Source organism: Alteromonas sp. V450 (genome assembly GCF_001885075.1).
Taxonomy (GTDB): Bacteria; Pseudomonadota; Gammaproteobacteria; order Enterobacterales; family Alteromonadaceae; genus Alteromonas.
On record NZ_MODU01000004.1, the window covers coordinates 2,595,217 to 2,825,902 of the forward strand.

Sequence of the window (230,686 nt, forward strand, 5' to 3'; positions counted from 1 at the left end):
TCGTTATGATCATATTGATCATACCCCAATACTCGATACTTTCCTGATGTTGCTTTCCTTGTATACCGGTCGATCACATCGGCATTGCTTTCCTTATTAGGAATCAATTTTTCCTCATACGTTGAAACACAAAGCCAACAATTCTCATGCATTTTATGTTACTAACAACTATATATTTGATAAAAAACGTAGTTAACAGAAGATGGATTGATAGGTGAAAAATTTTTTTGGTAAATACTTTGCAGTCGCCCTACCTAGACTAATACATAGAGAATTTTGGCTGAAGCACTAATTGCGTTTTTAATTTTCTAAAAACGGCTTCATGTAGTCATGGCAACGCTTCATTACTTCAGCGCCAATCGTCGACAGTTCACCCTGTTCCTTTATGATCTGATAACCATGCTTGTAAGCCTCAATATTATCTTTACACGCTTGGTTCGCATAGCGGCGACTTGCTTGATCTAATTTTGGATAAGCCAATAACAGCTGCATTGCGAGAAACATGCGAGCAGTTACAAATGTTGCATGATAGATGCCCTCCATGGGCCGCGGATCCGGCCTCAATGGGGAGCTGTAAGCCGCTTGTTCATCGTTAAGCGTTAACCTACCTTCAGACGCGTAACCGAATAAGAGCATGTGTGCCGATTCATGTGCCAACACTTCTATAATTTGTGCTTGTGTCTCGTATGATTTGACACTAATAAAGAGGCCCCCCCACATCATATACGAAGATCCTCCCTCAAACTCCACGTCTGTTCCTTCGACGGATTCAACCAGAATAATTTGCGAAACTAACGAGTAAAATTCATTGGATAATTCGGGCATTACCTTTTCCATGGTAAGCAATACATCTTTAAGGCGCTGCTCAAAATGCACACTGGTTTCAACGTCAGGCGTTTTGATCAAAAACGCAGTGCCATCTTCAATATTCATGAGAGAGGACAGCCGCTCGCCTTCTCCCATAAAACAAGGAGCTTCTAGGGTGACAATTTGGGGCATGTCTAATGCTATGGGACGCTGCCTCCCTAAAAGGGCAAACAGGTCTTCAGTTTTTTCTTCGGATTGCCCAGTTAATGCAAATACTAGGTAAGTATATAGTGCGAAGGTTAACGCAGAGAATTTCTGCCCAGATTTAAGCGCCTCAATAAGTGTTTGAATGCTTTTTTCGTGCTCTCCCATCTCATTGGAAGTTTGCGTATAAATGTATTGCAAGCTTGTTGCTAGATTCCCTCTCATAATGCGGTCTAGCGAATCGCCGCGCTGAGAACAAGGCAAAAAACTACAATCCATATCGGCACCCAAAAACAAAAAAGCAACCGAATGGTTGCCTTTGATAAGAACAAGAAAAAAACAATAATTATTGTGGTTTAACTAACTTGATCCCCAGCTTAGGAGAAGCAGCTGTAGACACTTTTACTTGTTTTTTGTCTGATGACAAGTTGAAGCCATACAATTTAGATACATCCAATTTAACAACGTTCTTTTTCATAATTCCCTCTTTACTTGCGTTTTTGATAATGAATGCTTTACACCTTATTAAGCTTCAATAGGATTATCACTTACAAAAGTGTCCGTCAATAATTTTATAGCCGTTTTTGTCGTCGCGTTTAGGTCATTTAGCATGTCAATGTTGTGATTAATCACGCGAACCTGTTTTACTCTTTTAAACGGAATACCTGTCTCTAAGAAGTCGGCCGTTTGAATAACCACAATCATGGCTTCTACGTCTGTATTAGCAAAGAGTGCTGTACAATGCTCATGTAAAGTCTTCGCGGTGCTACGATATTGCTCGCCCTTTTCATCCAAGATACACGAATGGTTCGTAAGGAATACGCGGCTCAATTTTCTTGTCTCTTCATGAAATTTAATGGCTTGCTGCCATGCTTGATCATCACCAATAAAAACGTAAATCGGTAATTGGGAATCTATTAGGCCCAAAGAATCTAGGTACTTATAGTGATAATCATTGGCGTAAGGCATAGCCACATTACCAAGGTGTTGAGAAAAGTTAACTTCGTTTATCTTGGCTCCATTTTCATACCAAGGTACGGTAATATCTTTCGTTAAAAGATCAATGCCCACCGAATGGAGTCTGCATAATTTACGAACTCGTTGAGCTAGTCTAATATTCTCGGGGTGAATAGATTGAGTGAAACTTTCTATGACGCCTCCATCGGCAATACTCTGGATAGCTCGCAAAGGAACACGCTCCCCCTCTTTGGGGATACTGTCCATTTCAAAACCCGCCAAACGAATATATTTCAAGGCTTCACTATCCTTCGGGAAAGGTCTCAATCTCAACCAAGGAGCTTTGGCGCTTTCAGTCTTGTTTGCTAAATCAATGAGTTCGGATATGGTGAGTGTTCCGTCACCTTCTATTGATTTGGGCATTCGTTTGCTTACCAGCAACAGTTCATCACCGGCAAGCGCTACGCGGTGAACAAAACCTTCTAGATGCTCTTCAATAAGAATATTGTTAGAAAAAGTTTTAGCCTTAACATATGCGTCAACCAGTGACTGTTTATCAGTAATATTTGTAGTCACCCCCTCGCTTCGCTCCCTGTCTGCAGGCTTTATGACGACTGGAAAACCGATAATATTCGCCTTCGTGAGAAGGTCTGCCTCACTATTAACAATTAAATGTTTGGGTACTGGCAAATGGGCCGAGCTCAAAAGTTTTGATGTTTGTAGTTTGTTCCTGGTTAATATAGAACCTAAAGCGGAATCTTGTTCTACAGCAGAACTTTGCACTAACGTTGCATGTCTTCCCCACCCCAACTGATAGGTTTTTTGAGCAACACACTGAAAAGGAACATCCTGAATATAGGCTTTATGCAATATTGGAATGTTTGAGTCGGCACTACCGTATATTTTTTTTACAGGCTTAAGCAGATTATCGTGAACGGCGTCTAGTAATTTTGCAAGTTGCTGTTCGTTTTGAAACATTATTAAGTGCAAAATGTTGGCGGCAACAGTATAAAACTGGTTGCGAACCTCTGAAGCCACAAATGGCAAATCTGGAATAAGACAACAACAAACAATTTTTTCTGGATCCTTTTTACGTTTTTCCACCTCGAATTTAAGTAACTTACCAGAGTCGAAAACCGGCAGACCAGCAGATCTGTGAAGCGCACTTGCCAACGTTAAAAATCGCTCGACCAAGGCTTCGTGAAAAGGGCTTGTAGCGTTCAATTCAAACGTGTCAGTCACACCGAATTTTTTAACCAGCGTATTATCCAGACCAGCTACATCCACTTTGCTATTACATATTATGGTAAATTCAGCCTCTACCACTGGTTGTTTTAGACTCGGCACATATCCTTTATTTAAATAGCGTGTAGACATAATCCAGTATCCTTTGGTCCGCAGATAATCCGCTCAATGATTAACTTTTCCATTCACCAAGTCTTCTAATACAATGGAAAACTTGTTAGCGCAAGTTCTTACAACCATCTGAAAAAAATGAATATTTCATTTTCAATAAAATAGAAAACTTTACACTTAAAGCGTATTTCAAAGTCGATGAATTATCGCTATTGTATTACAAGCGAGTCTTGATAAAGCAAACGGTACCTTCCGGAGAAACGTTATGGCGAATAAAAAGCCAAAGGAACAGCACGAAGAAAATAACGATAGTTCAGCCCAAGAAACACAAGCAACGGATGAATTATCACAATTAAAAGAGATTTTGTTCGGTCAATCTAACCGTTCTTTTCGCGCAGATTTGGCCGCACTCGAAGCCAAGGTTAACGAAAATTTTTCATCGCTAAATGCCCACTTAGATAATCAGTTTAGCGATATAAGAAAGATGATTGACCAGCAAATTAATGCACTTTCCGAGCAACTTGCTAGGGCCAACGACAGTCACAGTAATGTACAAGAGCAGCTGCAACACACCACGGATAAGCTACAAAGTGAGTTAGAAATTGCCGAAACTACGGCCAAAAATGACAACGATTCGCTAGAAGCTCATGTAGTAAAAGAATTGGAGTCTCTCGACAATTTATTTAGCAAGCGACATCAAGAGTTGTTAGAAAAACTTCAACAGGTTACCAGTGAGCTTTCAGAAAGTAAGACCGACAGAAAAACATTGGCAAACTTACTTTCAACCATGGCTACAAATCTTGCTACCGACCATTAATCGATGACTGATAAGGTGCCGCCGTCTGAGTCCTCGGACAACTCTCTGGATAAAGTCAGAAAGTTGCTCATTGGGCAAGACGACAAATTCATTCAAGAGAAGCTTCAGCATAATGCGAAGGGCTTAGTGAGTAATGTTGTATCTGAAGCATTGTTTGAACGAGAATCTAAAGACGGTTCGGTCAACAAAGTGCTGGTTCCGCTCGTGGAAAGATCCTTGCATCGCTCTATCGAGGCCAATAGCGAAAAGATTGTTGGCACGCTATACCCATTGGTGGGTGCACTCGTAAGGAAGGCAGTATCTTCATTTCTTGTAGAGTTTGTTGAGCGTACCAACGCACTTATTGAAAATAGTTTTAGCCCCAAAAGTGTGTCGTGGCGCTTCAAGGCGTGGCAGTCTGGCGTCAGTTATTCTGAATATGTTGCGTCTCAAATTTATCAATACCAAGTCCAGCAAATACTCGTTATTCACCGAGAAACAGGCACCCTGCTTCACAGCATCTCGTCAGACCCCGAAAAAGAGAAAGATGCCGACCTCATTTCTTCTATGCTTGTGGCCATCAATGACTTTGTGGCGGATGCGTTTGGCGTTACTAGCAACGAATCAGAGAACGAACTTGGTGAGATAAAAACCGACGACTTTACGCTCTTAATTAAAATAGGGCCCCAAGCACTTTTAGTAGCAGCAGTTACTGGTAGTATTCCTCCAGAGGTACGAGGAACACTTCAAAAGGCACTGGAAGAGTTCCATCAGTTTTATCAGCAACCTTTAGTGAATTACGATGGTGACAATGCCCCGTTTGAAGGGTGTGAAACAATTCTTTCTGACTGCTTGGTTAGTGAAAGAAAAGAAGGCGAAGGCAAAAGGTCGAAAAGAATTGTAGGTACAGTCGTGTTGGTAGCTATTTTTGCCTCGCTACTGATATTGTCTTTTATGCGTGTGTCACTCAGTATCTTAAAAAGTGACTTGCATGAGCTTACCCCACCTCCGGGGGTGATTGTTACCGACGTCTTTATCTCTAATGGTCGCGTGCATGCTAAGGTACTGCGCGATCCCGTCGCCACGAATATAGAACAGTGGCTAGTCGAAAATGAAATAAATGTAGACAAAGTCACTGTCGATGAAGAGCCTTTTGTCTCCCTCAACCCAAGCTTGGTTGAGCAAAAGCTAGAGAAACTGATCAACAATTATCCACTGAGCGAATCTGAAAGTGTAACAATGGATAAAGGGGAAAATCGTAGTTACCTCATTTCCGGAACCGTCTTTACACCTTCGGCAATAAACCTCGATCAACAGATAAATGCCATCCCCGGTATTGAAGCGCTTATCGTAGATACTAGCTTACTTAGTGTAAAAGCGGCCTACGAAATTAACGATTCTGTGTTTCAAAAAGCAACGTTAAACCGGCTCGTTAATAAAGTTTCTTCGCAAAATGTACTTTTTGCTACTAACCAAGAAGCCCTTTCTGAAGTACAGTTAGCAACATTAGAAGAGCTGGCTAGTGACATAAAGCAATTACTAAAGCTAGCTGACAGCACCAATACCATTGTAAATATTGTTGTAATGGGTGCTAGTGATAATTCAGGCTCTAGTGCACGTAATCGCACGTTGAGCCAAAAACGAGCAGAGAATGTTGTGAACTCATTAATTTCACTCGGTGTTGAAAGTGATATTCTTATACCCATCAGCTTAGGAGAGCTGCCGTTGCGTAATGCATCAATGGGGCGTTTAGTAATGTTAAACGTGTTAATATCTAGTGAGCAATAGTAAGGAAGCTATGCTGTGATACAGAAAAAAGTTTGTATTTTGGGCCCCACTGGTGTTGGCAAAACAAGTCTGGTCAAGCAATTCGTAGAAGGTATTTTTTCTGAAAAGTACCAAACGACAATTGGCGTAAAAATCGACAAAAAGCAAGTTAATAAAGACGGGCGAGGCGTTCAGCTTCTACTTTGGGACTTGGAGGGAATTGACAGATACTGTGGTTTTAATCCTCGCTATCTACGCGGAGCGAGCGCTTATATCATTGTTGTCGACCAAACTCGCTCTCAATCATTACTTGAAGGGATGGAAATATTAGAGCTTGCTCAAACCCATTATCCCGATATACCGGCATTTTTTGTTGTAAATAAAATAGATCTCCCCTCAAGCTGGCATTGGGGCGAAGACGAACTCAGTTCATACGCCAAAAAATTCTCATCCGTCATAAAAACAAGCGCCAAAACTGGTGAAAATGTGGAAACCTTATTTAGCGATATCGCCTTTAGATAGGAAAGGAGACGGAAATGGACATCCACTTACTCAATGCACTTGGTATCACGAGCTGTGCAATTTTTAAAATTGATGCGAGTCACGAGCTCGAATGCCTCACCCCTGACATATCATGGTTGAAAGTCGTAGCTTCGATAGACAAAAACAAAAACCTTCAAAAGCACAACGTTCACTCTGAATTTCTTGTGGACTTTTTTATCGATGCCGAGGAAGTGTGGAAAGGCGATGCATCTTTTACCCTTTCATCTGGATTCTGGTCAGAGCAACGTGAAACACAAACTTTCAGATTTGAGGCGCTAGCGATTAACAGCGGAAACGACACCCGCTACTTAGTGATAAAAAATGTAGAAACACAGTTCAACGAAAAGCAACAAACACTTCAGGTTGCACGGGAACTCCTGCTAAGCCACCACGAAATAGTAAGCCAACACGAATACATCAGGCATAAATTGTCGCATGTATTACGCAAGAACACGCGACTGCAAACTCTGGTTCCACCAATTCAACACGCCATTCATAATTTAGAAACCGGCGTTGTAATTCTAGACGACCGTGACAACCTCGTTCTAGATAATCAAGCATCTCAACGCTTGCTTCTGTGCAATCGTATTACGCCGAGCTCTACTCGCGTTAAGGCGTTGCTCAGCGACATTGGCGTCTCATCCGCATTCCTGCCTTCATTAGTCTCGAAAAATACACCTTGGCAGGGTGAACTTTATTGGCAACCTTGCGATGACCATGGTGTATGGCTTCAAGTGACCATTCACCCAGTATTACAAGACGATAAATTAACCCATTGGGTTTATTTGCTAACTGATATCACCCATATTCACACCAAAGAAGAGCACATTATCTCAACGAGTGGGTTGGACTCATTAACCAAAATATCTAATCGAAATTCATTTACAAATACAGTTAGAAAATTTGTTAAAGAGGATGCTGCCTTTCACTTATTCATTATTGATATTTGTGAATTTAAGAAAATAAATGAAATGTTGAGCTACCAATCGGGCGATGAAATTCTGCGGTCATTTGCTTATCGACTTCAAACATTTGTAGGTAACGCTGGATTTGTAGCGCGCATTGGAAGTAATGAATTTGCACTTATCAAACGAATAGATTCATTTAAAACGCAGACCTGTGAGCAATTCACAGCACAACTGATTCAGAAGCTTACGCGAACCTACACCGTACTGAGTGGCAGTGAAGCTAACCTTGGTATAAATATAGGGCTCGCACAATACCCCGGCGACAGCTCAACAGTAGAAGTGCTGCTAAAGAATACAGATATTGCGCTGCAAGCGGCTAAATATGAAGGCAAGAACATCTTTCTCGCTTACACCGCAGAACTGTATGAAAAGTTTAAGTCCTTTAATCAATTAGAGGCACAATTGAAAAAGGCAATTGACGACAACGCGCTACAACTATTTTTGCAGCCAATTATCGACTTAAATACCGGCGAGATCGTAAAATGTGAGGCCCTTTCTCGCTGGGTTACTGCCGACGGTGAATTTATCTCTCCGGACGTGTTTATTCCTCTAGCAGAAAAAAGCGAGCTAATTTTTAGGTTTGGGGAATGGCTTGTTGCACAGGCATGTGCGTCGATAGAACAGCTTAAGGCTGCGGGTATTGATATACGCCTGGCGATTAACATTTCTGGTAGACAAGTGTGCGATCTCACTTTGCTTCACCAAATAAAAAATGCACTTGAAGAATATAACTTGTCAGCAGCTAACCTATCGATAGAACTAACCGAAAGTGTTTTTATTGAAAGTTTAGAAACTGTTTCTATTCTGTTGGATGAGCTCAGAAATATGGGAGTGACGGTATCAATCGACGACTTTGGTACAGGGTTTAGTTCGCTCGTCTATCTAAAGAAACTTCCCATTGATGAGTTAAAAATCGACCGTTCATTTGTTAGTGAACTAGAACAAAACAGCGATGACAAAGCCATTATTCAAGCGATAATAAATTTGGCCAAAAACCTGAACATAAAAATTATCGCAGAAGGCATAGAAACCGACAGCCAACATCAATTTTTACAAGATAACGAATGTAGTTTTGGACAGGGCTATCTTTACCATCGCCCTGTCGCTGTGTCCGAATTTATAGCTTTTGCGAAGCGAGCAATCGACTCAAATTAAGCCCATATGACCTGCGTGAAACTCTAAGTGCTCTTCGATAAATGAGGCAATAAAGTAGTAGCTGTGGTCGTAGCCCTCATGCATATTCAGCGTGAGCTGCGTGTCAGATTGCTGAGCAGCGTGAACTAACGTTTGCGGCATCAAATGCTCATGCAAAAACTCGTCCTTTGTCCCCTGTTCAACTAACATGGGAATATAGTGAGTTTCATTCGCTAACAACGTTGATGCGTCATATTTCTCCCATGATGATTTATCGTTACCCAAGTACTGTGAAAATGCTTTTTGTCCCCACGGACAGTTAGAAGGGTTAGAAATTGGGCTGAACGCAGACACCGAAACATATTTATTTTGGTTGCTCATACCTATAACCAAAGCACCATGCCCTCCCATAGAATGTCCGCTTATCGCTTTTTCCTTGGTAACAGGAAACGCTTCTTCTATAAGAGATGGTAGCTCTTCCGTGATGTAACTGTACATTTGATAATTCTTATCCCAAGGCGGCTGTGTTGCATCAACATAAAAACCTGCCCCTAAACCAAAGTCATACGCGTTGTTTTCATCGTCGGGAACACCTTCTCCCCGTGGTGATGTGTCAGGTGCGACGATAGCCATACCCAGTTCAGCAGCAAGCTTCATTGCCCCTGCTTTTTGCATAAAATTTTGGTCGGTACACGTTAAACCAGACAGCCAATATAGCACCGGCACGGGTTTGTCCGCAGACGCAAATGGAGGTAGAAAAATAGCGAATGTCATGTCGCACTGGGTCGTTTTGGCTTTATGCGTGTATCGAAGGTGTTTACCTCCAAACGCTTTGTTTTCGCCAATAAGTTCCATTTCGACTCCTTAATTAAAAAAATACAACCTTTATTAAACAATCAGTAAAGGCTCTATCGGATTTTAGATCAAGTTCGTTTACACTAAGTGCCTAATTTTTGAGGTAAGTATAATGATAAAAGCACTGCTACATAATATTGTAGGCACCATATCGGTTATAGTTTATTTTCTGAACACCGTTTTATGGTCAACGCCTATTTTCATTTTAGCCATTTTTAAATTGATTCCTGTTGCAATATGGCGCCGTTTTATATCATATCTTTTAGATGCTTGTGCTACTGCCTGGATAGGCGTCAACAACCTCAATCAACGAATCAGCGGCCGCACCAATTGGCAAGTAAATGGTTTGGACAAACTTACCCGCGATGATTGGTATTTAGTCATTGCTAACCATCAGTCATGGGTTGATATTCTGGTACTTCAACGCGTATTTAATCGAAAAATCCCATTTTTAAAGTTCTTCTTAAAAAAAGAGCTTATCTATGTCCCTATTTTGGGTTTGGCATGGTGGGCTCTGGACTTTCCATTTATGCGCCGTTATTCAAAGTCTTTTCTCGCAAAGCACCCTCACCTTAAAGGTAAGGACATGGAGACCACGCGTAAAGCCTGTGAAAAGTTTAGAAATAAACCGGTTAGCATTATGAATTTCGTAGAAGGTACAAGGTTCACCAAGAGTAAACATGAAAAGCAAGATTCTCCTTTTACTCATTTGCTTAAACCGAAAGCGGGCGGTGTCGCGTTCGTGCTTTCAGCAATGGGAGATAACTTACATAAGCTAATAGATGTCACTATTGACTATCCACAAGGAGTGCCTTCGTTTTGGGACTTCGTGTGTGGGAAAGTACGCAATATTCGTGTGAATATTAGCGTTACGCCAATAAAGGAAATTATTGAAAATGGTATTTTCAATGACAACTATTTTGACGACCCACAAGTCCGTGTGCGTTTTCAAAACTGGCTAAACGATCGTTGGCAAAATAAAGATGCCCTTCTTGACTCTCTTAACGCAACACAGAAACCATTATGATCCGTGCAGTACTCGCTCCTATTATTTTTGTTATTCACACAACGCTTCAAATTCTCAACCTTGCATTTTGGGGTGGCCTTATTATTATTTTGGGCTTAGTAAAGCTTCTGCTCCCTAACGGCAAAGTGAAAAAAGCCTGGAATAGCGTGATGCACGGCTTGATGTTTAGCTTTGGCCGGATCAGCGTTCTACTTATACGCTTATTTAATAATGTTGAAATAAGCTACAATGTTCACGGTAACCTCGCAAAGGATGCGTGGTACCTAATCATCTCAAATCACCTTAGCTATCTTGATATTATCCTTCTCATTGAGTTTGCTACGTACCGTATACCCGCACCTAAGTTCTTCTTGAAAAAAGAGTTAATTTGGCTGCCCTTTGTGGGACTAGGGGCCTGGGCATTAGACATGCCATTCATGCACCGATATACACGTGCCTATTTAGAAAAACACCCTGAGAAAAAAGGTAAAGACTTAGCAACAACTAAAGCTTACTGTGAGAAATTCAGAACAACACCTACAACCGTTATTAACTTTGTCGAAGGGACACGTTTTACCACAGCAAAACATCAGCTGAAAAATAGTCCTTACACTCACCTTTTGCAGCCCAAAGCAGGCGGGGTATCATTCACACTCGCAGCGATGGGGGAATTGTTCACTAATGTACTGGACATTTCATTGCTGTATCCAGAAAACAAACGCCATCCGATGATGGCTATGCTGAGTGGACGAATGACCAAAATAATCATTGATGTCAATGTAACGCCAGTACCGGAGTTGCAGCAGCAATCCAATCGCAGTGAATCTGAATTTCGTCTTTATTTCCAAAATTGGCTCAATGAACTGTGGGAAAATAAAGACCGTCGAATAAAAAACTTATTGGAGTCATAATTCATGGAATTAGGTACCTCAGCAAGGGGTTTGTTTGTTGAGCTAATAAACAACGTATTTCCTTCTGTGTCAGCACAAGAGCCGCTTTACAACGTACTTGCACTGGGTACTATTCTCGTCACGTCTGCAATACTGTACATTGCTGCCCGTTTATTGATTAGGCCACAACTTACTAAATTGGTATATAAGTCTAATCACCGGTGGGACGACGCTCTTCAAAATCATGGCTTTTTCCGGCGCTTATTTCATCTTTTCCCTGCCATATTCATCTACATTGCCACCCCTGTACTTATAAAAGATGAAGCGGTGATGCATGGCGCTGTCATTAAAGGTGCTCAGCTCTACATGCTGTATTGCGGCCTACTGGCCATTTACGCATTACTAAGCACTATTGAAGATGTGTATAACGCGTCAGCTTTAGCGCGACGAGCCCCCATAACAGGCTTTATTCAAGTTACAAAGCTGGTTGTTGCTATCATTGTAATCATACTCAGTATTTCACTTGTTGTAGGTAAAAGCCCGTTGTTACTCGTTTCAGGGCTTACGGCTATTGCAGCTGTACTACTACTTATCTTTAGGGATACCATTTTAGGATTTGTGGCTGGCATTCAAATTGCGGCAAACAGAATGTTTAACACTGGCGATTGGATTTCGATGCCTAAATACGATGTTGACGGAGAAATTCTTGAGATCGGGCTTACTAATGTAAAAGTACAAAATTGGGACAACACCATATCTACATTGCCTACATACAGCCTTACCACAGAAGCTGTGAGAAACTGGCGAGGTATGCAGGAGTCAGGCGGTCGCCGAATTAAGCGCGCAATATACATTGATATCCATTCAATAAAACTATGCGACAATGAGATGCTAGATCGCTTTTCACAAGTTCGCTACATAAACGAATACATCGAAAAGAAAAAAGTAGAATTACAAACCTATCACAGAGACTTTTCCATTGATGAGTCCGACTTACTCAACAGCAGGCGACTCACCAACATCGGCACCTTTCGCGCTTATTTAGAAGCCTATTTACGTAAGCATCCGAATATCAATCAAGAACTTACCTTAATGGTAAGGCAGCTCGCACCTAATGAACTCGGGCTTCCCCTAGAAGTTTATTGCTTCAGTGCGCAAAAAGCGTGGGTTCAGTATGAAAAGGTGCAAGCGGATATCTTTGACCACGTTATGGCCATGTTGAATATCTTCGATTTACGTGCCTTTCAGCGAGATGGTCATTTGGGTCTCTTAAGTCAAACTGACGCCAAGCTGGGGCTATCTAATACGGTAAATGTCGCTTCATCGGGTAACAACACCCAATAGCGGTATTGAGGACAGTGTGCGCATAACTCAAATAAGGTGAACATAAAAAAACCGGCTGATATTTTTACTCATCAGCCGGTCTTTTATATAGCTACGCAGTGTTATGCTAGACCGTATGCCATCAGTGCGCAAAGCACAATACCGGTCACCCCGAAGAAGCCATACTCAATTTTTTCTTGCATGCCCTCTGCACCTGCCTTTGCAGTCATAAACCCCATAATGATGCTGCTAAATCCTAATGTGAAGGCAATTAGCGCAACACCAAACATAATTGCATTAATCCAATCAGCCATTGTATACACCTTAAAAAAATTTCTGGCGGTATTATGCATCAATAAAATATGTTTGAACATGGCTACACCGGTTAAAAGTGACCTGTTCCCTACTAATTTATGAGTGATTTTTGATCTTAGTCAAAATCACCATATTGTTAGCATTCTGACTACTATGTTTTAGCTCTATTAATTTAACATTCCCCTCAAAAAGCCCAAGACATTGATTTTAAACAATTAAAAATATTGGCAAGTACATTGCTAACACTTAATCATTGTTAGTTGGGCTCTAACGACCTCGGTTAACAGCCTTTGTATTAAATTAAACGGATGGTTACTTGATAGAAACGAGTTCGTAACTCACTCAGGTATCTAAACGAACTGTTGCGTGAAGATAGCGCGCTGATTAAGGAAAACACTATGACTTTCAGAATTTTGCTACCCATTGCTATGAGCAGCTTATTTATCGGCGGTCAGGCTCTCGCCCATGACACGCATTTTCAAAACAACAGTTGTGATATTGAATTAGACGGTCATATTCAATATTACCAAGGCGACTTAACTGTCAAGATGGATAATGGCGCGGTAATGCATATCGATGCAGACCGCAACTTATCTCTTAATGGTGAGCCAGTATCATTGAACAACGAACAGCAGCGTTGGGTTACTGATTATTACAATCAAATTGATATGGCAATACCCATGACACTGTCAATTGCCAGTGAAGGTTTAGAGATCGCACATGTCGCCGTGACAGAAGTATTTACAGAACTCCTTGGCGGAGACAATCAACTAAATGAAGATTTCCAAGCAATCTTTACAACACTCGATCAAAAGCTACTTACGTCATTTTATGATGAAGCTGGTAACATTCGCGTCGATTCTACAAAATTCGAAGAGCCAGGTTGGTTTGACGAAACATGGGAAGCTGAATTTGAATCCCAATTAGAATCGTTAATTAGTGAGTCTATGGGCAGAATTTTAATTGCCATTGGTACCCAAATGCTGTGGGAAGGTGGCGACATGTCTGAATTCGAGCAGAAAATGGAACGCTGGGGAGAAGATCTCGAATATCGCTTGGAAAGCCAAGCAGCTTCATTGGAAGAAAAAGGCGAAGCGCTATGCGAAGTATTGAAAAAAGCGGATTACGCAGAGGGCAAGATGCAAGCTTCAATCAAAGGCCTAAATAGGTTGAACTTACTTGATATTGAAACCGACGCAGAAATGAAAATGTAACCGCCGCGCAGTTTAATGTGGTTAATGTGATTGAAGCCGAGCACGTAAATATGTAGCTCGGCTTTTTCTTGTGTATACCGTTCGATATACTATCGTATTAAAGAACAAAACGCGTTTTAGGGAAATGAAACCAATTAACGGGAACCACTATGTCCAATAAACTGGTGATAAGTGGCTATGGCTGGCTAGCCGGCTATTTGGATCGTGCCTTATCTTCTGACTTTCAGCTAACTGCAACAAGCCGCAGTGAAGATAAATTGTCTGAATTAAGTAAGCGCGATGTTCGGGGCATTAAATATGCATTAGGCGACGATACTTCTTCATTATGTCAGGCAGTAGAAGGCGCTACGTTCATCCTCAACATACCACCTGGTAGGAAGAACACAGCGCTAGATGAATTTACCCATAATATGTTGTCATTGATTGATGATGTCGTGAATGCTAACGCAAAGCACATTATTTTTGTGAGTACAACATCTGTTTATGGTGACACCACAGACGCCGAAATATCAGAAACAACGGCTACGTCGCCAGAAACTGCTTCTGCTCGAGCACATGTTGCTATTGAAACACATTTAAACTCGTCGCACTCGCATGTTCCGTATACGATTGTGCGGCTCGCAGGCTTAGTCGGCCCAGACCGGCATCCCGTTCGCTCTCTTAGCGGACGCACTTTAGATGCCGGTAACAAACGAGTAAACCTAGTTCACGTTGCCGATGTAGTTAAAGCACTTGAGGTTATCACTGTAAAGGGCGGCAAAAACGCAACATATCACCTCTGCAGTGACTTGCATCCAAAACGCGGCGAATATTATGTGAATGCAGCAAAAGCTATTGGTGTTACACCACCGCATTTTAGTGATACAGAAAAGCCGCCAGTAGGGAAATATGTAAATGCCCGAAACAGTTGGTCAGAACTAAACATAACACCCGCTTATTCGGATCCTCATCTGATGTACTAAGTGCTTTATCATATCAATCCGCATAGATAATGGTGCGTTTATCTACGAAAAAACGGCGCTCAATGAGCACCGTTTTTTATTTTAGAACCACGCTTTCAACATCTTTTCTGTGTGCTGTAAGCGAATTAATATAGTGGCCCTTTTTTATCCAATAAGACTTACACCAAAATATTTCAGAGCAACCGTATTTACGAATATTGCGAACAAAATAAGTGGAATAAAAGATTTTAAAGACACATCTACGTATTTTTCAAACCAACTGCCTTTATATCCATCGCTTCCCTCTTCTAAAGCGGCATTAAAGTTCGCGCTTTTCCATCGGTAGATAACAAATAAACAGATCAAAAGGCCATTAAGTGGCAAAATGGTGTCATAAAATACGTCGTAAATAACGTCGAACAACGATTTATCAACACCTGCGTAATGCACAAGCGAGGAAAGAAACTCTACCTTCCCAAACGAGAGAGCGCTCAATATCGCGAGCACAATCATTATGCTACCCAATGAGCCCAATGCCCATTTGCGGCTTACACCTTTTTCGTCCATTAACGCGGCAACAGGTACCTCGAAAATAGACACTAATGACGTTATCGCCGCAAAGAACACGAGTAAGAAGAACAAACTGGCCACAGTCGAGGCGCCGACGTAACCAATAGAATCCTGAAGCGCCAGAAAAATGTTCGGTAAATAAGTAAATATCATACCTACAGATGACTCGCTTAGCTCGTCAGGATTGATATCAGGATTGAAGGAAAAAATGGCGGGTAAAATCATTAGGCCCGCGGTGAACGCAACAGCAGTATCGGTTAGTGCAACCAGCTTGGCTGAATTTGGAACATCGGCGCGTTTATCTATGTAACTACCGTAGGTTATAAGGATCCCCATACCCAACGATAAAGAGAAAAAAGCTTGCGAGAGTGCTCCACTGACAACATCCGCCGTCAGTTTTGAAAAGTCAGGCACAATGTAAAACTTAACGCCCGCCATCGCATTGTCGCGGGTAAGTACAAACACGACAAGCCCAATTAGCATCACAAACAAAGCAGGCATCAAAAGTTTGGCCGCCTTTTCGATCCCCTCTTTAACGCCGCCCTGTAAAATAAGGTAAACAACGCCTACCACTACTGCCATGTATGCAAATATGGCTTCGGAATTGATAAATAACCCAAAAGTTTCTTCGTTAGCAAGCAAGTCGAGATTACCGCTCACTGCTTCAAACAGGTAGCCAAAAATCCAAACCGTGATCACCATATAAAAAACGGCAATCATGAAAGGGGTTGCAACAGCTAGCCACCCTGCAAATTTCCATTTCCGTTCATCATTACTGATTGCACTGTATGCGCCAAGTGGATCTTTTTTAGCGTGCCGGCCTACGGTCATTTCAGCCAACATAACGGGTAAGCAAATAGCAAACACAAAGATGGCGTACATAAGCAAAAATGCGCCGCCCCCATTTTTCGCTGCTCCCACTGGAAAGCCAACTAAATTACCGATACCAACGGCAGAACCTGCTGCTGCTAGTATAAAACCAATGCGCGATCCGAACTGTTCTCTGGCCCCGCTCATATCCCTTCCTCTTGTTGAGTTATTGTTATTTATTATCAGGATGGCGAACTAAATATGACTCACATGTGGCGTCAACGCGTTGTATTGCAGTCTTCATAGGACATATCAATACGCTGTACCATTCCCAAAACAGCATGGTAACAGCAGTCAAATAAAAAGTCTTGATGTTGGACTCACACAAACTCTGTTCAGCCGTATTACCAAGTTACCACATCGCCTTTATAGTCGATAAAGTGGCAAAGTTGGTCGCGATCAAGCAAGGATAGCTGCTTAAGCAATTGGCTAGCGGTGTATTCAGGGGTAAAGAGTTTTTTAGCAGCAACATTTTTCTGAAAAGGCTTTGATAGCCCTGTATCTACTGTACCAGGGTGATAACTCACCAGCATTGCGTCTTTCAACCGCCGCTTGTATTCTACTGATGCTGTTTTAACAGTCATATTGAGCGCGGCTTTAGAGGCTCGGTACCCGTACCACCCGCCCAGTTTGTTATCGGAAATGCTTCCTACTCGAGCACTTAAACAAGCGACTGTTGCATCGTGTTTATCCATTACTCTAACTAAATGCTTTAGCCACAGCGCTGGCGTAATTGTATTTACGGCGAAGTATTCAGCCATAGCCTCGCTGCTTAAATCCTCCAGCCGTTTTTCTGGATGGATGTTTAACGCCTCGTTATGCAAAAAGCCAGTGGTAATAATGGCAGTGTTAATCACCACACCCTTTTCTTGCAGTTGCTTGATGAAAACGTCGATAGCATTGTCATCTTGCGGATTGACAGTGTAATAGTGAACAGTGTCGGTACGCGCATCTTCATCTTGCTCGCGCCTGCTAACGCAAATCACTTCATCGCCTCTTTTTTCACACAGTGTTGCTAGAGCTGATGCAATGCCCCCTGATGCACCTACGATAAGTGTTTTACTTGTCATGTTTCTCTCCTGGTACACAGCGCGCGCATTCACGTTTCTTACCCGTCAGTAAAAACGAAATGGTATAACGATGTTTCGCAAAAACGTTATATAGCGCATCTGCAAAAAACCGTATTACAGGCCAGCGTAAAGGGGCATAAAGCCAGCCCACTCCCACCGCTTTCCATGCTTGATGAGTGACATCCAGGCCCGTAATTAATGTTCCATCCTCTTTTAACCCGTGGATCCTTGCGTTCAAGTCGTCCCAATTAAGCGACGGATACCGTTCGCTAAAGTCAGGGGCCTGAATATCTACTAGCGTCAATTTGTTATGCTTATCTCGTTTTCTTAAATGCTTCATTTCTGCTAAACACAAAGGACAGTAACTGTCGTAAAAAATGATCACCCCGATACCTCTAACGATAAATTAAACAAGACTATGACTGCTTTTCGTCGCTATTTTTGAGCAGCTTAAAAACTATTTGATATGCGTTTATACGATAAAAAAACACGCTTGGATGACTTGAGTTAGTGCGCTGTTGTACCCACACTAATGCCATTGAGGAAAAAAGGTGTTAACAATGGCAAATTTACAAGTCGCTACCCTTGCCGGTGGTTGTTTTTGGTGTATTGAATCAGCCTTCAATAGTGTGGAAGGTATCGTTAAAGCCATTTCCGGATATGCCGGTGGTGAAAAGCCAGAGCCAACATATGAGGAAGTATGTTCAGGTAACACGGGGCACGCTGAGGTGGTACAAGTTACCTTTGATGCCAACATTATTTCTTATCGAGAAGTGCTTGAAATCTTCTTTGCACTGCACAACCCAACGCAACTCAACCGCCAGGGGAATGACGTAGGAACACAATATCGCAGTGCTATTTTCTATCATGACGATACACAAAAAGCAGAGGCGGAGAAAATTATCGCTGAAATTACAGAAGATGCTATTTGGCCAGACCCAGTCGTTACAGAAATAGTAGAAGTTAACAACTACTATCAAGCTGAAGATTATCATCAGGATTATTTTAAAAATAATCCTCAGAATCAGTATTGCTCTATGGTTGTGGCACCCAAGTTGGCGAAATTTAAGAAAACATTTGCGTCACGACTTCGCAGTGACACATAAAAAAAGGGGCGTATCGCCCCTTTTTTGATTAGGTTTGACCCATCCTAAATAGCGTTGACACTTTTCAAACTTATTTTGGAGAGTGTAATGAAATCAAATAGCAGAAGAACTCAACGTGATTATTCCCTCGCTTTTAAATTGGCTGTTGTAGACCAAGTTGAAAAAGGCGAGTTCACCTACAGGCAGGCTCAAGATCACTACGGAATACAAGGTTGCTCAACTGTTTTAGTTTGGCTTCGTAAGCACGGTCGTTTAGATTGGACGGATGGAACACCGAAGTTTCTAACGCGAGGCCACGTCGTGGATAAACCCAAAGCAGAACTCACCCCCGAACAGCGAATTAAAGCGCTAGAGAAAGAGCTTGCTGATACAAAAATGAAAGCTGATTTCTTTGAAGCCGTTGTAAATGTCCTTGAAAGTGACTATGGAGTAAGCGTTGTAAAAAAGCGCAAAAGAAAGTCATCCAAGAAAAAGTGATAGGCGGAGTGTCCGTTGCCAAAGCCTGTCGTTACCTGAAGATTTCTCGTCAGGCTTACTACCAATACTGCGCTCGCTCACTCAAGCGCGAAGCGCTTGAAGGTCAAGTCATTCAGTTCGTCCGTCAGGAGCGAATGATGCAACCTCGCATCGGCACTCGGAAACTACAGTATCTGCTTGCGCTCGAAAAAATGGATATCGGGAGAGACCATCTCTTTAATTTACTGAGAGAAAAGCGGCTATTGGTGCCGACAAAGCGCGCGTATCACAAAACAACCAACAGCCATCATCGGTTCCGTCGTCACCCTAATCTCATTAAAGCGGGTTTCAAAGCAGAGAAGCCCAATCAGCTTTGGGTAGCGGATATCACGTACTTACCGACGCGAAGTGGAGAGAGTTATGTAAGTCTCATTACAGATGCTTATTCGCGGAAGATTGTGGGCTATCAGGTTGACGATAACATGCGAACGCAGTCAGTAAAGCAAGCATTTACTCGAGCGCTTAAACAAAAAAGTACAAAAGAAAAGCTCGTGCATCACTCAGACAGAGGTATACAGTATTGTTCAGAAGAGTATCAAAAACTCCATAGAAAACATGATGTACAGTGCTCGATGACAGATGGCTACGACTGCTATCAAAACGCCCTTGCAGAGCGAATAAACGGTATTCTTAAAAATGAATACTTACTCCATAAGCCACGAGATTTAGAAGAAGCGAGAAAGATGGTTGCAGAGTCAATAGCAATCTATAATGGTAGGCGGCCACATCAGGCCCTTAAATACAAAACGCCCGATGAAATACATCGGGCGTTTTAACCGAAATAAGTGTCAACCTATTTCAGGACTAGTCAGTTTCAAACCAACTTTCACTCAGTGGTAATGGGAACAACAAAGGCGCTAAATCTTCGTAGTGCCTTCTGTGTGCTTCACACGTCACGTTTTTCAAATAGTTTTTTTCCCATGGATCGTTAATGATCCAGAGTGTTGTTCCATGGATTACTAGCCCTTCCATCGAAGCGTTATCCATGGTGTATTCTTCACAATTTTCACTTCCCTGTACGTTAAAAATAACTGGAATGCGCTTTGTTGGTAACGTTCCTGCAGTGTCAATTATCCAAAGTTCATTGTCATTTCGAGCCGCCGCCAGCAAGTAAGATTTGCCATTCTTTGCTGTGTGCAGAGCCAAACCATTTATCGGATGATTACCGGCGCTAAACTCTGGCAGACGTAGTTTAGGCTCATAAACCGTTGCAAAATCACTTGTTGACCAAAACGACGTATCAATATCAAGCGCAAATATACGAGGCTGCCCCGCTTTATCTTTTTCCAGGCCCAAGTACAAGGTACCGTCAGATGACATTGTTAGTCCTTCAATACCGTCATTTGGAAAATTACCCACGTTGAAAGTATCTGGGAACTGTATGGGTCGAACACTCGACATTTCTACATTGTTGTCGTCTAATTTTGTTAATTTAACCAATAGTGAGGGGTAGTCAGTAGAGCCTGTTTTTTCGTATTTGCTTTCACAACGTGTGCTCAATGCTCCCGTGCGCGTAGCATCTTCTGTTACGGTGTAAATTACATTTGGGTTACGCGGGTCAACGGCCAGCGCTTCAAGGTCTGGTTGATCGTTCAAGTAATCAAAGAAGCAACTTCGTCTCACTTCCCGAGAAAAAGAAAACCGATCACTTGAGTGGGCTAGCTTGAACGTTGAAGGATTAATAGTATGCAGTTTCAGTTGCTGTGTGATATCTGCACTAGCGTCTGCAATGGTTATTAATTGTCCCTCCAATACCACTAAACCGGAAGTCTGAGGGTCAAACATAACCTTGCCAGAATCGTCAGTAATCCACTGCCCCACCGTGGTAACGGTCAAATCTTGTGCTTCAGGAATTATAACGATGTCTTGTTGCTGATTACAGGCGCTCAATAATAGCAACCCACTTATTAGCGCTAGGGTTTTTCTTAGCATTCTCTCTGTTTTCCTTTGTGCTCACTCATCAAATAGAAAAGTGGCTTAATAAATTGTAAGGGAGTATATCCAGCATACCGTTTAGACACAAAAAAGAGTAAAGTACGAACATGCTTGTTAAATAAGTAAACGCCAATATTGCCATTGCATTCACGGAGAACATTATTTCTACGCAACAACTTCCTCAAGTCATAGCAGGTCCAATTGTACGTAAAGTTACGTCTACGCAGGTGTTTATATGGCTTGTTACCCGCGCCCCCAATGCGCCAATCATCGCGTTAGAGCAAGCCGGTAAACCATTAACTGGCGAGGCGAATAATGATACGGTACAGGTAGGCTCGCACGCGTTCATTCATCTGTTGTCTTTTTCTGCCTTTGAAGAATTTAGACAACAAAAACGCGTGCAATACACGCTAACGTTTACAGAAAGCAGCGCTCAACAGGAATGGGTGAATGAGCAACCAACCTTGCGCTATGACAGACAAGATACATTTAGTTTTCACGTCAACAATACACCTTCTACAATTTTGCACGGGTCATGCCGGAAACCGCATTTTGACGGCAAAGACGCATTAACTCAGGTCGACACACTTCATCAGAAAGCCTTCGATGGAAAAAGTGAATTCCCCGATTTACTGCTGATGACTGGGGATCAGATTTACGCCGACGATGTAGCAGGCCCGATGCTCAAAGCAATACACGCTACCATAGACTTACTTGGACTCTTTCACGAGTCTCTTGATGGCGCTGTGGTCTCATCTACGCAACAGCTTGCTACCCACCAGCATGGCTTTTATGAGCGGGAGCAGTTGTTACCACAGATAGAAACGAATACTGTTCTATCGTCCATTTTCTTTGGCGCAAAGAAAAAGCCCGTATTCACCTCGGTGAATGCTCAAAATCACTTAATTGGTTTTGCTGAGATTATCGCCATGTATTTGTTGGTCTGGTCCGATGCGCTTTGGCCATTCATCAAGATAGATAAATCATATGTAGGTGAAAAATACAGCGCGCTTTTTGACAAAGAGCGGGATACTATTTCTGCGTTTGTTGCAGACTTACCAAAAGTTCGCCGTGCCATGGCACATATTCCAACCTACATGATTTTTGACGATCACGATGTGACTGATGACTGGAACCTAACGCGAGGCTGGGAACAAGAAGTCTATGGAAACCCCCTGTCTAAACGTATGATAGGCAACGCACTTTTGGGGTACTTGCTGTGTCAGGGATGGGGAAATGCACCAAGCAATGTCACACCTTTAATCGAAAAGCTTCAAAAAAACATATCAGAAAAAGGGCTTAATGAGCACGATGAACTTATAGATACCCTGTTGGATTTTGACCAATGGCACTATCGTTTAGATACATCACCACCGATAGAGGTATTAGATACTCGAACACAACGCTGGCGCTCAGAGTCAAATATGAATAAACCTTCAGGCCTTATGGACTGGGAGGCACTATGCGATTTTCAACACTCTATCATTGGGAAAGAGGCTGTCATTGTTGTTTCCGCCGCGCCAATTTATGGTGTTAAAGTCATAGAAGCAATACAGAAAGTATTCACATTTTTCGGTAAAGCACTCACCGTAGATGCAGAAAACTGGATGGCGCATAAAGGCACGGCAAATGTAATGCTTAATATTTTTCGACATTATAAGACGCCACCGGAATTCATCATTCTTTCTGGAGACGTGCACTATTCGTTTGTATACGACGTTAGATTGCGTTTTAGGCGCAATAGCCCGCATATCACGCAATTTACATGTAGCGGTCTTAAGAATGCATTCCCAGACGGTTTAATTAAATGGCTTGATAGATTTAATCGTGTTTTGTATCGAACTACTTCGCCACTTAACTTGTTTACACGACGCAGAAATATGTCGATTAAGGCGCGTCAACCAAGCGACGGATACGGCGAATTATTCAATGGATGCGCACTGGGTGTATTAAAAATTTCACATAATAGTACAGAAGTAGAATGCAAAGCTTTGTTGAGTAACGGTAAACAGGTAGAATTCCCACCCGCAACGCATGATTGATTAGCTACGAGGTAAAGTAATGAGCGAAGGTACACTGTCTATTGGATTGTTTTACGGCTCAACAACCTGTTACACCGAAATGGCAGCAGAAAAAATTCAAGCTCAGCTAAACCAGCTTTTTGAGGCTGACATAGTACAACTTCACAATATAAAAGACGTTAGTCTCTCACGCACTGCGGATTACGACATAATTATCTTCGGCATTTCAACCTGGGATTTTGGCGAATTACAGGAAGATTGGGAATCGCACTGGGAAGACGTGCACGGCTTAGACCTGAACGGAAAAACCATTGCTTTGTTTGGTTTAGGCGATCAATTAGGCTACGGTGAATGGTTTCAAGATGCGCTTGGTATGCTACACGACGCCATTCTGCCATCAGGATGTAAGCTTGTAGGTTACTGGCCTAACAACGGCTATGAATTTACGGCATCTAAAGCACTTACTGAAGATAAGTCATTTTTCGTCGGTTTATCATTAGATGATGAAAATCAATACGATAAAACAGACGAACGCATTGCATTGTGGTGCGAGTCTATCCTTTCCGACATGCTCTAATAAATAAAACATACTGATATTATTCCCGCGTGTAGGCTTTTTCAGATAATTTATGAGCGATCAAGGTAGGTTACATCAGCATTTTTATCGAAATGGCCCAAGTCATAGAGATGGCGCCGATGTATCTTTTCAAGATATTCGAAAACTTTTTAATTTTGCCACGATCACGATCGGACGGTGGGTCACACCACAAGAACAACAGATCGCAGCAAACCTTTTTTTTGATGCGCTTTATGATCTCGTCGAAATTTTAAATATAAATGAACAGGTACTCTCTCTAAACGGCTCTCTTTCATTGGCCTTTGGCAGCGGGGGCCAAAAACACAGCAGCGCGCATTACAACAGCGCGAAAAGACAGTTAGCTCTAGCCAAAAATGCAGGTGCAGGCGCCCTCGCGCACGAGTGGTTTCACGCATTTGATCACTACATTGCCCCGCGTATGTTTGACGGCGTAAGCCCAGGCAGTTTCGCTACACAAGCTTGGCTTGACAATGCACCGATGCATGCGCACCCATTGAATCAAAAGTTGAGTGATTGTTTTGCCCTTTTATTCCTCAACGATCAAAAAAGGCCAAATGACTACTTTGTGCGATCCGTTGAAGCTGATCGCGCGCTCAAAATGTATTATTATGCTATGCCTCAGGAGATGGCTGCCCGCGCCTTTGAAGCCTGTATTCAAGATCACGAGATAAAAAATGCGTTCTTGGTACAAGGTACAAAAAAGTCGACGGAAGCTAGACTTGGCATTTATCCTCGTGGTAACTTGCGTGCATCACTCAATAGAGCACTGATGTTGTATTTTTACCAATTAGGTGTCGCTATTTCACACAAGCAGTCCTAGATTGTTGTTTTATTACTGTGAAACTGAGTATTTTTTCAACAACAAGTATCGAAGAGCACGCTGTTTTACACAAAAAGCCTGTATATTTTTGTAACAAGCAGTATACTAAAGCGCTCGAACGTAACAGAAGAAAGAAGACGAGATGAAAAGAAAGAAGCATACCTCGGCTGATGACGAGGCTCAGATTGATATGACCCCCATGTTGGACATCGTGTTCATCATGTTGATTTTCTTCATCGTAACGACCTCGTTTGTAAAAGAGAAAGGTTTAGACGTTAATCGTCCAGAAGATAATCAAGCTAAAAACGACAAACCTTCTAAAGCATTGTCTATTCGTATAGACGCAGATGGAACCATTATGATGGGTGGTCGTGAAGTTGACATTCGCCGTGTTGTAGCTAACGCGCAGACATACTTAGCAGAAAACAATACAGATACAGCAGCAATCCAAGCACACGAAGATAGTGAGCACGGAACTGTAGTTGAAGTTATGAACCAGGTTAAAATTGCCGGAATCGATAAGGTTTCTGTACTGGTTAAGAAAAGCTAGGAACAACGCATAACAAAAAAGCCACCCTAGGGTGGCTTTTTTTTGTTTAATTCTCGCTAGTTTCTACTAGTTTGAGAGCCACCTTGGTGGGTTTATGCTTTCGAAACAACTTGGCATGTTCGTAAACATTTAACGGGACTCTTGCGTCAATCGCCTTTTGAAACGTTTGCTCTAACTCTGAGAAACACGCTGTTAACGGTACATTATTGACCAGTTTCATAGCTAACACTCCCTATTATTGAACAATAAGTGTACTCACTACCGCTGCAAGTAAAAATTACTGATGCCATACCTAATAATGGGAAATGATACGTGAGTCGACTATTTGTTACTATTGAACTTTAGTTTCCAAGCAATCGTTAATTGCTACGCGAGAGTCTCAGGCTGATTTAGACGAACGAAGTTTAATAATGATGCTCAGCAGATTACTCAGATTAAAAACGGTACCAAAAATACTGCCTACAGAAACAGCATAAATTAAGCCTAACCCCTCGGCTATAACGAATACTTTTCGGATGGTGTGAACATCTCTAATTACCAATGAACCGATGGTAAAGATAAGTGATGACATGTAGGCAATAAAGATGATCCAATCATGATTTAACACAAACCATTCGTAGGATAAAAAAGCCAAGTTAACGGCAATAAAGAAAAATAGCACTGCCTTGCTTCTGTATTTCAACGCAATTACGTTACGGCAGCTTGCCAGTAACGTACCTACGCCCGCCGCCATTGCATCAAGTAAAAAGAAATGTGCGCTTAACGCTGCTAGTGCAAAAGCAGATATCAGTAGATAACGGTCAATATTGAGCTGACGATAACCAATAAAGTTTAAGACTACAGCAACTGCTCCAAACGCCTCAGCGATTATAATCATTTAATTTTTAACTCTAGAAATTAAGATAATACTCGCTACAGAGTGCCCTGTAGTCATCAGTATAAGTACCATCGCTATTTTTTATAATGAGACGAGATAACTGACATGATTCTGCCCGTGTTACAGCGCCATCATTGTTCAGTCGCTGAAAACGAAACACGTTTAAATAAGGATCACTTGTCAGGTTATGTTTAACCTCGACAATCACCGTTGCCTCAAGCTCTGATAAACGTGCACAGTCGAGAATATTTTGACGCACTTGAAAAGGGTAGACGCACCAAAATACGCCGTTTTTATTCAAATACTTTCGCGCAAACGCGCTCAGCACGCTGGGCGAAAGTGCACCTGTTTGTCTTGCGATAAATCTCGAAGCATTTTGTAGCTTATACGCGTTTGTAGTTTTATCTGGCGTGTCGAAGTAAGGCGGGTTGGCAATGATTAGGTCATAACAGGTGTCAGGGGCATATGCTGTAATATCAAGCGGTAAAACGTGTAGGCGCTCTCGCCACGCCGATTTAATAAAATTTTCTGAGGCCTGTTTTGCAGCGGTTATATCAAGTTCAACCGCGTCCACCCTCGTATCTAATGATGATTGCTGGGCCATCATTAGAGCCAAAATACCCGTCCCGGTGCCGATATCGAGAATACGCATGGCATTTTTTGCGTCTGCGCCTGCATAACTTCCTAGAATCAAGCTGTCTGTATTCACTTTCATCGCACATTTGTCCTGTGCAACAGAAAACTTTTTACAATGAAACATAATATCTAGCGCGATATGTAAAAGGTGGCGTAGTTTACACTAATGAATTTTCCACTACCATTTCTGCAATGACATCATATTTCTTGCGACATCGACGGCGTGCACGGGACGATATTTTTTTAACGGCCCTTTCATTATGCTTTGCCAAATGGGTGCCGTTTTCTGCGCTATATCTTCAAGTGTTCGAGATTCATTGCGTTCACCGAGTAATAACGAAGGACGTACTGCAGAAGCATGAGGTAACTGAGGCATCCGCATAATTGCGTTTTCTAGCTCGCCTTTTACCCGCAAATAAAAGTTGCTGCTTTTAGCATCAGCACCAACCGAAGATATCCATACAAAGCTGTCTGCGCGCTGAGCACGAGTTAACTGCGCCGCTACATGAACGTACTCGAAGTCAACGCGACGAAATGCTTGTTTAGAGCCGGCTTTTTTCAGCGTGGTCCCTAGGCAACAGTACACATGGTTTACGCTGAAGTAACCTTGGTAGTCCTGCAGATTTTCGAAGTCGATAACGACTGGTTTTAATCGATTGTGCGGGTCGTTAAACAAGCTGGAAGAAAGTGGTTTTCTGACCAGGCAAGTTACCTCGTCGTACCTTCTGTCTTGTAACAGTATATTTACAAGCGTTCGTCCCACTAAACCTGTCGCTCCTAGCACCATTGCGGATTTCATATGTCGCACCTTGTATCATAAATTGATATAACTACAATCAAACCTTCGACAGTCAAATATGCAGATAAAAATGAAAAAAGCCCTTTTAATTGGAGCCGCTATGCTCTCTACTGCTTTAAACGCTGAAACGCTCACTATTGAGCGCATTTTCTCTTCTCCTTCACTAGATGGCAACGCCCCCCGTTCGTTAAAAGTATCACCTGACGGTCAACGCGTTACATTTCTTAAAGGCAAACAAACTGACTATGAACGCTTAGATCTATGGGAATACCATATTGAAAGTGGCCAAACTCGCATGCTTTTCGACTCAAACGACCTACAAAGCGGCGAAGAAGTGCTTTCTGATGAAGAGAAAGCGCGACGCGAGCGCATGCGTTTATCTGGCAGCGGTATTGTAAGCTACCAGTGGTCTGACGACGGTAAAGCGTTGTTATTCCCGCTAGGCGGCGATGTGTTTTACCACAAGCTCGGCGAAAAAGGGGCAAAGCAACTTTTAGATACTGACGCTTTTGAAACTGATATTAAATTATCACCAAAAGGTAACTATATTTCTTTTATTCGCGACCAGAACCTTTATGTAAAACATATCGAGTCAGGTAAAGAAACGGCGATTACTAAAGAAGGTGGCGACAACATCAAATTTGGTATGGCCGAATTTGTAGCGCAAGAAGAAATGGGCCGCATGACCGGATACTGGTGGTCGCCAGATGAAACTAAAATTGCTTTTACCAAGGTTGATGAAAGCCCGGTAGACGTGATCACGCGTTCTGAAATCTATGCTGACGACATCAAGCTTATCGAACAGAAATACCCAAAAGCGGGGACGCCAAACGTATTGGTTGAACTTGCTATTCAAGACATCAACTCTGGCGATCGTACTTGGGTTGATTTAGGTAAAGACAAAGACATTTATTTTGCCCGCGGTAAGTGGATGCCAAATAGCACTACCTTTACCTACCAGTGGCAAACGCGTGACCAGCAAACCTTAGAGCTGCGCGCGTTCGACCTTAACAGCAAAAAAGAAAACATATTGCTTACAGAAACTAGCGATACCTGGGTAAACCTGCACAACGACCTTTACTTCCTAAAAGAAAAAGGCCAATTCATCTGGGCATCTGAGCGCGACGGTTTTAAACACCTTTACCTATTCGACAACAGCGGCAAGCTGGTTAAGCAATTAACCAAAGGTGATTGGGTAGTTGATAGCGTTGAAGCCATTGATACCGCAAATAACCGCTTGTATTTCTCTGGTCGCAAAGACACACCACTAGAAAGTCATGTTTACAGCGTGCCTTTAGATGGCGGCGAAATTTCGCGTATCACTGAATTAGGCGCATACCATAGCGCGGCATTTAGCAAAGATGCGTCTATTTTTATTGACCGTTTCTCAACGATTAACTCGCCCGCACAAGTTAGCCTAAATAGTGCCACCGGCCAGCGGATTACCTGGCTTGAAGAAAACAAAGTTGAAGAAGGCCACCCTCTGCACGCTTATATGGATAGCTGGACAGCACCTGAGTTTGGTGACATCACCACAAAGGATGGCGCTACCCTTAAGTATAGAATTTACACGCCTGACAGTGCCAAGCAAAACCCAAAACAGAAGCACCCGGTTATTGTTTACCTTTACGGTGGTCCGCACGCACAAGTGGTAACAAACAGCTGGGCGGGTAACCGAGGTTTGCTTTTCCAACACTGGGTTGACCAAGGCTATGTGGTATTTACGCTAGATAACCGTGGCTCTAACTATCGCGGTAAAGGCTTTGAAGATCCTATTTATAAAAAAATGGGCTTTATTGAAGTAGACGATCAGGTTGCTGGCGTAGAGTTCTTGCGCACACTTCCTTTCGTTGATGCTGAGCGTATTGGTGTTCATGGTCACAGCTATGGCGGCTACATGACGCTGATGACCATGTTCAAAGCGGGCGATTATTTTGCAGCGGGTGTGTCAGGTGCGCCGGTAACTGACTGGCGCTTATACGATACCCACTACACTGAACGCTACATGGGCAACCCAAATACAGATGACGATGCTTACACTGCGTCTTCAGTATTCCCTTACGCAAAAGACCTGAAAGGCGACCTTTTGATTTACCACGGCATGGCAGATGACAACGTGTTGTTTACCCATTCAACGATGCTATACAAGCATCTTCAAGACTTGGCAATTCCATTTGAAACTATGGATTACCCGGGCAAGAAGCACAGCATCCGTGGTAAGCAAACGGGCATTCACTTATACAAAACTATTACTAACTTCTTTAACCGTAACTTGAAAGACTAATACGGTTAGAGCCTGGGGCCTGTTGATCTCTCCTGTACATCTAAGCTCAACAAGACCTAGAAATGAGTGAAAAGCAAAAAGCGATGCTTATGAAGGCATCGCTTTTTTGTTTGCTCTGTTTGATTAAAAGCTTATTTTGTGCATGTTTGCGTTGTAGCACTTTCTGCACTTGCAGGGTGATTAGACTTTCTTCACTTGCTACTTACAAGCATCAATCAAATATTGCAAATGCAGGAACTAGCTAAACATCTGGGTTGCTAGGTTTTGCTGTACCGCCTGAGCAGACGATGCACTTAGTTCAATCTCGATAGGATCGGCTTTCCCCGACAACCAGATTTTAAGCTCAGCGTCAGTATCAAAATGCCCTGCCGTCTCAACGATAAACTGCGTAATCGATTTGTAGGGTATAGAGTGGTAGTTCACTTTGCGCCCGGTAAGGCCTTGCTTATCAATGAGGATCAGGCGTTTGTTGGTGAATACACTTAAATCGCGTACTAACTTAAACGCAGAGGTAACGGTCTCGTTAACAGCGAGTATAGGCGTAAGCTCTTCTTGTACGTCTGATGCACTTGTCTCACTCGCATTACCCATGATGGTATCAAATAAACCCATAACATTTCCTTTTTAGGCAGAGGCAAGTTTAACTCGCCATTGAACTCTGTGCGCCAGCGGCTTAGGTTTATCTAAAGCAAAACCCTGACCAAAATCCACTTTGAGCTCTCGTAAAACCTCAGCGGTCGCGTTATCGACCACAAATTCGGCCACAGTCTGCTTACCCATGCTGTGCGCGATATTATTTATCGCTGTTACTGTAGCATGATCGATAGGATCGTGAACGATATTTCGCACAAACGAGCCATCAATCTTAACGTAATCAACATCGAGGTTTTTAAGATAGGTGAACGAGGACATACCTGCACCAAAGTCATCTAAGGCGAAGCTACATCCCAAATCGCGTAGCGTAGATATAAAGTGTTTTGCAGCGCTTAAATTGGTTACCGCGGTAGTCTCAGTAATCTCAAAACAAATTTTTTCAGCAGGTACAGAAGTGCTTTTCATGCGCTGAGCAATGTTGTGCAGCGCCATTTCATCACCCAATGTAATGCCTGATAAATTGATTGCAACTTTGCCCACGTTATCAATGTGAGCAGGGTTACTTTCTAGGGTTTTAAGGGTGTTATCTACCACCCATATATCCACTTTGTTCATCAGGCCATGGCGCTCTGCCAGTGGAATAAAAAGCCCGGGGCTTATAAGGCCGCTTTCCTTCGCGTTTAATCGCAGAAGAATCTCATAATGCTGTAGCTGAGCGGCTTTCTGATGGCTCGGTACGTTAAGCGGCATGATAGCTTGGCTGTACAACTCAAAACCATCGTTTTGTAACGCGTGGTGTAAGGCGTGTAATACCTGGTTTTCACTGTCATCAATAACCATTTGAGAATCGCTGTCGCGAAACACAAAATAACGGTTTCGGCCCAGGTGTTTGGCTTTGTAACACGCGTTGTCAGCCGCTTTGATTAATGCTTCTGCACTTTGTGTACCTTCGTTTATTTCAATAACGCCAATACTTGCCCCCACAAAGAACAACTTGTCATCATAGACAAAACGGTAGTTTGAAATTGCCACTAACAATTTATCTAGGCGCTTTGTTACCTCATCTAAACTTTGATTGCGAAATATTATACAGAACTCGTCACCCCCGATTCTCGCAAGCAAGTCTTGTCCATTTACGTATTGCCTAAAAATGGTGGAGATCTCTTTTAGCAACTTATCACCGGCTGGGTGACCACAGCTGTCGTTAACTAATTTGAACCTATCCATATCGATAAAGCACATCACGCTTTGCTTGTGGTAAGCGCGAGGCGAACTAATGTTTGCCACGTTTTCAAAGTCAACGTGGTTTAATGCCTTCCTATTGTCGTGCTGATCAGTCTCTTTTTGGGTTTCATTAAGAATTGCTCGCAGTTTTTCATCAAACGCGTAGCGATTAAACAGCCCGGTTAACTGGTCATGATTAGCCTGAAAATATACTTCTTCCTGTAACGCTAGCTCTTTCGTCACATCGCGTGCTATGCCTTCAACGGCAACCAATGATCCTTGCTCATCGATAATGGGTGTATCTGAAAATTCAATCGCCAGCGGCTCTTGGCCGTTATTTTGATAATGCACAATATACGGCGCTGGCTTTTCACCACGGGCGATAGTTTGGCGTATATCGCAAGTCTCCTCGGGCACTTGACGAAGATATGTCGACTCGTTTGCGCAGAATTCATTTGCGCTAACCCCTAAAATTTTTTCAATACCTGCGCTCACGTACATAAAATTGTGCTCGACAGTTTTGGTATAAACAAAGTGGCGGTGCATACCGTCAACGAGCCGACGATATTTTTCTTCGCTGCGCTTCAAATCCTGCTGCGCCCGAAAACGTTCTGTCACATCCCTTACAGTAACGGCAATATTATCCCCTGCTTTTACTACTTGAATTTTGACCCATTCAGGCGCGACTTTGTCGCTCTTTATCGCTATGTGTGCTTCGTAAGGTACACCGTTCGCTGCGACATTTTGCACGCGTTTAAATTCATCTTGCATCCCGAGATATCGAGTTTGTTCTGCCAAGCTCATTGAACCTAAGACATCACATGCTCCTCGGAATAAGTAGCGACTGTATGAGTTAGCTTCCACAAGTGAAAAGTCATTGTCCATAGGTTGATATATAAGTAGAGCATCAAGGGAGGCTTCGCTGGCAGTTAGGTAGCGCTGGTGACTTACAGATAAGCTCACAGCGCCTTTGAGTTGTTTGTGTAACACGTAGCTCACCAAAGCCGACATTAGCAGCCCAATCATGATAATTAAAAAACCCGCATTGTAAGGGCCTTGCTGAGACTGCATAGAGAGAAAAAACTGTCTCTCTAGGAATGTGAAAGGCGCAAGTGATACAACAGTGCCGTCGTTAATTAAGTCACCGCTCTTAAACAACGTTTCGTCATCTGCTTGTAGTTGAAAATTAAATTGTGGACCTACAAGCTCTCCTAACATGACCGTAAAAATAGTGTGCACATCGAAGCCAGCCACTAGAAAACCATGTTCAGGCTCCTGTGGACTTATGGCCCTTCCCACTACGATAAAATGATGTTCTGCAGTGGTTGAATACAAGAGTGTACTTTCAAGATCTTCAGAGTAACTCGAGATCTCTAGGCCCAGTGCCTCAATGGGCTGACCTATTAAGCTGTTGTCTATACGCGTTTTTATACCGGAGTTGGGGGTCGTCACCCACGCAATCTCGCTTTTTTCATCAACGAAAACCAGTGATGAAAAGCCCTGCTGCATGCCCATCAATGATAGCGCTTGTGCATTAAACCAATCTACTTGGTTCGGTTCAAAAGTAGGCCAGTTTTGCATTAGATTATGCAGCGCTTGTATGCGCTCGTTTGAGAAAACCTCCAGACTAATTTTGACCTGTTCGGCTACTGATTGCGCCTTAGAAATGCGCGCTGCGCGCTCATCGTTCTGAATAAAAATACCAGCAAAAACAAATAACAAAGTAAGGAAAAGAAACAAAACCGTGGGTAGGGCATAGATACGGTGGTTTAACTTTCTTAACATGTCTTGTCTCCGGTGATTATCGCCGAAATCCTAAAGTAAAATTGTGAAATAAATATGAATTGCCTTATCAACAATGTGGTGTAGTCTCTGGCGTAAAGAGACAGTATCTGGCAATGTAAAGCACTAGATTTGCTTTTGGCGCAATAAGCCGTCTGATAGCTAGAGAACATAAAAAACATACTTAGAAGAGCGCTACCCAATGAACACTTCCCCCAGTTTCGAAGATATAAAACAAGCATTTGGACGAATAAAGGACGACATAAAGAAGACGCCGATTGTAGAGTCTTCGTTGCTTAACAAGTGGATGGGCAATCGCATTTTGTTTAAAGCCGAATGCTTACAAACCATTGGGGCATTCAAAATTCGCGGCGCTATGAATTTTTTAGCCCGCTTGAAAGAGGAAGGTAGTTTACCAAAGCATGTGGTCGCCAATAGTTCCGGGAATCATGCGCAGGCAGTAGCGTATGCTGCAGCTCATTTTGGTATTAAGGCCACTATTTTCGCAAGCGAGACCATATCACCGATTAAAGCCGCAGCTACACAAAGCTATGGTGCTGAATTAAAGCTATTCCCTACCCGACCAGAAGCAGATGCTGCTGTCGAGCAAGCATCAAAAGCGCCAGACACTGTCTGGATCCCGCCGTTTAACCACAAAGATATTGTGGCAGGACAAGGCACAGCAACGTTAGAAGCGCTTAATGAAATTGGGGAAGTGGATGCTGTCTTTGCACCGTGTGGTGGCGGTGGTTTGTTGTCGGGCGCACTGCTTGCCACCCGCGCTCTCCAGCCAAATGCATTGGTGATTGGCGCTGAGCCAGCCGAGGCAAATGATGCGTCTATGTCGTTGCAAGCTGGGGAGATAATTGCTTTAGATTATACACCAAATACCTTAGCAGACGGTGCAGCCACGCCTTCTGTTGGCGATGTAACGTTTCCTATACTGCAAGAAATAGATGATTTCTATGAAGTAGATGAGCTACAGATTGCTTATTGGACGCAATGGTTACATCATTTGCTAAAACTTCACATTGAGCCAACGTGTGCGATGACCATGGCTGCAGTAGCGGCTTGGGCTGCTAATACGCCACCCGGGCAAACCGCTCTTGTTATATTGAGTGGTGGCAACATTAGCCAGTCGAGTATGGCTAAGATTTGGGAGAGAGATTTTTTGCTGCAACCTCCCATCCTCGAGTTTGATAACGAAGACGAATTAGAAGTTACCGAGCGTGTTGAAGCATAGCGTTGTGTTAGCGCGCAGCCATTGAAACTGGAGCAATTCTTGATGTTTAGGCTGCATGGGCAACTTGGTATAAAAGACTAAAAAACAAAGAAAAAAGCAGAAATAAAAAAGGCAGAAACTCACTATGAACTCTACATTGTTCAAACTGACATTTAAAAAGCGCTCGCTTTCAAAATTACTCACCTCAACGTTTGCAACAGCGGCAACGTTAGGCGCTATGACCGCCACGTTTACAGTAGATGCAGCAACGCTAGTCGAGAACGTAAAAGGCTATACGTTAAATGAAAGTGGCAAACTCATTACGTTTAAAAACCTTGTCATTGATGAAGGCAAAGTGGTTGCGCTAGATATCGATAAAGGCAACACGCCTGTCGATAGTACTATTGATGGCAAAGGCAAAGTCATGCTACCCGGGCTTATCGACGCGCACGGGCATTTGCTGGGCTTAGGCGCAAACTTGCTAGAAGTCGATTTGCGAGAAAGTAGCAGTGCTCAAGACGCGGCAAAGACAGTTGCCGAATACGCCTTTGCAAATGGACAACAATCTTGGATTACCGGGCGCGGTTGGAACCAAGAATTGTGGTCTGACAGAGCGTTTCCAACAGCGGCTGACCTGGATAAAGTAATTTCTGACCGCCCCGTGGCATTAGCACGCGTAGACAGCCACGCTACCTGGGTAAACAGTAAAGCGATGGAAATTGCTGGTATCACTAAAGACACCCCATCGCCCGCAGGGGGCGAAATCATTAAAGACGCTAACGGTAATCCTACCGGTGTTTTCATTGATAATGCATCGCAATTAATTGAAGCGCATTTACCCAAAGCAAGCAGCGCTATTTACGAGCAACAATTACATGCCGCAGGTGAGCACTTACTAGCAAATGGCATTACGTCAATGCACGATGCTGGCATAGACAGAGACGTTTACGATTTCTATTTAAAAGAAGCGGTAGAAGGTGACTTGCCCGTACGTATTTACGCTATGGTGAGTGCTACAGACCCTGATCTCAGCACCATGCTAGGCAACGGCACCATTCGCGACAAAGACGATTTCTTATATATTCGTTCGGTTAAAGCCTATGGCGATGGCGCACTAGGTAGCCGAGGCGCTGCATTGCTTGAACCTTATTCAGACGCGCCACATCAACATGGTTTGCTGTTAACTCAACCAGAAGATATGACCCAACTTTTTACTGCGGTCATTGGCGCAGGCTTCCAGCTTAACTACCATGCCATTGGTGATAAGGCTAACCATGTTGCACTTAATGAGTTTGAAGCAACGTTTAAGAGTATTGGCGGCAGCGAACTGCGCAACCGCATTGAGCATGCGCAAGTTGTTGCGCCTGACGATCTAGCTCGCTTTGCTTCGCTAAACGTTTTACCTTCCATGCAGCCAACTCACGCTACTAGCGATAAAAACATGGCCGAAGATCGTTTAGGCAAAGAACGTATGAAAGGCGCCTACGCATGGAAAACGCTACTCGATTCAGGTATTGCACTGCCTTTAGGCTCGGATTTCCCTGTTGAACTTGCTAACCCATTTTACGGCCTTCACGCTGCGGTTACGCGCCAAGACAGAAACAATCAACCCGTAAAAGGCTGGTATGCCCACGAAGCGTTAACCATTGAACAAGCCTTTAAAGGGTTTACTTTAGATGCTGCCTACGCAGGGCACATGGAAGATACCTTAGGCACACTAACCCCAGGAAAATGGGCAGACTTTATCTTGGTCGACCAAGATATTTTTACCATTGATGCCAAAGACATTTGGAAAACCGAAGTACACGCTACTTATGTGGCTGGAGAAGAAGTTTTTTCTAAATGAGTAACGAAAACAACAGCCTGTTAACCAAAGGAATTGGCGGCATTGGCGCTGCCCTTTTGGTGTTAAATGGCCTTATTGGGGCAGGCATTTTTGCTCTGCCCGCTAAAATGGCCGCTGAACTTGGCGCTTTCAGCCCTTACATCTTTTTGATCTTTGGCGCGCTAATGCTCGCAATTGTATGGTGTTTCGGGCAGCTAGCGGCGCTGTACCAAGAAACCGGTGGCCCTGTGGTGTATGCCCAGAAAGGCTTTGGCGACGCGGCCGCCTTTCAAACTGGCTTTATTTATTACTTAGCTCGCGCAACCGCGATTGCCGCCAACATGCACGTATTATTGCTGTACGCCGGCTATGTATGGCCCGAACTGAATGCGGGAATAGGCAAGTCATTCGCTATTATCGCGCTTACCACAGCACTAATCGTAGTGAATATTGTCGGCCTTAAGGCCGCCATGCGTTCGCTTGATACTATCTCAGTGCTAAAACTGCTTCCCTTTGTGGCGCTTATTGCGGTTGGCTACTGGCAACTCGACTTTTCTACTGCGTTAACAAGCGCTTCGGAAGCCGTTGTGCCTGCATTTGACACCATATCGGCCGGTGCTCTGCTTACGCTTTATGCTTTTATTGGTTTTGAAACGGTAGTGGTAACGAGCGGCGAGACGAGCGCGCCTAAAAAAACCATACCTCGTGCATTAATGCTTACGGTTTCAGGTATTGCCATATTTTACTTTTGCGTGCAGTGGCTTTATTGGCACACCGTAGGGCCTGCAAAGCCTGATAGTGCACCGCTTATTGCACTCGCCAATAAGATATTTGGTGAAACCGGGGCGCTGGTAATGACGCTTACCGCCGTGGTCTCGGTTGCCGGCAACTTACTGGCAAATATGATATCTACTTCTCGGCTGACTTTTTCAATGGCAAGACAGTCACTTATTCCAGGTAAGCTAGGCAGCGTCCTGGGTAGAGTCCATACCGCCTTTGCTACCCCCTATTTTTCCATACTAGTACTAGGGCTATTCGCCGGTGCTATGGCGCTAAGCGGCAGCTTTGTGTGGTTAGCTATTTCTAGTGTACTTGCTCGGCTAGTGGTTTACGCCGTGTGTGTAGTGGTGCTGATGAAAGCTCAGAGGGCTTCGTCACAAAGCAGCTTGCAGCCGATTACGTCTGAGAGAGATGCTTATCCTGAGGAGGCAACAGACACACCCGCAAGCCCTGTAAAGCTGATAAGACGTTTGATACCCTTTGTCGCACTAGCGGTTTGCGCATGGTCTATTGCACAGTCGTCAACCAACGCATGGCTATTTTTACTGGGTGAATTGGTAATTGGCGCACTGCTTTATTTTTTTTATTTCGCTCAAAGCAACAAAATATCAAAAGGTTAAACCGTGGAAATTCAAGTTATACCCGTCACGCCCTTTGCTCAAAACTGTTCTTTAATTTGGGACTCATCCACTAACAAAGGCGCGTTTGTCGACCCGGGCGGCGACATTGAAAAGTTGATTGAAGCTGCATCGAATAAAGGCGTGAGTATAGAGAAAATTATACTCACTCATGGGCACTTAGATCATGTAGGCGGCACTGTCGCCATTGCTGAACATTACGGTGTACCTATTGTTGGGCCGCATATTGGCGATAAATTCTGGCTAGATGCACTTATGCAGCAAAGCCAGATGTTTGGCTTTCCACCTGCCCAGCCATTTGCTCCTAATGAGTGGTTAAACGACAACGACACCATTTCCTTGGGCAATTTAACGCTAGAAGTATTGCATTGCCCGGGCCATACGCCTGGGCATGTGGTATTAGTAGAACGCTCAAGCAATCGGGTTATTGTGGGGGATGTTATTTTCGCAGGGTCAATCGGCAGAACTGATTTCCCACAAGGTAATCACCAGCAATTGATCGACTCGATTAAGCAGAAAATTATGGTGCTACCCGATGACATGACGATTTACCCGGGGCATGGGCCAACTACTACTGTTGCCACCGAAAAGACCTCAAACCCTTATGTTTCGGGTCAATTCGGATAAAACCTCAAGTTTTACATGGGGTTAAGGAACAAAAAGGCGAGGTACGTTGAACAAGCTTTTGCTTGTTTCGCCCTCGCCGTTCGCTTATTTAACGCTTGCTATGCATTCGCTTAGCGCAATGTCTATAAAGCGTTCTTAACTTACCCTTATTCGTATGCACCGCTAGCATAATGCAATTCATAGCTGTGGCTATAAATTTCAAGGATGTTGCCAAACGGGTCTTCCATGTAAATCATGCGGTAAGGCTTTTCACCCGGATAGTAATAACGCGGCGCCTTCATTCGCTTCTTACCACCAGCAGCGACAATTTTTTCAGCCAAGCCTTCTACGTCTGGGTCTTGAACACAGAAATGGAAGATACCGGTTTTCCAGTATTCAAAGTTGTTTTCTGGGTTTTCTTGATTGCTGAACTCGAAAATTTCAACGCCAACACGATCACCTGTTGAAAGGTGCGCAATGCGGAATTTACCCCAACCTGGCCCAAAAACATCAGTACACATTTCACCAATGGCCGAGTCATCTTCAACAATCTCGGTTGGCTTCATGATGAGGTACCAGCCAAGTACTTCGGTATAAAATTTCACGGCAGCTTCTAAGTCAGGTACCGAAATACCGATGTGAGAAAACGTACGTGGATACGGTGTTTTTACTGCTTCAGTCATTACTTACTCCTTTATAGTGCAAGTTGTCAATATGGCTTAAGGGGCCGTTTAGTCGGCTGTGTCGATGCCCCGATTAATTCGAGTGAGTGCAATTTTAATGCAGGTTCAATAACACATTTGATATCAATGTTATTACCAAGCCATTCATTAAAAAGCCCAACGCGAATACCGCTTAAGTAAATGTGTATACATAGTAGCTAGACAAAGATGAAACATGAAATTATGATATTTTCTAAATGTGATAAATTTAAGTTATACCTAAATGATAAACCCTATCTGGCTAGACACCTTCATTACTTTAGTAGAAACGGGTAACTTTACGCGCACTGCAGAGCAACGATTTATGACGCAGCCGGGCGTTAGCCAGCACCTTAAGAAACTGGAAGAGACATGCCAGTGTGAACTGGTGGTTCGTTTGAGCAAAGGGATCCAGCTTACGGAACAGGGCCAGCGTGTGTATCAATATGCCAAAGAGCAGCAGGAAAAAGAGCAAGATTTTATTGCTAGCTTAAAGTTCGACGCCCCTTTTGAAGGAAAATGTGTAGTAGCTTGTTCAGGCGCTATCGCTCAGCGTATTTATCCAGCCCTGCTAGCACTACAAAAACAGTACAGCGCGCTTAATATTCATGTTGAAGTGGCGCCTCGGCGCACAATTCTATCGGGCATAGCGAATAATACCCTTGAACTTGGCATTGTAACTAACCAGCCAGAGAGTGAAGATATACACAGCGAGTACTTAGGCGAAGAAGCGTTGGGGCTTATTCTGCCGCGTGGCCTGCATGATGCTAAAGATATATCTACAACTGCAACGCATAAAACAGAAGACGCAAATGCGTTGAAAGATATCATCAAGCATTTAGGGCTTATTAATCACCCTGACGCCATGCACTACTTGCAGCGCTACTTTAACGATTGCGGAGAGCCTGAATTAGCCAAGGTTAATCCAAATAAGCTGCCCCATGCCGGCTACATCAATCAACTTTCGCAAATTTTGCTACCGGTAAGTGAAGGGTTAGGTTACACCGTGCTGCCCATTAGCACGCTAGACTTTGTATCATTTGCCGACAAACTTACTGTTTACGAAGCAAAAAACGAGGTAACAGAGCCCTTATACAGCGTTCAAACACCCCACAGCGCACTACCCGCCCGCTACCAAGCGGTAAAACAAGCCATCATACAAGTATTGGGTTAAAGTTGGGGTCAGAGTACATTATTAGGCTGGTTTAACGACTAAGGGTAGAGCTTCATGAGATCGGAGTCATTAAAATTACTCTGCCCCCACAATTCGTGATTAGTCGTGAAGCGAAGGGTCGGGCGCTACCATTTCGGCTTCTTTTTTATGTTCAGGTACATCCACTTTCCCCGAGGCAATAACCTCTCCCTCTTGCCATAGCTTCCACTCGCCCCGTTCGTAGATATCCCACTGTTCATCGTTGGTTAGCGGTTCTGTAGCAATAATGCTTACCACATCCTTTGGTGTGGTTTCAGCGGCAAAATCAATTTCTACTTCAACATCACTTAAACAAGCCGGGCCAAAAGGCGCTCTACGAGTAATGCTGGCTAGCTTTGTACTACAGAAGGTAAACAGCCAGTCGCCATTGCTCAGCAAGCAATTGAATACACCTTGCTGTGCATACGCTTGTGCAAGTGCCACCAGTGTTTCAGCTAACTGTTCAGGCATCGCGTCTCGTGAAAGGTTTTGCCTAACATTGTTCATGATGTCACAGAAAAGCTCTTCGCTATCGGTATCCCCAACCGCCTCATAAATACCTGCGCGACGTGAGAAGTTAGGCAACTGCCCATTATGTGCAAACACCCAATAGCGCCCCCAAAGCTCACGGGTGAAGGGGTGCGTGTTCGCTAAGTTGATGTTACCAACATTAGCTTGCCGGATATGACAAATGGCGTTTTTACTTTTGATAGGTAGTTTGGAAACGAAGTCAGCGATGGGTGACGTAGCGCAAGGTTCGGGATCGTGAAACATACGAACGCCCTTACCTTCATAAAAGGCAACGCCCCAGCCGTCTTTATGCGGCCCGGTTTCACCACCGCGGCGAGTCAGCCCGGTAAAACTGAAACATAGGTCAGTAGGAGTGTTCGCACTCATGCCTAAAAGTTCACACACAGCGTTTATTACCTTTAGCAGTTATTTCATTAAGTACGTTGAGAATACGCAAGCTTTTGGATGGAATCAATTCGACATAAGGTAGGAGTATCACATTCTGCCTGAGGTTCCATATTTGCCTTACTACTCGACGGAGATTGGGGTTAGCGTACTTTTTGAGGGAATGTACTCTGACCCCAATATTTTTCGCTGCTGACCAGATAAACGTAGGTATTTTAATACTTACAGTTTTTATTCGGCAGTTAAGAAGTTAACCTTTTGCAAGCCATCACCATCAGCGACGTTCGCTGACGCTGTCATAGACTTATATCTCGCGCTGTGCAGTGAAGGCTTCAAGTTCCCTGAAAAGCAACGAAGGGTTATCTACGCTTAGGTATAACATTGATATACTCTCATTTAATAAAGCCATTCCAGAATAATATGCTTGGGGCCTATTGAAAGTAAGTTTGACGTTAGCTACTCCCCTTCCAAAGTGAAAGTCCTCTTTGGTTAAACTTCTACTCCACTCGCCAATTTCCATGCTTTCTATATTCGCCTTTGGAATTACTACCATTCCCCACCACGAGTTGTTCACTACAACCTTATCCTGCCAAACATAGCAACTGTAATTTTTGCTCACCCGATAGTTCGCAACAAACATGATCACTAGATAGAACACCAAGGTGGCAACCACTAAAGCAATAGTTTCACTGAATTGCGATAGCAATACATATGAGGCATAGGTTGTGACACTCAAAGCAATGAGTACGCCCAGTAAATGCCACCACTTACCAGAGAGTAACTTCAGGTGCACTGCGTTTTTCACATGCTTTTTACTGAAGCTAGGTATAGCGTAATACCAACTTGCCGGTTCATGAGCCAACATTAAAGCAAGCTCTAGTTGCTTAGCCTCTTTACTACTTTTTTCCGGCGCCTCTTCTCTTTCGTATTTTTCAAGCATGTGAATACGCGGGTCGCCACTTAGTTTACGTGCGTCCCAAAGTGCTTTTACGATAGTTACTAATAGCACGACTTCAATGACCATCAACACAGCAATGATGGGGTATTTTAGGTAGCTAATAAAAGCAAAATAATGCGCAAGCTGCTCCGGATAGTTATAGCGAGCTATCAAGCTACTTAACGAAAATATTAGCAGTACTTTCCAAAGAGCTTGTTCGCCAATACGGATAACCCAGAAGTAATACAACACCGGCAGCACAAGGAAATAAACCAACGAAACAACCGCCGTATTACGCCAACTTGGCTCTGAAATGATATTGCTAAAGGTAAGCGTAATGTCTGGCAAGGTACTCGGTAAAAACCATGTGCCTACATAAAAACAAACCGCAGCAACAATTAAAAAAGCAATTCTGTATTTGACGGGTTTACGCATATTTCATCCCTGATGCGTTGAAGATAAGAAGCAGCTAAGAAGCTAAATTGTTGATACACAATACGAAAAAATGGGGTCAGAGTACATTAATTTGATGGCGGAGGTCGTCTAACGTTGGCGAAATGTACTCTGCCCCCAAATCTTACGGGGGTCAGAGTATATTAGTTTGGTGGCAGGGTCGTCTGACTTTGGTGAAATGTATTATGACCCCGTTACTTTTATGCGGCTTTTACTTTGGTGGTTGTTTCAGGTTGTGAAACGTTAGTTTCTAGTTGGGGGGCGACGCTACTTGGCTCGCCATGAGTTTGGCTATCGCGAACATTCTTTTGAACCGTTATGGCGGCAAATAAGCTTAAAGTAAACGCCATTCCAAAAAAGCCTTTTTCACTTAATAAGAGTTCGGCGTTCAGTAACCCAATAACTAACAGTACAATGGCTGAGGCAGTAGCAACAGCGGATGCTAACAAGTACGCCTTGGTAGTAGGCACGCCTTCCATTTTATCGCGTACCGTTTTTTGTAAGCTCACCACAGAAAACAAACCAAATAGCATAATAGTGAAGTAATAACCTTTTTCGTTAAGGGCCATAGGCGCGTTATACAAACCTATGAAATAAGCACCAACGCCTACAATGAGTGCTGCTAGTGACGCGATACGAAACGCTTTAGTGGGTTTATTCATGTTTTGCATAGTAAAGCTCCTAAATATTTTCTATTTGACCCGAGTGGGTAAACGTAACGGCCTTGTTTGTTAAATTGTACTTCTGCATATAGCGAGCAAGGCTTCCGAAAGTGGTGGTTTCTATCTTGCGACCGTGATCTGATAGGGTTACGCCATCACTGAATATACTTGCCAAGCCAAGTTTTGCGCGGCTCATGTTTACTTTTTGCGGTACAAAATGTGCTTTTGCATTTACCTTTAGCTGCGCAATATCAGTAGTTGAGTAGATTGCAGCGTTCAAAACATCAAGGGTGTATTCTGTGCAGTTCTGGCGTTCGCTATTAAACGGGTTGGCCACTACCGAATAGCGAGGGTTGTGAAGCAGCTTAGCTTTGTCATCGCGATAAAGATTCACTAACGCTTGCTGCACTTCTGCTGAAGGAATAATAATTCCTGCTTCAAGCGCATACGCGCCCCAGAAGAAATCTACAGGATAGTCGGTAATCAAATGACTTTTTCCCTGCGCTTCAGCATCTTGATACAAATTGTGTATGGCATAACCTTTCGCCGTATTGCCATTGGTCAGCTGAACAGTTGAGTAAATAGCAACGGCGGTATGAGTAAAGCGAATGCCTTTCGGCATATCCTCAATAGGTCTGCCACGTCTAGCAATGATAAAAGCTCTCGCCCCTTCACTTGCCGCATACTTTTCCACATTTTTTGAAAAAGTCGCAATCGCTTCTGGCGTAAAAGTGGGCTTACCATGCTGCTGGCTACCCGCGTATACGACATGAATACTAGACATCAACAATACAAAAGCGAACCCGATTGAAGTTAAGTAGGCTTTCATGTTTCACCTATCGCTGAGTATTAGTTGTAGTTGTGATCACTTTAGTTTTGGTAGTAACCACTTGGTTTGGAGCGGGGTCGGCGGTAATAATGGTTTCAGTTATTACCAAAGGCTGGTTGTGCGCTACTGACAATTGATGGCTAGCCTGATGAAGGTTACGAGCGCTTTCGTTCACCGCGCTTTCTACCACCGCGCTTCCGGCTACAACCACACTTCCGGTCACTACTACCGGCACTGCCACGACCGCACTGGCTACCGAAGCGGTTGTCGCCAAGCCTTCAGAAGCCGCTAAAACACTGTGCTTACTGGCCTTGCCGCTATGGTCAAAAGAATCATCCGCCATTGCAGAATGAGTAAGAAGCGCACTACCAAGTAGTGCAGTTAACATCAATGTTGAACGTGTATTTTTCATATCACTTGCTCCTAGTTTGTTAAGACAAGATGTGCCTGAACACTTTCTACACTAGAACCAAGAATAAATTTCGTAAACCAAAATGATTAATGTAGTATTAAATTACACCACAAGTATAAAAAAGTAATACCATGAGCCAGATTAGTCTTGTTTACGACACTTTGAAGCAATGCTTACGGGAACAGCGACTTACCTATAAGCGGCTTGCAGAAGCGCTAAATGTGAGTGAAGCGAGTGTGAAGCGTAACTTTTCATTGCAGGCGTTCAGCCTTGATAAGTTAGAGCAAATTTGTGAGTGCTTAAATTTGTCATTAAGTGATTTATTTAGCCTTTCACAAAAACAGCAGGAGAAAATTTCGCAACTGTCTGAACAGCAAGAAATGGAACTGCTCGCTAACCCCAAGCTATTACTTGCCGCGGTGTGTGTTCGTGACGGCTGGCGCTTTTCTGAACTCATCGAACATTACGACCTTGATGAAGTAGAAGGTATTAAACTAATGACGACCCTCGACAGGCTTAAGCTTATCGAACTGTTGCCGAACAACCGTTATAAGCTACTTATCGCACAGGATTTTCGCTGGATCCCAGGCGGCCCACTAGAGAAATTTATGGAACAGGAAGTTATGGTGAAGTTTATGGACCCAAAGAAAAACGAGCCATGGATGTTCCGTTTCTATTTACGCGGCCGTTATTCTCAGACCTCAGTTTCGATTATTCAGCGCCGTCTTGAACAACTGCGACAAGAAGCAGCAAAACTCAGCAGTGAAGATAATGCCCTACCAATTGAAGAGCGCCAACACATCGGTCTTTTAATGGCGATGCGGCCTTGGGAGCCTTCTCTTTTTGAAAATATGCAGCGAAAATAACCCTGTCGAAGTATATTTGGGGGGGTCAGAGTCCATTTCGTAGAAAAGCACTCCGCCCCCATTGGTTTACTACATAGAAAATTACTCTGATCCCGTTAGTTTACTGCTCAGAAAAGTACTCTGACCCTATTATTGGGAGGCGCTTTTTGCCTCCATGGTGACGGGTATTCTGTTGGAGAGCAGCAGATAAACCATGCTGGCGATGATTAGCCCTACAAACCATGCATAGGCGTAAAGCGTATCGAAAATAGCTGGCACGCTTTCTACAAAACCAGCTGCGTGCAGAAAACCGGGGATATTGGGTAAAATGCCAATAATAAGTGCAGTCACACCCGCCATGTTCCAACCGTTGTTCGCGCCATATTCGCCACTGTGTTGAAATAGCGCATCTATGTTTAAGGTCGATTTTCTTAAGATAAAATAATCGGCAATCAATATACCCGCGATAGGGCCAAGCAGCGCAGAATACCCGGTAAGCCATGTAAATAAATAGCCCCCCGCGGTTTCAAGCAGCTTCCAGGGGAAGATAGCAACGCCGATACCAGCGGTTATATAGCCCCCCATTTTGAAGCTTATTTTCGATGGCGCCATATTCGAAAAGCCATAGGCTGGGGCTACCATATTAGCGGCTAAGTTTGTGGTTAACGTTGCAAGTGCTAATGCTGCAAGCGCTAACACGACTCCCATTCCGCCCATTCGACCGGCAAGTGCAACAGGGTCCCAAATAGCCTCACCATAGATGGTTACAGTCGCAGAGGTAACCGCTACACCAATAAAGGCAAACAGTGCCATAGGTAAGGGTAAGCCAATAGCTTGCCCTAGCATTTGATCTTTTTGTGATTTAGCAAAGCGCGTAAAGTCGGGAATATTTAAAGCCATGGTTGCCCAAAACCCCACCATAGAAGTTAGACCTGCGAAGAAAGCTGTCCAAAACTGCCCTTCTTTAGCGCCGCCTTCAACAAACTGAGACGGCGTTGACAACATTTCGCCGAACCCACCAGCATTAACGTATGCCCAACCAAGAAGCGCTAGCCCCATTAAGATCAAAAATGGTGCAGCAAAAGTCTCAAGCCAACGAATAGATTCAGTGCCGTGCTTTATAAAAACTAAGTGCATCGCCCAAAAGGCAAAGAAGCACAGAGTTTGTGTGATATCGATACCTAAAAACGGTAACGCTTGCCCCACAAATGCGTCGCCGCTGACACTGTTTAAAATAACGTAAATAGCACTGCCGCCTACCCATGTGTTAATTCCAAACCACCCGCATGCTACAAGTCCACGAGCCAGTGCAGGAATCTTCGCGCCTTTGGTGCCAAATGCGCTACGTAACAAAACAGGAAAAGGTAAGCCGTATTTGGCACCCGCATGGCCTATTAACATCATGGGTACGAGCACGATAATGTTTCCCAACAGCACGGTTATTACTGCCTGGTACCAGTTCATACCTTCAGAAACCAAACCTGCTGACAAAAGATAGGTGGGTACACACACCACCATGGCAACCCACAATGCCGCATAGTCTTTCCATATCCACGTTCTAGTTTCCGCGTTGGTTGGCGCTAAATCTTCATTCCATAAATCGCCATCGTAATGGGAAGGTTTTGTCATGGTTTGATTGTTGGTGTTATCCACGATCTATTTCCTTATTGGGTTTGCTGTTGCCCGCTGCGTTGTTTTACACAACATCGTGCTTAGCAAAGCGGTACGTTAAAGAAAGCATCAGTGCTCTCAACGGCATATTGGTTAAGATAGAGGCATACAGCTGAGCTTTACCTCTACTGACAAAAAGAAGCAAAAATACTGCCGTTTCGCGCGCTTTAATACTGCTAAACCTAAATACCGTTTTGCAGAAGCTGATATTTAGGATAGCTATTCAGGTTTAGTCTTAAAAACAGATGAAGCGCTTTATTTCATTAAATAAAGCGCAGCCACTCTACTTAAAAACTACGTCTTAGTGTCACGCCAACCGTTCGTGGCTTGGCATATGAAATTTGCGACGTTCCATAAAACCCAGACACATCGAAGCCTATTAGTTCGTGGTCAGAGTCAAACAGGTTATCTACGTATGCGGCTAGGCTCCATTTGTCTTGCCCATCTACCCACGTTACGCGGGCATCTGCCGTAGCATAGCTGTCAATTTCATGAGCGGTAAAATTACGCGCATTGTGAAACGTTTCAGACTGATAGTTTGCCGACAGTTGAGCTGCCATATTGCCTTCAAAGGCATCCCAGTTGTAGCGTACCATGGCAGACGCTTGATACTCTGGGGTAAATGGCGGCGTTGTATCAGCAAAGTACCCAGAGGCCACCTCTAGGTCTTCAACCACGGCATCGGTATAAGAGAAGTTAACCATTACATCTAAACTGTCTGTCGGGGTTAAGAATACTTCTAGCTCTACCCCGCTAAACGAAGCCTCTTCATTAGTCACCACGCCCGCATTATTCACCCATGAAAACGACTGATAATTGCTGTAATCATAGTAAAATACGTTAGCATTAAATACGCCGCTTCCTTGCATAAAACTATGCTTTAAACCAGCTTCATAAGAAGTGAGCTCTTCAGGTTCATAAAAACTAAAGCCGCCAAATAAAGGCGCATTAAAGCTTCCTGCTTTAACGCCTCGGTTGACTCCTGCGTAATACAAACTATTACCCACGCTGTATTCCAACTGAAGCTTTGCCGACCATAAGTTTTGGTCGTTACTTTGCTCAGTAAATTCTAGCGAAGGGGTGCTGGTGTCAATCTCAATAACTCGGTCGTCGGTGTTCTCGTTCTGATAAACATTACCCACAAAGTCTTTGTCTTCACGGGTATAGCGTAAGCCACCAACCAGAACAAGGTCGTCAGTCAAGCTATAGTCTATTTGCCCAAATACAGAGTAAGACTCGGTTTCAAGAGATACCAAGGTGTTATTTTCTTCACCGCCCAAGAAAAAGGTGGTAGGTGAACCCGCCAAGCCTTGGCTATAGTCTGTATCGATAGACAGATAATAAAGCCCCCCAACCCATTTCAAGTCAGCAGTTTCACCAGAAAAGCGAAACTCTTGGCTAAACTGCTCTATCGTGCTGTTGGACTGGAAAATAAGTTCGGGTGACGCGGTTTGGTCGGAGTCGAGGCCGACCGTACGTTTAAATTCTTTATAATCAGACATGGCGAAGAAATCGAATTCTTCGAAGGCATAGTCTAATGTTGCTGCAAGGCCTTTCGATTTGATTTTGTTTTGATCATCAAAAGCGAAGTCTTTATTTACTTTATTACCCGAACCATCAGGGTCGAAGTTACCATTGAAATCGCCGCCTTGAATGGGACGGAAAGGGTCGCCATTGAAGTTGCCATCTACGCAAACGCCAGCCTGAATAGTGTCACAACCTAGCGGGTCGTCAGCAGCATAAATAACGTCAATTACATTACCGTCGGCATCTTTTACTTCTGTGGTATTGACCACCTGATAAGGGCCTTCACTTTTGGTTGTATCAGACCAGTTACCGCTTAGTAGCAGCGAGCCTTCTTCACCAATATCAAATAGCAGTTGAGCTCGAAACGCTTTGGTATCATCGTTGTACCCGTCTTCACCGCCTCCTACTGAACCCAAGCGCGTATCGGGCGCTGCGCCGTCTTCATAAATATTCTCTAGGATCTCACCTTGCTGATTGGTAAACCCAGAAAAGCGGCCATAAATGCCGTCTGCTAGTTCGCCTGATATCGCCCCTTCGAAGCGGTATTGCTCGAAACGTGCGGCAGTAAACTCAGCATAACCCTCTGTATCGGCAGTAGGCTTGGCGGTAACCGTATTAACCAGTCCGCCTGTGGCATTTCTTCCGAATAATGTTCCCTGTGGACCTTTAAGAATTTCGATGCGAGCTACATCGAATAAACCAAAGGTTTGTGCTTGGGTACTGGCTAAATAGCCACCGTCGACATAAACCGCCACCGGCGCTTCCGCCAAGTCAGCGTAATCGTTTTGCACCACGCCTCGAATATTGAAAATAGCACGCTGACCACCAATATCCCCGGCTAACGATACGCCAGGGGTAAACGCGATAAGCTCAGTGCTGCTTTCAAGGCCAAGCGCCTCTAATTGCTCCCCTGAAAAGGCGGTGATAGCGATACCTACATCGCTTATGTTCTCGTTGCGTTTTTGCGCTGTAACTTCAATACTTTCCCAAACATTCTCTGCAGCAAAGGCCGCTGGCGTACCAAACGCCATAGCTACGGTTAACGCCAGCAGACGCTTGTGTGTGTTTAACGTATGCATGTTTTACTCTCGTTTATAGTTCTTTCTAACAAGCCTTGCGGCGGTGTTGTCCCGATATTTTTTTGTAAGAGTAACGGTCGACGTGAACTGCATATCGATTGCCACTGGGGTGCAAGACAAAGGCAGGACTGGAGAGGAACTGCCAAAGGCTTGCGGTTTTAAATTGTTATTATTGATGGCTCACTGTTAAGCCTAATTTTCTGTTCTTTTACCTGCTGTAAATAGCGAGTTGCCATGAAGGCTGCCTAGCTATTTCGCGGGGGCAAAGTTCTTATGGTCAGTTAAAACCAATACACCAAGGCATTAACTTGGAAATGAAAAGCTCACGCCTTCTCGAACGCCGCTCGAAGGCCAACGCTGAGTAATGGTTTTGCGTTTGGTGTAAAAGCGCACGCCATCTGGGCCGTATGCGTGAAGGTCACCAAAGAGAGAGCGCTTCCACCCACCAAAGCTGTGATAAGACACGGGCACTGGCAGCGGAACGTTTATGCCTACCATGCCCACTTGGATATTGTCTGAGAAGTAACGGGCAGCCTCGCCATCACGGGTGAAAATACAGGTACCATTGCCGTACTCATGGTTGTCAATGAGCTGCATGGCTTGCTGCATACTGTCAACGCGCATGACTTGTAGTACAGGTCCAAAAATTTCAGCCTTGTAGCTGGCCATTTCAGGCGTAACCTTGTCGATAAGTGTTGCACCTAAGAAGAACCCCGTCTCGTAGCCTTCTACGCTAGGGTCTCTGCCATCTACGACCACATCTGCGCCTTGCTCAGCCGCACTGCTAATGTACCCTTCTACTTTCTCTTTGTGCTGAAGGGTAATAAGCGGGCCGAAATCGTTAGTCGCATCGTCAAAAGCCCCTACTTTTAAGCCTTTCATGGCTGATTGCATTTTATCTACAATTTCATCTGCCACTTTATCGCCTACGGCAACCACGACAGACAACGCCATGCAGCGCTCGCCTGACGAGCCAAAAGCAGCACCTAAAAGCTGATTCACTGCGTTATCGATGTCGGCATCAGGCATCACAATAGCGTGGTTTTTAGCGCCACCTAATGCTTGGCAGCGCTTGCCATTAGCATTGGCTTTTGAATAGATGTATTCGGCGATAGGCGTTGAACCTACAAAACTCACTGCTTTAATGCGCTCGTCATCAAGTATTTGATCAACCGCTTCTTTGTCGCCGTTAATAACGTTAAAAACGCCGTCGGGTAGCCCTGCTTCTTTAAGTAGCTTGGCTAGGAAAATGGCGCAGCTTGGATCGCGCTCAGAGGGTTTTAAAACAAAGGTGTTACCGCAAACAATGGCAAGCGGAAACATCCAAAGGGGCACCATGGCCGGAAAGTTAAATGGTGTAATTCCCGCCACCACGCCAAGAGGCTGAAACTCGCTCCAAGAGTCTATACTTGGCCCAACATTTTTACTGTGCTCGCCCTTTAACAACTGGGGTGCACCGCAGGCAAACTCAACATTTTCAATACCGCGCTGTAATTCGCCTGCCGCATCGTGGCTTATCTTGCCGTGCTCCGCACCAATTAATGCAATAATTTCATCGGCATGTTCTTCAAGTAAGCTTTTAAATTTGAACATAACGCGAGCGCGCTTACTTACTGGCGTATTACGCCACTCAACAAACGCATTTTGCGCGCTGACGATAGCGTCGTTTACCGTCGCTTTTGACGCCAGTAAAACCAGTTTTTCTGCCTCGCCCGTCGCCGGGTTATAAACATCTTGCATGCGCCCCTTTGGGGTACAGGTTTCACCGTTAATAAAGTGGCCTACTACTTTCATTATTTGTCTAATCCTTTAGTTATGCGTCTTTACATGCGCTGTGATAGCCGCGCTGATAATATAAAAGCGCGTCGGCTTCTGGGTCTTGCTTGATATCCACCACCTGGCAAAAAATAACGTCGTGAGTGGCCACACTTTTAACGTCTGTAATAATGCAATCGAAGCTGACTGCAGCATCGGCAAGTCTTGGGCAGCCGGTCGTCGATTCCACCCAATCACCAATTTCAAAGCGTTCGTTCATGGGCGCTTTGCCACCAAATGTGTTTGAAATTAACTGATGCTGTGAAGTAAGGGTGTTGATAACCAAATGCGTGCTGTTTTTAAAAACCTGATGTACAGATGCACCGCGATTTAAACAAACCAATAAGGTTGCAGGGTTATCACTTACGCTACATACGGCGGTCGCCGTAAAGCCTGCACGCCCTTCTGGGCCAATGGTTGTAACGACGTTTACCGCTGCCGCTAAACTCGACATACCTTCTCGATAAGCTTCGGGAGTTACCGGGGGAAGCACTTCTGTTACTGCGTTTTTTATTGCTGTAATAGTCATACAAATATCCTTTAAGTTGGCGTTACACGATGTGGCAGGCTTGCTCGAAACTTAAGCGAGGTAAGCGTTTATGTACTTTCTCTTTATCGCCGTAGCCAATGTTCAGTAAGAAATTCACCTTCCACGTGCTATCTGAAAAGAAAGTTTCGTTAAGTAATGTGGGGTTGAAACCAGACATGGCGCCAGCGTCAAGGCCTAGGGCGCGAACGGCGCTTATTAAGTAAGCCCCTTGCATAGAGCTATTGCGCATGGCGGTCTCATAGGCCGCTTCTGGACTTGAAGTAAACCAACTTTTCGCATCTGCATAAGGGAATAACGTAGGAAGCTCTTCGTAGAACTCTTCGTCGTAGGCCACTATAACCGTACAGGGTGCGGTCATGGTTTGTTCAACATTACCGCTTGAAAGGCTAGGTTTGAGCTTTTCTCTCCCTTCATCTGAGGTAATGAAAACAAATCGCGCTGGGCTGCAATTTGCCGATGTCGAGCCTACTTTTACTAAATCGTACAGCTGTTTCAACACAGCTTCTGAAATAGGTTTGTCGTGCCATTTGGTGTGGGTATGCGCATCGGTAAAGAGTTGGGCTAGTCCAGCCTCGGCAAGCGGGCTAGTTGCTTTAAACTCTGTATTTTGTGTATCAGTCATTTTAAATTCATTCCAGTTTTATCAGATCTTTTAAGCGCTACGCTATGCTCTCGGTTTTTACGCTTAGCGCTTTTTTAGCTATCACGTTATTGAAGCTGTAGCTTTGCAGCTTGTTTACAATGCATACGCCTCATCAGTTGAGAAACACCTCATAGCTTGATGCAGTGTCGTGTTCACGTTAGGCCACTTGCCCTAAATAGCTGCGCAGCAGTTCATTAAACGCAATTGGGTTTGTAATGCTTGATGCATGCCCGCCGTATTCCATGACCGACAATTCGGCGTTGGGCATAGCTTCAGCCAACATCTGTGAACGCTGCCACGGCACCAAGGTATCGTCTTTGTTGGCAAGCGCTAACGTTGGTGTGGTGATGGCGTGCAAACTCTTATCAATATTGAACGTACTAAGGGCACCAATGCGGGCGAGCAGATTTTCTTCGTTAGGGAAATGGTTGAGTAAGTGCGCCTCTTCCTCTGCCAAGTGGGCGGCATTCGCGGCTATCCAATCAGGCGGAAACAGCAGCAGCGCCTGAAGTTGCAAATACATGTCCTTTCTGCCTGCCGCCAATAACGCTTTGCGTATATTAAAGCAGCGCAATGTGTGCGGATTTGGACTGCTCCACGCATTTACCAGCACTAAACTTTGTAAAAGCTTAGGTTTAGACAAAGCAAGCTCAAGCCCCACCAAACCACCCAGCGCGTGACCGACGAAATGGCACGCTTGCACTTCAAGTTTTCTAAGAAGTGCAGCGAGTTCATCCGTCATATTTGAAATGCTGTAATTCGCTGGCAAGTCACCCACACTTTTGTTCGTGCCATAGTGATCGTAAGTAATCACTCTGTAATCTTGGGTAAAGTCAGCCAGTTGAGGCTGCCAAAATTTTGCTGCCCCGCCCAGTCCAGAACTAAACACAATCGTAGGTGCGTCGGGCGACGTTAAACCGTGAATCTCGTAATGTAACTTGTTGCCCACTTCACCGTTCATTTCGCCGCTCATGTGGGCGTAGCCTGCCTGCGCATCAGAATGCATAAAGCTCACCTAAATAAAACCAATGGGCGCAGTTCGCGGGTAGTCCAAACATAACCGTCTACCCAATGTGCGCTACAGATGCGATTTCAATTAAGGCCTCTGGTTTTACCAGCCCAACTTTAATGCAGTAACGCGCCGGTTTTTCACCTGGAAAGTATTCGGCGTACACCTTGTTTACCGCGGCGTAGTCATCCCAATCGGTAATAAAAATTGAGTTGAAAGTGACGTCATCCATAGTGCCGCCCGCTTCTTCGATGACGCTTTTAATGGTTTCTAAAACGTGGCGCGTTTGTGCTTCGGCGTCGCCCACGTGGACTACATCGTTGTTTTCGTCAAACGGTAAGGTACCTGACACATATAGAATATTGTCAGCCATAGAGCCTGGAACAAAAGGAGCTATGGGTGTTGATGTACCTGCTGGAATAATGGCTTTCTTTGGCATGTTCTTATCCTTTTCGTTGCGCTTTCTATACGTTGCTGCCTAGCGCCTATAAATGGTTTATTTCAAATTGTGCAAACTGATTTATCGCGTTGTTTTTGTCTGCGTGGCTACTAGATGCTAAGAAGAAAGCACCTAACTCGTCCCTTCAAATACTTCACAGAACTGCGCGGTGGTAGACACCCACCCGAAAAACGTCTGAATGTTGAAAAGTGAGGCCTCGTGAATGTCTGGCGGGCCAGCTTGATATGCCGCATCGGCCAGCACCACACCAAAATATTCCAGATGGAAGCCATCGCGCAGCGTAGATTCCACACACACATTGGTTGCAATGCCTGTAAACACTAAGTTGCGAATACCGCGTGCGCGCAGCATGCTGTCTAAATTAGTATTGTAAAAACCGCTGTAACGGGTTTTAGGAATAATGATGTCGCCATCTTGAGGCTTTAGCGCATCGACAAGCGCGTAATCCCAAGTACCTTTGGCCAGCAAACTTCCCTTAAGCTCTGGTTGTTTGCGCATGGTTTTAAGGGCATTAGACTTATACCAGTTCGGCGAACCAGGGCCGCCGGCCTCTTTATAGTCGGCATCCCATCCATTTTGTAAGAACACCACAGGCATGCCTGCAGCCCGCGCTGTTTCAAGCACTTTAGTGGTGTTTTCAATGACTGGCGCCGTAGTGGACACATCAAAACCCGCCTTGTCTAAGTAGCCGTTTTTACTGGCATAAGCGTTTTGCAAATCCACCACAATAACGGCAGTTTCCGCAGGGTTTAACGTCAACGGTTCAGGCTTAGCTGGCAGTACGGGCTGCCCTGTTTGACGTGCTTGAAAGCACCCTGAGACCTCAAATATTTCACCGGCTGACATTAGGCGGCTCCCGATGTGCTAAGCAAGTGCTGACGGGATTTCATTAGCGGCTGAATTTTAGTGCCGAAATCATCCATGCCTTTAAGGAAGTCATCGAAGGTCAGCAATACACCTTCACAGCCCGGCACTGTGGCTATTTCATCAAGCATAGAGGCCACCGACTCATAGGAACCCACCAGCGTCCCCATGTTCAGGTTTACTGCTGAGGTTGGGTTGGTCATATCGCGGATATTCGTGTCTTTACCCGATTTCTTATCAGCAGCTCCTTGCGTTGCCATCCAGTCCAACGCGGACTGATCTTTGCCGTCTTTATAGCTTTCCCATTTCGCCATGGCGGCTTCATCCGTCTCATCGGCAATAACCATGATAAGTACCGCTGAACCTACGCTGCGACCGTGTTTTTCAGCCGCTTCAGTTAAGCGCGCTGCGGTTGGTGCAAAAGCGGTAGGTGTATTTACGCCTTTACCAAAGCAGAAATTATAGTCGGCATGACGGGCAGAGAAATCCATGCCTGCTGCGCTTTGACCGGCACAGATAAGTGGAATTTTTCGCTGTGGCTTGGGCAACATTCGGCAATCATCCATTTGGAAATGCTCGCCTTTAAAATCGCTTTTTCCGGTTTCCCATAATTCTTTGACTACCTGAATGTATTCATCCAAATACTCATAGCGGTTACCGAAAAATTCATCGCCCGGCCACATACCCATTTGCGAGTATTCAGGGCGTTGCCAGCCAGTGACTAGGTTTACGCCAAAACGTCCGTTGGAGATAGAGTCGATGGTACTGGCCATGCGCGCCATGATTGCAGGCGGCAAGACTAGTGTGGCAGCCGTGGCATATAGTTGAATTTTTGAGGTAACAGCAGCAAGGCCTGCCATTAACGTAAACGACTCTAAGTTGTAGTCCCAAAATTCGGTTTCACCGCCAAACCCTCGCAGTTTGATCATAGAGAGCGCAAAATCCATATCGTACTTTTCAGCCTTCATTACAATCTCTTTGTTGAGATCGAAGGAAGGTTTGAACTGAGGCGAATTTTTCGAAATTAACCAGCCGTTGTTACCAATTGGAATAAATACACCTATATCCATGTTGTTCCCTCTGCTTGTTTGCGTTTTAAGCGGTTTACCCCGCTTTTTTAAGGTTGCCGAATTCAAAACATTGAAGTGGCGGTATACATAGTGAACAGCATAAAGCAGGCCAATTTATTAAATCTCTAATTTTCAACAACTTAAGAGTTATCGAAATTGAAATTAGACCCTTTGGTTCAATTTGGAACATCCAGTCCAGTGCAACTGAACTTAATTGGTGCATATTTGTGCAAATGGGTTTATAGGTGAGAAAACTGCGCGTAAACTATGCGCTAGATTGTAGAAATCCGGTTAAGAAGAATCGAGTAGTGAGCAAATCTGAAGACCAAGTAAATACAAAAACAGTAAGAGCATTTAGCCCTAAAACCCAAAAGCGGCGAGAAAAGGCGCTTCAAGAAAAGCGCACACGTATTATGGATGCAGCGCTATCTTTGTTTGCAAAAAACGGCGTTAACGGCACAACGGTAGAGCAAGTTTCTGAGTTAGCGAATGTCTCAAAAAGTAATTTATTGTATTACTTTAAAAGTAAAGAGGGTTTGTACTTATCGGTTATTACCCACCTTTTAGATGTGTGGTTAACGCCTCTTCAGAGCTTTTCAGCAGAACAAGACCCTATAGAAACCCTGAGCGACTACATTAAAGTAAAACTTGAAATGTCGAGGGACAATCCCGCTGAATCTAAGCTTTTTTGTATGGAAGTGGTACAAGGTGCCCCTCTTTTAATAAAGGAATTAGAAACGCCGCTCAAAACACTGCTGGACGCGAAAAGCGCCGTCATTATCGAATGGATTGAAGCGGGTAAGCTAAAGCCTGTTGATCCTATACACTTGATATTCAGCATTTGGGCCATTACTCAGCATTACGCCGATTTCAGCGTGCAGATCAAAGCCGTAACTGGTAAAGATTTAAGCGATCCCGCTTTCTTCGAGAGCACGCTAAGCAACATTCAGCACATTATTTTAGGCGGGCTAAAGCCAGCGTAATACTTGATGCATGAGTTGCCATGGGCGTGGAATAAATTTGAGGGAGGGTCTTTTGGCGCTCTCGCATGTGGAGGACATTAACCACTCTTACAATGGTAATAGTGACGAACTTTCTTTCAAAAAACCTTCCAGTCGCTCGACCTGGATAATTGCCACGCCCCCGTAGCGCTTTTCAATCAACTTTAAATCATACAGCTTCGTTAATGATTTATGTGCGGTAAGTACGGTAACGCCCAATCTTTCAGCATAATCGCTTTGCCTTAACGGTATAAAGACGTGCTTAGAGGTAAGATACGATTGATAAATTAGCTTAGCTAACTGGACGTGAGTGGGTAAGCGTCGAATATCATCCAACCTTTCCAGCGCCGAGTGAAGCTTTATTGCCAGTGACCGGGTGATGAATTCAGCAATCGCTGGATGTTGGCTTGTCAGAGAACGAAAAGCAGGTTCAGGTATTTGTAATACCTTACATTCCGTTAGCGCTTCAGCGTGATGCGTTCTTGCAAGTGATGCATACAATGTGAACTCGCCAAACGTATCTCCTCGTTGCAATACAGTAGTAATTTGATAACTGCCGTCCAGGCCATAATTACCAATCTTTACTTCTCCTGATACCACAACAGACAGCCCTTTGTTTTTACTTCCCCTATCGTGAATTGTCGCGGTAGCCGCATAGGTTCTTAGCGTTCCAAAAGGCAAACAAAGCGCGACGTATTCGTCAGGCATAATGGTTTGCTGTTTGCCGTGAATGTAAGACATGACATTCAAATCTATACAAGTATATATTCTTGCATGTTAACGCAATGTAAATTCACTCTCAACAATCTCTTGGTGGGAGTTATTACATGGGTTATCAATGGGCAATTTTAGCGGTTTTTATCACGTTTGCTTTGCTGGAAGCGAAGAACGGTAAGCTATTTAAAAAAGCGACAGAAGTGAGCGATGATGGAAAAGTAGAGCTCATAGGTACGTTACTTTTATTTATTGTAACCCAGCCACTGGTTCTCTTTTGTTCTGCAACAATGATGGCGTTGGCATTTCCTCAACTTCAGGGAATACTTGTAGATTCCCATGTTCTTGCGCACATAGCGCTACTTTTGATTTTCGATGACATGATGCAATATTGGTGGCATAGGCTTTCACATTCCACCCGATTTCTTTACAACTTACATAGAGCCCACCATAACGCTAAGTACATGAGCGTTCGCATTATTTACAGAAATAACTTTTTCTATTACCTGTTTATGCCTTCGCTATGGTTTTCCGGTGCACTGATTTACCTAGGATTGGGTTGGACCTATGCCTTTTACTTGGTGGTTAAACTTACCGTTATCACCGGCGCACACGCAGAGTGGAAATGGGACAAAACACTGTACAGTATTCGGTGGTTACATCCTGTAGCCTGGGTAATTGAGCGCACGATATCAACGCCTTCTACACATAGTGCGCATCATGGATTAAAAGCCGATGACGGCGTGACCAACTACAAAGGTAATTATGGAAATCTGTTGTTCTTCTGGGATGTGCTATTTGGTACCGCTAAGATCACCAGGCAGTATCCTGCACAATACGGTATTGAGGGGATGTTTTACGCCAACTGGAAAGAACAGCTTATTTGGCCGCTTTATAAAACACCGCGAAAGCCTAAAGTAGTGCAAAGTCCTTCAACGAAAGTGAACGATGCTAGCCAACCTTTGATACCGAACACAAAACAAATACCCACGAGTGAAACAATTGAAAGTAAAGCTTAGCGCATTGATACGCAGCAAGTGGGTTCGTGCTAGACTAGGGTCTTAATTTAGAACAAGCAGCGGCACTTTATGAATCAACAACCTAATAATCCCTTACATGGCTTAACGCTAGAGAAAATCGTCACGCAACTTCACGAGCGTTACGGATGGGATGGATTGTATTACCGCATCAAAGTGAACTGCTTTAATAACGATCCTTCGATTAAATCGTCTCTTAAGTTTCTTAGAAAGACCCAGTGGGCGCGAGACAAAGTAGAACAGCTCTATATTCAAACGTTTAGTGATTAGAATAGCGTAGCGTTTTACACTGACCCCATTATTTCTAGCCTAAGCGTCTTTGTAGAGTGTAGTTATCCACTTTTCTTCAGTAATAAAGTTCCAGCTCCAATCAGCCCACTTTTCATCTAAGCCCATCGCTTTAACTTCATCAAGGGTTTTGCCGTCTTGCTTGAGCGTCTTAACATAGTTAAAAGTTTCACTGATCATAGCTAAAAACGCGGTATATTCTTGCTTGTTACTAATGTCGCCGTGACCCGGAATAATAACCGTTTCGTCATTTATTTTTGCCAGCAACTGCTCTACCGATTCCATGTAGCCTTCTACATTGCCACCTGCACCTTGGTCAATGTAGGGAAAACGGCCATTGAAGAATAAGTCGCCCGTGTGCATAACGTTGGGTTGCTCAAACCACACTACACTATCGCCATCAGTGTGACCTACCGCTAAATGCATGACGTGAAGGGTCTCACCATTAAAGTAAATCTTAATTCCATCTTCATAGGTAATGGTTGGCAGCGCTTCCGGTTTTATCTTTTCATCGTTAGCAAGGCGTACACGCACATTCTCATGGGCAAGAATAGTTGCCCCCTTATGACTATGGAAAAATGCATTAGAACCTGTGTGATCGCCGTGATAATGCGTGTTTATCACATATTTAGGCTTATCGCTGCCTAGTTCACCAAGCTGTGCTGCTATTTTTTCAGCCAGTGGCGCAAATTGATCGTCGATGATAAGAACACCGTCTTCACCAGCTGATACGCCAATATTTCCACCTGCGCCTGTAAGCATGTGCACAGAGCCTTTTATCGCGGTTGCCTTTACTTCAACATCGGCGAACCTGTCTTGTGCATTTGCGGGATTAGCCGCTGAATAAATTAAAGGGCTAGTAGCTATAAACGCAGCCATAATGTGGGCGCTAAAACGAGGGGCAGTTTTCATTATTATTTCCTTGTAAGAAGCCTGTTTTAATAAGACCTCTTACACTATGACCTAATTTCACAATTAGATCATTTTTTCATCTTCAGGGATATCACCAACATAAGCAAAACGAGGAAGTGTCTCTCCGTCTTTTTCCACTGACTCTACAAACATACCCAGAGGGCGAACCCATAACGCTTTTTCGCCATAACACGGCCGATATACCACTAGCTTACTTTCGTCTTCTGAATGTGTAGCCACTTCATATACATCGTATAGATTACCTTTGTAGTGCTTATAGCGGCCGGGGGTTTTGAGTTGTTTTGAGTCCATAGTGACCTTCGAGATAAATGTTGCGTCAGAGAATAAGGCGCTAGTGTTAATTAAATCTGCTCAAAAGGCAAAACCAGCTGTTGTGTCGATTGGTCGGCTGCAAGACCAATATGTACGCCTACAAGACGGATGCCACGCCCTGTTGCTCGCTCGAAAGCTTCCTGCATTAGTGTGTGAAAATACGCTTCATTAAGCGCCGCGCTGCGGTGCTCAACAGTCGTTAGCTGAAAGTCGTTAAACTTAAGCTTTACGCCTTGGGTGCGAATACGCACAGGCTTGCCTGTGCGCTTTTTATGGTTTTCCATACGCTGCTGAAGCTTTTCAAACAAATGGGGCAAGAAGTCGATGCATTGCTCGATAGTGTGTATATCTTCATTTAGCGTGCGCTCTACACCTATAGACTTGCGCTCTCGCGATACCGACAATTCACGCTCATCAATACCATGAGCCCGTTCCCACAGTACACTACCGAACTTACCCAGTTCTTTTTGAATGCGCTCAAAAGGATACTGGCGAACATCGTTACAGGTATTAAGCCCCATACGCTGAAGCTTTTGCATAGTAACTTTGCCCACGCCTGGAATTTTCTTTAGCGGCATTTCGCGTACAAAGGCATCGAGATTATCGGGCGTGATCACACAAATGCCGTTGGGCTTGTTTTCGTCACTGGCTACTTTCGCCACGAATTTGCAAGGCGCGACCCCTGCTGAAGCGGTAAGACCTAACTCCCTTTCAATACGAGCGCGTATTTCTTCCGCAATTAACGTGGCACTGCCCCCACAAAACTCACTATTGGTCACGTCCAAATAGGCTTCATCTAATGATAGGGGCTCAATAAGGTCGGTGTAGTCTGCAAAAATCTTACGTATTTTTTGCGACTCGGCAGCGTATACATCCATACGCCCCTTTACGAGGGTTAGATTTGGACAAAGCTTTAAGGCATACGCTGTGGCCATAGCTGAGCGCACACCAAATTTGCGGGCAGGATAGTTGCAGGTAGAAATAACCCCACGACGGTCGGCACTGCCACCAATGGCAATAGGAATATCGCGCAAGGCTGGGTTGTCGCGCATTTCAACTGCGGCATAAAAACAATCCATGTCGACGTGGATAATTTTTCGCATTACCTGCCTTTGCTCTTAACGTGCTCACACGAGACTGTACAAAAAGACAGTATATTATCAATGGCGGTTAATTACACTATTTCGTTTTGAGATATCAATAAAATTAACGGAGTTCTAATTCCTTATAAAAGGCACATATTTAAACAAGTGTATTTTTTCACCGTGTGACCAGAACTAGAAGACCCAAAAAAAACGGCGATACACCAACATTGATGTGTCGCCGCTATACTAAAAAACGCCTCAGAACGGTATCGAAATGAGCGCAGATAGCGCTACTTACTCAGCGCGGCCTAACCAATACATTGCTCTTGTTGTAGCCATTAACACTTCAAGGTTTCCCTCGGACGATTTTCTCGTATGAAGCGAGTATTTGCGCGCAGAACCAATCAACGATGGGCTTTTCCAGATAGAGATCCCTTCAGCTGTCATTTCGCTGAGCTCTGAAACACCGTAATACTCCAAGTAATCATCGTCATTCGCGGAAGTCACGATGAGAGTTTGATTAGCGGAAGTCATCGGATTTGCTACCATGTCGATGATTGTCGTGTTGATACGAACGTCTGATGTTTTAGTCAAACTGGTGTCTGTAACGTCAAACAGAACGAGAGACTGGTTCTGATCGTTATAACAAGCAAGTTCTGTGGCAGCGTCGCTATCAGCGTTTATAAAGGTAAGACGCGTGCAAGAAGTATCAGTGCTGGCCAAAATTGAAAAACCTGATGTTGTTGGCGTAAGTAATTCAGTGATTTCGTCACCTAATGAAAGCGCCACATACACACTGCCATTCATCGCGACAATATCAAAGTCACGAAAGTACTGAGGCATAGTGTACGTAGCCAACATAACTTGATTCTTCACGTCCACCGCTTTTAACGTTCGACCATCAACATATACGGCATCATCGAAACCATCGTTATTAAAGTCGAATGCTTTAATAACTGAAACATCGTTCGAATAACTCCCTGTAATCTCATATTGAATAGAGAAATCATTTAATCGCATTGCAGCAAACGCGCCATCATAGGTTTGTGCAGTAGGTAGGAATAAATCACCGGCACCGTCATTGTTGTAATCGGTAGTTACAGCAATACCAGAGTTATCCCAGTTAGAAGAAACTTCTTCACTGGTGATGTAATTCCCGGTTTTCTCCATAAGTAAAACCTTGGAGCCGTCATAGCCGCTCCCCGTGCTCGGTACGAAGAAAACAGCGCGTTCGTCACCAGGATACAAATCTGCCCACCCAGCTGCATTAAAGCTATCTAGCTGATGCGTAGTCGCAGCGGTTTTAATTGTTGCAGAAGTGGCAGTGACATCAGCCGTTACGAGTAAATCTTCACCAGAATGTGTAGTACCGGTGCCCCATAACAGTTCATTAAGGCCGTCATTATCGGCATCGCCAAGGGTCAGCGAAGCAGAACCATGATCAACCATATCAATGCTAAATACTGAAGTAAGCGAATTATTAGACAACTTCATAGCGTGAATATTGCCCCATTGGCAGTCTCCAACGAGCAATACAGGATTACTATCTACGGTGAGCCTTCCTGCGCTAATGTCGCAAGTGTTAAAATTTTCAATACTCGTAATTTGAGATTTGTTTTGTGCTGAGTACACATAGATGTAAGACCAACTGTCTGCCCCTACAATTTCATCAATACCGTCGCCATTTATATCGGCAACAGCAATATGGCTACTACTGAAACCTGCTCCCAAGAACCATTGATTTTCACCAGTTTCCAAGTCGTAAACCAAACCAGAATTTGTAACGAGCTCTAAGTGAGTGTCGTTATCTACATTACCTAAAGCAATTTCATCTGTTTCTTCCGCGGTGAACGTAAACAATGGAGATTCGGGCGAACTCAGGTCAACCACTGCGATCTGATTGGTTTCGCCATAAGCATATGATGAATATAGGTAGGCTAATTCATCGTCACCATCGTTATCAATATCTCCAAGAACGGCGCTATGTATATAATTGTCGGTGGTAAACAGCGTGGTTGCCGGTACGTCAATGTCGGTAATTACGGATACACTGTTTTCAGATATCACTATAATGTCGGGGTAATCGTCGTTATCAAAATCTGTACTGAGAACTTGCTTTATTGTCCCACCTTGTTCGAGTAAGTAGGGATACATCCAAGTTTGGTTGTAGATGCCGTTTTGATAAGAGAGCAAGAACACGCGATTTGCAGAATCAGTTGAGAGAACTTCATTGTCACCATCGTGGTCAAAATCACCAACTACCATTGAATTGTTCAATTTAGGTACTTCAACTCCCGAACGAGCTAATTCTTGTACGTCATGATTAGTCACTGAGACATGGGTTTTGACGACTTCAGCACCATCTAAGCCTGTCGAAAAACCAAATGCATAAAGCTGAGTTTTAAATAATTGACTTGTCGGTACTTGCCAGTTGATCACCCCTTCATCATTAATGGTCGCCCCAGAAGGCGCAGACACCAATGTGGGAGCCCCTTGATTGTCGCCAAGATCGGGGTCAGACACAGAAGCCTTAAATTCAACATATTCCCCAGGGGAAACAGCTTCAGGTAAATTTTCGAGCACTACTTCTGCCGGGGCGTCCGACAACACAATGGAAGTGCGATCTGATTCTACAGTGTTGGCGCTATCAGAAATAACCATAGACACTTCTAGTACATCGTTAAAGACAGCCCGGTAGGCTGGAAAGGTATCCCCTACAACGTCTTCTACCAAGTTACCGTTGAGATACCAGCGGTAACTGACGGATAAATCTTCGTCCTCTGTATCGCTATCGTAATAATATCCCCCGCTAACGGTTATGGGTGTCGTTGTATTCACTATCTCATCAGGGTAAAAGCCAGGTGCATTTACAATGGGTGGAGCAGACATATCTGCAATGGCGACGAGGTTTCTGCCTGCTAAGTTACCGCTAATTAAATCGTCAGCATCGACCAAAAATGTACCTATGTCATAGTTACCGTCGTTATCTGAATCTTCCAAATAGCGAATAAAACCATCCTCAAACAAAAACGATGAGGTTTTGTTACCCGCTATAATAACTTCTCCCCTGTACATATATGGCGAAAAATATTCAGGGCTATCTGCCTCAATAACAAGTTTACCTTTAGAGCCAACGTAGAAGTCAACTTCAGCATGATTAACGGAGTCATAAGAATATTCAGATATATTGAAATTGCCTTCCAATTTGTACTGCTCAGAGCCAATGGTTAATGCGACGTGTTGGCTTGTGTCCGCTTCATAGCTACCGTTAGTTTGGTTAAACCCTTCATCAACTGAGACAACGCCCGACAAAGTATAAGGCGTACCTTCGTAAGTCCATGTTAGCTTATCGATAAACAAACTGTATTTCACCGCGTTCTCTGACACGCTTTCGATAGCGATAGCCGTTGATCCGGAAATAGCTGCACCGTTGCTATATAACCAACAGTTTTGGTAATTCATGGCGATGATACCGGTGGAGGAATCTGACACCTTACCGTCATAAGCAACGCTACCACCTTGGTCACAAGTGTATGTTTTCTTTATCGCGCCATTAATAACGTCATCAGTGAAGTCCTGCTCTGCCAGTTCTGGCAAAGTCATAACAGAATCATTGAAAAGTAAATTGAACGCCTGTTGAGCTAACGTCAGATCTACTTGTGCATCGGTTGTTTTGCCTTTGTATTGGGCGTTTGCAATTGTTTTTGCTGCGGTGTTGAGACGCGACACATCGTAGTCTTTAGCGTTTTTTATAATGGTAGATGACGAAACCGAGGAGGAACCGCCGTTTGCCGGCCCCGCAGAGTCAGAACCTCCGCCTCCACAAGCGGCTAATGTTAATGCGACTACACTGATAGTCCCGAGGCGTATACTGCGTGCCATAGCTCTTCCTTGATGTGCTGATGTTGATGTTTGTAATTGTTCGAGCGTTAAATTTAGCTTAAATCTGTATGTGGAGCAACGATACAAAAGGTGGGTATATCAAAATCTTAATAAATGAGAGTCTCTCAAATTTTCACTTTTATATAGAGCGACTCATCTCGACTGGTGCCGCACCAGGTTGCCCTAAATCAGCGTCATGTATGCACGTCCGCATAGATACGCAGAATCGTTAAAGCATTGTTTTTACAATATATAGTAAAAAGCGCCGTCGAAGTTCTCAAACAGCGCTTTTTACACTTAAGCAAACAATAGTTTCAGCATTACAAAATTTGGTTTTGCTTCCACTCGTTTAGCTTTTTTTGACGGGCTTCTTCTTTTTCCATACGTGACTTTTTGCGGTCACAAGGTTCAGGGCAGTCACAGGCTTTTTCAATACCTAGTGCACCTAAGCCACCGCAGCTTCCAGAGATTGATTTTTTCTGAAAAAGGTAACCTACGGCCATCGCCAGTACCATTGTTAGAAAGAAACCAAAAGCAAGGATAAATGTAGACATTGCTACCCCCTAATTATGAACTGTGACCAGTTTATCAAATTCTGGCGACGCATACTCTTCAAATCCGTCTTCTGTGCGACGAATGAGAAATACAGCAAGTTGTTCTTGCTCTGCAACTGCTATTGCTTGTCCCCACCCCATCACATTAAACGCTGTTGCCAAGCCATCAGACGTCATCGACGAAGGGTGGACAACGGTGACCGACACCAAGTTGTGTGAAATTGGTTTGCCCGTTGTGGGGTCGATTAGATGCGAATAACGAACGCCGTCTTCTTCGTAATAGTTGCGATAGTCACCTGATGTAGCAACCGCGTTTTCTCCTATTGAGACAACTTTTTGAACAGCACGTTCAGTGGTAACTGGCTTTTCAATGGCAATCAGCCACTCACTGCCGTCGCCACGTTCACCTTTCACACGCATTTCACCACCTATTTCTACAAGGTAGTTTTCAATGTTGTGGTTTTCAAGGATCTCCGCCACTTCATCAACGCCAAAACCTTTTGCAATAGTCGACAGGTCGACATAAAGCATTGGGTGACTTTTCTTTAAGCCTGTAGGCGTGGTTGACAGCTTCTTATAACCCACATATTCGCGAATATCGTCGATGTCTGTCTGGCTTGGTACTTTTTCAGGGCGCTTAGTTGGGCCAAACCCCCACAAATTAACCAATGGGCCAACGGTAACATCAAGTACACCGCCACTAAGATTAGCCAAGCGCAGCGCTTCATTTACCACGGTTAACGTATCTGGCGACACGGCGAAATTGTCGGTGTAGCGATATTGATTGAACCTTGATAGTTCTGACGTTGGGTCGTAAGTAGACATCATCTTGTTAACCTCAACAAGACGGGCATCTATTTCAGCTTGCAAGCCTTCTACCGGCATTTCAGCTACAAGGTATTTTACATTGTAGGTTGTGCCCATTGTCTGCCCTTGCAGGTGTACTACAGGCGTTTTTTCGTCGCTACAGCTTGCGAGTAGTAGAATACCTACCGCAACAAAGGCGAGGAATATTCGAATAGCAAATCGAATCACGATGTTGTCCTTAGCTAATATGCACAAAACGAAACGGGTATTATGTGCATTATGCGTTTTGCTTCAACGAAAAAGGGGCTTACGCCCCTTTTAATATGCTTGAGTTTTTAAGCGAGTAGCTTAGCCACCGAAGTCATCTAGCATGATGTTTTCGTCCTCAACACCTAAATCTTTAAGCATGTTGATTACGGCCGCGTTCATCATAGGTGGTCCACACATGTAGAACTCACAGTCTTCTGGTGCAGGGTGATCTTTCAAGTAGTTCTCAAGAAGTACTTGGTGAATGAACCCTGTGTAACCTTCCCAGTTGTCCTCTGGCTGAGGATCAGAAAGTGCTACGTGCCACTCAAAGTTATCGTTTTCTGCTGCTAACTCATCGAAGTCTTCTGTATAGAACATTTCACGAAGTGAACGTGCACCGTACCAGAAGCTCATCTTACGCTTAGACTTAAGGCGACGAAGCTGATCGAAGATGTGTGAACGCATTGGGGCCATACCAGCACCACCACCTACGAATACCATTTCGTTTTCAGTTTCTTTCGCGAAGAATTCACCGAATGGACCAGAGATAGTCGCTTTGTCACCTTCTTTCAGGCTCCAAATATACGATGACATTTTACCCGCAGGTAGGCTTAGGTTATTAGGTGGCGGCGTAGCAATACGCACGTTCAACATAATAATGCCTTCTTCTTCTGGGTAGTTCGCCATTGAGTAAGCACGAATAGTCTCTTCGTCTACTTTAGACTCGATGTCGAAGAAGCCAAAACGCTCCCAGTCACCGCGGTATTCTTCAGGAATATCGAACTCTTTGTACTTAACGTGGTGCGCTGGCGCTTCAATCTGAATATAACCACCTGCACGGAAAGGTACACTTTCACCATTAGGAATTTTAAGCTTCAGTTCTTTGATGAAGGTTGCTTTGTTATCGTTAGAGATAACTTCACAATCCCACTTCTTAACACCAAATACCGACTCTTCAAGCTCGATCTCCATGTCTTGCTTAATAGCAACCTGACATGAAAGACGGCAGCCTTCGCGTGCTTCACCTTTAGTGATGTGGTCTAGTTCAGTTGGAAGAATTTCACCACCACCTGAGTGTACGTCTACACGACACTGGCCACATGAGCCACCGCCACCACAAGCAGAAGATACGAAGTAACCTGCGTCAGCTAGTGCACCAAGAAGCTTGCCACCCGGTGCTGTTTTGATTGCCTTATCTGGGTCACCATTGATAGTGATAGTAACATCACCGCTTGGTACCAATTTAGACTTGGCAAACATGATAATAAATACCAGCGCTAGAACGATGGCAATGAACATGCCTACGCCTAGATATATTTCTACATTATTCATTTATATGCTCCCGAGCTCTATTACAGCTGAATACCAGTGAATGACTGGAAGCCAAGTGCCATTAGGCCAGCGATCATGAATACAGAACCAAGACCACGAACACCATCAGGCATGTCAGCATACTTCAGCTTTTCACGTACTGCCGCTAGCAACACAATTGCTAGTGCCCAGCCCATACCACTACCAACGCCGTAAACGATGCTTTCAGTGAAGTTGTATTCACGCTGTACCGCAAACGCCACACCACCGAAGATTGCACAGTTAACGGTAATTAGCGGAAGGAAGATACCTAGTGCGTTGTAAAGCGCAGGGAAGAACTTGTCTAAGCTCATCTCTAGAATCTGTACCAACGCCGCGATAACACCGATAAACGTTAGGAAGTTAAGGAAGCTTAGGTCAGCTTCTGGGAAACCTGCCCATGCTAGTGCGCCTGGAGCAAGAATGTTTACATAAATAACTTGGTTAACCGGTACAGAGATACCTAGTACCACGATAACTGCAACACCAAGACCCATAGCAGTTTTAACTTTCTTAGATACCGCTAGGAATGTACACATACCCAAGAAAAGTGATAACGCCATGTTCTCAACGAAAATTGAGCGAACAAATAACGACAAATAATGTTCCATGACTTACTCCTTAGGCTCTACTTGCTCTGGACGGATAGTACGGATAAACCAAATCATACCGCCGATTAAGAAGAATGAGCTGAATGGTAGGATTAACAAACCGTTACCCTGATACCAGCCACCGTTTTGAACCAGTGGAAGGATTTCGAAACCTAAAATAGTACCGAAACCAAATAGCTCTTTAATTGTACCAATAACAATTAGAATGAAAGAGTAACCCAAGCCGTTACCAATACCATCAAGGAAGCTCATCAGAGGTGGGCTCTTCATGGCGTAAGCTTCAGCACGACCCATTACGATACAGTTAGTAATAATCAGACCAACGAATACCGACAGCTGCTTCGATATTTCATACGAATACGCTTTCAGAATTTGGTCAACAACGATTACCAACGATGCAATGATGGTCATCTGGATAATAATTCGAACGCTAGATGGGATCTGGTTACGAATTAGTGAAATAAACAAGTTTGAGAACGCTACAACGCTTGTAAGCGCAAGCGACATTACCAATGCTGTTTCCAGCTTAGTGGTAATTGCCAGTGCTGAACAGATACCCAATACCTGTAGGGCGATCGGGTTGTTGTCCAGGATTGGCCCAAAGAGGGCCTTTTTCATTTCTTTAGTATCTGCCATGAGACTTCCCTTATGAACGCCATGCTTGGTTCTTCAGGAACTGGCCGAAGCCTTGCTCGCCTACCCAGTAACGAATGGTGTTTTCAACACCGTTGCTGGTTAGGGTTGCACCTGAAAGCGCATCGATAGTGTGAGGATTGCTAGGGTTAGCATTTTTCACTACGCGAATAGCAACTTCACCATTCTCGTAAAGCTCTTTGCCGTCCCATTTGTCCTGCCAAGCAGGGTTTTGCACTTCACCACCTAGTCCTGGCGTTTCTTTTTGCTGATAGTAAATGAGCTCGCGAACCGTTTGGCCGTCTGCGTCTACCGCTAAGAAACCGTACATAAGATCCCAAAGGCCGCTGCCGTGTACAGGAAGGATGATACGAGATACATCACCTGCGTCGTCGCGAACTAAGTAAACACTTGCCACGTTAGGGCGGCGTTGGAAACCAACATTGCTGTTAGTTACCTTAGTGCTGTACTCAGTTTCTTTGGCTGCTTTATACATATCGTAATCTGGCTTAGGCGCTTCTACGAAAGTACCCTCGTCAAGATTAACAAAACGCTGTTCTACTCGCTCGCTGTACGTGCTTTCAATTGCGCTATTGCTCATGCCCATTTCATAAAGGCCTGCAGCATTAAGAATGTTGCTCTTTTTATCTAGAGCTGCGTTTGTTTGCTGTAGCGAGCGAAGGCCAACAGCCGCGCCAGAAACAACAATTGAACAAACTAAACATACGGCAACAACAATACCTACCGTCTTGCCTAAAGATTCTTTCTTAGCCGACACGTGCTACCCTCCGCTTGATATTGCTTTGTGCGACGAAATAGTCGAACAGTGGCGCCCACAAGTTAGCAAATAGAATTGCTAGCATTACACCTTCTGGGAAGGCTGGGTTAAGGACGCGGATTAGTACCGTCATAAAACCAATGAAGATACCGTAAGCCCACTTACCTTGGTTTGTGAACGACGCAGATACTGGGTCTGTCGCCATAAAGAACATACCAAAAGCAAGACCACCAACAACAAAGTGCCAATGAGCAGGCATTGCAAACATAGGGTTAGTATCGCTGCCGATTAGGTTTAGCAAGGTTGCGAAGAACGCCACACCAATTGCTACACCAGCAACAATGCGCCAGCTTGCTATACGCATGTACATGATGAACAAGCCACCAAGAATGATAGCAAGGGTAGACACCTCACCCGCTGAACCTGAAATAGTACCGATGAAGCTGTTCATCCACTGATCCATGTTCGCGTAATCAAGGTTGCCAGAAGCCGCTTGGCTTAGAGACGTTGCACCAGAATAGCCATCTGCCGCTACCCATACTTGGTCACCTGAAATTTGTGCAGGATACGCAAAGTAAAGGAATGCACGACCAGACAATGCTGGGTTAAGGAAGTTACGACCTGTACCACCGAATACTTCTTTAGCAATAACAACACCGAAGGTAATACCTAGTGCAACTTGCCATAGAGGAATAGTAGCTGGAAGTGTTAGTGCGAACAGAACTGATGTAACAAAGAAACCTTCGTTAACTTCGTGTTTGCGCACAGACGCAAATAATACTTCCCAGAAACCACCTACCGCAAACGTAACTGCGTAGATTGGCAACCAGAAACATGCGCCGTAGAAGAACAGACCTAGTGTGCCCGCATTTGCCAAGTCACCGCCAAGTGCAGCGAATAGGCCTGCTTGCCACGTATCAGGTAATGTACCTGCACCAGCAGCGATTGCTTCTTGCGCTTGGAAACCAATGTTATACATACCAAAGAACATAGCTGGGAATGTTGCCATCCATACCATGATCATGATGCGCTTAAGGTCAATGCTGTCACGCACGTGCGTGTTAGCTTTGTTTACTTTACCTGGGGTGTAGAAAATGGTCGCCGCAGCTTCGTAAAGCGCATACCACTTTTCATGCTTACCACCTGGTTCGAAGTTTGGTTCGATCTTTTCTAAATACGCTTTTAAACCCATGACTTAACCCTCTTTCTCTATCGTGGTCAAACAGTCGCGTAAGATAGGAGCGTAGTTGTATTTGCCAGGGCATACATAAGTACACAATGCCAAATCTTCTTCGTCCAATTCTAAGCAACCCAACGTCTGAGCACCGTCAGTATCACCAGAAATCAGGTCCCTAAGCAGAAGCGTAGGAATGATATCTAGGGGCATAACGCGTTCGTAATTACCAATTGGAACCATAGAACGTTCAGAACCATTGGTAGTTGTTGTCATATCAAATTTCTTGTTGCCACTTAGGTGACCTAAGTAAGCACGAGTCACTGAGTGCTTATCTGAACCTGGAGTGATCCAGCCAAATAGCTTTTTCTCGCGACCTTCTTTTAGTAGTGAAACTTGGGTGTGGAAACGGCCAAGGAAGCCGTGAACGCCCATCGCTGTTGTACCGCTAAGTACAGAGCCAGAGATAACACGCACTTCACCGTCTACTTGCTCGTTTGCAGTAAGTTCGGTCAAATCTGCGCCTATTACAGTTCGCACTAGGCGTGGATTGGTTGCAGCGGGACCCGCAAGTGAAATAACACGACGGTTATCTAGCTCGCCAGAGGTCAGCAATGCACCAATTGCCATAACGTCTTGGTAGTTGATGTGCCAAACCGTTTTGTTCATGCCAGCAGAATCAAGGAAGTGGATGTGAGTACCCGGTAGGCCCGCAGGGTGAGGACCACCAAATTCTTCAACATCAACTGCCGCATCGCCAGTAGCAACTGAAGCACCTGCCGCTTTACAAACGTAAGTCTTGCCGCCGCTCAATTGCGTTAACGCTTTAAGACCATTTACGAAATCGTCTTGGCGCTCAGCAATAATCACAGCAGGATCTGCTGCTAGTGGATTAGTATCCATTGCTGTAACAAAAATTGAACTTGGAACAGAGTCCAGCTGTGGAGATTTGCTGAATGGACGTGTGCGTAACGCTGTCCACATGCCTGACTCTACAAGGATTGACTGAAGCTGCTCACGTGTTGCGCTCGCGATCTGGTCAGCTGCAATTTTATCAAATGACACAGCATCACTGCCGTTCATTTTGATAACTACAGACTGAAGAACACGTTTTGCACCACGGTTAACCTCTACCACTTCACCCGCTGCTGGCGCAGTGAATTTAACGCCAGGGTTCTTTTTGTCTTCAAAAAGAACCTGACCTTTTTTCACTACATCGCCAACTTGGACGTGCATGGTAGGGCGCATACCCACATATTCTTCTCCCAGAATGGCAACGCGCGTTGCAGCAGATGCATCAGCAATCTCCTGCTTTGGCGCTCCCTCAATTGGGAGGTCGAGACCTTTCTTGATTTTTATCATATGTAATTGCACTACTCTAATAGAAATACCCTTTTGCATGACCGCAGAAACCCTGCCTGTCAGCATGCAAAAGCGCACTATTAACAGGTGTTAAACACCTTATTATTCATGATTGGCGGAACTTGCTGATTTGCTACGGTCAGCCTGTTATGAAGCCGTAACGCATAATTCCATTTTGCGAGCGTTTACTGTTGCGCTCTTTCATTTATAGACCACCAACGAAAATTTACACTTATTGTTTTTATTGTGTACTGCAATCGCCGCTGCTGTTTTGGTAGAGGTAGAAAAGACCCCTACTTAATTTCGGGATTTTAGCATTAACCCATACGTTTGTGCCACGCTATTTCAAGATAAAGGCAAATTTTTCTACAATTTAATGTAAACCTTTGGTCTTATTCATTTACATTTTTCGAATCCATCCCCTATATCAGCTTGTAATTAGGAACAAAAAAGCCGTCAAATCAGACGGCTTTCGACCATAAGAGTGCAAGGTTAATTAATGGTAAGTTCAGTTTTTACCAATTAACCATTGGGTCAACTTCACTGTCGTAATCAACACTTGAAATGTCAAAACCGAACAGTTTTAAGAACTCATGGTGGTAACCTTTGTAGTCACTTAAGTCATGAAAGTTCTCTTGTGTCACTTGATCCCATAGCGCCTTAATTTTTGCTTGGGTTGCGTCGTTAGTTTCTTTGCCATCCATGCGATAGCGATTTGCTTCATCTAACGTTGGCGTGTCGCCAAACAGGCACTGAGTGAACAAGCCATGAATCTGCTCAATACACCCTTCGTGCGTGCCTTCCTCTTTCATCACTTTGTAAATAAGTGAAATATAAAGTGGCATTACAGGAATGGCTGAGCTTGCCTGCGTTACCAGTGCTTTCAACGAGCTCACATTGGCTTGCACAAGCAAATCACTGTTTTTACCGATAATGGCTGCCGCAGCGCGATCCAAGTCTTCTTTCGCTTTACCAATCGTCGCTTGACCATAAATAGGCCATGTAAGCTCTTTGCCTATGTAAGTGTAAGCGGTTGTTTTACAGCCTTCAGCAAGCACACCGGCTTCACGTAAAAAGTCCATCCAACGTTCCCAATCTTCGCCGCCCATCACTTTGATGGTGTTAAGGATTTCTTCGTCGTTGGCTGGCTCTAGCGATACTTCATGCACTTTATCTTTATCAGTATCGTAGGTTTTTGTTGTGTACGCCTGCCCTACAGGCTTAAGCGTAGATTTATACGTCACGCCTGTTTCTGGGTCGGTTCTACGCGGGGATGCAAGGCTATAAATGACCAAATCAACCTTGCCCATTTCAGCTTTGATTTTTTCGATGGTTTCATTTTTGATTTCATCGGAAAACGCATCGCCGTTGATAGTATCTGCATACAAGCCTTTTGCTTTGGCTTTTTCATGGAACGCTGCAGTGTTGTACCAACCTGCTGTACCCGTTTTGCGCTCCGTTGGCGCTTTCTCAAAGCACACACCTAGTGTTTTTGCGCCATAACCAAAGGCAGATGTGATGCGTGACGCTAAGCCGTAACCTGTTGAGCTACCAATAACCAGTACGTTTTTAGGGCCTTCGCCTAAGTCGCCTTTTGCTTCTACATAAGCAATTTGTTCGTCAACCGCGGTTGCACAGCCAATAGGATGCGCGTTTGTGCAAATGAAGCCTCTCACTTTAGGCTTGATAACCATAATAATTTTCCTTATTTGAGCGTGGGGCTATTGTAATGCCGAAGCCACTGATAACAACTCGGAGCAGATAGAATTTAGCATATCGCAAACACCACTACACACCAATGAAACTAAGCAGTAAATTGAGTTTTGATTAATTCTTTATGCGAATTGGGAAAGGGGTAATAGTTTATGGGCCGAGAATTAAAGAGGTAGCGCGTAGTTGACAAAGTACGGTATGCAACGAAGAGAAAGTTCACAGGTACGCTGAGTCGCGTACCTGTGAACAACGCATTAACCTAGAACGTCTAGAAGCTCTACGTCAAAGATAAGCGTGCTGTATGGTGCAATAGCTGCACCCGCACCTTGCTCACCGTAAGCAAGATCATGTGGCACGTATAAACGATACTTAGCACCTACTTTCATAAGTTGAAGTGCTTCAGTCCAACCTTTAATCACGCCACCTACTGGGAATTCAGCTGGCTGGCCGCGCTCGTAAGAGCTGTCAAAAGTGGTACCGTTGATAAGTGTACCGTGGTAGTGAACACGTACAGTGCTAGCCGCAACTGGCGTTTCACCGTCACCTTCAGCGATAACTTCGTACTGAAGACCAGATTCAGTAACGGTTACTTCATCACGCTTTGCGTTTTCTTCAAGGTACTTTGTGCCTTCTTCAATAACCGCTTTGCTCGCTTCTTCTTTAGCCGCTTGCATGCGCTTGTGAATTTCGCCGAACGCATCACGTAGTGTGTCGTTGTCAACCTGAGGCGCTTGACCTGCGAAGGCGTCTTTTAGGCCAGCTACAACAGCGTCAATCGCTAGTCCGTCAAATGGATTTGATTGTAGTTGTTGACCCATTTGAAAACCAATGCCGTAACTTGCTTGGGTTTCTACTGTATTGAATGTATCAGTCACAAGAACTCCTGAAATTAAATTACAAATGCAGTACAAATTTCAAACAAAACGCATGTCGCGAGAATGTTTCTGCATTTTCCGGTGCGAGAGTGTATCACACCATAAGATATCTTGCTTTGAGCAATATTAACTTGGGTGCAAAAGTATCAAAATGTTGTAAATTATAACCGAAAGTGGTTAGACAAGTCGCAAAGGACACAGTATGGTTAGGCCCATATATTTAGGAGGATAGCATGCAAACACACTATGATGCTGAACTGAAAGATACCGTTCGATACCTTGGTAAAACCTTAGGTGAGACAATCAAAAATCAATTAGGTCAGGAATGGCTAGACCGCATTGAAAAGATTCGTAAAGGCGGCCGAGCTTCTTATCAGGGAGACGCTACGTGCAGCGAAGAACTGAAAGAAACTTTCAAAACAATGTCTGACAGCGATTTGCTTACTGTTGGCCGTGCCTTCGCACAATTCTTAAATTTGGGCAACATTGCTGAGCAAGAATACAACGCTGCAATGAATGTTGATGCATCGATTGATGCACTTTTTGAACACCTAGATAAAGCTGAGTTAACCGCTGAAAAAGTGCAGGATGCAGTTGCAAAACTGAACATCGATCTTGTACTAACCGCCCACCCAACCGAGGTTACGCGTCGTACACTTATTCATAAACACAAAGAATTGGCAAATTGCCTTCAAGCCATACACCAAGAATCGCTTAATGACGTTGAGCGTAAGAAAATTGAAACCCGCATTGCAGACCTTATTGCACAGGCTTGGCACACTGAAGAAATTCGCTCTGTGCGCCCTACACCTGTTGATGAAGCGCGCTGGGGCTTCTCGGTTATTGAAAACTCATTGTGGGAAGCAGTACCTGACTTCATGCGCGAGCTTGACGGCCGTTTAAATGAAGATTACGAGGTCTCACTGCCGCTAGATGCCTCTCCTGTTCAGTTTAGCTCTTGGATGGGCGGCGACAGAGACGGTAACCCATTTGTAACGTCAAAAGTGACAGAGCAAGTACTCTTACTTGCTAGAAAGCGCGCAGCCAAACTTTTCGCGATAGATCTTGATCGCTTGCAGGTTGAGCTTTCTATGTACGACTGCAACGACGCGTTACGCGAAAAAGTCGGCGACGCCAACGAGCCATACCGCGCCCTTCTTCGTCCACTTGTGGACAAGTTCATCACAACCCGCGATGGCATTAGCGACTACTTAGCAGGTAAGAACCCGGATACTTCAAACTGGGTTGAAAGTGATGATGAGCTAATTGAACCACTGATGCTTTGCTACCAGTCATTGTTAGACTGCGGAATGCAAGTTGTAGCAAACGGTCTGCTGCTAGACACTATTCGCCGTGCTCGAGTATTCGGTATTCACCTTCTGCGCCTTGATGTACGTCAGGATTCTGAGCGTCACGCAGACGTCTTTAGCGAACTCACTCGCTATCTTGGTCTTGGTGATTATGCTCAGTGGAGCGAAGCCGACAAGCAGGCTTTCTTATTACGCGAACTTGGCTCAAAACGCCCGCTTTTCCCTGCTCAATGGGACGCGTCTGATGACGTAAAAGAAGTGCTTGATACGTGTAAGGTTATTGCGAAGCACAGCAAGCACGGCTTTGGTATTTATATCATCTCTATGGCCAGTGAGCCGTCAGATGTCATGGCCGTTCAGCTACTACTTCAAGAAAGCGGTGTAGATTGGCCAATGCCAGTGGCGCCATTGTTCGAAACACTGGACGATTTGAACAACTCACCTGACGTAATGCGTAAATTGCTGTCTATTGACTGGTATCGCGGTTACGTGAAGGGCCGTCAGTTTGTCATGATCGGTTACTCTGACTCAGCAAAAGATGCAGGCGCATTGGCTGCTGGCTGGGCACAGTATCAGTCGCAAGAAGCATTAGTTGCCATTGCAGAAGAATTCGACGTAAGCCTTACCCTATTCCACGGACGTGGTGGTACGATTGGCCGCGGCGGTTTGCCAGCACACGCAGCTATTTACTCACAGCCTCCTGGCTCACTAGAAGGTGGATTCCGCGTAACAGAACAAGGTGAAACCATTCGCTACAAGTTCGGCATGCCAAAACTGGCTAAACGCAGCCTAGGTATTTACGCCAGCGCTATAATTGAAGCCATGTTGTTCCCGCCTCCAGCACCAAAAGAAGAGTGGCGTGAGCTTATTACCGCAATGGCCGCGCAAGGTCGCGATAACTACCGCGCAACAGTTCGCCATGATGAAGAATTCGTCCCTTACTTCCGTGTGGCTACACCAGAGCAAGAGCTAGGTAAGCTTCCTCTAGGCAGCCGCCCTGCTAAGCGTAAACCACAAGGCGGAATTGAGAGCTTACGTGCTATCCCATGGATCTTCGCCTGGGCACAAACCCGTTTAGTTCTGCCAAGCTGGTTAGGCGTTATGCGCGCAATTGATAGCGTGAAGACTCCTGAGAACGAGAAAGTGGTTAACGAGATGTTCAGCGAATGGCCGTTCTATCGTTCGCGTCTTTCAATGCTGGACATGGTGTTCCACAAAGCTGACCCACGCATAAGCGAAGCTTATGATGAGCGCCTTGTACCAAAAGAACTTAAACACTTTGGTGAAGCGCTGCGCAGCGAGCTTAAAGAAAGCATCTCGTCGCTGTTGGCTATTACAGGCGATGACGACATTATGAAAAACGACCCGCAAGGTAAAGAGTCGATGGAGATCCGTGCAGCGTATCTTCAACCACTTCATTACCTGCAAATTGAGCTTCTCGATCGTATCCGTAAAGCCGGTGACGATGCGCAAAACACCAGTTTAGAGCGTGCCATGATGGTAACCATTGCAGGCATTGCCATTGGGATGCGTAACACAGGTTAAGTACGCTAATTCAGTAAACCATAAAAGCCCGCTTCGTACCACGTAGCGGGCTTTTTTATTGCCCTTAGACACGACTGGATTTAGTCAGCGATAACTACCATATCACTAAAACGTAAAAACGTTTGTTAATCAGAGAAATAGACTTATGATTGACAGCGAAGCCTAAATCATTTTTAAAGGACTAGAAGTGCGTACATCTCTATTAATATTTTTCGTTACACTGCTTTCTTTTGGCGGCCACTGCGTTGCCAACACAATGAAATTACCTACTGGTTTATGGGAAGGCATAAGCGAAGATGAAACGACATTCCGGTTACTTCAAATACAGGAAGGTGGCGACCACAGCTTTTTTGAAATAGTCATTCCGGGAGGCTTGAAAAAAATGCGTCGCACACCGTTCACCAATGACGACATTACTTGCATAGGAAACCGGTGCACAATTAAAACAACGATCGAAGACAATGTTACACGCACGCTTACCCTTTCGCCTTTCTTAGATAACGACTTTAACGTATTGGAGTCGAGCTTTAAGGATAAAGAGAGCTATATTTCTCAGACCTATCGACTTGTAAAACAAAAGGCAAAGTCAACGCCGCGTAAGGTTTTAGAAAACCGAAAGAAAATACTATCTGAAGCAGAGCAACGTGTTGCCAAACACCCTTATGGAACCTGGATTGGTGTAATGCAATATTTAGATCAACCAGAGTTGGCATTACTAGAGTTGAACGAAAGAGAACAAGGTTCACTGCGGGTTTATAGAAAAGGGGAAGAGACGTTTAGAGAAGTCAAATCACCATTTTCTGCCGACGACATAAGCATAGATGCTCGAGTCATCGAAATTGAAGCTTCTCACACAACTTTCGCATCAAAGATTATCCTTTTCGTTCTTACAGACGACATGATTTCCGGCTTTACTTATGCATTACACAAAGGCTTTCCCGTCGCAATGGGTCCCATAAAGCTGTTTCGAATAGATCCATTACAGACACAGTAAGTCAATTAGGAAATAAACTTATTGCTAGCTATGGGTGGAATGCTTAATTGGCGGTACTTTAATAAATAGGCGTTTCTGTGCCCAGGATGCCGTGACAAAGCCTACAAAGACGCAACAAAAAAGGCTGGATACGTAAGGTCGTAACAGACTGTCTGCTGCAGGGATGCTGCAGCCAAGCCTCCATGGATGGAATCTCGGCGTGTCTGTGTAGGCCTTACGTATCCAGCCTTTTCAAGCGGATGCTAATGCATCCGCTTTTAGCACTATTAGCCGTTTACGAAATCAACGCCTAGCTTGATGTCACCACGTAGGCCTTCAAGCATGTCGTTTTTCGCTTTTTCTTCAAACGCGCTTAGCTCACCGTATGGCAAGATTTCTTCAACACCGTTTGCGCCAAGGCGAACTGGGTGTGCAAAGAATGCTGCGTCGTCGCTGTCGTCAGTCTGTACATAAGTGTACTCAACCACGTTCTCACCTTGCATTGCTGCAACTAGAGATAGACAGAAACGTGCCGCTGCTTGACCCATAGATAGGGTTGCAGAACCGCCGCCCGCTTTAGCTTCAACAACTTCAGTACCCGCGTTTTGGATACGAGTAGTTAGGCTAGCAACTTCTTCGTCTGTGAACTCTACGCCTTCAACTTGTGAAAGTAGAGGAAGGATAGTTGTACCAGAGTGACCGCCGATTACCGGTACGTGCACAGAAGATACGTCTACACCTTTAAGTTCAGCAACAAAGGTTTCTGCACGGATAACGTCTAGTGTCGTTACACCGAAAAGCTTGTTCTTGTCGTAAACGCCTTTTGCTTTTAGCGTTTCAGCTGCAATAGCAACGGTAGTGTTCACTGGGTTAGTGATGATACCAACACACGCGTTCGGGCAGTTATCAGCTACACCTTCAATTAGGTTTTTAACAATGCCGGCGTTGATGTTGAACAGATCAGAACGATCCATACCTGGCTTACGAGGCATACCAGCTGGAATTAGAACTACGTCTGCTCCAGTTAATGCATCAGCTAGGTCATCTTTACCGTGACCGGTTACTTTTACCGCAGTGGGAATGTGACTCAAATCAACGGCAACACCAGGAACAACTGGCGCGACATCGTAAAGCGCTAAATCTGAACCTGCTGGCAATTGTGTTTTCAACAACAAAGACAGCGCCTGACCAATACCACCGGCAGCACCTAACACGGCTACTTTCATACCATTTCTCCTATGGGATTACTTCACGTATTTAAACGGAGCGTCACACTAATGCAACGCGGGGGAAAACTCAATCACCGGATCGTCTTACTTAGCGTATTTATGACGATATTAATGGGATATTCATTATCATGAGTGATTATGCAAACAAATTGCGTAAAGTCCACCTGTACGGCACAATATAGTGCACATAAAAAACATCTATATTGTTAATCACCTACAACACAGAAAAGAGCGCTAATGGCTAACGCAAAACAAGAGCAACTGATTAAAGCTTTTAAAGAAATACTTAAAGCTGAGAGCTATGGTTCACAGGGCGATATTGTAGAGGCTCTGAAAGGTCAAGGCTTCGACAACATAAGCCAATCAAAAATATCTCGAATGCTTAGCAAATTTGGTGCTGTACGCACCAGAAATGCCCGTGGAGACATGGTGTATTGCTTACCCCCTGAACTCGGCATGCCAACGGCGAAAAGCCCCCTCAAGCAGCTGGTATTAGATATTGTGCACAATAACGTTATGGTGATTATCAGAACAAGTCCCGGCGCTGCGCAGCTAATCGCCCGCCTTCTGGACTCACTAAGTAAAAAAGATGGTGTATTAGGTACGATAGCAGGCGACGATACCATCTTCATTGCACCAGCCGACGTTTCACAAATTGAGGAACTACGTCAACGAGTTGAGGATTTATTCGAAAACGTGTAACGAACGCTAGAAAACCGCATTTGTATAAAATGCGGTTTTTCGTGGCAATATGAAAATAACTACTAAGCCAACAGTTTGATAAGCGCATCAGCTGCAGGACGTGACGATGGCGGATTTTGTCCCGTCACCAATAAACCATCGGTGCAAACTTTTACTGCAAAGTCATCTGCTTTTTCAAACTTTCCGCCTTTCTTAACTAACTCGTCTTCCACCAAATATGGCACTACTTCAGTAAGCTCCATTGCAGCCTCTTCACTATTGGTAAAACCCGTAACTTGCTTACCTTCGACCAAATATTGGCCAGCAGGTGTTTTCACATCCTTAAGTACGATAGGGGCGTGACAGACGGCACCAACAGGCTTGTTAGCTGCAATAGTGTCTTCGATGAGTTTTATTGAGTGCGCATTATCAGAAAGGTCCCATAACGGGCCGTGACCTCCTGGATAAAACACTGCATCAAACTCATCAGCCCGCACATCTTCAAGTGGGATTGTCGACGCTATGGCACTACGTGCTATTTCATCCTTTGTGTAACGCACGGCATCGTCCGTCATTGCGTCGTCAGCCAAACTATTAGGATCGATAGGTACTTGCCCACCCATAGGAGATGCAAGTGTTATGCTGTATCCCGCATCTTTGAAGGCGTAGTAAGGTGCTGCAAATTCCTCAAGCCACATTCCTGTTTTCTTACCTGTATCACCCATTAATTCATGAGATGTCATCACCATTAACATGCTTTTAGACATGATTGCTCCTTGTATCAAAACGCTTTGATTAAAGTACATCATTGGTTCGCGTTAAGGTGGGAGTTAGATCATTTATAAGTTCATTGTTCGTTGAACAACAGAGAGGTAAGTTGAATTGCGAGGTTTTATTTCAGGCATAAAAAAGTGCCACTTCCTATATAAGGAGAGTGGCACCTAACACTACAATTGTTTCACGTTATGTGATTAGAAGTCGTACTTGATACCGAACTGTACTTGCCATACTGACTGGTCAAGTACTTCAAGGTTCTTAATACGGCTGTCGCTGTTTAGGTCAAAGTATTCATATTGACCATCAACGATTTTTGCAGAAACAACTGCACGCTCATATTCATAGCGAGTACGCTCGATACGGCCCCAGTCGTCATTCAGTAGGTTACCGAAGTTTTCTATATCAAAGAACACTGTAAGTTTGTGCTCTGGATAGAACGCAGGTAGTTCTTGCTGAATACGAACGTCAATAATTGTTGACCAGCGCGAGTTATCGCCATTACGAGCAGCAATGCCGCCTTTGTATTGTGCTAACTCAGAGTCATTAATGTAATCCATGAACGCTTGTTGCTCGATAAGGTTTCCACCAAATGAGGTAGACGCGAACAATGGATCATCAAGACCAGACGGCACGTACAACAGGTGACCTGCGTCATCATTACGGCTCTCACGTGCACAACGACCGCCACCAACATCTAGGACACACGCGTTGTTTTCATCAAACGTGTAGCTGTATGGCTGGCCAGAACGACGCTCTGCAAAGATTGAAACTGTTGTTTCGTACCCATCAACAATTTCTTTTTTCCAGTTAAAGCGCATTTTCCATAGGTGCTCAGTCTGGAAGTTAGACGTACCAGCACGTGGCTGCTGACGATCATAAGCTGCAAAGTCAGAGTAGTTAGACGTTGCTGTTGACGACGTACCGTAGCCCACATCTTCTACATCAGCAAACGTGTAGCTGGTGAAGAAGTCAAACGAGCCGTATGACGTGTCCCACGCTTTCGATGCTGACAGTGCGTAAAGGATTGAGTCACCTTCGTCTACTGAACCTGTAACAATAGCCTCTGGACCTTCACTACAATCATAAACGCCGCGGCCATCTGGTGCAGTACCTACAGGGTTTTCACAACGTTGATCGTACCAGTAGGTCGCATTTTCAAGCTTGTTGTAAAGTACATCGGCAGAGAATAACCAACCTTCAAGTGCTTCCATCTCAGGTTCGTGTGCAACACCTAAGCTTACTTTCCACGTTGTTGGGATATCAAAGTCATTCGCCAACGCATTCACATCGCCATCCGGCTCGATGTTAGCAAGCAGGTCAAGAATATTCTGAGGGATGTACTGACCTGTAACAGGGTCTGGTGTAGTCGGCACTTGGTATGTCTGGCCAGAACCAAAGTCTTGGTAATCGTCAGAAATTACGCCATCATTTGAGTAGCTGTTTGAAACCCAAACACTTGGAGCACCACCAGAGAAACGACCAATACCACCACGTACAGTTGTGTAGTCAGACGCATACCACTGGAATGAAACACGAGGAAGGATTACATCCAGTCCGTCAATGTCGTTTGTGTTTGAATAACCGTAACGATCTACGAAATTTTGGTTCTCACGGATAGAACCTTCAGACTCGTACCAGTCATAACGGATACCGGCATCGATAGTTAACTCAGCTGTCGCTTCCCATGAGTCTTGGAAGTAAAGCGAGTTGTAGTTGTAACCCCAGATTGCACGAAGATCGTTCTCGTTATTTGTTACAGCGTTATTGTAAAGAAGTGCTGATGCCTGAGCATTTGCCAAGTCTTCGATGCTGTCGAATAAGTATGAACCTTCCGAGTTTTGTGCAAATAAGTTGTTTACGTCAACTTCTTCACGCTCGTAACCAAGCTTCATGATGTGGTCGCCAGTTGTGTAAATACCCACTAGCTTAATTTGGAAGAAGTCTTGGTCAAGTGAGTTACCGTGACGGAAACGGTCTGGACCAATTGTTAGGTAGTTTTCATCGCCATCTACTTCACGCAAGAAAACAGCAAAGTTAGGGAACTCAGCACCGTTTAGCGAGTTTTGGCCAGTAGCTTGGGTAGTTTTCGCAATCTTGAACTGTGTAGAGAAATCTGCTGTCCAGTCAGAGAAAACGTGTGCGATGAAGCTTTCAACTTTTTCAGAACGGTCATACCATGCAGAAGATGCACCAAGAACTTCGTCATTAGTTAGGAAGTTATTACCGTTTTGTTCATTAATTGAGTTACCGTCGGTAAGCATATAAGTAAACTTAGCGCGGTGATCGTCATTAATGTTCCAGTCGATGTTAGCAAGAATCTTTTCATCTTGTACGTCATCTTTTTGGAAGCCACCAATGTCGAAGCCCCAAACGTCTGAAACGATTTGAGAAACCTGAGCTACGTCATCTAATGTGATGGTTGGTACTTCGTTAACTGCACCAGAACCCGCAGGACCACGGTTGAGTGGCGCAACTGATTCAAACTTGTCGTAAGCAACGAAGAAGAAAAGCTTGTCTTTAATTAGTGGACCACCAAGCGTAGCAACGAACGTTTTCTCTTCAAAATCAAAATTGAAGTCTTCATCGCCGTTTTGATCACCAGCAAGTGAATCGTCAGTGTAGTAATAGCTAAGTGAACCGTGGAAATCGTTTGTACCCGATTTGGTTACAGCGTTAATCGTACCACCGGTAAAGCCGTTGTATTCAACATCGAATGGTGCGGTTTGAATTGACAAAGACTCAATCGCATCATAAGAAATTGGAGAACGCTGTGTAGGGTAGCCGTTAGCGTTAAGACCGAAACGGTCATTCAATGCTACGCCGTCTACTGTTAAAGAGTTGAACTTGTTGTTAGCGCCCGCAATGCTAAGCTCCTTTGAGCCACCGCTTTGAACGTTAACAGATGCAAATGGGTCAAGCTGCGCTGCGTCTGTAATGTCACGGTCAATTGATACTACTTGCTGAAGCGCTTCAAGACCAAGGCTCGTGCTTAATGCTTCGTTCGTGTATCCGGTTCCAGCTGCACTTCCCGTTACGGTAATAACCTCGGTAGATCTTGCAGATGCTAACGTGATAGGTAATTCAAGCGCTTGGTCAAGAGCAAGATATACATTTTCTAATTTTGCTGGAACAAAACCATCACCGCTAATAGTAATAGTGTAAGGACCACCAACGCGAAGACCACGAGATGAAAACGTTCCGCTTTCATTTGTCGTCGCAACAGACGTTGTTCCTGTAGGTTCGTGTTTAATTGTTACTGTCGCACCAGAAAGGTCCGAACCTGCTTCACTGACAACGTTACCTCTGATTGACGATGTTGTCGTCTGGGCCATAACTGTACCAGCTAGGCCTGCAGAAACAGCAACAGCAATCGCAACGCGACTTAGCTTCGCTTTAAAGTTCATGTGTGTTTCCCTTATTGTTTAGATATCTTTGGGGCCGCTTGTAGGGTTTTCCCGGGGCGACCTGTAATTAAAATGAACCGCTGGAATTGTTATAAAGGTTCATGTCAATTTTATTACAGTTTTACATTTTTATTTAACAGCAATCCCCTTAGGCCTTTGACTTCGAAAATTTTTTCTTGACCAGATGGTCAAGTTAATTTACTTATTATTATTGTCGTCAATTCACGGCGATTGTCGGTTCCTATTCTCACCAGATAATTCATCAATAACCAGCGTTTATTAAAAATCAAATTAACCTATAAAAAATAACCAAATATCAGCATCTTACCAATTAAAAATAAACTTACCTATTGCAATAAGTAAGTTTAACTGGTGAAATTACACCATAAATCGTTAATTCATTTGGTCGTTTTTTTGACGGATTTTAGAATTATTACTCACTGCAAATGGTACATACTCGCCGTAGCCGCATTAATATGTAGCGTAGTCGGCTATGTAAAAAATTCTAGCGCCTATCATGACATTCCGCCGCAAACTGGTCAATTATTAACCTGCAAAACAGGTTTAGATGAAAATAACGATGTTTTTTTAGCGTATATTACTGATGTTCGCATTGCGTACATGGTAAACGAGCGACTTTGCTCCGACGCCACTATAAAACGTCAATACAACGCAATAAATGTCATCATTGGACAGAGTGATTATGATACCTTTCGCTACATTAACCACGGCGTTGCAGACCTTGCCTTAGTGAAAAAAAATATCGTTGATGCATTTGGCGCTGATCAAATTTATGGCCTTACCAAAGTTGCAGCCCACCCAGACTACTCTGCTTTCTTTATATCACTGAGAGAAAAACCCCAGCTTACTAAAGAGTACATACTCGGTAAAAGGATAGGTCTACTTGACTACCCTAGCAGTCGCTCCGGTCACATTGTTCCTAAAACGGTGCTTCATGAACTTGGACTTACCGACAGTAATGTAGACATTGTATATTACAGCTCGCACAAAGAGCTGCGTAGGGCCTTACTAGCAGGAGAAATTGACATAATTTCGACCTACTGGGCGCAGGAGGACAGTGAAAAGTTTTCGAAAAATTACGCAGCACCATTGCTAGAAAGTGTAAGCGGTATGCAATGGTATTTAAAAATGCAGACAAAGAACACCGATCTCTTTTGTGCTGTCCAATCAGTAATTAATGATATTGCCACAACCCACCCGCGACCATATTACAGAAATATTTCACTGGTTGAGGGGTGCAAAAAATGAGTAACAAACCTCTTCATTTTGACATTAAGGCTAAAGCTTTTTTCATTTGGTTGGGCTTGTTCTTAGCGCTAACGACATGTGCACTTATTGCCAACTTCTTTTCCTATAAATCGTCGATAAATCACGCAATCGATAACATTGAGCATCGGATAATTCTCGACAGTGCTTTCATTGATATTGGCAGTAAAACCCTTGGGACACCGGTAAACCAGTATGCGGTTCGCAGATATATTACGCGGTTAAACAATGTGTTAAAAACACAGAAAACGCCAGTCATCGTGCTATCGATCCAAAACGTCAGCATCGACATAGACAGCGACACCTACCCTTCTCTTCACGAAGCAACATTTGATAATGCAGAGCAAACAATTTCAATACAACTGAAAAGCAAATCACTTTATCAATCGCTACAGTTTAGCTGGACTGCCTTTATAGCGTCTATTTTACTCGTTCCGCTATTCTCAGTAACAGATAAAACAAAACCCAAATCTGATGAATTTGACGACGTAATTATACCGCCTTCACCGAGGTTAATCATAAGTCTTCAGGATAAAACCATTTCCAACGGTGTCGATAACAAAGCGGTCAACCTTCAAAACAAACCGCTTTGTTTTTACACTGCGTTAGTAAAATACTGTATCGAGAACCCAGGTGAGTCTTTACCTCCGCATAAAGATATTCCTCACGAACTTATGACGCTCGCAAATAAGAGTTTTGGCCGCTTAATTGAATTAGGCCATACAAAACGAAAACGTCCTGATTTTAATGCGAATTTAGATAAAACACTGAGCGAAATACGCGCTGCTTTAGATGAAGTTTTCGCTGACTTCCCAGAAGAAAAAGATACATTTTACCCACCTAGGGCCCAGGGTGAAGGGTCGCGTTCTAAGCAACACTCATACGCTTTAGTCAGCATTAAGGAAGATAATATAGAAATCATTGGCAATTAATACGCAGGTAGACTGGTGTTAAAATCTGACCAACTGGAAAGTTTTTTACTTTTTTTGTTTTCTCATTAACACCCTGCAATACCTTGAAAATACGATAAAGTTCTAGCAAAGACCGATCCAAAAACCGAGAACTTGTGAATATAACATTGATTCGCGAGGCCTAAACGCGTATCTTTGCACCAACAAAATCAGCTTTATAGTACTATGCAATCGCCACTTATTATTGCCATTTCTGGAGCTTCTGGCTCTGGGAAGTCTCTTTTTACAAAAAATTTGTTTAACGGCTTCAGTGCTCAAGGCCGCCCTGTTCAAGTGCTGCGCGAAGATCACTACTACCGTGCGCAAGATCATCTTCCCATGGAACAGCGTGAGAAGAACAACTATGATCACCCCAATGCATTTGAACATGAGCTTTTAAAAGCACACTTACAAGCATTGCGCGATGGTCAGCCCATTGACTATCCACATTACTGCTATAAAACGCATACGCGTTTGCCTGAAACTGAGCGTCTTAATCCTGCGCCAGTCATTATTCTTGAAGGAATAATGCTGCTTGCCCGTACTGATCTACTTCCTTTGTATGACGTGAAGATTTTCATTGATACGCCCCTTGATATTTGTTTGATGCGTAGAATGATGCGCGACCTCAAAGAGCGCGGTCGTAGTATTGAATCTGTGGCAAAACAGTATGAAGAAACGGTTAAGCCTATGTATCATCAATTTATCGAACCAAGCCGCTTCACTGCCGACGTAGTAGTGACGCAAGGTGGCAAAAACCAAATTGCATTAGATGTGATCAAATCACACATTCAGCAAGCGCTTCTTTAAGGGAACATTACTATGGTAAGTTTATTGGGCATTGCAGTCCTTCTGGGTATTGCTTTCGCGTTGTCATCGGCGAAACGCAATATAAATTGGCGCACCGTTGGTGGCGCATTTGCAATTCAAGCATCTGTTGGCGCATTTGTCCTCTATTCTGAACCTGGTAAGGAAGTGTTGTTAAGTGCAACACGTTTTGTTGCCAACATTATCGCTTATAGCCAAGAAGGTATTAATTTCCTGTTCGGTCCTATCGGTGACAAATCGATTGCGTTCATTTTCGCGTTTAACGTACTTCCTGTTATTGTGTTTTTCTCAGCGCTTATAGCTGTTCTTTATCACCTCAAAGTGATGGGCTTGATCATCAAAGTTATCGGTGGCTTTTTACAGAAAGCACTGGGCACAAGTCGTCCAGAATCCATGTCTTCTGCTGCCAACATCTTTGTGGGTCAAACCGAGGCGCCTTTAGTAGTTCGGCCTTTCATTCCTCACATGACTAGCTCTGAACTGTTTGCCATTATGGTGGGTGGCTTAGCGTCAATTGCAGGTTCAGTAATGGCTGGCTACGCTGGAATGGGCGTGGACCTTAAATACCTTCTAGCAGCCAGCTTTATGGCTGCGCCAGGTGGCTTACTTATGGCAAAAATCATTTTGCCAGAAACCGGCAAGCCTAATGAAGATTTACATGACGTAGACGCGGAAGATACCGGCTACGCCAATGTATTTGATGCGGCTGCCAGTGGCGCCGCATCAGGCATGCAACTTGCGTTAAACGTAGGTGCAATGCTACTTGCTTTCATAGCACTTATCGCAATGCTAAACGGTCTTATTGGCTGGACAGCTGGGCTTTTAGGCTATGAAAACGTGACGTTTGAAGGGATCCTGGGTTATGTGCTTCAACCTCTTGCATGGGCAATCGGCGTACCATGGGAGGAAGCGCAACTTGCAGGCAGCTTTATTGGGCAGAAAATGGTGGTTAACGAGTTTGTTGCCTACCTTAATTTCTTAGAAAACCAATCTCAGCTTTCTGAAGCATCTCAGGCCATTATCACCTTTGCACTTTGTGGTTTTGCAAACTTCTCTTCTATCGCTATTTTGATGGGTGGAATTGGTGCCATGGCACCAACACGCAGAAAAGAAATTGCGAGACTGGGGTTAAAAGCTGTTATTGCTGCAACGTTATCTAACTTAATGAGCGCCGCGCTAGCGGGCTTTTACCTCTCTCTTGGTTAAATTTCATTAATTTGGACCAGTTGGTCAAGATTTCACTAGACTAACTGGTCAGGTTTCTGTAAATTACGCGCAAATTCCTCGCGGGGTTGATTTATGTCAATTTCTGCGACTTTTTTCTGTAGCCCGTCTACCTTTATAATGCCGCAGTCAAAATATACGGGATAAAGTTATGCAATTAGTTGCTGTTGATTACCAAGCGGAAAACGCACAAGAAGAATTCGTGAAGTCACTTCGCGAGACAGGGTTCGGTGTTTTAAAAAATCACCCTATCCAACAGTCATTAGTTCAGGGTATTTACGACAATTGGCAGGGCTTCTTCGACAGTGAAGAGAAGAACGATTACCTGTACAACAAAGGTAAACAAGACGGATTTTTCCCTCAGAGTGTATCTGAGATAGCCAAAGGCTTTACGAAAAAAGATATTAAAGAGTATTACCACTTCTATCCGTGGGGCCAGTGCCCAGAAGCACTACACCCGCAGATTTCTCAGTACTATGAGGAAGCAAATACATTAGCGAAAGAGCTATTGGGTTGGATAGAAAAACATTCTCCGACAGAGGTGAGTGATAAGTACAGTCAACCGCTAGGCAATATGATCAAAGATTCTGATCAAACCTTGCTGCGCATACTGCACTACCCTCCACTAAAAGGTGATGAAGAAGTAGACGCAATTCGCGCAGCGGCTCACGAAGATATTAATTTAATTACTATCTTACCGGCAGCCAACGAGCCTGGATTGCAAGTACAAGCTAAAGACGGTAGTTGGATTGACGTTCCTTGTGATTTCGGGAACTTGATTGTGAATATTGGCGATATGCTTCAAGAAGCATCAGGCGGATATTTCCCATCAACTACACATAGGGTTGTTAACCCAGATGGCACTGACATGACGAAATCTCGTATTTCATTGCCACTATTTTTACACCCTAGACCAGATGTTGTTCTTTCAGAACGTCATACCGCGGGCTCATACCTGCAAGAACGCCTTCGTGAGCTGGGCGTTATATAAGTTAAGTTCCTTTTGTAGTGTTATTTTGCCGCAGCTTGTCTGCGGCTTTTTTTTGTCCTTTCATGCTATATCAACGTGGGCCGGTATTACTTGGCAAGCTCGAGAGTTTAGCCGTATAACGCAGCCGATCCTGTTCGTTGTCACTGTGGCGAGCCGCTTTCTTTATGTAGCTTTGTGCCATGATCATGTCTTTTTGCAGGAGGTAAGCTCTTGCCAACGCAAACAAAATTTCGTGATTTTTATCATCTAATTTCAAGCCAGCCTTAAAGTGCTCAACTGCGAACTCGATATCGCCTTGCTCAAGCGCTTGTTCACCCAATATATAATGATAAAAGGGATTATCGAGGCGTTTTCTCTTAACCATCTCACTTATTCGAGCGGCCTCTTCTGTTTTGCCTTGATAGCGATAGAGTATTGATAAATTCTCCCATGCAGTTAAGTTATCGTCATCCACCGACAACGTATATTTATAAACATTTTCAGCTTGTTCATAGGCGCCTACCATCCTATATAGCACACCTAAATTGGCCCAACTTTGCTGCAACTCAGGCGCAATTTTTGCTGCTGCTCGAAAATAGCTGTACGCTTTTGTGTAGCTGTTGGCTAATATCGCGTCTGCACCTTTGTTGTTGTAAAACATAGCGATAACTTTTTCTTTCGATACTGCCACTCTCGGAAACAGATTTCGAAGTGCTTGTGGGTCGAAGTCTACGTCAGCCCACTTTTCTCCAATTACGCTGCTTTTATAGTCACTTGGCAGAGATACGCGCAAATTTATGTGGCCATTCAATAGGCTGTAGCCTTCGCGCCTCGTCCAATACTCTGGAATATCAACTTCGAAAAATTTGGCATGTAACCCAGCATGTTCCGCCAATGCATAGGTCATGATAGACAATGACAAACAATTTGCAGCACGGTTATTGAACGTTACGTTTGCTGTTGTATTCGCGCTATTACGATAACGCATCCCTTTATCTGAATGTTCAAAAATAGTTTTTACAAACTTTTTGATGTCTTTTTTAAAGGCGCCCTTTTGATTAACAGCGTGCTCTGCAAATAACAGAGCGTCTTCTTCTAAATGAAAGATTTCTTCTGACGACTCAACAGCAAATGCATGGTGTAAAGGAAATAGCGTATCATCAAGCAGCTTGATTTCTTCACTTGTGTTTGTGTTTGGAATGCTTTTGCACCCCGTGACAGTACCGCTTAATAAAGCCAAAAAAACAAAACCAAACATCCACACTCGGCGAGTATTCATAAGTTACTATCCTTTACGCCCCCGACCTTTTTATTATAGCACCCGCCCCTAACTTTACATTCCATTTACATCAGCACGTGCGTGGTAGTCGCAACAAGAGCTTATAACAGTGCATATCGTATGGACGATACTTATCGCTTTCATTGCGCTCCTCAGAGACATTGATCTGTTTTTTGCGTCGTTAAAGAAACTTAATCATCATATTTTTTATTAATGGCGTATCAGACCTGAACTCGACGAATTTCGAAGTGCATCTTACAGCGTAGAAAAAGGTGCGAAAGGTGTTGAATGACATAAACCCTTAAATTTTTGTTTAATAACCAATCGGATGGATTAAGAATGAAAAAACTTATTAGTTTATTTCTGTTTGTTTTCGTTTCAACCGCTGCCTTGGCTGGACATCACAAAATGTCTGAACATAAAGACATTGTTGACACAGCAGCAAGAAATGAAATGTTCTCCACACTCGTTGCAGCAGTTAAAGCAGGTGATTTAGTTTCAACGTTAAAGGGTGATGGCCCATTTACCGTGTTTGCCCCCACCAACGATGCGTTTGCTGCATTACCAGACGGCACTCTGGAAATGCTTCTTAAGCCAGAAAACAAAGCAACGCTCGTAAAAATTCTTACCTATCATGTTGTTGCGGGCAAGGTTACATCGAAAGAAGTCACCGGTCTAAAAAGTGCGTCTACCGTTGAAGGTAGTGACGTCGCGATATCCGTAATGGGCGGCAACGTCAAAATAAACAATGCCACAGTCATCAAGGCAGACGTGATGACAAGTAATGGCGTAATTCACGTTATTGACACAGTGCTTCTGCCAAGCGAAGTCCAAAAGGCACTCTAACTCGAAGTAGGTTCCAAAAGATGTGTTGGGCGGTATTGAAACGCTCAACACTCTTTCGTGCTATAACCGATCCATTTACTCCCCATCTGAGTACAAAATTGCAATTCACGGTTGCGATGCCCTGTTCAAAAGATGCATACAGGCATCTTTTTAGAAAGGTCGCTTATATGTTTTCTACTTACTTCTACAGCATTGCAGGTCTTCTTGCGATAAGCCTGATGGTATTTGTACAAAACATCGTTGCTGCAATTGCACACCGAAAACAAAGCCGGTACATACCAGGAAAAGTGAGTGAAGAATTAAGTCACGACAGTTTTGTATTTAGAAGTCATCGTACTTTTCACAACTCGCTCGAAAACGTTCATCAATTCACGCTACCTGCTATCTTGTGCATTTTTCTTGGTGCTTCAACGACTTTGCTCGCAATACTTGTCTGGTGTTATTTCTTCGCAAGGCTCGCGCACATGGCGCTTTATTACCTGTTGGCAACAGAGAAAAATCCCAGTCCTCGGAGTTATTTCTATATAGTGGGCGTGTTGTCAACGTTTGGCGTATTCATCCTAGCCATTACACGTTTATTTATCTAGCGACACATCCCTGCTCACGCATTAAATGTCGTTACTCGGATGAACAAAACTAGACCTTTGAATAATGCACATTTAAACAATAGGGCGTTACCCTTATTTACGGTATTTCATGATGGATAAATGGGCTGTGTATATAGACGATGTCGGTCAACGGACACTTGCTGATTGCAGTGTGTTAATTGTCGACGACCAGGCAAGCAGCAGACTCGTGCTTGAAACGCTGCTAGAAGACACCGTAACGTGCATAGCTGTTAGTTCTGGGCAGCATGCGATAGACTACTGTGAGTCACATGTGCCGGACCTGATTTTAATGGATGTTTCCATGCCTGATTTAGACGGTCATGAAACAACGAAAATTCTCAGGTCAAAGCCAGCGCTTGCCAACATACCGGTAATGTTTGTTACATCATCTTCAAGCGATGACGAGCAGACAAAATGTTGGGAATCAGGCTGCGTTGATTTTGTCATTAAGCCAGTCAATGCTTGTACCCTAAGAAATCGTGTTAAGTCTCACCTACAGCATAAGCTCCGCAACGATTTATTAGAACAACTCATCTATATCGATAAACTGACAGGTGCTTACAATCGCCATTATTTGGACGATTACTTGCCAAGGCTAGTGAAAGAAGGAGCAAGAAATATTTCACCTCTGTCGTTGGTCATTTTTGACGTTGACCATTTCAAGTTGTACAACGACATGTATGGCCATCTTGACGGAGATAGCTGTCTTTGGAAAGTCAGTAAAACGATTAATGAAGCGCTCATGCGCCCAATGGATAAGCTTGTACGTATTGGTGGCGAGGAATTCTTAGCTATACTTCCAAATACCGATTTGCAAGGCGCAATTTCGGTCACTGAACGCTTATTAAAACTGGTGTACGATCTCAACATCGCTCACGCTTCTTCAGAATTCTCTCGTGTTACTGTTAGTGCGGGCATTGCAGTTAAAGAAGCTAACGATAATAAAACGATAGATTTTGTCATGCTTGAGGCTGACAAGAACCTTTACTCAGCGAAGACTTCCGGCCGTAATACGTTTTACGCCCCCCCACGCGCAAACAAGTCATCAGTTAAAAGCTACTCTGCCTAAGTCTATGTTTGAACGCGTGAATGACTTTTTTCACATTATCAACATTCCCCTATTCTCATTACGCCCAACGCTCCAGTGTGACTAAGTTCCTTTACATTATATGGTTTCTCAAGTCCGAGCTGCTGCAACTGAGCGAAATATAATTCTAATGTTGCCAGCGCATCGTCTAGTGCGTTGTGTTCTGGAAAGTTTGGTAACCCCAATCTTTGTCGACAAACCGACAACGTTGCGCTTTGCAAAGGGAGTACTTGATGCTGCTTTCTCAAGTGATAAAGCGCCAGCGTTAAGGTATCTACAAAGAGTACTCGTACTTGAGGCAATTTATGTTTTACAAAAGCATTGTGCAAAGCGGCTAGATCCAGACGCGCATTGTGAAATACCACGATAGAATCATTTAACCGCGGCAACATCCGTAAAAGGGCGTCGGACAATACACAACCTTCTGCTAGTATGCTCTCGGTAAGTCCATGGATAACTGGACTCTGCCCTAAATCTGCGCTTGAGTTAATTACGTCATAACGGCAAGAAGCAAGGTCGATAACGCCATTCACACCACTGACATAACCCATTGACGTAATTTCAGTGCACCGTTTATCCAATGATGTAAGCTCTAAATCTAACGCTGTATAGTTTATGGGTTGCCGTCCTAATACGCCTAACTTTTCGTAAAAAAGCTTTCTATCAATAATAGGCGTAAGCACATAATTAAGTACTTTATTGAACATGATGATTATGCCACTAACTTCGCTCTTATTGACGACATCCCTTAAGCTATTCCACCCGCAAACTTCATCACCATTGCTTGATTAGTACGTTCAATAGCTTTAAACGCGGCTTTAAGCTGATGCTTTTCTATGGAAGACAGCATGCTTATAGGTACCTTGTTATCGGTTACACTATTTGAGAGCTGGTGACGCCATCTCAACCGATTCAAAAAAAGCCAAATATCTTTTAAGTTTGTTGCATCTTTACTGGATAATAGTGACGATGAAGACAGGGCTGATAGACGCGCTAGCGTACCGGGTACGCCTACACCGTCGGCAAGCGCATAAATCCTAACGATATTATTGATTATCGCGACCGCTCTTTTTTTCAGATCAATCGTATCTTTTTGCTTTTCGCCTTTCTCGTAAATGAATTTTTGAAACATTGAAAGCGGCACTGACACCTCGTTGCTGTGCCGTGCAAGCGCAGCCAAAAACATCTTTTGCCTTAATAAAGGTGCCCTGCGCTTTTGGAGTACCTTAAATAAGCTGGTATCACCGGCGGCACAACGAACATCGAGAAAGATATTAAAGTGCATGATTGCATCTTTAGTCGGCGCGTCCACCCACTCTTTCGCCTCTTTAACTGCCCTCTCTAGTGATAGCGTCAGTGCAGGATTACTTGCCATAATATTGCCATCGCATAATTTAATCCCGCACTTGGCGAGCCCCCTACAAACATAATTCGCCATCGCTGAAAAATAGCTGGCTTGGGCATTGTCCGGTTCGCGTTCAAGCAATAGTCCGTTATCTTGATCCGAACCCATCGTTTGATCTTCTCTTGCTTGAGAGCCATACACTAACCATGCAAACATCATGGGCGCTTTACCATGTTCTTCCTGAAAAAAACTGATCAGTTTTCGCGTCATAATGTCTGTCGCCTGAGACAATATCTTGCCTGCAATGTCATAATCACCTGCCCGCTTAGCGTGCGCCGCAAAATAATGTGGTAGCTGCCAACTTAACCGTGTTAGCTCATAAAGACTCTCTGCTTTGGAGAGTTCACCAATAATAAATAAGACATTCCCGCGCTGATGACGAATAATGTCACTGGCAGTTATCATGCCTAAAGGACGGTTTGACTCTTGGTCGATTACAGGTAAGTGATGAATATTTTTCTCTGTCATTAACGCCATAGCATCAAATAAGGTGCGATTAACCTGTATCTGAACTGGCTTAGACGTCATCACCGTTTGTATAGCGTATTTTGTATTCATTGCTGTCGCAACAACACGGGAGCGCAAATCTCTGTCAGTTACTATCCCTGTAAGATTACCGTTTTCTGTGATTAATAAAGAAGATACCTTTTCCTTCGACATCAAAGCTGCGGCTGATGAAATTGACGTGCTCACTTCCGTGGATACCGGTGCTTTGTCGATAACATCAGTAAGAGCCTTGTATAACCACATTGAGTTAGAATCTGATATCGCATTATTTTGTAATGCGTCATGCCTCAACCCAACAAAAAAACGGTTGACCGAAGGCAAAACCAGCAGCTTTTTTACATCATCAGCTCTAAAAATATAAACGAGTCCAGGGCTATCTACTGCTATCGTAAGCGCTACTGGCTTACTATCAAAAAGCGTAGAGTAACCAAAGTAATCACCTTCGCTCAAATGCCTCGGCGAATTGTCTTTATCGCTCACAGAAAACTGGCCGCTTTGGATAAGAAACAAACACCTTGAAGCATTGGTAATTTCAGAGACATTCTCAGGCGTTACATATACCAGTAGAGCGTGTTGGATAAGCCCTTTTCTCTGCTCGGGATTTAAAGTGTCAAATGGCGCTGAAGTAGACAAAAAGTCTTCAACTTGTTTTGCAATCGCCGCCATATCTTATCCTTTTGTTTTCTTATCAATACAAACAAAGAAGCCGGTCTGGCTTTTAATACTGCAGACCGGCTTTACACGTTGTAAGTAGTTACTTATTAAAGGGCCTAGTGCGCTGACGCTTCACCCGCCCCTTTAGGATAACGAATACTTTCTACCAGCTCTTGAATTTCTTCAGGCGCTTCATCTGTTGCTTTAAACACGAGGAAAGCAACAATGAAGTTCACCATCATACCTAAGGTACCAATACCTTCAGGAGAAATACCAAACCACCAGTTGTCAGGCGTATTGGCCGCTGGGTTTACAAATTTAAAGTAAATAATGTAAGCCGCTGTGAACACAATACCTGAAATCATACCAGCAATAGCACCTTTATCGTTCATGCGCTTGCTGAAGATACCCATAATAATTGCTGGGAAGAAACTCGACGCCGCTAGACCAAAGGCAAATGCCACCACCTGTGCCACGAAGCCTGGCGGATTAATACCGAAGTAGCCCGCTATGACAATAGCCACCCCTGCAGCAAGTCGCGCATACATGAGCTCGGCTTTATCGGTAATATTTGGCATAAAGTTTCGTTTCAGTAAATCATGGGAAACAGACGTTGAAATAACCAATAGCAAGCCTGCAGACGTTGACAGCGCGGCTGCCACACCACCCGCTGCAACGAGTGCAATAACCCACGCAGGTAAGTTCGCAATTTCAGGGTTAGCCAGTACCATGATATCGCGGTCAACTTTCATTTCGTTGCGCTCGTCACCCGAATAGAACATCTTGCCATCGCCGTTCTTATCTTCATATGAAATAAGGCCTGTTTGCTCCCAGTTTTTAATCCACGACGGTGCTTCTTCATAGCTGGTTCCCGTCATTTCTGGGCCGTTGATGGTTTCTATCATATTCACACGAGCAAACGCTGCTAACGACGGTGCTGTAGTATAAAGAATGGCAATAAACGCTAAGGCATAACCTGCTGATTTACGCGCATCATGAACTTTAGGCACTGTGAAGAAGCGAACGATTACGTGGGGAAGACCTGCAGTACCCACCATCAACGCAAAAGTAATAAAGAACACATCGATGGTACTTTTCGTCCCCGAGGTGTATTCGTTAAAGCCCAGTTCGACGGATAAATTATCGAGTTTTTGCAGCATATGCACCCCCGAACCGTCAGCAAGAGTAGCACCGAAGCCAGTTTGCGGCAGGATGTGCCCTGTTACCATCATAGAGATAAATACCGCTGGTACAATGTAAGCGAAAATCATTACACAATACTGCGCAACCTGTGTATAGGTAATACCTTTCATACCGCCAAGTACTGTGTAGAAGAACACGATAACCATGCCGATCACCACGCCAGACACAATATCAACCTCTAAGAAGCGGCTGAATACCACACCTACGCCACGCATTTGACCTGCAACATATGTGAAGCAAACGAAGATTGCACAAAATACCGCAACCGTACGTGCAGTTTGTGAATAGTAACGATCACCAATGAAATCAGGCACCGTAAATTTACCGAATTTGCGTAAATAGGGAGCTAAGCAGAGCGCAAGCAAAACATAACCGCCGGTCCACCCCATTAGATAAACCGCACCGTCGTACCCCATAAATGAGATAAGGCCTGCCATTGAGATGAACGAGGCTGCCGACATCCAGTCTGCCGCTGTCGCCATTCCGTTCATAACAGGCGGCACGCCGCCGCCCGCTACGTAAAAGTCATTAGTCGACCCTGCGCGGGCCCAAATTGCAATTGCAATATACAGCGCAAATGACGCGCCAACGATAATAAATGTTAAAGTTTGAACGTCCATGATTTACTCCTCATCTACGCCGTAGCGTTTGTCCATGGCGTTCATCTTCGCCATATAGACAAAGATCAATGCAACAAATACGTAAATCGAGCCCTGTTGTGCAAACCAGAAGCCTAATTTAAAGCCAAAAAACTGAATTTCATTTAAGATATCGACAAACAGTATGCCGGCACCAAATGATACGATGAACCAAACGACTAAAAGCTTAGCGAGGAGTGCAAGGTTTTCACTCCAATAGGCTTTTTTGTCCTCTTCATTTCTAAATGCCATTGTTTCACCCTCATGTCAGGTTAACTAGTTGTTATGATTTTACAATTCCCTAACGCTCGGCTTTGTTAACGTTATTGCTTCAAATATGTCGACTTGAAAAAAGTCTGACGAATCAGCATAAGTCAAGCATTTAGGAGGTCGCGTATTACTCTAGACCTGCATATTAAAATTCAAAATGAGACCATGGTCGTAGGTCGACCAAGGTCGAAATGGTTATAATAACCACCAACATGTTAAATATTAGTTAAAGGATAGCTATGGTTTTTGGTTGGATAACGTTAGCAGTGCTTTACCTTTTTTTGCTATTTACACTAGCAAGCTGGGGTGAAAAAAATTCGCCTCGCGCACGAGCACTTTCATCGCACCCTGCGGTGTACTCGTTAGCCTTGGCTATTTATTGCACGGCATGGACGTTCTTTGGCATGGTTGGTCAAGCCAGTAGAGATACTTGGATATACCTCCCGATCATGCTTGGGCCTATTCTTGTTTATGCACTGGGCTACAAATTTATCTACAAAATGACGCTGGTGAGCAAAAAACAGCACATTACAACCATCGCCGACTTCATTGCATCCCGTTATGGAAAGCGACAAACCGTTGCATTAGTGGTTACCCTTATTGCCCTTCTCGCTACAATCCCTTACATCGCGCTGCAACTGAAAGCGGTAGGCGCTACGTTCCAATTACTCACACAACAAACGAATAGTGATGTGATTGTTTTAGCCGCCACTGTATTTATTGGTGTCTTTGCTATTTATTTTGGTACTCGACAAGCGGATGTGACGGAGTACCGTCGGGGTTTAATGCTGGCTATCGCGTTTGAATCTTCAATAAAATTGCTCGCATTGGTGTTGGTCGCCATCGTTGGATATAGCGCTTGGAAAAGCACAGAGTCTGGCCCTTTTTTTGCCAGCTTTATCAATGAAACAGCGCTCTCCCAATTCGGCTCTTTTTCGTTTATTGCACAAACCATTATGGCCGCTGCAGCAATCGTATGTTTACCCAGACAGTTTCATGTTGCCATCATCGATAACCTTAGCCTTGGTCATATTCGTACCGCAAGATGGCTCTTTCCTCTTTACCTTACGATCATCTCGGCTGTTATTCCCGTTATCGCGATTGCCGGTAAAGCCATTTTTTACGACTCGGGAGTAGAGCCCGACTCTTATGTGTTATCACTTGCTGTATTTTCAGAGTCGGTATTACTGCAAATAATCGTCTTTGTGGGTGGGCTCTCCGCTGCTACAGCCATGATAATTGTTGCAACACTCACGCTTAGTACCATGCTGACCAATGATGTGATCCTACCAAGAGTATTGGCGCTTGGTAACAGAACCGACAGCAAACAAGACCAATCAAAACGTATCCGTTTTATTAGAAGGATAGTTATTGCTTTCATTTTAATGTTGGCGTTTTTCTATCATCAACAAATGACCGGAAGTCGTTCACTGCACTCTATTGGACTTATTGCTTTTTCCTTAGTAATTCAGCTGATGCCTGCTATCGTTGGTGGGCTATACTGGAAGCGCGCCCATGCTCATGGCGTGTACGCGGGCCTAATGATCGGTTTAATTATATGGGTGTTATGGCTAGTACTTCCCATAGTAAGTGAGCAGATATCTCAATTAGAGCAAAATGAATTGATTAGCCAAGGCGCAATGATTTCACTTGCCGCTAACACCTTTGTTTATGTGATTTTTTCGTGGTTTGCACCGCAACGACTGATAGATCGAATTCAAGCAGAAGCCTTTGTCTCGCCTGCCATCTCGGCGTCATCGACAAACAACACCGTAAAAACACCATCAATTGATGTGACGGTTTCAGACCTTATTACTTTACTGTCGACATTTATGGGCTCTGGACGCTGTGAGCAGCTGTTAACCCAATACCAGCAGCTGAACAACTGCCAATTAAAGCATGAAGAAAAACCTAACGAATCTTTTCTCTCTTTTTGTGAAAGGGCGCTGGGCGGCGTTATTGGGGCGTCAAGCGCAAAAGTCTTATTAGATAGCGCCCTGCGGGGCAAAAAAATGGACTTCACCGAAGTGGTGAACTTTTTTGACGATACCACTCAAGCCATGCAGTTCAATATGACTGCACTTCTAACATCGTTAGAGAATATGGATCAAGGTATTAGTGTTGTTGATAAACACCTTAACCTTGTTGCATGGAATAAACGATACGCTAATTTATATCCTTATCCTGACGCATTGTTGGCTGTTGGCACGCCCATCGAAAAACTCATCCGTTACAACGCTTCCCAAGGCGAATTTGGTACCGATAATGTAGAAAGCGAGGTTGAGAAGCGGCTCAGCCATCTTCGCTCCGGTATGCCACACCGCTTTACGCGCCAGCGTAAAGACGGGCGAGTCATTGAAATGGTTGGAAATCCATTACCCGGAGGTGGATTCGTTACTAGTTTTAACGACATCACAGGGCACGTTGAAATTCAGCAAGCACTTGAAGAGTCAAATATTGACCTTGAGGCGAGAATTAAAAAACGTACCGAAGAAGTGCACTCAATCAATGCAGAACTAAGGTTAGAGATAGAGCGCCGCTCTGAAGCCGAAAAAGAATTGATTCGAGCCCGAAAAGCAGCCGAAGATGCAAACGCCAGTAAAACAAAGTTTCTAGCGTTAGCCAGCCATGATGTTCTTCAGCCTCTCAATGCTGCCAAGCTATACGTCAGTGCGCTTGAAGAGCAGGAATTACCCGATTCAGCGACCACTATTATACAAAAGCTCAGTCACAGCGTTACGTCGAGCGAAAACTTGATAGGTACGTTGCTAGACATTGCTCGCCTAGACCAGGGTGAAATGAAGCCTGAACTTGAGTCAGTAGATGTACGTGCACTTTTAGGTACATTAATTGACGAGATGGCTATAAGAGCAAAAGAAAAAGGGCTCAACTTTAATGCCGTTATAAGACCTTGCTGGGTGCAAGCTGATAAAACTTACTTGTATAGAATTGTGCAAAATTTACTTTCAAATGCGGTCAAATACACTGATAGTGGCAGAGTGTTATTTATCGTTAGGCCTCAAAATCACCTTGTCGATTTTAAAGTGATGGACACGGGCATCGGTGTTTCAGACGATAAAAAAGAACATATTTTTGGTGATTTCTTTCGCGCTCACGAAAGTAAAGAACACGGGTTAGGCCTTGGCTTAGGTGTGGTGAAACGCCTGAGCTTGCAATTGGGCAGTGATATTCGCGTTGAAACACAACCGAATAAAGGCAGTTGCTTTTCTTTCAACCTTCCAAAATCACAACCAAAAACCAAACAAACCGTTACAAGTCACCATAAGTCCACTACCTTTAGTGGTATGAATGTGCTTTGTGTTGACGGCCAGAAAGAAAATCTAGACGCTATGCAAACATTGCTGCAAAAGTGGGGAGTTAACGTCGCACTAGCGAACAACTGGGATGACGCACTCACCTTATGTAAGACGATTCAACCACAAATTTTGTTAATGGATTATCAGCTTAGTTTTGATGATGAAAAAAATGGGCTAGCGTTAATTGAGGAAATTAGACAGCGGTTAAACGTTGTTGTCCCTGCAGCTTTAATAACTGCGACGCCAGACGAAACGCTGGTTACACAATGTAAGGCGCAAGGGGTTAACTTTTTAGCTAAACCACTTAAGCCCGCCAAACTACGAGCGTTACTACAAAGCATGACCCGATATATAAAAGAAGCAAACAATGTCTAGTGTAAAAACGCTTATCACCGGTGTGTAGATAAGTGTCGCTGTTTGCTCCTAATGCAATCATAAAAATGGCGTCATAACATTTCTTCGTGTTGTTTACTCGCTTCAACTTTAACCGGTGGGGTTTCTACTGTGGCCTTTGATACCACTTTTCCCATAGCGCCCCACTTTGTCTTTGGATTAAGTAAAACCGGACGAGTTAAAATAAGGTTATTAGGGTACATGAGCGTTTCACGCTCGGCGGTCACTAATCTGGTGCTAAATGGCCCGACGTCAGCAATAACACCTTCAATATAATTGTCGCCGTCTAAAATACGAACATAATTACCGCGTCGATAGGCAACGTTCGTGAGTAAAATAAAGTATGCAGTGATATTGCTAATGAGGGACCAACTCGCAAAAAGTGCTACACCTGTAACGGTAATTATTGACGTAGACAGCACCAGTAAACCTGAAAAATCTATGCCCCATGCCAGCAGTAACAGCGAAAAGGTTACGGTGGCGACAATCACTCTCGCCGCTAAAAGCCCCCTTATTGCACTGTTTGATTTTAACTTCGATTTTTCGATGTTGGTTTCTAGCTTTGGCAATAGTTTTCGTGACATTGCTAAATAAACTAATAAAACTATACCACTCCACACGACATTGGACTGATAGACAGTTAGCCAATCCAAAAACGCATGCCACCACTCGATCATTGCTTATACCTTTTTTAACACTTTTTTATTGCGCTTATCGCTACAGCTAACTTGTATATAGCTGTATACCCAACGATTTTCTCCATGCTAACGCGAATACTCAAGAAGTTCATGCATTAAAAGCAATCGACACAACAAGAATAATTCGTAGGACACCTCCCACCATGTGCATTAGTATGCGCGCAAAAATGACTTGTCTATTTAATATTCACGTTCTAACGTTGTAGTGGCAAGTCTAAAACGATAAAACAAATCTTAACTTAACAGGCTTTTATAATGCGCATTGCAATACTTTCTCGAAACCCTCGCCTTTACTCAACGTCACGATTAGTAGAAGCGGGACAAGCTCGTGGGCACCAGGTTGACGTGATTGATACCATGCATTGCTACATGGACATCACTAGCGCAAGACCTTCTGTGCGCTACAACGGTAAAAAACTGCCCTATTACGACGCGGTTATCCCTCGCATAGGTGCTTCGGTGAGTTTTTACGGAACATCTGTTGTGCGACAGTTTGAAATGATGGGTACATACAGTCTTAATGAATCTGTAGCGATCAGCCGTTCGCGCGACAAACTGCGTTCCTTACAGCTACTATCCCGTAAAGGTATTGGTATGCCGCGTACAGGCTTTGCGCATCACCCAGATAAAATTGACGATGTTATTAAAACTGTCGGCGGTGCTCCTGTTGTTATAAAGCTGCTTGAGGGCACGCAAGGTATTGGTGTTGTATTAGCCGATACCCAAAAAGCCGCAGAGTCGATTATTGAAGCATTTATGGGACTTAATGCGAGTATTTTAGTTCAAGAGTTCATTAAGGAAGCTGGCGGCGCAGATATTCGCTGCTTTGTTGTGGGCGGTAAAGTAGTTGCAGCTATGAAACGACAAGCAGCACCAGGGGAGTTCCGCTCCAACCTGCACCGAGGCGGACAGGCAAGCTTGGTGCGCTTGAGTCCAGCAGAGCGCAAAACGGCTGTTGATGCAGCGAAAACAATGGGGCTTAATTGTTGCGGTGTGGATATTTTGCGCTCGAATAACGGCCCTGTCGTCATGGAAGTAAATTCATCCCCGGGCTTGGAAGGAATTGAAAAGGCAACGAACAAAGACGTGGCCTCAATGATTATTGAATTTATAGAAAAAAGTGCCGAACCCCATAAAACCAAAACTCGAGGAAAAGGTTAACGCCTTAAAAATCGCTTGGCAATAACGTTAATACAGGAAATCGTGAGTGGTAAATGACGTTTTAATCATTGGGGGCGAAAAAATCGCCCCTGGTGAAACAAAAAAAATTGAGCTAGAGATGCCGCCGCTATATACGGCAACAAATATGAGCATTCCGGTCTATGTAAAACGCGGTAAACGCCCTGGCCCAATTATGTTTGTTAGTGCCGCCATTCACGGCGATGAGCTCAACGGAATTGAAATTGTAGGTCGACTTATTCGCTCTAAAGCAATTGAACGCTTGAGAGGGACGCTCATTGCCGTACCTATGGTAAACGTGTATGGCGTACTCAACCAATCTCGTTATCTACCTGACAGGCGTGACCTAAACCGCAGCTTTCCCGGCAGCAAAAAAGGCTCGCTAGCAGGCAGATTAGCCAATTTATTTTTCAAAGAAGTAGTAAGTAAATGCGACGTGGGTATAGACCTGCACACGGGTGCAATACACAGAAGCAACCTTCCGCAAATTCGTGCCGATCTCGATGACACCGAGGTGTTAGAAATGGCAAAAGCATTTGGCGTGCCTGTGTTACTAAATGCTGAACTGAGAGACGGCTCGCTGCGAGAAGCAGCCAGTGAAAGCGGGGTTAAGATTTTACTTTACGAGGCAGGGCAAGCGCTTCGCTATGATGAATTTTCCATTCGCGCTGGCGTTAAAGGCATCATCAACACTATGCGTCATCTTGGCATGCTCAATAAAAGCCGTAGTAAAGGACATAGCATTGAACGTTTTATTGCTCGGCAAAGTGGCTGGGTAAGGGCCCCAGAAAGTGGGTTCGTGACGCATTTAGCCCAGCTTGGCGACCATGTAGAAAAAGGTGACAAGCTCGCTTTTATTGCAGACCCCTTTGGTAACTATTTGGATAGCCTTGAAAGCCCAGCTGAAGGTGTAGTTATAGGTAAACAGAATATTCCGCTTACGCAAGAAGGTGAAGCGGTGTACCACATTGCGTACTTCAATGAGCCTGATACTGTCGCTGAACACGTGGAGCTTTTACAAGACAATTTATTACCACCGGAACAAAGCCCTATTCTATAACTTTGGTAGAACACTGATGAACAATAAAAAAATTGTAGGTGCAGTAGAGCTGTGCGATTTACCTAAGCTAATGATCACTGATCTCAACGTTCGCGTTGACACTGGCGCAGCGACATCATCGCTCCACGTTGACAATATTGAAGAGTTTGAAAAAGGTGAAGAACTTTGGATTACGTTCGATATACACCCAGATATTCACAATGTTGATAGAGTAGTAAGAAGAGAAGCCAAAGTGGAAGGCCAAAAGCGTGTTAAAAGTTCCACGGCAACCAGAGAGAAGCGCTATGTTATCATTACGCCAATCGTCATGGATGGCTATCAGTGGGATATTCAGCTTACTCTTACCGATAGGTCAGAAATGACGTACCTAATGTTACTTGGAAGAGAAGCAATGAGCGGTCAATTCATTGTGGATCCTGAGCACGACTTTCTTCTTACAGGTAAAGACTAGCGAAAACTTAAAACCTGCCCATCGAATGGACTACCGCTGGGCAGCTTCATCAGTTGGACTAGAGCTTAAGCCGCTTTTAAACTACACTCTAAAAATGTCAAGAATACGGATCTACAGATGACGTTTCCCCGCTTAATCGCTGTGCTTCTTTTAAATGCATTTGCTTTTGGGTCTATTGCCGCAGCTCAGAACGCTGAACCCAACGTTTCTTCTAACGAAGAATCCGAGCCCTCCCACACCATACTAAGACTCCCAAACGTTCACCCTGGCCGAGATGCCATTTACGATTACGCCAAACAGTTACTTACCGAGGCACTCTCTGTGACTGAGCCTCAATACGGTACGTTCAAGCTTGTTGTAAGTGAACGTGAAACTGCACAAGAGCGTCAGTTACGTAGTTTAGAGCATAACATGTTAGACATAACATGGAGCGTAACATCCATAGAACGAGAACAATACTACCTTCCCATCCGTATTCCAATTATGGCTGGGCTACTAGGTAAGCGTGCCTTATTAATAAAAGAAGGGGATGAACGACTCAATCAAGTAAGCAGCTTAGAAGCACTGCGTGAGTTCCGTGCTGTCCTTGGTTATGACTGGCCTGATACGCAAATATTCCGCGCTAACAACCTGCCGGTATTAGAAACCACCTATCGCGCATCTTTTCGTATTGTATCCGAAGGGTTTGCAGATATATTTCCCAGAAGTGTTATGGAAATAAAAGAAGAGTTGGACGACAAAACACTAACCCGCGGTCTATCTATGTCACCCAACCCTATTGTCGCTTACCCAAGTCCAATCTTTTTCTTTGTAAGTAGGGACAATCCGGAATTAGCCAAACGCGTTACCGAAGGGTTGCATACCTTGATAAAGACAGGACGATTTCAAACGCTACTATCCAATCAACAAAACTACCGTGATGCCATTGCATTACTTGAAGGGCGAACTGTCATTGAATTAGAAAACCCGCAGCTTAGCGAGCAAAGTCGAGAAGCATTAGATAGGTTTGTTACCCTAAATGGCGAGTTGTTTCACAAACAAAATGAAATCATTGAGTAGGTGGTTCAAGTTCAAGTTGCGAAGCAATAAGAACAGCCTGAGTGCGATTATTAATACCCAACTTTTTGAAAATCGCGGTCACGTGCGCCTTAACTGTTGCCTCAGCTATCTCTAAATTAAAGCCAATTTGCTTGTTCAGAAGTCCATCACGCATGTAGCAAAGCACCTTATACTGTGAAGGCGTGAGCGACGCTACTTTATCGGCTAGCTCTGAAAAAGCTTCGTCGACTTTATCAACATTTTCAATAAAATTGTCGGGTAGCCACACATCGCCGTCCAATATTGCTTCTACAGCACTTGCAATATCACTCGCACTGGCAGTTTTAGGTATAAAGCCCAGTGCTCCCACACTAATAATTTTAGAAATTAAGGTTGCGTCTTCAGTGCCCGACACGACCGCAACAGGTAGTTCAGGGAAAAGTTTTCTAATGTGGAGTAAGCCGAACAAGTCATTACTACCTGGCATGTGTAAGTCTAGCAACAACAAGTCGATTTCCACACTGTTTAGGATATCAACGGTTGTCGCTAAATCCCCTGCCTCTTTCAGTTGTAAAGATGGCATCGACAATGACAACGCACCTCGTAGTGCATCGCGATAAAGCGGATGATCATCAGCGATAAGAAGGGTTATCATTGTCTATGGTCCTTAATTACTTGTTAAGACGCTCCTCAATAAGTGTATCAACAACAGACGGATCCGCCAACGTAGACGTATCGCCTAATTGATCATGTTCATTAGCTGCTATTTTTCGCAGTATTCTGCGCATAATTTTTCCCGAGCGTGTTTTAGGCAAACCACGAGACCACTGGATCATATCAGGAGTAGCAATGGGACTCAGCTCCTGACGAACCCACCCCTTAAGCTCTTTAGTTAGTGCTTCATCCGCCTCAACGCCTTCGTTTGGCGTGACATAAACATAAATACCTTGGCCCTTAATATCGTGAGGAAAACCAACGACAGCGGCTTCAGCAACTTTAGGGTGTGCAACCAATGCGCTTTCTATTTCGGCAGTGCCTAAACGATGACCAGACACATTCAGAACATCATCTACGCGCCCCGTTATCCAATAAAAACCATCCTCGTCACAGCGAGCGCCATCTCCGGTGAAATACACGCCTTTATAGGCACTGAAATACGTGTTAATAAACCGTTGATGATCACCGTAAACAGTACGAGCTTGGCTCGGCCAACTGTCTTTGATAACCAGGTTTCCTTCCGCAACACCTTCAAGTTCTTTTCCATCCGCGTCAAAAAGCGCAGGTTGGATACCAAAAAACGGACGCGTGGCAGATCCGGGTTTTAGTGGTGTGGCGCCAGGCAGTGGTAAAATCATATGCCCACCTGTTTCAGTTTGCCACCAGGTGTCAATAATGGGGCAGCGACGTTGACCAATCACCCGATAATACCATTCCCATGCTTCAGGATTTATAGGCTCGCCGACAGTACCCAACAATCGCAATGACGAAAGGTCGCAGCCCTCGGCCGGCACATCGCCGTGCGCCATGAGCGCACGTATTGCGGTTGGCGCTGTATACAAACTGTTTACCTGATACTTTTCTACCACCTGCGCCACGCGTTTGACATCTGGATAGGTAGGCACACCTTCAAAAAATACCTGTGTAGCTGCATTAACCATTGGACCATAAACCATATAGCTGTGTCCGGTTATCCAACCAACATCCGCAGTACACCAATAGACATCGTCTTCTTTAAAATCAAACGCGTATTTGAAGGTCATGGCTGAGTACAATAGGTATCCCCCTGTTGTATGAACCACGCCCTTTGGCGTTCCAGTAGAACCCGACGTATACAGTATAAATAGCGGATCCTCAGCGTTCATTACCTCAGGTTCACATTGCGCTGAACATCCTTCTACTGCATCGTGCCACCAGACATCATGCGCGTCGTTCCAGTCCACTTCACCACCGGTCAACTTGTGAACCAAGACATGAGTAATTGAGGGACACGCGCCACCCGCCAGTGCTTTATCAACGTTCGCTTTTAATGGAATACTTCTACCTGAACGACGACCTTCATCGGCAGTAATAATCACCTTCGCACTACTATCGTTGATGCGATCTGCAATTGCGTTAGGTGAAAAACCACCAAAGATTACCGAGTGGACCGCACCTATTCGTGCACATGCAAGCATTGCATATGCTGCTTCTGGCACCATTGGCATATAAATAGCCACGCGGTCGCCTTTCTGCACGCCCATTGCTTTTAGCGCGTTAGCAAGCTTGCACACTTCATAATGTACTTCTTGATAGGTGATATCCTGACTATCCGTTGGAGAATCGCCCTCCCAATGAAAAGCGACCTTTGTAGCGTTGTTAGCTAAGTGGCGGTCAATGCAGTTGTAGCTCGCATTCAACGCGCCGTCTTCAAACCACTTTATCGATACATCGTCTTCGCCAAACACTGTGTTTTTAATTTTTGTTGGTGCCTGATACCAATCAAGCATAGTGGCGTGCTCACGCCAAAACTCCTCAGGTTGCTCTACCGATTTTTTGTACATCGCGTCGTACTGTGCGGCATTGAGGTTTGTCGATTGCAAAATACTCTCTGGCACTGGATAGGTTTTACTGGCGGTCATGGTTGCTTGCCTCCAAAATGAAAATGTAAAATTCTTGTGGTAATGGTCAACACAATAGCTTTTCAACAATAAAGCAAAATGAGACTTTGGTCTTACGATAAATAATTAAGCAGTTATTCAATAACGTTGTTACCTTGCAGCGTTATGATCCAACAAAAAAGCGAGCACCTTTGCTAAATTCTCTCGTCTTTTCGCAAAGTTAGCTAACTAAGACTATAGTCGTATGCGACCATCGGCTTATTTTAATTTGAGATAATAAGTACACAATCACCAATGTTAACGTTGAATTTACATTTAATTAACCACTTTTTGGAACATACACGATGAAAGCTAAAATAAAAAATTCAGCAACTGCTATAGCGCTTTGCTTAGCAGCATCAGGAACCACAGCACATGCCGCCAATTTTGGTGATACTAGTGTTAAATTCACAGGCTATGTAAAAGTTGACGCCATGCTCAGCGATTATTCAGACGGCACGATAGCTTCTGGCAGCGTTGGTCGGGATTTTTACATTCCCTCTCTAACACCTGTTGGTGGGGCTGATGAAGACGCCCAATTCGACGCACACATAAGAACGTCGCGCTTTCGCTTCTCAACCTCAACGCCCACCGCTGAAGGCGACACAATAAAAGGCGTATTTGAACTCGACTTTGTTGTTACCGATGGTGGAAACGAAAGAATTAGTAACTCGTATGTTCCGCGTGTACGTCACGCCTACATCGCTTACAAAAACTGGTTGGTTGGTCAAACGTGGACCACATTTATGGATGTAGGCTCATTACCTGAATCACTTGATTTTATTGGGACCACAGACGGGATCACATTTGGTCGCCAAGTTATGGTTCGCTATACCAACGGAGGCCTGCAGCTGGCACTTGAAAACCCTGAATCAACCATAACGCCTTTTGGTGGCGGCGGTAGAATAGTAAGCGATGACAATAGCTTACCCGATTTTGTTGCTGCCTATACCCACAAGCAGGATTGGGGACACATCAAGATTGCTGGTTTATTTAGACAATTGTCTTACGATAACGGTGACGACATTGATGCAGATGAAACCAGTTACGGCGTATCACTTACTGGTAAATATAAACTGTCTAACGGTGATGACATTCGCTTTACCTTTAATACCGGTTCTGGCTTAGGCCGTTACAGTGCACTTAACGCGGCAAATGGAGCAGTGTTAACTGAAAGCGGCGATCTCGAAACGATAGATACGACTGGTTACGGCGTAGCCTATCGCCATGTTTGGAACGAAAAAGCTCGCAGTAGTATTATGTTCTCTGCGTTTGACGCAGATAATGATACGTCGCTTACAGGTTTGTCAGTAACAGAAAGTACCTACAGCGCTCGCGTAAATTACCTTTATTCACCAACAAAAGCCCTTACAGTAGGTGCTGAATACGCGTTCGCGCATCGAGAAGTTGAGGCGGGACTAGAGGGTGATATGAATCGTTTTCAAGTATCCGCTAAATACGCATTTTAAGCATAGAGAACAAGTTAGAAAGAAAGGGCGCGTTACCAAACGCGCCCTATTTCGTTCTAAACGTTCAACACGTGCTAAATAAATGTGAAAATAATGCTCAGCGGAAATAGAAAGAAAACTCCACCAACATACGCCGCACCGTATAGCTTCGTTTCTGAAGCGAGCACCGAAAGTTGATAGGATAACATCAACGGGATATTTCTCAGCGCGGGCACGCCATAAATTACTGTTACACCTAGCACGTTGTAAATAAGATGAACTAAAGCGATTTGTAGCGCTACGCCGCTGTTTACACCAACAACGCCCAATGCTGCAATCAATGCAGTAATACATGTACCAATATTAGCACCTAGCGTAAAAGGGTAAATATCTCGCGCTTTTAAGACGCCTGTACCCACCAGTGGTACCATAAGTGACGTAGTCGTCGAAGAAGATTGTACCAGTACGGTCATGAATGCACCTGAGGCAATACCCGATAGTGGACCTTGTCCAACGCTTTTGTGCAGCACCTCTTTCGCTTTACCCACCAGAAGCGATTTCATGATCTTCCCCATGTAGGTAATCGATATCATTATCAAAGCAATACCAATGAGAATTTTCACGATACCGGGGTAGATTGAAGGTAGAAATTGTAGTGCACTGGTCACCGCATCTGACAAAGGCTGCGTTGCTGCTTTAATGGGGTTAAAACCACTTATCCCCACACCTTCAGCCGAATGCAGAAGCGAAACAATATGCCCGCTAAGAAACTCCAAAACACCAAATGCCATCTCTAAAGGAAGAAATATAAGCACGGATAAAACGTTGAAAAAATCGTGGACTGTCGCTGCATTGAACGCCCGTTGAAACTCGTCCTTTTTTGCCACATGCCCCAAGCTTACTAAGGTATTAGTGATACTCGTACCAATGTTCGCCCCCATCATCATTGGTACGGCTATGGTTATCGGCAAGCCACCTGCGACCATGCCTACAATGATTGATGTGACGGTGCTTGAAGACTGGATCAGCGCCGTCGACACCATCCCGATAATAAGCCCCATCACTGGATTGGAGGCAAAAGTAAATAGTGTTTTTGCCTGCTCACCTGCAGCGTATTGAAAGCCACTGCCGATCAAGCTAACCGCTAAAAGCATTACATAAATTAACAATACAAGCAGCAACCAACGCTGCCAATTTCGGTTACCTTCAAGCGTCTCAGGGGTTGCGAGTTGAGGGTCTGTTGTTGGCATAAATAAGCGCAAAATAAGTCAAAAAATTTATAGTATGACTTTCACATTACACAAAAATGACGGAGCTTAGGTGATGCTCCGTCTGTATTGATGGCAGGCTATTTCTTTTTATCGGATGGCTATCGTAGATTAATATCCCAGAGGATGTGCTCTTAGTACCTCATGTACCTGTGACAGGACCTGTTCAGACAGACTTAAATCGAACGCATCTAAATTTTCAGACAGTTGCGTCATTGTGGTGGCACCAATAATGGTCGACGTTACACCAGGCACTTGTTTGCACCAAGCTAAGGCTAATTGTGACGGCGTTATTCCTGCCTCCTCTGCAATTTGCACATATTTAGCCGTTGCAGCTTGTGCTGGCGGCTTATCCCTAAACAAGCCCATGCGTTGTGCCAGTGTCCACCGGCTACCTTCTGGGCGCGCGCCATTTTGATACTTCCCACTCAACATGCCAGTTGCAAGGGGTGACCATGGTAGATAAGCAATGTTTTCCAGTTCACACATTTCAATAAGGTAAGGCCAGTCTTTGGCGTGAAGTAAACTGAATTCGTTTTGAATGGATACCGGGCGGGGAACCCCCATTTCGTCACATAACCTTAAGTATGTGTGAATGCCCCAAGGCGTATCATCAGACAGCGCCCAGTGACGAATCTTCCCTGCTTGCAATGCGCGGCTAATACCCATCAATATATCGCGCATGCCATCGACTTCACGCGCTCTATCTGTTTTGGTTGGGTTTGCACCATCTGGCCAGTGTTTACCAAAATGTGGTGTTACTCTGTTAGGCCAGTGTAGTTGATAAACATCTATATAGTCTGTCTTTAAACGCTCAAGTGAATAGGCTAGCGCATGGTCAATTGCTTCGCCTGTAATACCACCTGCATTTCGAATGTACTTAAGACCACCTCCAGCTATCTTTGTCATCAAAACGATACTAGAGCGTTGGCTTGCATTACGAGAAAGCCAATTACCAATAATGCGTTCGGTATCACCGTACGTATCAGCGTTGGGTGGAACAGGATACATTTCTGCAGTATCAATAAAATTTACGCCTCTGTTCAAGGCATAACTTATTTGCTCATCTGCATCTTGTTGCGTGTTTTGAATTCCCCAGGTCATCGTTCCCAAGCAAATATCTGAGACCTTCAGGTCGCTACTTCCTAAGCGATTAAACTTCATTGTGCCGTTACCTTCTTGTGAGCTATTCAGTTGAGCGTGAATACGTTCTAAGACACCTTTTTATCAGCTAACTCTGCCTCTACACGGGCGAGCCTACTTTCAATATCTCGTTTAGACTCAACCATTTCGTTAGCTAATTCTGCAAGTGATTTTAATTCTGCAAAACCGAGTTTTCGCGTATCAATCATTTGATACTGACGTTTACAACGATAAAAGAAAGTTAGGAAATTAACAAAGGCGTGATGAAAAGTCGCAAAACTCTTGATTAATACAAGAATTAATACGACAGAAGTCAGAACCGCAATACCAATACTATAAATACGGACACGTTCCTCTTGCTGTTCAATCATGGGCTGTAACGCAGTATCAATTCCCTTTAACTGATTTTCAACCTTGTGCGCACTTTGCCTAAACTCACCTCGAAGGCCTTCGTTATGGGTTACTCCGAACAGAATATAAGCTTCAAGCAATGCGTTTAATGCTGTTTTGTACTGCGCGATTGTGTTCTGAAAGGCGACATCATTATCAGAGACAGAAAGAAGACCGCGAAGCTCAGTGATTTCTGCTGCAAAACGTGCTTCATTAGTAATCTGAAAGTTGCGCGTGGCCAACATCAATTGATTTAACGTATCTTTTAGCGCAGCGGTTTCCATCTGACTTGATGCAGCTAATCTCGCTTCTGAAACCCTTATTTCACGACGCAGTCCTTCATCAAAACGTAAACCAATTTTTCGTTGTATCGATACAACCTGTTGGAATTTCTCGCTGTATGTTTCAATCGAGCGTGAAAGGCTTTCAACATCAGTCACAGGTAACCTATATTCATCGAACAAAGGCACTAGTGTTTGTAGTCGAGCATTAAAAGATACAACTTTCTCTGAAAACCTTTTGAAGTAAACCTCGTCATGCCTCAACAAAAAGTCTTTTTCGTGCCTGCGCATCTGAAGTAAATCGGTATTCATTCTTAAAAGTGCATCGCGCTGCTGATTAAGATGAATCAATTGCTGGGTAAAATAGTGCTGGCTAACCACCAACATACCAATCCCAACAACACAAATTAAGGTTATCAACACCAAACGAGACTTTATCGAATCAAACTTCATAGTAAGCCTTCCATCATAATTAGCAGACAGCTTTTATTAGTACTACCTAATGAAAACACGCCATGAACAGTACTTACGAATCAATATAAGAGGAAAACCAAGCAAAGGTAATTAAACATTTGTAGAAAAGTAAAACAAAATTTGACCAACTTTCACGCTAGATAGGGTGAACCCCCTATATCAGTTCAAGTTTTAGGGGTTCAGTATGAACGGGTATTTTGCTGCGATGATGTGTATCGCCCTTAAGGCTCACAAACGCGAGTACACCCAGGTTTATGAGCCGTCACTTTGGCTAAAACTACCAAGCGCAGCCCTAGAATTTGGAGAAAACCATGAAAAAGTTTGCCCTTACAACCCTTGCTGCTGCGATGCTTGCTAGTCCTTCAGCTCAAACATTAGCGGATGCTTATATCGGCGCACAGATGGCCGACAAACTTGTAACGCTGTCGCCCACTGAATCGATGATGGCAGTGGTGACATACGATCAGATGTCTCCCCTTGCAGAAGCGCAAGTAACACAACTGCTAAACCTAGGTATTACGGAAGGCGTTCAGTTTAAAAACTTACCGATAATCGGCGTAGTTGCAACAAAAGCGCAAATAGAAGCGATTGCACAATTCGACGGAGTTCGCTCTATTTTTGCAAATAGAGAAATGACCCTGATGAATGCGGATGCGCGTGAAATTACCGGCGTAGCTGACTTACAAGGCGAAGATTTTGCAGCAAGAAACGGTACCGAGTTTACCGGTAAAGGCTCTACGGTGTTGGTCATCGACTCAGGGATTGATGCGTCGCACCAGGACATCTTTTTCGGTGATACTGTGGTAGACAATGTTCAGGCAATCTTAAACCCAGGTGCACTGTCGATTGTTGGCATAACAGGCCCAACGTTTGCTAATCAAGTAAATACTGATTTGAATTCAGGCCATGGTACGCACTGTGCCGGTACTATTGCAGGGTCGGGCGAGATGTCTGGCGGCAAGCATCGTGGTGCAGCACCAGACGCAGACCTTATTGGTTATGGTTCAGGTGCGGCAGTATTACTGCTAGACACTATTGGTGGCTTTGATTACGCCATCAGCAAACAGTATACATTTGAAAACCCAATCAAAGTAATTAGCAACTCTTGGGGTTCAAGCGGTAAGTACGAGCCACTTGGGCCAGTGTCATTGGCTAGCTACAAAGCGCACACAATGGGCATGATAAGCGTATTTGCAGCAGGTAACTCTGGTCCAGGTGAAGACTCACACAATCCCTATGCACAAATTCCATGGGGGCTTTCAGTTGGCGCAGGTGATAAATTTGGAAAATTAGCTGATTTTTCATCACGCGGTCTTAAGAGTGAAAGTGGTGACTTCACCATGCCTGACGGTACCGAATGGACGTATAGCAACGATGTCAGCATTGTCGCGCCAGGGGTAGATATAATTTCTACACGAGCAGTGCTTAACGCAGCGGCAAATGGTGGTGACGGCGACATTGGTGCAATCGAAACACAAAACCTGCCTTTCTACACCATGATTTCAGGCACATCAATGGCAACGCCACACGTTTCAGGCATCATCACATTAATGCTGGAAGCTAACCCGTCGCTTGATAACCTTACAATAAAACGTTTACTACAAGAAACAGCGACAAATATGCCAGGTTACGAGCGCTGGGAAGTGGGTGCGGGTTATGTGAACGCACGCTCTGCGGTTGCAGCGGCATTGGACTACGACGTAGACCACAAAGTTACGGTAAACAACCTCGAAGAAAATAGCTTTAATGCTAACGCCATTGTTACAACTAGCGATAAAACAGAAAACTTTGAAGTATTTTATTCACCGGTTGGCGCACCTGAAATCAAAACCTTTGAGGTTGGCGCTGACGAAGTAATGGTGAAGGCGTCTGCCGATTCGTTTGCGAACCTAACAAAATTGGTACTTGTTGCACCTGATAACACAGAGTATCGCGGTAACCTAAGTACGCCAGTACTGGAAACCAGCATGCGCGTTGCTGCTCCAGCGATGGAAGGCACTTGGGGGGTTTACGTTTATGGCCTAACTTCACTATCGGGTGTAGAAGCAGACCCATTTGGTTTGACTAACGGCCCAGGTCTACCAGAAACGTTTGATGTGACTGTGTCTTTTGACATCGGTGGTGGTTTCGAAGGAATGGACGACGTTGAAGGTCACCCACAGCAAAAAGCTATCGAATTTGCCGTTAGCGAGCGCCTGATGGACGCCGCTGGAGATGAAGGCTTTAAGCCGGACGACGTACTAACGCGTAAGGACTTTGCACGCTATGCTGTTATGGGCGGCGCGGTTAGACAATATCGCGACCTGCTAAACGATGTGGCACCTCAAACCGGTGCGGTGGAAGCAACGGACAAAGCATTTGTTGAATCTGTTATGGCAAACGGTGGAGCGCTAAAAGATAAGCTTCGTACACAAATGCCGGTACTTAGAAGCGTTAACGGCGATGCCAACCCGTTAGGAAGCGTTACAAAACTAGATATTGCTTACTCTTTAGTACAAATGCTTGGACTACAAGACATGGCAACTAGCTTTGACCCTACACAGGACATTGTTGTGAGCTTTAGAGGCGAAGAAATAGCGCTATCTGACCAAGACAGCATTCCTGATAACATGAAAGGATACGTGCAGCTTGCACTTGATTTATCGCTGATTGGTGCTGAATATAGCGTTGAGCAAGGTCCTTTCACGCTTTCACCTAAATTTACTGCGAAATATTCACCTGATACAGAAATTACGCGAGCACACTATGCCGTACTGGTATCGCGTTATTTCAAACAGTATTTTGAGTAAAAACGCAACCCCTTGATAACGGTGCCATTATTATATTTGATAATGGCACCGTTTTAGGCTAAATTTTAAACAACACTGAAAGAGGTCATCCTATGATGTATACTGCGATGAAATTCAGACAACTCGCCACTGTTGTTGCCACTACCCTACTGCTTATTACGTCTGCCAATGCACAGGTCGTTACACCTTCTACGCTTACCGTAAACGATAATAAAGTACAAGCAAAGCTGTCACTAACCAGTCTAATTGAAGTTGATTTAACTGTTGAGTTTGAAAATAGCCTTGGCCTAAATTCAAATGCCATCGACATAACTGCTGAGCTGATAAATCCAACAGACACAGGCATTACAGATAGGCTCCCCTCTTTATTAACTAGCGCGGTGTCAGGATTTCCTGTGCTGGTCTCTATTGCGCCGAAACCAGACGCAGGTTTTGCATTTGAAGGCGTCGCTCAGGTTGAAATATATACCAAAGCCATTCACTACACGCCAAGTGTTCCATGGCGACTATTTACGTCTCATAACAATGGTGAATTTGAAGACATCACTACACTTACATCTTCAGGCAGCTATCGCGCTCGCGGCAGTACCGGGCAATTTTCTGATTTTATAATTTTGCTAGACACACGAGCACCCTCAGCAATTATAAGCGATAAGTTCTTGCTTGTTAGCGAAACACTGAACGGCAATAGAGGGTTAATTAGCGCGCCACTAGAGGCGGTTTTGGATTCAGGAATAAGCGATTTAAATGCAGCACTCGCTAGTAACGACTATGACGCGGCTTTGACTATTGTTGACGGTTTGATAGTCGTGCTGGGAAATGCTTCTGGAAGTGAAATAGCCGATGTTTGGCGCTCAAGCAATGACTTAGTTAACGCTAAAGGAATGCTGATTTCACGTCTGCAAACGCTGCGCTATAGCCTGAGAATTATTTAACTTGCTGCACGTAGTCGTGCGACAGTGAATATTGTTTTTTCGAGGTAAACAATGCCTTTACAACTTGCAGTAACAGAACAAAACGGGAGCATAAGCGAACATTTGTTGTACGAGGGGCGTACCTACCACGTAGGGCGCGCAGAGGATGCAGATATTGTTATTGCACACCCCCAAGTGTCTCGCTCACACATAGTTCTTCGCTCAACTGCAAATCGCCAAGTCACACGCCCCATATGGACGTTGGAGGATACAAGCTCTACAGGTTGTTTTACTGCACGAGGTGCGGTAAAGGCCCTAGCGCTTGAAAAGCCGCAAACGCTTCAACTTGGCCCGGTTCCTTGTAGATTCACACCTATTGAAAAAAACAACGTTGTTCAACTCGATAGTCAAAGAGAATGGCGTAAACGGCAATTACAGCAATATCAAGAACAAATACAGTCGTGCAGCAGCAGTCAGTCACTGGTAAATTTAGCGCAAGAATGCTTGGTTAATTCCCTTGGATGCGAGCGCGGTGCATTAGTGCTTTTCGACCGCATTAATAACTTTTCTATCGAGATAGGTTATCAAGATTGGATGCAGAGCGAGATTTTTACCGGTAGTCGCACACTGATTAACCAAACCATGCAAACAAACAGTGTTCGCGCCATTGGTAATATTGCGGCTGACGAATCCCTTAACCAGCAGCACAGTATTATAAACTATGGTATTCAAGCCGCGATTAGCGTTCCTGTATGTGTACAAGACAATCCGGTAGGCGTACTTTACGCAGATTCGATTTCAAACCGTCGTTACTTTACACAAACGGACATAGAATTTGCCACCTCACTGGCTAATCTAATCTCCATGCGTTTGTTATTCCACAAAATTGAGCATAGACTTTCTCTTATCAGTTAGTTCGTTTCATGTCACGCGCCTTCCCCTGATTGGAAGAGTTGTGATGATAGTATGCAAACAGTGAAGTGTGGAGAAGCCTTTGAACAGGCCAGACTTACCTCAATCGCAAAACAATTCGCTAAAAACTGAAGCCTTATCATTGCAAACAAGCTTTGCAATCAATACGCTTTTGTCCAGTCGGTTTCGCATTACTGAACAACTTGGTGCTGGTGCACAAGGCGCTGTCTATTGTGCGAAAGACGAGCTCCTTGGCGTAGACGTTGCACTCAAAATCATTGAAGGTGGCGCTCAAGATCCACTAAAAATTCAAAGCATCCGCAATGAAGTAAATATTGCTCGCCAATTACAGCACCCCAATATTATACGCGTTCATGATGTATTTACTGATGGTCCTCACGCTTTTTTTACCATGGCATATGTCGATGGTGAACCGTTATTCCAGCGCCTACAGCGCCCTGTCAGTCCTGCGGAATACGAATGTTGGCAACAACAGCTAGTAGAATCCTTGTTGGCATGTAAAGCGGTTGGCATTAAGCATGGTGATATCAAGCCCGACAATGTGTTAATTGATCATGAAGGTAACGTAAGGCTCATTGACTTTGGTATCGGTCAAGATTCTGCGCCTCAAATACAAACCAGCGGTCATCAGCATTACACAGCTCCCGAGATTGTGCAGACAGGGAATGCAAGTGAGAGCTCAGACACTTACAGCTTAGGAAAAGTTCTTGAAGATATTTTAGCCTCGGTAGAAACGTCTAAGCTGTCAGTTACACATATTTTTTGGCATAAAAAGCAGCGTTCGCTGATAAATCAACTCACCCACAGAATGCCTAACCAACGACTAGATTTAGCGTCGATTACTACCCATAACGACGCTCAAAATAGTCTTGTTGCACGGCTCACCCCAAGCGGCATCGCAGCCACATTTTTAGCGCTCGTTATCGTAGCCAGTGTTGTGTATGCTTTTTTCACAACGTCGGCGGCGCGATTGCCGGCAGATAAACCGGTACAGTTGGTCATATTAACTGCGCCAAAGTACCCATTGCTCGATACCATTAATACGTTACTTCGCTACCCGCTTAGTACGCATCCAAACCTAGTACTCGACAACAGTAACGAAACCAGCACGCTTATAGACAACCTAGGCTTAACGCCTTTTGAGAACAGCAATCAACGAACCGACTTAGCAGCGATGTTGGCAGCAGATAGTGTGATGCTTATTGATGCGACCCCGCTTGATAGCACAGCTTATATGCTTCAAGCCACTGTACTTTCAATGCCTAGCAACCTCTCTGTTTTTACCGTAACGCATAGCATCAATACAAATACACTTTCTGAAGACCTAGATAGCTTCGCGAATAAACTTATCAACGCTTTATTTAACGCAATAGGTAACGATATTTCTCCACCAGATTTACGGTACTTAGAAGCACTGGATAACGCATGGCAACAGGGAAAACAACTTAAGAATGAAGACACTATCGACGCGATAATCGCTGCAACACCCGACTATCCGGGGGGGTGGGTTGCGAAGTCACAATTAGCTCTTCAACAAGGGGATTTTGACACAGCGCGAAATGCGATTGAAACGCTTAAAACACTTCCTAATTTATCACAGTATTGGCGGCTTCAGGGCGAGCTAATTAGAGCTGAGCTAAATAACGATTTAGCGCTTGCGCAACAAGCCATCAATGCATTGGTAGATCAATATCCAGACAGGCCCGACTTGCTCGCTACTCGCGCAGGCATATTTCAGTGGGCCGGTGAGGATGCCAAAGCAATGGAAGACTACCGTAGTGCGCTTTCTTTACGTCCAAACAACGGACAGCTATGGTTTGAACTTGCGCGACTACAAATCATTAATGGCCAAATCGACGTAGCCACAAGCGAGTCATTAACACGTGCCTTAGTTGCCTTTCGCCAAGCAAAAGACCAAATAGGAGAAAGTTTAGTATTAAACGCCTTTGGCATTGCCTATCTACGAACAGCTGACAACGCAACGGCTGCACGATATTTTAATGAGGCATTAGCCTTAAGAGATGCAAAAACACAACCCTCAGAACGTGCAAAAACACTGGCTAACATTGCGATTGCCACGTCGCTTATTGGCGATTACGACACCGCTGAATCGTCACTACAGGAAGCCATTATACTGTTGCACGATTTAGGAGATTTAGCACAAGAGGCACATGTGAGCGACACGCTCGGCTTTATGTTTGAAGAGCGAGGGCAATATGTTCAAGCCTTAACACATTACAAGCACGGTTTAGATTTAAGAGTGCAGTTAAACGATAAAGTACTCCAACCACAAAGTATGAGTAACGTCGCATACACGCACTTTCTTATTGGAGATATCTCACTTGCTGAAATTTACTGGCAACAAGCAAAGTCTCTCTTCGAATTAAACGGCGATACATCGCATCTAATGCGGACATACCAACACCTTGCACAATTGAGTTTAGTAAAGGGAGATAACAACGCAACTACACGTTACTTAAGCCTTGTAGAAAGTCATAACGACGTATTGCACTCTCAAGAAAAAATATATAACCACCTGCTCTACAGTTTTTTGAATTTTGCCAACGGTAATTTACAGAAAGCAATAGAACATATGACTAAAGCTGAGGCTATTGCTAAAGCGACAGACGATGCTCGAGGTGAAATTGAAGCGATGCTGTGGAAAGGGGAAATTTGTCTGTTGACAGCCGACTGGCCGTGTTTAGCACAAAGCATAGCGTCTGTAGAGCCAATGGTTATGCCTGAATATCACGAGCAACGCGCTGTACTGAAATGGCTTACCGTCGCGCTTAAACACCATGACGGTACGCTTAGCAGTTCCGACTCAAGCTTTTATCAATCGTTGGTTGAAGACGCAAATATCCCGGTGATGACTGAAATAAAAATTCTGCTAGATATGCAAGAAAGGTTATCACTTGGCGCGGATAGCGCTTTAATGACGAAACTGTCCACGGCGATAAAACCTACCTATTACCAGCCCTACCTTCAATGGCTTTACTTAAAAGCAAGCCAAGGCGATATTGCAGCGACAGAGAAACTCAAACAAAAATTGGCGCTTTACCCCACTTATTGGAGAAGTCACCTATACTATAAAGTAATACCAGGAAAGGAAAACATAGCCGATGAACTGGCAAAACGTTGGCTATCGAAGCTAACCGAAAACCAAGCAAGTGCGTACCAAAAGGCATATCTTGACTGATATAGAAAAAGAAATTGCAAATATAAAAGCGCTGCAATCCACCTTGCAACGTCAGCTAGATGCAGACCAAGAGGTGCTGCAACAACTGGCTAAACGATTGTGGGCACAGCAAGAGTCCGAAAAAGCAAAGCTATCGAGAGAATTACATGACGGTATCGGACAACTGCTTACAGGCTTAACCAGGCGACTACAGGCGCTTTCTTCTACCTCACCTGAAATTACAACGCTGCACGCTATAGCAGAAATGGCATTGAATGATGTAAGGCAGCTTTCTCGATTAATGAGCCCTACTATCCTGGATGACTTAGGTTTAAAGCCCGCACTCAACTGGTTATGTAGAAACTTATTGAGCGAAGAAAGTATTGAATATCAAACCGACATTGATATACCTGCCGACTTATCGAAAGACATCAGCATTCTTCTTTTCAGAATTGCACAAGAAACGCTGGTTAATGCGATTAAGCATAGCGAAGCATCTTTTATCGAACTTTCAATCAATTACCATCATAACGTTGTCAGGTTAGATATTACTGATGATGGAAAAGGTTTTGACAACAGTCACATTGAGCCAGGTATAGGCCTTTCAAGCATTCGCGACCGCGCCAAGGCGTTTAACGCAACCCTTGAAATAGATTCTGCCGTTGGACAAGGCACTAGAACAACAGTAACGGTACCTATATGACAATTCGCGTAGTACTTGCAGACGACCATGTCCTCATGCGTCAAGGCGTCTCTCAAATGCTTAATGCAGACCCCCACATCACTGTTGTAGGTGAGTGCGATGATGGTGTCGAACTCATCAATGCAGTGTTAAAGCAGTCACCTGATGTAATTCTAATGGACATATCAATGCCGAAAATGAGCGGGCTGGTTGCCATAGATAAAATTCTCGCTCAGCGCAATGAAGCGAAAATACTCGTTTTATCGATGCACAATGAAGTTGAGTATATTGAAGCGATGCGCGATGCGGGAGCGAAGGGTTACATTCTAAAGGAATCATCCGGTGACTCATTGGTAGAGGCCATAAAAAAAGTGGCCGCTGGAAAAACGTGTTTTCCAGATGAGATAACACAGCCTGGAAAATCAACAACCCAAAAACACCTTTCTCCAGTAAGTGTGCTTACAAGAAGAGAACGAGAAGTATTTTTTCTTGTTGCTGCCGGTAATACCAGTAGAAAAATTGCGGAGCTTTTAGACATGAGCCTTAAAACCGCAGAAAACCATCGCAGTAATATATACAAAAAGCTTAACTTAAGTAGTTCTGCCGAGCTTATTCGAATGGCTGGCAAGGCTGGATTACTGGAGTAATCTACAAGGATTTTTCACAGTTGAACAAAAAAGGGGAGTTTCTAATGAAACTCCCCTTACTTTTTTTGTTTGTTCGGGGAAGGTATCAGACCTTCCCTTTTTATTAGTTTAGTTCCGCGTAATTCATTAGCGTGAACGCTGCCTCGCCACGTGTCATACCGTTTTGAGGATTGAAGAACGCTTTGAACGATGGCTGTAGGTCGAATGGACCTTGCTCTACAACAACGTTCACTGACATCAATCCTAGCGCAAGGGCTTGCTGCACGTAGCCTCTGTACTCTGGTGCAATCGCATTGGTATCTTCTACCTCAATCGCTTCGCCAAATACCACTGCTACAACTTTTTCAGCATTAAAGCTTTTTGCTTCAGCTTGTAAGCCTAGCGCTTGAACCATTGAATATGCCATTTCTTCTTTTGTAACTTGCATGTCACTGCCGAAGAAGTCGCCATTCGCTAACATAACCGGCTGGTTCGACATTTCTAAGTCGCTAAGTACTGCACCTGTCGCTGTCGCTGAATTAATTGCCGCAGAGAACGTTGAATCAACATCTACGTAGTTAATGGTGTTGCCATCGTTGGTTTGACGTAGGTTTGCACTTAGTGCAAGCGTATCTGCCAAGTCAACACGTGTTAGTGGCGCATCAGGCTCGAAACCATTTTCTTTACCGTCCATTAGCTCGCGTGCCACAACATATTCGATGAACGGTTTTGCAGGGTGGTTAGCAATATCGTCTAAGCCAGAAAAGCCCGCTGTTTCAACCAAACGAATATTAACTTCGTTGGTGCCAGGCAATCCAATACCGTTAGTTATACCTAGCGGATCTAAAGGCAGACCACTAACACTTCCGATTCCGCGGCTGTATACTTTCCACGTACCTGGAACTCCCCTTGCTGCTGTGCCTACGGCTGAACCCAATACGGGCAAACCTATTCCTGAACCATAACGATTACCAAACGGGTCTTCCAGTACGAAAGCGGTTGCGTTTTCAATTGACGCACTCGCTACAACCATCGAGACATCTTTGCCTACTTCGAACGTTTCTGCTGGCGCATCACCCACAGGCAAATACGTTACCGTTCTGGTGAAGCTGTCGCCTTCAACCACGTTGGCAAACGCGTTAAACTCACGGTTTTTCTTAACCGTATCACCAAAGACCTCTTCACCTTCAAGTACCGCCGTTACCGCTGCATAAGCGTTAACATAACCGGCGCCCACTTCCCACTCGTCCATTCCTGCCATAGGGGTTGCAGTTTCTTGCAAGATACGTTTTACATCATTCCACTGTAGTTCAGGGTTTGCTTCTAACATCAGCGCAACAATACCAGATACATGAGGCGCCGCCATTGAAGTGCCGCTTGACACGGTGTAGTAAGGCAAGTGCTGAGGTTCAATCATGTCCGCATCATCAGCAGCGCTTAGCCCGCCCAAACTTGATAGCGAGGCTCTAGCAGAAATAACATCTACGCCAGGAGCAGTAACCGTAGGACGGTCTTCCCATGTAAAAACTTCACCGTCAACAGTTACTTCGCCGCCTTTACCATCTACGCCACGAGAACTAAAGTCGGCAAGGCCACCTTGTTTATTGCCGGCCGCAACGGTAATTACCCATGGCGCCTTTTTGAAATTACCTGTGATGGTTGATTCACCAGGGCCTGAGTTACCTGCCGAGAACACAGTGATAATACCGTTATCAGCTAATGCTTTAGTCACAACGTTTGTTGGGTCATCTGGGTTAAACTCTGTACCCACATCGCCTGTGCTGCCAAATGAATTTGAGATAACACGAATATTGTATGTAAACTGATGAGTCAAGGCGTAATCAAACCCGCCTATTGTGTCGAGAATGAATAGACCTGCACCAGAGCCGTAACCGATAATATCTGCACCTGGTGCTACACCAGCGTGTAGACCGCTACTTCTTGAACCGTTGCCGCCCACAGTGCCTGCAACGTGAGTACCGTGGCCACCTAGAATATCGGTATTCGACACGTTTTCCTGGTAAGTTATTGGCAAGATACCACTGTAGCTGGCTAAGTTAACTTGAGCTAGAACGTTTTGCACTACGTGATTTGGAAACGCCAAGTCGCCATGCGTGCCGTCAACGCCTGAGTCATTTACCACAACGCCAATTCCTTTGCCCGAAACTGGCATACCGTTAATGCGAATATCACGGTCAGCTTGAAGCGCTTGAACACCTGTTATTTGTGTTGATTCATGGTTTTCTAACACTAGCTCGTCGTTGTTCCATACTGATACTATGTCGTCACGCTGATATAGCGCCTCAACCTGCGCTTTGTTAGCCAGCACACCAACAATCGGTACATTTCGTAAGCTAACACCGCCAGTAATACCTAGCGCTTCCAGTGCTGAAATTTGCTCAGCAGTTGCAGGTCCTTTGCCCTCGAAAGTAACAATTACTTGTTGTAGTTCTAATGGTGATGCCGCTAACGCATCTGCTAGCGTTTGATCAAATGTTTTTGCATTCGCCATGCTTGCGGGTAAAGACAATGCCACAGCGACTGATAAAATTGTTTTGTTATTAAGGAACTTCATAATACACCTCTCTTTGAGTACCACTTGAGTATTTATTAACCAGCCAAACAAAACCATGGGGGGTTCCCCCTATTCGAAAAACAATTAAAAAAAAGCATATGAATCAGAATGTTAAAAAGAAAAAAGCCCCTGCAGTGCAGGGGCTATAAAACCAACCAAATAAGAAACGGTAAATGGCTGGAAGGAACGAACTCATTGTTTTTGGCTTAGTGAGTGTCGTTGTTGGGACCATCGTTGAAAAAAACGTAACAGCAGCGACCTTCTTTACTCTTTACGCTGTGAAGGCGACAAAGCTTTTATTCGACAACCACTAATTTGCTCGCGTTTGTCTACGTCTTGTCTTTAATGCGTAGCTTTATAAGTCTTTATTTTTAGTGCATTTACGTCAAATAATACCCTTTAGAATGACGAAAGATATAGGTGAATGCACCTAGAAAAGGTTTGGAAAAAAATTGCGGGTATTAAGAGCCTCGAGGTGCCATCGTTTATTCAGCGATCTTTATTGAGATTCTGTGGTTAGCCGTGTGGCTAACCCGTAGTTGCCTTGAGAAAGCGCAATATCTGCTACGGTATTACCTGATTTATCGACATGCTTCGGATCTGCACCTTTATCGATAAGCGTATTGATAATTTCTTGTCTATCGAAAAGGCTTGCAAACATCAACGCCGTTTGGCCTTGCTCGTTTTCTTCATCTATATCGCAATCAGCAAAAACCAGTCGCTTAGCTACACTAACGTGACCTTTAAATATGGCCCCCATGAGTGCGGTGTTTCCGCGGTTGTCTTCTTGACATGGGTTGGCATTAGCTTCGCTGATAAGAAAGTTCACGGTGTCGGTATGCCCATGGTACGCCGCAAGAATAAGTGCGGTGTAGCCTTTTTCATCGGCTACATTTACATCTAGGCCGGCTTGATAAAATGCATCTAGCATGGCGCTATCGCCTTCTCGCGCTGCATCAAAATAGCGTGCTTTTAAGGTCTCTGTATCAGGTCTAATTGAACTTTGTTGTGTATTAGCGTGAGTGGTTGCGTCGGTTGCGGCACCAGTATAAAAACTAGTGAAGGTGGCAACGACGAACAATACTGCCGTAAGTGTTTGCTTTAAGAAAGACATTGTGCCCCCTTACTTATATATCTAAATTTGGTTACTACTAAACTGTTTTCAGTAAAGCTGTTCCAGAAAGATTGTTATAGAAAAATGGTTTGAGAAAAATGGGAGTTACTCAATACTGTGATGTAACTCCCAAGCCTATTGCTACTTAGCTTATTGCATTAGTGCGGTTAGGCTTTCAGCAACTTGCTTTGCTTTAGCGGCACGTGCAGCTTGCTGTTCCATTAAGTCTTTCGCCGTTTGACGAACTTTAGACATTGGTGCTTTCGCTAATTTTGCTACACCTGCACCGTAGTCCTTATCTGCGTTGTACATATACGCACTGATAATGACGCGAATTTCTTCTTCAGGTACCGAAGCTAACGCTCCGCCTAGGTTACTAATTAAGTTTTCCTGGCCTTCTTTAGTTAGGTTTCTGAAAAACTCACCCGCTTGCTTAAAGTTTTGCTCTTTGTAAAACGGAATTTGTTGTGTCATACCTGCAAGCGGCTTGCTTGAATAACGAAATGCTGGGTCTTCGTTAAGATCAAGACGACGGCTTGGCTGGTAGTTCACATCGCGATTAGTACGAGTTGTGCGTAGCTGACCATGTTGCTCATGGTTGTTGATAACCGCATTTTTAGGCGCATTAACTGGAATGCGGTACGCGTTTACACCCAGGCGATAGCGCTGTGTATCAGCATATGAGAACAAACGACCTTGAAGCATTCTGTCTTCTGACGGCTCAATACCAGGAATTAGATTGCTCGGTGCAAATGCCGCTTGTTCAGTTTCTTCAAAGAAGTTATCTGGTACACGATTAAGCACTAAGCGACCAATCTTTTTAGCCGGCACAAGCGATTCAGGCCAAATCTTAGTGGTATCAAGTGGGTTAAACTCAAAATCATCCAATTGCTCTGGCTCCAGCTCTTGTAAATAAAGATCCCAAGACGCTGTTTCACCATTTTCACCAATTCGCGTGTAAATGTCGGTAGTATGCGGCTGCATATCCGTTCCCTGCACTTTCATGGCTTCTTCATTGGTGAAGTTCTTAATTGGCTGGTTCGACTTCCATGTGAACTTCACGTACTTGTAATTACCTTCGTCATCAACAAACTTGAAAGCATGTACACCTGAACCATCCATATTTAGATAGCTTGCCGGTGTGCCGTAGTCAGAGAAAAGCATAGTTAACGTGTGCGTTGACTCTGGGACGTGCGAGAAGAAATCAAAAATGCGCTTAGGCTCTTGCTTATTCGTTACCGGCGATGGTTTAAATGCATGCACCATATCTGGGAACTTGATTGCATCGCTAGTACCAATCCGAATAGATAATTGCCCACTCAGAAGGCGCTGGCAAGTTTCCTAGCAAAGCGTGGGAATGCAGGAATGGCTGTTCCCTTTCAAATTCCCAGAATGAAGCTAGGAAGCTTGCCAGACCTTCCCGAAGGGCGAGTTTAAAATGTCCGTACTCTTTGTTGTGTCACCTTGATGTAGAACCACTATACCTTCGGTAACACGTCGCGATTACGAACATTTTAACTCTCGCTGAGAGGGTAATTATCTATACGGATTGGTATCAAGAAAACCGGGAAGTTGTTACCGACGAGATCCCAGTTACCTTGTTCGGTGTAAAACTTCACTGCAAAGCCACGCGGGTCGCGCAGCGTCTCAGGTGACAGATGACCATGTACTACCGATGAAAAACGAACAAAAACGTCGGTCTTTTTACCCGCTGATTGAAACGGCGCAGCCAATGTTTCGTCTGAAAGGTCGACCAGGTTTTCATAATATCCATAAACGCCTGTACCACGGGCGTGAACAACACGCTCCGGAATACGCTCTCGGTCAAATGCCGCTAGCTTTTCAATAAGGTGAGAGTCTTGCAATAAAACCGGTCCCCATGGGCCTGCTGTTTGCGAATTTTGGTTATCGCCTACGGGGGCACCATTTTGACGGGTTAATGTGTCGGCGCTTACGCCTAAGGTAAGCATACTGGCAGCTACGCCGCCTAGGATAAATTTCGCTAACGTTGATTTCATTGAGGTTCTCACAGCTGTACTCCTACATGAAGGTTGGTACGAGGTTTAGGGGCTTCGACTTCTACGCAAACTTGGTCGCCATAATAGTTATCAGCGTAATTGCAATGCGTTCGATTTGGTTGATTCTTTGTGGAGGAAACACGGTGGCTGTTCGCCGTTGTTAGCTTTTTTAATAGTTCGCTCATTTGGCTCTCCTTGTTAAGTTGAGAGCATTATCATTAATTAAACAAAACTATTAAAACGGGTTAAAACGATTCAAATAATTAAATTATTAGATTACAAAGATGCTCGCTAATCTAGAAAAAGTATGAAGGTGAATAAATGATACGTGACGAAAGAAAGGTTGATAGATATTTGTTGTGCACAGTTACGGGGTAACGGCGCCATTTGAAAGCAATAAGAATAAATGACGCCAGTTTACTAGATAACCCTAAATACCTGGTCTCCAACCTCTGATCTCTAACCTTCAAGCCATGGCCCAGTTATAGCTAAGGTCTTCGTTGGAGAGTAAATATTCACGAAAAGTGTATTGCCGTCAGGCGAGAAACACGCGCCGGCAAGTTCAGTTTGCGCATGGAGCTTTGCAAAGTTATACACTTCTCCATTTGGTGTAACACCGCGTAAGTGATTATCAACAATGTCGGTATATTGGTCTTCGCACACCAATAGATGACCGTTTGGACATACGGTTAGGTTATCGCCAAAATTATATAAGTTCTTGTCTTCACTTTCTAAAAACAGCTGAAGCTTGTCTTGTTTACCATCAGCAGAAGGAACAAGTTTCATTACCTGACCGAGCTGCTTTTGGCCTCCACTAGTACAGCAAAAATAAAGCTCATCTTCACCCCAATGTATACCTTCACCGCGAGCGAATAAAGCAGCACCTTTCTCATATCCTCTAGCGCGTAAGTCATCGTTCGGGCTTTCAGGATTGTCTAACGCTATCCACTCTACATCAAACCACTCTGATATTGGCATAGAGCTTGAAGACCAGTTACGTGTATCGAATTGAGGGTTATTTTTAACGACTAAGGCTTCTAACTGACCGCCAGCTGCCAAGTTAGCGTACTCGTTAGGTACGAAGCGATAAAGCAAACTGTCACCCTGATCTTCTGTGAGGTAAACAATACCGGTTTTAGGGTCGACGCAAGCCGCTTCATGGTTAAAGCGACCCATTGCTTTAAGCGGTTTAGCTTCAATCAATGAGCCAGCGCTTGCAGGTACTTCAAAAATGTAGCCATGATCTTTGTTTACTACATCGCCGTTAGGGCCATGGGGACGATCTACCGACTCTTCGCATGTTAGCCATGTCCCCCAAGGCGTAATACCGCCCGAGCAATTTCTAACCGTTCCAACAAGGCTAATAAACTCTCGCTCAACCTTTTGCGTGGTAAGGTTATATACCATTGTTGTGGTACCGCCAGGTAAAGCAGTTCCATTGTGATAGTTGTCGTAGGCCAACTCGCTAGTATGCTTTTGAATAGACTGTGGCTGAGCATTTAAATGTTTGGGGTGCAGCTCATGGTTTCGTATAAGCGCCACTTTGTCGCTACTGCCTGCTACAGGCAAACACCCCATACCGTCTGCTCTGTCAGGTACATGCATACCATCAGACATGCTATCTCCAAGACTAGATATAATCTTATAGCTAAAGCCTTTAGGTAAATCGAGCAGCTTTTGAGGGTCGGTGACTAACGCACCATAGCCTTCACTAATTGGCATAGACGCCAAACTCATTTTCTTACCGAAAGCACTACTAGCCAGGCCACCAAATGCCAAAGAGCCCACTAAGAACTGGCGTCGTGTAATCATGAAAACCTCGTTAAACAATAAAGCCGGGCATGATAGCCATTAATTGTTACAGTATAACAACACTATAGAAAATCAATCGCAAGTGACATTCGCAGTTTATAGGCAGACAGCTTGAAGAAAGCGGCTAATGGAGGAATGGCGTTGATGTTGAAGCTCTTACTTAAAAGCTGGGATGGGTTTAGGGCGTGTTTCCTCCTCTCCCACCAAGCTTAATAAATGCTAAAGGGGTGGCGCTTATTCAATCTAGAACTCTCAGCTGCATGGATGCAGCTGCGAAGCCCCCATGGATGGGTTTACGGCGTGTTCTAGATTGAATAAGCGCCCCCCCAAAATGAAGGCATAAAAAAAGCGCACCTAAGTGCGCTTTTTTGTACCTTATGTTGCTAAGTCTAGATTAGTCTAGGATCTTAGATACAACACCAGCACCTACTGTACGACCACCTTCACGGATTGCGAAACGAAGACCTTCTTCCATCGCGATCGGAGCAATTAGCTCAACTTTGAATTTAAGGTTGTCACCAGGCATTACCATTTCTACGCCTTCTGGAAGCTCTACAGCACCAGTTACGTCAGTTGTACGGAAGTAGAACTGTGGACGGTAGCCTTTGAAGAATGGAGTATGACGGCCACCTTCATCTTTAGATAGTACGTATACTTCTGCTTCGAAGTTAACGTGTGGCGTGATTGAACCAGGCTTAGCTAGTACTTGACCACGCTCAACTTCGTCACGCTTAGTACCACGTAGAAGAACACCAACGTTCTCACCCGCGCGGCCTTCGTCAAGAAGCTTACGGAACATCTCAACACCAGTACAAGTAGTCTTAGTAGTGTCTTTGATACCTACGATTTCTACTTCTTCACCAACCTTGATGATACCTTGCTCAACACGACCTGTTACAACAGTACCACGGCCTGAGATTGAGAATACGTCTTCGATTGGAAGAATGAACGGCTTGTCGATTGCACGCTCTGGCTCTGGGATGTATGAATCAAGCGCTTCACCAAGCTCGATGATTTTCTTTTCCCACTCTGCGTCGCCTTCAAGCGCTTTAAGAGCTGAACCTTGGATAACTGGTAGGTCATCACCTGGGAATTCGTATTCGTTAAGAAGTTCACGAACTTCCATTTCTACTAGCTCTAGAAGCTCTTCATCGTCAACCATGTCACACTTGTTCATGAATACGATGATGTAAGGAATACCAACCTGACGGCCAAGTAGGATGTGCTCACGAGTCTGAGGCATAGGACCATCAGTCGCAGCAACTACTAGGATACCACCGTCCATCTGAGCAGCACCAGTGATCATGTTTTTAACGTAATCAGCGTGTCCTGGGCAGTCTACGTGTGCGTAGTGACGAGTAGGAGTATCGTATTCTACGTGTGAAGTAGAAATGGTGATACCACGAGCTTTCTCTTCAGGCGCGTTATCGATTTGATCGAAAGCCTGTGCGTTACCGCCGTAAGTTTTAGAAAGAACTGTAGTGATAGCTGCAGTTAGGGTAGTTTTACCGTGGTCAACGTGGCCGATTGTACCCACGTTTACGTGGGGTTTCGTACGTTCAAACTTTTCTTTTGCCATTTCTATTATCCCAGCAAAGTTACATTAAAAAATTTAGAAATTTTACATGAGCTGGGGAGAAATAAACTGGTGCTGATAGGCAGATTTGAACTGCCGACCTCACCCTTACCAAGGGTGCGCTCTACCAACTGAGCTATATCAGCACTGATTTGGAGCGGGCAGCGGGAATCGAACCCGCATCATCAGCTTGGAAGGCTGAGGTAATAGCCATTATACGATGCCCGCAAATCCTAATTCTCTGGCCACCTCATAGAGAAAGTGGTGGAGGGGGCAGGATTCGAACCTGCGAAGGCTGAGCCGGCAGATTTACAGTCTGCTCCCGTTGACCGCTTGGGTACCCCTCCAGATTGATGGTGCCGACTGCCGGAATCGAACTGGCGACCTACTGATTACAAGTCAGTTGCTCTACCAACTGAGCTAAGTCGGCACTACATCAAGTGGGTGCGCATTCTAGAGTATTGTTTAACTCTGTGCAAGTGTCTTTTTGAAAATTTTTCAATTTTCTTTTTTGACCAATTTTTCAACTAATCAAAAACTTACGTCGATGTTTGCTGTAAAAGTTCACGTCGAGCGTAGCGGGCAAGACCCTGCATCACCAAATGAGCGAGGCGCATGTTATCAGCAGATTTTAAGAATGCAAACACTTTTTTGTCTCCACCCCCTAAAATTATGTCAAATTCGGTTTGTTTGCTTGATATGTAATCAACCGCGCTCAAATAAACACCATATAGGGCAGCATGGCACCCTGTTGCCACACAATCTTCTGTGTCGGTGCCTACGCCAAAGGTGGTCGGAATTTCATCATTCGCGAACACTTTTTTAGTTGAAGCAACCAAAGCATTACGCATTACTTGAAAACCAGGCACGATCCAACCGCCTAAATGTTGACCATCTACAACAAAATCCACCGTTATTGCCGTACCCACATCCATAACAAAAAATGCTTTTTTTGACTTTTCTGCAGCGCAGACCATGGCAAGCCATCTATCTACGCCCATTTTTTGAACATTCGCGTAACTATTTTTTATGCCGAAGGCTTCTTTCTCTGTGTGCTTTTCTACAAAAATAATATTCCGCTCATTGCACATGGTGGATATTTCATCAACCAGCTCCTGGTTTCTCACAGAAGCTATATATAAATGGGAAATTTTTTTCTGAGAATCGATAAAAGAGAAAAGAGAATTGGCATTTTCACATGCATTGGGCTCTTCTTCTGCATGAGAAAGCAGAGAATATTTTATTCGGGTGTTACCGATATCCACTAATATGACGTGGCTTTCTTCAATGTTGTTCATATTTTTGGTTTCAATCGCAAAGCAATGCGTAAAACGAACGGATAAAATGCTTATTAAAAATCACAAAGATGAACTACGAAGTACTTTTATAATAACAATGGCGCAAATCTTCGTAGCTCAGCTATAAAGTAAAACAAAAATAAAAAGTTAATTGCCTCTAAGGCTAACTTCACCACCGTGGAATCGCGTAATACCGTCTTGCGTTTCAACAAGAAGCGCGCCGCTAGCGTCCACTCCCCTATCGATTCCGGAAAAACGTTTCTCACCCATTTGCAAAACAATGCGTTTATCGGCATATAAGTCGAGCGCTTCCCAATATGCAGTGAATGGTCCGAACCCTTGTTGGGTAAATTTCGGTAAATAGGACCATAGCGATTTAATAATTTCTGCCGCTAATGCATTTCTATCTGGAATGGTGCCTAAATAAGACGCGAGATCGCTATGCGGCTGGCCAACATCGTATTGATTATCGGGCACACAAACATTTAACCCTATACCAATAACACTATGTGCAGTTGCGCCTATTTGCCCTTCTACCTCAATAAGTACACCCGCAAGCTTTTTACCTTGCAAATAAATATCATTAGGCCATTTAAGTTCAGCATCTTCTACACCAAATTCTTTAAGTGCATCGCAAACAGCCAAGCCTACTAATAAAGAAAGCCCCGCCATGCTTTGATAACCGTCGGGAAAAGACCAATACATAGAAAACGTTAAACTGCCACCTACCGGTGCAAGCCATGTACGACCATGTCGGCCGCGGCCATCGGTCTGAATTTCAGCGAAAACAACATCGCCGTTTTCAAGATCTTCACGCTTGCTCGCAATACGTTTCTTCATCTCTGTATTAGTAGAAGGCAGAACAGACTCTACATCTATAACCGCCCGTCGTGTATTACCAAGATGCTTTTTAATACTGTCGGCACTTAACAATGGAAACCCTCGCTCTAACCGGTAGCCTTTACCTTTTACTTTAAATACATCTAGCCCCCAATCGGCAAGTTGGGATATGTGGCCTGCAACGGCGGTACGCGAAAGCCCCACCTGCTGAGCAATAATTTCGCCTGAATGAAACTGACCGTCAGACAACAAAGCGAGTATATGTTTTCTTATAGCTTTTGATGCTTGTCTCATAGCGAAATAAGTCCTTTGCTTCCTAATATACGTACCTCTGGTTCAAGCTGTATGCCAAACTTTTCCTGTACGCTTGCTATGATATCTTTTGCCATGGTTATTACATCACCTCCGGTGGCACCACCTAGGTTAGTAAGCACTAATGGCTGTGTAGGGTGGCACCGTACTTTATTCAAAGTCTTGCCTTTAAAACCAGCTTGGTCGATTAGCCACGCGGCAGGAATTTTTATTTGTTCTAATTTACTTCCCGCATTCGTGCGCTCATCGTTTTCTCTCACAACAAAATGTGGTACCGCATCATATTCTTGTGCAATAGCTTGATACACTGTAGTTGAAACGACTGGGTTCTTGAAAAAGCTGCCCGCATTACCAAGTTCACTCGGGTCGGGAAGCTTACTCTTTCTTATTTCTATCACCTTATTATATATCTTTTCTGGTGTAGGGTCGGAAAGTGACGCAAGCTCGCCATAGCTGGTTTCAAGTTCATAGTGCTTAGGCAATTTAAAGTTTACATGAGTGATCAGCACTTTATTAGCTAATGCATGTTTAAAAACACTGTCTCTGTAGCCAAATTGACAATCTTTATTGCTTAGAAGAACCTGTTCACCGGTTTCAAGAAATACGCACTCTACTTTATCGATTAATGCGTTCACTTCTCGGCCGTACGCACCAATATTTTGAATGGGGCAAGCCCCTACTGAACCAGGTATTAATGCGAGGTTCTCAAACCCATACCACTTCTCTTTCATACACAAAGTTACAAAGTCGTGCCAGTTTTCACCTGCACCTACTCGCAAGTAATGATGACTTTCAGTATCGAAGTGGCTTATGCCCTTTATCTCGTTAACCAATACGGTGCCATCAAAGTCTTGCGTAAATACAGAGTTGCTTCCACCGCCTAAAATATAAACGATTGAACTTTGTTGATAATAATGTAGAAATGAAGCTACATCAGAAAAAGGCTGGATTGAATTACACGACGCAAAAAGACCGAAGGTACTGTATCTTTGTAATGAAGGCATAGCATTTTACGAACAACGGACAATGGGTTAATGGTATGGGAACAGCAACTTAATGAAAAGGACTGTTTCCAATATTAGGTTAGGTTTCCTTCAAACGCGCTACGATATTCTGGAAGTCAGGTTTATCAATATTAACGTAAATAAATCGGCTGGTATCTGCACCTGTTATATCTGAGTAATCAGGCATTACGTTTCGGTAAAGCACAATCACGTACGGCTTACCCTTGGGCACATAGTTCGCAATCAACTTTGGCAACATACGTTGTTGTGCAGCAGTAATAATGATATCGGTTCTTAACGCACTATCAACTAATTGGTAAAGCGAATGAGCGGATTCGCCGACAGCGCATTCCGCGTAGGCTAAACGATGGAAACACTGAAAAGTATCGCTATCTATATTACTCTTTTGCACCGTCAATTCGTGTTTCTGTTCTTCCGTCAACGGCAGTAAACGCCCCCCATTAAGGATAGCGTCGATGGCTCTTTGGTAACCGTCAGAAAATACTTTTAGTTGAATGTCGTTTTGAATATACGGCGCTAGCGACGTCCAAAACGTATAATAATCCTCGGGGGTAAAAATTGAGTCTACGAACTTATCAAAATATCGTTCTGTAATATCTTCTAAACGATGATTTTCTGTTAAATAATCAGGTCGCCTTTTATCGACGGGTATGTAAGCGTTCCAAGGCGTCTTAACAACAGCCGTGTCGCCCTGCCTAATATGGATTAATACATTTGTTTTGTCGAAATTAAGGTTATTAATAAAAGGCTTTTTTGCGCGGTGCTGGTTATAAATTTCTTTAAACCCAATAGAAAATTTGTTGGCTTTGCTTGACGCATTGATAAGGGAAAAAAACTGCCTTTTACCTTTCCCTGGGGCGGGTCTGGCGCGCTCGAGTCTAAGAATGAAAAGTTTAGGCGCGTCGCTTTCCTTTTCTTTTAAAGCATTCGCGACCGACTTTTGCACGTACTGCACCAGCGCCTTGAAATTTTGAATATTTTCACGTTCTACTATGGCATCACTCAGGTTGACTTCAAATACATCGTCAGGCTCGAACTCGCCGCGATTAAAACCAGAAAAGTAGTCGGTAATTCCCAAAAAATCATATATATCGCCGTACGCTTCTTTTTCTGAGGTCACCAACGGATTGCTTCTTGTTGAAACGAATCGAGTGTGGTGATACTCAAAGCCAGCTGCTCTTCCTAGTTTATAAAAAGCAGACAGCTGCATCATTTGGTCTGTGAAACCTTGCTGGCCTGTTTCAATGGTGAAATATACTTTCGACTTTACGAACTTATTCAAAAAGCTAGTTAACACTGTGTCACCGTTTTATTAATTAAGCAATGGAGGTGTTGATTCTTGGCTTTCATCGTCTGCAATCGCGTCAGCCTGTAACCCTGTTGCCATTTTCGTCAGCGCTTCTATTTTTTTATCGTTTGGTTGAAGTCTTTTAATGTCGTCAATCACTTTTAACGCCCGCAATGGATAACCGTTTTTAATTAGTGAAAAAGCATAAGCAGTTAAACCTTTTACCGTCATTTCTCCACTAGGGTATGCTTCTCTAAAGTATTTATCCGCAGATGCATATCTACCCAGCCTGGTATAGACAATACCAACGTTGGACAGCACGTAAACACGGGTTCTTGGGTGCAATGTATCCTGCTCAAGTAGCCTGCGTGCTAACCCTACTGCATCACGATACTTGCCCTGCGACATAAGCAGAACAATATGCGTGTTTACCATAGCACCATCTAACTTTCCGCCAGACACTTCATACATTTTTTTAATAAGCTGCTCAGCTTTTTCTAAATCGCCTTGTCTACCAACATATTCAGCGTAATTGTGTATAGTTCGAACATTAGTGGGGTTGTGTGCTAGTTCGTTTTCATAAAATTGTTCAGGATTGCTCCACTGATTGTTGCGCTCATACGTTAAATATCCCAACAGGGCCAATACAGCGCAGACGCTTGTTGCAACAACAATGTGTGCTCCCCTGGTTTTGACAAACTTTATAAAAATAAGGCTGAGCGCACAAAGGGCTAGGATTAGTCCTACGTCGGGCAAATAGCTTCGATGCTCAAATACCAAATCTCTAATAGGTATAACGGACGACTCTACTAAGTGGGCGACATAGAAAAACAAAATGCCGAAGGAAATTAACGGTAGTTTTCTGCGTAAATATAAGGCAAGTGTCAACGTGCACGCATGCGCCAATGCCGCCAGAGCGATGGCGCTTTTGGCAAGATTGCTAACACTATCCCCATAGTCTAAATGCAAAGATGCCGGCCAAAAGAACTTTCCGATATAAATCCACAGAACATAAAGCTGGGTACAAAAATAATCCCAGCGCGATATCCCTGTTGTCTCTCGCGTCATGGTATCGATGCTACTTGCTATATATGCAACGTCATCAGGGAAGACAAGATAAACAGGAACGATAGCGATAAGCAGCACACATACAGCAATGAAAAGTTTATTAACCACTTTTCTATTGAAAAATATCCACTCCAAAAGAAGCAAAGCAAATGGAAGCGTAACTGCATTTTGCTTGGTGAGTAATGCACATATCGCCGCAATCAACGCCAATGAAAACAACACAAAACGCGTCCTCAACTGGGAAGCGGTTCTCGCGAAAATGAAGCAGCACATACTAAGTAGATAAAAGAACGCCACCAATGACGCCAATCTTTGAACAATGTAGGTTACTGCTTGTGTATGCAATGGATGAAGCAGAAAAAGTAATGCACCAACAACAGATACATAAAGCGCAGTTTTGTCAGAAACGTCTGTTTTGGCAATGTTTATCAACTTGCGTAGTAGAACAAACACCAATGCGCCGTTGAATACATGGATAATCAGATTGGTAAGGTGGTAGCCTACTGGCGATAGCTTATAAAGCGAAAAATCCGCCCAAAACGACACATAGCCTATCGTTCTTAAACCATAGGCAGAAAACAACGATGAAAAGGATGCGTCGTGCAAATTAGCATTATTAACAATGCTTCCAAAATCATCTAAGTAAAATGGTACATTAAAGCTAGTTGAATAAGCTAAGTAACTTAATAAAGATAAAACAAGAAATACCCAAAAAAACTTAGTAAACGTTCCTTTTACCACGTTGTACCTTCTTCAAATAACTAACTTACACAAGCGGGCCATACTTAGCCCGCACATTCTTCAACAAGAAAAAGCGATTTATTCTTCCATTATTGATTTAAATCGCGCTTTCTGTAGATCATCACTTAGTGTTTCTGCCTCTTGTGGCGAATTTAGAATGTAAGGAATGATCATTATCATTAATTCAGTTCTGTTGTTTTCCGAATTATCGCCCCTGAATAGCTTACCAATGCCCGGCAGTTTTCCTAAAATAGGCACACCGGTTTCACCTTCAGCATCAGTAGAACGAATAAGCCCGCCAATAAGAACAGAGCCGCCATCTCGCAATGTAAGCACGGTATCTAAACTTCTTGTTCTTATCGTGGGTGAATTTATCGTGCTCGACTCTGTACTCACTGCTTCACTTAACTCTTGAGATACTTCTATATCTACAAACCCAGTAGCATGAACAGTCGGTTTTATATCAAGTAGCACTCCGGTTTCTTGATAGGAAACCTGTTGAACCACCTGCGCATCGGAAGAATTCGTGCTTTGCACATTCGATGTAATAATAGGTACTCTGTCTCCCACATCAATAGAGGCACTTTGACCACTTTTTACCATTATCCGTGGACGAGAACGAATGGTCGTGCGGCTGTTCTTATACAGAAAGTTCACTGCCGCGCGAGTTTGTGCTCCTCTTGAAAGCGAAAGGCTGAGACCGCCCCCTGATACAACGTCTAAACCTTCAGTAGAAGTAATAATTTCGTATGCGCCTACTGTATTACGTCTGAACCACTCAATCGCAGACTCGTCAGACTCATTTAAACTCACCTCAGCCAAAATGACTTCTATCATCACCGCTGGCGCAGGCTTATCAAGCTTTTTAATTAAATCTAACGCCGTCGCCCACGCTTTGCCGCTACCGCTAAATAGTATTGTGTTGAGCTGCTCATCTACAGCGAATTTATTAAGCGCGGCGCTAGATGCTTGTCCATCTGCGGTCAGCGCTATGCCTGTGCCAAATTGGTTAAGAATTTCTACAATGTGCGATGCTTGAGTACTCTTGACTTGGTAACTAAATAACCCATTCTCCAGTCCCGTTTGGCGCTGTACTTCAAGTTTTTCCGCCCACTCCACGATGTAGTCCAATACATCTAACGATGCACTGAAAACGATGAGCTGTTCGCTCGCATTTAGCGGCAAGAAACGCACAGGCGTTGAAGAATTAGCTCTTCCGACATTAAGGCCTTCTGTTTTTAAAATCTCTTCCAACTGATTAGACAACTCAGAGGCCGAATTCACGTTCGGACGCAGTATAACGCTGTGCATATCGGTTAAAGAAGGTCTGTCTAGCACTTTAATGGCTTCAACAGCTTGCCTTACCAAGTTCAATTTGCCACGTAACGTTATGGCATTGCGCTGCACATCTTCGGCAATAGACAAGTCACTTTTAGGGAACATCTGATAAATTGTTGAGCGAACTTGGGTTGGCTTAACATATTTAAGCGGATAGATCTGAAAAATAGGTCGATTACCTACGGGGATTTCCGGCAGTGTCTCTCCGGTCGCTAGCAATGGAAGCCCTTCAGCTACAGATACTGAGTAGTCAAAAACCAGGACACCATCGTTTTCAAACGTGGTAATGCCATAATCTTCTAATGTTCTGGTAACGAGCGCGTAAAAGTCTTTCTGACTTAAGGGGTCAGCAACGCGAAGTGTTATTAAGTCCTTTACTTGCTTGAGCGTAGGCTGGATAACAAAGTTTAGGCCCAATTGATTGCCGTAGACCTCGTTTATAAACGAAGTGACTGGCATGTTATTATAAGACTGTCGTTCTACCTTTGTATCTTCAAGCTGAGGTACAAACATCGACTCAGCTTCTCTAGACGCTTGTTTTACAGGCACCTTGGGTGGCTGAATTATTTGCATAGACGTAGCAATTTCATCGTCATCGCCAGTCGTCACTTGAGAAGACACTTCTGACAGAGGTTTAGGAGGGCGCAGCGGTGTATTAAACGTCTCTTCATCATTTTTTGACAGCTTGTAAGCGGGGCCTTTCGAAGAGAGATCAGAAAGGCTGGCGCACCCACTGAGCAATGCAAGCATAGACGTGAATAAAAGAGAGCGCCTGAAAATTGTAGTTTTAGTCTGCATAATAGAATTCATTGATCGTTTTTTTAAAAAAGCCTTTGCTTGACTTCAGTATTATCTTCAGTATTTACCCAAGTAACAAAGTTAGCGTTGACGCTACTTATCTCCCAAGGCGCAAGCCACGTTTCACCGGCCTTAAACATTTTAGGCTCGACTTCACCTGGCAAAACAAAAACACCTGCTGCTTCAGATACATTATCTAAATTTACTACCGCAATCAGCCTTGCCTCGGTTGGCATGCGTTTTGGCTCATTCTTCGTATTTTCAGCTTTGTTGTCATCAGGCGTTTTGAAATAAGACGGTACTGACTTTAACACGGCCTGCCAGTCTTGCGTTGATTCGGTTTTTTCCTCAACGACCGCTTCCGTTGATATAAGGGCAACTTCGGTTGTGGGCGGAAGTCGATGAGAAAGAAAGGATAATGTAATTAGTAAGACAACCACTGCGCCTACTAGATACAACAATTTAGACATTTACACTTTCCCTTGCATATAAAGATAATCAACAACTAACGTAACGTTCCCTCTTGTATCAGGCTGGAAATCTAAGCTATTGAGTCTAATTTGCAAGTTTTTCTTATCGAAAAAAGCAAGCAAAGGAATTAAGTTTAGTTCGTGTAACCCACCATCTATTTGAATGCGAACCTGCCAAAATGTTTTGTTGCTAATTCTGAGCGTTTCAGTTCCAACTAATTTAGAACGAGGCCTCGCTATGGTCGTGTTGATAATTTTTGACGCTGCCGAAAACGCCTCGGCCTCTGCAATACTCGCACTTTCCACTTTCGGAATTTGCGCATAAAACCGTTCAACTTTATTTGCCGCATTTGCCATCGCCTCTTCTGACACCGGATTGCTGGCGGCCGCCACCATTTTTTCAATCATTTGATGGGTGCGCATTGCGTCAGACCTATTTTCTGACAGCGTATCGAACAAAGTTTTCGTGCCACTTATTAACAGAATTGCAGCAATAGCTACAAGCATCCATTGAAGACGAATATTGGAAGAAAACTCCGCCCATGCGGCACTTTGTTTAAATGCATCAATCATTAACTTCAACCTCTAATGACCACAAATACGCTTTTTCTTGTGGCCTTACCGATACGCTTTTAAACAGTGCGGTATCCTCTAAATCCTTTACCAGTGCTGTTATATCCAGCTCTTGAGAAAATAACGTGACCTTGAGAAGCCCACTTTGCCAGCGAATTTTACCTGCTTTCCATGGCGTCTGTTTTTCCACAATAGTGATAACCGCTGCAAGCGTATCTGGAAGATGACCAAATTGATTTCGCCATTCAGATAACCCCTGTTCACTCTGCAAGTTCCGCTGGTAGCGCTCACGCTCCAAAAGCGTCTCCCCAAGCGCGTCATCTAGCTCGCTCATGGTTGAAGCTAAGCGCTGTTCCCCCACAAATTGTGCAAAATATGCAGTGGACAACCACACTGCAACAAACAGAGCGGCAACACCTACAATGGTGAAGCCGAAAATTGGCTGTCTTATGAATTCGTCTATTTGTCTTGACTGTGCCCAAGAACTTTTGCGTTCTAGTTCACCTATCGCTACGCTATCCTCAGGCAAAGTAGCTAAAGCAAGTAACTCGCAGTTAAGCATTATGCCATCTTGCCACGTTTGACGATAAGCTAGCGACTTACCTTTGACAAACCATGTGCCATCACTTAAGGCGCGTTGGCGCGACGACTCGGGCGCCCCGTTAAATTCACTTTTAGCAAACCAAAATGCCACGCCTTTTTTAAGTGCAATAGAATAGCACTTGCCACTTTTATACGGCGACAACGCTTTCTCTTGAAGTTTTATCCAACTTTCCAACCGCTTGCCACTAACGCTTGAAGGGTAAGACTTATACACATAGAATGCAGGCGTTTGATGATCGGTTTGCAGTTGCTCATCCCAAAAAATTGAGTCGAGGTGATCTAATACTCGGTCAAATTTATCAGGAAAGCGACTTAAAAGAGATGCCATATGTATCGGTGTCCGTAACCAAATAAAACTTTCGTTTAATATAACGTAACATGTTAACTTGTTTAACGTAATTTTTCGACGCCTTACTTTATCTTCGTTGCAGGAACAGCTTTGTCACTTACAATATCAACGTTTATTGAATCTAGCGTAAAAGGGAATATAGAAGAGCGTGTTGTCACCGAACTTCTCACGCGCGGGCATCTTGACGAGAGCCAAGCAGAATTTGTAAAGAGCTCAGCCCAAGAGATGTCATTAAACGCTATTGCAGCCATTTCACGAATGGGACTCATCGGCGACGATACCCTGTACGAGAGCATTGCCCATGTATTGAATTGGCCTCTAGTAGATAAAGTAAGTGCGTGCCCGTTAGCGTCAGACGTAATTCAAGCGCTAGACACCCTAGAACTGAATGCCGATTGGTGTGTAACCAACCATATCTTTCCAGTTATAAAAGACAATAGAACACTTATATTATTTACTGGCTATCTTAAAAAGCCGAGTGATTTGAGCGTTGTATTAGTTGGCACTGAGTCATACGAAATAGAACTGAGGTTACTTACACCAGCAATGGCAGTAACCGTGGAGGACGATATTAGCCGCGAACGCGCTGTATCAGAACTCTTCGGCACGCATACCACCGATATTGCGGCCCTTGCTGAAGAAGCACCGGTTATCAACTTAGTGAACAGTATTGTTGAACGTGCAATTTTCGCAGAAGCCTCAGACATCCATATTGAAGCGGGTGAAAAAAATATGGTGGTCAGGTTTAGGGTAGACGGAAAACTGGTTGAGTTCATGCAACAGCCCTCTTCTCGTTTCCCTGCTATCGCGTCTAGAATAAAATTACTTTCACAACTCGATATTGCAGAGAGGCGTCTGCCTCAGGATGGCCGATTCACTACTAGAGCTGGAAAGAAAGAGTACGATGTACGTGTATCTACGGCACCTGATGTGCGCGGAGAATCTATCGTCATGCGTTTATTGCCCAAGCAACGTGATGAACTCAAGCTGGCAGCATTAGGATTTGAAGACGACCACCTTAAGCTCATTAAAGAATGGGGAGAGCTCAGCAACGGTATTATTCTTGTTACCGGGCCCACAGGGTCGGGTAAATCGACCACGCTTTATGGACTATTAGCCGACATAAAAACCGGCGAAGAAAAGATACTGACGGTCGAAGATCCGGTTGAATATCAACTCGACGGGATTATTCAAGTACAGGCACGCGCCGACATTGGCTATACCTTCGCAAAAGCGCTGCGGACGTTTTTACGTCAAGACCCTGACATTATCATGGTAGGTGAAATACGCGATAAAGAGACCGCAGACATTGCCATTCAAAGCTCGCTCACTGGCCACTTAGTCTTGTCGACACTGCATACTAATGACGCCTGCTCGGTTTTTCCGCGATTGGCCGATATAGGTGTGGAACCCTATCTTACCGCTGCCAGTATTCAAGGCGTTCAGGCACAGCGTTTGGTGCGAAAGCTTTGTACGGAGTGTGCTGAAGATGCGCCACCGCCCAGCTACATTTCTCTTGATTCAAAAAGTAAAGCGATGCTTGGCGAGGAAAATATCAGTTGGAAAAAGGCTGTAGGATGTAAAGCCTGCCATGGTAAGGGATATCGCGGAAGAATTGGCATATATGAGCTAGTGCCAGTGACTAACGCTATCCGTCAGGCCATTGCCGACAACGAAGAAGTAGGCAAAATAAGAAAACTTGCAAGAAATGCCGGATATCGTTCACTGATTGAAGATGGACTGTTAAAGGCGGCAAAAGGTGTCACGACTGCCGAGGAAGTACTTAGAGTATGCTCTCTCGATGAGGATGCATCGTGAAGTATACGTATCAGGGTATTAATGTTAAAACATCTGAACTTGTCGAGGGCGAACTCAATGGTGTGTCGGATGTCGACGTTGTCCGCGCGCTTGCCGACAGAGGCATTGAAGCAATCAGTGTAACGCCAAATGACGATACGCACCTAAAAAGTAAAAAAGTAACGGTTTCAGATTTAACACTTCCCCTTCAGGAACTTGCCACACTTACAGAATCCGGGGTTACGCTTGTTGAGGCAGTAAATGCACTTGCGAAAAACAAAGAACATGCTGGGTTAGCAAAAGGTTTTAAAAAGATAGCGAGCCTGATTGAAAGTGGTGAATCGTTTTCAAAAGCTATTACAGAGTCCTCCCTCCCTTTTCCCGACTATGTGTCTCATTTGGTGAGTGCAGGTGAATTAAGCGGTGAATTAGCTGTTGCTTTGCGCAATGCATCCGAGCAAATGAATTACGACCAAGCCGTGAAAAATGAAATTAAGGGAGCACTCACTTACCCTGCAGTCCTTATTCTTTCTGGACTGGCAGCGATGTTAATTATTTTCTTTGCTGTGGTGCCTAAGTTTTCGCACATGTTAGATAGTACTACTGAACTACCAACCCTTGCTTGGGTAGTATTGAGTGCAGGCCAATTTGCTAATGATCATCCTATCATGATAGCGGGCTCTTTGGCCGCCATCGTTATCAGTGTGGCGGTGATACTTTCTAACCCGCGCGTAAGAAAATACATAACCAACTTGAGCTTGTCTGTTCCCGTAATTGGACCGTGGCTAGAAGAACAGGACGCGGCAAAATGGGCCTCATTATCAAGTGCAATGTTAAGTGCTCGTGTTAGTCTTATTAATACGTTAACGCTTGCTGCACAATCGAGCATGTTCGACGCTCGCAAACACAAAGCGCAGGCACTTATAAATGATGTTCAGTCTGGCATGACGCTGACAGAAAGCTTAGAACGCGCTCAACTGTTGCCAGCCAGTTCATTAAACCTTATTGCCGTTGGAGATAAAACTGGCCAGCTTGCAACGATGCTGGGGGCAGTGGCAAAACTTCATGATGAAGCCTGTAAACGGCGTATGAAACAAGTGCTAACGCTTGTTGAACCTGTCGCTATTTTAATAGTGGGCGTAATGATTGGTATTATGATTTTAGGTATTGTTCTTGCGATAACAGCAAGTACAGATATCGCTATTTAAGGAGTAAAATAATGATAAGAAGTCGCGGTTTCACAATGATTGAACTGCTTGTTGTTCTGGTTATTCTTGGTTTATTAGCAGGGATAGTTGGGCCTCAATTTTTTGGTAAAGTAGATAGTTCAAAAGTAAAAACAGCTGATACACAAATCAAAATGCTAAAAATGGCGTTACAAACCTATCGCCTTGACGTGGGCCAGTATCCCCCTACATTAGAAGGGCTCAGAACGGCACCAGAAAACGTAAAACAATATTGGGACGGCCCGTATTTAGAAGAAAAGGTTCCGCTTGACCCATGGAACAACAGCTATGTTTATGAAATTAACGCAGCAACTGACCATGGCTTTTTACTCTATAGCTACGGTGCGGACGGCCAACAAGGTGGTGAAGACATAAACGCAGATGTAGGTTATGTACCAAACCAAGGCTAGCCAAGGCTTTACACTGATCGAGCTATTAATTGCCCTAGTGCTACTAGGGCTTATTTCGTCAGTGGTTTCGCCTGCGGTGTTCAAATGGATGGAAGCAAGAGAAGCCGCTGCAAAACGTGCAGAACTTGAGAATATCATTTCAGCGCTTCCCTTAAAGTCGCTGCTAACCAACAAAAAACAGGTTATTACGAGTTCATCTCAGTTAACTGCTTTGTCCAACATGCCATTTGTCATTGAACGCCCGATAGTAGTGAGCAATACCGGCTTTTGTGTAGAGGGAACGTTAATTGCCGATATTGGCGACAAGCAAGTTAGGTACGACGTTGAAGCGCCATTTTGCAAAATAACCAGAATTCAATGAATCAGAGAGGATTTACCCTTTTAGAGTCGCTCGTTGCTTTAGTGATATTAGCAACGTCTTTTGCATTTGTATGGGAGTGGTTCGGCACTGCCGTTATTACAAGCAAAAAAATTGAAACGGCAGTAGAGCTACCGCTCATTTACGACCAGGCACATGCGCATCTTATGTCTATCAACTTTAATAAAGAAGACGAGGGTACGATTGACATTAATACGTATACGATTGGCTGGAAAGCTACACAGACGCGTTCGAGTATTAATGAACCCTACAGGAAAAACCCTGCTTGGGTGGTAGCCCTGTATGATGTTGAGCTTACATTCAAAAAGAACGAAACCTTGCTTGCACGCACTAGTACACAAATGGTTAAGCAATGGAGGGATGACACATATGTACCCTTATCGCTCTAATTCAAAGCGCAGCCAAGGCGGATTCACACTAATTGAAATGCTAGTGGTGCTGGTCATTATGTCAATCACCACTACACTGCTGGTAGAGGGGTTAGGCACAACATGGCGGAATTTCGAAAAGCTTAATAACCAGCAGCTTGTGGTAAATAAAGGGCTACTGCCTAAGAAATGGTTTATCGACAGCTTTCAAGGGGCTCAGCTATATCATCCCTTTCACTGGGGTTTTACAGGGTTTGAAGAAAGCGTCAACTTCATAACAATAACACCTCCTGGCATAATTAAAGCAAAGCCAACAAACATATCGTGGTTTCTCGTCTCGGAAGGCAACGGACAAACGCTATTTTTAAGAACCGATGAAGGCGAAAATACAAGGGTTGCGAGTTTAAATGGACAGTATCATTTTGAGTACCTTGTAGAAGATTCATGGGTGAAAGAATATGTACCAGATTCGTCGCGCTTACCTGCAGCGATTAAAATAACGAACAACGAAAACGATTGGGTATATACCGTAGCAGGTACCGCATTAGCTCCCCCAATTCCCCCCAGCTTAGGACTCTATGGCGACCATGGCATCTAACCCTCTTCGCCAATCTGGCGCTGTATTGCTTACCGTGCTCATTGTATTGACGATGCTAGTACTGTTAATTGCATCTGCTCACAGTATTTTGTCCTCTCGCTTAGACTTGGCTCAAAGCGCGAAAGCATTGGTAGATAATAAGGCCCTAGTACAGGGGAAAATACATGAGTTAACGTACTTAGCCGCTACACAGCGTTTTACTGTAGCCGGTTTAAGCACCGGTAAAAATAAAGAAGGCTTGATACGGTTAGACGGCAACTGGACACAAACTCTCACCTTCGATGAATACAGGCTAGATAGCTTTCCCTACACCGAGCAAGTTGGTAACAAAATGTTACACTTTCGCATGCAAGCTGAGAATGGTCTTATACCCATCAATACACAAAGCAGTTTTTGGCTTGAAAAGTGGCTTGAAGGGTATGGCGAGAACGTTTCTACAAACCAGAAATACAAAGACACACTACTTGATTACATTGACGCTGATGAAGATGTGCGAGCAGCGGGCGCTGAACGGTTATCTTACCCCAAACAATTTCCTATGCCATTGCCTACAAACTATTTTGTGCAAGATTGCAGCGAACTCAGCCTAATCCCTCACTGGACGGATTTAATAGAACGCTTCCCAAGTATCGCGAACGAATGCTCCACCGAATACAGTTCTTCGTTAAATATCAATGCGATTCCACCGTCGCTGCTAGGCAGGTTGTGGCCAGAGCAAAAAGAACAATTTTTAAGCAAACGAGCTGCAAATCAGTGGTTCACCAGTGTAGATAGTTTAACTTTAGTCGTAAATAATCTTGATCTTAACCAAGAATTACTCTATCGTTTTTCAACCAATGATGCACTAATACTTGAGGCGCGCGCAAAAGGTTATTCAGAGACACGGAAGGTCGAATTAGGCACTGGTTTACTCCCTCCTTTCACTTTCTCCGTCACTTCGATAACTCTTGATGACACTTGGTCATCAACGCAGTCTTCAAATGAATTATAAGTGTTTAGAAATTTTGACACTGAAATAAATCTATAACATTCACAGTATAGTGTTTGGGTGAATTTTATGTGTTAAAACAGTTTACAGCAGGGTAATTGACTTACTATCAATTACTTGTAAACTGAATTCGCTTCCTAATTGAAGCAGTTAAAGGAAGACAAATAGGATTTAATACACCGTATCGAAAACACTCATTTATCGATACGTTGTACTAAAGGAGAAGCTTTGTTTACTTGCCCGAAGGACAAGGGCAAATGTTCAAGGCACAACAAAAAACTATAGTTACTCTTGCAGGAGTTATACATGTTAAATAAAAAACTATTAGCGGTAGCAGTTACAGCCGCAATGACTGCGGGCTTTGCCAATGCAAACCCTACTCAAGCAGCTGTAGACCTTGACGGTGCTAACGGCGACCTACAAACAGGCGTTGTAAGCTACGTTAAAGAACTTACTTGGGGTTCTGACGAAGCTGTTGTTCAAAATAACGACGGCACGTCATCATACATGACTGCAAACGTTGGCTTCACTATCGCTGAAGGTACTAACAAATACATCCGTATCGACCTTTCTGAAGGTGCAACCTTCGAAAGCGCGCCTGTATTAACTTGGGACGACATCCCTACTGAGCAAGCTAAGCCGGTAAATGCGACCAACAACGCTGTTCAAAACTACCCAGCAACATCTACACCTAACCCTCAGTCTTCAATCGCTGAAGGTGGTCAAGGTGAAAGCTACGTAGTATTCGAAGTTAACGCTTTTGAATCAGACTCAACAGTGAATGAAGATATTCCTTCATTCCTATCTTTCTACGTTGAAGTTGACGACTACAAACTTCCTACAGACTCTGTGACTACTGCTCGCTACCGTCTATATGAAGATGCGGTAGACGCTCAGCGCGCTAACGACGAAACGCTTAAAGATACAATGGCTATCGACCTAGCTCAGTTCGTTGACGGTGTTCAAGAAGAGTTCACTATTCCTAACACTGTATACGCGTCTGTTGACTCAGAGTACACTGTGTTCCTAAACTCTGATTCAGAGTTTGCTGACCACGACGAAACTAACTTCTACGACTTCCAGCAAAGTGCTAACGACAGCGACAACGACGGTGGCTTCGACGGTACTGGTAACTGGGGTGGTGCAGCGGTTTCTGCTACTACTGCTAGCCTAGGTGAAGTTGACACTGACCTACTAGTTGCTACTGGTAACCTACTAACTGACCTTGACGGCGGCGACTTCGATAACGATGACGTTGTTGGTGAAGACCCAGTAATCACTTTCACTGGTGATTTCTCTTACGGTAACTGGGCGCTAGCGCTAGTTACAACTACACCAGCTGGTGATTCATGTGACGGCGGTACATTGTTCCAGCCAGACGCACTACTTTCAACTAGCAGCTCACTTGTTTTCGATAACTTCACTCAAGCTGAGATTCAAGACAACGACTACGTTCTTTGTGTAGACATCGAAGGTATGACGTCTGACGTTGAAGACAACCTACTAGTTGGCATGGAAAACCCATGGGAAAATGGTAACCGTATCCAAGAATCTGATTACTCAGCAATTCTTTCTTGGGACACAGTTCTTCCTTCAGTTATCGCTGACGTAACTTCTGGCGGCTGGAACGAGCTTCTAGGTGCTGACGCAACACCAGTTACTGACGAAATGGGTTCTGTAATCTATGACTCAATCACTGTTGACGTACCATTCATGTCTACGTTCACTGATTACAAGCAACGTTTCCACCTAACTAACAACGGTCCAACTGCTGCAACTTACATGTTCGAATTCACTCCTGAAGTGGGTACAACTGTAAACGCAGGTGCTGCGGCTTCTGGTGTTATCCCAGCGGGTGCATCAATCGTTGTTCAAACTGCTGACATCATCGCAAGCTTCGACGGCAGAAGCCGTACTGCTGCTCTTCTTCACATCGGTGGCGAAGATGAAGATGTAGGCGTATCTGCGGTTATCACTAACCCAGAAAAAGGTACAATTGACATTCAAGACCTAAATGCAAACAGCATCAAGGCTCGTAAGTCAAACAAACTTCCTGAAGCAAACGGCGTAAACTAATCGCTCTTCGCTTTTTGAATTAAAAAAACCTCGCTTCGGCGAGGTTTTTTATTTTACAGTTACATTATGCAAACATATTTACTAACAGGCATTCCGCGCTCCGGTACCACACTGGCGTGTAAAATATTAAATGACGTTGCAAATACTATTGCTCTTCACGAACCACTTAATCCTGGTGGTTTCAAAAGTAATTCGCGTTTCGACGCAGCGCTTGAAGCGTACAAGAGCATTAAAGATATAGAACAAAGATTAATTAACGGCGAGGCTTTTGAGCACGGCAATAAAGATGCATTACTGCTAGACAACCCAATATCAGTAGCACAAACCGATGACTTAAGAAAAGCGGTAGCAAAACGAGGCCTGCTTTCTTTACCCCCGCAAAGTAAAGACAGCGCTCTGGTTATTAAACAGAATGCATTTTTTGCCTCGATTATTGAACCTCTCAAGCAGCGCTTCCCAATAGTTGCAATTGTCAGAAACCCCGTTGATGTAATGCTATCGTGGCGCTCTGTCGATTTACCAGTAAATCGAGGGCACGTTCCGGCCGGGGAGAAGTATGATGCTCAGCTAAGGAGCTTTTTGGCGACCGAACCCGTTGTAGCAAAACGTCAGGCCTACATTTATAACTGGTTTATACGGCAATATACGAACGCAAACGTACCTATTGTTAGGTACGAGGATATAATTACAACGAATGGAAAGGCACTTACCGACGCCTTCGGCTTTACACATTGTGAATCGTTAAAGCTTGAGAACGTTAAAAGAGAATACGCTGAAGCAGAGCTAATCGCATTACAAAAAGTCGTTAGCGAAAACAAGCTCATGCTGTCTTCGCCATTTTATTCTTTAACCGATATGCAAAGAAGGCTGGACACATTATTTGCACAGCAATAAAACCAAAGTTACTCACCTAAACTTGGCAATACCATCGTTGTCTTGCTTGTACTAGTTTACTTTCTACCAACTCTCATGGATATGCTGGGGAAAATCATCTAACGATATGCGCCCTGTATCCATAGAAAAGTTCTCGCAAAGCTGATTATAGCGCTCAACGGCTTGCTCAAACGATATAATGGGCGTCTCTTGATATCTTTCTAACTGATGACAAGGATGAACTAACCGCGACTTCACGTGCGCCCATGCATCAAATATTGAGCCGATGTCTAAGGCAAAGCCACCTTTTTCTTTGATCCATTGGCAATATATTTTCCCAAGTCCCCCTGCCCCCACTAAAAATAATGCGCCTTTGTACGGCACATTAAGGGTTTCTTTTATTTTATTAAAGCCGTCTGGATAATGGGGCAAAGTCTCTTCGCCAGCAAATTTGCTTTCACCCATTATGCGATAATGGTCAATGTGGCGGATATTGAATGCTTGCTTCAGTTTCTCGGTGACATCTCTACTTGAGATCACCCCTACAAAATCTTTATTGCTCAGCAGCTTTCTGTAGAACAACGCAAACTGCAGCTGTCGGTGTAACGCTGCATCTGCAAGGTAAGCATTTTCACCGAGTAACGAGTATTTAGATAGCGCACGTGGCACTGCCTCGTACAATGGATGCTTCTGGATCTGCTTTTCTCTTGGAACGCCCACTATATCAGCAACTTTTATTGCGTTGCGAATTTGTTCGCCCATCCACATTTTAGTTTCGTCAGCGATATCTTTACGACCAAACCATATTTTCATGAAGTTATCGCAATGAGAAGAAGTAGTAATATCTGGAAACCCAATTAAGGCACCTTCGCCATCACCAAGTCTGATAACAGCGCCAGGCTGGCCACTTTTCAAAAGGCGCTCTATTTCAAAATACACTTCAAATCCATTCAGTTTTTTATTCATCGAGTAAACCTTTACCACTTTTCAAATAACGACACATTCTTACTTATTTTTTATTTATTTCTTAACACCATATTATGCTTGATGCTATCACGCATAAGTTTCATCAACGAGCATATTGCGATATTATTTCGCTTTATAAAATTGAGTTCAAAGCATCTTCGTACCTATTTGCGCTAACCCTGCACGAACATTAAAAATAAAGCGTTAGACAACATTTGTAGAGTATGAACACCTATAATCAGGATTTTTAAATGGATATTGCATACTTTGTCTTAGGAATGCATCGTTCAGGCACGTCAGCCTTAGCGTCAACACTGCAAAGTCTAGGGATAGAATTTGGCACGTCGTTACTTGACCCTTCTGAAGATAACCCTAAAGGATATTTTGAGAATAAAGCCGTGCAAGCATTTAATGAAACACTGCTTACGCACCGCGGATACAGCTGGAATGACGTCTTTTTTGACGTTCATAGTCTCGACGAAGAAACATTTGCTGACTTAGTTGCGCGTGCGCAAAAGGTGTTAGTCAACGAATACAGTAGTTTCTCTGAGTTCGGGGTGAAAGACCCTCGTCTGTGTATACTTTTTCCCATTTGGTATCAAGCGTGTAAAAACTTAGGGATAAAAGTTAAAGTGGTGCTCGCCTATCGAGAGCCGGATGAAATCGCCCAGTCGCTATTGAAACGCAATGGTATAAAGCGCGCTAAATCTTATACCTTGTGGGCTGACCATATGTTGAAAGCCGAGCAGTACACCCGCAATTTTGAGCGCGTTCTAATAGACTTCGACGAACTTGTACATAACTTCGAGCCTATCGCAACTGCGCTGAGTACTTTTATAGGGAAAGCGGAAAAAGAGTTACCTCGCTCTGATAACCACCCTATCGATAAAACACTAAAACACCACACGAGTAGAGGTGAACGCAATGTTTCTCTGCCGGGTTGCATCACTGACATTGTAAACGAATACAAGAATGCAACCTTGAATAAAAACGTACTTGATAAAGCCTCATCGGAATTTGAGCAGTTAAAAAGTATGTTCGACATTGCAGATAAAGCCGACCTTCTCGCTCAAGTATTTAATGAGCGAAAAAAATATAAGGCTTTAAAAGATGATTACGAAGGCAAATTAAAAAAGCAAACACTTGAAATAGCTCGCCTAACGGAGTTACTCAACGACGCCGAAAAAACGAAAGACAGCCAGTACTCTCTTCAAGAAAAAATACGAGAGTTTCAGGTAGAAAAAATAAAAGCAGAGACTGCTTTGCTTGAGATGACCTCGCAACGCAATGAGCTGAAACAAGAGCTACAAATAAAAGAGTTAGAATGGCTAACTAGAACGAATAGCACTGTAGAGGCGCTCACAAAAGAAAACGCAGCGTTAGAGCACGCAAATAAACTTGCACAAATAGAAATAAAAACTTTAGAACAAACAGTTAGCACAACTAAACTAGACAAAAAAGCAGCGCAACGCGCCTACGATCGCTCAAAAGAAAAATTCGCCGAACTTGAGAGCGCTTACAAAAAGGTGAAAGCTACGCTTGCCGATATCAACAAGTCAAAACTACCAGAAAAAAACAAACTGAAGTTAGAATCACAATTTGATGCGCATGCACGTTTGTCTGAAAGTAATGCTGCGATATGGTTTAAAACAGCGTTTGCTCCTATTGAGAAAGTTTTGAACTCAGCGGCATTCAAAAACACAAAATCGACATCATTAAATGTGCTTTCAACGCTTAAGCTAAATAATAGAATGCGTGAAGCGATAACCTTGACCGCACAAACGGTGAAGACCTCTCAACTGACTCCTCTTTCATTTATGCTCCATTTTGATGAAGCTGGATACCTTGCTGCGAATGAGGACATAGAAGCCGCCATTGGCTTGGGAGAATTTTCAAACGGCTTGGAGCATTTCTTAATCCACGGATTCGATGAAGTATTTGAAGGCAAAAGAAAAATTCATTTAAAACGTCGTTACTACAAAAAAACGTCGGAAGATGAAAAGACATCGCTGAATGACTTTATACATTTCTTACGGCACTTTTACGAAGGCGAAGCCTTCAAGAAAAGCAAGCCAAATACTGATAATCAAAAAGCGCCAAACCGCTTATCGGCTTCGCAAAACAGTGTAAGAGCGGTGACCACTACCAGCAACGCTGAGCAGAGCGTGGTTAATAGTAATAATATTGCTGCCGATAAAATGACGTTGTCAAAACGCCCGATGGCTAACTATCTTAGTTCACTGACAGCCAAGCCAACGGTTGATATTATTCTGCCTGTCTATAATGCGCTAGAGGATGTAAAAGCGTGTATTAACTCGCTGTACTTCCATAGTACCTACCCCTTTAATTTAATTGTAATAGACGATTGCAGTGAACCTGAAACAGAAAATTGGTTAAAAGAAGCACAAAAAGATAACGGGTTTACCTTGCTGCGTAATAAAGAAAACCTGCGCTTTACAAAAACCGTTAACAAAGGGTTTAGCGAGAGCACCAGCGATTATGTTGTGCTGCTAAATAGCGACACAATAGTAACAGCATATTGGCTAGAGAAAATTTTGTTCTGTTTCGACTCAGACAAATCAACCGGCATTGTCGGTCCTTTGTCTAATGCAGCAAGTTGGCAAACCGTGCCTATTAGAGAAGACAAAGAGCACGGTGGATGGTTGGTTAACGACATTCCAGAGGGTTACACCGTCGAGCATATGGGGCACTTAGTGGAAGCTGTGTCCTCTCGCATCTACCCAGAAGTGCCTTCTGTCAATGGCTTTTGCTACACCATAAAGCGAGACGTTATTAATAAAATAGGCACGTTAGACGAAGAATACTTCCCTACCGGCTATGGTGAAGAAGACGACTTCTCTATAAGAGCGCGTAAGGCAGGTTTTACTATTCGCGTTGCTGATGATACCTACGTGTTCCACGCTAAATCGAAAAGCTATACAAAGGAAGTGCGAAAAGTACTGACTGTGGGTGGTAGAAAGTCGTTAGATAAAAAACACGGAAAAGACGAGATAGAGCGCCTTATCGCTAATTGGAAAAAAGAGCCTTATCTCCCCGCCATCGGTGATGTTATTGCTAGTTTCATGCATGAGTCGAAGGGGAATAAACGCGTTGTATATACGGCCATTTTTGGCGGCTACGACGACTTGAAAGAGCCGGAATATATTAATGAGCACTGGGACTACGTTTGCTTTACCGATAACCCCAACTTAAAAAGCAGCACTTTTACGATAAAGTTAGTCAAACCATTGTTTGAAAACAGTACCAAGAACGCGCGTATGGCTAAATTGCTGAGCCATTTGTTTCTGATTGGGTACGACTACTCTTTATGGATAGATGGGAGCGTAAAACTGCGTGGAAAGAACATTGATGAGCACATCGATACGCGCTTAACATCTAATTATATCGCGCTTCATAACCACGTAATTCGCAACTGTCTTTACGAAGAGGAAGATGCATGCTCTCAGGCACAAAAAGACACCTCAGACATTCTTGGTGAACAAGTAGCGTACTACAAAAAGGATGGCATGCCTGAAGAGTTTGGGCTGTTTGAAACCGCCGAAATTGCAAGGGCTCAGCACAACGCAACCGTACACGCGTTAAACGCAAATTGGTGGCAACAGCTAGACAGGTTTAGTATTCGCGACCAAATATCATTACCTTACGTGTTCTGGAAGCATGGCTATGATTATGCCCAAATGCCAGGAACACAGTGGATAGATGCTTATTTTCATATGTACAAGCATCGCCAAATGCTTGAGCACAATAAAGAATATATAGATGTGCTTATCCCTGTCTCAGAGACAACCAGTGATGTTGGCAAACTACTGTCTCAAATTGCGTCTAAAACCAAATACTCCAACTTTGGCATTACCGTTTGCGCAGCACCTAACGTCGCGAAGACAATGTCATTGCCCTCAAAGGTATTAGATACAGACGTGCAGTTAAAGGTACTTGACGGCAGCCTCACGCCAAGTGCCATCAATAACGTTGTGAAAGAACTTAAAGGAGAATATGCCTGTATTTTGCAGCCGAGCGTAACCCTTATTAACAGCGATTGGTTATCCATGCTACGTTGGGGCTTCGACCGTGACAATAATGTCTTTATCACTGGCCCTACTGTGCTCGACCAAGCCTATAATTTTGTCGCTTCGGGTTTAAGGCTAAAGCGCAAGAATGGCAAGATTACCGAAGTACTTAACTCGGCAAAACTGGGGGCTACCGGCTCTGTTGGTGCGCTTCATGAAGATTGCGTACTGCTAAATAGAAAACGCTTTTTACAGCAAGGTGGTTTTGATAAGGATCTTCTTGAGTTTCGCTCTGCCATCGTTGACTTTTGCAATCGCGTTACCAAAGTAAAAGGACACAACTATTTAGTGCTACACGCAGAAATTATCACAGATAAAAAAAGCAGGCCCTTGGCTGACAATACTTTATTATTGGAAAAACTAGGTAATGCATAATGCAATCAATCCAGTGTGATAACAGCACTGGGTTGTGTTTACTTGCTATATGAACTTGGTATGCAGAGGTGAAGCCTTGCAAGGAAGTTGCGGCAGTAGTATGCCTAAGTAGCTATACCTTAGTGGCTTTACCTCAGTCGTTTTACCTTAGTAGCTATGCAGTAAAAGTTCGGTAATGTGGGTCTCTGTGCCACGCACAGTTTTTTTCTTGCAAATTAAAAGCACAGTACACCAGTTGGTGGTGATTATTGTTCATCACAATTGCTCTGTCGGCATAAATATGAAAAATTGCTTTTTTAGCTGAGTAAATAACTCTGCCTCTATTAATCTCCTGATAATCGGTGTGAAATAGCTCAGGAAAACGAGGAAGGTAAACATTATTTTTTTCCCATTCCACCGCGTGCTCAAAGTCAGTGTCATACAACATCAGGCTATCCGACACTACGTTATCTAATACCTCATTTCGAGCAATAACAGTATTGTTATAAATCCAAAAAATACCAATTTTGGGCGCAACTTTGTTCACCTATCTACCTCAAATATTTTGGTAATAGCGAACTAGCTTTCACAAGGTATACAACCCTTTTTAGAGTTTATAAATACATGTGGCATCAAAGAAAACGCCATCTATAACCCGCTAGAAAGTTTTATCATGACAGTGGCAGAGCCCCTCAAATATGTAACGAAAAAAAAGGCACTATAAATAGTGCCTTTAGATTTATTTTAAAAGACTTAACTTTTGAGCGCTTTTCGTCGACGTAGTAAAAGCCCTGACAAACCGAACAATAACATAGCCAATGCTGTCGGTTCTGAAACATCAGACGCGTTATCAGCATCATCCTGTGTTTTAAATCCGTTTGTTCTAATATTGTCGATAGAGAAAAACTCTGTAACACCGCCTGTTGCCGTTTGACTAAATGTGATCGTATTGAAAGCGGTATCACTTATAAAACCAAAAAAACTAGTAAAAATAGTCTGGTTGCTAGGTACGTCTAATGCAAATGGCGTTTCCGAATCAAACTGAACGCTGTAACTATCTGTGGAGTCTGAGTCGGAAAAATCAAAAGCAAAAGCTGTAATGGGAGCAAAAAACCTAAACGTGACTATCGGGCCATCACCGCCAGGTTGGTAATTACCGTTATTAAATTCGCCCCAACCTACACTGTTAGATGCGTTAATAGCTGTCCCTCTGTTTGCATTTATTTCAGCTGCACTGTAGATCCCCGCTTGCTGATTACCCCCTAGCGAGTTTAAATACGAAAAAGCAAACCCCTCAAACTCACGCTCTACGCCTAAAACTAAATCACCTGTGGTTTCGGTATCAAAAGTTTCTAAGGTTAACGTTTCGCCACTTAGTGCAGAATTGAAGTCAGTTATATCGTTATATTCGATTATTGCTGAGCTTGCACTATAACTCGCTAGCAACAATAAAGAGCTGGCAAACACTTTTGTCATTATATTTATTCCCTTGTTGATAAGCCTTTTACGTAACTTCCACAGAAGTCATCCTTAACCCGCTATAAGCATAAAACAAGCCAAATACCTAACAACATGATTTAAAAAGACTTTTTAAAATAATAGTGCGTATACCTTTGCGGTATGTAAAGAAAACGAACACCTAGCCATTTGTTTTAATTGATATTTCCCCAAGTTGAATGTTTTGACGACGAGATATGTAAGCCAGTTGTTTAAATGTTAGTATGAACCGAGTAGCTTAGCGTTGAAATATTCTTGCGAAAAGTAAGAGTGCCTGGTGTGAACGGCTGTTAAAGCACGGCGAGTGCTTAGCAAGCCTAATCTACTTAAAAAAAGTTCTTAGTTTATGATATGCAAAGAACGCCCTTGCGTAACATTTTGCAAAATAATTCACAAGAGAAAACGGTTCAGGATCACTTTCGAAGACCTGTTCTGGTGTTACTCGTATTTCAGGGAGCCCTATAAAGTCAAATACACGTGCAAGGGTTACTTCGTGGTGCTCAAGCAAGTCTTCTTGTTTTAGCACAAGGACCTGTTCAGGCCTGACAAGAGAGTACAGCATATCAAGTTGTTGTTTATAAAGGCCTCTATGAAGATAAGACCAATGGCGCCATGGCGATGTTCTAGACCAGTGAAAATTCCCATGGTCACTCAAACGACTCGATTCAGATATAAATGCCGACAGCATATTTTTATCTTCTCGACCAAGCTTGCGCATCATTTTGTAATGTGACTGTGCACGCTCAACCGGATCTCGTAACAAAACGATAAATAACGCCTCTGGATTGTATTCAACGCAAGCTTGCATATAAACCGGGTTGAATAATGTTATGGGCGTAGCGTCACAAATAATTGATTCAAAATCATAATGTGGCAGCTTCTTAGCATAGCGCTTATCTGCAAATGCTTTTTTGTCTTCTGTCTCATAGAAGTCAGGCTGATCAAATACATGCGCTTCTTTTCCGTCTACTAAGCAAATATCTGGATGTTGTGATAAAAAATGCGCAAGAGCTGAAGTACCTGCTTTTTGAACACCTACTATATGTACATTTACTTTAAATTTTTGTTTTGCGGCTTGCTTAATATACATGAAAAGCGAATTTTGGTAGGTTACGACGGACTTAACGCATAGTAACGTAGCGATGACAGAATTAACATTTTCATTTTTTCGAAATTACGAAAAATATACCGGTGGTCACCAGAAGTTTTTCGATTACATTGAACATACTAAGGCGCTTCCCAGTGCACAATGTGAGCTTTTTGTGCAAAACGATTGCAGTGTAATGCCAGGTTTTTTTAATAATATTACAGGCGTGAAATATCAAGCTAGCTACAACCCTAATGCCTGTAATATTGTGTTTTTAGCCGGTATGGATTGGCAGTATTACTTACCACACGCACATCGCGATGACGTTATTGTAAATCTTGTTCAGCATGTACGGCATGGTGACAACACGCACCCACTTTTTAACTTTCTGCCGCATAAAGCATTTCGAATTTGTGTGTCTGACGCCGTTAGAGATGCAGTTACGCCTTATGCGAACGGTATATGCAGAACCATTCCAATCGGGCACACCATTCCTCATTTGACCCATGAAAAAGAGTACGATCTATACATCCTTGCTAAAAAGAACGTCAAGTTTGGAAGAACAATCGCCAAATGGGCTGAACGCGTTGGAATAAAATACCTCCTGCACGATTATTTGGTAAACAAGGATGAAGTATTATCATCTATGGCAAAAGCTAAGGTTTCGCTAGTGCTACCCAATCCCACTGAAGGCTTCTTTTTACCGGGTATAGAAGCAATGGCCCTCTCTGAAAGGGCGGTTGTTCCTGACGCAATTGCGAACCGTGAATACTGCAAACAAGGGACAAATGCTTTACTATGCGAGTACAATGTTGAAGCAGTAACACTTGCTGTCAAAACCTCTTTAGATAGGTTAAAAACGACCTATCATCAGTATGAAAAATTAGCGGGAGAAAAGCTTGCACGTTCTTATTCCCTCACGCAAGAGAGAGAAATTTATCATCAGTTAATAACAGAACATGTGATACCCTTAGCCACGCAATAATTTTCAATACAACTTTAAATACAATGACATTTTTAACTGCCCGATGAACGTATTTAGCTCTATACTCCGCAGTGTGCGTATCCTCCCTCAAAAAAAACAACTTAACTTTTTTGTTCATGTTCCTAAAACTGCTGGAACAAGTTTTCGCGACTCTCTGGAAAGCAATACATGCGTAATATCTGATTACGGCGACAGTCGACCGCAAACATCGGATATTGTTCAAAAGTGGGCTTACGTTAAGAACGACATCTACTCACTTCAACAACATATAGAAACAAAAACGTCATGGCTTTGTGGTCATGTGTGGCTAACAAAATATAGTGGGTTAGTACCTGCAGAAAACATCGCGACAATAGTGAGAGAGCCGATCGAGCGCGTAATATCTCACTATAGCCATGAAATGCGTTGGGGTATGAGTGACAACATGGATCTAGAGACCTTTCTTCGATCATCTCAGGCTAAGAATACCCAGTCGCGTTATCTTGCTGGGGTGCCCATTTCACTTATTGGTGCTGTGGGAATAACAGAAGATTATGAAAACAGTCTCAAACTGATTAATCATCAGTTTAATACAACGTTGTCGAATACTTTGAAAAACGTTAACGAAGACAAAGCACGGCTGAGAGATGCATTACCACAAAGCGCGATACAGCGAATAATAGAGCAAAACCAAAAGGATATTGCGTTATATGACCAGGCAAAAGCGTTGCAATCCCAACGGTTAAATTTTTTAGAAAAAGGACTCCCGTGGACTTACATGTATGCACATGTAAATGAACGCAACGAAGTCTCTGGTATAGTCTTTCGCAGTAATAACACCTCTCCAATATCTGTACGCCTTTATAGAGAGAATACAATACTGTTTGATGGAGAAGCCGCGCAATATACGTCAGAATTCCCAGACATGAATTTTTCAAGAGGACGTTATGTTGGCTTTACGGTTAAGTTAACGCCATCACAACTAAAGACATCAGAACCATTTAAATTGCAGTGTAAAGACACACTCCAAACATTCTACTTTAACAAATAAGGCCTATCCACTATACCTGCGATAACACGCCGTGAATACTAACATCTTTACTCTCGCTGAGTGGGTAGTGACCTATGCGAAGTGGTATAAATGTCACATCACCCTTTAGTCATGTAGCAGTCACAAATAGAACGAAAAGCTGCTTTTTTGACTGAATCATATGTCTGCACAAAAACGTTTTTTTGTTCTGACGCCAACTCGGCGACCCATTTTGCATAACTATCTAATGCAGTTGTATCAGATAAGTTGGTTACCCTAAAAGCTATTAGCCAAACATGCTGTGCCCATAAACAAGTCATCTTAGTTCCTTCTATAATCGTGCTGACTATTACTTAAAATCTTAGTTAAAGCGATGACACTGAAATATTTTTGTCATTTTTCTGAAATATTAGTGTAACAATCGAACAATGGGGAGCCATTTATTTGTATAAAGACTTATAAGTTCTATTTATGATCCTGAATTAATTTTCTCTAAAACAAGCTAGGTTGTTTAAATAAGCTAACGAATGTAGCGTTTTATAAAGCGCAGAAAGCAAAAAACCCGCCGTTAGGCGGGTTTTTCTTAATAGGACCTGGCAGTCTGGAGGGCCAGCCCGTCCTACTCTCACATGGGCTGAGCCGGTCACCGGAAGCCCCCCACTATCCCTGCGCCGGTCACCGGTCGGCGCTAATACGTTTCACTTCTGAGTTCGAAGTGTATTTAGGTGGTACCGTATCGCTGTGACAGCCAATAAACTTACAGAGCAGAAAGCAAAAAACCCGCCGTTAGGCGGGTTCTTCTTAATGGGACCTGGCAGTCTGGAGGGCCAGCCCGTCCTACTCTCACATGGGCTGAGCCGGTCACCGGAAGCCCCCCACTATCCCTGCGCCGGTCACCGGTCGGCGCTAATACGTTTCACTTCTGAGTTCGAAGTGTATTTAGGTGGTACCGTATCGCTGTGACAGCCAATAAACTTACAGAGCAGAAAGCAAAAAACCCGCCGTTAGGCGGGTTCTTCTTAATAGGACCTGGCAGTGTCCTACTCTCACATGGGGAAGCCCCACACTATCATCGGCGCTAATACGTTTCACTTCTGAGTTCGGAATGGAGTCAGGTGGTACCGTATCGCTATGGCTGCCAGGAAAAACTGGTAACAATCTAGAAAACTGGATATCAATTCAATCGTGAGTAACTGCTTTTCACTCTACTTACTGCTCATTTTTCAGAGCTTAGCTTGTCTACAACACTCAAAAGCCTAAAGCTTCTTGGGCGTTGTATGGTTAAGCCTCTCGGGCAATTAGTACAGGTTAGCTTAACGCCTTACAACGCTTCCACACCCTGCCTATCAACGTCATCGTCTATAACAACCCTTCCAGAACTTAAAGTTCAGGGATGACTCATCTTTGGGCCGGCTTCCCGCTTAGATGCTTTCAGCGGTTATCCGTTCCGAACATAGCTACCGGGCAATGCCATTGGCATGACAACCCGAACACCAGCGGTTCGTCCACTCCGGTCCTCTCGTACTAGGAGCAGCTCCCATCAATCATCCAACGCCCACACCAGATAGGGACCGAACTGTCTCACGACGTTCTAAACCCAGCTCGCGTACCACTTTAAATGGCGAACAGCCATACCCTTGGGACCGACTTCAGCCCCAGGATGTGATGAGCCGACATCGAGGTGCCAAACACCGCCGTCGATATGAACTCTTGGGCGGTATCAGCCTGTTATCCCCGGAGTACCTTTTATCCGTTGAGCGATGGCCCTTCCATACAGAACCACCGGATCACTATGACCTACTTTCGTACCTGCTCGACGTGTCTGTCTCGCAGTTAAGCTAGCTTATGCCATTGCACTAACCTCACGATGTCCGACCGTGATTAGCTAACCTTCGTGCTCCTCCGTTACTATTTGGGAGGAGACCGCCCCAGTCAAACTACCCACCAGACACTGTCCACAATCCCGATTAGGGACCAATGTTAGAACATCAAACATACAAGGGTGGTATTTCAAGGACGGCTCCACACAATCTAGCGACTGTGCTTCAAAGCCTCCCACCTATCCTACACATGTAGGTTCAATGTTCAGTGCCAAGCTGTAGTAAAGGTTCACGGGGTCTTTCCGTCTAGGTGCGGGTACACAGCATCTTCACTGCGATTTCAATTTCACTGAGTCTCGGGTGGAGACAGCGTGGCCATGGTTACACCATTCGTGCAGGTCGGAACTTACCCGACAAGGAATTTCGCTACCTTAGGACCGTTATAGTTACGGCCGCCGTTTACCGGGGCTTCGATCAAGAGCTTCGTCCGAAAACTAACCCCATCAATTAACCTTCCGGCACCGGGCAGGTGTCACACCCTATACGTCCTCTTACGAGTTTGCAGAGTGCTGTGTTTTTAATAAACAGTCCCAGCCACCTGGTCACTGCGGCCTCCACTTGCTTACCACGCGAGGTGTTCACAAACAGAGGCGTACCTTCTCCCGAAGTTACGGTACAATTTTGCCGAGTTCCTTCACCCGAGTTCTCTCAAGCGCCTTAGTATTCTCTACCTGACCACCTGTGTCGGTTTGGGGTACGGTTCATATAATCATAAGTTTAGAAGCTTTTCCTGGAAGCAGGGCATCAACAACTTCACTCCCTTGGGAGCTCGTCTCGTGTCTCGGCCTTGAAAACCCGGATTTACCTAAGTTCTCAGCCTACGCACTTTCACTTGGACAACCAACGCCAAGCTTGCCTAGCCTTCTCCGTCCCTCCATCACTGATTATATAAGTACGGGAATATTAACCCGTTTCCCATCGACTACGCATTTCTGCCTCGCCTTAGGGGCCGACTTACCCTGCCCTGATTAGCATGGGACAGGAAACCTTGGTCTTCCGGCGTGGGAGTTTTTCACTCCCATTATCGTTACTCATGTCAGCATTCGCACTTGTGATATGTCCAGCAAGCTTTACAACTCACCTTCATCCACTTACACAACGCTCCCCTACCCAGCATGTAAACATGCTGCCGCAGCTTCGGTATATTGCTTAGCCCCGTTACATCTTCCGCGCAGGCCGACTCGACTAGTGAGCTATTACGCTTTCTTTAAAGGGTGGCTGCTTCTAAGCCAACCTCCTAGCTGTCTATGCCTTCCCACATCGTTTCCCACTTAGCAATATTTTGGGACCTTAGCTGGCGGTCTGGGTTGTTTCCCTCTCCACGACGGACGTTAGCACCCGCCGTGTGTCTCCCGGATAGTTCTCATTGGTATTCGGAGTTTGCAAAGGGTTGGTAAGTCGGGATGACCCCCTAGCCTTAACAGTGCTCTACCCCCAATGGAATTCGTCCGAGGCTCTACCTAAATAGATTTCGGGGAGAACCAGCTATCTCCCGGTTTGATTGGCCTTTCACCCCCAGCCACAGGTCATCCCCTAACTTTTCAACGTTAGTGGGTTCGGTCCTCCAGTTGATGTTACTCAACCTTCAACCTGCCCATGGCTAGATCACCGGGTTTCGGGTCTATACCTAGCAACTAAACGCGCAGTTAACACTCGCTTTCGCTACGGCTCCGTTATTCACTTAACCTTGCTACTAAATATAAGTCGCTGACCCATTATACAAAAGGTACGCAGTCACCCCGAAGGGCTCCCACTGCTTGTACGTATACGGTTTCAGGTTCTATTTCACTCCCCTCACAGGGGTTCTTTTCGCCTTTCCCTCACGGTACTGGTTCACTATCGGTCAGTTAGGAGTATTTAGCCTTGGAGGATGGTCCCCCCATATTCAGTCAAGATAACACGTGTCCCGACCTACTCGATTTCACTGTAAAGAATCCGTCGTGTACAGGGCTATCACCTTGTATCGCTCCTCTTCCCAAAGGATTCCACTAAATTCTAAACAGCTTAAGGGCTGCTCCCCGTTCGCTCGCCGCTACTAGGGGAATCTCGGTTGATTTCTTTTCCTAAGGGTACTTAGATGTTTCAGTTCCCCTCGTTTGCCTCGTTACACTATGTATTCATGCAACGATACCTATAAATAGGTGGGTTTCCCCATTCGGACATCTGTGGCTCAAATGCATTTTGTCGGCTCACCACAGCTTTTCGCAGACTTACACGTCCTTCATCGCCTCTAACTGCCAAGGCATCCACCGTATACGCTTCGTCACTTAACCATACAACCCCAAACAGCCTTTTGACTTCTGCCTGAGTTATGTCGCATGAATGACAAGCTAATCGGAAGAATTGCCTTGCTATCAAATCATCGATTGATAACAAGCAATTCAGTCAAGTAGAGTAAAAAGTCATCTTTCGATTTCTCAGTTACTCAATTTTGATTGATTACTATTAATATCAGCTTTCCAAATTGTTAAAGAACATTAGTGTTTTTAAAAAACACTAATCAATGATGCGATCATTAATTAGCACTCTTATTCAAAACAACTACCACTTTAGCGAGCCAGTAAATTGTCAGGCGGGTTTCCCGCCGGTAAAGCAATTTACCGCGACACTCGCGAAGCGAGTCTATAAATAAACAAAACAATCTGTGTAGGCACTGCATCAAGGCGTCTATCGACGTAATATTTATTTTCTGAAGCGTTTCTTCTAAACTCCCGTCTTTACTGGCCTATGTAGGTAGTAGAGACTTACTTCAGGAGGCTTGCTGTTTTGCTTTCCCCCCGAAGCGGATGCGCATTTTAGGGAAATGAGCGCTCACGTCAACACTTATTTTAAAAAAGATGAAAAAACTGAACTGATCGACTAAATTTCAATCAAATGTGATAATTAGTAGACAATATGGACTATTTGCTAATAGGATGGAGAACTAGATCCTATAAAGTAGTAGTACCTAAAGTAGTATCTGACCATACAAAAAAAGTGAAAAGAAGAATTAATCGAGGCTTGCTCTTGGTGAACACTGTCTTCTAATACCGCTGTGTAAGATTAGATTGAGGCTACGCAATAATTATAAAGGTAGGTTTATGTTAAGAACGCTTTCACTGGCTACAGCAACTTTATTAGCAGCTCAGCTTTGTAATAGTGCCATGGCACAAGACGTCATTAATAATGATACAAGTGCAATATCTACCCCTCGCCAGCAAGATGCGGAACATGAAGGAAACCAGTTTCAAACTGCTTTCCTTAAAAGACAGGTAGACCAAAATATGTCTGTCGGCCGAGCTATAAGTTCGATTGCCGGTCACTATCCTCAAGAGATTGTTTCGATTGTTGATATCGCTTTAGATACATATCCAGAAAAATATCGCGAGATCATTTTTGCGGCTATTTCAGCTCATCCCGCTTCAACCGAGGAAATTGTGCAGTTAGCCATCGAGAAAGAGGTAAGCAGCTGTCCGAACATTGTCCAGCTAGCCATCAAAGCGGAGCCAACCTACGTCGATTTTGTTGTACACGCTGCAGCTGTAGCGACACCTGACGAGTTAGACGAAATTGTACGTGTAGCAGTGCTTACACAGCCTGATGCTGCTGATAGTATTGTGCAGACCCTATCAAAAGAGCACCCTAATAAAATAGTAGAGATAATGACAAGTGCCTTGAATGCGGTACCATTCGTTGGTGAATATGTTGTTGATGCACTTCTAGCCGTATTTCCAAACGAAGCAGATACAGTCGTTGAGACCGCCGTTCGTGAGTCGTCTCAGCAGCGTGAACAAGTCATGCGTATATTAAGCACCGCACAGCACGCAGGCGTTACAACTGAAAAACTAAAAGCTTACGCAACCTCAGCAGGTTTGTCAGAAGATGAAATCACTGCCGCGTTAGACCGATAAGAGGTATTCCAAAGCTTTTCCACTATCTAGAAGTTCAAGCCCTTCACACCAAATGCAAAACAATGGGTTTAGGGCTTTGTTAATTGAACCTTTGAACGTAAAGTGCTTTTATTATTTGTTAGGATTTAGCAGGGCCGCCTCTTTATAAAGTACAAGCTCCGCCTTAAAAAGGTCAACTTCAGCTTTTATCTCTTTAATACGTGCCTTGATTTCATTTTGCGCTCTCGCATTTAATACAAACATATCGCTATCACCTGCATCAAACCTAGTTCTCTCAACCTTCGAGAGTGTATTGGCTAACGCCGCGTTTTCGCGCTGTAGTGAAACGATGTCTTTTGCTTGCGCCCAATAAACATAAGCTTGTTCAAACCGCTGTATTATCGCTTCTTTAGCAGATACAAATTTGTGTTGCAGTTCTCGTTGCTTAGACAGCAGCTGAGTACGTTCTGCTTTAGCTTTTCTATTACCTAGAGGGTAGCTAAACGACAAGCCCACTTTCGTTTCTGTGCCCTCAAGCGTTTCACTACCTGCACCAATGTCACGAGCAATAGAAGCGGTAAGATCGAGTTTTGGTAAAAGCGCATTTTCAGACAATGCAACTTTATTTTTCAACACCTGCTGCTCTAACTTCATAACATCTAGGTCGGGATGATTACGTAGCGCTTTGCGCAATGTAATGAGTTGACTATGCCCTATGCCGAATGGCCACTCTAAATTTTTGGGGGGACTTGCTTCATCAAGTGCTATCATCTCACCACTGCTGGAGCGCCAATAAAACGAAAGCATTTGTGCATGCGCATCGCGCTTTTGTTTTAGCTCGGCCAACGTGAGCCGTTGCTGCAATAAATTTGATTTAAATTCAGTGAGCACAATATTAGCTAAGTCTCCCTTCTCCACCCGCATCACTAATGCTTTTTCTCTTTCGCTAGCGGTTTGTATTAACTTAGTAATCGCTTGTACTTGAAGAGCACTTTCATACCAGGCGATGTATTCACTTACCCCTTTATATATAAAGTCATTAATAAGACTCGATGCTAAGGCTTGCCACTGGGAAGTAGCTAAACCCGCATTCAATAGTTCGGTTCTGCGTTTATCAATCTCTCTATTTTGCAATAGTGACATTGCCACGCCTACACTGGCCTCACCGCCGGATAGTGTATCGTAATTCCCCTCATAACTTGGAAAATCACCTCCCGCAACACGATACTCTCCAAATACCTGCGCATTGAAATTTTCAATTGGATTGGTAAAGCGTTGCGTTAAATTGGTGCCATCGTAATAGCCCGACACCCTACTCTTAGTTTTTTGTTCAATGAATGGGTCAAAGCTACTTCTGGCTATTTCAAGTTCGGCAGCAGCTTGATAATTCCCTTCGTTTATTGCCAACACATAAGGGTGATACATTATCATGCTATTAACCAACTGTTCGATAGTAGGCGTAGTGTGATGAGCATACGTTTGCGCATTGCTATAATTTACAATGAAAAAACTACCGAAAGCGCATATCAGGCTCATCAATTGAGCAACATTTTTTACGGCCTTGTGCATCACCACGCAGCGCCCCCCTTGCCACTTTTGTCTGTTGATGGCTGCTGAGTAGGTAGCGGTGGAAAGTTGTTAAGCTGACGCCACATTTCGTATCCAAGTCGTACTTCTTCTAACAACACCCACGCCTTTACCCGGCTTCCCAAGCGAGCCGAGCTCTCAGCAGGCCATGGTATGTCGTTGTCATCAGGACGGATCCACACATTGAAGTCACCCGTAGCATTTGCTACGGGCTCTACGTAAACCACTTCCCCTCCGAACGTTCCTATTGCACTGCCCGGCCAGCCACTAAATTGAAAAACAGGCCAACCTTCAAACTGCAACCGCGCCTTGGCGCCAGGTTTTACCAAAGGTGCGTCTAACCCACGAACGGTAACGCGAACGCTTCGCTTGGCATCAGCGGGTATAAATTGCCCTAAAATATCGCCAGATTTAACAAACGTGGAAACACCACCTGACAATAACCGAACCACCGTTCCATCTACCGGCGCAAACTTGGTTTGCGTAGACTGTCGAGACAACGTCATACTCACTTCGTTGATTTCTGATACCGAAGCCGCAGCCTTAGCACGCAATTCTTGCACTTTAATTTCAGCTTTTTCTACTTCCTTACGCGACACTAACCCTTGTTCTTCAAGGCTAATTTGTCTTGCCAGATTATTCTCTGCGTTTTTCACCGCAGTTTCGTTTGCTTGTTTTTTCAAGTTCGCCGCGGAAAGCTGAGACTGCAGTTTCTCAAGGCGCTGAGCGTCAATATCAATAAGCGTTACGATCGGGTCGCCCGCTTTTATCTGCTGACCTTCCCTCACGTGCCACTGTTTGACTTGCCCATCTACTAAGGCGTTAATGGGTTGCGTTCTGTCTTTGGGATCGAGTGAATCGACCATGCCCGTTCCATATGCAGTCTGGATCCATGGAGTAAAGTACAATACTAAACACGCAGCAATGACTAAAAATAAAATGATACCCGTTACAATTCGATGCAGTTTAGGCACTTTTAGCGCGGGCAAAGAGGTAACATTGTCTAAAAAACGGCGCTCTGCATTGTTCATTTATTTGTCCCTCATTTTATTATTTTCGTTTTCATCTTCATTCAACAGCGTATTGTCAGAAAATTCGTTGAGGGTAGCATTAGCATTATCGTGAAGATGCAATACGCCATCAAAACAATCAGGCAATGGCATGTTGGTAAAATACAGAACGGTAACGTCGTATTTTCCCAGGCGTTTTAACAGTCTAATGCGCAAATCTATAGGTATGGCGTCGAAATGCTGATTGATTATAAGCAACTTGGGCTTCGCAATAATTGCCGCAGCCAGTTTAAGAAGTAAAAACTCAAGAGGCTGAAGTGGCGCCCCCAATACCGACACCTTGGTTTGCAAACCCTCTGGAAGATTGTCGACCACCTTTGTCATTTCAACTTCTTCCAGTGCTGCTCGAATGTCTGCAATAGAAGCGTTGGGATTAGCCAGTTTTAGGTACCGTTCAAGCGACACCTCGATAATAAGAGATCGGTCTAAAATAGTTACCGCTTGGCGCAACTCATGTGTGTCGTAGTCGTTTAAACTAAACTCTCCAAGCAGTATGTCACCAGATTTAACACGTTCATATTGTTTAAGCAGACCTACTAACTGTTTCTGTACCCAACTTTTATCACTAGTGACAAAATACTTTGCAGATGGCTCAAATGTAACATCAATATGGCAATTGTCGTTGCCGTGATTAAGTCTAACGTCGTTAAAAACAAGCTTTGAGGACGTTGGAATATGTTCAGACGTATTTAACTCTTCTTGCGGCATGGCGAGCGCACCGCCGAGCTTTTCTGCCGCACCGTATAACTCATAGTACAGCTTGAGATATTGGGTAAAACGGGACAGCCCAAAAAAAACCGCAGACATAACAAGTTCAGCAGCCACTAATTGACCAATAGATAATTCTCCCTGCACCACCAGCGCGCCACCTATACCCAGTAGCGATGCGCTAGCTACTGCGTAGAGCAATAGGAACATTACAACTTGCGAAAAGGTATAATGGAAATGACTTACGTGTTTTTTAACGTAATTACTAATGTACCCTTCTGTGCTTCGACCTGCATACTCTACGTGATCTGCAGACTTAAAAAATTCATGAGCAATTGCAATATCATGAAGCCATTTCGCAGAATCATACTTAGCATGAGATAGCTCTATTGCGGTTCGCTTTGCACCGCGTCCCCAAATTTTCCATACGGCGTACATTGTTAACAGCAGTACTACGTTAAAAGCAAAAAGGGCTGGGTGATAAAACGACACCAACGTAAAACCCACTAACATTTGAAGCACAAGCGCAAAGCCATCTATCATTAAAGACGGCATATTTTTTTGGAAGGTCATTATGTCGAAATAGCGCTGCGTTATGCTTACATTCTGCCGTCCCTCAAAAAAACTGTGGGGCGCCATAATAGTTTTTAAGCCTAGATCCGCCGTTAATCTTGCGTACACTTTACGCTCGTAAAACTCCATTACGCGCATTCTAAGTGCGCTAAAAACCCCTGATATAAACAACGTAAGGAATAAGACAACGGCCAGAATAATAACAGCGCGTGTTGAGCCAATATTAGCAATACTGTTTATCAGCGTTTGAACTGCAATAGGCACTGCCAGTGTCATCAAGCTGATTGCTACTCCGTAGGCTATAGCAACAGAAAAGAAACTAGCCTCTGGTTTTAAAAGCGAAAACAGTGTTTTGCGCGTTGCTCGTAAGTTAATTGGTTTTCCCATATTTATATCTTCAATAATACCACTGGCTATAATGTGAAAGTGTAATTAAAACACCTATAAGATTAAATCTGTTATATTCTTAATAGTTCATCGAAAATAATTGCGTTAAGCGCACCAAATTCGGTTGTATGTTTAACGGTGACTTTTACATAAACGCCAAATGCATCATTTAAACTATCATCATTTATATTATTTTTACTTAGTTGCACGCGAAGGTAGCATTGCCAAAGCCGCACAACTTCTTCACGTTACTCCTCAAACAGTAAGCGGGCAACTGAGTACATTTGAAAATCAGCTTGGCTACCTGTTGTTCGACAGAATAAACAAGCGCCTTTACCTGAATACAAAAGGAAAAATGTGCTATCAGTATGCCAGTGAAATATTTCACAAGGGTAACCAACTCGCTGAAATTCTGAATAATAGAGACGAAGTTAGTACGAAAGAATTTGTAATTGGTATTACAAATGGTATCCCAAAAGTGCTGTTTTATGATTTTGTACACGAAACAATGCGACGTTTTGACAATGTAAAATACGTAATTAGAGAGGACAGCTTTGACGGCCTGTTAAAAGAATTAGCAATCAATGCGATAGACTTTATAGTGGCTGATAGAGGTGTTGCTCCTGGTACACAAATTAATGCTAATAGCTATTTTCTAGGCGAAAGCTCTTTAAGCTTTTTCGCGAAACATCCTCTCTCGGAGCACCAACACTTTCCTGAATGTTTGAATGCAATGCCTTTACTTATGCAAGGCAGCGCCTCTGGTATTCGACATTCACTAACAAGTTGGCTTGAAACAGAACAACTTTACCCAAAAACAGTCGCCGAATTTGACGATACTGCACTGCTCAAACTTTTTGGAAGCGAAAATTTTGGTGTATTTTGTGCGCCATCTGCCATCTCCAATCATGTTGAGGAACAATACGGCGTTCACTGCATAGGTAACGCTAGTACATTGAAGGAACGATACTATGCAATTACAGGGAAAAGCCGAGCTGACTACACAATCTGTGAAGCAATTGTGGGAGCAGCTCGGCAGATTTTAGACCCGTAAACGACATTAAGCTGCCGCGTTATCTCCTTCGCTACATGCGTAAAAATCACTGAGTAATATTTTTTCTAGTGCGTACTTCAACGCTTGGTTTATTGGCATTAACTTTTCACCAAGCTCATAGTCTAGCTGCGCAATTCTCTGCCGGCCTTCGTCTATCATTGGTGGCTTACACGCACTTTTTTCATTTTCACTGTTGGCTGCTAAATAGCGGTTGTTATTTTCCACTGTCATTGTAGTGTGTGATAGTGCCTGAGTGGCAATTAGTGCTGCGGCGTATTTTTCTGGAACTGACGTTTTTATGGGCTTGCACACCGACAATGTAGCGCTGCCCGATTTCGTTTTAAAACCTGCTGCGCCGAACATTCTACAAATGCCAGGTCGGTACTCATACATTCCACAGTAACCCTGATCACCACTTAGGCTTGTTTGCCTATATTGAAGGCAAACGGCAGCGGTTTCTGAATTGTTCAGATCATCATATATTTTTAATGCTTGCCCTGTTTCTAGTAAATGAAGTGCATAGGGTAATAACTCTAGTGGTGACACTTCTATGTCTGGGTTATTACAACATGCACCACACTTTTCGATACAAGTTAACCCTTGTTTAGACTGAAAAGTATTAAACTCTTTGGATAGTATTTGGTAAACGTCCATCACTTTATTGGAAAGTTCACGCAGCCTGATCATACTGACTCCGCTAAAAAGCAAACTAACTACAAAATTTGCTCATGCTAACGTTTGGGGTTTTAAAGCATGAGCACCCTTTTTCGTGATTTATTAGTGAAATAAAACACTCATTAAAAACTTGCTATTTATTTTCGGTTTTTAATGACTAAAGCATGCTTCTTCCCTGCCTAGGTAAGAGATAAGCGTGGTGCTTAACGGCAGAGGTTGAATTGTTGCGTAGTGTATTTTGTTTTAAAAAAATGAAAAGCGTTTTCGCACGTTTGGGGGCGAAATGAAACATTTCTGTCCCCCTATTAGGCAGGTATTATAGAAGCTTAGACAATATTGCTTTTACCTGCTTTACGTTCACGGAAAAGTTGAGGTTGGCATTCCAACTTTGCTTTTCATCGTGGATGGCCTTTCCTACGTACATTTTGTACTGCAAGTCAAAAAGCTCAGATAGCGCAGCATAACTCGTTACGCCTTGATCAAACTCATGGTGTAATAACTCGATAACTTTTGTATTTTCTCGACAAAACAAAATATTAGTTAATCCGGCACCGTGCGCCCCCATAACAACGTCTGCATCATGAAATAGCTGCGCTTGCTCTATAAGGCTATAATCCTCGTTGGCTACAATAGTAAAGCCAAACGAGCGTAACATTTCCACTAACGCGTCTTCGTTCACAATACGCCTCATGCTTGCCTTACTGCGCGAAATATAAATGCGTTTTGCGGTAGTAACCGTTTGAGTCATTGGCTTCAAAAACTTGGCGCTGAAGTCTTTATAAAATGTTCTTACGTAGGGCGAGATAGTCACATTCGACTGAGAAAGGCGCGAAGAAAATATGACTTCTGAAAAAGCAGTTACTCTTCTTATATTTATTAAGTTTTCTTGGCGAATGCCAAACAATTCAAGTGACGACATAACGAACGCGGGAAGTTTATGGTCGACCACTATTTTTAACGATGACGGCTGCGCTAATAAATTTTTAAATACGCCTAGTTTTGGCAAACACTCTACCATCCAGTGGTAGTAGTTCCGCTGCAGCGCCGATGATAACTTTATGACTCGCTTACTAGAAAACTGTAGCTCTGTGGGTAACGTTTTTAATTCTTTTTTACCCAAAGCAATGGATGCCCATTCATTTTTGTCTTCAACATCATTAATCATCTTGTTTTTGAAAACTTTTGGCCCTAACACCGTTTCTTTTGGAATGATGCCGTCAAAGTTTGAAGCAAACATGCTAATTGGAAAAATAATTCCGCCTGTCATTCTGTATATCTTTAAGGTGTTGTCGTACTTTTTAGCAACACCGTCAGATTCTGTATATTTTTTACGGGTTAGAAATTTTGTTGTTTGCTCAGCCCAGTGTTGTTTAACGGCGCTATATGCATCAACACCATCGTCGATAAAAGCATCAACATGTTCAAAAAAGGTAATGTCATGTGTAGGGGTAATTTCTTCTATTAACCTTAGTCGCACCACATCCTGTTCCTCTGCAACGCGCAGATTGAAACTAAAGTCGTTCACAGTGTTTCCTTGTATATTTTTTAGCTGGAGGTTTTGGGGTCAACAGACCCCGGTAACTGAAATGGAAATTTTTGAGCTTAAGATGTTGCTTAAATCAACACTTTTTAGTCGGCGTTGAATAAATCACGGCTGTACACTTTTTCAAGAACATCTTCTACATCTTGCGTTACGCGGTTAGCCACAATAACATCGGAAATTGCTTTGAATTCTTCTAAGTCATTCACCACACGTGAATTGAAAAAATCAGGCTCTGTAAGTACGGGTTCATATACAACAACCTCAATGCCCTTGGCCTTTATGCGTTTCATAATGCCTTGAATAGCGCTTGCTCTAAAGTTATCCGAGCCCGATTTCATTATAAGACGGTAAATACCTACAACCTTGGGATTGCGACTTACTATCGAATCAGCAATAAAATCTTTGCGGGTGCGGTTGGCATCTACAATTGCTTGTATCATGTTATTTGGCACTTCGCTGTAATTAGCAAGCAGCTGTTTTGTGTCTTTAGGTAAGCAATATCCACCATAGCCGAAGCTTGGGTTGTTGTAATGGTTACCAATGCGGGGATCTAAACCCACGCCTTCAATAATTTGCTTGGTATCTAAACCGTTTCTCTCGGCATAACTATCTAATTCATTGAAGTAAGCAACGCGCATTGCCAGATAGGTGTTAGCAAATAATTTTATCGCTTCCGCTTCTGTACTATCTGTAAATAGCACATCTATATTTTGTTTAATTGCGCCCTGTTGTAGCAAAGCGGCAAAAATCTCTGCACGTTCACTTTGCTCACCAATAACTATTCGGCTTGGGTACAAATTGTCATACAGTGCCTTACCTTCGCGCAAAAACTCTGGAGAAAATATAATATTGTTAGAACCAAAGCGCGCCTTAGCATCTTTTGTAAATCCTACGGGTACCGTAGATTTTATAATCATAACGGCGTTGGGATTTACGCTCATAACTGACTTAATAACGGCTTCAACGCTGCCAGTGTTAAAGTAATTGGTTTGAGGGTCGTAATCGGTGGGCGTTGCAATAACTACGTAATCAGCATCTGCGTATGCTTCTTGTGCGCTTAACGTTGCTGTTAAGTTCAGGTTTTTTGTAGTTAGATATTCTGATATTTCTTTGTCTTCAATTGGCGACTTTTTAGTATTTAACAGCGCTACTTTTTCTTCAACCAAGTCTACTGCTTTCACTTCATTGTGTTGTGCTAACAAAACTGCATTCGACAAGCCAACATAGCCTGTTCCAGCTACTGCTATTTTGTAGTTTCGCAACAAACCTTCCATTTTATTCTCTCCGCAAATTTAAAATCGCACTGCTTTACGCGCAGCCGTTTCACGCTTTACCCAAAAACCACTTGTTATACATATCTTATACCTTACTACCACGTTTAAACGCACACTAGTATCGATATTAGCTAAAATTCACTTTGTTCTTTTATGGCGAAGTTTTCACGCCTGAGCGTCAAGTTTTCGCTATAACATGGGTCACGTTCAATAATATGTTTCCATGTGGTTTGCAAATACTGCAGTTCTCTGTGAAAACGTGCAGCCTTTTCTGGTGTTAAATCACTGCCTCTGCTTACTGACTCATGATGAAACAGTTCAGCTTCTGCACAGTACACGTTTCTAACACCGAGCGCGGCTACTTTTAAACACAAATCCACATCGTTAAATGCTACGGCCAAGTCTACCTCATTTAGGCCTTTAACTGCTTCAAAATGTGAACGTTTTACTAACAAACATGCAGCAGTTACTGCGCTGTAGTTGCTGCTTGCAGCTAGCCTATGCAAATAGCCAGAATGCTCTCTTGGAAAGTACTTATGGGCATGCCCGGCTCCTCCACCATACCCAACCACCACGCCAGCGTGCTGCACTCTTTCATCTGAATAAAGTAGCTTTGCACCAACGCAGCCAATGTCTTCACGCACAGCGTGCCCTACCATATACCGCAACCATGAAGGTTCTATTACTTCAATATCGTTGTTAACTAAGCCTACTATTTCTCCCTGCGCTTTTCTAACGCCAAAGTTGTTAATAGCAGAATAGTTAAATGGCCCAGGGTATCGAAGAACACGTACATTACGCTGTTCTTTGAGCGACTCAAAATACTGAAGGCTTTCGGGTTCGTCTGAGCCATTATCGATAAGTAAAATTTCATACCGAGAATACAGCGTTTTTTGTTGAATACTTTCAATGCATGCCTTTACCAACTGCCAAGCGTTCTTGGTAGGAATGATAAGCGACACTAAAGGCTCTTCAGAAAGCGGCCATTGTACTTGATTCACATTGCGCTTTTTGTTTACTTTTACCGCAGCGCCAGTAGCACTAGAAACGAGGTTTGCTATTGATGCTAAGTGCCGGTTGGTATTGAAGTATGCGAACAGATCTTCATGCAGAAGGGTTCTAGATATATGCCCTGGCGTAGCGACATGTTTATTAAGCCACATATGGGTAACAAGCTGCGCAATAGTACTTATATGGGTGCGTTTTAAACTGCTACACAACCGGTCAATAAGTGTATTTTTAATGGCTACACCAGTTTTTACGTACCCTGTAGAAAACTGAAGTTCAGGATTCCAGTCTGGAAAAAACGACGGCTCTACTCGCTTTCCTGAACCGTCTTTGTAATCGGTATCGCAATAAGCCATGTCATATTGCTCAAGCGCCTTTTCAATTTCAACACCGATATAGGGGCTAACTTCATCTCCGCCGTTTATAAGCAATAGAGAGGATGTTTTCAAAACCGTTTCTATCGCACTGTCTAAAGAATTATAAAATAGCGTAGACGAGTATTTCGTCATTAAAGGTACTCTAGAGGGCAGTTCTATTACCTTCACACAATGAATATTGGGGACATTATTTAGGCTATTCAGCGTTTTTTCTAAGTTTCGGGCGCCAAACACAATGGCCGTTATAGACTGTTGATATACAACGCTAGGGTACAGCTGCTTTAGCAAAGATGTTTGGTGTACCAAGTATTTGCGGTACATCATGAGGTGCTTTTTTTTGCTTGGCCGACCATAAAATAAGCCTGACCGATGCAAAGAATGACTATAAAACTCAACAAGTGTAGTGTTCTGTTTTAATCTGCTTTTAAGCTGTTTAGGCATAAGCCCAATCAACTGCTTTACCGCAAGCATTACGTACTTGTTCATATAGCCAAATAATTCCTTTATAAAACAAAAAGCCGCTGTGCAGCGGCTTTGTAATAATACAACGTATGCAGTGTAGTTAGCTACCCTTACCTAAGCGCTCACCTTGATAGCTGCCATCTAACACAGCTTTCCACCACGCTTCGTTGGTTAAATACCATTGCACTGTTTTACGGATCCCGCTTTCAAATGTTTCTTGGGGGGTCCAACCAAGCTCACGCTGAATTTTTCCTGCGTCAATGGCATATCGCATGTCGTGACCCGGACGGTCTTGCACGTAGGTTATTTGGTCAGCATATTTCGTTTCTTTTGGCTTCACGTCATCCAAAATAGCACAAATAGTTTGAACAACTTCTATGTTTTGCTTTTCGTTATGACCACCAATGTTGTACGTTTCGCCTATTTTCCCCTCAAGCGCAACAAGAACCAGCGCACGGGCGTGATCTTCTACATACAGCCAATCGCGTATTTGATTGCCCTTGCCGTATACCGGTAGTGGCTTACCTGCCAGCGCGTTTAAAATAACGAGCGGGATCAGCTTTTCAGGGAAATGGTATGGCCCATAGTTGTTTGAACAGTTAGTGACAAGCGTTGGCAGCTTATAAGTACGCAGCCATGCACGTACTAGCTGATCGGAACTTGCTTTACTTGCTGAATAAGGCGAGCTTGGCGCATACGGCGTAGTTTCTGTGAACAGGGGTAGCGTTGTGCCATCTTCAACGTCGTCGGGGTGTGGTAAATCACCATAAACCTCGTCAGTAGAGATATGATGAAACTTAAAGCCCGCTTTTTTATCATTATCAAGCGCTGACCAATACGCTCTTGCTTGTTCAAGTAAGGTGTAAGTACCCACTACGTTTGTTTGTATGAACTCACCAGGGCCATCAATAGAACGGTCTACGTGAGACTCCGCTGCTAAGTGCATAATAATATCGGGCTGATGCGTATTAAGCACACGTTTGATTTCTTCACCATCGCAAATATCAACGTGTTCAAAGCTATATCGCTCGTTGCTAGAAACCGACGTTAACGACTCTAAATTGCCCGCATAAGTAAGCTTATCGACGTTTACCACGGTATGGTGCGTGTCGTTTATCAAGTGACGAACCACTGCAGAGCCAATAAAACCCGCTCCACCAGTAACTAAAATTGTTTTGCTCATTTTCTTTTTACCAAAAAATTTAATTCTGTTTTTGCCACTTACGCTTTAAGCTCTTCAAGCATACTGTCTAACTGCTTACGCCAGTGTGTTGGTTGGCAAGACGCAAAAGCCTTACGCGCTGTTTGCTTGTCTAGCACGCTATAATGAGGCCGCTTCGCTGGCGTTGGGTATTGGCTAGATGGAATAGGTAGTACGGGTATTACTTTATCTAGTAACTCTTTCTCAACGCCTAGCTCTTGAATTGCTAACGCAAAATCGTACCAACTTGCTACACCTTCATCTGTCCAGTGATAAACGCCGACGGTTTTATTAACCGCAGCGCATAAGCATACTTCAGCTAACCCCTTCGCCCATGTAGGTGTTCCAACCTGGTCGTCTATAACAGTAAGCTGAGGTTTATCGGCCATTAAGCGAAGCATGGTTTTTACGAAGTTATTACCGTGTGATGAATACACCCAAGCAGTGCGAATAAGGCAGCTGGCTTCGGGTAATATTTCAAGTAGCGCTTTCTCGCCTTCAGCTTTAGACCTGCCGTAGGCACCTTGCGGCTCTATAGGGTCGTCAGTTAGGTAAGGAGAACCTTTATGACCGTTAAATACATAGTCGGTAGACACATGTACCAAAAATGCACCGTTAGCTTTGCAAAATGCTGCTAGGTTTTTAACCGCCAGCGCATTAACAGCATTGCACGCTTCGGTGTCTTCCTCAGCCTTATCGACAGCGGTATACGCCGATGCATTTATTACTACCTCTAAAGATAAGGGCGATAGCTTTTCTTCAACACTAGCAGTGCTAGTAATATCTATATCCTCACGCCCAAAATACGTAACATTATGCTTGGTGGTTTTAAGCTCTCGAGAAAGCTCAAACGCTAGCTGGCCAGATTTGCCTATTATTGCAATATTCATTAATCGCGAAACCCAGTAACATTAAAATGTAGGCGCGCTAGTAAAAGCTACGCCTGCTTCATCTTTTCCAGAAAGCGACGGCGCTTCACCGTTAACAAGCGGCCAAGTGATCCCTAATGTTGGATCGTCATACTTTACTGAAATTTCGGATTCAGGGTGGTAATAGTCTGTGCACTTGTACACAAATTCTGCTGACTCGCTGGTTACGTAAAAACCATGGGCAAAACCTGCTGGCACCCACAGTTGACGTTTATTCTCGGCAGATAAAGTTACCCCTACCCACTTACCAAAAGTGTCTGAGTTTTTACGCATATCAACGGCAACATCGTAAACTTCACCGCTAACAACCCGCACAAGCTTGCCTTGGGTTTGCTCCATTTGATAGTGAAGGCCACGAAGAATACCTCGGCTAGATTTAGAGTGGTTGTCTTGCACAAACTCTACATTTGCACACTGCTGTTTAAACCAGTCATCGCGGAAGGTTTCAAGAAAAAAGCCGCGCTCGTCACCAAACACTTTTGGCTCGATAATTTTTACGTCGGGAATGTTAGTGCTAATAACTTGCATAGAAAGTTGGTATCCGTTTTTACTACTTATTTAACGCGGTCGTGAATCACTTTAAGAAGATAGTCGCCATAGCCACTTTTCTTAAGCGGTGCAGCGAGCTTTTCGAGTTGAGCGGCATCAATATAGCCCATTCTATAAGCTACTTCTTCTGGGCAGCACACCTTTAACCCTTGACGCTTCTCAATGGCAGCAACAAAGTTAGCGGCATCAAGCAACGAGTCGAGCGTGCCCGTATCTAACCATGCTGAGCCCCGCCCCATCAGTTCTACTTTTAGGCTGCCATCCTGCAAGTACAAATTGTTTAAATCGGTAATTTCTAGCTCGCCACGAGCAGAAGGTTTTACCTCTTTAGCAAAGTCCACCACTCGGTTGTCGTAAAAATACAAACCTGTAACTGCATAATTTGATTTTGGCTTAGCCGGTTTTTCTTCAATTGAAAGTGCATTCCAATCGTCATCAAAGTCGACAACACCGTAACGCTCGGGGTCGTTTACGTGATAGCCAAAAACGGTAGCACCAGTTTCTTGCTTATACGCATTTTGAAGCGACAACTTAAGGTCGTGACCGTAATAAATGTTATCGCCCAACACCAACGAACAGCTGTTGTTGCCAATAAAGTTCTCGCCAATTAAAAAGGCTTGGGCGAGTCCGTCTGGTGACGGCTGAACTGCATATTGAATATTCATTCCCAACGATTCACCGTCGCCAATGAGCTCAATAAAGCGCTGCTGCTCTTCTGGAGTGGTTATGATAAGTACATCCCGAATACCTGACATCATCAGCGTAGTAAGCGGGTAGTAGATCATGGGTTTATCGTACACTGGCATAAGCTGTTTGCTGACCACTTTCGTTAGTGGATGCAAGCGAGTGCCAGAGCCGCCAGCTAGAATTATTCCTTTTCTCATTTTACTCTCTTAGTTAAAAAATTTGATAAAAAGCTGCTTAAAAATACATTCTTGTCAATTTAATTAGCTTTCTTGTAAAAAGTCGTAATACTCCGCCGGTACACCACAAAAAATAACATCGTCTCGGTTAATCACGGTGTATCTAATATTTTTATTTTTCTCAATTAGGATGTTATACATCGGTGCTATATATAATTCCCCAGCAACAGCATACATACTTTCACTAGCCGAGAACTCTAAAAAGGTGTCAATAAAAAGCTGTGCGCTTCCAAAGAAATATAAGCCTGTACAACAATACTCTGAAAGCTCTTGTTTTTCCGCGGTTTTTTTTACGGCTAGGGATGTATCGTCAACTGGAACTACATTACTCCAGTTTTTACCACTACCAATAAACGTCTCTAAATAACCTTCTACCGACTTGAAATTAAATTCTTCAGGATATTTAAAATTAGGCCTGAACGTATCTATGTTAAATATGAAAAGATGCTCATCTCTCTTTTCTTCTAACTTAACAAGTCCCTGATACACAGTATCGGCTTGCCCTTTCGTAGGTTTTTCTAGAATAACCACCCGAACATTAGCTATACCTAATCTTTCGCACTCTGTTTTTATAAACTTTTCAGTATCAAAATCAGCCAACGCTATAAAAACAAAAAGCTCAGATTCAAAGTAACGTTTAAAACTTGATACACTGTGTGCAAACAATGACTCTCCTTTTGCAAGCAATTGGAACTTGGGAACATCGAACCCTGCATCAAAAAATCGCTTGGAGAGACCTGCCATTGGTATGACTATCATTTAACATTCCTTTAATTTTTCATAGAGACGAATAGCGTTTGCAACAAAAGCAGTTTGTCGGTCTAGCCGGTCGGCATGCAATGGCAACATCGAAAGAAACAGTAGTATAGTAATAGCTATTATTTCACGCTCTTCATACCCTGATTTCACGATAATCTTTTTTCTAAAAGATTCTTCTATCTTTGCTTGTTCTTCCCTATTAGTTGAAAACTCAATCCCAACTTTTCCAGCTTTTTCAGACAAACTGTATTGACCAGCAATGATATGGTCATATTTACCAATAACCGAGTGATATAGCTTTGCTATGTCATATCTTCGATCGCCGAAACAGCTTATTTCTCCAGTAGGTAGCGTACCTCTGGGGTCGATGCACTTGATAATCTGCACCTTGGAATCGTAAAGTATATTACTGAAACAAAAGTCGCCATGAGTAATCGCTACATCTGTTTTTCTGCAAGGTCGTATATAAGACGAAACTGTTCGTGCAATAGTCGTTAAGTCTGCTGCGTCTTTATCCACTGACTCAAATAGTCGCTTAGATGTAGTTTGAGACTGCAGTTCTGAGATTCGCTCCAGTGTTTTTTCTAAATATAAACTGTCTAAGCCCTTCACATTGAAGTCGGAAGGGGCTTTGTATTTATCAAACGCTTCGCGAGTTTCCCAAACAGCGTCAAATATACAATCCCATTGCAATTTAGGTAGACATCCAAAAACAAACAAATCACTCAATGGTAAAAGATACAAATACTCTAATTTGTAGTTATCCACGTTTTTTTCAAGTAAATGTGGCGTGTAAATTTTCAAGCCAAGAGGAAGGTTGGCAAACCAGGTACCTTCAGCTTCTATTTTTCTAGAATTTAATGGTGATGATTTATTTACGAATCGTTGGGTTATCTCTAACTCGTTAAAATTTCTTTGAGTTGTGATCCGCGTTCTTGAATGGTAAAAACTATTTACGTGGCCAAAATCCAACCAAATACCCTTGGTAAATAAATCAAACCCGATACATTCGTTATAGCGCTTTAAGGCTGTCGTAAAGCAACCAGAATGTTCGACCAATGCTCGCATTAAATGAAGAGGTTTTGAAAAATAAAAAAAGCCTGATAAGACATCTTCATTATTGCTTGCCAGAGAATCTACGATGTCTCGCTCTAAGTGCGAGGATTTCAATAATCTAGCTCTATTGTAGAAACCCAGATTTTCATTTACGCTAATTGCATCCGTCGCGGGGAACTGGTCACTCTGAATAAGAGTGTCACCATGCAATATAATCAAGTTGTTATCGTAATGTGCCGCTGCATTCCATGAGTATAAAACGGCGTTACCTAATGACAATCCTTTAGGGGAGTAAATTATCTCGACCCCCAGCGCGTTTAGCAAATCGCGGTCATGGTCCTGTACAACGAAGTCAGCTGGTAATGACATAAAAATCTTATCGTCAGGGTAAGCAGTTTTGAGCTCGACTACTTGCAACTCGTATAACCGCTTGTTGCCTATAGGTAAGAACGAAGGAGGTATATATCCAATATCAGCTATTAATTCCTCTTGAATGTACTCCCCTGATGTTATGAGTATCATTTATTCCCACCATCTTTGTAAGGATTTTCCTTTTCTATCAAGGCTTGAATTTCACTGTAAGACAAATTACAAAACTCAGATGGTCTAACTGCCTTATCGTCAACATAAAAGCCTTCAAAACCACACCATGGTTTTCCTACGTGCACCTCGTCGTAAGGAATACCATTTTTGTCCAACCACTCTATCAAAATCGGTATTGTGTTAGCATTTATCTTTCCAACATTCCCATCGAAAGTTCGCATGTTTCTGCTTGTAAACAAAATAATTTCAAACCCTTTTTCTTTATACTCAATACATTTTCGGACTAACTCTTCATTTACTGGTTTGCTTGAATAGTCAGCATCGCTGTCGATAGTAAGAGTACCGTCAATGTCTAGGATGAGTTTCTTCATGGTTTACCCCGGTAGCATCTGTGATAATTTCGCCAAGCGTTGTTCCGCAGCGAAATTTGCGCTTTTAGAAATATTATTTTTACTTTGAAGTAGCTCACTAAGAATTTCATATTCGTTCAACACGTCGTGTTCCATATGACTTTTCAATAACTTAAGTCTGAATTTCGATTTAGCAATTGCTTCAGAAATATTATCTAATTCGATTCTATCGTCAGAAATCTGATTAAAATAAAGTGATTGATCAATACACGATTCCAACGCCTCATGATATTCACCTTCTGCTACCAGTCTTATAATTTCAGGGAAAAAGCTTTCTTTCAAAACTTTACCACCAATAAAGTGTGGATACGGACGATGAAAGATATTTCTCCAGCTAACGTCGAAGTAACTTAAATGTTCATATACCAATGATTCGGGGTTTAATAAATTTGGCGAGAGCAAGTGAATCTCGTTCGTTAAATATTGCTCTAGATACTGCCAGACAGAACAATAACGCCCGAAGTTCCTACTATCACCAACCGCAAACTGGTCAGAACTGAAACGGCCCCTACTGTAAGCTGGATGAAATAGTATCGAAAGAGGCGCAGTTAATATATCTTCCGGTTCGAATGCGCTTAACATTATCTTTTGGTCCGGACGGATCCTTATGTACCGATCATAATTAATTGCGAACTTTTTAGTTAACTCTAAGCAACTATGAATTTTATAAAACATCGGAAGCATGCCACGTGGCAAGTTCAGCGAATCTACCAATTTGAATAATTGTTGATTGCTCTCTTCAAACTGTTTATAAGGTTCAATCTTAGCGTCACAAAAATACTTAATATCTTTGAGTTTTTTTTGCGTAACAGGTGTATTGTCTGAAACTTCGTCCACTAATCGATTAACAAAAGGGAGAAGAGCGGATATGTTGCTATCTTGAGTTTTTGCCCTGTCATTCCTGTTTAGTGCAATAGGCATAAATTGAGTAAATTCATCAGGAAGCAGGCGAGTAAAGTCTGATGTGCTCCCTTGTTCTTCCCAAGTATCAATATATATATCGAACTTTGCTTGGGGGTGTTTTAACTCTAGCGAATCTACAAAATTATTAATATTCTCAACACACCTGTCAATGTTCCTAAATTGACCGGAAACGCATAAACAAATTTTCATTTAATAGCCTAATCTTTTAATGTTTTCACTCACCCATTGTTTAGAAGACATCGCTTCCTCTAGTAAACTCTTATCCGTTTTTTGATAATCGAAATAAAATCTTTCGGTAATTTCTTCAGCAGATAGTGAACGACCATTTGCATTGAACTTTATTGGGTTTTCAAATTTCAACTGTAGATTTTGATGAGTCGATGGATACAACGGACATTTTATATGATCCAAGTAATCTGTGCCTAACGAGGGAAGACTAAAATCAGAAAACTCTGGTAGAACGTTTTTAACACAGTCGAAGAACATCGAGAAAAATTGCCGCGTTGGATGGTTAAATTGATTAAAGAGCCGCTTCTCTTTGAAGTGATTTTCTATTATTTTACTGCCATTGAGCAGTGAATACTCAACCTCCCGCCTTTTTAGTTCGCTTAATGAACTATCAAAAAAACGCTCAGACATCTCTTTAGTATAAAACTCGTTACTTTGCGTCAGCTCAATAATTTCATAAACTGACATGCCTGCCAGGTAACCTGCGACTATATTGTAATCATGAACTAAATGAAGTGCAGACCTTACACCGCGAAGCATTCCGAGATGAGGAAAAAAACCGTCAAAGTAGAAATTGGGAAACGTGATTATTTTGGATTTCTCTTGCACTTTTTGTAGTAACAAGCTTGAAGAAAACCGCTTTATAAAATATGAATCAGAAATATACTGCGCGAACACTATATCTGCTTCAGAAACTGCAGCCTCAACTCTTTCAATATCCTTTCCTCGAAGTGTTTGAATCGGAGCAACTTTTATTAAAAAAAACTCATCTGCAATGCCAATTTCTTCGAAATATTTGTATAAGGCCTCTCCCTGGCAATTAGCAAATATTGTGATTTTCTTCATATTATGCTCTTTTACTTTTTAGTAAATTAAAAACCCTCTCATCTACCATGCACCTTCTAGACAAGACTTGCCGTAGTATTGGAGATGATACATCTATTTTTCTCTGAGATTTTTTTTCATTTACTTTGCTAGCAAAGTCTAGCCCAGCCTTACAATCTTCCATCCCCAAATCGTTGAAAACTTCGTCTATACCAGCAATAAAGTTATCTTGAAAAACTATCCTGTCGAATTCATTTGCAGTCGCTAATATTGCCGGAATATCTGCCATGTTAATTGCACGATCTAAATTCAAAAAATATCTAGACTGACAGTTGTCTAATAATTTGATACCGGTTTCGTCTAGATTACATAACAAGTAGTCTAATTCTTTGTAGTCATTTATATCTGTGTTAGCTATTTGATAAACGACCTCTTGAATATCTGGTGATAGTCTATTCAACTCTGCTTTTTTCTCTGGTAAATTGTAATGGTCTAGCCAAAGTAAATGAGACGATAGGTGACTCACACCGCTCCTCAAAACGGTAAATTTATAAAACTCCCCAAGATGCTTGCGTAGCTTCATGTAGTAAACGTGACCAGAAATAAAGTCTTTCTCTTCGATCAAATTGTCAAATTCGTTTATTTTGAATTCACAATGCTCTTGATAACGCTCTCCATCTACAACATTCTGGAAGAGCGTATTTACTTTTGAACCAGCAGTTTTAGCAATGTGCATGAAAAAGACTTTTTGTTTCAACATTTAATCGATCACTCTTTTAATAGATTGTAAAATTTGCGCCAAGTCTAGCCCTTCACCATAGGCTTCATCAGAAAATTTGTATGTATAACTAGATTGTTTAAAGGCCGCAATTTTGTTGATTAAAAACGCTGCAATTTCCTCCGGTGATGAGGAGCCTACAACAATATTTGCGTCTGCCAAGTCGATTTTATTATCGTAGCAATTGGTATAGACACTCATACCTGCTGCAGCCATTTCAAAGGGTGGATAACTAGGATGAGGTGAAACCATAAGCGAAATACCAATAGCAGACTCAGATAAGAGTGCGGCATAATCTTTCAAACTGAGCTTACCGAAAACCGCTACATTAAGCGATTTGGCTAAGTCAGAATGGTATTCTTCTCCAATAGATATAAATCGCCATTCAGAATATTCATCTCCAATCTGACTTTTCACGATCGAAAGAGCTTCAAAAATTATTTCTATGCAATTGCGCTCTGCAGAAGGTCTGCCATAGAAACAAATCTGTTTCTGCTTCGATTTTCCATTGTTCGCTATCAAATTTTCTTTGATAGCATTGTTTAACGAAGGTCGCAATACAAAAGAAGTACCTGTAAGTTTTCCGCGTAATTCGAAGTAGTCTTTTAATAATTGCGTATTGAATACCTTTATGTAGTCATTCAGATAAGTTGCATCGGCCAGCTCACTTTTGGATGACCATCCATAAAAATGAGGCTCATAATCTTGAACCAAGTAAATATGGTCAGGAGAATGACAATATTCTTGTTGTTGAAACGCATTAATCTGATCGAGATGGTTGACGGTCCACCATGCAGTTCCCACGAAAATATCGTTTTTACGAACGATTAAGCTTCCTTTTTCTCTCGGTACGGCAGAAATTATGTGATGCGGGTCGTTGTCATCGCAAAAATCTAATGGATAATTTGAATACAGTGGGTAATTCGAGGATATATTATTAGTGGATATAGAGTCTGTACTGATTATTCTCGTTTCGTACCCCAAGCATTCAGCTAATTGATAAAAAAACTTGAGTGCAGTAGATATGCCACCAAAGATGTGCTGCGGATCTAGTGTTGGAATCAACAGGTTTAAACGATTAGCTCTATTATCAGACGCTGCAAATGAAAAAGGCGTTAACTCCGGATAGTAGCTGCGCAGCGCTAGATTATAATTAGGAGAGTACTCCTTTGTTTTTTCAACTGAATATGGCACTGCAATTGGTTGTGTTGAAAAGTCGAAATTTTTATCGTTTTCATCACGTATTGGAAGTAAATTAAACCCACATTTTAAAGCGAATACTCCAAAAGCACGTTCTATCGCATGTGCCAATGTACCATCGATTTGCCCTTTTTCCGACTCAAATAGATATTTTGAATATGTCTGCGAGAGAAAACCTCTCAGTTTATCAGTGTCCATCCAAAACATACTCCCGGCGGGAAAGTCTAATTTATCCCAATAATCAATTTCTATATCTAGAGAAGATAGTAATACCTTTACCCTTTCAAAGTTCCCCCCCCAGTTCATTACACTCTTTACAAAGTTGGGTGGCTCGGGAAATACAATCGCAGTTCTTTCGTCCAACAATGATTCATGGACTAGTTTTAAATTTCCAAGCAAGCTATTTACATTATATTGCAACCAATCACTCCGTTGCATACCGTAATGAAGCGACTTCTTTGTGTGCAAATGTAAAACGTACTTATAAGAGAGTATTTCTTGCTTGAACCCCTCAAAGAACGGAAGTATATCTCTGCCGTGGTTTTGAAAAACTTTCCAATTTATACTCGGATATTTTTCTATTAAATATTGATATTCAGTACCATGGACAAATGAAACATAAATATTAAGTTTTTTCGCTAAACATGACTGAATTAACTCGTCGGCAACTTCTGGATAAAAACAATGAATAAAAACCGCAGATTGGTTAATGAATTCGTCGCAAGAAAAATCAGATTTTGTAAAAATTAGAGGCTCGGTAGAGCAAAAGTAACGAGTATACCCTACATAGTTTTGATTATTAAAAATCTCTCTTTCTTCGGTATGACCGACTTGTATGTAATGTTGAAGTGGATCTTGATCAGTTTCCAACAGCTTTTCTCTAAAACCGAATTCACTATTCAAATAAATTTCTGTATTGAATAGCGCGCTGGGGTCTCTGTTTTCTTTCCAGCCAAAATTAACAAAATGAAAAAATGGGTCAATTCCACTCTCTCTCACATCTGAGTAGGTTGATAGATACCATTTGGGGTCAAATATACTCGGCTTGAGTTTAGTGTCGGGATGATGGGCTTTTAAAAATGTTTCGCTTTTTGCGTAAAGCTGCCGGATGAACCTCTCATAACTAGCTCTGTCCAGAGGCTGTAATATTAATTTTTTTAACTCCTCAGCATTATCGAAATCGAAAACGTCACTTAATTCAATCTCGTTATGTGACGGTCTTCCTTCTTCAACACCATAAAAATAAAAGTGATACAAAGGGTGAAAACCATTCTGATATACATCCTGATGTCTCCCTAGATACCAATCCTCATCAACGATTAGTTTTAAGTAGCAATACTGGCTCAATGAGGAAATAAACCTAACCTGTTCTACTAAACTTTCAAAGCTCTTTGCTTTGAAAGCATTATAGAATTTCATTTCCCCGAGATATGTGAGCGGATCTACTTCAGAGGCGACACCTGATTCCTCAAGCGCTTGAATGAATTCTTTCGTTCTGAAGTCTTCAGATGGGTTGTTTAGCGATTTCCAACCAAAATCGAAAAAGTCAGACTCCTTAGAGACGCCGTATTTCTCTTCATACCAAGATTTGTTAAAGAAATGCTGTATATTTTTACAATTGTCCAAAGGCACCTTATCACCATGTCTCAAGTTTTAGCTAATTAAATTCATTCTCAATTACACAAATTACGCATTGCGCTTTACTATTAATTGTACCATTTTTCACGAGTTAAAGACGAACATGTAGCTCTGCAGACTCACTTAGTAAAAGCTATGTGCCAGCGTAATGGTTGACACTATTACTCTAAATACGCCCCTAAATCTTTAAAATCGACCAAGAATCAAAATATCATTGGTCAAATTCGGCAAAGGAAACGATAAAATTTTCATCCCCAGTTTTTCCATAGCGACCATTCGCTCATTATCGTCCCAACCACGCTCTGCACATCCTGCTTATCACTACCAGCATATATCAAACCTTTTCGCAGTTTTTTAAACGTTGTTCTATGATGCGACTTTAAAAACTGAATTAACGCACGCAATTCATCTGGCCCAATCGTTTGCTGCTTCTCTACTTCGCTTCTTTGCAGGGTTAGCTCAGCAAACAAATCGCTACTGCCATGAACCTCAAACTTACTACAAAATTCGTCTAGCACAGCTTTACAGTACTTTTGATACGCCAGATACCTTTCTTGGGGAATGTAGGTGTATTCGCTACAGCCTTCGGTGTAGCCTTGTAACGCTCTATCCAGCTCAGCATCAATTTTCGCCAAGCTAAACGTATTTATCATTCGTTTGAACTGCAACGCCTCGTGGGTATATGACGAATTAACTTGATTTTTAGGCTTTGTCAGCGATTTATTTACCCCTACTAGGCTAGCAAATTTATCAATAACATCTTCGCCGCGTAAGTAAGTGTGTAAATGAAATGTCTTGTTTTCATTCTCTTCCAGCAACTCGGTAAGTGCTTTTATTTGCCCTACCCCAAGTTTCGATGGCAATTCTATCTTACTGGCATTCATGTGCCGCTTAACCGACTGGTTGTACTGCGACTCTATGAAATCTATCGGATTACGCACAAATGCAATTACTTCGCAGTTTGGCAGAATACGTACAAGTGTTGAGGCGCGCCTAAAAAATGCTTCAGAACTTAACACCATGGTATGTGCCGAGCTCGCAGTAAACTGCGTAATAACTTGGGCAATTTTAGCTCTGTCTATTACAAATTCACCGCGGTCATTTTGCGACAGGATCGTTTCTTGATGGCCCGAACTAATCCCGTTAGCGTCGGTTAGATGAGCCGGGTAAAATATGCCACTATCTAACAATGTATTTCGGTTATCCGAAAAGCACTTTTGTATTGCTGAGGACCCTGTTTTAGGAGGTCCAATGTGCAGTAATATTTTTTTGTCACTGCTTAAGTCAAACGCCATGATTATTTACTTTTTTCCGCCAAACACACAGTATTTTCTAAGTTAACGCCTCGCAGCATCGGCGCCTGCTTTAACGCCTGTCCATCTGGGCTTGCTAGTGTATTTAGGGCGTCTTTGTATTTATTTACAATAAAATTTTTCGCCATATTTTCCTGCTGCTCAATACCTAAACTATCACGCCACACCGTGTATTGGTTACAGTAACGTTCATAAGCCCCCGAAGGTAAGGAAACAGTCTCTTGGTTTGGGTGCGAGGTTACAAAGCCCGCTCTATTGCTTTTCCACTTATTTACTTCGTTTGGTATTCCACGGGTTAACGACACAACATATTCCATTTCTGACCGATACAGACGGTGAAGAATAAACGCGTTTTTCATACCAACGTGGGCAATATCTGACTGCTCGTTTTCTTGCTTAGCGCGAACAAAACGCGTGCCGTCTGCAAAAAAGTGCTTACTTCCGTCAACGAAAATTGGAATGTGAATTCCCATTCTTCGAATGCCGCTGCACTTATTTACTAGTGTCTTCACCTGTACCGTATTTACACCTGTTAAGGTGGCAGGGAAAACATCAAATGGCTGCGACATCCCGCCATTCTCGCACAACCACTGAAAAGACACTGAACTTTCAGGGTGAAAGTCGTCTAGAAAGTGATGAATACTTGTAGTGAAATCCTTAGGTATCCAGTACTCATCAATATCAATGAAAAGCACATGCGAAAAGCCTTCATCCATAGCTTGTTGGTAGGCCGCTGAATACACAATACTTTGCAAGTGCGTTCTAACGTGGTCACCCAAATAGTCAACCCAGTCTGCGCTGTGCCATTGAACTCTTTCATCAGCCTGTACTATTGCATCAAGCACGTCGGTCGAATTATCTGTGGTTCGGTTAATATAAATGCTTATAGCGTCGAACCCGAAATGTAAATGATGGTATACCCAATGTGAAAAATACGGCGCTTCGTCCTTCGCAATAGCCACAATTTTGATTTTACGCGCGCTATTTGCTTGTTTGCGCAATTTAAACAATTTCATCACGCTAAAAACTCCGGCGCATTGTGCTGCAACCTTCGGTGTAAGTCGTTAACGTCTAATTTCCAGTGAATAAAGTTATTACCAACTTCATAGTCATCTGAGCAATAGCCGTAAGTCTTGTGTCCGCATACAATGTCGGTATGTATTTGATGGTTTAGCCCAGGATTAATTTGAATAATAGGTTTACACGTTAACCCAAGCGTAGAAGCACTGTGCGGAATAAAAAATGCGTTTTGAAGGCCTGAACCAGGGTTACCAACAATTACACTAGCGTTGCTTAATTCGCGCTGCATTTCATGTTGCGTAAGTTGTTCGGGTATAACTATTCGGTATCCTTGCTGAGTAAAATAGTGTTCTACTTCTTGCTCGTTTATAAGCACTCGCCCCTGAATAGGGTTCTTTACTGCTGCCCTGCTAAGGTAAATTTTTGTGCGGCTATTTGAAGGCGTTTTGTTTTTAGTGCTGTTACTCATTACGCTGTTAACGTGCGTCCACACACGGCGTGCATTGTCACTCATGAAACAATCGCCATCGCTTATCGCTATAGCCGTTTCGGGCACAATTAACCGCTCTAGTAACATGGGCTTATTCACCAATAGTACGTTGCTTTTTTGAATACCAATTGCTTCAAAAAACGCACCAAGCCCTGATGAAAACAGCGTGTTTAAAATATTTTGCCCGGCGTTGTTAAACACATGAAACACAAATTTTGTATTGCTATCTATGAAATTAGGCTTGTCTAGCGCAAGCCAAATACGGGTTATTGCTTCTTGGATCAGGTGCCCATAATGTGGGTTCAGCAACCCCATGTAGTAGTGAAGGCCACTTTCTTGTGTTTCATGAACCTGCTGTTTAAAAGGATAATGCGGGATCATGGAGTGATCGCGGTAGCCTTTAAGCACAGGCTTGTAATGATTAGCCAACGTAATAGGGTTCAAGTATTTATCGTAAGCCCAGTGCTCGAAAAACCTGTCGACGGGAATATGTACGTTTTCTTTATAGGGCAGTAACAGTACATCGTCGTAAACACCGTATTGGCTATCAAATAGCGTACATTTACTGTTATACATACGTGTGTCAGTAAGGTCGGTATCAGAAAGCATAGTTAGAAAGTCTTTTGCTTGCACTGTTGCCTTTCCTTTCACCAGCCTTTCCACTGGGTTTTTATAAGCTAACCTATTACTTTGTTCCATTCCCACACTACTTTTTTTAAAACCAAACATTACTACCACTTTGTATAAACGCTTTAGGCTTCTCGCGTTGCTGCATTAAATAAGATTATATCGCGCTTGAAGGCGGTCAACGTCATGGCTGTACTGGTTCTTAACAATATTTTGTACTTCACGCTTATGCTGTGACTCGTCGAATAGTTCAAAACTACAGCGGTTTAACAAAGCAATTAAATCAGCCCTTTGCTGCATGTTATTACTCACTTTGTCGAACGCTAAAAGGGTATTAGCGTAGCTAAGTTTAATAGACGAATTTACGCGCTCGTTATTGCCTTCAATCTCTACCTTTTCTTCGGCCAATGCAGAAAAGAAAACATTCAGTAAATCGTTTTTGTGCTTGTCGTAGTCAAAAATATAAATATTGTTATCGCCAATTACCCGCGCCCATTGGTCCACCAGCATCGTCATTCTTACATTTTGTAATTCACGTGCACTGTACTGCGCAAGCGTTTCTCCTGGTTTCATACCCCACTTTACTTTTATTGCCTGTAAGTAAGACGATATAAGGTAGTCAACATAGTTGCGAATAGAAACCACCACTTTTACCTGTACGTTGTGACTACGGATCGTTTCTAACATTTGGCGTATATGAGGGGCAGACGAACGAATAAGGAACTCGCTCGACACTAATACATTTTTTTGAGTACCTTTCGCAAACTCAATAAGTTTCAACACATTGTTGCTACAGGTGTGCGGATTAAATGTAGGGTGATTATCAGCAAAGCTGTTATGAACGTCTTTATCGTCTAAACCAATAGGGCTGTATATTAAATTAATACCACTGTCTTCGCTGACTAGATGTTTTTTAGCATAGCGTTGAATTGCTGTTGTGCCCGTTTTGCCAATACCCGGGTGAAAAATGATTGTTGGCATATTATTCTCCGAAGAAGGGGTAACGCCCTACATTACTTATTAACGGGCCCCACTTTAGAATGTCTTGTTCGCTGTCTAACGCTGGTATGTCAAAACCTGCAATTTTCCATTTGTCCATTGGGTTTAAAATGTGCACGTTCTGCAGGCCAAAATCACCACAAATTTGTGCATCTGAACGTACATTATCGCCAACATGTATAAACGACTTGCCTTCAGTTTCAGTTAGTGACTTGATGTGAGTCCACATTGTACCAGCGTCTTTACGCTTTTTGATATCGGCGCTAACAAATAGCTTAAATGGAATAGCTATTCCAATTTTTCGAAGCATTTTTTCTATTTGTTGCCTGGTGTAGTAAATATCGGTAACAAACCAAATCTCGCGCTCCATTGCATGTAATTCATGAACAATTTTTACCATCTCGTCTTTCGGCATGGCCATCGCTAAATCGTAATGAAATTCTCGCTCGGCCAGCTTGGAGGCTTCACTTTCACTTATGTTAAGCGCATGAGAAAGTTGCGTATAGGCTTCGAAAATACTTACATCGCCTTCAAAGTTTTGTGCTTTGCGGCATTCCAATTCGGCATTATTGCGCATAGCTACAAAGGCCTCGGCCGACGTCACCACACCTTCTTTAACTAACGCCTTCCCTAGTTTCAATTTGGCGTAGTCTGGCGCGATGTATTGCCTGCGAAGAACTGTATCAAAAATATCAAACGACACGATGTCAAAGTTTTGCAAGTCCCCTAGTAACGATTCTGGAGATTTGTAGTAACTAGACGATATATACGTTTTGTCAGTGGTAAACTTGCCTTGAGGCGGATAATAAAAGAACTGTTTATAGCCTTGCTTTTCAGCCAATAGCCCAAGTACTCGCTCAAGCGCGTGTAACCAGCTGCCATCATTTGGCAATGGCTCTGCAGGAAAGTCCTCGTAGGTGTACTCTTCACTCAATAATGGCGCCAACGCTTTGGGCCTGGCCCAAAACATGCCACCAACAGGGTAGTTCAAGAAGTTGTCGGAGATATCTAAACCCCAGTTATCCACAAACGGTTGAGCAAAGGGCTTATTGCATGTCCAATGGTTAACCCACGCCGGCATCATCCAAAACGAGGTTGGATAGTAAATACCAAGCGCTTCGTTATCGTTAAACAACCGCAGCACCGATTTAACAACATGCTTATCTTTCAGCAAAAAGTTATTCAGATAATCAAACCACTGTGTTTGCTCTCTTCCGCTATACAGTGACTTTTTAGAATGCAAATGACACATTAAATCGTAATTAAGCAATTCTTTACCAAAGTGCACCAAAAACGGGCCGAAGTTACGTCCTCTGTTTTCACTTACTACAGTAAAAACATTATTCACTTTACGTAGTTTTTTAAACGTTTGGGCCGCAGCCTTTTCTATACTAGGTGACGCAGCCGTAACAAATACATCGATATTCGTAGGAAATTGGCTAAGCGTTGCCGCAAACTTTTTCACAAAGTCGGGATAAAAGATATGCAGCACTATGGCTATTTTTTGTTGCTTCCATGTAGCAGAGTCTTTTGCTAAAAGCTCACTTGCAGGTAGCCATCGGCTTATTACCCCAGACGACGCCCGCCCCTCATGGCGGCCATGATACATGTAGTGCGTTAAAGGCGCTTCCCCTTGAAGGTATATGTCAACGTTTGATCTTAGATAATACTCGGTATCAAACTGCGCCGATGGGTTAACGTTCGAAGATGTCGATTTGCTTTGGTAGTCTTTAAACGCCGCGAGTTCGTGGGGAAACTGGCCGTAGTGCTCTTTATACCAGCTGTAGTCGAATATCCCTTCAGCTTTTGCATGTTTGAACGCTTTTGCAACAGACGGCTGAAGACGCTTTTCAACAGTTTGCTGAGTGCTTCTGACAATTTTTCTTAATGTGTTCTTCATACTACAGCCCAAAAAAGCTTAAAGGGTTAACATTGCCTTCGCCCGATATTGCATCGTCAAAAACAAAAAGAGGCCAACTGGCTCGCGGCAGTAAGTTGCGCTGTGTTACATAAGCGGCAAACAACGTTTCAATGTCGTTCAAAGAATAGTGGATGTGGTGATTGTGAGCATGTTCAACACACGACAACGCCCCGCTTAGCACCGTATCTAAGTCAGAGAAATTTTCCTGGGTATAGGTTTTCTTTCCATAGCAAAAATGAAACGTATTGGTGTTGCCGTCTTCAATAATATCGACAAACTGGCCGTTAGGTGCAGTAAGTAGGGCTTCTAAAAACATCGAACGATCAAGAAGGGTGTAACCGCCCCCCATTTTAACATCGGTTTTAAATACGTGATCGATGTGCGCGTTATTTCCCCCTAGAGCAACGCTGCCGGTTTGGGTCGTAATCATGTAAATACCATGAACCTCTTTTTCAACCAGCAACGTTAATAGTTTTTGAATAGTACCTGAATAGCCAACATCTAAAACAACAGGGGTTACATCGTGGTGGGCAAAACCTAAGGTATCTAAATAACGCAGGTATACGTCTCTTGTTGGTTTTACCAGCTCTCTAATTTTGTGTTGGCATGCTTTCAATATGCTACATACGTTGTTGTAATCATCGGGCAAAACCAGCGTTTTTTCTTGCTGTTCACCAGATACTAGCGTATCGATTTCTTGCTGTGAAAAAGCAAAACGAGCGTGAAGAAACTGTGCCAACGTACCACTGAAACCATGTTTAACGCTTAACGGCCATGACGCATCTACATCAGCCATAATTCTAAATAAGAATACGCGAGACACATTCAAATAAGCACTGGGCACGTTATTTGGCATTACGTGGTCGAATGCTTTTTCCAGTGCGTAACCTTCACGAGCCAAATGAAAAACTTTTTTATTTTCAGGAAGCTGTGACAATTTTTCACTTACTACACTTACATAACGCGATAATACTGGGCCAAGAAAATTATAGCCAAAATCGTACAAAGATATGTTTTTGAGCATATTGGGTGTTGATAACTCTGAATTAAATATTGAGTTTGGTTGCTTTTAAAATACAAGCAACGCCGTATTTATTATTTTCGACATGGCGTGAACATTGAAGTGTCACAGTGTAACCATGACGCGCTAATTATTCCAACGCCAAAAACAAAGAAAGCTGCCTTGGAAATAAAAACGCTTAGGTTTAAGTAACTGAAGCGGCTATTTAACTTTTTTATCCGTATTAACCGCAGAGAAATTGCCTTGTACAATATTGCTCTGTTCAATGGTACTTTCTAGTATTGCCATGCGCTGAACTAAACGATCTAACTTTGTATTTAGTCGTTGGCGCTCAATATCCATAAGCAAAATCTTGACCATTGCGGCACCTAAAGCTACAAGAACAGGAATTATAGGAGGGTAACCTATACCTAAATACCCGCCAATTACATCAACTATGCCTGGAAAAAAACCAACGAATAGAACCAGCAGAGCCAAGGCAAACCAACGTGCTGCCACCAGCGGAGAAATGTGATCTCGTCGTGTTAAAAACACAATGGTTAGGCTTAACACCGCGCCAATAAATGCCGCTATAAGATGCGCACTAGTCAAGTTCAGCTCCTGCCGTTAATTGTTTATGGTATTTATCCACTGCTTGTGGCCCTAACTTAGTCATACTTAAAATAAAGGTGTAAAGTAAATACTTAAACACCGCTAACCAAGAATGAAAAATGCGTGATATTCCATCTTCCCGTTGCTTCATGCAGACACTGACTTCACTACAACGCATTTTTAAGTGTTTCAGCATAAGTAATACACCCACGTCTTGGTATTCAAACATGGTTGCTTGATACGATGCTAAAACTTGCATTGCAGGATGAGTATAAAGCCGTAAACCTGACGTAATATCCCTCACGTTCACCCCTGAAAGCCGCTTGAACAAGCGCCAAGCAATGTGACGCCCTAAACTACCGCGAGACGTACATGCCCCAATGGTGCAATGATTTTCCAACGGTGCATTTTCAAGCAAAGTAACCAAAGAATGTGCGGGGTGTTGCCCATCTGCGTCACAGGTAATAACACGCTCGTAACCTTTTTTTAGGGCATAGCGTATGCCCGTTTGCGTTGCTCGCCATGCCCCCAAATTAATAGCATGTGACAATACACAAGCACCTAGCCCCCGCGCTATTTGAGCGGTGTTATCTGTACTGGCATCGTCAACAACAATAACCGTGCACTTAAAATGCTCGGTTATATCGCTAAGCACACTTGCTATCGAACCACTTTCGTTCATGGCCGGTATTATGATGGCAAGTTTGTTATCAGTTACAGTAGTCATAGGCTTATGGTAACGTTATAACCAATAAATTACTATTGCGACGCATTGGCAACTGCCTCGTAAAGTCTGCGCGTGGCTTCTTCCACACGATGTACGGTAAATTCGCTTAAGAAACGCCGCCTTCCATTTTCACCCAACCTTTCGCACAGCGGCCTATCGTTGGTTAACTCATTAAGCGCATTAGCTAACGCGCTAACATCGGCATGCTTGACCACTAGCCCTGTTTTATTGTGTATTACCACGTTACTCATGCCCGACCCTGGTACATCAGTACAAATGCAAGGCTTAGCCGCTCTCATGGCCTCTAAAAGAACTAGTCCAAATGCTTCTGTTCGCTCAATAGAGGAAAGCACCAGAAATGCACAATGGGAAATTAGCTCGTTAAGCGTTGCGTCGTCTACTTGCCCAAGAAAACGAACGCGATGGGTTAACCCGGCCTGCATAGCTTGCTTTTGCAGTTTATCGCGCAATTCACCATCGCCTACTATATTCAACTGTAAGGGTATATTGGGTAAGGCTGCCATGGCGTTTAACAAATACTCATGCCCTTTATAATAAGTTAACCTGCCTATACACAACGCGTTTATTGTAGACGGCATTGATGTATTGCAGTCTGCCTGGTGCTGGTTTTCCGCATCAATTAAACCTAACGGAATAACCACACACTTGTGCTTAAACGCTGATAACGGCGCGCTGCTGCCCAAATAGTTTTCAGAGGTGACAATTATTCTGCTGGCGCGCTTCAGTAGCGCTCGCTCGAAAAATTGGTAAAAAGGATACAAACATTTAATGGCCCAATGCGGTTTTTCGCCTATCACATCACTGTGCCAATGAAGAATTAACGGGGTGTGTTTCGCGGTTTTCATAAACAATAAAAGAAAGCACGTTACGTTGGGTAAATGCGCATGCAAAACGTTAGGGTTAGTTTCTTTTATGGCGGTTCGCAAATGCCAAAATGCCATTAAGGCAATAGGTACAAACAGCAGTTTAGCAACAATTGGCGTACGGTAGATAAGTGCACCTTTACGCTGCTCCTTTACAAATGGCATGCCTTTTTCGTGCTGATGGACAAATACTGAAACCGCTAAACCTGCTTTCACTTGAGCATCAATCAATGCCAGCATCATATTTTCTATTCCTCCCTTAAACGGGGCGAAATATTTCCCTATGTGCATTACACGCATTACCTATCACTCAACTCGCTGTAAAATGAAAAACGTATTGTGACCGATTAATCGAATTACGCAACTACTTGAAAGCACGCAACGCGCTTATGCATTCGTTTTATTTCTTAGCGCATTATTGGGAATGCCCAATGGAAAGTGTTACGATTGCAGCGCAACTTTTTTGGTGTGACTACCAATTTTCGGTTTACATCTACCTAGTTTAATTTAACACTTACATGCACAGTGCCTGCGGCGTTGCGCTTACTTTTTAGAAAAAATAAAATTAAAAGCAGAGTGGTTATACGGACCAAAAGCCACGAGTTAACAAAGCTGTGACTACTTACATGGAATCAATACTACCTAGCAGTAAAAGAACCTGCATATTCAGCAGTTTCATATCGCGCTGCCACACCATATTTCGTCTGTTCATCAGGCGCAATCACGCTTGCACTTTTGTAAAGTTATCTGCTGAGGGGGTGCCGGTGCACTTTATTGGCGTAACCCACAATTACAACATTATCGTTAATAAGGCTATTTGATATGACGTCGAAGGTTTATCCGGTTATTTTGTCTGGCGGTTCTGGTACAAGACTATGGCCTTTATCAAGAAAGCATTACCCGAAGCAGTTTTTAAAACTCACCAGCAACAATACAATGGTGCAAGAAACTGCTCTTCGCGTTACGCAATTTGAAAAGCCTATTGCCGTTTGCAACGAGTCGCATCGCTTTATTATTGCCGAACAGCTTCGCGAAGTTGGTCAAGATGCAGAGGCTATAATTATTGAGCCAATTGCACGAAACACCGCCCCAGCTATTGCTTTAGCGGCATTTTCTGCCATTGAAAAAGACAAAGAAGCCGTACTGATAGTATTACCAGCTGACCACGTTATTGAAGACGAAGCGCAGTTTAACACCGCTATTGAACAGGCAATAGATTCTGCAAAAAGCGGAGCCTTGGTAACCTTTGGCATTATTCCAACGAAACCCGAAACGGGGTATGGATATATTCATGCTCAATCTAAAACCGATATTTCTGAAGTACTGAGGTTTGTTGAAAAGCCCAATGAAACCATAGCAAAAGAATACGTAGACAGTGGCGACTATTTCTGGAATAGCGGTATGTTTGTGTTTAGAGCTGACAGCTACTTGAATGAACTAAAGCTTTATCATGAAAATGTTTACAAAAGCGCGCTAAAGGCATTTGAAAACAGCATTAAAGATTTAGATTTTGTAAGAGTTGCAAAAGAAGATTTTGAGCAATGCGCCGATATCTCGATCGACTACGCCGTAATGGAAAACACCAAAAAAGCACTCGTGCTACCCATTTCTGTAGGTTGGAGTGACGTTGGATCTTTTTCTTCATTGTGGGAAGTGCTAGATAAAGATGATGACGGCAATGTTTCACTAGGTGATGTAAGAAATATCGACTCGAAAAACTGTCTAGTTCAGTCTGAAAATCAATTTGTTGCCACTATTGGTGTTGAAGATTTAGTGGTTATTGGTACGAAAGACTCTATTCTAGTCACTAAAAAAGACCGCGTGCAGGATGTAAAGGAAGTAGTGAACTACCTGAAGAATACAGATCGCACAGAGCACCTTTTACACAGAGAAGTAAGACGCCCTTGGGGAAAATATGACTCTGTTGATAGCGGTGACAGGTATCAAGTAAAACGAATTACAGTGAAACCTGGCATGTCACTAAGCAAGCAAATGCACCATCATCGTGCAGAGCATTGGATTGTCGTGTCTGGTAGTGCGTTAGTGGAGGTAAACAATGAAGAAACGTTGTTATCGGAAAACCAATCTATCTATATTCCACTAGGTGCAACACACCGTTTGAGCAACCCCGGCCGAATAGACTTAGAACTGATTGAAGTACAAAGCGGTAGTTATTTGGGTGAAGATGACATAGTGCGATTTGAAGATGTTTTTGGCCGCTGCTAGCAAGTACAATTGCGTGTGACAAAAACAATGCGCATTATCTTTACACAAAACGAAATACAACAATCAAACACAACGTCTGATTCACGCATTCTTATTCGAAACGAAAATTAATGAACATTACCGTCTTTTCAGTGCAGTTTTGGAGTTTAGTTTGGCTTAAAGTGCTACTAAACTTAAAATCTGAAGCTTCTAAAAGCTATTTAAATTACATTTGGTGGGTTTTGGAGCCTGCCATTTTTATTGCCGTTTACTATGTGGTTTTTGGTATTTTACTCAATCAGGGCTCATCAGACTTTGTCGCGTTTTTGATTTGTGGAAATATACCCTTCCTGTGGTATTCAAGGACGGTGGGGAACTGTTCTAACGCCTTGTCAGACGGCGCTGGCTTAATGAACCAAATTAATATCCCCAAAATTTTTTTTCCAACTGTGGTTATATTACAAGATTTAGTAAAGACAATGGTTGTCTTTCTTCTAATGCTTATAGTAATGGTCATTATGGGCTTTCAACCCACTCTGGCATGGATTGGGCTACTTCCTGTAATTTTCACACAGCTGATATTCGTCTCAGGTATTGCTATTATCTTTTGTTCGCTCATTCCTTTTTTGCCAGATCTTCGCTTTATTGTGAGCACATCATCAATTCTACTTATGTTCGGCTCTGGTGTTTTCTATGATCCCATGACAATTCTTATTCCCGAGCACAGAGAAATTTTCTTTTTGAACCCTTTAGCAAACCTTATTCAATATTACAGAGATGTAATAATGCATAGTCAATTACCTGACTTAGCTGGCTTTTTAACGTCTTTTTTTATTAGCCTTGCTCTTTTATGTATTGCCATTGGTCTTCTCAAAAAGTTCGATCAGCGTTACCCGAGGATTGTAATTCAGTGAACAGCGACATAAGTATCGAATTACGTGATGTGTGCGTAGCTTTCAAAACAAGAAAAAGCTTTTTTAGACACTCGGAAAAGCTTGCATTACGCAATGTTTCTTTTAACGTTTACCGAGGTGAAACCCTTGGCGTTGTCGGCAGAAACGGTTGTGGTAAATCTACTTTGCTAAAAGTACTAAGCGGAGTGTTTTCTCCAGATTCAGGCACTATCAAACACCATGACAAGCAAATTACTTTGCAAACGTTGTCTGCTGGTTTCGACAACGAGTTAAGTGGCCGAGACAACGCTTTAATATCATCAATGCTGTTGGGCAAGACAAAAAAAGAAGCAACATTGCACCTAGCACAAGTGCTCGACTTTTCTGAACTTGGAACTGCTTTCGATATGCCGGTTAAAACTTATAGTGCGGGTATGAAAGCAAGGTTAGGCTTTTCTGTTGCACTTGCGATAGATGCGCAGGTGCTTCTTGTTGACGAAGTGCTAGGGGTTGGTGACAAAGCATTTCAAGAGAAAGCTGAACAAGCAATGATAAATAAAATAAATTCCAACATGACTGTTGTTTTTGTGTCCCATGTACCAAAGCAAATTGAAAGTTTATGCACTAGAGTAGTTTGGCTTGAAGACGGATTTGTGAAAGACGTAGGAGAGACCAGTGTTGTGATGCCAAAATATTACGCCTCTCTCTAACATCACTTTTCTACTTAATCATAAACAAGTATCGATCGCCGCAATATAACGATACTAATAGCCGAACTTGTACAACCAATAGCTTGAACCATTGATTTCAACGCATTTATAAAGGCTTAAAAACGGGGTAGCTATGATTATAAGCTATGCACAAAATTTAGAAGACATTATTTTAAATAGAATATTTAAAGATGTTGAGAATGGCTTTTACGTAGATGTGGGTGCCTGTGATCCGCTTTATGATTCAGTTACAAAGCTTTTTTACGATAAAGGTTGGAAAGGTATTAATATTGAACCTGTGCCTGAAGCCAAGAAGCTTTTTGATCTGCACAGACCTCGCGACATTAATTTGAATTGCGCTGTAGGACAAACTAATTGCACCCTTCCCCTAGTCATACCTGAGAGTGCTGCCGAAAGTACGCTGAACAGCAATTATCAAGGTCAACTGAAGTCTCATTATCACCAGTCAAAAGAAGTGAGTGTGCCTGTTACCACACTTACAGATATCTGGCGCAAACACGTTAAAAATCAACATGTTGACTTCTTGAAAATTGACGTGGAAGGGTTTGAAAAAGAAGTCTTATTAGGTTGCGACTTCAATATCGTTACACCAGATATCTTAATTATCGAAGCAACCATTCCTAACACCCCCGTTTTATGTTCTCATGAATGGGACTACATACTGCGTAGTAACTATAAATTCATCTATTTTGACGGGTTAAATAATTTTTATGTAAGAGTGAATTCAAGCCTTGAAATAAACGGTGTTACTCCACCAAACCCGTTCGATAATTTTATTCACTATAAAGAGCAAAAAGCGGCTGAGGACATAGCCACTTTAACTGCACAGATAAACACATTGGAGCGCAGCCAGCATGAAGCATCAATAGCGCTGAGTGATGCTTACCAAACAATAGAACGAAAAAACGCAGAGCTAAAACAATTACAGCGCTTAGTATCTTCTAACGTCTCATCATTTAAAGAAACTGAATTCGACAAATCTATGGCAAACAATACTTGTATATTCACAATTGTATCTAATAACTATCTTCACTACGCGAACACATTATTTGAGAGTTTAAGAGAACATTGTCCAGATGCAAAACTTACTTTGGGGCTATGCGATAAGCGCTCTCCTGATATTGACTACGGCGATATCGATATAATCGAACTAGACGCATTGCCTATCAAACACCTTGACCGTTTTATTTATCAATACAACATTCTTGAGTTAAACACCGCCATCAAACCTTATGTTATCGAGGTATTAATGGAAAGAGGGTTTGATAACGTTATTTACTTCGACCCAGATATAAAGATTTATTCTTCACTGGATCCAATGCTTTCGTTATTAAATGTTCACAATGTGCTGCTCACTCCGCATCTCACAGCACCTCTTGAAGATGAAAAGCTGCCCAGTGAACAATCTATATTACAAGCGGGTAGCTACAATTTAGGGTACATTGGCCTGAGCGTCACGCCTGAATCAAAACGATTAGTTAAATGGTGGCAGGGCAAATTATATAAAGACTGTGTGGTAGATTTGCCAAACGGCTTGTTTGTAGATCAAAAATGGATGGATATGGCGCCTTCTCTTTTCGACGGTGTACATATTTGCAAAGACGCGGGCTGGAATGTTGCTTATTGGAACTTGGCGCACCGAAACATAGAAAAAAAGAGTGATGGTCAGTTTTACGTGAATGATTCACCGCTAATGTTCTTTCACTATTCAGGATATTCTATTGAAGCGAAGACGCTTAGCAAGCACCAAAATCGATATTTAAAAACGAGTAAAGGCGCTGAACTGGTGGAGCTATGTGATATTTATAATAACGCGCTTAAGCGCAATGGCATTGATAGATATAAATCGGTTCCGTTTGCCTTTTCAAAATTTTGCGATGGCGTTAACGTACCGCCTTTTGCTACCACAATAATTAGAGAAGATAGTTTCTTCGAGCAAATAGATTTTTGGAATGTAGACAGTGTGCAAAATGTGCACAAATATTTTAACTCACCTGTTTTTTCACACGCTACTGCGACTTCAGTTAAAAAAATTACCAAACTCTTTTACGCAATCTGGAATAACCGAGCTGATCTTAAAAATGCGTTTCCTGATATCGAAGGAAAAGACACCTTACGCTTTTTAGATTGGTTAAATCATTCTGCAAAAACAGAGCTTCAGCTGGATGATATTTACTGCACTGCCCTAGCTTCTTCGCCCTCTAACGACATAACAAATACGATGGAAAACGCCGACGGCTTTTTTAGTCCAGTTTTTAGATATCTTTGGTCGAAAAGAGAATTGTTGCCCTTAAGCCTGCGACTGAAACTTGGCAAAGGTGTAGCTGACTGGGCATTCAACGTTGCGTATAGCGGTCTTCCTGCTGATACGTCACAGCCGACGTTAGAAAAGGGTGTTAACTTAGTGGGTTACCTTAATGCAGAAAGTGGTATTGGTGAGGCGGCCCGCTCTTCGTTGCGCGGCTTAAAAAAAGCCAACATTCCCTTTACGCTTACCGATTATCGTGTTGGCAACGTCTCTCGTATGAACGAAATACTAGATATCAACGAAAGCCAAAGCACACAACGAAATGTTAACCTTATTCATGTAAACGCAGACCAAATGCATGTTGTATATGAAAGCCTTGGAAGCTCGCTTTTTGAACAACGTTATAATGTCGGATATTGGTATTGGGAAATGCCTGAATTACCGAGCCAGTTTGACGATGCTTTTAACTTTGTGGATGAGGTATGGGTTGCGACAGAATATGTTAAAACAGCAATAAGCCAACGAACAAATAAACCTGTTACGCTTATTCCACCAAATGTAAATGTCGACTCTAATGTTACAGGAAAACGTGCACAATTTAATATCAAGGAAGACAGTTTTGCTTTTTTCCATATGTCTGATGTGCTAAGTATGCCTGAGAGAAAAAACCCGCTTGGTGTGATTCAGGCTTTCAAAACTGCATTTGGTGAAGAACCGACAAAAAATGTTCAACTTATTCTAAAGATATCGAATACATCACGACAACCTGAAATAGCTGAAACCATTAAAAAAGCCATCGAGGATGATCCCCGAATAAAACTTATAGAGGGCTACTTAACGCGGGAGGAAATCAACGCTCTAATTTCATGTGTAGATGCTTATGTTAGTTTACACAGAGCCGAAGGTTTTGGGCTTCCTATTGCAGAAGCGATGGGGTATGGAAAAGTTGCTATAGCGACTAACTGGTCGGGTAATGTTGATTTCATGAATAGTGAAAATGCGTTACCTGTAGACTATGAGCTCATCACGCTTAACGAAGATATAGGTCCGTATGAAAAAGGGCAGAAATGGGCAGAGCCATGTATTGACGACGCAGCTAATAAAATGAAACGAATAGCTGAGGACAAGGTGCTGGCAACAAAGCTAGGCAAAAAAGCAGAGCAAACAATTAAGTCAGCATATTCCCCGACGTCTTCTGGCAATGCGATGTCCAAGCGTCTAGTACAATTGCAAAAAATATGATGACTAATTAAACACTGTTATGTGTTTATCTATGAAAAACATTGATTAATAATGAATTGAAACGTGAACATTATTAACAAGATAAAAATTTCGGCGGCAAGAGAAACAAATGAAAACAGCAGTTATTACTGGTATTACAGGGCAGGATGCAGCCTACCTAGCTGAGTTATTACTTGATAAAGGATATACCGTATACGGTACATACAGAAGAACCAGTTCCGTAAACTTTTGGCGTATTGAAGAGCTGAATATACAGCATCATGAAAACCTTCATTTAGTTGAATACGACCTAACTGATTTATCTTCAAGTATTCGACTACTGCAAACGACAAACGCAGACGAAGTGTACAATCTTGCCGCGCAAAGCTTTGTAGGCGTTTCATTCGATCAGCCTATTACCACTGCAGAAATTACTGGTGTAGGTGCAGTAAACCTTCTAGAAGCAATTCGCATTGTGAACCCCAACATCAAGTTTTATCAAGCTTCTACGTCTGAGATGTTTGGTAAGGTTCAGGAAATACCACAGCGCGAAAGCACGCCTTTTTACCCTAGAAGCCCATATGGGGTAGCGAAACTGTATGCTCATTGGATGGTGGTCAATTACAGAGAGTCGTACAATATTTTTGCAACGAGCGGCATTTTGTTTAACCACGAATCCCCCCTTCGCGGCAGAGAGTTTGTAACCCGAAAAATAACCGACTCGGTAGCTAAAATAAAACTAGGTAAGCTGGATGTATTAGAGCTAGGCAATATGGATGCAAAACGAGACTGGGGCTTTGCTAAAGACTATGTAGAAGGCATGTGGCTAATGTTACAAGCAGACAAACCTGATACGTATGTTTTAGCCACCAACCGCACAGAAACCGTAAGAGATTTTGTGTCGATGGCGTTTAAAGCCGCCGATATTGAAATACAGTGGCAAGGTAGCGGTGAGCAAGAGGTTGCAATTGAAAAGACAACCGGCAAAACGTTGGTTCGTGTAAACCCGAAATACTATCGTCCAGCAGAAGTAGACCTTCTTATTGGTGATGCGCAAAAAGCACACGATGAATTAGGCTGGAAAGCTACCACAACGTTAGAAGCCCTTTGTAGCATGATGGTTGAAGCTGACCTTAAGCGTAACGAATCAGGTTTTTCTTTTTAATATGTCGCGCTCAATACTAATAACCGGTGCGTCAGGTTTTACCGGTAAGCATTTTATTACACAAGCAAAAAAAATGGGCTTTAGCATAATTGCGCTTTCTTCTGTTGAAGAGCCAATATGCCATGCTGACCATCAGCTTACCGTTGATCTCACCGACAAAACCGCAGTTTTAGAAGCACTTGCCCCGCTAGAAATTGATTTTGTGGTGCATTTGGCTGCTATATCGTTTGTTGCCCACGGAGACACGAAAGATATTTACAATACAAACGTGGTCGGCACGGTAAATTTATTAGATGGCTTAATTGAGTTGAATAAAAAGCCTGAACGAGTTTTAGTAGCAAGTTCGGGCAACATTTACGGCAACGCGAAAACACTGCCAATTAATGAGGCAATGCCGTTTTCACCAGCTAACGACTATGCCGTTTCAAAATGCGCAATGGAGCTGGCTGTTTCACTAAGGCAAAACGCACTTTCCTGCATAATTGTAAGGCCGTTTAACTATACCGGTGTTGGGCAGTCTAGCCACTTTCTGGTACCAAAAATAGTAAATGCATTTAAAGCCAAGCAGCCAGTTATTGAGTTGGGCAACCTGGATGTAGAGCGAGATATCAGCGACGTTAGAGATGTAGTGAAATACTATTTAGCGTTGCTTTGCACTGCTTTGCCAGACAACCAGCAGCCTGTTGTTAATATTTGCTCGGGTCAATCGATAAGCCTCTTAGCAATAATTGAGAAGCTTCAAGCGCTTACAAACCATACAATTGAAGTACAAACCAATCCTAAGTTTGTTAGAGATAACGAGGTTAAAAAACTATTTGGTGATAATAGTAAACTAAAGTCGCTTTTAGGGCATGGTCCTAGTTATCAAATAGAAGATACATTAACCTGGATGTTAAACGCCCCTACTCCTAAATAAGATGTCATCATGAAATTAATACTAGGGGCAGACCCTTTACTTATGCCGCTAACCGGCATAGGTCATTACACAAAAAACCTTGCCAAAGCGATTGTTAAACGCAAAGCGGTAGAGTCGGTTGACTTTTATGCTCATGGTCACTTTTTTGACCCAGATGCTTTACTTAACCCTGAAACATTAAGTACGACCAAAGAGCTAGATAATCCCCCTCCCCCCAAAAAAAGCGTACTTCAAAAAATACGAGAAGAAGCCGCGAAAATAGAAGTTATCGTAAAGGTTTATGGGCTGATTTCGGTTTATTTAGATAGACTAAGACTCAATAGTAAAGCGTCGCCACGCACACTGTTTCATTCACCCAATTTCACATTGCCGGCGTTTAAAGGTAAGTGCGTAGTAACAATCCACGATTTGTCTACGGTTCGTTTTCCTCAATATCACCCAAGCGCACGAGTGGCGTACATCAATAGCCAGATTAAAAAAAGTGTAAAATACGCCGCACATATTGTTACCGATAGTGAATTTATTAAAGCCGAGCTAATAGAGAGATATAACCTTTCGCACGACTTCGTTACGGCCATACACCTAGGCGTAGATGAAAACTATAAACGCAGAGATGAACAAGAAGTAATAGATACACTTAACGAGCACGGCCTACACTACAAACAGTATTTCTTATTTGTTTCTACGATAGAGCCGCGCAAAAATATTGTAAGCATTCTTGATGCCTATGAAGCTTATTACGAAAACACCGCTTCGCCTCAACCTTTAGTGCTTGTAGGAGGGAATGGCTGGCACAATGAAGATATCATGCAGCGCATAAATCTTCTTAAAGGAAAGGGAGTAATGTACCTAGGCTATGTTTCTCAAACGCAGATCCCTGAGCTTTTCTCTGGCGCCCAGTCGCTTGTTTTTCCGTCTATTTATGAAGGCTTTGGACTGCCGGTAATAGAAGCACAGGCGTCGGGCGTGCCTGTATTAACCTCTAAAAATAGTTCTATGTCTGAAGTGGTTGATAAATATGATGTTGAGGTTGACCCATTAGACGTTGAAGATATTTATCGCGGTCTTCAGAAAATTTCCCGCATCACCATACCCGACACTTATAGCTATAAAAGACGAACGTGGGAAGACGTTGCAGATGATTATCTCTCTCTTTATAAGAGGGTGTTGAATAAGCCATCTACTATCAACCAATAGGGTTTCAAAGGGCACTTACATACCGTTCAAGGCGTATGCACTTATTGTTTATCGTCGACCTAAAGCCACACCGTGTGGCTTTAGGCAACGAAACAATTAAGCTACAGTAATATGTCGAGAATAATTATTACAGAAACTACAACCAGGGCTTTACCGGTGTTGTTAGCATTCCAAACGGTCTTCGTGTAACCCAAAATATAACTTACGCCATTTTTCAAAGCACCATAAACGCCATCGGCTCCCGAGCTGGCATCTTTCTTTTCAGCCGCTTTCTTCACCTGCTCAATGCCGCTTGAAAACCCACTAACTGCAGAATTTGCGTCATGTTCGTTCAAGGCTGCTTTAATCTGAGCAAATTGAATATTCATATGTTCAATTGAAGCTTCAAACTTATTGCCAGTTTGTTGAGACCAAGACTTTGCTTTTTCTTTTAATTTTTCGGTGTCTCGCAATTCTTCATGAGACAGAGCTGGACCATTGCGCTTTTCCAAACCTTTGAACAAAGAAACAATCATCATGATTAAACTTGCTGCATAAAGGTAAGCACCAATACCCAAAAATTGTAACGTCTGCTGTATACCATCGGCACTTGTTAAATCTATTCCCATCATCCGCAACATATCACTAGCCTGAGATGCTTCACTCACTAAGTCATACAAATTCATTCCAACCACAATAAGGATTAAACATACAATGGCTTTTGCAGCTTGAGGAAAAACGCCCGTGGTAGCAGTCACTACGCCAATGGTTATGTAGAACAACATAAATACCATTTGTCCCCCAGACATCATCTCTGCCACACTGGAACTCGACGTTTCACCAAAGAGCGAAATAACAATAAATGGTAAGAAGTGACTAATGAGGTAGCACAATAAAGATAGGCTTATAAACTTATTTAGGAATTTAAACCCTGTTGGCGCACTGGCGGTAGTTTGTGATTGTTGTTCGCCAGATTCAAGCTCAAGTGGGGAAAGTTCAGTTTTGGGTTCATTCATGGTTGCATCCTTGTAAAAAGTAGATAGTGATCTTGATTCCATTGCTTATAATAAACACAACTTAACCAAATAAAAAATATTAATCAGTTACTTACAAGCAATTTAGGTATATAAAAATATTGATAGGTATGGCCGACAAGACGGTTAACGTAGAACCACTTTGGTGATTGCCTTCCATAGAGAGTTGGTAGTTACAAATACAGTAGCTTGTGACGTTTTATAAACATGCAAAAAATGCTTTGAGCTGAACGTGCATAGCATGTAAGCTCATTTATAAGCCTTTATTAATATACTATACCGACGCGAAATTGCTAACTTTCTAGTGAAACGACTTACAAAGTTCGTGGCTGTGGAAAAAGTTACAGAACGTTGGTCAAAAGAAATGCCTACAAAAAACTAGCACTGTAATAAGTAGTAAACGATATGGACATCATAGATTTGTTGAACAAGTGGCAAAACAACTGCAAACGAAGTGAAGAAACACTAAAGATTCTAATTTATGACCATCTTAAAAAAATTTGTAAAACTCACCTACAGTCACACAGAACACAGGTTGAAGCTAGTTTTGTCGCAAACAATTTATCAACTACAACTTGCTTACTTCATCAATCACTGCTTGAACTTGTGCCCCCTAACTACACAATTGAGCACAAAGCGCAGTTCAATCGCTATTTAAGCTTATTTGTAAGAAATCTATTGCTCGACGAAGTTAGAAAACTCAGCACTCAGAAACGTACTCCTCAGCAACTTGAAGAAACTGACGATCTCTATTCCTCCCCCGAAGCATATATCGCCATTGAGCGCGCGCTTACCAAACTCGACTCTTTACATCCTGCAAAGGCTGACATTTTCTCTCAACATTATTTTTTAGGCCTCGATACAGAGCAATTAGCACAGCAGCTGGGCATCTCTAAATCAACTGTTTATCGACAGCTAGAAACCGCTAAAGCTTTCATTAAGGTCCACAGCTAACAAACAACAATCAGGATGTTCTATGACATTTAGCGATGCATTGAGTGCTTTGAAGTACTTACTTACGTACTGAAAAGAAAAGCTAAACAGTGGCCTCGTTGCACTTAACGGGCTGCCTCCTGCCCTGCGTGACGAAGTGGCAACGTTGATAAGCCGTTATGAATGGGTGGGTGTCGCAATGGCCGTCATTCCTGAAATGGCTATACCAACACCCAAGCGTTTTAGAATAACAGTAAATGTAAACGCTCTTCACCCCTAACGAGAGCACTACAAGAATGGATTTGGCTTAAGTTTCAATTCTGAACTTAAAACCGCAGCAGCGAATTTTAAACCTGTATCGTCGTTAAGCTTCCACTCTCCGTCTTCCATCACAAAATACCACTTTTCATATATATCTGTTTCTATCTCGCTGTTTTTAGATTTTACCAATGCAGCAAATTTTATATGTACATATGCATCACCATCATCAAACGTCATCAACGAATGTTCATTGATATCTTTAATACGTAGAGTTAACTCTCTGCAGCTATTTTCATAAATAAATTCAATCTTGCCTCTTTGTGAGCTTTGCTTATTAAAGAGCTGATCCACCATTTTTCTAGACATATATGTCGTTTCAACATTTTCTTGGCAGCGACTCAGCGAATCAAAGTGTGCATTAATCAAAGGCGTAAAATGAGTATTAACAAATTCCAGTGCCTTCAAGCGTTCCGCTTCATATTCTTTTTTATAACTGTAATCCAAGTAAAAAGCGTATAGCGCAACAACCGCAATCAGTGCTGCTAGCACTTTTAATATTTTCATCAACCTTCCTTATGTTTATTTAAATGCTGTCCATTAACAACGAAGACTACTCCAACAAACCGGTGGTTTTCGCACCCTTTGCTTCTTCATTTGTTTAGATCTACAGACGAAATGAAACAGCGCCGCTTTCCGCTAATTGCTTTGTTTTGGAAAGCAGCCTTAAGATACTTTTTTATTCTAGCTATTTACTCTATTTCTATAATCCAAAAAGATGTACCAAGCCAGCCAACATAACTACCCGGTGCTAAAGGAGACTTCAGCTTGAAGTAATAACCGCTATCGGCTTGTTTTTTATCTACTTCAATGCCTTCTCCGGCAAAATAAAAAGGAGAATCTTGTTTTGCAGCACCCTTGTTTTCAAAGAGTCTCTCGCCTTTCTCAAGTTTTTTCTCCTCAAATTTATGTAGTGAAAAATACTTGAACTCGTAGTCACCTTTAATAAAAAAACCTTGAACATCGTCACTTGACAAGGTGCCGCTGGGTGCAGGGTCTAATACATAATAATACTTAGGCAAATTCAAAATCTGCGAGATACTCATCCCCCCTTTTGCGACTTGCGTTGTAGAAGCCGTAACTTCATTTAAAGACAGGTACTTGTCACCTGATGTCCAAATATACCCACCGTCGAACTCTGCTTTACTTTCACCTGGACCACCGCAAGCAGTTAGGGTAATTAGTAGCAATGCCGCAAAGCAAAAATGCATAGTTTTTTTCATTCTCAATCACCACGCCCTTTATTATTAAAGAAAAAAGTTCTGGGCGTTTGCGAACTTAACTCTTCATAGAATGCAAAGAGTGCTATTTGACGCTCAGATACACTTGTGGGTTGTTCAACTAACACTACTCGACACTTTGCACCGTTTTTTTAACGTTCGAGATAGTGACTTTACAAACACAGGTAATCGTCAGGCGAAGCACTGATATGCAAAAATACCGCACCTTTCCCCATTACCAAGCCACGTATTTGCCTTTTATTTTTCGCATTCATAGATAAAAATTTATTTAGTATGAAGAGTGGCAGTGTTAAAAAATATGAGTTTCGTTAGGGAGTGATATAGCCAAAACACCTTTTATTTTTAACTTGTGAAATGAAAAAGTGTCTGAAGATTAAAAAGAAGAATAAGCTAGTAGAAAAGTCGACCGTGCTTTGTTTTAACCATTACTATCGCTATTTGAAAGTAAGTGGAAAAATAAAAAACTAAACTCGCAAGTTGAGGTTCTTGCGAGTTCATCGTTGGCATTTTAAAAACTACAAAGCAATTTAAGGCTTATCTAAATGCTCTAGACGTTCCGTAATAAACCACTGGTATGTTTGTTGTAAACCTTTATCAAGCGGAATACCACTTTTCCAACCGAAGCTTTCAAGCTTATTTGTATTGAGCAGCTTCCGTTTTGTCCCTTCCGGTTTACTGGTATCCCAGCTAACTTCGCCTTTAAAGCCCGTCACCTCTATTATCTGATGAACGAGTTCTTTGATTGTACAGTCTTTGCCTGTACCAACATTCACATGAGCATTAACAAAGCCATCGCGGTAAAAGGTTTCTGTATCTACATTCATTAAATGAACGCAGGCTGCGGCCATATCATCTACATGCATGAACTCTCGACGAGCCTTACCCGAGCCCCACACCGACACAACGTCTACGTCGTTTAACACGGCTTCACTAAAACGTCGCAAAAGTGCAGGTAAAACGTGCGAGTTTTGCGGGTGAAAATTATCATTTGGGCCATAAAGGTTGGTTGGCATTACTGCTCTAAAATCGGTGCCATACTGCCTGTTGTAGCTCTCACATAGTTTTATACCTGCTATTTTCGCCACCGCATATGGCTCATTCGTGGGCTCAAGTAAACCTGTTAATAAAGCGTCTTCTTGCATAGGTTGGGGCGCTTCTTTAGGGTAAATACAGCTAGAGCCTAGAAACAATAATCTGCTGACGCCGTGCTCATAAGCTGCGTGAATGACATTATTTTGAACGGCGAGGTTTTCGAAGATGAACTCACCAGGATATGTCATATTGGCATAAATACCGCCTACTTTGGCAGCGGCAAGATATACTTCATCGATTTGATGTTGTTGGAAGAAGGTATTTACTGCGCTCTGATCAGTTAAGTCCAGTTCACCTCGACTTTTTGTGATTATCTTTACGTTAGCGCTGTTTTTTAAGCGCCTTGCTATGGCAGAGCCAACCATGCCATTATGCCCAGCAATGTAGATGTTCTTCATAAATTTTCTTTTTCAATTAAGACATTCAACGGTACAAAACTGCTAGCGCTTTGAAGAGATGCCTCATAACGTTATTTAATGCGTATGTTAAGTGCCGTAAAACTCACAAGTCAAACTTAAAGAAAGATCACAACACGAATAACAAAATGTTAGACAAATGTAATTTTCTTTAGGTAGTTGATACTGCCTCTTCGCTGCTAAACTCTTAACCATAACTTTGTTAAAAACCAATAGTATCAGCTTTTATTCTTTTGTATTAAAAACGATAACATACTGAAAAAACAACTCATCCTAAATTGAGGTATAGTCGTAGGTTTCAGTAACAGCTGCAGTCTATTGGTAAAGGAATACGACCATGCTAAAAATCTTAGCTACAGCGTTGGCTTTATGCGTGAGTGTGAACGCTTTAGCAGACGCTAATTTATTTGAATCTACCACAAAACTCACGAACAAGAGCGCCAGTTTGACCACTAACCGCTTGCAGGCGCAGACAACCGATCTGTTTATAGAAGCAAAGGTAGACAAAACATACCTAAAGAGCTTGAAAAAAAGCGATTCGGTTTCAATTAACCTCCCAGACACGCACGTAAACGGTAAAGTTATTAAAACCTTTACAGGCAAAGGTGGAAGCCAACATGTGGTTATTCGTTCATTCGTACATGACATCCCAGTAAATTCTGTCGTCACCCTCGGTGATAATGCTGTATACATGGAACTCGTTACTGATGAAGGTTCGTACACGGCTGCGGGCTCTGAAACGTCGTTATTGGTGTATAAACAACACGAAGTTAATGTACAGCAAGGTGTTTCATTCCACGATGACTTTTTAATACCGCCTTCTTTATCAGGAAGCCAATCGAACAAAACAGCATCGTATCTCAACAATATCGCACAAGACAACGCCTACAACAGCGCATATGAAAACCCAGCAAATACAAATTCTGCGCGAACGCCAGGTATTAGTAAGCAATTTGGCGCGTATCAACCCTCACAGGATTTCGGCGATATTGCTACTATCGGCCTTCTCATTGTTTATACCAATAATTCGTTCGATATTGTGGATGACGTTGAAGCTAAGATTGACCACTTCGTCGCCTATACGAACGAGGCATTTGAAGCATCAGGTATTTTTGCGAAAGTTGAAGTTAGAAATGTGGTGTCAGTGGATTATCCCTACAACGATGGAGGCGATGGTCTAAGAGATATTACCAATGGCATTGCACCGTTTGAAGATGTGGCCGATTTGCGAATTCAAGCAAATGCCGATGCGGTCGTATTAATTTCTCCTCAAAATGATAATGATTCCTCTGCCGGCATAGCGTGGCTTAATACACATATTAACCGTCAAAGTTACGACTTTATGTATAGCCAAGTAGACATCGACTTTGATGCCAGTGTATTCGCTCATGAACTAGGACATAACTTAGGGCTTGGACATTCAAGACAGCAAGGGAGTGTAGGCGGCGATTTTTCTTACGGCGTTGGCTATCGTATTCCAATTCCGAACGACGTTGGTTTCTCCACTATTATGTCGTATGACGTTAGAGATGCGGAACCGATTTCTTATTTTTCAAATCCGTCTTTAATGTGCGGAACTATTCCCTGCGGTGTGCCTAAAGAAGATGAAAACTTTGGTGCTGATGCGGTAAACGCCGTTAATGCTGTGAGGGATGTTGTTGCGAGCTATTCAGAGTCTATTACCCGTCTTATCCCGATTAGTGAAGCGTTGTCGCAAATCTCTGACCCAGAATTAAAAGCATGCATTGCAAATCGAGTAAACGACAATGTGATTTATGCTTCTGACGTTAACTTTATTAGTTGCAGTCAAAGAGTTGCTTCGCTTGATGGCCTTGAAAACTTCTCGTTCTTAGACACGTTATATTTGAACAGTGTTGGAACGTCTGACTTGTCGGTATTGGAGGAAATTGAAAGTTTAACCACGCTTTCTCTACGGATGAACTTACCAGCCGATTTTTCGTTTTTAGCCAACTTACCGTTGCTGCAGCGCTTCGATATTGCAGGTTTTGGTTTTGACAACGCACAGGCGCGCAATCTGGCTTCAGTCAAACGCTTACGTCAGCTTTTTATAGCGAGTGATACGCTTGACGAATTACCTGATTTAAGCGAACTCAAATTTTTAGAGTCTGTCGATTTATATGCCGATGTTAGAAGTTTAGACAGTGTGTCTGGCAATAACTTATTGCGTAAATTAACAGTATGGTCAGGTGCGTTAACATCTTTCCCTAGCAGCTTTAGCTGGCCGTTGCTCGAGGAGTTAAATATACAAAGTACACCAATTACCTCTGTCGCGGCGTTGAATGAGCTTACAAACTTAAAGCAACTAACTCTGCGCGATACTCAGGTTGCTAGCTTACAAGGTATTGAAAATAGTAAAGACTTAACGCAGCTGTATGTATCTAGTAACAATCTTTCTGACATAAGCAGTGTGTCTTCGCTGACAAACCTCGAATATTTGGATATATCAAACAACCCGATTATTGATGTTTCGCCCATTCAGGGGCTTACAGAGCTCAAGCTTTTGTATATGGAATCTATCAATACAGGGGATGTGCCAAATTTTGTAGCTGCAGAGAACATGGTCGAATTTGCAGCTGGCTCAGCTGGATACACTTCCAACTGGAATATCATTGATAGCATGGGGCCCCTTCGAACATTGCGCTTGCGAAAAGTCTCTAGCACAGATTTAGCGCTAATTGCTGAGCTGAACCAGTCGTTAACAACATTGGCCCTATCCGACGTAGAACCATCTGATTTATCCGCCCTACTTTTTCACTATCGCGTTGAAGATTTAACACTTTCTCCAGCTGTCGGAACACAGTTTTATTGTTGGCAGGCTAGCTATTTGAGAGAGCTTGTGCAGTATAGCGAAGCAGTTGGTGGTGCGTGTTCTACACAAAACGATAGTAACGATTTTGACGGTGATGGCACTTCAAACGCTGATGAGTTAGCGCTCGGTACAAACCCCACTGTGGATGATAGGCCGCCTTCAACCCTATCGTTTGACTTGAACAATGTGCGAATTTATGAAGACCCCATCAATTATGAAACGATTTACACCGCCATTGTTGAGAGGAAAGGCAATACTGCAATAGAAAGCTATGTAGATGTTGACGTTGAAGCATTGTCAGCCACATCGGGGCGCGATTTTAATGTGGATTCCAACAGATTAACTTTCACAAAAGGCAGCAGCTTCGCCCGTTTGAGAATTCGTGTGTATGATGATTTCGAATTGGAAGGTCAAGAGTCGTTTTCCATTCAATTGTCTAACCCGGTTAATGCCGAGCTAACGGGTATAACAACGTTAACCGTATCGCTTTTTGACGATAATAACGGAGATGATTTCGAATTTGATGATGACAGTGAAGCTCCATCAGTAGGCTGGAGCAATTATTATATGTCGGTAAACGAGCTAGACTCTTCCATTGATATAGTAGTAAACCGACCAGAAGGCTTAACCGGCTCGTTTTCTGTTAATGTTTCAGCATTGGCACTTACCGACAATACAGAAAGCAGTTTTGAACTCATGGACTCTGTTCTTTCTTTTGGTATCGATGACGATTTCTTACCCGTTACAGTCAAGGTAAGAGATGACAATGTTCAAACGGGCTCGAAATTCGTTAGCTTACGCCTAGAAGAGCCTCAAAATGTCATTATTCAGCCTGACTTGGCTTCACTTACCCTAGAAATAAAAGACGATGAAACTGCAGATTATGAAATGGGCTTTCAAAATAGTTTAGTGACTGTTTCTGAGGGCGTAGGCAGTGTTCCTCTTACATTGGTAAGAAGCGCGCCGTACGATGAAGATATTCCATTCTCAATTGCACAAAGAAGCTTTGGCAAAGCAGAGCTGGGGGTTGATGCAACCTTTAATGAAACAAGCTTTGTGTTTCCGGCTGGCGCAACCACATTCACGTTTGAATTAACCATTATTGACGACAACATCAGTGAGCGCCTAGAAAATTTAGAACTCATCATAGAAGGGGTTCCTAATTCTCTGATTAACGAAAATAACTTCGTTTCTGTTTATATAGAAGATAACGATGCAGAGCCTACCGGTGAAATAAGCTTCTCGACATTTGAAATGTACCTTGATGAGTCAGACGGAACGGTAGACGTTCCTTTGCGTCGCACACAAGGCACTACAGGCGTAATTGTGGTAACGGTATCACCTAACACTGGCACTGCGTCTGGCGATGACTTCTCGTTTCAAACTCAAGAGGTCACCTTTTTAGAGGGTGAAGAAAACAAAACTATACAGTTTACAATTAACGATGATGCGATTGAGGAAACAACTGAAAAGTTTACTCTGTCATTAGCAAGCGAAATACCTGGTACCATAGGATCACCAAATGTGCTTACTGTGTCAATTGACGACAACGATGAACCAATGCCAGGTGTGCTAGGCTTTTCCTCCTCAAACGTGACGGTAGGAGAAAGCACCGGCACATTAACAGTTACAGTGCGACGTACAAATGGAAGTTCTGGGGAGCTGTCGACAGAAGTCACCGCTCAGGCGGGAACGGCATCGTCAAGCGATTACTCTTTTACCCCGACAACGCTAACGTTTGCAGATGGCGAAACGCAGAAGACAGTGTCGCTACAAATCGTTGATGACACTCTAGAAGAAAATGCAGAAAGCTTTACGCTACAACTCAGTGGTTTAAATGGCACACAAATTAGTAGCAATAACACCTTAACCATAACTATATCGGCGAACGATGCATCAACCTCTTCGGGAGGTAACAATGGAAACGTATCGAACGGTGGTAGTAGCGGTGGCGGTAGCATGAGTTATTTACTAATGATGTTTATACTCACAGGGTTAATTTACCGGAGAACGTGCTATCGTCGTTCGCGATAAAGAGCGCTATATAAAAAAGGGAAGTGCATCTACACTTCCCTTTTTTTTGACCTAGTATTTTGAAGTTAGTCGTAAGAATTTATAAGGAAGTCGTGCTTCAAATAGATGCCATTAGCATTACGCCCCCCAAATACAACAAAGTTAAGCGTTTGCCAATCAGCCGGAGAAGACGATAAATTCATCCACTCGATGGGCGTGTCGAAAGCAATTTTCTCTTTCACGGGTGTATCGCTCTCTAAGCTATGATAAAGCGTAACAAACGTGTTTTGTGGATTTGCCACAAGAAGTTGTGTACCGAACGCATTTCTTGTCACTAGAATGTCTGATATTTCTGTCTCAGAGAGTACTATGTGTCTGTCAAACAAAGGCCCGTTTTCGGGATCCTCTGAAAGTAGAAAAGCGGTAAACGCGTTAGCATTTCCTTGCTCTTTCACTACCAAGCCAGATTCATTAAATACAACCACTTCGTAGTCGTTTGTGGGTAAATTGCTTAGTGTAAAAAAGTCGATAACTTCTATAGTTGCATCGGATTTTATCTGAATAGTTTTAATTTCCATTGCTTCTTGGTCGAGCACATATAAATTGCTTGCGCTTTCTCTAGAGGCAATATGACATAACCCTTCCATCGGTGAAATGAGCGTTCCATTCTCATCAACAATGCCGTCAGGAGTAATGATAAAACCGTTAAAGTAGTTGCATGCGTTAGCTGGTACCGGTTTTACTAGCGCACTCTGTACAGATGAATCTACCCCTAGTTCGTCGCTTGTTTGTAACTGAGGGATTATCACCTCGCCCTTAGATGCATCTAGCGTAAACCCCTTTTCAATTACAAGGTTATCTATTGCGGTGCCATCAAGGGCCGTAGTGCTAATACTGTCTGAATAGCTGCCATCTACAGTTTTGACAAAAGACTGAGCTGTACCATCAGGCATTAGCGATACGCCAAAGAATTCGTCATACGTTGGCGTCGCTGTCGCATAGGGTGAATTAAGGTCGTAGGCAAGCACCGCGCCTGTTTCAACGAAGGAAAAATCACTTCTTAAGAAGCCACTCTCGGGCAGTACGCCAGCATCCGATACCTCTATTTGAAAATCGTGAACATATAAGACTTCGTAAACGCCTGCGGACTGCGCTGTGAGAAACTCTAAACGCAGTGTTTGGGTTACCGTTTCGTTAACGTGTGGTAGCTGGGCGTATAACACATCGTTCGAGAATGCGATGACGTCGAGTGAAGACTTTGCATCTAATGCCAACAAATCTATATTACTTCCTCTCCATGTATTCCAGCCCTCTGGAATAGACGCGAAGTTAATAGGAAAATTCTCAGGTGAAACAAGTCTTACGGATGAAAGTGAAGTAGAGCCAGCGACTTGAATCGAAAATGCCACCAATTCAGACTCAGTAACAGACAATACATCGTTTGTTACAGCCTCGCCATTTACAAAGAGTTCAAACGCGTCTTCAGGTGCTTTAGGGTAGTCGACATGAAATTGTATTACTACTTCTTGCGCTTCATTTCCTGCACTGTCTGAAACATTATAACGAACGGCATAGGTTCCCACCGCTTGATTATTTACTGTGTCGCCACTGACCTCTATATGATCGCTTAAATCGCCATCTCGTTCATCAAAAGCAGTGATGGATATAGTGGGTATGTCGGCGCCGATTTCGAGATCATAAGTTAAGTTTGAAGGGCTTATGGATATTATCGGCGCATCGGTATCGGGCGGAAGTACGTAAATAAAAGTAACAGAAACTGCCTGTGCATTGTTGCCTGCTGCATCTTGTACATTATAGGTGACGGTGTACGTGCCTTCTGACTGATTGTCTACTGTATCCCCTGTTACAACAATGTCACTCGATATGTCGCCGTCAACGTCATCCACGGCGGTTGCTGTGATATTCGGAACGACATCTCCCACGGTAAGGTTGTAGGTTGTTGCAGCGGGCGATAGCGTAATGGTGGGTGGGGTAACGTCTGGATCACTATCGTCATTGCACCCCTGCAAAATAAATAACGCCCCACATAAAAGTATCAGGCTAATCTTTCGAACCATTTCAGTTACTCCTTTAACATTTGCGATATTGCTACTTACAAAAACGCCCTGCACACTTTTTACACTACGCAACGTAAATATAGCGGCCGTGCAAAACATCCCTATTAATTGTTTGGCCAGTATAGATGGAAATAGTCAGTTGTCCAGAAAAGCGGCAACCCTTTCAGCATTAACGTTATCGCCGGAATTTACATATGCGTCATGCAGCTCCTTATAAAGCAATTTGTCATCGTTCCAAATCGTAAGCATTTTCTTAAGTGTATTGATTAACGAAGGAAAATCTTTCGTTTCTTTATATCTCGCAGCAGTTTGTGTAAGACGTTCGTAACTAAATACTGTGTCTTCTGCTATTAAACGTTTATCAAAACCATAGAAAAAGCTATGACACTGCAGTTGTTCAAACTGGCCCCTGGCCAATGACTCTATAACTAGCGCCAAAAACTTAAACTTGATCGTAAAAAATACAGAAACCCTGCTGTATTCTGACGTTAATATGCTAGCTAAGTACTTCTCATTATATTTGTGTACTCCCCACCCTGCCGACTTCTGTTCCAAATTTATGTTTTTCTGTTTCAAGTTATACCGGCCAATTGGATCGCGGTTTAGTGATAAGTGAATTCCACAAATTGGGCGGAATGTTATTGATGCGGGCACCATGTAACCCTTTCTTTCCATTATTTGATATAGCACTTGCTCGTCATTGGTAGACAACAGATTTATATCGCTTAAATCTGGAAGTGGATAGTAGTCGCTTGCTTTACATAAATGTAAACCCGTTAACCGTTTAGGAGACATAGGGTCTTTCGTTGGACGAATCACGTTACTAAAAGGCAAAGAGTTAGCCTTCATATACGGTAAATGAACGCTTAAAATATCGTCTAAAACTAGTATATCGATATCACCAATGTAGAGATATTCTGACTGTGTAATCGGTTTATCAATGAATCTAATCGTATTAGCTAAAACGTCCGATTTGCTGTATGACGATTGCCTCACCAAAAAACGCTCGCCAAACAATGTTTTTAGCTCTTCAAGCCCACCTAAATAGCGCGACTTAAAATCTTCACAATGGTCTAGTATGACTTCAACGCACGCGCATTCGTTATAGGTTAATGCGTAGTAGATGTAGGGAATCACAAAATCTTCGTATTCTTTGTCCGCGTAAACCAAAATGAGCAGTTGAGTCAAACCATAGTCCTTTAATAAGTGTTAATAAATGTGGCACATTTCAAATGCACGTAGAAAGTATATTAATAACCAGTGCAAGGGTTTACCCTTTAAAATAGCGCACCATAGTATATCAATTAGCGAGGTTGCGTTGTGCCAAAAGTGACACCACAAATGTGCGCACGCTGAAAATTTGAATAATATTTAGCCAGAATAAATATTTTTTACTATAGTTTATCAGGCTGTATCAATTTCGGCCTTCATAAAAGATTAAGTCTTCAAAAACGGATTGCTTAAAGGAATCAAAGTGAAAATGAAAAAAGGAATTTTGTACGTTAGTACTCCACTCTTATTCTCCAGTTTTTCGTACGCAGATATTAGAGAATTTGATAACGCAGTAAATGAGTTATGTAAAAAGACGAAGGTGTGCACATCAGAGCTTATTGAGGCTGATAGTAATATTCCCCCTGAGATGAAAACGATGATGAACAGTTTCTTAGACGAGATGTGCAAAAACTATGCGCGTATTGGAGAGTATGCTGAAAATACAGATCTTATACAGAGCGCGACGGCGTGTCTTAACTCTATGGCGGCGCGTAGCTGCAATGACCTACTTAACGCAGATAATGAAACTGACGAATGCATGCAGTACGAAAAGGTAGCAAACAAATACGACAATGAGTGATGCATTATCACCCGCTACGTTTCACTGAAAGAGCATTTATCTATACTAATAGATATGGATTATCGCTAACGTCGTTAAAGCGTTTAACATAAAAAAAGGGGCCTGAGTTTTCACTCAGGCCCCTTTTTCTAATCGAGTATTAATTACTCTTCAGTTGCTTCTACTGCTTCTTCTTCAGCTTCTACAACTGGACGGTCAACTAGCTCAACATATGCCATTGGGGCATTGTCGCCAGCACGGAAACCGCATTTAAGAATGCGAGTATAGCCGCCTGGACGAGCTTCGTAACGAGGACCAAGCTCGTTGAATAGTTTACCTACAACCTCTTTGTCACCAGTGCGAGCAAAAGCTAGACGGCGGTTTGCAACGCTGTCTTCTTTAGCCATAGTGATTAGAGGCTCGATTACGCGACGTAATTCTTTCGCTTTTGGTAACGTAGTTTTGATCACTTCGTGCTTGACCAAAGAACCGGCCATGTTTTTGAACATAGCTTGACGATGGCTGCTGTTGCGATTCAACTGACGACCACTCTTACGATGGCGCATAGTTTTATCCTTCTCTACAAATCAGTTTGATAAAAACCTGATTAATCTTTTTCAGCGATGCTCTCTGGTGGCCAGTTTTCTAGGCGCATACCTAGAGAAAGACCACGAGATGCTAGAACATCTTTGATTTCAGTTAGCGATTTCTTACCAAGGTTTGGCGTTTTAAGTAGCTCAACCTCAGTGCGCTGTACCAGGTCACCAATATACTGGATAGCTTCTGCTTTCAAACAGTTTGCAGAACGTACTGTCAGCTCTAAGTCATCTACTGGACGAAGCAGAATTGGATCGAATTCTGGCTTCTCTTCTTTTGCTTCTGGCTCAGATACATCACGTAGGTCTACGAATGCATCTAGCTGTTCAGCTAGGATAGTAGCAGAACGGCGGATCGCTTCTTCAGGATCCAAAGTACCGTTCGTCTCCATGTCGATGATTAGTTTGTCTAGGTCTGTGCGTTGTTCAACACGCGCAGATTCTACACTGTAAGCAATACGCTCAACTGGGCTGTATGAAGCGTCTACTAACAAACGACCAATTGGACGATCATCTTCTTCAGAGGAGCGACGGGTAGAAGCTGGTACATAACCACGACCCATTTCTACTTTAATACGCATGCTGATTTCAGCTTCGCCAGTTAAAGTACAAATAACATGGTCAGGGTTTGTAATTTCTACGTCGCCATCATGCTGAATATCACCAGCAACAACAGGGCCAGCGCCAGATTTCACTAGAGTCAGGGTTGCCTCGGTTTTACCTTCAAGGCGAACCGCTAAACCTTTAAGGTTTAGCAAGATTTCAATTACGTCTTCCTGAACACCTTCTTTGGTGCTGTACTCGTGAAGAACGCCATCAATTTCTACTTCGGTAACTGCACATCCTGGCATAGATGACAATAAAATACGACGTAGGGCGTTACCTAGAGTGTGGCCAAAGCCGCGCTCTAGTGGTTCCAAAGTTACTTTGGCACGAGTAGGAGAAACGTTTTCGATCTCAACTAATCTCGGTTTTAGGAATTCAGTCACAGAACCCACAATGCTTCCTCTTTAGTTAGCTTTACTTAGAGTAAAGTTCGACGATCAACTGTTCGTTAATTTCCGCAGACAGGTCAGTTCTTTCAGGAACGCGCTTGAAAGTGCCTTCCATTTTGCTGCTGTCTACTTCAATCCAGGTTGGCTTCTCACGTTGGTCAGCCAGTTCCAAAGCAGCAACGATACGCGCTTGCTTCTTAGCCTTTTCACGAACAGAAACCACGTCTTCGGCAGAAACGTTAAACGATGGGATGTTCACAACTTGACCATTTACCATGATCGCCTTGTGGCTAACTAGCTGACGTGCTTCTGCACGAGTGCTAGCGAAACCCATACGGTAAACTACGTTATCAAGACGCTGTTCTAAAAGCTGTAGCAAGTTTTCACCTGTGTTGCCTTTTAGACGTGCAGCTTCTTTATAGTAGTTGCGGAATTGTTTTTCCAGAACGCCGTACATACGACGAACTTTTTGTTTTTCACGCAGCTGAACACCGTAGTCAGACAAACGGCCACGACGGGCACCGTGCTGACCAGGCGCTGTATCGATTTTACATTTAGAATCGATTGCGCGAACGCCGCTTTTCAGGAACAGGTCAGTTCCTTCGCGACGGCTAAGTTTGAGTTTTGGACCCAAATATCTTGCCATGATCTTTCTCCAACTGTCCGTCGATTAAACGCGACGTTTTTTCGGTGGACGACAACCGTTGTGAGGAATAGGGGTCACATCGGTAATGTTTGTGATCTTATAACCTGTAGCGTTAAGAGCACGGATCGCAGACTCACGGCCTGGACCTGGACCTTTAACGAATACTTCAAGGTTCTTAAGACCGTACTCTTGTGCAGCAACACCTGCACGCTCAGCAGCTACCTGTGCAGCAAATGGGGTAGATTTACGTGAACCACGGAAACCAGAACCACCAGATGTCGCCCATGCTAGTGCATTGCCTGAACGGTCTGTAATAGTCACAATTGTGTTGTTGAAAGACGCATGGATATGAGCCATACCGTCTGCAACCTGACGTTTAGCGCGCTTACGCGTGCTACGAGCTGGTGCTTTAGCCATAACTTACTCCCCGTTTACTTCTTAATTGGCTTACGAGGACCTTTACGGGTACGCGCATTAGTTTTAGTGCGCTGACCACGTAGAGGCAAGCTACGACGGTGGCGAATACCACGGAAGCAACCCAGGTCCATCAAACGTTTGATGCTCATAGAGACTTCACGGCGCAGGTCACCTTCAACGGTGAACTTAGCCACTTCGTCACGAAGCTTATCAATAGTAGCTTCGTCTAGCTCTTTGATTTTTGTATCTTCTGCAACACCAGCACCCGCACAAATGCTTTTCGCACGTGTGGGACCAACGCCATAGATCGCTTGGATAGCGATTACAGCATGCTTGTGCTCAGGAATGTTAATGCCAGCGATACGGGCCATTAACAGCACTCCTCTTGTTTATTTGTCGACGACCTAAAAAGCCCGATAGGATACTTACCCGTCGACTAAATTGCAAATTAAGGTTCAAAATACTTTAAAACAAAACTAGCAGAACCAGACAAGTACTATCTAGGTTCTGCTTACTTAGCTTTGCGAATATTTTGTTCCGCTTAGATTAGCCCTGACGCTGCTTATGCTTTGGGTCAGAACTGCAAATTACACGCACAACGCCGTTGCGCTTGATAACTTTACAGTTACGGCAAATCTTTTTTACTGATGCACGAACTTTCATTACATCTTTCCCCTTTCTATCAATATTAAGGGGCTAACTTATCGGCCGTAGCCTTTAAGGTTAGCTTTCTTCAGCACAGACTCATATTGACTAGACATCAAATGTGTCTGTACTTGTGCCATAAAGTCCATGATAACCACTACAATAATCAGAAGCGACGTACCACCAAAGTAGAACGGAACATTCCAAGCGATTAGCATGAATTCAGGCACTAAACAAATAAAGGTTATGTACAGTGCGCCAGCCAGTGTAAGGCGAGTCATTACCTTGTCAATGTAACGTGACGTTTGTTCACCTGGGCGGATGCCTGGGATGAACGCGCCTGATTTCTTCAAATTATCTGCTGTATCACGCGGGTTGAACACCAACGCCGTGTAGAAGAAGCAGAAGAAGATAATCGCAGCTGCATATAACATCACGTACAGCGGTTGACCAGGAGATAGCATAAGCGCTACGTCTTGCAACCACGCTGTTGATTCATTCTGTCCAAACCATCCTGCGATGGTACCCGGGAACAGAATAATGCTAGAAGCAAAGATTGGTGGAATTACACCAGCAATGTTGACTTTTAGCGGTAAATGGGTGCTTTGCGCAGCAAAAACCTGACGGCCTTGCTGACGTTTTGCGTAGTTTACCACAATTCTGCGCTGTCCGCGCTCTACAAATACAACTAGGTATGTAAGAGCAATAACAATCACGCCAATCAACAGTAGGAACAACAAGTTAATGTCGCCCTGCCTTGCTTGTTCCGCAGTCTGACCTATCGCTGTTGGCAGACCGGCAACAATACCAGCAAAAATCAATATAGAGATACCGTTACCAATACCTCGTTCGGTAATCTGCTCACCCAACCACATAAGGAACATAGTTCCTGTGACTAGGCTCACTACTGCCGTAAAGTAGAATCCGAAGCCAGGGTTTATCACCAATCCATTAATTAGGTTAGGCAAACCAGTCGAAATACCAATTGATTGGAAGATAGCCAATACAAGCGTTAAATAACGCGTGTACTGACTAATTTTACGACGGCCTGCTTCGCCTTCTTTTTTAAGCTCCACCATCGGTGGATGAACCACCGAGAGCAACTGCATGATAATGGATGCAGTAATGTATGGCATAATGCCCAAAGCCAGAACGGATGCACGCTCAAGCGCACCACCAGAGAACATGTTGAACATTTCTACAATGGTGCCTTTTTGTTGCTCGAACAAGTCAGCAAGTACAGCTGGATCGATGCCAGGGATAGGAACGTAAGAACCTAGTCTGAAAACAACAATCGCACCAAGTACGAACAACAATCTTGCTTTGAGCTCACTCAAGCCGCTTTTAGCGCCTGAATCCAATCCTGGTTTAGCCATCTAGCTTATTCCTCTACTTTACCGCCAGCAGCTTCAATCGCTTCTTTAGCGCCTTTAGTAACCTTTAACCCGCTTACTGTAACAGCGCGTGATACTTCACCGCTCTTAACAACTTTAACGAACTGGATTTCTTTCTTAACGATACCAGCTGCTTTTAAAGTCTCAAGAGACGCAGTATCACCATCAACCTTTGCGATTTCAGCAAGAGTTACTTGATCAGTAACAAAGCTCTTGCGTGAAGTGAAACCGAACTTAGGAAGACGACGCTGGATAGGCATCTGACCACCTTCGAATCCTGGCTTAACACGGCCACCTGAACGGCTTTTTTGACCTTTGTGACCTACGCCACCTGTTTTACCAAGACCTGAGCCGATACCACGACCAGAACGCTTACCAGTAGGCTTTGAACCTTCGGCTGGAGAAATTGTATTTAAACGCATGTCTTACTCCTCCACGATCTCAACCATGTAATATACACGGTTGATCATGCCACGTACGGCTGGGGTATCTTCCAGTTCACGAACATGGTTGATTTTACGAAGGCCTAAACCTTTAAGCGTAGCTTTGTGCTTTGGCAGACGGCCAATTGCACTTTTAGTTTGCTTTACTTTAATCGTTGCCATGTTCTGATTACCCCAAAATTTCTTCTACAGACAATCCACGCTTCGCAGCAACTTTCGCCGGGCTGTTCATTTCTGTCAGCGCGTTGATTGTTGCACGTACAACGTTGATTGGGTTTGTAGAGCCGTAACATTTTGAAAGTACGTTTTGTACACCAGCTACTTCAAGTACTGCACGCATCGCACCACCGGCAATAATACCGGTACCTTCAGATGCTGGCTGCATGTAAACTTTAGAGCCAGAGTGACGACCTTTAATAGGGTGCTGTAACGTGTGACCGTTAAGGTCTACGTCAACCATGTTGCGACGTGCCTTTTCCATTGCTTTTTGGATTGCAGCAGGTACTTCACGTGCCTTACCGTAACCAAAACCAACGCGACCGTTACCGTCACCCACTACTGTCAATGCAGTGAAACTAAAGATTCGACCACCTTTAACCACTTTAGAAACGCGGTTTACAGCGATCAATTTCTCTAGAAATTCACCATTTTGAACGTCTTGTTTAGCCATTATAAACTCCTAGAACTGAAGACCAGCTTCGCGAGCTGCATCAGCTAATGCTT

Annotated in this window: 195 protein-coding genes, 4 tRNA genes, 2 rRNA genes and 2 pseudogenes (2 of these 203 running past the window's edge); 73 read left to right on the forward strand and 130 right to left on the reverse strand. The window is 43.2% G+C overall.

The window, feature by feature from the left end; translation table 11 throughout:
* The 4 genes from BK026_RS11300 to BK026_RS11310 all read right to left on the reverse strand — a co-directional run.
* Window positions 1-107 carry the 5' end (the start) of a hypothetical protein gene (locus BK026_RS11300; protein ID WP_143142123.1) on the reverse strand. 172 nt of this gene lie to the left of the window's left edge, so only the first 107 of its 279 coding nucleotides appear in the window; its start codon is at window positions 105-107; the stop codon falls past the left edge of the window.
* Window positions 108-300: 193 nt separating this feature from the next.
* Window positions 301-1,290, reverse strand: coding sequence for an HEXXH motif-containing putative peptide modification protein (locus BK026_RS11305; RefSeq protein WP_071815948.1), 990 nt, complete (start codon window positions 1,288-1,290; stop codon window positions 301-303).
* 67 nt (window positions 1,291-1,357) lie between these two features.
* The gene (locus BK026_RS19815; protein ID WP_256253781.1) at window positions 1,358-1,489 is read right to left on the reverse strand and encodes a hypothetical protein; all 132 of its coding nucleotides are present in this window, start codon (window positions 1,487-1,489) and stop codon (window positions 1,358-1,360) included.
* Window positions 1,490-1,536: 47 nt separating this feature from the next.
* Window positions 1,537-3,345, reverse strand: a complete 1,809-nt coding sequence (locus BK026_RS11310) for a hypothetical protein (RefSeq protein ID WP_071815949.1) — start codon at window positions 3,343-3,345, stop codon at window positions 1,537-1,539.
* Between the two features lie 244 nt (window positions 3,346-3,589).
* Here BK026_RS11310 and BK026_RS11315 point away from each other — a divergent pair, with 244 nt between their 5' ends.
* Genes BK026_RS11315 through BK026_RS11330 form a run of 4 tightly spaced genes read left to right on the forward strand, consistent with a single transcriptional unit; the run spans window position 3,590 to window position 8,553 of the window.
* Window positions 3,590-4,141, forward strand: a complete 552-nt coding sequence (locus BK026_RS11315) for a hypothetical protein (RefSeq protein WP_071815950.1) — start codon at window positions 3,590-3,592, stop codon at window positions 4,139-4,141.
* Between the two features lie 3 nt (window positions 4,142-4,144).
* Window positions 4,145-5,908, forward strand: coding sequence for an OmpA family protein (locus BK026_RS11320; RefSeq protein ID WP_071815951.1), 1,764 nt, complete (start codon window positions 4,145-4,147; stop codon window positions 5,906-5,908).
* 15 nt (window positions 5,909-5,923) lie between these two features.
* Entirely contained in the window at window positions 5,924-6,409 is a 486-nt protein-coding gene (locus BK026_RS11325; protein WP_071815952.1) for a Rab family GTPase, read from the forward strand.
* A gap of 14 nt (window positions 6,410-6,423) precedes the next feature.
* Window positions 6,424-8,553 (forward strand): bifunctional diguanylate cyclase/phosphodiesterase, encoded by a 2,130-nt coding sequence (locus BK026_RS11330; RefSeq protein WP_071815953.1) that lies wholly within the window; start codon window positions 6,424-6,426, stop codon window positions 8,551-8,553.
* Here BK026_RS11330 and fghA read toward each other — a convergent pair.
* Window positions 8,545-9,387 (reverse strand): S-formylglutathione hydrolase, encoded by an 843-nt coding sequence (gene fghA, locus BK026_RS11335; protein ID WP_071815954.1) that lies wholly within the window; start codon window positions 9,385-9,387, stop codon window positions 8,545-8,547. The two genes, BK026_RS11330 and fghA, sit on opposite strands and share 9 nt — an antisense overlap.
* Window positions 9,388-9,499: 112 nt before the next feature.
* On the opposite strand from fghA, the gene BK026_RS11340 reads away from it, so the two are divergent.
* Genes BK026_RS11340 through BK026_RS11350 form a run of 3 tightly spaced genes read left to right on the forward strand, consistent with a single transcriptional unit; the run spans window position 9,500 to window position 12,627 of the window.
* Window positions 9,500-10,414, forward strand: a complete 915-nt coding sequence (locus BK026_RS11340) for an acyltransferase (protein WP_071815955.1) — start codon at window positions 9,500-9,502, stop codon at window positions 10,412-10,414.
* Window positions 10,411-11,304 (forward strand): acyltransferase, encoded by an 894-nt coding sequence (locus tag BK026_RS11345; protein ID WP_071815956.1) that lies wholly within the window; start codon window positions 10,411-10,413, stop codon window positions 11,302-11,304. Before BK026_RS11340 ends, BK026_RS11345 begins: the two co-directional genes overlap by 4 nt.
* Before the next feature lie 3 nt (window positions 11,305-11,307).
* Window positions 11,308-12,627 (forward strand): mechanosensitive ion channel family protein, encoded by a 1,320-nt coding sequence (locus BK026_RS11350; protein ID WP_071815957.1) that lies wholly within the window; start codon window positions 11,308-11,310, stop codon window positions 12,625-12,627.
* A gap of 101 nt (window positions 12,628-12,728) precedes the next feature.
* Here the strand turns inward: BK026_RS11350 and BK026_RS11355 are convergent, their stop codons facing one another.
* Window positions 12,729-12,920 carry a hypothetical protein gene (locus tag BK026_RS11355; RefSeq protein WP_071815958.1) on the reverse strand — a complete coding sequence of 64 codons (192 nt, stop codon included), beginning with the start codon at window positions 12,918-12,920 and terminating at the stop codon, window positions 12,729-12,731.
* 399 nt (window positions 12,921-13,319) lie between these two features.
* Here BK026_RS11355 and BK026_RS11360 point away from each other — a divergent pair, with 399 nt between their 5' ends.
* The gene (locus tag BK026_RS11360; protein WP_071815959.1) at window positions 13,320-14,135 is read left to right on the forward strand and encodes a DUF2884 family protein; all 816 of its coding nucleotides are present in this window, start codon (window positions 13,320-13,322) and stop codon (window positions 14,133-14,135) included.
* A gap of 149 nt (window positions 14,136-14,284) precedes the next feature.
* Complete coding sequence (locus BK026_RS11365; RefSeq protein WP_071815960.1) at window positions 14,285-15,097, forward strand: NAD(P)H-binding protein; 813 nt, start codon at window positions 14,285-14,287, stop codon at window positions 15,095-15,097.
* A 144-nt stretch (window positions 15,098-15,241) separates the two neighbouring features.
* Here BK026_RS11365 and BK026_RS11370 read toward each other — a convergent pair whose 3' ends face one another.
* The 3 genes from BK026_RS11370 to BK026_RS11380 form a co-directional block, all read right to left on the reverse strand.
* Window positions 15,242-16,663 (reverse strand): sodium-dependent transporter, encoded by a 1,422-nt coding sequence (locus BK026_RS11370; protein WP_071815961.1) that lies wholly within the window; start codon window positions 16,661-16,663, stop codon window positions 15,242-15,244.
* Window positions 16,664-16,860: 197 nt separating this feature from the next.
* The gene (locus BK026_RS11375; RefSeq protein WP_071815962.1) at window positions 16,861-17,586 is read right to left on the reverse strand and encodes an SDR family NAD(P)-dependent oxidoreductase; all 726 of its coding nucleotides are present in this window, start codon (window positions 17,584-17,586) and stop codon (window positions 16,861-16,863) included.
* The gene (locus BK026_RS11380; RefSeq protein ID WP_083575073.1) at window positions 17,576-17,971 is read right to left on the reverse strand and encodes a thiol-disulfide oxidoreductase DCC family protein; all 396 of its coding nucleotides are present in this window, start codon (window positions 17,969-17,971) and stop codon (window positions 17,576-17,578) included. Before BK026_RS11380 ends, BK026_RS11375 begins: the two co-directional genes overlap by 11 nt.
* Before the next feature lie 175 nt (window positions 17,972-18,146).
* On the opposite strand from BK026_RS11380, the gene msrA reads away from it, so the two are divergent.
* Both msrA and BK026_RS11395 read left to right on the forward strand, forming a co-directional pair.
* Entirely contained in the window at window positions 18,147-18,692 is a 546-nt protein-coding gene (gene msrA / locus BK026_RS11385; RefSeq protein WP_071815964.1) for a peptide-methionine (S)-S-oxide reductase MsrA, read from the forward strand.
* An 87-nt stretch (window positions 18,693-18,779) separates the two neighbouring features.
* A protein-coding gene (locus BK026_RS11395; RefSeq protein ID WP_143142110.1) for an IS3 family transposase occupies window positions 18,780-19,984 on the forward strand; the annotation gives its coding sequence in 2 pieces (ribosomal slippage) (window positions 18,780-19,152 and window positions 19,152-19,984; 1,206 coding nt in all).
* Between the two features lie 28 nt (window positions 19,985-20,012).
* Here BK026_RS11395 and BK026_RS11400 read toward each other — a convergent pair.
* On the reverse strand, window positions 20,013-21,140 hold the full coding sequence (locus tag BK026_RS11400) for a hypothetical protein (protein ID WP_071815965.1): 1,128 nt from the start codon (window positions 21,138-21,140) through the stop codon (window positions 20,013-20,015).
* 269 nt (window positions 21,141-21,409) lie between these two features.
* On the opposite strand from BK026_RS11400, the gene BK026_RS11405 reads away from it, so the two are divergent.
* The 4 genes from BK026_RS11405 (at window position 21,410) to BK026_RS11420 (ending at window position 25,132) form a co-directional block, all read left to right on the forward strand.
* On the forward strand, window positions 21,410-23,185 hold the full coding sequence (locus BK026_RS11405) for an alkaline phosphatase family protein (protein WP_371264983.1): 1,776 nt from the start codon (window positions 21,410-21,412) through the stop codon (window positions 23,183-23,185).
* A 19-nt stretch (window positions 23,186-23,204) separates the two neighbouring features.
* Complete coding sequence (gene fldB / locus BK026_RS11410) at window positions 23,205-23,741, forward strand: flavodoxin FldB (RefSeq protein ID WP_071815967.1); 537 nt, start codon at window positions 23,205-23,207, stop codon at window positions 23,739-23,741.
* 52 nt (window positions 23,742-23,793) lie between these two features.
* Window positions 23,794-24,582 carry a CLCA_X family protein gene (locus tag BK026_RS11415; protein WP_071815968.1) on the forward strand — a complete coding sequence of 263 codons (789 nt, stop codon included), beginning with the start codon at window positions 23,794-23,796 and terminating at the stop codon, window positions 24,580-24,582.
* Window positions 24,583-24,724: 142 nt separating this feature from the next.
* The gene (locus BK026_RS11420; RefSeq protein WP_071815969.1) at window positions 24,725-25,132 is read left to right on the forward strand and encodes a biopolymer transporter ExbD; all 408 of its coding nucleotides are present in this window, start codon (window positions 24,725-24,727) and stop codon (window positions 25,130-25,132) included.
* Between the two features lie 46 nt (window positions 25,133-25,178).
* Here BK026_RS11420 and BK026_RS19670 read toward each other — a convergent pair whose 3' ends face one another.
* The 4 genes from BK026_RS19670 to BK026_RS11435 all read right to left on the reverse strand — a co-directional run bounded on the left by BK026_RS19670 (window position 25,179) and on the right by BK026_RS11435 (window position 27,444).
* A complete protein-coding gene (locus BK026_RS19670) occupies window positions 25,179-25,352 on the reverse strand; it encodes a hypothetical protein (RefSeq protein WP_177247906.1) in 174 nt (57 codons plus the stop codon).
* A 159-nt stretch (window positions 25,353-25,511) separates the two neighbouring features.
* A complete protein-coding gene (locus BK026_RS11425; protein ID WP_071815970.1) occupies window positions 25,512-26,009 on the reverse strand; it encodes a YgjV family protein in 498 nt (165 codons plus the stop codon).
* A 13-nt stretch (window positions 26,010-26,022) separates the two neighbouring features.
* Window positions 26,023-26,724, reverse strand: a complete 702-nt coding sequence (locus tag BK026_RS11430; RefSeq protein WP_071817621.1) for a tRNA1(Val) (adenine(37)-N6)-methyltransferase — start codon at window positions 26,722-26,724, stop codon at window positions 26,023-26,025.
* 99 nt (window positions 26,725-26,823) lie between these two features.
* Window positions 26,824-27,444 carry an NAD(P)H-binding protein gene (locus tag BK026_RS11435; RefSeq protein WP_071815971.1) on the reverse strand — a complete coding sequence of 207 codons (621 nt, stop codon included), beginning with the start codon at window positions 27,442-27,444 and terminating at the stop codon, window positions 26,824-26,826.
* A 70-nt stretch (window positions 27,445-27,514) separates the two neighbouring features.
* Between BK026_RS11435 and BK026_RS11440 the strand changes: the two genes are divergently transcribed.
* Window positions 27,515-29,728, forward strand: coding sequence for a S9 family peptidase (locus BK026_RS11440; protein WP_071815972.1), 2,214 nt, complete (start codon window positions 27,515-27,517; stop codon window positions 29,726-29,728).
* 237 nt (window positions 29,729-29,965) lie between these two features.
* Here BK026_RS11440 and BK026_RS11445 read toward each other — a convergent pair whose 3' ends face one another.
* Both BK026_RS11445 and BK026_RS11450 read right to left on the reverse strand, forming a co-directional pair.
* Window positions 29,966-30,340 (reverse strand): PH domain-containing protein, encoded by a 375-nt coding sequence (locus tag BK026_RS11445; protein ID WP_039216362.1) that lies wholly within the window; start codon window positions 30,338-30,340, stop codon window positions 29,966-29,968.
* A gap of 12 nt (window positions 30,341-30,352) precedes the next feature.
* Window positions 30,353-33,331, reverse strand: a complete 2,979-nt coding sequence (locus BK026_RS11450; protein WP_071815973.1) for a bifunctional diguanylate cyclase/phosphodiesterase — start codon at window positions 33,329-33,331, stop codon at window positions 30,353-30,355.
* A gap of 199 nt (window positions 33,332-33,530) precedes the next feature.
* Here BK026_RS11450 and BK026_RS11455 point away from each other — a divergent pair, with 199 nt between their 5' ends.
* The 4 genes from BK026_RS11455 (at window position 33,531) to BK026_RS11470 (ending at window position 38,420) form a co-directional block, all read left to right on the forward strand.
* Window positions 33,531-34,571 (forward strand): serine/threonine dehydratase, encoded by a 1,041-nt coding sequence (locus BK026_RS11455; protein ID WP_071815974.1) that lies wholly within the window; start codon window positions 33,531-33,533, stop codon window positions 34,569-34,571.
* 124 nt (window positions 34,572-34,695) lie between these two features.
* Window positions 34,696-36,396 carry an amidohydrolase gene (locus BK026_RS11460; RefSeq protein ID WP_071815975.1) on the forward strand — a complete coding sequence of 567 codons (1,701 nt, stop codon included), beginning with the start codon at window positions 34,696-34,698 and terminating at the stop codon, window positions 36,394-36,396.
* Entirely contained in the window at window positions 36,393-37,775 is a 1,383-nt protein-coding gene (locus BK026_RS11465) for an APC family permease (protein ID WP_071815976.1), read from the forward strand. The genes BK026_RS11460 and BK026_RS11465 overlap by 4 nt, the downstream gene beginning before the upstream one ends.
* A 3-nt stretch (window positions 37,776-37,778) precedes the next feature.
* On the forward strand, window positions 37,779-38,420 hold the full coding sequence (locus BK026_RS11470) for an MBL fold metallo-hydrolase (protein ID WP_071815977.1): 642 nt from the start codon (window positions 37,779-37,781) through the stop codon (window positions 38,418-38,420).
* Between the two features lie 146 nt (window positions 38,421-38,566).
* Here BK026_RS11470 and BK026_RS11475 read toward each other — a convergent pair whose 3' ends face one another.
* Window positions 38,567-39,082, reverse strand: a complete 516-nt coding sequence (locus tag BK026_RS11475) for a lactoylglutathione lyase family protein (RefSeq protein WP_014950763.1) — start codon at window positions 39,080-39,082, stop codon at window positions 38,567-38,569.
* A 262-nt stretch (window positions 39,083-39,344) separates the two neighbouring features.
* Between BK026_RS11475 and BK026_RS11480 the strand changes: the two genes are divergently transcribed.
* A complete protein-coding gene (locus BK026_RS11480) occupies window positions 39,345-40,274 on the forward strand; it encodes a LysR family transcriptional regulator (protein WP_071815978.1) in 930 nt (309 codons plus the stop codon).
* A gap of 99 nt (window positions 40,275-40,373) precedes the next feature.
* On the opposite strand, the gene BK026_RS11485 is transcribed toward BK026_RS11480, so the two are convergent.
* From BK026_RS11485 to BK026_RS11505, 5 genes are all read right to left on the reverse strand, one after another.
* Window positions 40,374-41,207 carry a class II glutamine amidotransferase gene (locus tag BK026_RS11485; RefSeq protein ID WP_071815979.1) on the reverse strand — a complete coding sequence of 278 codons (834 nt, stop codon included), beginning with the start codon at window positions 41,205-41,207 and terminating at the stop codon, window positions 40,374-40,376.
* Window positions 41,208-41,511: 304 nt separating this feature from the next.
* Window positions 41,512-42,579 carry a hypothetical protein gene (locus BK026_RS11490; protein ID WP_071815980.1) on the reverse strand — a complete coding sequence of 356 codons (1,068 nt, stop codon included), beginning with the start codon at window positions 42,577-42,579 and terminating at the stop codon, window positions 41,512-41,514.
* Window positions 42,580-42,797: 218 nt separating this feature from the next.
* Entirely contained in the window at window positions 42,798-43,268 is a 471-nt protein-coding gene (gene yiaA / locus BK026_RS11495; protein WP_071815981.1) for an inner membrane protein YiaA, read from the reverse strand.
* 10 nt (window positions 43,269-43,278) lie between these two features.
* Window positions 43,279-44,088: a DUF2145 domain-containing protein gene (locus BK026_RS11500; RefSeq protein ID WP_071815982.1), complete on the reverse strand. Its 810-nt coding sequence runs from the start codon at window positions 44,086-44,088 to the stop codon at window positions 43,279-43,281.
* Window positions 44,089-44,095: 7 nt separating this feature from the next.
* Window positions 44,096-44,500: a hypothetical protein gene (locus BK026_RS11505; protein ID WP_071815983.1), complete on the reverse strand. Its 405-nt coding sequence runs from the start codon at window positions 44,498-44,500 to the stop codon at window positions 44,096-44,098.
* Window positions 44,501-44,631: 131 nt separating this feature from the next.
* Between BK026_RS11505 and BK026_RS11510 the strand changes: the two genes are divergently transcribed.
* Window positions 44,632-45,366: a helix-turn-helix transcriptional regulator gene (locus tag BK026_RS11510; RefSeq protein ID WP_071815984.1), complete on the forward strand. Its 735-nt coding sequence runs from the start codon at window positions 44,632-44,634 to the stop codon at window positions 45,364-45,366.
* A 129-nt stretch (window positions 45,367-45,495) separates the two neighbouring features.
* Here BK026_RS11510 and BK026_RS11515 read toward each other — a convergent pair whose 3' ends face one another.
* The 9 genes from BK026_RS11515 to rutA all read right to left on the reverse strand — a co-directional run bounded on the left by BK026_RS11515 (window position 45,496) and on the right by rutA (window position 56,033).
* Window positions 45,496-46,998 carry an NCS1 family nucleobase:cation symporter-1 gene (locus BK026_RS11515; protein WP_071815985.1) on the reverse strand — a complete coding sequence of 501 codons (1,503 nt, stop codon included), beginning with the start codon at window positions 46,996-46,998 and terminating at the stop codon, window positions 45,496-45,498.
* 305 nt (window positions 46,999-47,303) lie between these two features.
* Window positions 47,304-49,622, reverse strand: a complete 2,319-nt coding sequence (locus BK026_RS11520; RefSeq protein ID WP_071815986.1) for a TonB-dependent receptor — start codon at window positions 49,620-49,622, stop codon at window positions 47,304-47,306.
* 303 nt (window positions 49,623-49,925) lie between these two features.
* On the reverse strand, window positions 49,926-51,416 hold the full coding sequence (locus BK026_RS11525; protein WP_071815987.1) for a CoA-acylating methylmalonate-semialdehyde dehydrogenase: 1,491 nt from the start codon (window positions 51,414-51,416) through the stop codon (window positions 49,926-49,928).
* 19 nt (window positions 51,417-51,435) lie between these two features.
* The gene (locus tag BK026_RS11530; RefSeq protein ID WP_014950775.1) at window positions 51,436-51,966 is read right to left on the reverse strand and encodes a flavin reductase; all 531 of its coding nucleotides are present in this window, start codon (window positions 51,964-51,966) and stop codon (window positions 51,436-51,438) included.
* Window positions 51,967-51,988: 22 nt separating this feature from the next.
* Window positions 51,989-52,609: a malonic semialdehyde reductase gene (locus tag BK026_RS11535; RefSeq protein WP_071815988.1), complete on the reverse strand. Its 621-nt coding sequence runs from the start codon at window positions 52,607-52,609 to the stop codon at window positions 51,989-51,991.
* Between the two features lie 178 nt (window positions 52,610-52,787).
* Window positions 52,788-53,636, reverse strand: coding sequence for a pyrimidine utilization protein D (rutD, locus tag BK026_RS11540; protein WP_218163405.1), 849 nt, complete (start codon window positions 53,634-53,636; stop codon window positions 52,788-52,790).
* A 58-nt stretch (window positions 53,637-53,694) separates the two neighbouring features.
* Window positions 53,695-54,078 (reverse strand): pyrimidine utilization protein C, encoded by a 384-nt coding sequence (gene rutC, locus BK026_RS11545; protein WP_014950778.1) that lies wholly within the window; start codon window positions 54,076-54,078, stop codon window positions 53,695-53,697.
* A gap of 132 nt (window positions 54,079-54,210) precedes the next feature.
* The gene (gene rutB / locus BK026_RS11550; protein WP_039231260.1) at window positions 54,211-54,945 is read right to left on the reverse strand and encodes a pyrimidine utilization protein B; all 735 of its coding nucleotides are present in this window, start codon (window positions 54,943-54,945) and stop codon (window positions 54,211-54,213) included.
* A complete protein-coding gene (rutA, locus tag BK026_RS11555; RefSeq protein WP_014950780.1) occupies window positions 54,945-56,033 on the reverse strand; it encodes a pyrimidine utilization protein A in 1,089 nt (362 codons plus the stop codon). The genes rutB and rutA overlap by 1 nt, the downstream gene beginning before the upstream one ends.
* Window positions 56,034-56,341: 308 nt before the next feature.
* Here rutA and rutR point away from each other — a divergent pair, with 308 nt between their 5' ends.
* Window positions 56,342-57,016, forward strand: coding sequence for an HTH-type transcriptional regulator RutR (rutR, locus tag BK026_RS11560; RefSeq protein ID WP_071815989.1), 675 nt, complete (start codon window positions 56,342-56,344; stop codon window positions 57,014-57,016).
* 87 nt (window positions 57,017-57,103) lie between these two features.
* Here rutR and BK026_RS11565 read toward each other — a convergent pair whose 3' ends face one another.
* Window positions 57,104-57,775, reverse strand: a complete 672-nt coding sequence (locus BK026_RS11565; RefSeq protein WP_071815990.1) for a Crp/Fnr family transcriptional regulator — start codon at window positions 57,773-57,775, stop codon at window positions 57,104-57,106.
* An 86-nt stretch (window positions 57,776-57,861) separates the two neighbouring features.
* On the opposite strand from BK026_RS11565, the gene BK026_RS11570 reads away from it, so the two are divergent.
* Window positions 57,862-58,767, forward strand: a complete 906-nt coding sequence (locus BK026_RS11570) for a sterol desaturase family protein (RefSeq protein ID WP_071815991.1) — start codon at window positions 57,862-57,864, stop codon at window positions 58,765-58,767.
* Window positions 58,768-58,836: 69 nt separating this feature from the next.
* Window positions 58,837-59,055, forward strand: coding sequence for a VF530 family DNA-binding protein (locus BK026_RS11575; protein WP_071815992.1), 219 nt, complete (start codon window positions 58,837-58,839; stop codon window positions 59,053-59,055).
* Between the two features lie 39 nt (window positions 59,056-59,094).
* On the opposite strand, the gene BK026_RS11580 is transcribed toward BK026_RS11575, so the two are convergent.
* The 14 genes from BK026_RS11580 to BK026_RS11645 all read right to left on the reverse strand — a co-directional run bounded on the left by BK026_RS11580 (window position 59,095) and on the right by BK026_RS11645 (window position 75,391).
* Window positions 59,095-59,985, reverse strand: coding sequence for an MBL fold metallo-hydrolase (locus BK026_RS11580; protein WP_071815993.1), 891 nt, complete (start codon window positions 59,983-59,985; stop codon window positions 59,095-59,097).
* A 63-nt stretch (window positions 59,986-60,048) separates the two neighbouring features.
* Entirely contained in the window at window positions 60,049-60,297 is a 249-nt protein-coding gene (locus BK026_RS11585) for a DUF1653 domain-containing protein (protein ID WP_071815994.1), read from the reverse strand.
* 50 nt (window positions 60,298-60,347) lie between these two features.
* Window positions 60,348-61,421, reverse strand: a complete 1,074-nt coding sequence (gene dinB, locus BK026_RS11590; RefSeq protein ID WP_071815995.1) for a DNA polymerase IV — start codon at window positions 61,419-61,421, stop codon at window positions 60,348-60,350.
* A gap of 276 nt (window positions 61,422-61,697) precedes the next feature.
* On the reverse strand, window positions 61,698-65,285 hold the full coding sequence (locus BK026_RS11595) for a VCBS repeat-containing protein (RefSeq protein ID WP_071815996.1): 3,588 nt from the start codon (window positions 65,283-65,285) through the stop codon (window positions 61,698-61,700).
* A gap of 320 nt (window positions 65,286-65,605) precedes the next feature.
* Complete coding sequence (nqrM, locus tag BK026_RS11600; RefSeq protein ID WP_014950791.1) at window positions 65,606-65,839, reverse strand: (Na+)-NQR maturation NqrM; 234 nt, start codon at window positions 65,837-65,839, stop codon at window positions 65,606-65,608.
* Between the two features lie 9 nt (window positions 65,840-65,848).
* Window positions 65,849-66,874, reverse strand: a complete 1,026-nt coding sequence (locus tag BK026_RS11605; RefSeq protein ID WP_071815997.1) for an FAD:protein FMN transferase — start codon at window positions 66,872-66,874, stop codon at window positions 65,849-65,851.
* Window positions 66,875-66,994: 120 nt separating this feature from the next.
* On the reverse strand, window positions 66,995-68,227 hold the full coding sequence (gene nqrF / locus BK026_RS11610; RefSeq protein ID WP_071815998.1) for an NADH:ubiquinone reductase (Na(+)-transporting) subunit F: 1,233 nt from the start codon (window positions 68,225-68,227) through the stop codon (window positions 66,995-66,997).
* Between the two features lie 20 nt (window positions 68,228-68,247).
* A complete protein-coding gene (nqrE, locus tag BK026_RS11615) occupies window positions 68,248-68,856 on the reverse strand; it encodes an NADH:ubiquinone reductase (Na(+)-transporting) subunit E (RefSeq protein WP_014950794.1) in 609 nt (202 codons plus the stop codon).
* Between the two features lie 3 nt (window positions 68,857-68,859).
* Window positions 68,860-69,492 carry an NADH:ubiquinone reductase (Na(+)-transporting) subunit D gene (locus BK026_RS11620; protein ID WP_014950795.1) on the reverse strand — a complete coding sequence of 211 codons (633 nt, stop codon included), beginning with the start codon at window positions 69,490-69,492 and terminating at the stop codon, window positions 68,860-68,862.
* A gap of 10 nt (window positions 69,493-69,502) precedes the next feature.
* Complete coding sequence (locus BK026_RS11625) at window positions 69,503-70,267, reverse strand: Na(+)-translocating NADH-quinone reductase subunit C (RefSeq protein WP_014950796.1); 765 nt, start codon at window positions 70,265-70,267, stop codon at window positions 69,503-69,505.
* Window positions 70,257-71,459, reverse strand: a complete 1,203-nt coding sequence (locus BK026_RS11630) for an NADH:ubiquinone reductase (Na(+)-transporting) subunit B (RefSeq protein ID WP_014950797.1) — start codon at window positions 71,457-71,459, stop codon at window positions 70,257-70,259. Before BK026_RS11630 ends, BK026_RS11625 begins: the two co-directional genes overlap by 11 nt.
* Window positions 71,460-71,462: 3 nt before the next feature.
* Complete coding sequence (locus BK026_RS11635) at window positions 71,463-72,803, reverse strand: Na(+)-translocating NADH-quinone reductase subunit A (RefSeq protein WP_071817623.1); 1,341 nt, start codon at window positions 72,801-72,803, stop codon at window positions 71,463-71,465.
* 515 nt (window positions 72,804-73,318) lie between these two features.
* A complete protein-coding gene (fabV, locus tag BK026_RS11640) occupies window positions 73,319-74,497 on the reverse strand; it encodes an enoyl-ACP reductase FabV (RefSeq protein ID WP_071815999.1) in 1,179 nt (392 codons plus the stop codon).
* Between the two features lie 273 nt (window positions 74,498-74,770).
* Window positions 74,771-75,391: an FKBP-type peptidyl-prolyl cis-trans isomerase gene (locus tag BK026_RS11645; protein ID WP_014950800.1), complete on the reverse strand. Its 621-nt coding sequence runs from the start codon at window positions 75,389-75,391 to the stop codon at window positions 74,771-74,773.
* Between the two features lie 233 nt (window positions 75,392-75,624).
* On the opposite strand from BK026_RS11645, the gene ppc reads away from it, so the two are divergent.
* Both ppc and BK026_RS11655 read left to right on the forward strand, forming a co-directional pair.
* Window positions 75,625-78,246, forward strand: a complete 2,622-nt coding sequence (ppc, locus tag BK026_RS11650; protein WP_071816000.1) for a phosphoenolpyruvate carboxylase — start codon at window positions 75,625-75,627, stop codon at window positions 78,244-78,246.
* 187 nt (window positions 78,247-78,433) lie between these two features.
* A complete protein-coding gene (locus BK026_RS11655; protein WP_071816001.1) occupies window positions 78,434-79,240 on the forward strand; it encodes a hypothetical protein in 807 nt (268 codons plus the stop codon).
* Between the two features lie 266 nt (window positions 79,241-79,506).
* Here BK026_RS11655 and mdh read toward each other — a convergent pair whose 3' ends face one another.
* Window positions 79,507-80,445 (reverse strand): malate dehydrogenase, encoded by a 939-nt coding sequence (gene mdh / locus BK026_RS11660; RefSeq protein WP_014950802.1) that lies wholly within the window; start codon window positions 80,443-80,445, stop codon window positions 79,507-79,509.
* Window positions 80,446-80,685: 240 nt separating this feature from the next.
* Here mdh and argR point away from each other — a divergent pair, with 240 nt between their 5' ends.
* On the forward strand, window positions 80,686-81,150 hold the full coding sequence (argR, locus tag BK026_RS11665) for a transcriptional regulator ArgR (RefSeq protein WP_071816002.1): 465 nt from the start codon (window positions 80,686-80,688) through the stop codon (window positions 81,148-81,150).
* A gap of 62 nt (window positions 81,151-81,212) precedes the next feature.
* Here the strand turns inward: argR and BK026_RS11670 are convergent, their stop codons facing one another.
* On the reverse strand, window positions 81,213-81,896 hold the full coding sequence (locus tag BK026_RS11670) for a type 1 glutamine amidotransferase domain-containing protein (RefSeq protein WP_071817624.1): 684 nt from the start codon (window positions 81,894-81,896) through the stop codon (window positions 81,213-81,215).
* Between the two features lie 204 nt (window positions 81,897-82,100).
* Window positions 82,101-85,310 carry a TonB-dependent receptor gene (locus tag BK026_RS11675; protein ID WP_071816003.1) on the reverse strand — a complete coding sequence of 1,070 codons (3,210 nt, stop codon included), beginning with the start codon at window positions 85,308-85,310 and terminating at the stop codon, window positions 82,101-82,103.
* Between the two features lie 372 nt (window positions 85,311-85,682).
* On the opposite strand from BK026_RS11675, the gene BK026_RS11680 reads away from it, so the two are divergent.
* The 5 genes from BK026_RS11680 (at window position 85,683) to BK026_RS11700 (ending at window position 90,590) form a co-directional block, all read left to right on the forward strand.
* The gene (locus BK026_RS11680) at window positions 85,683-86,579 is read left to right on the forward strand and encodes a hypothetical protein (RefSeq protein WP_071816004.1); all 897 of its coding nucleotides are present in this window, start codon (window positions 85,683-85,685) and stop codon (window positions 86,577-86,579) included.
* Complete coding sequence (locus BK026_RS11685; RefSeq protein WP_071816005.1) at window positions 86,576-87,529, forward strand: hypothetical protein; 954 nt, start codon at window positions 86,576-86,578, stop codon at window positions 87,527-87,529. Before BK026_RS11680 ends, BK026_RS11685 begins: the two co-directional genes overlap by 4 nt.
* Window positions 87,530-87,733: 204 nt before the next feature.
* On the forward strand, window positions 87,734-88,357 hold the full coding sequence (gene udk / locus BK026_RS11690; RefSeq protein ID WP_014950808.1) for a uridine kinase: 624 nt from the start codon (window positions 87,734-87,736) through the stop codon (window positions 88,355-88,357).
* Window positions 88,358-88,369: 12 nt separating this feature from the next.
* Window positions 88,370-89,581, forward strand: coding sequence for a NupC/NupG family nucleoside CNT transporter (locus tag BK026_RS11695; RefSeq protein ID WP_071816006.1), 1,212 nt, complete (start codon window positions 88,370-88,372; stop codon window positions 89,579-89,581).
* A 169-nt stretch (window positions 89,582-89,750) separates the two neighbouring features.
* Window positions 89,751-90,590 carry an isopenicillin N synthase family oxygenase gene (locus BK026_RS11700; protein ID WP_071816007.1) on the forward strand — a complete coding sequence of 280 codons (840 nt, stop codon included), beginning with the start codon at window positions 89,751-89,753 and terminating at the stop codon, window positions 90,588-90,590.
* A gap of 70 nt (window positions 90,591-90,660) precedes the next feature.
* Here the strand turns inward: BK026_RS11700 and BK026_RS11705 are convergent, their stop codons facing one another.
* A complete protein-coding gene (locus BK026_RS11705) occupies window positions 90,661-91,848 on the reverse strand; it encodes a tetratricopeptide repeat protein (RefSeq protein ID WP_143142124.1) in 1,188 nt (395 codons plus the stop codon).
* A 339-nt stretch (window positions 91,849-92,187) separates the two neighbouring features.
* Between BK026_RS11705 and BK026_RS11710 the strand changes: the two genes are divergently transcribed.
* The 3 genes from BK026_RS11710 to BK026_RS11720 all read left to right on the forward strand — a co-directional run bounded on the left by BK026_RS11710 (window position 92,188) and on the right by BK026_RS11720 (window position 94,371).
* Window positions 92,188-92,694: a fasciclin domain-containing protein gene (locus BK026_RS11710; RefSeq protein ID WP_071816009.1), complete on the forward strand. Its 507-nt coding sequence runs from the start codon at window positions 92,188-92,190 to the stop codon at window positions 92,692-92,694.
* A gap of 167 nt (window positions 92,695-92,861) precedes the next feature.
* Entirely contained in the window at window positions 92,862-93,281 is a 420-nt protein-coding gene (locus tag BK026_RS11715; RefSeq protein ID WP_071816010.1) for an MAPEG family protein, read from the forward strand.
* Window positions 93,282-93,408: 127 nt separating this feature from the next.
* Window positions 93,409-94,371, forward strand: coding sequence for a diguanylate cyclase (locus tag BK026_RS11720; protein ID WP_083575165.1), 963 nt, complete (start codon window positions 93,409-93,411; stop codon window positions 94,369-94,371).
* A 38-nt stretch (window positions 94,372-94,409) separates the two neighbouring features.
* On the opposite strand, the gene BK026_RS11725 is transcribed toward BK026_RS11720, so the two are convergent.
* The 4 genes from BK026_RS11725 to BK026_RS11740 all read right to left on the reverse strand — a co-directional run bounded on the left by BK026_RS11725 (window position 94,410) and on the right by BK026_RS11740 (window position 99,048).
* Window positions 94,410-95,096 carry a 3'-5' exonuclease gene (locus BK026_RS11725; RefSeq protein WP_071816012.1) on the reverse strand — a complete coding sequence of 229 codons (687 nt, stop codon included), beginning with the start codon at window positions 95,094-95,096 and terminating at the stop codon, window positions 94,410-94,412.
* Window positions 95,097-95,137: 41 nt separating this feature from the next.
* Window positions 95,138-96,967, reverse strand: a complete 1,830-nt coding sequence (locus BK026_RS11730; RefSeq protein WP_071816013.1) for a DUF294 nucleotidyltransferase-like domain-containing protein — start codon at window positions 96,965-96,967, stop codon at window positions 95,138-95,140.
* A gap of 104 nt (window positions 96,968-97,071) precedes the next feature.
* Window positions 97,072-98,778 carry a sodium:solute symporter family protein gene (locus tag BK026_RS11735; RefSeq protein WP_071816014.1) on the reverse strand — a complete coding sequence of 569 codons (1,707 nt, stop codon included), beginning with the start codon at window positions 98,776-98,778 and terminating at the stop codon, window positions 97,072-97,074.
* 3 nt (window positions 98,779-98,781) lie between these two features.
* On the reverse strand, window positions 98,782-99,048 hold the full coding sequence (locus BK026_RS11740; protein ID WP_039216401.1) for a DUF4212 domain-containing protein: 267 nt from the start codon (window positions 99,046-99,048) through the stop codon (window positions 98,782-98,784).
* Window positions 99,049-99,305: 257 nt separating this feature from the next.
* Between BK026_RS11740 and BK026_RS11745 the strand changes: the two genes are divergently transcribed.
* Window positions 99,306-102,758 (forward strand): PAS domain-containing hybrid sensor histidine kinase/response regulator, encoded by a 3,453-nt coding sequence (locus BK026_RS11745; RefSeq protein ID WP_071816015.1) that lies wholly within the window; start codon window positions 99,306-99,308, stop codon window positions 102,756-102,758.
* Window positions 102,759-102,829: 71 nt separating this feature from the next.
* Here the strand turns inward: BK026_RS11745 and BK026_RS11750 are convergent, their stop codons facing one another.
* Window positions 102,830-103,453: a mechanosensitive ion channel family protein gene (locus BK026_RS11750; RefSeq protein WP_071816016.1), complete on the reverse strand. Its 624-nt coding sequence runs from the start codon at window positions 103,451-103,453 to the stop codon at window positions 102,830-102,832.
* Between the two features lie 276 nt (window positions 103,454-103,729).
* On the opposite strand from BK026_RS11750, the gene rimK reads away from it, so the two are divergent.
* The 4 genes from rimK (at window position 103,730) to BK026_RS11770 (ending at window position 107,223) form a co-directional block, all read left to right on the forward strand.
* Window positions 103,730-104,635: a 30S ribosomal protein S6--L-glutamate ligase gene (gene rimK, locus BK026_RS11755; RefSeq protein WP_039216404.1), complete on the forward strand. Its 906-nt coding sequence runs from the start codon at window positions 103,730-103,732 to the stop codon at window positions 104,633-104,635.
* Between the two features lie 46 nt (window positions 104,636-104,681).
* The gene (locus BK026_RS11760; RefSeq protein ID WP_071816017.1) at window positions 104,682-105,713 is read left to right on the forward strand and encodes a succinylglutamate desuccinylase/aspartoacylase family protein; all 1,032 of its coding nucleotides are present in this window, start codon (window positions 104,682-104,684) and stop codon (window positions 105,711-105,713) included.
* Window positions 105,714-105,729: 16 nt separating this feature from the next.
* The gene (locus tag BK026_RS11765; protein WP_071816018.1) at window positions 105,730-106,164 is read left to right on the forward strand and encodes a RimK/LysX family protein; all 435 of its coding nucleotides are present in this window, start codon (window positions 105,730-105,732) and stop codon (window positions 106,162-106,164) included.
* A gap of 117 nt (window positions 106,165-106,281) precedes the next feature.
* Window positions 106,282-107,223 carry an amino acid ABC transporter substrate-binding protein gene (locus tag BK026_RS11770; RefSeq protein ID WP_071816019.1) on the forward strand — a complete coding sequence of 314 codons (942 nt, stop codon included), beginning with the start codon at window positions 106,282-106,284 and terminating at the stop codon, window positions 107,221-107,223.
* Here the strand turns inward: BK026_RS11770 and BK026_RS11775 are convergent.
* Both BK026_RS11775 and acs read right to left on the reverse strand, forming a co-directional pair.
* Window positions 107,213-107,857: a response regulator transcription factor gene (locus tag BK026_RS11775; protein ID WP_071816020.1), complete on the reverse strand. Its 645-nt coding sequence runs from the start codon at window positions 107,855-107,857 to the stop codon at window positions 107,213-107,215. The genes BK026_RS11770 and BK026_RS11775 overlap by 11 nt on opposite strands.
* Before the next feature lie 16 nt (window positions 107,858-107,873).
* On the reverse strand, window positions 107,874-109,820 hold the full coding sequence (acs, locus tag BK026_RS11780) for an acetate--CoA ligase (protein WP_071816021.1): 1,947 nt from the start codon (window positions 109,818-109,820) through the stop codon (window positions 107,874-107,876).
* A gap of 323 nt (window positions 109,821-110,143) precedes the next feature.
* Here acs and BK026_RS11785 point away from each other — a divergent pair, with 323 nt between their 5' ends.
* Window positions 110,144-111,307: a DcaP family trimeric outer membrane transporter gene (locus BK026_RS11785; protein WP_071816022.1), complete on the forward strand. Its 1,164-nt coding sequence runs from the start codon at window positions 110,144-110,146 to the stop codon at window positions 111,305-111,307.
* Between the two features lie 74 nt (window positions 111,308-111,381).
* On the opposite strand, the gene BK026_RS11790 is transcribed toward BK026_RS11785, so the two are convergent.
* From BK026_RS11790 to BK026_RS11800, 3 genes are all read right to left on the reverse strand, one after another.
* On the reverse strand, window positions 111,382-112,536 hold the full coding sequence (locus tag BK026_RS11790; protein ID WP_071816023.1) for a Na/Pi symporter: 1,155 nt from the start codon (window positions 112,534-112,536) through the stop codon (window positions 111,382-111,384).
* A gap of 129 nt (window positions 112,537-112,665) precedes the next feature.
* Window positions 112,666-113,718, reverse strand: coding sequence for an aldo/keto reductase (locus BK026_RS11795; protein ID WP_071816024.1), 1,053 nt, complete (start codon window positions 113,716-113,718; stop codon window positions 112,666-112,668).
* 47 nt (window positions 113,719-113,765) lie between these two features.
* On the reverse strand, window positions 113,766-114,821 hold the full coding sequence (locus BK026_RS11800) for a chemotaxis protein (RefSeq protein WP_071816025.1): 1,056 nt from the start codon (window positions 114,819-114,821) through the stop codon (window positions 113,766-113,768).
* A 332-nt stretch (window positions 114,822-115,153) separates the two neighbouring features.
* Here BK026_RS11800 and BK026_RS11805 point away from each other — a divergent pair, with 332 nt between their 5' ends.
* The 6 genes from BK026_RS11805 to BK026_RS11830 all read left to right on the forward strand — a co-directional run bounded on the left by BK026_RS11805 (window position 115,154) and on the right by BK026_RS11830 (window position 123,985).
* On the forward strand, window positions 115,154-117,631 hold the full coding sequence (locus tag BK026_RS11805) for a S8 family serine peptidase (RefSeq protein WP_071816026.1): 2,478 nt from the start codon (window positions 115,154-115,156) through the stop codon (window positions 117,629-117,631).
* Between the two features lie 92 nt (window positions 117,632-117,723).
* Window positions 117,724-118,566, forward strand: coding sequence for a DUF6689 family protein (locus BK026_RS11810; protein WP_071816027.1), 843 nt, complete (start codon window positions 117,724-117,726; stop codon window positions 118,564-118,566).
* A gap of 51 nt (window positions 118,567-118,617) precedes the next feature.
* On the forward strand, window positions 118,618-119,460 hold the full coding sequence (locus BK026_RS11815) for a GAF domain-containing protein (RefSeq protein WP_071816028.1): 843 nt from the start codon (window positions 118,618-118,620) through the stop codon (window positions 119,458-119,460).
* 79 nt (window positions 119,461-119,539) lie between these two features.
* Complete coding sequence (locus BK026_RS11820) at window positions 119,540-122,677, forward strand: serine/threonine-protein kinase (RefSeq protein ID WP_071817625.1); 3,138 nt, start codon at window positions 119,540-119,542, stop codon at window positions 122,675-122,677.
* Complete coding sequence (locus BK026_RS11825) at window positions 122,670-123,359, forward strand: sensor histidine kinase (RefSeq protein WP_071816029.1); 690 nt, start codon at window positions 122,670-122,672, stop codon at window positions 123,357-123,359. Before BK026_RS11820 ends, BK026_RS11825 begins: the two co-directional genes overlap by 8 nt.
* Window positions 123,356-123,985 (forward strand): response regulator transcription factor, encoded by a 630-nt coding sequence (locus BK026_RS11830; RefSeq protein ID WP_071816030.1) that lies wholly within the window; start codon window positions 123,356-123,358, stop codon window positions 123,983-123,985. The genes BK026_RS11825 and BK026_RS11830 overlap by 4 nt, the downstream gene beginning before the upstream one ends.
* Window positions 123,986-124,088: 103 nt before the next feature.
* Here BK026_RS11830 and BK026_RS11835 read toward each other — a convergent pair whose 3' ends face one another.
* Window positions 124,089-126,539, reverse strand: a complete 2,451-nt coding sequence (locus BK026_RS11835) for a S8 family serine peptidase (protein ID WP_071817626.1) — start codon at window positions 126,537-126,539, stop codon at window positions 124,089-124,091.
* Window positions 126,540-126,712: 173 nt separating this feature from the next.
* Here BK026_RS11835 and BK026_RS19675 point away from each other — a divergent pair, with 173 nt between their 5' ends.
* On the forward strand, window positions 126,713-126,853 hold the full coding sequence (locus BK026_RS19675; protein ID WP_177247907.1) for a hypothetical protein: 141 nt from the start codon (window positions 126,713-126,715) through the stop codon (window positions 126,851-126,853).
* A gap of 185 nt (window positions 126,854-127,038) precedes the next feature.
* Here BK026_RS19675 and BK026_RS11840 read toward each other — a convergent pair whose 3' ends face one another.
* The 19 genes and pseudogenes from BK026_RS11840 to BK026_RS11925 all read right to left on the reverse strand — a co-directional run bounded on the left by BK026_RS11840 (window position 127,039) and on the right by BK026_RS11925 (window position 143,741).
* Window positions 127,039-127,653, reverse strand: a complete 615-nt coding sequence (locus BK026_RS11840; protein WP_071816031.1) for an ankyrin repeat domain-containing protein — start codon at window positions 127,651-127,653, stop codon at window positions 127,039-127,041.
* A gap of 150 nt (window positions 127,654-127,803) precedes the next feature.
* Window positions 127,804-128,943 (reverse strand): annotated as a pseudogene (locus BK026_RS11845) (catalase); the annotation flags it as partial.
* Between the two features lie 238 nt (window positions 128,944-129,181).
* Window positions 129,182-129,623: pseudogene (locus BK026_RS11850) on the reverse strand (catalase); the annotation flags it as partial.
* 56 nt (window positions 129,624-129,679) lie between these two features.
* The gene (locus BK026_RS19680; RefSeq protein WP_177247908.1) at window positions 129,680-129,856 is read right to left on the reverse strand and encodes a hypothetical protein; all 177 of its coding nucleotides are present in this window, start codon (window positions 129,854-129,856) and stop codon (window positions 129,680-129,682) included.
* A gap of 274 nt (window positions 129,857-130,130) precedes the next feature.
* Complete coding sequence (locus BK026_RS11855) at window positions 130,131-131,483, reverse strand: alkaline phosphatase PhoX (RefSeq protein ID WP_071816032.1); 1,353 nt, start codon at window positions 131,481-131,483, stop codon at window positions 130,131-130,133.
* Between the two features lie 394 nt (window positions 131,484-131,877).
* On the reverse strand, window positions 131,878-133,062 hold the full coding sequence (tuf, locus tag BK026_RS11860) for an elongation factor Tu (RefSeq protein WP_014977498.1): 1,185 nt from the start codon (window positions 133,060-133,062) through the stop codon (window positions 131,878-131,880).
* A 67-nt stretch (window positions 133,063-133,129) separates the two neighbouring features.
* Window positions 133,130-133,205, reverse strand: a tRNA-Thr gene (locus BK026_RS11865).
* A 7-nt stretch (window positions 133,206-133,212) separates the two neighbouring features.
* A tRNA-Gly gene (locus BK026_RS11870) sits at window positions 133,213-133,287 on the reverse strand.
* A gap of 34 nt (window positions 133,288-133,321) precedes the next feature.
* Window positions 133,322-133,406: transfer RNA gene (locus tag BK026_RS11875), tRNA-Tyr, on the reverse strand.
* Window positions 133,407-133,413: 7 nt separating this feature from the next.
* Window positions 133,414-133,489 (reverse strand) — tRNA-Thr (locus BK026_RS11880).
* Window positions 133,490-133,598: 109 nt separating this feature from the next.
* Window positions 133,599-134,357 (reverse strand): type III pantothenate kinase, encoded by a 759-nt coding sequence (locus tag BK026_RS11885; RefSeq protein WP_071816033.1) that lies wholly within the window; start codon window positions 134,355-134,357, stop codon window positions 133,599-133,601.
* A gap of 147 nt (window positions 134,358-134,504) precedes the next feature.
* Window positions 134,505-135,491, reverse strand: coding sequence for a bifunctional biotin--[acetyl-CoA-carboxylase] ligase/biotin operon repressor BirA (gene birA, locus BK026_RS11890; RefSeq protein WP_071816034.1), 987 nt, complete (start codon window positions 135,489-135,491; stop codon window positions 134,505-134,507).
* A complete protein-coding gene (murB, locus tag BK026_RS11895) occupies window positions 135,488-136,513 on the reverse strand; it encodes a UDP-N-acetylmuramate dehydrogenase (RefSeq protein WP_071816035.1) in 1,026 nt (341 codons plus the stop codon). Before murB ends, birA begins: the two co-directional genes overlap by 4 nt.
* A gap of 79 nt (window positions 136,514-136,592) precedes the next feature.
* The gene (locus BK026_RS11900; RefSeq protein ID WP_071816036.1) at window positions 136,593-137,831 is read right to left on the reverse strand and encodes a hypothetical protein; all 1,239 of its coding nucleotides are present in this window, start codon (window positions 137,829-137,831) and stop codon (window positions 136,593-136,595) included.
* Between the two features lie 15 nt (window positions 137,832-137,846).
* Window positions 137,847-139,631, reverse strand: coding sequence for a tetratricopeptide repeat protein (locus BK026_RS11905; protein WP_071816037.1), 1,785 nt, complete (start codon window positions 139,629-139,631; stop codon window positions 137,847-137,849).
* A 78-nt stretch (window positions 139,632-139,709) separates the two neighbouring features.
* A complete protein-coding gene (locus tag BK026_RS11910) occupies window positions 139,710-141,767 on the reverse strand; it encodes a secretin N-terminal domain-containing protein (protein WP_256253790.1) in 2,058 nt (685 codons plus the stop codon).
* 23 nt (window positions 141,768-141,790) lie between these two features.
* Complete coding sequence (locus BK026_RS11915; RefSeq protein ID WP_071816038.1) at window positions 141,791-142,237, reverse strand: hypothetical protein; 447 nt, start codon at window positions 142,235-142,237, stop codon at window positions 141,791-141,793.
* Window positions 142,238-142,810: a hypothetical protein gene (locus tag BK026_RS11920; RefSeq protein WP_071816039.1), complete on the reverse strand. Its 573-nt coding sequence runs from the start codon at window positions 142,808-142,810 to the stop codon at window positions 142,238-142,240.
* Window positions 142,803-143,741, reverse strand: coding sequence for a hypothetical protein (locus tag BK026_RS11925; RefSeq protein WP_071816040.1), 939 nt, complete (start codon window positions 143,739-143,741; stop codon window positions 142,803-142,805). Before BK026_RS11925 ends, BK026_RS11920 begins: the two co-directional genes overlap by 8 nt.
* Before the next feature lie 111 nt (window positions 143,742-143,852).
* On the opposite strand from BK026_RS11925, the gene BK026_RS11930 reads away from it, so the two are divergent.
* The 9 genes from BK026_RS11930 to BK026_RS11970 all read left to right on the forward strand — a co-directional run bounded on the left by BK026_RS11930 (window position 143,853) and on the right by BK026_RS11970 (window position 152,498).
* Window positions 143,853-145,580 carry a GspE/PulE family protein gene (locus tag BK026_RS11930; protein WP_256253791.1) on the forward strand — a complete coding sequence of 576 codons (1,728 nt, stop codon included), beginning with the start codon at window positions 143,853-143,855 and terminating at the stop codon, window positions 145,578-145,580.
* Window positions 145,577-146,767: a type II secretion system F family protein gene (locus BK026_RS11935; RefSeq protein WP_071816041.1), complete on the forward strand. Its 1,191-nt coding sequence runs from the start codon at window positions 145,577-145,579 to the stop codon at window positions 146,765-146,767. The genes BK026_RS11930 and BK026_RS11935 overlap by 4 nt, the downstream gene beginning before the upstream one ends.
* Window positions 146,768-146,778: 11 nt before the next feature.
* Window positions 146,779-147,195 carry a type II secretion system major pseudopilin GspG gene (gspG, locus tag BK026_RS11940; protein WP_071816042.1) on the forward strand — a complete coding sequence of 139 codons (417 nt, stop codon included), beginning with the start codon at window positions 146,779-146,781 and terminating at the stop codon, window positions 147,193-147,195.
* Window positions 147,176-147,556, forward strand: a complete 381-nt coding sequence (locus BK026_RS11945; RefSeq protein ID WP_071816043.1) for a prepilin-type N-terminal cleavage/methylation domain-containing protein — start codon at window positions 147,176-147,178, stop codon at window positions 147,554-147,556. The genes gspG and BK026_RS11945 overlap by 20 nt, the downstream gene beginning before the upstream one ends.
* On the forward strand, window positions 147,553-147,963 hold the full coding sequence (locus BK026_RS11950) for a type II secretion system protein (RefSeq protein ID WP_071816044.1): 411 nt from the start codon (window positions 147,553-147,555) through the stop codon (window positions 147,961-147,963). The genes BK026_RS11945 and BK026_RS11950 overlap by 4 nt, the downstream gene beginning before the upstream one ends.
* On the forward strand, window positions 147,935-148,540 hold the full coding sequence (locus tag BK026_RS11955) for a type II secretion system protein (RefSeq protein ID WP_177247909.1): 606 nt from the start codon (window positions 147,935-147,937) through the stop codon (window positions 148,538-148,540). Before BK026_RS11950 ends, BK026_RS11955 begins: the two co-directional genes overlap by 29 nt.
* Window positions 148,530-149,531, forward strand: a complete 1,002-nt coding sequence (locus BK026_RS11960) for a type II secretion system protein GspK (protein ID WP_071816046.1) — start codon at window positions 148,530-148,532, stop codon at window positions 149,529-149,531. Before BK026_RS11955 ends, BK026_RS11960 begins: the two co-directional genes overlap by 11 nt.
* Window positions 149,532-149,834: 303 nt before the next feature.
* Complete coding sequence (locus BK026_RS11965; protein ID WP_071816047.1) at window positions 149,835-151,604, forward strand: hypothetical protein; 1,770 nt, start codon at window positions 149,835-149,837, stop codon at window positions 151,602-151,604.
* Window positions 151,605-151,670: 66 nt separating this feature from the next.
* Window positions 151,671-152,498: a sulfotransferase gene (locus BK026_RS11970; RefSeq protein ID WP_071816048.1), complete on the forward strand. Its 828-nt coding sequence runs from the start codon at window positions 151,671-151,673 to the stop codon at window positions 152,496-152,498.
* Between the two features lie 63 nt (window positions 152,499-152,561).
* Here BK026_RS11970 and BK026_RS11975 read toward each other — a convergent pair whose 3' ends face one another.
* Window positions 152,562-153,443: a hypothetical protein gene (locus tag BK026_RS11975; protein ID WP_071816049.1), complete on the reverse strand. Its 882-nt coding sequence runs from the start codon at window positions 153,441-153,443 to the stop codon at window positions 152,562-152,564.
* Between the two features lie 251 nt (window positions 153,444-153,694).
* Between BK026_RS11975 and BK026_RS11980 the strand changes: the two genes are divergently transcribed.
* Window positions 153,695-157,906 (forward strand): glycosyltransferase, encoded by a 4,212-nt coding sequence (locus tag BK026_RS11980; protein ID WP_071816050.1) that lies wholly within the window; start codon window positions 153,695-153,697, stop codon window positions 157,904-157,906.
* 154 nt (window positions 157,907-158,060) lie between these two features.
* Here BK026_RS11980 and BK026_RS11985 read toward each other — a convergent pair whose 3' ends face one another.
* The 3 genes from BK026_RS11985 to BK026_RS11995 all read right to left on the reverse strand — a co-directional run bounded on the left by BK026_RS11985 (window position 158,061) and on the right by BK026_RS11995 (window position 160,472).
* The gene (locus tag BK026_RS11985) at window positions 158,061-158,432 is read right to left on the reverse strand and encodes a hypothetical protein (RefSeq protein ID WP_071816051.1); all 372 of its coding nucleotides are present in this window, start codon (window positions 158,430-158,432) and stop codon (window positions 158,061-158,063) included.
* A gap of 206 nt (window positions 158,433-158,638) precedes the next feature.
* On the reverse strand, window positions 158,639-159,361 hold the full coding sequence (locus BK026_RS11990; protein ID WP_071816052.1) for a PEP-CTERM sorting domain-containing protein: 723 nt from the start codon (window positions 159,359-159,361) through the stop codon (window positions 158,639-158,641).
* Between the two features lie 343 nt (window positions 159,362-159,704).
* A complete protein-coding gene (locus BK026_RS11995) occupies window positions 159,705-160,472 on the reverse strand; it encodes a sulfotransferase (RefSeq protein ID WP_071816053.1) in 768 nt (255 codons plus the stop codon).
* Between the two features lie 52 nt (window positions 160,473-160,524).
* On the opposite strand from BK026_RS11995, the gene BK026_RS12000 reads away from it, so the two are divergent.
* Both BK026_RS12000 and BK026_RS12005 read left to right on the forward strand, forming a co-directional pair.
* Window positions 160,525-161,454, forward strand: a complete 930-nt coding sequence (locus tag BK026_RS12000) for a glycosyltransferase (RefSeq protein ID WP_071816054.1) — start codon at window positions 160,525-160,527, stop codon at window positions 161,452-161,454.
* Window positions 161,455-161,497: 43 nt separating this feature from the next.
* Window positions 161,498-162,484, forward strand: coding sequence for a sulfotransferase family 2 domain-containing protein (locus BK026_RS12005; RefSeq protein ID WP_071816055.1), 987 nt, complete (start codon window positions 161,498-161,500; stop codon window positions 162,482-162,484).
* A gap of 1,006 nt (window positions 162,485-163,490) precedes the next feature.
* On the opposite strand, the gene rrf is transcribed toward BK026_RS12005, so the two are convergent.
* Both rrf and BK026_RS12020 read right to left on the reverse strand, forming a co-directional pair.
* Window positions 163,491-163,606 (reverse strand): 5S ribosomal RNA (rrf, locus tag BK026_RS12015).
* A 134-nt stretch (window positions 163,607-163,740) separates the two neighbouring features.
* A 23S ribosomal RNA gene (locus BK026_RS12020) occupies window positions 163,741-166,616 on the reverse strand.
* A gap of 807 nt (window positions 166,617-167,423) precedes the next feature.
* Between BK026_RS12020 and BK026_RS12025 the strand changes: the two genes are divergently transcribed.
* Window positions 167,424-168,233 (forward strand): hypothetical protein, encoded by an 810-nt coding sequence (locus tag BK026_RS12025; protein WP_071816057.1) that lies wholly within the window; start codon window positions 167,424-167,426, stop codon window positions 168,231-168,233.
* Between the two features lie 111 nt (window positions 168,234-168,344).
* Here BK026_RS12025 and BK026_RS12030 read toward each other — a convergent pair whose 3' ends face one another.
* From BK026_RS12030 to BK026_RS12040, 3 genes are read right to left on the reverse strand one after another with little or no spacing between them, the layout of a single operon-like run.
* On the reverse strand, window positions 168,345-169,781 hold the full coding sequence (locus BK026_RS12030; protein ID WP_071816058.1) for a TolC family protein: 1,437 nt from the start codon (window positions 169,779-169,781) through the stop codon (window positions 168,345-168,347).
* The gene (locus BK026_RS12035; RefSeq protein ID WP_071816059.1) at window positions 169,781-170,830 is read right to left on the reverse strand and encodes an HlyD family secretion protein; all 1,050 of its coding nucleotides are present in this window, start codon (window positions 170,828-170,830) and stop codon (window positions 169,781-169,783) included. Before BK026_RS12035 ends, BK026_RS12030 begins: the two co-directional genes overlap by 1 nt.
* Entirely contained in the window at window positions 170,831-172,537 is a 1,707-nt protein-coding gene (locus BK026_RS12040) for an ABC transporter ATP-binding protein (protein WP_071816060.1), read from the reverse strand.
* 160 nt (window positions 172,538-172,697) lie between these two features.
* On the opposite strand from BK026_RS12040, the gene BK026_RS12045 reads away from it, so the two are divergent.
* Window positions 172,698-173,591: a LysR family transcriptional regulator gene (locus tag BK026_RS12045; protein WP_071816061.1), complete on the forward strand. Its 894-nt coding sequence runs from the start codon at window positions 172,698-172,700 to the stop codon at window positions 173,589-173,591.
* Window positions 173,592-173,597: 6 nt separating this feature from the next.
* Here BK026_RS12045 and BK026_RS12050 read toward each other — a convergent pair whose 3' ends face one another.
* The 24 genes from BK026_RS12050 to BK026_RS12165 all read right to left on the reverse strand — a co-directional run bounded on the left by BK026_RS12050 (window position 173,598) and on the right by BK026_RS12165 (window position 200,777).
* Complete coding sequence (locus tag BK026_RS12050; protein WP_071816062.1) at window positions 173,598-174,278, reverse strand: YkgJ family cysteine cluster protein; 681 nt, start codon at window positions 174,276-174,278, stop codon at window positions 173,598-173,600.
* Between the two features lie 304 nt (window positions 174,279-174,582).
* Window positions 174,583-175,791 (reverse strand): DUF563 domain-containing protein, encoded by a 1,209-nt coding sequence (locus BK026_RS12055; protein ID WP_071816063.1) that lies wholly within the window; start codon window positions 175,789-175,791, stop codon window positions 174,583-174,585.
* Between the two features lie 104 nt (window positions 175,792-175,895).
* A complete protein-coding gene (locus BK026_RS12060; protein ID WP_071816064.1) occupies window positions 175,896-177,083 on the reverse strand; it encodes a nucleotide sugar dehydrogenase in 1,188 nt (395 codons plus the stop codon).
* A 131-nt stretch (window positions 177,084-177,214) separates the two neighbouring features.
* On the reverse strand, window positions 177,215-178,954 hold the full coding sequence (locus tag BK026_RS12065) for a glycosyltransferase (RefSeq protein ID WP_071816065.1): 1,740 nt from the start codon (window positions 178,952-178,954) through the stop codon (window positions 177,215-177,217).
* Window positions 178,955-179,030: 76 nt separating this feature from the next.
* Window positions 179,031-180,113 (reverse strand): dTDP-glucose 4,6-dehydratase, encoded by a 1,083-nt coding sequence (gene rfbB / locus BK026_RS12070; RefSeq protein ID WP_071816066.1) that lies wholly within the window; start codon window positions 180,111-180,113, stop codon window positions 179,031-179,033.
* A 38-nt stretch (window positions 180,114-180,151) separates the two neighbouring features.
* Window positions 180,152-181,021, reverse strand: a complete 870-nt coding sequence (rfbD, locus tag BK026_RS12075) for a dTDP-4-dehydrorhamnose reductase (RefSeq protein WP_071816067.1) — start codon at window positions 181,019-181,021, stop codon at window positions 180,152-180,154.
* Window positions 181,022-181,042: 21 nt separating this feature from the next.
* Window positions 181,043-181,588 (reverse strand): dTDP-4-dehydrorhamnose 3,5-epimerase, encoded by a 546-nt coding sequence (rfbC, locus tag BK026_RS12080; protein WP_071816068.1) that lies wholly within the window; start codon window positions 181,586-181,588, stop codon window positions 181,043-181,045.
* Window positions 181,589-181,614: 26 nt separating this feature from the next.
* Window positions 181,615-182,493 (reverse strand): glucose-1-phosphate thymidylyltransferase RfbA, encoded by an 879-nt coding sequence (rfbA, locus tag BK026_RS12085; protein WP_071816069.1) that lies wholly within the window; start codon window positions 182,491-182,493, stop codon window positions 181,615-181,617.
* 63 nt (window positions 182,494-182,556) lie between these two features.
* A complete protein-coding gene (locus BK026_RS12090; protein WP_071816070.1) occupies window positions 182,557-183,291 on the reverse strand; it encodes a hypothetical protein in 735 nt (244 codons plus the stop codon).
* On the reverse strand, window positions 183,292-184,869 hold the full coding sequence (locus tag BK026_RS12095; protein ID WP_071816071.1) for a hypothetical protein: 1,578 nt from the start codon (window positions 184,867-184,869) through the stop codon (window positions 183,292-183,294).
* Window positions 184,866-185,261, reverse strand: a complete 396-nt coding sequence (locus BK026_RS12100; RefSeq protein ID WP_071816072.1) for an HAD hydrolase family protein — start codon at window positions 185,259-185,261, stop codon at window positions 184,866-184,868. Before BK026_RS12100 ends, BK026_RS12095 begins: the two co-directional genes overlap by 4 nt.
* A gap of 3 nt (window positions 185,262-185,264) precedes the next feature.
* Window positions 185,265-186,413 carry a hypothetical protein gene (locus tag BK026_RS12105; RefSeq protein WP_071816073.1) on the reverse strand — a complete coding sequence of 383 codons (1,149 nt, stop codon included), beginning with the start codon at window positions 186,411-186,413 and terminating at the stop codon, window positions 185,265-185,267.
* Window positions 186,414-187,298, reverse strand: coding sequence for a WcbI family polysaccharide biosynthesis putative acetyltransferase (locus tag BK026_RS12110; protein WP_071816074.1), 885 nt, complete (start codon window positions 187,296-187,298; stop codon window positions 186,414-186,416).
* Window position 187,299: 1 nt separating this feature from the next.
* Window positions 187,300-188,037, reverse strand: a complete 738-nt coding sequence (locus BK026_RS12115; RefSeq protein WP_071816075.1) for a hypothetical protein — start codon at window positions 188,035-188,037, stop codon at window positions 187,300-187,302.
* Complete coding sequence (locus BK026_RS12120) at window positions 188,038-190,887, reverse strand: rhamnan synthesis F family protein (RefSeq protein WP_143142125.1); 2,850 nt, start codon at window positions 190,885-190,887, stop codon at window positions 188,038-188,040.
* 254 nt (window positions 190,888-191,141) lie between these two features.
* Window positions 191,142-192,188, reverse strand: coding sequence for a hypothetical protein (locus tag BK026_RS12125; protein WP_071816077.1), 1,047 nt, complete (start codon window positions 192,186-192,188; stop codon window positions 191,142-191,144).
* Between the two features lie 2 nt (window positions 192,189-192,190).
* A complete protein-coding gene (locus tag BK026_RS12130) occupies window positions 192,191-193,222 on the reverse strand; it encodes a glycosyltransferase family 92 protein (RefSeq protein ID WP_071816078.1) in 1,032 nt (343 codons plus the stop codon).
* Window positions 193,222-194,445 carry a glycosyltransferase 61 family protein gene (locus BK026_RS12135; protein ID WP_071816079.1) on the reverse strand — a complete coding sequence of 408 codons (1,224 nt, stop codon included), beginning with the start codon at window positions 194,443-194,445 and terminating at the stop codon, window positions 193,222-193,224. The genes BK026_RS12130 and BK026_RS12135 overlap by 1 nt, the downstream gene beginning before the upstream one ends.
* Window positions 194,446-194,490: 45 nt before the next feature.
* Window positions 194,491-195,324 carry a sulfotransferase domain-containing protein gene (locus BK026_RS12140; protein ID WP_071816080.1) on the reverse strand — a complete coding sequence of 278 codons (834 nt, stop codon included), beginning with the start codon at window positions 195,322-195,324 and terminating at the stop codon, window positions 194,491-194,493.
* Window position 195,325: 1 nt separating this feature from the next.
* Window positions 195,326-197,242, reverse strand: coding sequence for a rhamnan synthesis F family protein (locus tag BK026_RS12145; protein WP_071816081.1), 1,917 nt, complete (start codon window positions 197,240-197,242; stop codon window positions 195,326-195,328).
* Between the two features lies 1 nt (window position 197,243).
* Window positions 197,244-198,287 carry an HAD family hydrolase gene (locus tag BK026_RS12150; protein ID WP_071816082.1) on the reverse strand — a complete coding sequence of 348 codons (1,044 nt, stop codon included), beginning with the start codon at window positions 198,285-198,287 and terminating at the stop codon, window positions 197,244-197,246.
* Window positions 198,288-198,485: 198 nt separating this feature from the next.
* The gene (locus BK026_RS12155; RefSeq protein ID WP_071816083.1) at window positions 198,486-198,875 is read right to left on the reverse strand and encodes a DUF2304 domain-containing protein; all 390 of its coding nucleotides are present in this window, start codon (window positions 198,873-198,875) and stop codon (window positions 198,486-198,488) included.
* On the reverse strand, window positions 198,868-199,602 hold the full coding sequence (locus BK026_RS12160) for a glycosyltransferase family 2 protein (RefSeq protein WP_071816084.1): 735 nt from the start codon (window positions 199,600-199,602) through the stop codon (window positions 198,868-198,870). The genes BK026_RS12155 and BK026_RS12160 overlap by 8 nt, the downstream gene beginning before the upstream one ends.
* Before the next feature lie 32 nt (window positions 199,603-199,634).
* Entirely contained in the window at window positions 199,635-200,777 is a 1,143-nt protein-coding gene (locus BK026_RS12165) for a glycosyltransferase (RefSeq protein WP_177247910.1), read from the reverse strand.
* Window positions 200,778-201,308: 531 nt separating this feature from the next.
* On the opposite strand from BK026_RS12165, the gene BK026_RS12170 reads away from it, so the two are divergent.
* The 7 genes from BK026_RS12170 to BK026_RS12205 all read left to right on the forward strand — a co-directional run bounded on the left by BK026_RS12170 (window position 201,309) and on the right by BK026_RS12205 (window position 211,062).
* Window positions 201,309-202,712 (forward strand): mannose-1-phosphate guanylyltransferase/mannose-6-phosphate isomerase, encoded by a 1,404-nt coding sequence (locus BK026_RS12170; protein ID WP_071816086.1) that lies wholly within the window; start codon window positions 201,309-201,311, stop codon window positions 202,710-202,712.
* A gap of 110 nt (window positions 202,713-202,822) precedes the next feature.
* Window positions 202,823-203,605, forward strand: coding sequence for an ABC transporter permease (locus tag BK026_RS12175; protein WP_083575079.1), 783 nt, complete (start codon window positions 202,823-202,825; stop codon window positions 203,603-203,605).
* Entirely contained in the window at window positions 203,602-204,294 is a 693-nt protein-coding gene (locus BK026_RS12180; RefSeq protein ID WP_071816087.1) for an ABC transporter ATP-binding protein, read from the forward strand. The genes BK026_RS12175 and BK026_RS12180 overlap by 4 nt, the downstream gene beginning before the upstream one ends.
* A 133-nt stretch (window positions 204,295-204,427) precedes the next feature.
* Window positions 204,428-207,805, forward strand: coding sequence for an FkbM family methyltransferase (locus BK026_RS19440; protein ID WP_083575081.1), 3,378 nt, complete (start codon window positions 204,428-204,430; stop codon window positions 207,803-207,805).
* Between the two features lie 109 nt (window positions 207,806-207,914).
* The gene (gene gmd / locus BK026_RS12195) at window positions 207,915-208,949 is read left to right on the forward strand and encodes a GDP-mannose 4,6-dehydratase (protein WP_071816088.1); all 1,035 of its coding nucleotides are present in this window, start codon (window positions 207,915-207,917) and stop codon (window positions 208,947-208,949) included.
* 1 nt (window position 208,950) lies between these two features.
* Entirely contained in the window at window positions 208,951-209,865 is a 915-nt protein-coding gene (locus tag BK026_RS12200; RefSeq protein WP_071816089.1) for a GDP-mannose 4,6-dehydratase, read from the forward strand.
* 9 nt (window positions 209,866-209,874) lie between these two features.
* Window positions 209,875-211,062: a glycosyltransferase family 1 protein gene (locus BK026_RS12205; RefSeq protein ID WP_071816090.1), complete on the forward strand. Its 1,188-nt coding sequence runs from the start codon at window positions 209,875-209,877 to the stop codon at window positions 211,060-211,062.
* Window positions 211,063-211,163: 101 nt separating this feature from the next.
* Here BK026_RS12205 and BK026_RS12210 read toward each other — a convergent pair whose 3' ends face one another.
* Complete coding sequence (locus BK026_RS12210; protein WP_071816091.1) at window positions 211,164-212,057, reverse strand: hypothetical protein; 894 nt, start codon at window positions 212,055-212,057, stop codon at window positions 211,164-211,166.
* Between the two features lie 423 nt (window positions 212,058-212,480).
* Between BK026_RS12210 and BK026_RS12215 the strand changes: the two genes are divergently transcribed.
* Window positions 212,481-213,029 carry an antiterminator Q family protein gene (locus tag BK026_RS12215; RefSeq protein WP_071816092.1) on the forward strand — a complete coding sequence of 183 codons (549 nt, stop codon included), beginning with the start codon at window positions 212,481-212,483 and terminating at the stop codon, window positions 213,027-213,029.
* Between the two features lie 267 nt (window positions 213,030-213,296).
* Here the strand turns inward: BK026_RS12215 and BK026_RS12220 are convergent, their stop codons facing one another.
* From BK026_RS12220 to BK026_RS12230, 3 genes are all read right to left on the reverse strand, one after another.
* Entirely contained in the window at window positions 213,297-213,833 is a 537-nt protein-coding gene (locus BK026_RS12220) for a hypothetical protein (protein WP_071816093.1), read from the reverse strand.
* A gap of 185 nt (window positions 213,834-214,018) precedes the next feature.
* Window positions 214,019-214,549, reverse strand: coding sequence for a hypothetical protein (locus BK026_RS12225; protein WP_071816094.1), 531 nt, complete (start codon window positions 214,547-214,549; stop codon window positions 214,019-214,021).
* Between the two features lie 545 nt (window positions 214,550-215,094).
* Window positions 215,095-216,057: a GDP-L-fucose synthase gene (locus BK026_RS12230; protein WP_071816095.1), complete on the reverse strand. Its 963-nt coding sequence runs from the start codon at window positions 216,055-216,057 to the stop codon at window positions 215,095-215,097.
* A 355-nt stretch (window positions 216,058-216,412) separates the two neighbouring features.
* Between BK026_RS12230 and BK026_RS12235 the strand changes: the two genes are divergently transcribed.
* Window positions 216,413-220,939, forward strand: a complete 4,527-nt coding sequence (locus tag BK026_RS12235; RefSeq protein WP_071816096.1) for a Calx-beta domain-containing protein — start codon at window positions 216,413-216,415, stop codon at window positions 220,937-220,939.
* Between the two features lie 65 nt (window positions 220,940-221,004).
* On the opposite strand, the gene BK026_RS12240 is transcribed toward BK026_RS12235, so the two are convergent.
* Window positions 221,005-222,996, reverse strand: a complete 1,992-nt coding sequence (locus BK026_RS12240) for an immunoglobulin-like domain-containing protein (RefSeq protein ID WP_177247911.1) — start codon at window positions 222,994-222,996, stop codon at window positions 221,005-221,007.
* 135 nt (window positions 222,997-223,131) lie between these two features.
* Window positions 223,132-224,184: a hypothetical protein gene (locus BK026_RS12245; protein ID WP_071816098.1), complete on the reverse strand. Its 1,053-nt coding sequence runs from the start codon at window positions 224,182-224,184 to the stop codon at window positions 223,132-223,134.
* A gap of 292 nt (window positions 224,185-224,476) precedes the next feature.
* Here BK026_RS12245 and BK026_RS12250 point away from each other — a divergent pair, with 292 nt between their 5' ends.
* Entirely contained in the window at window positions 224,477-224,848 is a 372-nt protein-coding gene (locus BK026_RS12250; RefSeq protein WP_071816099.1) for a hypothetical protein, read from the forward strand.
* A 143-nt stretch (window positions 224,849-224,991) separates the two neighbouring features.
* Here BK026_RS12250 and rplQ read toward each other — a convergent pair whose 3' ends face one another.
* The 11 genes from rplQ to rplR all read right to left on the reverse strand — a co-directional run.
* Window positions 224,992-225,393 carry a 50S ribosomal protein L17 gene (gene rplQ / locus BK026_RS12255; RefSeq protein ID WP_012519212.1) on the reverse strand — a complete coding sequence of 134 codons (402 nt, stop codon included), beginning with the start codon at window positions 225,391-225,393 and terminating at the stop codon, window positions 224,992-224,994.
* A gap of 41 nt (window positions 225,394-225,434) precedes the next feature.
* Entirely contained in the window at window positions 225,435-226,424 is a 990-nt protein-coding gene (rpoA, locus tag BK026_RS12260; RefSeq protein WP_039226687.1) for a DNA-directed RNA polymerase subunit alpha, read from the reverse strand.
* Window positions 226,425-226,443: 19 nt separating this feature from the next.
* The gene (gene rpsD / locus BK026_RS12265; protein ID WP_012519214.1) at window positions 226,444-227,064 is read right to left on the reverse strand and encodes a 30S ribosomal protein S4; all 621 of its coding nucleotides are present in this window, start codon (window positions 227,062-227,064) and stop codon (window positions 226,444-226,446) included.
* 24 nt (window positions 227,065-227,088) lie between these two features.
* On the reverse strand, window positions 227,089-227,481 hold the full coding sequence (rpsK, locus tag BK026_RS12270) for a 30S ribosomal protein S11 (RefSeq protein ID WP_012519215.1): 393 nt from the start codon (window positions 227,479-227,481) through the stop codon (window positions 227,089-227,091).
* Window positions 227,482-227,495: 14 nt separating this feature from the next.
* Window positions 227,496-227,852 carry a 30S ribosomal protein S13 gene (gene rpsM / locus BK026_RS12275; RefSeq protein ID WP_071816100.1) on the reverse strand — a complete coding sequence of 119 codons (357 nt, stop codon included), beginning with the start codon at window positions 227,850-227,852 and terminating at the stop codon, window positions 227,496-227,498.
* Between the two features lie 175 nt (window positions 227,853-228,027).
* A complete protein-coding gene (gene rpmJ / locus BK026_RS12280; RefSeq protein ID WP_012519217.1) occupies window positions 228,028-228,144 on the reverse strand; it encodes a 50S ribosomal protein L36 in 117 nt (38 codons plus the stop codon).
* 38 nt (window positions 228,145-228,182) lie between these two features.
* Entirely contained in the window at window positions 228,183-229,502 is a 1,320-nt protein-coding gene (gene secY, locus BK026_RS12285; RefSeq protein ID WP_014977524.1) for a preprotein translocase subunit SecY, read from the reverse strand.
* Window positions 229,503-229,507: 5 nt separating this feature from the next.
* Complete coding sequence (gene rplO, locus BK026_RS12290) at window positions 229,508-229,942, reverse strand: 50S ribosomal protein L15 (RefSeq protein ID WP_049586735.1); 435 nt, start codon at window positions 229,940-229,942, stop codon at window positions 229,508-229,510.
* A 3-nt stretch (window positions 229,943-229,945) separates the two neighbouring features.
* On the reverse strand, window positions 229,946-230,125 hold the full coding sequence (gene rpmD, locus BK026_RS12295) for a 50S ribosomal protein L30 (protein ID WP_014950907.1): 180 nt from the start codon (window positions 230,123-230,125) through the stop codon (window positions 229,946-229,948).
* A 7-nt stretch (window positions 230,126-230,132) separates the two neighbouring features.
* Complete coding sequence (gene rpsE, locus BK026_RS12300; RefSeq protein ID WP_012519221.1) at window positions 230,133-230,633, reverse strand: 30S ribosomal protein S5; 501 nt, start codon at window positions 230,631-230,633, stop codon at window positions 230,133-230,135.
* A 9-nt stretch (window positions 230,634-230,642) separates the two neighbouring features.
* Window positions 230,643-230,686, reverse strand: the end of a protein-coding gene (gene rplR, locus BK026_RS12305; RefSeq protein WP_071817630.1) for a 50S ribosomal protein L18. It continues 310 nt past the right edge of the window; 44 of the gene's 354 nt are visible here — the last part of the coding sequence; the start codon falls outside the window, past its right edge; the stop codon is at window positions 230,643-230,645.

What these genes read in the sequence shown, in the direction of transcription:
- BK026_RS11305 (WP_071815948.1), bottom strand. Translation starts at nt 1,290, where the DNA reads ATGGATTGTAGTTTTTTGCCTTGTTCTCAGCGCGGCGATTCGCTAGAC.
- BK026_RS19815 (WP_256253781.1), bottom strand. Translation starts at nt 1,489, where the DNA reads ATGAAAAAGAACGTTGTTAAATTGGATGTATCTAAATTGTATGGCTTC.
- BK026_RS11310 (WP_071815949.1), bottom strand. Translation starts at nt 3,345, where the DNA reads ATGTCTACACGCTATTTAAATAAAGGATATGTGCCGAGTCTAAAACAA.
- BK026_RS11315 (WP_071815950.1), top strand. Translation starts at nt 3,590, where the DNA reads ATGGCGAATAAAAAGCCAAAGGAACAGCACGAAGAAAATAACGATAGT.
- BK026_RS11320 (WP_071815951.1), top strand. Translation starts at nt 4,145, where the DNA reads ATGACTGATAAGGTGCCGCCGTCTGAGTCCTCGGACAACTCTCTGGAT.
- BK026_RS11330 (WP_071815953.1), top strand. Translation starts at nt 6,424, where the DNA reads ATGGACATCCACTTACTCAATGCACTTGGTATCACGAGCTGTGCAATT.
- fghA (WP_071815954.1), bottom strand. Translation starts at nt 9,387, where the DNA reads ATGGAACTTATTGGCGAAAACAAAGCGTTTGGAGGTAAACACCTTCGA.
- BK026_RS11340 (WP_071815955.1), top strand. Translation starts at nt 9,500, where the DNA reads ATGATAAAAGCACTGCTACATAATATTGTAGGCACCATATCGGTTATA.
- BK026_RS11345 (WP_071815956.1), top strand. Translation starts at nt 10,411, where the DNA reads ATGATCCGTGCAGTACTCGCTCCTATTATTTTTGTTATTCACACAACG.
- BK026_RS11350 (WP_071815957.1), top strand. Translation starts at nt 11,308, where the DNA reads ATGGAATTAGGTACCTCAGCAAGGGGTTTGTTTGTTGAGCTAATAAAC.
- BK026_RS11355 (WP_071815958.1), bottom strand. Translation starts at nt 12,920, where the DNA reads ATGGCTGATTGGATTAATGCAATTATGTTTGGTGTTGCGCTAATTGCC.
- BK026_RS11360 (WP_071815959.1), top strand. Translation starts at nt 13,320, where the DNA reads ATGACTTTCAGAATTTTGCTACCCATTGCTATGAGCAGCTTATTTATC.
- BK026_RS11365 (WP_071815960.1), top strand. Translation starts at nt 14,285, where the DNA reads ATGTCCAATAAACTGGTGATAAGTGGCTATGGCTGGCTAGCCGGCTAT.
- BK026_RS11370 (WP_071815961.1), bottom strand. Translation starts at nt 16,663, where the DNA reads ATGAGCGGGGCCAGAGAACAGTTCGGATCGCGCATTGGTTTTATACTA.
- BK026_RS11375 (WP_071815962.1), bottom strand. Translation starts at nt 17,586, where the DNA reads ATGACAAGTAAAACACTTATCGTAGGTGCATCAGGGGGCATTGCATCA.
- msrA (WP_071815964.1), top strand. Translation starts at nt 18,147, where the DNA reads ATGGCAAATTTACAAGTCGCTACCCTTGCCGGTGGTTGTTTTTGGTGT.
- BK026_RS11400 (WP_071815965.1), bottom strand. Translation starts at nt 21,140, where the DNA reads ATGCTAAGAAAAACCCTAGCGCTAATAAGTGGGTTGCTATTATTGAGC.
- fldB (WP_071815967.1), top strand. Translation starts at nt 23,205, where the DNA reads ATGAGCGAAGGTACACTGTCTATTGGATTGTTTTACGGCTCAACAACC.
- BK026_RS11415 (WP_071815968.1), top strand. Translation starts at nt 23,794, where the DNA reads ATGAGCGATCAAGGTAGGTTACATCAGCATTTTTATCGAAATGGCCCA.
- BK026_RS11420 (WP_071815969.1), top strand. Translation starts at nt 24,725, where the DNA reads ATGAAAAGAAAGAAGCATACCTCGGCTGATGACGAGGCTCAGATTGAT.
- BK026_RS19670 (WP_177247906.1), bottom strand. Translation starts at nt 25,352, where the DNA reads ATGAAACTGGTCAATAATGTACCGTTAACAGCGTGTTTCTCAGAGTTA.
- BK026_RS11425 (WP_071815970.1), bottom strand. Translation starts at nt 26,009, where the DNA reads ATGATTATAATCGCTGAGGCGTTTGGAGCAGTTGCTGTAGTCTTAAAC.
- BK026_RS11430 (WP_071817621.1), bottom strand. Translation starts at nt 26,724, where the DNA reads ATGAAAGTGAATACAGACAGCTTGATTCTAGGAAGTTATGCAGGCGCA.
- BK026_RS11435 (WP_071815971.1), bottom strand. Translation starts at nt 27,444, where the DNA reads ATGAAATCCGCAATGGTGCTAGGAGCGACAGGTTTAGTGGGACGAACG.
- BK026_RS11440 (WP_071815972.1), top strand. Translation starts at nt 27,515, where the DNA reads ATGAAAAAAGCCCTTTTAATTGGAGCCGCTATGCTCTCTACTGCTTTA.
- BK026_RS11445 (WP_039216362.1), bottom strand. Translation starts at nt 30,340, where the DNA reads ATGGGTTTATTTGATACCATCATGGGTAATGCGAGTGAGACAAGTGCA.
- BK026_RS11450 (WP_071815973.1), bottom strand. Translation starts at nt 33,331, where the DNA reads ATGTTAAGAAAGTTAAACCACCGTATCTATGCCCTACCCACGGTTTTG.
- BK026_RS11455 (WP_071815974.1), top strand. Translation starts at nt 33,531, where the DNA reads ATGAACACTTCCCCCAGTTTCGAAGATATAAAACAAGCATTTGGACGA.
- BK026_RS11460 (WP_071815975.1), top strand. Translation starts at nt 34,696, where the DNA reads ATGAACTCTACATTGTTCAAACTGACATTTAAAAAGCGCTCGCTTTCA.
- BK026_RS11465 (WP_071815976.1), top strand. Translation starts at nt 36,393, where the DNA reads ATGAGTAACGAAAACAACAGCCTGTTAACCAAAGGAATTGGCGGCATT.
- BK026_RS11475 (WP_014950763.1), bottom strand. Translation starts at nt 39,082, where the DNA reads ATGACTGAAGCAGTAAAAACACCGTATCCACGTACGTTTTCTCACATC.
- BK026_RS11480 (WP_071815978.1), top strand. Translation starts at nt 39,345, where the DNA reads ATGATAAACCCTATCTGGCTAGACACCTTCATTACTTTAGTAGAAACG.
- BK026_RS11490 (WP_071815980.1), bottom strand. Translation starts at nt 42,579, where the DNA reads ATGCGTAAACCCGTCAAATACAGAATTGCTTTTTTAATTGTTGCTGCG.
- yiaA (WP_071815981.1), bottom strand. Translation starts at nt 43,268, where the DNA reads ATGCAAAACATGAATAAACCCACTAAAGCGTTTCGTATCGCGTCACTA.
- BK026_RS11500 (WP_071815982.1), bottom strand. Translation starts at nt 44,088, where the DNA reads ATGAAAGCCTACTTAACTTCAATCGGGTTCGCTTTTGTATTGTTGATG.
- BK026_RS11505 (WP_071815983.1), bottom strand. Translation starts at nt 44,500, where the DNA reads ATGAAAAATACACGTTCAACATTGATGTTAACTGCACTACTTGGTAGT.
- BK026_RS11510 (WP_071815984.1), top strand. Translation starts at nt 44,632, where the DNA reads ATGAGCCAGATTAGTCTTGTTTACGACACTTTGAAGCAATGCTTACGG.
- BK026_RS11520 (WP_071815986.1), bottom strand. Translation starts at nt 49,622, where the DNA reads ATGCATACGTTAAACACACACAAGCGTCTGCTGGCGTTAACCGTAGCT.
- BK026_RS11525 (WP_071815987.1), bottom strand. Translation starts at nt 51,416, where the DNA reads ATGAAAGTAGTAGGCCACTTTATTAACGGTGAAACCTGTACCCCAAAG.
- BK026_RS11530 (WP_014950775.1), bottom strand. Translation starts at nt 51,966, where the DNA reads ATGACTATTACAGCAATAAAAAACGCAGTAACAGAAGTGCTTCCCCCG.
- BK026_RS11535 (WP_071815988.1), bottom strand. Translation starts at nt 52,609, where the DNA reads ATGACTGATACACAAAATACAGAGTTTAAAGCAACTAGCCCGCTTGCC.
- rutD (WP_218163405.1), bottom strand. Translation starts at nt 53,636, where the DNA reads ATGCATTCTGATGCGCAGGCAGGCTACGCCCACATGAGCGGCGAAATG.
- rutC (WP_014950778.1), bottom strand. Translation starts at nt 54,078, where the DNA reads ATGCCAAAGAAAGCCATTATTCCAGCAGGTACATCAACACCCATAGCT.
- rutB (WP_039231260.1), bottom strand. Translation starts at nt 54,945, where the DNA reads ATGTCAGCCGGTGAAATATTTGAGGTCTCAGGGTGCTTTCAAGCACGT.
- rutA (WP_014950780.1), bottom strand. Translation starts at nt 56,033, where the DNA reads ATGGATATAGGTGTATTTATTCCAATTGGTAACAACGGCTGGTTAATT.
- BK026_RS11565 (WP_071815990.1), bottom strand. Translation starts at nt 57,775, where the DNA reads ATGTCTTACATTCACGGCAAACAGCAAACCATTATGCCTGACGAATAC.
- BK026_RS11570 (WP_071815991.1), top strand. Translation starts at nt 57,862, where the DNA reads ATGGGTTATCAATGGGCAATTTTAGCGGTTTTTATCACGTTTGCTTTG.
- BK026_RS11575 (WP_071815992.1), top strand. Translation starts at nt 58,837, where the DNA reads ATGAATCAACAACCTAATAATCCCTTACATGGCTTAACGCTAGAGAAA.
- BK026_RS11580 (WP_071815993.1), bottom strand. Translation starts at nt 59,985, where the DNA reads ATGAAAACTGCCCCTCGTTTTAGCGCCCACATTATGGCTGCGTTTATA.
- BK026_RS11585 (WP_071815994.1), bottom strand. Translation starts at nt 60,297, where the DNA reads ATGGACTCAAAACAACTCAAAACCCCCGGCCGCTATAAGCACTACAAA.
- dinB (WP_071815995.1), bottom strand. Translation starts at nt 61,421, where the DNA reads ATGCGAAAAATTATCCACGTCGACATGGATTGTTTTTATGCCGCAGTT.
- BK026_RS11595 (WP_071815996.1), bottom strand. Translation starts at nt 65,285, where the DNA reads ATGGCACGCAGTATACGCCTCGGGACTATCAGTGTAGTCGCATTAACA.
- nqrM (WP_014950791.1), bottom strand. Translation starts at nt 65,839, where the DNA reads ATGTCTACATTTATCCTTGCTTTTGGTTTCTTTCTAACAATGGTACTG.
- nqrF (WP_071815998.1), bottom strand. Translation starts at nt 68,227, where the DNA reads ATGAATAATGTAGAAATATATCTAGGCGTAGGCATGTTCATTGCCATC.
- nqrE (WP_014950794.1), bottom strand. Translation starts at nt 68,856, where the DNA reads ATGGAACATTATTTGTCGTTATTTGTTCGCTCAATTTTCGTTGAGAAC.
- BK026_RS11620 (WP_014950795.1), bottom strand. Translation starts at nt 69,492, where the DNA reads ATGGCAGATACTAAAGAAATGAAAAAGGCCCTCTTTGGGCCAATCCTG.
- BK026_RS11630 (WP_014950797.1), bottom strand. Translation starts at nt 71,459, where the DNA reads ATGGGTTTAAAAGCGTATTTAGAAAAGATCGAACCAAACTTCGAACCA.
- BK026_RS11635 (WP_071817623.1), bottom strand. Translation starts at nt 72,803, where the DNA reads ATGATAAAAATCAAGAAAGGTCTCGACCTCCCAATTGAGGGAGCGCCA.
- fabV (WP_071815999.1), bottom strand. Translation starts at nt 74,497, where the DNA reads ATGGTTATCAAGCCTAAAGTGAGAGGCTTCATTTGCACAAACGCGCAT.
- ppc (WP_071816000.1), top strand. Translation starts at nt 75,625, where the DNA reads ATGCAAACACACTATGATGCTGAACTGAAAGATACCGTTCGATACCTT.
- mdh (WP_014950802.1), bottom strand. Translation starts at nt 80,445, where the DNA reads ATGAAAGTAGCCGTGTTAGGTGCTGCCGGTGGTATTGGTCAGGCGCTG.
- argR (WP_071816002.1), top strand. Translation starts at nt 80,686, where the DNA reads ATGGCTAACGCAAAACAAGAGCAACTGATTAAAGCTTTTAAAGAAATA.
- BK026_RS11670 (WP_071817624.1), bottom strand. Translation starts at nt 81,896, where the DNA reads ATGTCTAAAAGCATGTTAATGGTGATGACATCTCATGAATTAATGGGT.
- BK026_RS11675 (WP_071816003.1), bottom strand. Translation starts at nt 85,310, where the DNA reads ATGAACTTTAAAGCGAAGCTAAGTCGCGTTGCGATTGCTGTTGCTGTT.
- BK026_RS11685 (WP_071816005.1), top strand. Translation starts at nt 86,576, where the DNA reads ATGAGTAACAAACCTCTTCATTTTGACATTAAGGCTAAAGCTTTTTTC.
- udk (WP_014950808.1), top strand. Translation starts at nt 87,734, where the DNA reads ATGCAATCGCCACTTATTATTGCCATTTCTGGAGCTTCTGGCTCTGGG.
- BK026_RS11695 (WP_071816006.1), top strand. Translation starts at nt 88,370, where the DNA reads ATGGTAAGTTTATTGGGCATTGCAGTCCTTCTGGGTATTGCTTTCGCG.
- BK026_RS11700 (WP_071816007.1), top strand. Translation starts at nt 89,751, where the DNA reads ATGCAATTAGTTGCTGTTGATTACCAAGCGGAAAACGCACAAGAAGAA.
- BK026_RS11705 (WP_143142124.1), bottom strand. Translation starts at nt 91,848, where the DNA reads ATGAATACTCGCCGAGTGTGGATGTTTGGTTTTGTTTTTTTGGCTTTA.
- BK026_RS11710 (WP_071816009.1), top strand. Translation starts at nt 92,188, where the DNA reads ATGAAAAAACTTATTAGTTTATTTCTGTTTGTTTTCGTTTCAACCGCT.
- BK026_RS11715 (WP_071816010.1), top strand. Translation starts at nt 92,862, where the DNA reads ATGTTTTCTACTTACTTCTACAGCATTGCAGGTCTTCTTGCGATAAGC.
- BK026_RS11725 (WP_071816012.1), bottom strand. Translation starts at nt 95,096, where the DNA reads ATGTTCAATAAAGTACTTAATTATGTGCTTACGCCTATTATTGATAGA.
- BK026_RS11730 (WP_071816013.1), bottom strand. Translation starts at nt 96,967, where the DNA reads ATGGCGGCGATTGCAAAACAAGTTGAAGACTTTTTGTCTACTTCAGCG.
- BK026_RS11735 (WP_071816014.1), bottom strand. Translation starts at nt 98,778, where the DNA reads ATGGACGTTCAAACTTTAACATTTATTATCGTTGGCGCGTCATTTGCG.
- BK026_RS11740 (WP_039216401.1), bottom strand. Translation starts at nt 99,048, where the DNA reads ATGGCATTTAGAAATGAAGAGGACAAAAAAGCCTATTGGAGTGAAAAC.
- BK026_RS11745 (WP_071816015.1), top strand. Translation starts at nt 99,306, where the DNA reads ATGGTTTTTGGTTGGATAACGTTAGCAGTGCTTTACCTTTTTTTGCTA.
- BK026_RS11750 (WP_071816016.1), bottom strand. Translation starts at nt 103,453, where the DNA reads ATGATCGAGTGGTGGCATGCGTTTTTGGATTGGCTAACTGTCTATCAG.
- rimK (WP_039216404.1), top strand. Translation starts at nt 103,730, where the DNA reads ATGCGCATTGCAATACTTTCTCGAAACCCTCGCCTTTACTCAACGTCA.
- BK026_RS11765 (WP_071816018.1), top strand. Translation starts at nt 105,730, where the DNA reads ATGAACAATAAAAAAATTGTAGGTGCAGTAGAGCTGTGCGATTTACCT.
- BK026_RS11770 (WP_071816019.1), top strand. Translation starts at nt 106,282, where the DNA reads ATGACGTTTCCCCGCTTAATCGCTGTGCTTCTTTTAAATGCATTTGCT.
- BK026_RS11775 (WP_071816020.1), bottom strand. Translation starts at nt 107,857, where the DNA reads ATGATAACCCTTCTTATCGCTGATGATCATCCGCTTTATCGCGATGCA.
- acs (WP_071816021.1), bottom strand. Translation starts at nt 109,820, where the DNA reads ATGACCGCCAGTAAAACCTATCCAGTGCCAGAGAGTATTTTGCAATCG.
- BK026_RS11785 (WP_071816022.1), top strand. Translation starts at nt 110,144, where the DNA reads ATGAAAGCTAAAATAAAAAATTCAGCAACTGCTATAGCGCTTTGCTTA.
- BK026_RS11790 (WP_071816023.1), bottom strand. Translation starts at nt 112,536, where the DNA reads ATGCCAACAACAGACCCTCAACTCGCAACCCCTGAGACGCTTGAAGGT.
- BK026_RS11795 (WP_071816024.1), bottom strand. Translation starts at nt 113,718, where the DNA reads ATGAAGTTTAATCGCTTAGGAAGTAGCGACCTGAAGGTCTCAGATATT.
- BK026_RS11800 (WP_071816025.1), bottom strand. Translation starts at nt 114,821, where the DNA reads ATGAAGTTTGATTCGATAAAGTCTCGTTTGGTGTTGATAACCTTAATT.
- BK026_RS11805 (WP_071816026.1), top strand. Translation starts at nt 115,154, where the DNA reads ATGAAAAAGTTTGCCCTTACAACCCTTGCTGCTGCGATGCTTGCTAGT.
- BK026_RS11810 (WP_071816027.1), top strand. Translation starts at nt 117,724, where the DNA reads ATGATGTATACTGCGATGAAATTCAGACAACTCGCCACTGTTGTTGCC.
- BK026_RS11815 (WP_071816028.1), top strand. Translation starts at nt 118,618, where the DNA reads ATGCCTTTACAACTTGCAGTAACAGAACAAAACGGGAGCATAAGCGAA.
- BK026_RS11830 (WP_071816030.1), top strand. Translation starts at nt 123,356, where the DNA reads ATGACAATTCGCGTAGTACTTGCAGACGACCATGTCCTCATGCGTCAA.
- BK026_RS11835 (WP_071817626.1), bottom strand. Translation starts at nt 126,539, where the DNA reads ATGAAGTTCCTTAATAACAAAACAATTTTATCAGTCGCTGTGGCATTG.
- BK026_RS19675 (WP_177247907.1), top strand. Translation starts at nt 126,713, where the DNA reads ATGGCTGGAAGGAACGAACTCATTGTTTTTGGCTTAGTGAGTGTCGTT.
- BK026_RS11840 (WP_071816031.1), bottom strand. Translation starts at nt 127,653, where the DNA reads ATGTCTTTCTTAAAGCAAACACTTACGGCAGTATTGTTCGTCGTTGCC.
- BK026_RS19680 (WP_177247908.1), bottom strand. Translation starts at nt 129,856, where the DNA reads ATGAGCGAACTATTAAAAAAGCTAACAACGGCGAACAGCCACCGTGTT.
- BK026_RS11855 (WP_071816032.1), bottom strand. Translation starts at nt 131,483, where the DNA reads ATGATTACACGACGCCAGTTCTTAGTGGGCTCTTTGGCATTTGGTGGC.
- tuf (WP_014977498.1), bottom strand. Translation starts at nt 133,062, where the DNA reads ATGGCAAAAGAAAAGTTTGAACGTACGAAACCCCACGTAAACGTGGGT.
- BK026_RS11885 (WP_071816033.1), bottom strand. Translation starts at nt 134,357, where the DNA reads ATGAACAACATTGAAGAAAGCCACGTCATATTAGTGGATATCGGTAAC.
- birA (WP_071816034.1), bottom strand. Translation starts at nt 135,491, where the DNA reads ATGAGACAAGCATCAAAAGCTATAAGAAAACATATACTCGCTTTGTTG.
- murB (WP_071816035.1), bottom strand. Translation starts at nt 136,513, where the DNA reads ATGCCTTCATTACAAAGATACAGTACCTTCGGTCTTTTTGCGTCGTGT.
- BK026_RS11910 (WP_256253790.1), bottom strand. Translation starts at nt 141,767, where the DNA reads ATGCAGACTAAAACTACAATTTTCAGGCGCTCTCTTTTATTCACGTCT.
- BK026_RS11915 (WP_071816038.1), bottom strand. Translation starts at nt 142,237, where the DNA reads ATGTCTAAATTGTTGTATCTAGTAGGCGCAGTGGTTGTCTTACTAATT.
- BK026_RS11920 (WP_071816039.1), bottom strand. Translation starts at nt 142,810, where the DNA reads ATGATTGATGCATTTAAACAAAGTGCCGCATGGGCGGAGTTTTCTTCC.
- BK026_RS11925 (WP_071816040.1), bottom strand. Translation starts at nt 143,741, where the DNA reads ATGGCATCTCTTTTAAGTCGCTTTCCTGATAAATTTGACCGAGTATTA.
- gspG (WP_071816042.1), top strand. Translation starts at nt 146,779, where the DNA reads ATGATAAGAAGTCGCGGTTTCACAATGATTGAACTGCTTGTTGTTCTG.
- BK026_RS11945 (WP_071816043.1), top strand. Translation starts at nt 147,176, where the DNA reads ATGTACCAAACCAAGGCTAGCCAAGGCTTTACACTGATCGAGCTATTA.
- BK026_RS11950 (WP_071816044.1), top strand. Translation starts at nt 147,553, where the DNA reads ATGAATCAGAGAGGATTTACCCTTTTAGAGTCGCTCGTTGCTTTAGTG.
- BK026_RS11955 (WP_177247909.1), top strand. Translation starts at nt 147,935, where the DNA reads ATGACACATATGTACCCTTATCGCTCTAATTCAAAGCGCAGCCAAGGC.
- BK026_RS11960 (WP_071816046.1), top strand. Translation starts at nt 148,530, where the DNA reads ATGGCATCTAACCCTCTTCGCCAATCTGGCGCTGTATTGCTTACCGTG.
- BK026_RS11965 (WP_071816047.1), top strand. Translation starts at nt 149,835, where the DNA reads ATGTTAAATAAAAAACTATTAGCGGTAGCAGTTACAGCCGCAATGACT.
- BK026_RS11970 (WP_071816048.1), top strand. Translation starts at nt 151,671, where the DNA reads ATGCAAACATATTTACTAACAGGCATTCCGCGCTCCGGTACCACACTG.
- BK026_RS11975 (WP_071816049.1), bottom strand. Translation starts at nt 153,443, where the DNA reads ATGAATAAAAAACTGAATGGATTTGAAGTGTATTTTGAAATAGAGCGC.
- BK026_RS11980 (WP_071816050.1), top strand. Translation starts at nt 153,695, where the DNA reads ATGGATATTGCATACTTTGTCTTAGGAATGCATCGTTCAGGCACGTCA.
- BK026_RS11990 (WP_071816052.1), bottom strand. Translation starts at nt 159,361, where the DNA reads ATGACAAAAGTGTTTGCCAGCTCTTTATTGTTGCTAGCGAGTTATAGT.
- BK026_RS11995 (WP_071816053.1), bottom strand. Translation starts at nt 160,472, where the DNA reads ATGTATATTAAGCAAGCCGCAAAACAAAAATTTAAAGTAAATGTACAT.
- BK026_RS12000 (WP_071816054.1), top strand. Translation starts at nt 160,525, where the DNA reads ATGACAGAATTAACATTTTCATTTTTTCGAAATTACGAAAAATATACC.
- BK026_RS12005 (WP_071816055.1), top strand. Translation starts at nt 161,498, where the DNA reads ATGAACGTATTTAGCTCTATACTCCGCAGTGTGCGTATCCTCCCTCAA.
- BK026_RS12025 (WP_071816057.1), top strand. Translation starts at nt 167,424, where the DNA reads ATGTTAAGAACGCTTTCACTGGCTACAGCAACTTTATTAGCAGCTCAG.
- BK026_RS12030 (WP_071816058.1), bottom strand. Translation starts at nt 169,781, where the DNA reads ATGCACAAGGCCGTAAAAAATGTTGCTCAATTGATGAGCCTGATATGC.
- BK026_RS12035 (WP_071816059.1), bottom strand. Translation starts at nt 170,830, where the DNA reads ATGAACAATGCAGAGCGCCGTTTTTTAGACAATGTTACCTCTTTGCCC.
- BK026_RS12040 (WP_071816060.1), bottom strand. Translation starts at nt 172,537, where the DNA reads ATGGGAAAACCAATTAACTTACGAGCAACGCGCAAAACACTGTTTTCG.
- BK026_RS12045 (WP_071816061.1), top strand. Translation starts at nt 172,698, where the DNA reads ATGCATCATTTAAACTATCATCATTTATATTATTTTTACTTAGTTGCA.
- BK026_RS12050 (WP_071816062.1), bottom strand. Translation starts at nt 174,278, where the DNA reads ATGATCAGGCTGCGTGAACTTTCCAATAAAGTGATGGACGTTTACCAA.
- BK026_RS12060 (WP_071816064.1), bottom strand. Translation starts at nt 177,083, where the DNA reads ATGGAAGGTTTGTTGCGAAACTACAAAATAGCAGTAGCTGGAACAGGC.
- BK026_RS12065 (WP_071816065.1), bottom strand. Translation starts at nt 178,954, where the DNA reads ATGAACAAGTACGTAATGCTTGCGGTAAAGCAGTTGATTGGGCTTATG.
- rfbB (WP_071816066.1), bottom strand. Translation starts at nt 180,113, where the DNA reads ATGAGCAAAACAATTTTAGTTACTGGTGGAGCGGGTTTTATTGGCTCT.
- rfbD (WP_071816067.1), bottom strand. Translation starts at nt 181,021, where the DNA reads ATGAATATTGCAATAATAGGCAAATCTGGCCAGCTAGCGTTTGAGCTT.
- rfbC (WP_071816068.1), bottom strand. Translation starts at nt 181,588, where the DNA reads ATGCAAGTTATTAGCACTAACATTCCCGACGTAAAAATTATCGAGCCA.
- rfbA (WP_071816069.1), bottom strand. Translation starts at nt 182,493, where the DNA reads ATGAGAAAAGGAATAATTCTAGCTGGCGGCTCTGGCACTCGCTTGCAT.
- BK026_RS12090 (WP_071816070.1), bottom strand. Translation starts at nt 183,291, where the DNA reads ATGATAGTCATACCAATGGCAGGTCTCTCCAAGCGATTTTTTGATGCA.
- BK026_RS12095 (WP_071816071.1), bottom strand. Translation starts at nt 184,869, where the DNA reads ATGATACTCATAACATCAGGGGAGTACATTCAAGAGGAATTAATAGCT.
- BK026_RS12100 (WP_071816072.1), bottom strand. Translation starts at nt 185,261, where the DNA reads ATGAAGAAACTCATCCTAGACATTGACGGTACTCTTACTATCGACAGC.
- BK026_RS12105 (WP_071816073.1), bottom strand. Translation starts at nt 186,413, where the DNA reads ATGAAAATTTGTTTATGCGTTTCCGGTCAATTTAGGAACATTGACAGG.
- BK026_RS12110 (WP_071816074.1), bottom strand. Translation starts at nt 187,298, where the DNA reads ATGAAGAAAATCACAATATTTGCTAATTGCCAGGGAGAGGCCTTATAC.
- BK026_RS12115 (WP_071816075.1), bottom strand. Translation starts at nt 188,037, where the DNA reads ATGTTGAAACAAAAAGTCTTTTTCATGCACATTGCTAAAACTGCTGGT.
- BK026_RS12125 (WP_071816077.1), bottom strand. Translation starts at nt 192,188, where the DNA reads ATGGCGTTTGACTTAAGCAGTGACAAAAAAATATTACTGCACATTGGA.
- BK026_RS12130 (WP_071816078.1), bottom strand. Translation starts at nt 193,222, where the DNA reads ATGAAATTGTTTAAATTGCGCAAACAAGCAAATAGCGCGCGTAAAATC.
- BK026_RS12135 (WP_071816079.1), bottom strand. Translation starts at nt 194,445, where the DNA reads ATGTTTGGTTTTAAAAAAAGTAGTGTGGGAATGGAACAAAGTAATAGG.
- BK026_RS12140 (WP_071816080.1), bottom strand. Translation starts at nt 195,324, where the DNA reads ATGCCAACAATCATTTTTCACCCGGGTATTGGCAAAACGGGCACAACA.
- BK026_RS12145 (WP_071816081.1), bottom strand. Translation starts at nt 197,242, where the DNA reads ATGAAGAACACATTAAGAAAAATTGTCAGAAGCACTCAGCAAACTGTT.
- BK026_RS12150 (WP_071816082.1), bottom strand. Translation starts at nt 198,287, where the DNA reads ATGCTCAAAAACATATCTTTGTACGATTTTGGCTATAATTTTCTTGGC.
- BK026_RS12160 (WP_071816084.1), bottom strand. Translation starts at nt 199,602, where the DNA reads ATGACTACTGTAACTGATAACAAACTTGCCATCATAATACCGGCCATG.
- BK026_RS12165 (WP_177247910.1), bottom strand. Translation starts at nt 200,777, where the DNA reads ATGCACATAGGGAAATATTTCGCCCCGTTTAAGGGAGGAATAGAAAAT.
- BK026_RS12170 (WP_071816086.1), top strand. Translation starts at nt 201,309, where the DNA reads ATGACGTCGAAGGTTTATCCGGTTATTTTGTCTGGCGGTTCTGGTACA.
- BK026_RS12175 (WP_083575079.1), top strand. Translation starts at nt 202,823, where the DNA reads ATGAACATTACCGTCTTTTCAGTGCAGTTTTGGAGTTTAGTTTGGCTT.
- BK026_RS19440 (WP_083575081.1), top strand. Translation starts at nt 204,428, where the DNA reads ATGATTATAAGCTATGCACAAAATTTAGAAGACATTATTTTAAATAGA.
- gmd (WP_071816088.1), top strand. Translation starts at nt 207,915, where the DNA reads ATGAAAACAGCAGTTATTACTGGTATTACAGGGCAGGATGCAGCCTAC.
- BK026_RS12200 (WP_071816089.1), top strand. Translation starts at nt 208,951, where the DNA reads ATGTCGCGCTCAATACTAATAACCGGTGCGTCAGGTTTTACCGGTAAG.
- BK026_RS12205 (WP_071816090.1), top strand. Translation starts at nt 209,875, where the DNA reads ATGAAATTAATACTAGGGGCAGACCCTTTACTTATGCCGCTAACCGGC.
- BK026_RS12210 (WP_071816091.1), bottom strand. Translation starts at nt 212,057, where the DNA reads ATGAATGAACCCAAAACTGAACTTTCCCCACTTGAGCTTGAATCTGGC.
- BK026_RS12215 (WP_071816092.1), top strand. Translation starts at nt 212,481, where the DNA reads ATGGACATCATAGATTTGTTGAACAAGTGGCAAAACAACTGCAAACGA.
- BK026_RS12220 (WP_071816093.1), bottom strand. Translation starts at nt 213,833, where the DNA reads ATGAAAATATTAAAAGTGCTAGCAGCACTGATTGCGGTTGTTGCGCTA.
- BK026_RS12225 (WP_071816094.1), bottom strand. Translation starts at nt 214,549, where the DNA reads ATGAAAAAAACTATGCATTTTTGCTTTGCGGCATTGCTACTAATTACC.
- BK026_RS12230 (WP_071816095.1), bottom strand. Translation starts at nt 216,057, where the DNA reads ATGAAGAACATCTACATTGCTGGGCATAATGGCATGGTTGGCTCTGCC.
- BK026_RS12235 (WP_071816096.1), top strand. Translation starts at nt 216,413, where the DNA reads ATGCTAAAAATCTTAGCTACAGCGTTGGCTTTATGCGTGAGTGTGAAC.
- BK026_RS12240 (WP_177247911.1), bottom strand. Translation starts at nt 222,996, where the DNA reads ATGGTTCGAAAGATTAGCCTGATACTTTTATGTGGGGCGTTATTTATT.
- BK026_RS12250 (WP_071816099.1), top strand. Translation starts at nt 224,477, where the DNA reads ATGAAAAAAGGAATTTTGTACGTTAGTACTCCACTCTTATTCTCCAGT.
- rplQ (WP_012519212.1), bottom strand. Translation starts at nt 225,393, where the DNA reads ATGCGCCATCGTAAGAGTGGTCGTCAGTTGAATCGCAACAGCAGCCAT.
- rpsD (WP_012519214.1), bottom strand. Translation starts at nt 227,064, where the DNA reads ATGGCAAGATATTTGGGTCCAAAACTCAAACTTAGCCGTCGCGAAGGA.
- rpsK (WP_012519215.1), bottom strand. Translation starts at nt 227,481, where the DNA reads ATGGCTAAAGCACCAGCTCGTAGCACGCGTAAGCGCGCTAAACGTCAG.
- rpsM (WP_071816100.1), bottom strand. Translation starts at nt 227,852, where the DNA reads ATGGCCCGTATCGCTGGCATTAACATTCCTGAGCACAAGCATGCTGTA.
- rpmJ (WP_012519217.1), bottom strand. Translation starts at nt 228,144, where the DNA reads ATGAAAGTTCGTGCATCAGTAAAAAAGATTTGCCGTAACTGTAAAGTT.
- secY (WP_014977524.1), bottom strand. Translation starts at nt 229,502, where the DNA reads ATGGCTAAACCAGGATTGGATTCAGGCGCTAAAAGCGGCTTGAGTGAG.
- rplO (WP_049586735.1), bottom strand. Translation starts at nt 229,942, where the DNA reads ATGCGTTTAAATACAATTTCTCCAGCCGAAGGTTCAAAGCCTACTGGT.
- rpmD (WP_014950907.1), bottom strand. Translation starts at nt 230,125, where the DNA reads ATGGCAACGATTAAAGTAAAGCAAACTAAAAGTGCAATTGGCCGTCTG.
- rpsE (WP_012519221.1), bottom strand. Translation starts at nt 230,633, where the DNA reads ATGGCTAAACAAGACGTTCAAAATGGTGAATTTCTAGAGAAATTGATC.